The organism is Brachybacterium sp. JB7 (assembly GCF_003335205.1).
In the GTDB taxonomy this organism is placed as follows: Bacteria; Actinomycetota; Actinomycetes; order Actinomycetales; family Dermabacteraceae; genus Brachybacterium; species Brachybacterium alimentarium.
Window position 1 is genome coordinate 113,556 of the sequence record NZ_QPGN01000004.1, and the last position, 180,080, is coordinate 293,635.

General features: G+C 70.2%; 155 protein-coding genes, 1 tRNA gene and 1 pseudogene (1 of these 157 only partly in view). 84 read left to right on the forward strand and 73 right to left on the reverse strand.

The window, feature by feature from the left end; translation table 11 throughout:
• Nucleotides 1-455, reverse strand: partial view of a Sir2 family NAD-dependent protein deacetylase gene (locus tag CIK81_RS07055; RefSeq protein WP_241964057.1) — the 5' portion only. 322 nt of this gene lie to the left of the window's left edge; 455 of the gene's 777 nt are visible here — the first part of the coding sequence; the start codon lies at nucleotides 453-455; its stop codon lies off the left edge, out of view.
• Complete coding sequence (locus CIK81_RS07060; protein ID WP_096166304.1) at nucleotides 452-1,291, reverse strand: aldo/keto reductase; 840 nt, start codon at nucleotides 1,289-1,291, stop codon at nucleotides 452-454. The genes CIK81_RS07055 and CIK81_RS07060 overlap by 4 nt, the downstream gene beginning before the upstream one ends.
• A 114-nt stretch (nucleotides 1,292-1,405) precedes the next feature.
• On the opposite strand from CIK81_RS07060, the gene CIK81_RS07065 reads away from it, so the two are divergent.
• Nucleotides 1,406-2,644, forward strand: coding sequence for an arginine deiminase (locus CIK81_RS07065; protein ID WP_114355567.1), 1,239 nt, complete (start codon nucleotides 1,406-1,408; stop codon nucleotides 2,642-2,644).
• Between the two features lie 26 nt (nucleotides 2,645-2,670).
• Here the strand turns inward: CIK81_RS07065 and CIK81_RS07070 are convergent, their stop codons facing one another.
• On the reverse strand, nucleotides 2,671-3,243 hold the full coding sequence (locus CIK81_RS07070; protein WP_096166306.1) for a GNAT family N-acetyltransferase: 573 nt from the start codon (nucleotides 3,241-3,243) through the stop codon (nucleotides 2,671-2,673).
• A 222-nt stretch (nucleotides 3,244-3,465) separates the two neighbouring features.
• Here CIK81_RS07070 and gcvT point away from each other — a divergent pair, with 222 nt between their 5' ends.
• The 6 genes from gcvT to CIK81_RS07100 all read left to right on the forward strand — a co-directional run bounded on the left by gcvT (nucleotide 3,466) and on the right by CIK81_RS07100 (nucleotide 10,814).
• Nucleotides 3,466-4,611 carry a glycine cleavage system aminomethyltransferase GcvT gene (gene gcvT / locus CIK81_RS07075; RefSeq protein WP_114328465.1) on the forward strand — a complete coding sequence of 382 codons (1,146 nt, stop codon included), beginning with the start codon at nucleotides 3,466-3,468 and terminating at the stop codon, nucleotides 4,609-4,611.
• Between the two features lie 58 nt (nucleotides 4,612-4,669).
• Entirely contained in the window at nucleotides 4,670-5,041 is a 372-nt protein-coding gene (gene gcvH / locus CIK81_RS07080; RefSeq protein ID WP_096166308.1) for a glycine cleavage system protein GcvH, read from the forward strand.
• 94 nt (nucleotides 5,042-5,135) lie between these two features.
• Nucleotides 5,136-8,141: an aminomethyl-transferring glycine dehydrogenase gene (gene gcvP / locus CIK81_RS07085; RefSeq protein ID WP_096196930.1), complete on the forward strand. Its 3,006-nt coding sequence runs from the start codon at nucleotides 5,136-5,138 to the stop codon at nucleotides 8,139-8,141.
• Between the two features lie 154 nt (nucleotides 8,142-8,295).
• The gene (locus tag CIK81_RS07090; protein WP_114355568.1) at nucleotides 8,296-9,507 is read left to right on the forward strand and encodes a cobalamin-independent methionine synthase II family protein; all 1,212 of its coding nucleotides are present in this window, start codon (nucleotides 8,296-8,298) and stop codon (nucleotides 9,505-9,507) included.
• Between the two features lie 223 nt (nucleotides 9,508-9,730).
• A complete protein-coding gene (locus CIK81_RS07095) occupies nucleotides 9,731-10,477 on the forward strand; it encodes a gamma-glutamyl-gamma-aminobutyrate hydrolase family protein (protein WP_096166311.1) in 747 nt (248 codons plus the stop codon).
• Nucleotides 10,478-10,547: 70 nt separating this feature from the next.
• The gene (locus tag CIK81_RS07100; RefSeq protein WP_241964058.1) at nucleotides 10,548-10,814 is read left to right on the forward strand and encodes a hypothetical protein; all 267 of its coding nucleotides are present in this window, start codon (nucleotides 10,548-10,550) and stop codon (nucleotides 10,812-10,814) included.
• Nucleotides 10,815-10,966: 152 nt separating this feature from the next.
• Here CIK81_RS07100 and deoD read toward each other — a convergent pair whose 3' ends face one another.
• A complete protein-coding gene (gene deoD, locus CIK81_RS07105; RefSeq protein WP_096166312.1) occupies nucleotides 10,967-11,692 on the reverse strand; it encodes a purine-nucleoside phosphorylase in 726 nt (241 codons plus the stop codon).
• Between the two features lie 114 nt (nucleotides 11,693-11,806).
• Between deoD and CIK81_RS07110 the strand changes: the two genes are divergently transcribed.
• Complete coding sequence (locus tag CIK81_RS07110; RefSeq protein WP_096166313.1) at nucleotides 11,807-13,141, forward strand: MFS transporter; 1,335 nt, start codon at nucleotides 11,807-11,809, stop codon at nucleotides 13,139-13,141.
• 106 nt (nucleotides 13,142-13,247) lie between these two features.
• Here CIK81_RS07110 and CIK81_RS07115 read toward each other — a convergent pair whose 3' ends face one another.
• Both CIK81_RS07115 and CIK81_RS07120 read right to left on the reverse strand, forming a co-directional pair.
• Nucleotides 13,248-13,883: an L-threonylcarbamoyladenylate synthase gene (locus CIK81_RS07115; protein ID WP_114305352.1), complete on the reverse strand. Its 636-nt coding sequence runs from the start codon at nucleotides 13,881-13,883 to the stop codon at nucleotides 13,248-13,250.
• A 90-nt stretch (nucleotides 13,884-13,973) separates the two neighbouring features.
• On the reverse strand, nucleotides 13,974-14,339 hold the full coding sequence (locus CIK81_RS07120; RefSeq protein ID WP_096166315.1) for a DUF952 domain-containing protein: 366 nt from the start codon (nucleotides 14,337-14,339) through the stop codon (nucleotides 13,974-13,976).
• A 24-nt stretch (nucleotides 14,340-14,363) separates the two neighbouring features.
• On the opposite strand from CIK81_RS07120, the gene CIK81_RS07125 reads away from it, so the two are divergent.
• Genes CIK81_RS07125 through CIK81_RS07140 form a run of 4 tightly spaced genes read left to right on the forward strand, consistent with a single transcriptional unit; the run spans nucleotide 14,364 to nucleotide 17,114 of the window.
• Nucleotides 14,364-14,720, forward strand: coding sequence for a GNAT family N-acetyltransferase (locus CIK81_RS07125; RefSeq protein WP_096166316.1), 357 nt, complete (start codon nucleotides 14,364-14,366; stop codon nucleotides 14,718-14,720).
• Nucleotides 14,717-15,247 carry a low molecular weight protein-tyrosine-phosphatase gene (locus tag CIK81_RS07130; RefSeq protein WP_114355569.1) on the forward strand — a complete coding sequence of 177 codons (531 nt, stop codon included), beginning with the start codon at nucleotides 14,717-14,719 and terminating at the stop codon, nucleotides 15,245-15,247. Before CIK81_RS07125 ends, CIK81_RS07130 begins: the two co-directional genes overlap by 4 nt.
• Nucleotides 15,244-16,692 (forward strand): amidase, encoded by a 1,449-nt coding sequence (locus CIK81_RS07135; RefSeq protein ID WP_114355570.1) that lies wholly within the window; start codon nucleotides 15,244-15,246, stop codon nucleotides 16,690-16,692. The genes CIK81_RS07130 and CIK81_RS07135 overlap by 4 nt, the downstream gene beginning before the upstream one ends.
• Nucleotides 16,689-17,114: an RNA-binding S4 domain-containing protein gene (locus tag CIK81_RS07140; RefSeq protein WP_096166319.1), complete on the forward strand. Its 426-nt coding sequence runs from the start codon at nucleotides 16,689-16,691 to the stop codon at nucleotides 17,112-17,114. The genes CIK81_RS07135 and CIK81_RS07140 overlap by 4 nt, the downstream gene beginning before the upstream one ends.
• 175 nt (nucleotides 17,115-17,289) lie before the next feature.
• Here CIK81_RS07140 and CIK81_RS07145 read toward each other — a convergent pair whose 3' ends face one another.
• Entirely contained in the window at nucleotides 17,290-18,684 is a 1,395-nt protein-coding gene (locus CIK81_RS07145; RefSeq protein WP_114305351.1) for a PrsW family intramembrane metalloprotease, read from the reverse strand.
• A 386-nt stretch (nucleotides 18,685-19,070) separates the two neighbouring features.
• Here CIK81_RS07145 and CIK81_RS07150 point away from each other — a divergent pair, with 386 nt between their 5' ends.
• Nucleotides 19,071-21,752, forward strand: coding sequence for an ATP-dependent Clp protease ATP-binding subunit (locus tag CIK81_RS07150; RefSeq protein ID WP_096166321.1), 2,682 nt, complete (start codon nucleotides 19,071-19,073; stop codon nucleotides 21,750-21,752).
• A gap of 121 nt (nucleotides 21,753-21,873) precedes the next feature.
• Here CIK81_RS07150 and CIK81_RS07155 read toward each other — a convergent pair whose 3' ends face one another.
• The 6 genes from CIK81_RS07155 to CIK81_RS07180 all read right to left on the reverse strand — a co-directional run bounded on the left by CIK81_RS07155 (nucleotide 21,874) and on the right by CIK81_RS07180 (nucleotide 31,400).
• Nucleotides 21,874-23,040 carry a hypothetical protein gene (locus CIK81_RS07155; RefSeq protein ID WP_114305349.1) on the reverse strand — a complete coding sequence of 389 codons (1,167 nt, stop codon included), beginning with the start codon at nucleotides 23,038-23,040 and terminating at the stop codon, nucleotides 21,874-21,876.
• A 198-nt stretch (nucleotides 23,041-23,238) separates the two neighbouring features.
• A complete protein-coding gene (gene leuS, locus CIK81_RS07160) occupies nucleotides 23,239-26,184 on the reverse strand; it encodes a leucine--tRNA ligase (RefSeq protein WP_114355571.1) in 2,946 nt (981 codons plus the stop codon).
• A 259-nt stretch (nucleotides 26,185-26,443) separates the two neighbouring features.
• Nucleotides 26,444-27,847 (reverse strand): extracellular solute-binding protein, encoded by a 1,404-nt coding sequence (locus CIK81_RS07165; RefSeq protein WP_114305347.1) that lies wholly within the window; start codon nucleotides 27,845-27,847, stop codon nucleotides 26,444-26,446.
• Between the two features lie 163 nt (nucleotides 27,848-28,010).
• Nucleotides 28,011-29,441 carry an extracellular solute-binding protein gene (locus CIK81_RS07170; protein ID WP_114305346.1) on the reverse strand — a complete coding sequence of 477 codons (1,431 nt, stop codon included), beginning with the start codon at nucleotides 29,439-29,441 and terminating at the stop codon, nucleotides 28,011-28,013.
• On the reverse strand, nucleotides 29,438-30,361 hold the full coding sequence (locus tag CIK81_RS07175) for a carbohydrate ABC transporter permease (protein ID WP_114305344.1): 924 nt from the start codon (nucleotides 30,359-30,361) through the stop codon (nucleotides 29,438-29,440). The genes CIK81_RS07170 and CIK81_RS07175 overlap by 4 nt, the downstream gene beginning before the upstream one ends.
• Nucleotides 30,362-30,377: 16 nt before the next feature.
• Nucleotides 30,378-31,400, reverse strand: coding sequence for a carbohydrate ABC transporter permease (locus tag CIK81_RS07180; RefSeq protein WP_096166326.1), 1,023 nt, complete (start codon nucleotides 31,398-31,400; stop codon nucleotides 30,378-30,380).
• A 251-nt stretch (nucleotides 31,401-31,651) separates the two neighbouring features.
• Here CIK81_RS07180 and CIK81_RS07185 point away from each other — a divergent pair, with 251 nt between their 5' ends.
• On the forward strand, nucleotides 31,652-33,013 hold the full coding sequence (locus tag CIK81_RS07185) for an ROK family transcriptional regulator (protein WP_158541956.1): 1,362 nt from the start codon (nucleotides 31,652-31,654) through the stop codon (nucleotides 33,011-33,013).
• Between the two features lie 33 nt (nucleotides 33,014-33,046).
• Here CIK81_RS07185 and CIK81_RS07190 read toward each other — a convergent pair whose 3' ends face one another.
• Together CIK81_RS07190 and panD are read right to left on the reverse strand one after the other, a co-directional pair.
• Nucleotides 33,047-33,973 carry an AEC family transporter gene (locus CIK81_RS07190; protein WP_114355573.1) on the reverse strand — a complete coding sequence of 309 codons (927 nt, stop codon included), beginning with the start codon at nucleotides 33,971-33,973 and terminating at the stop codon, nucleotides 33,047-33,049.
• Nucleotides 33,974-34,065: 92 nt separating this feature from the next.
• Nucleotides 34,066-34,491 (reverse strand): aspartate 1-decarboxylase, encoded by a 426-nt coding sequence (gene panD, locus CIK81_RS07195; protein ID WP_114307662.1) that lies wholly within the window; start codon nucleotides 34,489-34,491, stop codon nucleotides 34,066-34,068.
• Between the two features lie 70 nt (nucleotides 34,492-34,561).
• Here panD and CIK81_RS07200 point away from each other — a divergent pair, with 70 nt between their 5' ends.
• From CIK81_RS07200 to acs, 5 genes are all read left to right on the forward strand, one after another.
• Nucleotides 34,562-36,325 (forward strand): DEAD/DEAH box helicase, encoded by a 1,764-nt coding sequence (locus CIK81_RS07200; RefSeq protein ID WP_114328779.1) that lies wholly within the window; start codon nucleotides 34,562-34,564, stop codon nucleotides 36,323-36,325.
• Nucleotides 36,322-37,716 carry an L-serine ammonia-lyase gene (locus CIK81_RS07205; RefSeq protein WP_114355574.1) on the forward strand — a complete coding sequence of 465 codons (1,395 nt, stop codon included), beginning with the start codon at nucleotides 36,322-36,324 and terminating at the stop codon, nucleotides 37,714-37,716. Before CIK81_RS07200 ends, CIK81_RS07205 begins: the two co-directional genes overlap by 4 nt.
• 117 nt (nucleotides 37,717-37,833) lie before the next feature.
• The gene (locus CIK81_RS07210; protein ID WP_096166332.1) at nucleotides 37,834-38,049 is read left to right on the forward strand and encodes a CopG family transcriptional regulator; all 216 of its coding nucleotides are present in this window, start codon (nucleotides 37,834-37,836) and stop codon (nucleotides 38,047-38,049) included.
• A gap of 10 nt (nucleotides 38,050-38,059) precedes the next feature.
• The gene (locus tag CIK81_RS07215; RefSeq protein ID WP_096166333.1) at nucleotides 38,060-38,911 is read left to right on the forward strand and encodes a VOC family protein; all 852 of its coding nucleotides are present in this window, start codon (nucleotides 38,060-38,062) and stop codon (nucleotides 38,909-38,911) included.
• A 122-nt stretch (nucleotides 38,912-39,033) separates the two neighbouring features.
• Nucleotides 39,034-41,013: an acetate--CoA ligase gene (gene acs, locus CIK81_RS07220; protein WP_096166334.1), complete on the forward strand. Its 1,980-nt coding sequence runs from the start codon at nucleotides 39,034-39,036 to the stop codon at nucleotides 41,011-41,013.
• Nucleotides 41,014-41,433: 420 nt separating this feature from the next.
• Here acs and CIK81_RS07225 read toward each other — a convergent pair whose 3' ends face one another.
• Genes CIK81_RS07225 through CIK81_RS07235 form a run of 3 tightly spaced genes read right to left on the reverse strand, consistent with a single transcriptional unit; the run spans nucleotide 41,434 to nucleotide 44,389 of the window.
• Nucleotides 41,434-42,366, reverse strand: coding sequence for a DUF4097 family beta strand repeat-containing protein (locus tag CIK81_RS07225; RefSeq protein WP_096166335.1), 933 nt, complete (start codon nucleotides 42,364-42,366; stop codon nucleotides 41,434-41,436).
• Nucleotides 42,366-43,019, reverse strand: a complete 654-nt coding sequence (locus tag CIK81_RS07230; RefSeq protein ID WP_096166336.1) for a response regulator transcription factor — start codon at nucleotides 43,017-43,019, stop codon at nucleotides 42,366-42,368. The genes CIK81_RS07225 and CIK81_RS07230 overlap by 1 nt, the downstream gene beginning before the upstream one ends.
• Complete coding sequence (locus CIK81_RS07235) at nucleotides 43,016-44,389, reverse strand: sensor histidine kinase (protein WP_096166337.1); 1,374 nt, start codon at nucleotides 44,387-44,389, stop codon at nucleotides 43,016-43,018. Before CIK81_RS07235 ends, CIK81_RS07230 begins: the two co-directional genes overlap by 4 nt.
• Before the next feature lie 341 nt (nucleotides 44,390-44,730).
• On the opposite strand from CIK81_RS07235, the gene CIK81_RS07240 reads away from it, so the two are divergent.
• From CIK81_RS07240 to rlmB, 4 genes are all read left to right on the forward strand, one after another.
• Nucleotides 44,731-45,921 (forward strand): LacI family DNA-binding transcriptional regulator, encoded by a 1,191-nt coding sequence (locus CIK81_RS07240; RefSeq protein WP_158541957.1) that lies wholly within the window; start codon nucleotides 44,731-44,733, stop codon nucleotides 45,919-45,921.
• A gap of 121 nt (nucleotides 45,922-46,042) precedes the next feature.
• Nucleotides 46,043-46,525 carry a phage holin family protein gene (locus CIK81_RS07245; protein WP_096166338.1) on the forward strand — a complete coding sequence of 161 codons (483 nt, stop codon included), beginning with the start codon at nucleotides 46,043-46,045 and terminating at the stop codon, nucleotides 46,523-46,525.
• A gap of 87 nt (nucleotides 46,526-46,612) precedes the next feature.
• Nucleotides 46,613-48,052 (forward strand): cysteine--tRNA ligase, encoded by a 1,440-nt coding sequence (gene cysS / locus CIK81_RS07250; RefSeq protein ID WP_096196949.1) that lies wholly within the window; start codon nucleotides 46,613-46,615, stop codon nucleotides 48,050-48,052.
• Nucleotides 48,053-48,063: 11 nt separating this feature from the next.
• Complete coding sequence (gene rlmB / locus CIK81_RS07255) at nucleotides 48,064-49,035, forward strand: 23S rRNA (guanosine(2251)-2'-O)-methyltransferase RlmB (protein ID WP_114355575.1); 972 nt, start codon at nucleotides 48,064-48,066, stop codon at nucleotides 49,033-49,035.
• 237 nt (nucleotides 49,036-49,272) lie between these two features.
• Here the strand turns inward: rlmB and CIK81_RS07260 are convergent, their stop codons facing one another.
• From CIK81_RS07260 to CIK81_RS07270, 3 genes are all read right to left on the reverse strand, one after another.
• The gene (locus CIK81_RS07260; RefSeq protein ID WP_096166341.1) at nucleotides 49,273-49,992 is read right to left on the reverse strand and encodes a YitT family protein; all 720 of its coding nucleotides are present in this window, start codon (nucleotides 49,990-49,992) and stop codon (nucleotides 49,273-49,275) included.
• 12 nt (nucleotides 49,993-50,004) lie between these two features.
• The gene (locus CIK81_RS07265) at nucleotides 50,005-51,246 is read right to left on the reverse strand and encodes a DUF4032 domain-containing protein (RefSeq protein WP_096166342.1); all 1,242 of its coding nucleotides are present in this window, start codon (nucleotides 51,244-51,246) and stop codon (nucleotides 50,005-50,007) included.
• 194 nt (nucleotides 51,247-51,440) lie between these two features.
• Nucleotides 51,441-52,526 carry an ABC transporter ATP-binding protein gene (locus CIK81_RS07270; RefSeq protein WP_096166343.1) on the reverse strand — a complete coding sequence of 362 codons (1,086 nt, stop codon included), beginning with the start codon at nucleotides 52,524-52,526 and terminating at the stop codon, nucleotides 51,441-51,443.
• 220 nt (nucleotides 52,527-52,746) lie between these two features.
• On the opposite strand from CIK81_RS07270, the gene CIK81_RS07275 reads away from it, so the two are divergent.
• Both CIK81_RS07275 and CIK81_RS07280 read left to right on the forward strand, forming a co-directional pair.
• Entirely contained in the window at nucleotides 52,747-53,565 is an 819-nt protein-coding gene (locus CIK81_RS07275; protein ID WP_096166344.1) for a peptide deformylase, read from the forward strand.
• Between the two features lie 95 nt (nucleotides 53,566-53,660).
• Entirely contained in the window at nucleotides 53,661-54,401 is a 741-nt protein-coding gene (locus CIK81_RS07280; RefSeq protein WP_176485660.1) for a hypothetical protein, read from the forward strand.
• 185 nt (nucleotides 54,402-54,586) lie between these two features.
• Here CIK81_RS07280 and CIK81_RS07285 read toward each other — a convergent pair whose 3' ends face one another.
• Nucleotides 54,587-55,099, reverse strand: a complete 513-nt coding sequence (locus CIK81_RS07285) for an inorganic diphosphatase (protein ID WP_096166345.1) — start codon at nucleotides 55,097-55,099, stop codon at nucleotides 54,587-54,589.
• Between the two features lie 66 nt (nucleotides 55,100-55,165).
• On the opposite strand from CIK81_RS07285, the gene CIK81_RS07290 reads away from it, so the two are divergent.
• The 15 genes from CIK81_RS07290 (at nucleotide 55,166) to CIK81_RS07360 (ending at nucleotide 69,558) form a co-directional block, all read left to right on the forward strand.
• Complete coding sequence (locus tag CIK81_RS07290; RefSeq protein ID WP_096166346.1) at nucleotides 55,166-56,575, forward strand: D-alanyl-D-alanine carboxypeptidase/D-alanyl-D-alanine-endopeptidase; 1,410 nt, start codon at nucleotides 55,166-55,168, stop codon at nucleotides 56,573-56,575.
• Nucleotides 56,575-57,672: a tRNA lysidine(34) synthetase TilS gene (gene tilS, locus CIK81_RS07295; protein WP_096166347.1), complete on the forward strand. Its 1,098-nt coding sequence runs from the start codon at nucleotides 56,575-56,577 to the stop codon at nucleotides 57,670-57,672. Before CIK81_RS07290 ends, tilS begins: the two co-directional genes overlap by 1 nt.
• 44 nt (nucleotides 57,673-57,716) lie before the next feature.
• On the forward strand, nucleotides 57,717-58,271 hold the full coding sequence (gene hpt / locus CIK81_RS07300) for a hypoxanthine phosphoribosyltransferase (protein WP_096166421.1): 555 nt from the start codon (nucleotides 57,717-57,719) through the stop codon (nucleotides 58,269-58,271).
• A 1-nt stretch (nucleotide 58,272) separates the two neighbouring features.
• Entirely contained in the window at nucleotides 58,273-60,387 is a 2,115-nt protein-coding gene (gene ftsH, locus CIK81_RS07305) for an ATP-dependent zinc metalloprotease FtsH (protein ID WP_096166348.1), read from the forward strand.
• Nucleotide 60,388: 1 nt separating this feature from the next.
• Nucleotides 60,389-60,955 (forward strand): GTP cyclohydrolase I FolE, encoded by a 567-nt coding sequence (gene folE, locus CIK81_RS07310; RefSeq protein WP_096166349.1) that lies wholly within the window; start codon nucleotides 60,389-60,391, stop codon nucleotides 60,953-60,955.
• A 4-nt stretch (nucleotides 60,956-60,959) separates the two neighbouring features.
• Nucleotides 60,960-61,820 carry a dihydropteroate synthase gene (gene folP, locus CIK81_RS07315; RefSeq protein ID WP_096166350.1) on the forward strand — a complete coding sequence of 287 codons (861 nt, stop codon included), beginning with the start codon at nucleotides 60,960-60,962 and terminating at the stop codon, nucleotides 61,818-61,820.
• Nucleotides 61,817-62,761 (forward strand): 2-amino-4-hydroxy-6-hydroxymethyldihydropteridine diphosphokinase, encoded by a 945-nt coding sequence (gene folK, locus CIK81_RS07320; protein ID WP_096166351.1) that lies wholly within the window; start codon nucleotides 61,817-61,819, stop codon nucleotides 62,759-62,761. Before folP ends, folK begins: the two co-directional genes overlap by 4 nt.
• On the forward strand, nucleotides 62,758-63,267 hold the full coding sequence (locus CIK81_RS07325; RefSeq protein ID WP_114355576.1) for a DUF3180 domain-containing protein: 510 nt from the start codon (nucleotides 62,758-62,760) through the stop codon (nucleotides 63,265-63,267). The genes folK and CIK81_RS07325 overlap by 4 nt, the downstream gene beginning before the upstream one ends.
• Before the next feature lie 105 nt (nucleotides 63,268-63,372).
• A complete protein-coding gene (locus tag CIK81_RS07330; protein ID WP_114355577.1) occupies nucleotides 63,373-63,942 on the forward strand; it encodes a PH domain-containing protein in 570 nt (189 codons plus the stop codon).
• Between the two features lie 14 nt (nucleotides 63,943-63,956).
• Nucleotides 63,957-65,594, forward strand: a complete 1,638-nt coding sequence (locus CIK81_RS07335) for a PH domain-containing protein (protein ID WP_114328820.1) — start codon at nucleotides 63,957-63,959, stop codon at nucleotides 65,592-65,594.
• Complete coding sequence (locus tag CIK81_RS07340; RefSeq protein WP_096166354.1) at nucleotides 65,591-66,493, forward strand: Rossmann-like and DUF2520 domain-containing protein; 903 nt, start codon at nucleotides 65,591-65,593, stop codon at nucleotides 66,491-66,493. Before CIK81_RS07335 ends, CIK81_RS07340 begins: the two co-directional genes overlap by 4 nt.
• Complete coding sequence (panC, locus tag CIK81_RS07345) at nucleotides 66,490-67,377, forward strand: pantoate--beta-alanine ligase (RefSeq protein WP_114328785.1); 888 nt, start codon at nucleotides 66,490-66,492, stop codon at nucleotides 67,375-67,377. The genes CIK81_RS07340 and panC overlap by 4 nt, the downstream gene beginning before the upstream one ends.
• 43 nt (nucleotides 67,378-67,420) lie before the next feature.
• On the forward strand, nucleotides 67,421-68,929 hold the full coding sequence (lysS, locus tag CIK81_RS07350; protein ID WP_096166423.1) for a lysine--tRNA ligase: 1,509 nt from the start codon (nucleotides 67,421-67,423) through the stop codon (nucleotides 68,927-68,929).
• Nucleotide 68,930: 1 nt separating this feature from the next.
• Nucleotides 68,931-69,098 carry a hypothetical protein gene (locus tag CIK81_RS18335; RefSeq protein ID WP_096166356.1) on the forward strand — a complete coding sequence of 56 codons (168 nt, stop codon included), beginning with the start codon at nucleotides 68,931-68,933 and terminating at the stop codon, nucleotides 69,096-69,098.
• A 130-nt stretch (nucleotides 69,099-69,228) separates the two neighbouring features.
• Nucleotides 69,229-69,558, forward strand: a complete 330-nt coding sequence (locus CIK81_RS07360) for an Lsr2 family protein (protein ID WP_096166357.1) — start codon at nucleotides 69,229-69,231, stop codon at nucleotides 69,556-69,558.
• Between the two features lie 157 nt (nucleotides 69,559-69,715).
• Here the strand turns inward: CIK81_RS07360 and CIK81_RS07365 are convergent, their stop codons facing one another.
• The 6 genes from CIK81_RS07365 to CIK81_RS07390 all read right to left on the reverse strand — a co-directional run bounded on the left by CIK81_RS07365 (nucleotide 69,716) and on the right by CIK81_RS07390 (nucleotide 76,391).
• On the reverse strand, nucleotides 69,716-70,687 hold the full coding sequence (locus tag CIK81_RS07365) for an aldose 1-epimerase family protein (protein WP_114328786.1): 972 nt from the start codon (nucleotides 70,685-70,687) through the stop codon (nucleotides 69,716-69,718).
• On the reverse strand, nucleotides 70,684-71,484 hold the full coding sequence (locus CIK81_RS07370; protein WP_114328788.1) for an LUD domain-containing protein: 801 nt from the start codon (nucleotides 71,482-71,484) through the stop codon (nucleotides 70,684-70,686). Before CIK81_RS07370 ends, CIK81_RS07365 begins: the two co-directional genes overlap by 4 nt.
• Nucleotides 71,481-73,079, reverse strand: coding sequence for a lactate utilization protein B (locus CIK81_RS07375; RefSeq protein WP_114328790.1), 1,599 nt, complete (start codon nucleotides 73,077-73,079; stop codon nucleotides 71,481-71,483). Before CIK81_RS07375 ends, CIK81_RS07370 begins: the two co-directional genes overlap by 4 nt.
• On the reverse strand, nucleotides 73,076-73,861 hold the full coding sequence (locus CIK81_RS07380; RefSeq protein WP_096196953.1) for a (Fe-S)-binding protein: 786 nt from the start codon (nucleotides 73,859-73,861) through the stop codon (nucleotides 73,076-73,078). Before CIK81_RS07380 ends, CIK81_RS07375 begins: the two co-directional genes overlap by 4 nt.
• Nucleotides 73,862-74,007: 146 nt before the next feature.
• Nucleotides 74,008-75,492, reverse strand: coding sequence for a malate:quinone oxidoreductase (locus tag CIK81_RS07385; protein ID WP_096196954.1), 1,485 nt, complete (start codon nucleotides 75,490-75,492; stop codon nucleotides 74,008-74,010).
• 221 nt (nucleotides 75,493-75,713) lie between these two features.
• Nucleotides 75,714-76,391, reverse strand: a complete 678-nt coding sequence (locus CIK81_RS07390) for a DUF624 domain-containing protein (protein WP_096196955.1) — start codon at nucleotides 76,389-76,391, stop codon at nucleotides 75,714-75,716.
• A 188-nt stretch (nucleotides 76,392-76,579) separates the two neighbouring features.
• On the opposite strand from CIK81_RS07390, the gene CIK81_RS07395 reads away from it, so the two are divergent.
• The 4 genes from CIK81_RS07395 (at nucleotide 76,580) to CIK81_RS07410 (ending at nucleotide 81,352) form a co-directional block, all read left to right on the forward strand.
• The gene (locus CIK81_RS07395; protein WP_096196956.1) at nucleotides 76,580-77,884 is read left to right on the forward strand and encodes an alpha-L-fucosidase; all 1,305 of its coding nucleotides are present in this window, start codon (nucleotides 76,580-76,582) and stop codon (nucleotides 77,882-77,884) included.
• A gap of 259 nt (nucleotides 77,885-78,143) precedes the next feature.
• Nucleotides 78,144-79,457, forward strand: coding sequence for an enolase C-terminal domain-like protein (locus tag CIK81_RS07400; RefSeq protein WP_218838116.1), 1,314 nt, complete (start codon nucleotides 78,144-78,146; stop codon nucleotides 79,455-79,457).
• Nucleotides 79,441-80,469 (forward strand): aldo/keto reductase, encoded by a 1,029-nt coding sequence (locus CIK81_RS07405; protein ID WP_096196957.1) that lies wholly within the window; start codon nucleotides 79,441-79,443, stop codon nucleotides 80,467-80,469. The genes CIK81_RS07400 and CIK81_RS07405 overlap by 17 nt, the downstream gene beginning before the upstream one ends.
• Nucleotides 80,462-81,352, forward strand: coding sequence for an amidohydrolase (locus CIK81_RS07410; protein WP_114328792.1), 891 nt, complete (start codon nucleotides 80,462-80,464; stop codon nucleotides 81,350-81,352). The genes CIK81_RS07405 and CIK81_RS07410 overlap by 8 nt, the downstream gene beginning before the upstream one ends.
• A gap of 33 nt (nucleotides 81,353-81,385) precedes the next feature.
• Here the strand turns inward: CIK81_RS07410 and CIK81_RS07415 are convergent, their stop codons facing one another.
• On the reverse strand, nucleotides 81,386-82,078 hold the full coding sequence (locus CIK81_RS07415; RefSeq protein ID WP_096166367.1) for a FadR/GntR family transcriptional regulator: 693 nt from the start codon (nucleotides 82,076-82,078) through the stop codon (nucleotides 81,386-81,388).
• Between the two features lie 316 nt (nucleotides 82,079-82,394).
• On the opposite strand from CIK81_RS07415, the gene CIK81_RS07420 reads away from it, so the two are divergent.
• The 3 genes from CIK81_RS07420 to CIK81_RS07435 all read left to right on the forward strand — a co-directional run bounded on the left by CIK81_RS07420 (nucleotide 82,395) and on the right by CIK81_RS07435 (nucleotide 86,678).
• Nucleotides 82,395-84,977 (forward strand): ATP-dependent Clp protease ATP-binding subunit, encoded by a 2,583-nt coding sequence (locus CIK81_RS07420; RefSeq protein ID WP_114328795.1) that lies wholly within the window; start codon nucleotides 82,395-82,397, stop codon nucleotides 84,975-84,977.
• A 313-nt stretch (nucleotides 84,978-85,290) separates the two neighbouring features.
• A complete protein-coding gene (locus tag CIK81_RS07430; RefSeq protein WP_096196961.1) occupies nucleotides 85,291-86,172 on the forward strand; it encodes a DedA family protein in 882 nt (293 codons plus the stop codon).
• Nucleotides 86,169-86,678, forward strand: a complete 510-nt coding sequence (locus CIK81_RS07435; protein ID WP_114328799.1) for an amino-acid N-acetyltransferase — start codon at nucleotides 86,169-86,171, stop codon at nucleotides 86,676-86,678. The genes CIK81_RS07430 and CIK81_RS07435 overlap by 4 nt, the downstream gene beginning before the upstream one ends.
• Before the next feature lie 57 nt (nucleotides 86,679-86,735).
• Here the strand turns inward: CIK81_RS07435 and CIK81_RS07440 are convergent, their stop codons facing one another.
• The 3 genes from CIK81_RS07440 to CIK81_RS07450 form a co-directional block, all read right to left on the reverse strand.
• Nucleotides 86,736-87,605, reverse strand: a complete 870-nt coding sequence (locus CIK81_RS07440) for an A/G-specific adenine glycosylase (protein ID WP_241964059.1) — start codon at nucleotides 87,603-87,605, stop codon at nucleotides 86,736-86,738.
• Nucleotides 87,606-87,706: 101 nt separating this feature from the next.
• Nucleotides 87,707-88,192, reverse strand: a complete 486-nt coding sequence (gene mscL, locus CIK81_RS07445; protein ID WP_096166372.1) for a large conductance mechanosensitive channel protein MscL — start codon at nucleotides 88,190-88,192, stop codon at nucleotides 87,707-87,709.
• 58 nt (nucleotides 88,193-88,250) lie between these two features.
• Nucleotides 88,251-88,889, reverse strand: coding sequence for an SAF domain-containing protein (locus CIK81_RS07450; RefSeq protein WP_114355578.1), 639 nt, complete (start codon nucleotides 88,887-88,889; stop codon nucleotides 88,251-88,253).
• A gap of 123 nt (nucleotides 88,890-89,012) precedes the next feature.
• Here CIK81_RS07450 and CIK81_RS18820 point away from each other — a divergent pair, with 123 nt between their 5' ends.
• Nucleotides 89,013-89,222 carry a hypothetical protein gene (locus CIK81_RS18820; RefSeq protein ID WP_338065792.1) on the forward strand — a complete coding sequence of 70 codons (210 nt, stop codon included), beginning with the start codon at nucleotides 89,013-89,015 and terminating at the stop codon, nucleotides 89,220-89,222.
• Nucleotides 89,223-89,236: 14 nt separating this feature from the next.
• On the opposite strand, the pseudogene CIK81_RS18825 reads toward CIK81_RS18820, so the two are convergent.
• Together CIK81_RS18825 and CIK81_RS07460 are read right to left on the reverse strand one after the other, a co-directional pair.
• Nucleotides 89,237-89,476: pseudogene (locus tag CIK81_RS18825) on the reverse strand (FmdB family zinc ribbon protein); the annotation flags it as partial.
• Nucleotides 89,439-90,122, reverse strand: a complete 684-nt coding sequence (locus tag CIK81_RS07460) for a 5-formyltetrahydrofolate cyclo-ligase (protein ID WP_096166375.1) — start codon at nucleotides 90,120-90,122, stop codon at nucleotides 89,439-89,441. The gene CIK81_RS07460 and the pseudogene CIK81_RS18825, both read right to left, overlap by 38 nt.
• Nucleotides 90,123-90,248: 126 nt before the next feature.
• Between CIK81_RS07460 and CIK81_RS07465 the strand changes: the two genes are divergently transcribed.
• The 6 genes from CIK81_RS07465 (at nucleotide 90,249) to CIK81_RS07490 (ending at nucleotide 95,624) form a co-directional block, all read left to right on the forward strand.
• A complete protein-coding gene (locus tag CIK81_RS07465) occupies nucleotides 90,249-90,875 on the forward strand; it encodes a GNAT family N-acetyltransferase (RefSeq protein ID WP_096166376.1) in 627 nt (208 codons plus the stop codon).
• 36 nt (nucleotides 90,876-90,911) lie between these two features.
• On the forward strand, nucleotides 90,912-91,799 hold the full coding sequence (locus CIK81_RS07470) for a hypothetical protein (protein WP_096166377.1): 888 nt from the start codon (nucleotides 90,912-90,914) through the stop codon (nucleotides 91,797-91,799).
• Between the two features lie 24 nt (nucleotides 91,800-91,823).
• Nucleotides 91,824-93,041 carry an alanine racemase gene (locus CIK81_RS07475; RefSeq protein ID WP_241964060.1) on the forward strand — a complete coding sequence of 406 codons (1,218 nt, stop codon included), beginning with the start codon at nucleotides 91,824-91,826 and terminating at the stop codon, nucleotides 93,039-93,041.
• Between the two features lie 110 nt (nucleotides 93,042-93,151).
• A complete protein-coding gene (locus tag CIK81_RS07480) occupies nucleotides 93,152-94,462 on the forward strand; it encodes a D-arabinono-1,4-lactone oxidase (RefSeq protein ID WP_114355580.1) in 1,311 nt (436 codons plus the stop codon).
• Between the two features lie 116 nt (nucleotides 94,463-94,578).
• Nucleotides 94,579-95,475 (forward strand): inositol monophosphatase, encoded by an 897-nt coding sequence (locus tag CIK81_RS07485; RefSeq protein ID WP_114307615.1) that lies wholly within the window; start codon nucleotides 94,579-94,581, stop codon nucleotides 95,473-95,475.
• Between the two features lie 76 nt (nucleotides 95,476-95,551).
• Nucleotides 95,552-95,624: transfer RNA gene (locus CIK81_RS07490), tRNA-Ala, on the forward strand.
• Between the two features lie 157 nt (nucleotides 95,625-95,781).
• On the opposite strand, the gene CIK81_RS07495 is transcribed toward CIK81_RS07490, so the two are convergent.
• Nucleotides 95,782-96,117 carry a hypothetical protein gene (locus CIK81_RS07495; protein ID WP_096166381.1) on the reverse strand — a complete coding sequence of 112 codons (336 nt, stop codon included), beginning with the start codon at nucleotides 96,115-96,117 and terminating at the stop codon, nucleotides 95,782-95,784.
• 91 nt (nucleotides 96,118-96,208) lie between these two features.
• Between CIK81_RS07495 and CIK81_RS07500 the strand changes: the two genes are divergently transcribed.
• Both CIK81_RS07500 and CIK81_RS07505 read left to right on the forward strand, forming a co-directional pair.
• Nucleotides 96,209-96,754, forward strand: coding sequence for a LysR substrate-binding domain-containing protein (locus CIK81_RS07500; protein WP_114305319.1), 546 nt, complete (start codon nucleotides 96,209-96,211; stop codon nucleotides 96,752-96,754).
• Nucleotides 96,755-96,843: 89 nt separating this feature from the next.
• Nucleotides 96,844-97,320, forward strand: coding sequence for an S-ribosylhomocysteine lyase (locus CIK81_RS07505; protein ID WP_096166383.1), 477 nt, complete (start codon nucleotides 96,844-96,846; stop codon nucleotides 97,318-97,320).
• Here CIK81_RS07505 and malQ read toward each other — a convergent pair.
• The 4 genes from malQ to CIK81_RS07530 all read right to left on the reverse strand — a co-directional run bounded on the left by malQ (nucleotide 97,307) and on the right by CIK81_RS07530 (nucleotide 105,520).
• The gene (gene malQ / locus CIK81_RS07510; protein WP_114355581.1) at nucleotides 97,307-99,439 is read right to left on the reverse strand and encodes a 4-alpha-glucanotransferase; all 2,133 of its coding nucleotides are present in this window, start codon (nucleotides 99,437-99,439) and stop codon (nucleotides 97,307-97,309) included. The genes CIK81_RS07505 and malQ overlap by 14 nt on opposite strands.
• A gap of 459 nt (nucleotides 99,440-99,898) precedes the next feature.
• Nucleotides 99,899-100,588, reverse strand: a complete 690-nt coding sequence (locus CIK81_RS07520; RefSeq protein ID WP_096163579.1) for a response regulator transcription factor — start codon at nucleotides 100,586-100,588, stop codon at nucleotides 99,899-99,901.
• Nucleotides 100,585-102,126, reverse strand: a complete 1,542-nt coding sequence (locus CIK81_RS07525; RefSeq protein WP_096196872.1) for a cell wall metabolism sensor histidine kinase WalK — start codon at nucleotides 102,124-102,126, stop codon at nucleotides 100,585-100,587. The genes CIK81_RS07520 and CIK81_RS07525 overlap by 4 nt, the downstream gene beginning before the upstream one ends.
• Before the next feature lie 37 nt (nucleotides 102,127-102,163).
• Nucleotides 102,164-105,520, reverse strand: a complete 3,357-nt coding sequence (locus CIK81_RS07530; protein ID WP_096163581.1) for an efflux RND transporter permease subunit — start codon at nucleotides 105,518-105,520, stop codon at nucleotides 102,164-102,166.
• Nucleotides 105,521-105,874: 354 nt separating this feature from the next.
• On the opposite strand from CIK81_RS07530, the gene CIK81_RS07535 reads away from it, so the two are divergent.
• From CIK81_RS07535 to CIK81_RS07550, 4 genes are all read left to right on the forward strand, one after another.
• Complete coding sequence (locus tag CIK81_RS07535) at nucleotides 105,875-107,179, forward strand: MATE family efflux transporter (RefSeq protein ID WP_096163740.1); 1,305 nt, start codon at nucleotides 105,875-105,877, stop codon at nucleotides 107,177-107,179.
• Nucleotides 107,180-107,332: 153 nt separating this feature from the next.
• Complete coding sequence (locus CIK81_RS07540; protein ID WP_241964061.1) at nucleotides 107,333-108,382, forward strand: ABC transporter substrate-binding protein; 1,050 nt, start codon at nucleotides 107,333-107,335, stop codon at nucleotides 108,380-108,382.
• Nucleotides 108,379-109,434: an iron ABC transporter permease gene (locus CIK81_RS07545; RefSeq protein ID WP_241964062.1), complete on the forward strand. Its 1,056-nt coding sequence runs from the start codon at nucleotides 108,379-108,381 to the stop codon at nucleotides 109,432-109,434. The genes CIK81_RS07540 and CIK81_RS07545 overlap by 4 nt, the downstream gene beginning before the upstream one ends.
• 20 nt (nucleotides 109,435-109,454) lie before the next feature.
• Nucleotides 109,455-110,252 carry a heme ABC transporter ATP-binding protein gene (locus CIK81_RS07550; RefSeq protein ID WP_241964063.1) on the forward strand — a complete coding sequence of 266 codons (798 nt, stop codon included), beginning with the start codon at nucleotides 109,455-109,457 and terminating at the stop codon, nucleotides 110,250-110,252.
• Nucleotides 110,253-110,328: 76 nt separating this feature from the next.
• On the opposite strand, the gene CIK81_RS07555 is transcribed toward CIK81_RS07550, so the two are convergent.
• The 5 genes from CIK81_RS07555 to CIK81_RS07575 all read right to left on the reverse strand — a co-directional run bounded on the left by CIK81_RS07555 (nucleotide 110,329) and on the right by CIK81_RS07575 (nucleotide 120,057).
• Nucleotides 110,329-113,133 (reverse strand): hypothetical protein, encoded by a 2,805-nt coding sequence (locus tag CIK81_RS07555; RefSeq protein WP_114355582.1) that lies wholly within the window; start codon nucleotides 113,131-113,133, stop codon nucleotides 110,329-110,331.
• A 706-nt stretch (nucleotides 113,134-113,839) separates the two neighbouring features.
• Nucleotides 113,840-114,691, reverse strand: coding sequence for a PHP domain-containing protein (locus CIK81_RS07560; protein WP_096163584.1), 852 nt, complete (start codon nucleotides 114,689-114,691; stop codon nucleotides 113,840-113,842).
• Nucleotides 114,692-115,088: 397 nt separating this feature from the next.
• Nucleotides 115,089-117,422 carry a 5-methyltetrahydropteroyltriglutamate--homocysteine S-methyltransferase gene (metE, locus tag CIK81_RS07565; protein WP_096163585.1) on the reverse strand — a complete coding sequence of 778 codons (2,334 nt, stop codon included), beginning with the start codon at nucleotides 117,420-117,422 and terminating at the stop codon, nucleotides 115,089-115,091.
• Nucleotides 117,419-118,357 carry a methylenetetrahydrofolate reductase gene (locus tag CIK81_RS07570; protein WP_096163586.1) on the reverse strand — a complete coding sequence of 313 codons (939 nt, stop codon included), beginning with the start codon at nucleotides 118,355-118,357 and terminating at the stop codon, nucleotides 117,419-117,421. Before CIK81_RS07570 ends, metE begins: the two co-directional genes overlap by 4 nt.
• 182 nt (nucleotides 118,358-118,539) lie before the next feature.
• Nucleotides 118,540-120,057 carry an MFS transporter gene (locus tag CIK81_RS07575; RefSeq protein WP_114307197.1) on the reverse strand — a complete coding sequence of 506 codons (1,518 nt, stop codon included), beginning with the start codon at nucleotides 120,055-120,057 and terminating at the stop codon, nucleotides 118,540-118,542.
• Nucleotides 120,058-120,220: 163 nt separating this feature from the next.
• Between CIK81_RS07575 and CIK81_RS18715 the strand changes: the two genes are divergently transcribed.
• Nucleotides 120,221-120,760 (forward strand): TetR/AcrR family transcriptional regulator, encoded by a 540-nt coding sequence (locus CIK81_RS18715; RefSeq protein WP_096163588.1) that lies wholly within the window; start codon nucleotides 120,221-120,223, stop codon nucleotides 120,758-120,760.
• Nucleotides 120,761-121,025: 265 nt separating this feature from the next.
• On the opposite strand, the gene CIK81_RS18750 is transcribed toward CIK81_RS18715, so the two are convergent.
• Together CIK81_RS18750 and CIK81_RS07590 are read right to left on the reverse strand one after the other, a co-directional pair.
• The gene (locus tag CIK81_RS18750) at nucleotides 121,026-122,096 is read right to left on the reverse strand and encodes a transglycosylase family protein (RefSeq protein WP_096163589.1); all 1,071 of its coding nucleotides are present in this window, start codon (nucleotides 122,094-122,096) and stop codon (nucleotides 121,026-121,028) included.
• A gap of 287 nt (nucleotides 122,097-122,383) precedes the next feature.
• The gene (locus CIK81_RS07590) at nucleotides 122,384-123,127 is read right to left on the reverse strand and encodes a GolD/DthD family dehydrogenase (RefSeq protein WP_096163590.1); all 744 of its coding nucleotides are present in this window, start codon (nucleotides 123,125-123,127) and stop codon (nucleotides 122,384-122,386) included.
• A 213-nt stretch (nucleotides 123,128-123,340) separates the two neighbouring features.
• On the opposite strand from CIK81_RS07590, the gene CIK81_RS07595 reads away from it, so the two are divergent.
• The 5 genes from CIK81_RS07595 (at nucleotide 123,341) to CIK81_RS07615 (ending at nucleotide 128,897) form a co-directional block, all read left to right on the forward strand.
• Entirely contained in the window at nucleotides 123,341-124,636 is a 1,296-nt protein-coding gene (locus CIK81_RS07595) for an esterase family protein (RefSeq protein WP_158541958.1), read from the forward strand.
• 82 nt (nucleotides 124,637-124,718) lie between these two features.
• Nucleotides 124,719-125,171 (forward strand): hypothetical protein, encoded by a 453-nt coding sequence (locus CIK81_RS07600; RefSeq protein WP_096163592.1) that lies wholly within the window; start codon nucleotides 124,719-124,721, stop codon nucleotides 125,169-125,171.
• Complete coding sequence (locus tag CIK81_RS07605; RefSeq protein ID WP_114355599.1) at nucleotides 125,168-126,100, forward strand: hypothetical protein; 933 nt, start codon at nucleotides 125,168-125,170, stop codon at nucleotides 126,098-126,100. The genes CIK81_RS07600 and CIK81_RS07605 overlap by 4 nt, the downstream gene beginning before the upstream one ends.
• A 147-nt stretch (nucleotides 126,101-126,247) precedes the next feature.
• On the forward strand, nucleotides 126,248-127,804 hold the full coding sequence (locus CIK81_RS07610) for an MDR family MFS transporter (RefSeq protein ID WP_114355583.1): 1,557 nt from the start codon (nucleotides 126,248-126,250) through the stop codon (nucleotides 127,802-127,804).
• 484 nt (nucleotides 127,805-128,288) lie between these two features.
• Nucleotides 128,289-128,897 (forward strand): hypothetical protein, encoded by a 609-nt coding sequence (locus CIK81_RS07615; RefSeq protein WP_096163595.1) that lies wholly within the window; start codon nucleotides 128,289-128,291, stop codon nucleotides 128,895-128,897.
• Between the two features lie 54 nt (nucleotides 128,898-128,951).
• On the opposite strand, the gene CIK81_RS07620 is transcribed toward CIK81_RS07615, so the two are convergent.
• The 6 genes from CIK81_RS07620 to CIK81_RS07645 form a co-directional block, all read right to left on the reverse strand.
• Entirely contained in the window at nucleotides 128,952-129,134 is a 183-nt protein-coding gene (locus CIK81_RS07620; RefSeq protein ID WP_096163596.1) for a hypothetical protein, read from the reverse strand.
• Nucleotides 129,134-130,063 (reverse strand): class E sortase, encoded by a 930-nt coding sequence (locus CIK81_RS07625; protein ID WP_255411058.1) that lies wholly within the window; start codon nucleotides 130,061-130,063, stop codon nucleotides 129,134-129,136. The genes CIK81_RS07620 and CIK81_RS07625 overlap by 1 nt, the downstream gene beginning before the upstream one ends.
• A 162-nt stretch (nucleotides 130,064-130,225) precedes the next feature.
• Nucleotides 130,226-131,359 carry a hypothetical protein gene (locus tag CIK81_RS07630; protein WP_141393682.1) on the reverse strand — a complete coding sequence of 378 codons (1,134 nt, stop codon included), beginning with the start codon at nucleotides 131,357-131,359 and terminating at the stop codon, nucleotides 130,226-130,228.
• Nucleotides 131,360-131,669: 310 nt separating this feature from the next.
• Nucleotides 131,670-133,100, reverse strand: a complete 1,431-nt coding sequence (locus tag CIK81_RS07635) for an MFS transporter (RefSeq protein ID WP_096163598.1) — start codon at nucleotides 133,098-133,100, stop codon at nucleotides 131,670-131,672.
• Nucleotides 133,101-133,408: 308 nt separating this feature from the next.
• Entirely contained in the window at nucleotides 133,409-134,749 is a 1,341-nt protein-coding gene (locus CIK81_RS07640) for a M48 family metallopeptidase (protein ID WP_096163599.1), read from the reverse strand.
• 201 nt (nucleotides 134,750-134,950) lie between these two features.
• Entirely contained in the window at nucleotides 134,951-136,402 is a 1,452-nt protein-coding gene (locus CIK81_RS07645; RefSeq protein WP_114307194.1) for an aldehyde dehydrogenase family protein, read from the reverse strand.
• A 118-nt stretch (nucleotides 136,403-136,520) separates the two neighbouring features.
• Between CIK81_RS07645 and CIK81_RS07650 the strand changes: the two genes are divergently transcribed.
• Complete coding sequence (locus tag CIK81_RS07650; protein WP_096163601.1) at nucleotides 136,521-137,687, forward strand: MauE/DoxX family redox-associated membrane protein; 1,167 nt, start codon at nucleotides 136,521-136,523, stop codon at nucleotides 137,685-137,687.
• 160 nt (nucleotides 137,688-137,847) lie between these two features.
• Here the strand turns inward: CIK81_RS07650 and CIK81_RS07655 are convergent, their stop codons facing one another.
• From CIK81_RS07655 to CIK81_RS07685, 7 genes are all read right to left on the reverse strand, one after another.
• Nucleotides 137,848-139,209, reverse strand: coding sequence for an HTTM domain-containing protein (locus tag CIK81_RS07655; RefSeq protein ID WP_096163602.1), 1,362 nt, complete (start codon nucleotides 139,207-139,209; stop codon nucleotides 137,848-137,850).
• Nucleotides 139,200-139,952 (reverse strand): DUF5819 family protein, encoded by a 753-nt coding sequence (locus tag CIK81_RS07660; RefSeq protein ID WP_096163603.1) that lies wholly within the window; start codon nucleotides 139,950-139,952, stop codon nucleotides 139,200-139,202. Before CIK81_RS07660 ends, CIK81_RS07655 begins: the two co-directional genes overlap by 10 nt.
• A gap of 111 nt (nucleotides 139,953-140,063) precedes the next feature.
• Nucleotides 140,064-142,892: a choice-of-anchor G family protein gene (locus CIK81_RS07665; protein WP_114355584.1), complete on the reverse strand. Its 2,829-nt coding sequence runs from the start codon at nucleotides 142,890-142,892 to the stop codon at nucleotides 140,064-140,066.
• 401 nt (nucleotides 142,893-143,293) lie between these two features.
• Complete coding sequence (manA, locus tag CIK81_RS07670; protein ID WP_096163605.1) at nucleotides 143,294-144,496, reverse strand: mannose-6-phosphate isomerase, class I; 1,203 nt, start codon at nucleotides 144,494-144,496, stop codon at nucleotides 143,294-143,296.
• A 2-nt stretch (nucleotides 144,497-144,498) separates the two neighbouring features.
• On the reverse strand, nucleotides 144,499-145,557 hold the full coding sequence (locus CIK81_RS07675; protein WP_096163606.1) for a hypothetical protein: 1,059 nt from the start codon (nucleotides 145,555-145,557) through the stop codon (nucleotides 144,499-144,501).
• Nucleotides 145,558-145,743: 186 nt separating this feature from the next.
• A complete protein-coding gene (locus tag CIK81_RS07680) occupies nucleotides 145,744-147,495 on the reverse strand; it encodes a pyruvate dehydrogenase (protein WP_096163607.1) in 1,752 nt (583 codons plus the stop codon).
• Nucleotides 147,496-147,600: 105 nt separating this feature from the next.
• Nucleotides 147,601-148,068, reverse strand: coding sequence for a hypothetical protein (locus CIK81_RS07685; protein WP_114306882.1), 468 nt, complete (start codon nucleotides 148,066-148,068; stop codon nucleotides 147,601-147,603).
• A gap of 217 nt (nucleotides 148,069-148,285) precedes the next feature.
• Between CIK81_RS07685 and CIK81_RS07690 the strand changes: the two genes are divergently transcribed.
• Complete coding sequence (locus tag CIK81_RS07690; RefSeq protein WP_114355585.1) at nucleotides 148,286-152,206, forward strand: endo-alpha-N-acetylgalactosaminidase family protein; 3,921 nt, start codon at nucleotides 148,286-148,288, stop codon at nucleotides 152,204-152,206.
• A 147-nt stretch (nucleotides 152,207-152,353) separates the two neighbouring features.
• Here the strand turns inward: CIK81_RS07690 and CIK81_RS07695 are convergent, their stop codons facing one another.
• Complete coding sequence (locus CIK81_RS07695) at nucleotides 152,354-153,676, reverse strand: hemolysin family protein (RefSeq protein WP_114355586.1); 1,323 nt, start codon at nucleotides 153,674-153,676, stop codon at nucleotides 152,354-152,356.
• 206 nt (nucleotides 153,677-153,882) lie between these two features.
• On the opposite strand from CIK81_RS07695, the gene CIK81_RS18725 reads away from it, so the two are divergent.
• Nucleotides 153,883-154,011, forward strand: a complete 129-nt coding sequence (locus CIK81_RS18725; RefSeq protein ID WP_255411059.1) for a hypothetical protein — start codon at nucleotides 153,883-153,885, stop codon at nucleotides 154,009-154,011.
• 24 nt (nucleotides 154,012-154,035) lie between these two features.
• Here the strand turns inward: CIK81_RS18725 and CIK81_RS07700 are convergent, their stop codons facing one another.
• A complete protein-coding gene (locus CIK81_RS07700) occupies nucleotides 154,036-155,013 on the reverse strand; it encodes a serine hydrolase (RefSeq protein ID WP_096163611.1) in 978 nt (325 codons plus the stop codon).
• 396 nt (nucleotides 155,014-155,409) lie between these two features.
• On the opposite strand from CIK81_RS07700, the gene CIK81_RS07705 reads away from it, so the two are divergent.
• From CIK81_RS07705 to CIK81_RS07715, 3 genes are read left to right on the forward strand one after another with little or no spacing between them, the layout of a single operon-like run.
• Nucleotides 155,410-156,618 (forward strand): efflux RND transporter periplasmic adaptor subunit, encoded by a 1,209-nt coding sequence (locus CIK81_RS07705; RefSeq protein ID WP_114355587.1) that lies wholly within the window; start codon nucleotides 155,410-155,412, stop codon nucleotides 156,616-156,618.
• Entirely contained in the window at nucleotides 156,612-157,436 is an 825-nt protein-coding gene (locus tag CIK81_RS07710) for an ABC transporter ATP-binding protein (RefSeq protein ID WP_199586320.1), read from the forward strand. Before CIK81_RS07705 ends, CIK81_RS07710 begins: the two co-directional genes overlap by 7 nt.
• The gene (locus CIK81_RS07715) at nucleotides 157,433-158,695 is read left to right on the forward strand and encodes an ABC transporter permease (protein ID WP_114355588.1); all 1,263 of its coding nucleotides are present in this window, start codon (nucleotides 157,433-157,435) and stop codon (nucleotides 158,693-158,695) included. The genes CIK81_RS07710 and CIK81_RS07715 overlap by 4 nt, the downstream gene beginning before the upstream one ends.
• Nucleotides 158,696-158,810: 115 nt before the next feature.
• Here the strand turns inward: CIK81_RS07715 and CIK81_RS07720 are convergent, their stop codons facing one another.
• The 5 genes from CIK81_RS07720 to CIK81_RS07740 form a co-directional block, all read right to left on the reverse strand.
• Nucleotides 158,811-159,047, reverse strand: a complete 237-nt coding sequence (locus CIK81_RS07720; protein WP_096163614.1) for a hypothetical protein — start codon at nucleotides 159,045-159,047, stop codon at nucleotides 158,811-158,813.
• Nucleotides 159,048-159,237: 190 nt separating this feature from the next.
• The gene (locus CIK81_RS07725) at nucleotides 159,238-160,152 is read right to left on the reverse strand and encodes a sigma-70 family RNA polymerase sigma factor (protein WP_114355589.1); all 915 of its coding nucleotides are present in this window, start codon (nucleotides 160,150-160,152) and stop codon (nucleotides 159,238-159,240) included.
• A gap of 92 nt (nucleotides 160,153-160,244) precedes the next feature.
• Nucleotides 160,245-161,258 (reverse strand): glycoside hydrolase family 43 protein, encoded by a 1,014-nt coding sequence (locus tag CIK81_RS07730; RefSeq protein ID WP_096163616.1) that lies wholly within the window; start codon nucleotides 161,256-161,258, stop codon nucleotides 160,245-160,247.
• A gap of 129 nt (nucleotides 161,259-161,387) precedes the next feature.
• The gene (locus CIK81_RS07735) at nucleotides 161,388-162,467 is read right to left on the reverse strand and encodes a CAAX protease (RefSeq protein WP_114355590.1); all 1,080 of its coding nucleotides are present in this window, start codon (nucleotides 162,465-162,467) and stop codon (nucleotides 161,388-161,390) included.
• Nucleotides 162,464-163,585 carry a class II glutamine amidotransferase gene (locus tag CIK81_RS07740; protein WP_241964065.1) on the reverse strand — a complete coding sequence of 374 codons (1,122 nt, stop codon included), beginning with the start codon at nucleotides 163,583-163,585 and terminating at the stop codon, nucleotides 162,464-162,466. Before CIK81_RS07740 ends, CIK81_RS07735 begins: the two co-directional genes overlap by 4 nt.
• A gap of 130 nt (nucleotides 163,586-163,715) precedes the next feature.
• Here CIK81_RS07740 and CIK81_RS07745 point away from each other — a divergent pair, with 130 nt between their 5' ends.
• Complete coding sequence (locus CIK81_RS07745) at nucleotides 163,716-164,138, forward strand: VOC family protein (protein ID WP_114355591.1); 423 nt, start codon at nucleotides 163,716-163,718, stop codon at nucleotides 164,136-164,138.
• Between the two features lie 72 nt (nucleotides 164,139-164,210).
• On the opposite strand, the gene CIK81_RS07750 is transcribed toward CIK81_RS07745, so the two are convergent.
• Entirely contained in the window at nucleotides 164,211-165,305 is a 1,095-nt protein-coding gene (locus CIK81_RS07750) for a CPBP family intramembrane glutamic endopeptidase (RefSeq protein WP_114355592.1), read from the reverse strand.
• Nucleotides 165,306-165,468: 163 nt separating this feature from the next.
• Here CIK81_RS07750 and CIK81_RS07755 point away from each other — a divergent pair, with 163 nt between their 5' ends.
• From CIK81_RS07755 to CIK81_RS07780, 6 genes are all read left to right on the forward strand, one after another.
• Nucleotides 165,469-166,752 carry a sensor histidine kinase gene (locus tag CIK81_RS07755; RefSeq protein ID WP_114355593.1) on the forward strand — a complete coding sequence of 428 codons (1,284 nt, stop codon included), beginning with the start codon at nucleotides 165,469-165,471 and terminating at the stop codon, nucleotides 166,750-166,752.
• Nucleotides 166,737-167,519, forward strand: coding sequence for a response regulator transcription factor (locus CIK81_RS07760; RefSeq protein WP_096163621.1), 783 nt, complete (start codon nucleotides 166,737-166,739; stop codon nucleotides 167,517-167,519). The genes CIK81_RS07755 and CIK81_RS07760 overlap by 16 nt, the downstream gene beginning before the upstream one ends.
• Before the next feature lie 115 nt (nucleotides 167,520-167,634).
• Nucleotides 167,635-168,369 (forward strand): response regulator transcription factor, encoded by a 735-nt coding sequence (locus CIK81_RS07765; protein WP_114328060.1) that lies wholly within the window; start codon nucleotides 167,635-167,637, stop codon nucleotides 168,367-168,369.
• A 111-nt stretch (nucleotides 168,370-168,480) separates the two neighbouring features.
• Nucleotides 168,481-169,401: an ATP-binding cassette domain-containing protein gene (locus CIK81_RS07770; protein ID WP_114328058.1), complete on the forward strand. Its 921-nt coding sequence runs from the start codon at nucleotides 168,481-168,483 to the stop codon at nucleotides 169,399-169,401.
• Nucleotides 169,398-170,180 carry a hypothetical protein gene (locus CIK81_RS07775; RefSeq protein ID WP_114328056.1) on the forward strand — a complete coding sequence of 261 codons (783 nt, stop codon included), beginning with the start codon at nucleotides 169,398-169,400 and terminating at the stop codon, nucleotides 170,178-170,180. The genes CIK81_RS07770 and CIK81_RS07775 overlap by 4 nt, the downstream gene beginning before the upstream one ends.
• Before the next feature lie 189 nt (nucleotides 170,181-170,369).
• Nucleotides 170,370-171,278 carry a HAMP domain-containing sensor histidine kinase gene (locus CIK81_RS07780; RefSeq protein ID WP_096163625.1) on the forward strand — a complete coding sequence of 303 codons (909 nt, stop codon included), beginning with the start codon at nucleotides 170,370-170,372 and terminating at the stop codon, nucleotides 171,276-171,278.
• Nucleotides 171,279-171,290: 12 nt separating this feature from the next.
• Here the strand turns inward: CIK81_RS07780 and CIK81_RS18165 are convergent, their stop codons facing one another.
• A complete protein-coding gene (locus CIK81_RS18165) occupies nucleotides 171,291-171,467 on the reverse strand; it encodes a hypothetical protein (protein WP_158541960.1) in 177 nt (58 codons plus the stop codon).
• A gap of 298 nt (nucleotides 171,468-171,765) precedes the next feature.
• On the opposite strand from CIK81_RS18165, the gene CIK81_RS07785 reads away from it, so the two are divergent.
• Nucleotides 171,766-172,518: an SAM-dependent methyltransferase gene (locus tag CIK81_RS07785; protein WP_096163746.1), complete on the forward strand. Its 753-nt coding sequence runs from the start codon at nucleotides 171,766-171,768 to the stop codon at nucleotides 172,516-172,518.
• 27 nt (nucleotides 172,519-172,545) lie between these two features.
• Here the strand turns inward: CIK81_RS07785 and CIK81_RS07790 are convergent, their stop codons facing one another.
• Complete coding sequence (locus tag CIK81_RS07790) at nucleotides 172,546-173,526, reverse strand: aldo/keto reductase (RefSeq protein WP_096163626.1); 981 nt, start codon at nucleotides 173,524-173,526, stop codon at nucleotides 172,546-172,548.
• Nucleotides 173,527-173,731: 205 nt separating this feature from the next.
• Here CIK81_RS07790 and CIK81_RS07795 point away from each other — a divergent pair, with 205 nt between their 5' ends.
• Entirely contained in the window at nucleotides 173,732-174,241 is a 510-nt protein-coding gene (locus CIK81_RS07795) for a DUF2087 domain-containing protein (protein WP_096163627.1), read from the forward strand.
• Nucleotides 174,242-174,254: 13 nt separating this feature from the next.
• Here the strand turns inward: CIK81_RS07795 and CIK81_RS07800 are convergent, their stop codons facing one another.
• A complete protein-coding gene (locus CIK81_RS07800) occupies nucleotides 174,255-174,791 on the reverse strand; it encodes a hypothetical protein (RefSeq protein ID WP_096163628.1) in 537 nt (178 codons plus the stop codon).
• A gap of 43 nt (nucleotides 174,792-174,834) precedes the next feature.
• On the opposite strand from CIK81_RS07800, the gene CIK81_RS07805 reads away from it, so the two are divergent.
• The gene (locus tag CIK81_RS07805) at nucleotides 174,835-175,821 is read left to right on the forward strand and encodes an ornithine cyclodeaminase (RefSeq protein WP_241964066.1); all 987 of its coding nucleotides are present in this window, start codon (nucleotides 174,835-174,837) and stop codon (nucleotides 175,819-175,821) included.
• A gap of 97 nt (nucleotides 175,822-175,918) precedes the next feature.
• Here CIK81_RS07805 and CIK81_RS07810 read toward each other — a convergent pair whose 3' ends face one another.
• Both CIK81_RS07810 and CIK81_RS07815 read right to left on the reverse strand, forming a co-directional pair.
• Nucleotides 175,919-176,341 carry an organic hydroperoxide resistance protein gene (locus CIK81_RS07810; RefSeq protein ID WP_096163629.1) on the reverse strand — a complete coding sequence of 141 codons (423 nt, stop codon included), beginning with the start codon at nucleotides 176,339-176,341 and terminating at the stop codon, nucleotides 175,919-175,921.
• Entirely contained in the window at nucleotides 176,338-176,838 is a 501-nt protein-coding gene (locus CIK81_RS07815; RefSeq protein ID WP_176485506.1) for a MarR family winged helix-turn-helix transcriptional regulator, read from the reverse strand. The genes CIK81_RS07810 and CIK81_RS07815 overlap by 4 nt, the downstream gene beginning before the upstream one ends.
• 182 nt (nucleotides 176,839-177,020) lie before the next feature.
• On the opposite strand from CIK81_RS07815, the gene CIK81_RS07820 reads away from it, so the two are divergent.
• Together CIK81_RS07820 and CIK81_RS07825 are read left to right on the forward strand one after the other, a co-directional pair.
• A complete protein-coding gene (locus CIK81_RS07820; RefSeq protein WP_096163630.1) occupies nucleotides 177,021-177,389 on the forward strand; it encodes a helix-turn-helix transcriptional regulator in 369 nt (122 codons plus the stop codon).
• Nucleotides 177,386-179,176, forward strand: coding sequence for a SulP family inorganic anion transporter (locus CIK81_RS07825; protein WP_096196174.1), 1,791 nt, complete (start codon nucleotides 177,386-177,388; stop codon nucleotides 179,174-179,176). Before CIK81_RS07820 ends, CIK81_RS07825 begins: the two co-directional genes overlap by 4 nt.
• A gap of 261 nt (nucleotides 179,177-179,437) precedes the next feature.
• On the opposite strand, the gene CIK81_RS07830 is transcribed toward CIK81_RS07825, so the two are convergent.
• A partial coding sequence (locus CIK81_RS07830) for an NADPH-dependent F420 reductase (protein WP_158541961.1) occupies nucleotides 179,438-180,080 on the reverse strand: 643 nt, incomplete at its 5' end.

The window sequence follows — 180,080 nt, forward strand, 5'->3', positions numbered from 1 at the left end:
CCGCACTCCGGGCAGGTCGCCGGCACCCCGTGGTCCTCGGGTCGGTCGCCGTCACCGGGGTCCAGAGGGGCCCGCCACCGGCACTCCGAGGACAGACAGACCGCGAACAGGGCGCTCCCGTGCAGCTCGGCGACGACCTCGCTGCCGGCGGCCTGATGCAGGCCGTCGATGTTCTGCGTGATCACCGGGGCGCCGAGCCGGGCGATCGCCCGATGGCCCGGCGTGGGGCCGTGCTCTGCCGCGATCGCGGCCATCCTGCCCCATACGGACCAGAGCTGGGGAAGCGACTCCGGGAGCAGCTCGGCGTGCATCGCCTGCTCCGTCTCCGGGGCGAGGGTCCACAGCCCCTCGGGCCCGCGGAAGGTGCCCAGGCCCGTGCGGGCGCTGATCCCCGACCCGGTCAGGAAGACGATCTCCTGATGCTCCGGTCCGGGGACGAAGCGTCCGGACCTCACCACTCCTCATGCTCCCGGGAGTCCCAGGCGGCCTGCTCCCCCAGATCGAGGGAGGCCAGCAGCTCACGGTCCGCATCGTCGAGTGCGATGTGGTCGAGGGTGGCGTTGTCGCGCTGGCGCTCGGGGCTGGAGGACTTCGGGATCACGACGATGCCCTGGTCGATCGCCCAGCGCAGCGACACCTGGGAGGGCTGCACGCCGTGCTTCTCCGCGACCTTGCGCAGCGCGAACTGCTCGGCGAGGCCCTCGCGGCCGCCGAGCGGGCCCCAGGCCTCGGTGACGATCCCGTGCTCCCGGTGGAAGGCCAGCGTGTCACGGCGCTGCAGAGCGGGGGAGAGCTGGATCTGATTGACCTCGGGCCACACGCCGGTGGCCTCGACCAGCTCCTCGGTCTGCTCGGGACGGAAGTTCGACACCCCGATGTGCTGGACCCTGCCCTCCTCCTTGAGGTCGATGAGGGTGCGCCAGGTGTCCACGGCGAGGCCGCGCGAGGGGTTGGGCCAGTGGATGAGCACCAGCGCGGCGCTGTCCAGGCCGAGGCGGCGCAGGGACTCGAGGTAGCCGGTGCGGGCCGCCTCGCGGCCCTGGTCGCCGCCGGCGATCTTGGTGGTCACGAGCACCTCGTCGGAGTCGACGCCGCTGGCGCGGATCGCCTCTCCGACGGAGGCCTCGTTGCCGTACTGCGCAGCGGTGTCGATCAGCCGGTAGCCGGAGCGCAGCGCCGCGGCGATGCCCTCGACGGCGCCGGTGCCCTTCATGCTGCTGGTGCCGAATCCGATCAGCGGGAGCTCCGCGCCGTCGGAGAGGGTCGTGGTGGGGATGGACAGCGTGGTCATGAGGACCTCCTGCAGCGGTGGACGTGGATACCACCAGCGTAGTCATGACGGCGCTGCGGTGGCGGAGGGTCCTGCTAGCGTGCTCGCATCCGATGACTCGATGAGGAGATCTTGATGACAGAACGCGCGGAGTCGGCCTCGCCCACCGGCGTGCACGACGAGATCTCTCCTCTGCGTCGGGTGATCGCGCACCGTCCTGGACCCGAGCTCGAACGGCTCACGCCGGACAGCCGGGAGGAGCTCCTCTTCGATGAAGTGCTCTGGCGAGGCCGGGCCGAGGCGCAGCATCGCGAGTTCACCAGCCTTCTCGAGGCCGACGGGGTCGAGGTGCTCGAGCTCACCCGTCTGCTCACGGACCTGCTCGATCTGCCCGAGCCGCGTGCTCGGCTGCTCGAGGGAGCGCTCGATCCCACGGTGCTCGGCGACATCGCCGTGCAGGACCTCTCCGAGGCTCTCGCAGAGCTGTCCGCCTCCGAGGTGGGAAGGGTGCTGATCGCGGGCATCACGGTCGCGGAGCTGCGCGCGCTCGGAGTGCGCCCGCGCTCGCTGTCCCTGCAGAACGCGCGGGAGGACCATCTGATCCTGGACCCGCTGCCCAACCATCTGTTCACGCGGGACACCTCGGCGTGGATCGGAGACATGGTCTCGGTCAGTCCGATGCGCCTTCCCGCCCGACGCCGCGAGAGCCTCCATCTCGAGGCGATCTACCGACACCATCCCCTGTTCTCGGGAACCGCGGCGCCACGGAGGATCCTGGGGCCGGAGGGAGCCGGCGCTGCCACCGTCGAGGGCGGCGACGTGATGATGCTGTCTCCGCGCGTGGTGGCCGTCGGCCTGTCCGAGCGCACCAGCGCCGTCGGAGTGGAGCGGCTCGCCGCCGATCTCCTGGAGGACGGGACCGTGGAGCGCGTCATCGCGGTCGCTCTGCCCCACCAGCGCTCGATGATGCACCTGGACACGGTCACGACGGTGGTCGATGAGGAGTCGATGCTGCGCTACGGGCCGCTGGGGGTGCTGGAGACGTTCGAGATCGAGCGCACCGGGGACCGCCTGCACTCCCGGGCTCGGCCGGCCGACGAGATGGACCAGGTCCTCGCCCGCGGGATGGGCGTCGACTCCCTGCGGGTGCTCACCGCTCCTCTGGACGCGTATGCCGCGGCGCGCGAGCAGTGGGACGACTCCTGCAATGTGCTCGCCCTCGCCCCGGGCCGGGTGGTGGCGTACGAGCGGGCCGCGTCCACCAACGACTACCTGCGGTCACAGGGCGTGGAGGTCCTCGAGTTCTCCGGGGACGAGCTGGGTCGCGGCCGCGGCGGGCCGCGCTGCATGAGCTGTCCTGTCGCGAGGGGCTGAGACCTCCGCAGGACCGAGCGAGGAGGTCAGCGCCGCGTGGGCGGGGGAGGGTCCGCCTCGGTCTGGAGGCTCTGCGCCTGCGCCGGCAGCGGCTCGGCGAGCGGACGCTCCATCAGCAGCTGCTGCGTGCCGAACTCCTCGAGGCCTTTGCGCACCGTGAAGCCGAGCTTGCGCAGCAGGGCGACGCTGCGCTTGTTGCGGGTCTGGCTGATCGCGATGACGTGGTCGTCCTCGAGCGCGTGACGTGCCCAGGTGAGCAGGGCGATGCAGGACTCGGCGGCGTACCCCTGACCGGTCCATTCCGGCAGCAGCGCATAGGAGAGCTGGAGCTCTCCGCGGTCGTAGTCCAGCGTGATCGACCCGATCATCGTGTCGTCCTCGGGATGCGCCAGAGCCCAACGACCCCAGGTCAGCCCCAGCGGTGAGAGCTCGAGCGCCTGCCGGGAGGCGTAGTCCACGGAGCCCCCCAGGTACTCCCGGGTGACGGGATCGGTCAGGAGACGGATCATCGCCTCGCGGTCGGCGTCCCCTGGCGGGCGGATCACCAGGCGAGGCGTGGGGATCCGGACCGGCCAGTCGCTCGTGCCTTCCTTTGTCACGGGGCCACCGTACTAGGTACTCCCCTCCCGACAGACGTTCTTCGCGTCGAGAGCCCGGAGCGGACGGAGAGGCCCCGTCCGTGCGGTGAGTGCGCGGACCGGACGGTATGGTGAGGCCCGCGGCACATCGATGTGCCGCCCCCGTCGGCCCCTGGCAGGTGCCGTGCGACGCGGTTGATGCGGAGAGGGCGGTGACCCCGCCCCGTGACGAGAAGGAGCACCATGGTCGAGCAGTCCCTGCGCAGCACAGCGCTGGAGGCCGTCCACGAGTCGCTCGGAGCGACCTTCACCGATTTCGCGGGCTGGCGGATGCCGGTCCGCTACGACTCGGATCTCGCCGAGCACGCCGCTGTCCGTGAGCGCGCCGGACTCTTCGACCTCAGCCACATGGGAGAGATCCACCTGCGGGGGCCGGAAGCGGCCGCAGCCCTCGACCATGCCCTGGCCGGCAAGCTCTCCGCCGTCTCCGTGGGGCGCGCGAAGTACTCGCTGCTGCTGACCGAGGACGCCGGCGTGATCGATGACGTCATCACCTATCGACTGGCCGACGACCACTTCCTGGTGGTCGCCAACGCCTCCAATGCCGACGCGGACGCTGAAGCGCTCGCTTCCCGCTCGGCCGGCTTCGACGTCGAGGTGGAGGATTCCTCCGATGGCACGTCCCTGCTCGCCGTGCAGGGACCGCTCAGCGAGGAGATCCTCCTGCGCCTGCTCGCCGCCGGGAGCGTCGACGAGGGCGAGGGTGTCGTGGGGATCGGTGCCGAGGACATCACCGCCATGAAGAACTACCGCTTCCTCACGGGCACCTATCGCGGCCAGGACCTCCTGGTGGCCCGTACGGGCTACACCGGGGAGGACGGCTTCGAGCTGTACGTCCCCGACGCCACCGCCGTCGAGCTGTGGACGCAGCTGACCGAGGTCGGCGGGGAGGACCTCACCCCGTGCGGTCTCGCCTGCCGCGACACCCTCCGCCTCGAAGCGGGAATGCCGCTGTACGGCCACGAGCTGGGTGCCGACCTGCACCCGTCGCAGTCCGGCCTGGGCCGGCTCCCGGCGCTGACGTCCAAGCAGGATTTCGTGGGCCGCTCCGCGTTCGAGAGCGCCGAGGTCGACGACCTCCCGGTGCTGGTGGGCCTGGTCGCCGAGGGCCGACGCGCTGCCCGTGCCGGGTCGGTGGTCCGCGGGCCCGACGGCTCCGAGGTGGGCTCCGTGAGCTCGGGCGCCCTGTCTCCTACGCTCGGCCACCCCATCGCCATGGCCTTCGTGCGGCCAGAGCTCACCGACGTCGGCACCGAGCTCGTGGTCGACGTGCGCGGCAAGGACCTGCCCGTACGGGTCGTCGCGCTGCCGTTCTACTCCCGTTCCTGATCCTCCCGAACTGTCTCCGCTCGATCCCTCTGTCATCCCTCCAGGAAGGACCCATCCCATGACCGCAGAGCTCCTCTACAGCAAGGACCACGAGTGGGTGCGCGTCGAGTCCGACGGCGTGGCCGTCATCGGCGTCACCGACTACGCGGCCGAGCAGCTCGGTGACGTCGTCTACGTCGATCTGCCCGAGACCGGGGCCGAGCTGAGCGCCGGCTCCGAGATGGGCGAGATCGAGTCCACCAAGTCCGTCTCCGATCTGTTCTCCCCGATCGACGGCACCGTCACCGAGATCAATCAGGCCGTCGTCGACTCCCCGGAGCTCGTGAACTCCGCTCCGTTCGAGGACGGCTGGCTGCTCAGGGCCAGCTTCGAGTCCCTCCCCGAAGACCTGCTCGACGCGGCGGGGTACCAGGCCTTCACCGCGTCCTGACCTCTGCCGCGGCGGCTGCGCCCCGCAGCGCGGCCGCCACGGCGGCAGGACCCACGCATCCACCGAGAACCGCGACATCCAGGGGTAATCCTCCATGACCGTTTCGTCCGAGCACGGCACGCACTCCGCAGATCCCGCGGGCGTCGCCGATCCTCTCGACTCCCTCGAGTCCCTCGCCTCGTCAGCCTCGTTCGTCCGCCGTCACGTCGGCACCGACTCCGATTCCCAGCGCCACATGCTCGAGGTCCTCGGATACGAGAACCTGGACGAGATGCTGCAGGCCGCGGTGCCCGGCACGATCCTGCTGGACCGGGAGGCGGACGCCGCGCGGTCCTCCGTGCCCGCCGGCATCGACGAACCCGCCGCGCTCGCCGAGCTGCGGGGCCTCGCGGACCGCAACGTCGTGCGCCGCTCCCTGATCGGCCTCGGTTACCACGGCACGCACACTCCCGCGGTGATCCAGCGCAACGTGCTGGAGAACCCTGCCTGGTACACCGCGTACACCCCGTACCAGCCCGAGATCTCCCAGGGCCGGCTCGAGGCGCTGCTGACCTTCCAGACGATGATCTGCGACCTCACCGGGATGGACGTCTCCAACGCCTCCACCTTGGACGAGGCCACGTCCGCGGCCGAGGCGCTCATGCTCGCCCGCCGCACCGCCAAGCGCAACGGCGACGTGTTCCTCGTGGACGCGGACGCGCTGCCCTCGACCAAGGACGTGCTGCAGGGCCGTGCCGCCGGGCTCGGCATCGAGCTGCGCGAGGTCGACTTCGCGACCGAGGGCGTTCCCGAGGGACCGTACTTCGGGGCGCTCGTCCAGTACCCCGGGGCATCGGGCCGGGTCTGGGACCCGAGCGAGGTCATCGCGGAGATCAGGTCGACCAAGGCGGTCGCGATCGTCGCCGCGGATCTGCTCGCGCTGACCCTGCTCGCCTCCCCGGGATCGCTCGGGGCCGATGTCACCGTGGGCACCTCGCAGCGCTTCGGCATCCCGCTGGGCTTCGGCGGTCCCCACGCCGGCTTCGTCGCCGTGCGCAAGGGCCTGGAGCGCCAGCTGCCGGGACGCTTGGTCGGGGTCTCGGTCGATGCCGACGGCAATACCGCCTACCGTCTCTCGCTGCAGACCCGCGAGCAGCACATCCGTCGGGAGAAGGCCACCAGCTCGATCACCACGGCGCAGGTGCTGCTGGCGGTGATGGCCGCGATGTACGCCGTCTACCACGGCCCCGAGGGGCTCACCCGGATCGGGCGCCGGGTCGCGGACCGCACCGCGACCCTGGCCGATCTGCTCGTGCGCAGCGGATTCGAGCTGACGCACGAGTCGTTCTTCGACACGATCGAGGTGAGGGCCACCGGCCTCGCCCAGGACATCGCGACGGCGGCTGCGGAAGGCGGGTTCCTCGTCCATGTCGCCGGTGACGACATCGTCCACCTCTCGCTCGACGAGACCATCACGTCGTCCGACCTGGACGCGATCGTGGCGATCTTCGCGCCCTTCGCGCCGGAGCCGGGCCAGGAGCTCGTCGCCACGGACTCCGGGCGGGGCTGGGAGGAGCTGGTGCGGCAGGACGCGTTCCTGCGCCATCCCGTGTTCTCGTCGTTCCATTCCGAGACCGCGATGATGCGCTACCTGCGGCGCCTCTCGGACCGTGACTTCGCGCTGGACCGCGGCATGATCCCGCTGGGCTCGTGCACCATGAAGCTCAACGCGGCCACCGAGATGGCTGGGATCACCTGGGCCGGCTTCAATGCGATCCATCCGTTCGCCCCGCCCGAGGACGTGCCCGGGTACCTCGAGCTCATCACCCAGCTGGAGACCTGGCTCGCGGATCTCACCGGTTACGACACCGTGTCCCTGCAGCCCAACGCCGGCTCCCAGGGAGAGTTCTCCGGCCTGCTCGCGATCCGCGCCTATCACGCCTCGCGCGGGGAAGCCGGTCGCGACGTGTGCCTGGTGCCGAGCTCGGCGCATGGCACGAACGCCGCCAGCGCCGTCAACGCCGGGCTGCGGGTCGTGGTCGTGGGATCCGATGCCGGGGGGAACATCGACCTCGAGGATCTGAAGCAGAAGATCAAGGACCACGGCGACGAGCTCGCGGCCCTCATGATCACCTACCCCTCCACGCATGGCGTGTACGAGGAGGAGGTGCGCACCGTGTGCCAGCTAGTGCACGACGCGGGCGGCCAGGTCTACGTCGATGGCGCGAATCTCAACGCGCTGCTCGAGGTGGCGCGCCCGGGTGAGTTCGGCGGCGACGTCTCCCACCTGAACCTGCACAAGACCTTCTGCATTCCGCATGGCGGCGGCGGCCCGGGCGTCGGCCCGGTCGCGGCGAAGGCCCATCTGGCGCCCTTCCTGCCCGGCCACCCCGAGATGCAGCAGAGCGAGCATCCGGTGACGGGTCAGGGGGTGCAGATCCATAGCGGGCCCCCGGTCTCGCAGGCTCCCTACGGCTCCGCGTCGATCCTGCCGATCTCCTGGACCTATGTGCGTCTCATGGGGCCCGAGGGGCTGCGGCACGCGACCGCCTCGGCGGTGCTCGCGGCCAATTACATGGCGCGCCGACTCTCCGAGGCCTATGAGGTGCTGTACACGGGGGAGAGCGGGCTCGTGGCCCACGAGTGCATCGTGGACCTGCGACCGCTGACGGCTCGCACCGGCATCACGGTCGACGACGTCGCCAAGCGCCTGATCGACTACGGCTTCCACGCCCCGACCATGTCGTTCCCCGTCGCCGGCACCCTGATGATCGAGCCGACGGAATCCGAGGACCTCGCGGAGATCGACCGCTTCGTCGAGGCGATGCTGATGATCGCGAAGGAGGCCGACGAGGTGGCCGACGGCACCTGGCCGGTCGACGACAACCCGCTGGTGGGCGCCCCGCACACCGCGGCGTCGATCGCGACGGGGGAGTGGACCCACCCCTACTCCCGCGAGGTCGCGGTCTACCCGGGGAGCTGGACCGCACCGGAGGACCTCACCACCCACGACAGCGCGCAGATGCGGATCCAGTCGAAGTACTGGCCGCCGGTGCGCCGTATCGATCAGGCCTTCGGTGACCGGAACCTGGTGCCCACCTGGCCGTCCGACGAGCCGTGAGCGGCGGTCGCCGCAGCCGCGACCGGCGCCGGGAAGGACCCGGTGCGTGAGAGCGGCACGGCTCGTGAGTGTGATCGTCACATGACGGCGGTCCTGTGAACTCCTGTGACGCCCCGGTTTCCGACCGGGGCGTCATTGCTCCTAGCCTCGGATCATGACCGAGATCCTCACCACCCATGCCGGCTCCCTCCCTCGCAGCCCGGAGCTGATCGACGCCAACGCCGCCCGCCCGGTCGGCGCGGACGGGCTGACCCCCGAGCCCACCGACGAGTTCCGCGAGGTCCTGCGGCAGGCGGTCGCCGACGTCGTCGCCAAGCAGCGCTCGATCGGCATCTCGATCCCCAACGACGGCGAGTACGGGCACCTGATGGGCTCGGCCGTGAACTACGGCTCCTGGTGGTCGTACATCTTCGATCGCGTCAGCGGCCTGAAGCTCACCGGGGACGACCACTTCTCCAGCGAACCCGTGCGCTCGAGCCCCGGGAACGTGCGCCTGACGACGTTCCCGGACCGCCGCGACTGGACGACGTTCGCCGATGCCTACCAGGACCCCACCTCCGGCATCACCGTCGGCACCCAGGTGACGTTCCCGGCGGCCACCGGCGAGATCGCCTACTCCGAGGCCGGTCGCGAGCTGGGCCAGCAGGACATCGCCAACTTCCGTGCGGCCCTGGACGCCTCCGGGTACGAGCGCGGGTACCTCGCTGCCCTGTCCCCGGGATCCGGCAGCCGCATCGTCGATGATCACTACGGCGACGAGGACGCCTTCCTCGACGCCTGGGTCGAGGTGATGCGCCCGGAGTACGAGGCGATCGCCGCCGCCGGCCTCATCGTGCAGATCGATGACCCGTCGATCGCGGAGAACTGGGACCAGATCAACCCCGAGCCCAGCGTCGAGGACTACCTCGCCTTCACCCGCAAGCGGGTCGACGCCGTCAACCGCGCCCTGGTGAATGTCCCCACCGAGCAGACCCGCTTCCATCTGTGCTGGGGTTCCTGGCACGGACCGCACACCACCGACATCGAGTTCCGCCACATCGCCCCGCTGCTGCTGGAGATCGACGCGAAGTACTACAGCTTCGAGGCCGCCAACGTGCGCCACGAGCACGAGTGGACGGTGTGGGAGCAGCTCGAGCTGCCCGAGGACAAGGTCATCGTGCCCGGGATCGTCTCCCACGCGACGAACGTCGTCGAGCACCCGGAGCTGGTCGCGCAGCGTCTCGAGCGCTTCGCCCGGATCGTGGGACCGGATCGCGTGATCGGCTCGACCGACTGCGGCCTCGGCGGGCGCATCCACCCGCAGATCGCCTGGGCGAAGCTCGAGTCCCTCGTGCAGGGTGCCGAGATCGCCTCGAAGCGCCTCTGAGGCGTAGCGCCTTCGAGGACTGCAGGCGGCGGAGAGCGGCCGCGGCGGAACGGGCGCGAGGCCCTCTCCGAGTGGGCTGCACGATGACGGCACGGTGACTCCACCTGGAGTCACCGTGCCTTTGTCATATTCGGCCACACAGCTCGCTCGCCACCCTCGGCGCGCGGTCGAATAGTCATGTCGTCGACACGGCGGCTCGGATCTTTGCGGAAAGGACTACATCATGGCGCAGCGCACCACCCGTCGCCCGCTCATCGGCGTGACCGCGGGGACCCGGGCCATGATGTCCGGCGCCTGGGCGGGCCACGACGCCGTCGTCGTCACCGAGCACTACGTGCGCGCGATCCGCGACGCCGGCGCCCGGCCCGTGATCATCGCCCCGCAGGATGAATGGACCGATGAGGAGATCGCCGAGCTCGACGGGCTCGTGCTCACCGGCGGCACCGACCTGGACCCGGCCACCTGGGGCGAGAGCGCCCTGGTCACCGACATGACCCCGGACCCCGAGCGCGACGCCTTCGAGACCGCGCTCTATCGCGGCGCCCGGCGCACCGGGGTCCCCGTCCTCGGCATCTGCCGCGGCCTGCAGATCATCGTGATCGCCGAGGGCGGCGAGCTCCACCGCCACCTTCCCGTCGACGTCCCGAGCCATCCCGCCACCGGGGAGCGGCCCACACGCGTCGAGGTCGGCATCGAGGCCGCGAGCGACCTCGCCGTCGCGCTCGGCACCCGCGCCGAGGTCACGGCCTTCCATCACCAGGGAGTGCGGGCCGTCGCCGGGGATCTGCGCGTCGTCGCGCGTCACGACAGCGGGCTGCCGCTGGCGGTCGAGGCGGCCTCCGGATCGACCGTGCTCGCGGTGCAGTGGCACCCCGAGATCGACGGAGCCGACGGGGCGCAGGTCTTCGAGAGCCTGCTCACGGCGATCGAGCACCGCGCCGCGACGGCATCCGGCCCGGCATTGGTCTAAGATGGGGCCGACCGCGCGTGCCCTGCGTCGCGCGGAGCAGACGGGTGACGCAGACGGGTGACATGGAGGAATGACCACGATGACCAACCACGAGGCGGCCCACGCCCACGAGGCGGAGCAGATCGCCGATGCCGCTGAGCGGCAGCCCGGCAATCAGACGTCAAACGGCAACAACCTTGTGCTCAGCATCGTGCTGTTCCTCGTGCTGTTCGTCCTGTTCGCCGCCGGGCTCTGGACGATGAGCCTGTTCACCACGGTGACGTTCGTCGTCGGTCTGGCGATGTGCATGGTCGCGCTGTTCGGCACCTTCGACCTGGTGCCGCGCCTGCTGACCTGAGCACCCGAGAACTTCGACGAGGGCCCGGCCACCATCTGGTGGCTGGGCCCTCGCATGTCCGGAGAGCTGCAGGTCCGCAGAGCCGCATATCCGGAGAGCCGCAGGCTCCGGGCGCCGGCTCCGAGAGCCGACGCCTCAGAAGCCCTGAGGTCTCACGCGCTGTGTTGCTGATCCAGCCGGACCAGAGCGTCCAGAGCCACCACGATCATGTCCTCGAAGGTCTCCTGGCGCTCCTGGGCGCTCGTCTCCTCACCGGTGAGCAGATGGTCCGAGACGGTGCACAGGGCGAGCGCACGGCGCGAGAACTGGGCGGCCAGGGTGTAGAGCGCAGCAGCCTCCATCTCGACGCCGAGCACCCCGTAGCGGGCCAGGGTCGCCGTGATGGTGGGGTCGGGGCTGTAGAACTGATCGGCGGAGTAGAGCCCGCCCGGCACGACGGGCAGCAGCTTCTCCTCCGCCACGTCCGCCGCGAGCCGCAGCAGCTCGAAGTCTGCTGCCGGAGCGTAGGAGACGCGCCCGAACCGGGCGGCGTTCATCGCGGAATCGGTCGAGGCGGAGACGCCGAGCACGACGTCGCGCACGGCGACCTTCTCGGAGAGTGCGCCGCAGGTCCCCACGCGCACGATCGCCTGGACGTCGAAGTCGTCGAAGAGCTCCTGGGCGTAGATGGCCATCGAGGGCTGGCCCATCCCGGAGCCCTGGGCGGAGACGCGCACGCCGCCGTAGGTGCCGGTGTAGCCGAGCATCCCGCGCACGTCGTTGTACTGGACGGGATCCTCGAAGAAGGTCTCGGCGATCCAGCGCGCCCGGTAGGGGTCTCCGGGCATGAGGACGTAGGGAGCGATCTGGCCGGGTGAGGCACCGATGTGTGTCGACATGGCGCCAGAGTACGACGGGCGCAGGTGCGAGGGAGTCCCGGCGCCGACGTGTCGAGGGAGGATCGAGGAGGGCCGTGCAGCGGTTGGTTTCACGGTCGGGCTGAGGGACAATAGGTGATCGTGAACGTTCACCACTCGCGCGGGTCCGCCGTGCCCGCCGCAGTGCCCCGCGATGCCCGGCATGCCCGGTGGGCGGTCTCCCTGCTGTTCTTCCTCAACGGCTCCTCGTTCTGCGCGATCCTGCCGCGCTATCCGGAACTCGTGGAGAGCATCGGCCTGAGCAACACGGCCTTCGGCCTCGCCGTCGGCATCGGGCCCATCGGCGGCCTGGTGGCAGGGCTCGGCGCGGCGATCCTCATGCGCCGCTTCGGCTCCGCGCGCGTCAGTGTGGTCGCGCAGATCGCTGCGTCGACCACGCACCTCGCCGTCTACCTCTCCGGGTCCTGGCTCTGGCTCGCCGTCTCCCTGATGCTGGCCATGGCCGCGGATTCCCTCACCGACATCTCGATGAACGCCCACGGCATGCGGGTCGAACGGCGCTACCGGCGCTCGATCATGAACAGCTACCACGGGTGGTGGTCCCTCGGAGCGGTCGCGGGCGGGCTGCTGGGCTCGGCCTGCGCTCAGCTCGGCGTGCCGCTGTGGCTGCAGGGCATCGTCGGCCTGATCGGCTTCGGTGCCCTGGCTGCCTACTGCCTGGGCAGGATGCTGCCGGGACACGATGCCACCGAGCGCACATCCACAGCCTCCCCGTCGGCCGCCTCCGGTGCTGAGGTCCTCGCGGAGCTGGCACCGACCGGGTTCCGCATCGCCGGGATGAGCCTGCGTGCGCTGGGCCTGGTCAGCGCGCTGGGCATGATCCTCGTGTTCGCCGGCTCCACAGAGGATGCCGGCAGCACCTGGGGTGCTCTGTTCATGAGGTCGACCTTCGACGCCACGCCCTTCCTCGCGGGCATGGCCTTCGTGGCCCTGCAGGGCGCACAGACCTTCGGGCGCTTCACCGGGGACTATGTCGTGGATCGCCTGGGGGATCGCAGGACCGCGCGGCTGGGCGCGCTGGTCGCCGTCCTCGGGATGAGCCTGGCCCTGCTGCTGCCCAGCCCCGGCACGGCGCTGATCGGCTTCGCGGCCGCGGGCTGGGGCGTGGCGACGCTGTTCCCCGCGGCCTATCGCGCCGCGGACGACATGCCGGGCGTGCCCCACGGCGTGGGGATCACCGTGGTGGGCTGGTTCGCGCGTCTGGGCTTCTTCGTGACCCCGCCGGTGGTCGGGGCGCTGTCCGACGCCCTCACGCTGCGGTATGCGCTGTGGATGGTGCCCCTGTACGCGGTGGGCATCTTCGCGTTCTCCGGTGTGCTGAGCGCGCACTCGCGACGGGCCGACGACGCGGACCCCGTCGGCTCTGCCGGACCCGCCGACCCCGCGCGCCCCGACGACACGAACGCCTGAACTGCGTCGAGCCAGGCGCCCACCACGTGGCGCTCACTACGTCGAGCCCATGACGTCGAGCCGCAGGCGCCCGGAGCGGAGCGGTCACCGGCCGGTCGTGCGCCCGTCAGAAGCGCGTGATGTCGCCGGCGCCCTCGCGGGCGATGACGAGGTCCCCCTCGGAGAGGTCCACGACCGTGGTCGGCTCGAGGCCCACCTCGCCGGAATCGATGATCACGTCGACCTGGTCGCCGAGCAGGTCCTGGACCACCCAGCCCTCCAAGGGCGGGTCCTCCTGGCCCGGCAGCAGCAGTGTCGAGGAGACGATCGGCTCGCCGAGCGCCTCGACCAGTGCATGGGCGACGCGATGGTCGGGGATGCGCACGCCGACGGTGTGCTTCTTGGGGTGCGCCATCCGCCGGGGCACCTCCTTGGTGGCCGGCAGGATGAAGGTGTACGGGCCGGGGGTCGAGTTCTTCACCAGGCGGAAGGTCGGATTCGAGACGATCACGAACTGGCTTAGCTGGGCGAAGTCGGCGCAGACCAGCGTGAAGTGGTGGTTCTTGCCCACCTGGCGGATGCGCCGGATCCGCTCGAGGCTCTCCGTCGCTCCCAGGGAGCAGCCCAGGGCGTAGCAGGAGTCGGTGGGGTAGGCGATGAGGCCGCCGTCCTTGAGCACGGCGACGGCCTGGTCGACGAGACGCTGCTGCGGATCGACCGGATGGATGTCGAGGTATCGCGCGGAGGCGGAGGATCTGGCCATGCTCGATGCTACGTCGACGGCTCCGGGAACTCCACGATGCTCGTCGGGTGCGGGTGCGGGTGCGGGTGCGGGTGCGGGTGCGGGTGCGGTTCAGGCGACGACGACGAACTCGCGGCCGATCCACTTCGTGCGGCGCAGGCGCAGCACGCAGCTGACCGGCAGCGGGCCCTTGATGTGCGGGTAGCCGCGGCCCTTGCCCTCGTCGTCGGCCTCGATGTCGACCGCGATGCCGGCCGCCTCGACGCGCGCGACGTCGATCTCGAGGATCACGAGGTTCGACGGACGATCGGGGTAGACACGTTTGGCGACCATCGAGACCTGCTCGGGCCAGGAAGCGTGGAGGTAGCCGATCTCGGAGAGGTCCCGGCCGCGGGTGGCCTGGGTGTAGGAACCCGTCCGGACGGCCGCCTCCCAGGCGGGCAGTTCGGTGATGTGCCAGATCAGGGGCGCGGGCATGACCGGCAGTGTACCGTGACCGGCATGGATGAGACCTCCGCCGGGCCGGGCGCGGTACGCCTGGTCCACGACGATGACCGAGACCGCTATGTGGCCCTGGACGGCGAGACGGTGGTCGGTGTCCTCTACTACGGCGACGACACCCCCGGTCCACCGGAGCGGCCCGCAGTCCGCGATCTCCGCTCTACCGTGGTCGCCCCGGATCGCGGCGGCCGCGGCGTGGGCTCGGCACTGGTCCGCTTCGCCCTCGAGGACATTCGCGCCAGAGACTTGTCCGTACGACCCACCTGCTGGTTCGTCCGTGGCTGGATCGAACGGCATCCAGAGTTCGCCCCGTTGCTGGGGCGCCCCGACACCTCCGAGGAGGACGAGAAGCCTTGACCTACCGCATCGTGACTGTCTGCACCGGCAACATCTGCCGATCCCCGATGGCCGAGTACGCCCTGCGCGCTGCCCTCGACGACGCGCACCTCGGGGACCGCGTGGAGGTGTCGTCCGTGGGCGTCTCCGACGAGGAGGCCGGCAACACCATCGACCGCCGCGCCGGAGCGCTGCTGCGCAGCCACGGCATCGACCCGTCCGCGCACCGCGCCCGCCAGATGGACCGCGAGGAGATCCTCGAGGCCGACCTCGTGCTCGCCCTGGACCACGACCACGTCGCCCCCGTGCGCCGGATCGCGGGAGAGGACCTCTCGGAGCGGCTGTTCATGGTGCGCGACTTCGCCCCCGAACCGGTCGAGGACACCGGGATCCGTGACCCCTGGTGGGGCGACGAGAGCGACTTCGAGCTCGCGTGGTCCCAGATCGACGAGGCGACCGACGGGATCATCGAGCACATACGGGCTGCGCTCCTCGCAGGCGACACCGATGAGCGCACCGCAGCGCACGACGCCGAGGACGCACGGTGACGAACGCTCCCCTCGGCGCCCTGGAGACCTCGGCGGCCCTGCGTCGCGGTGAGATCGACGTTCGCGAACTCGCCGCTGACTCCCTGGACGCGGCCCGGGGCGTCGGTGCCGAGGTGGGCGCCTTCGCGCACGTGCTGGAGGAGCTCACTCGTGAGCAGGCGCGCATCGCAGCAGAGGGGATCGAGGACGCCCGGCGCGACGGAACCCTCGACGAGCTCGGGCAGCGGTCCCCTCTGTGGGGAGTGCCGATGCCGATCAAGGACCTCACCCAGGTCGCCGGGCAGCCCTTCGAGGCCGGGAGCATGGCGCTGCGAGGGAACATCGCGACCGTGACCGACGGCGTCGCGCAGCGCCTCCTCGACGCCGGCACCCTCACGATCGGGAAGACCAGCACCCCGGAGTTCGGGATGCCCTGCTACACCGAGCCCGCGACCGGGGCGCCGGCCCGGACGCCCTGGGACCTGCGCCGCACCGCCGGCGGGTCCAGCGGCGGTGCGGCCGCGGCGGTCGCGAGCGGAGTGGTCCCGATCGCCCATGGCTCCGACGGCGGAGGGTCGGTGCGGATCCCTGCCGCGTGCTGCGGCATCGTCGGGATCAAGCCCTCGCGCGGAGTGGTCTCGCCGGGCCCCTACTCGACCGAGGGCATGGGGCTGGCCACCGATGGAGTCCTCTCCCGCAGTGTCCGCGACGCGGCCGTCGGCCTCGACCTGATCGCCGGGCCGCGCGACGGGGACTTCATGCCCCGACCCCGCCCCCCGATGAGCTATCTCGACAGCGTCGGCCGGGCGCCGGGCCCGCTGAGGATCGGGGTGCTCCTCGAACCGCTCGCCGCGGTGACCGACGTGCATCCGGCGGCACTGCGCGGCGTCGAGCGTGCGATCGAGCTGCTGCACGGGCTCGGCCATGTGACGACCCCGATCCCCGCACCGTTCACCCCCCAGGAATGGGCGGCGTTCATGCCGCTGTGGAGCGTGGGAGCCGCCTCGATCCCGCTCGAGGCGCAGCAGGAGGGCGAACTCCTCGAGCTCACCCGCTGGCTGCGCGAGCAGGGTCAGGGGTACAGCGGGGTCGACCTCGCCCAGGCGCTGTCCGGGGTGCAGGCGATCGCTCGGCGCACCGGCGAGGCGTTCTCCGCGTACGACGTGGTGCTCACCCCGACGCTGTCCGGGCCGCCCGCCTTCCCCGGTGAGCTCCAGCTGCCCGGCGGTGCCGACGATTTCGACGCCCAGTGCGCGTTCACCCCGTGGACCAGCAGCTGGAACATGATCGGCAATGCAGCGATGTCGGTGCCGCTGCACCGCGAGGAGATCGACGGGACCGAGCTGCCCTTCGGCATCCAGCTCGGAGGGACCCGGCCCGGCGAGGAAGCCCTCCTGCTGGCGCTGGCGGCGCAGCTGGAGGAGCTGGACCCCTGGCCACTGGTGCGGGAGCCGTCTGCCGCATGACTGCTCAAGGCGGTGCGGCGAACTCCCAGCCCGAAGCGAGCGGACCCACCTCCGTGCGCCTGGACGTCTGGCTGTGGAGCGCCCGGCTGATGCCCACTCGATCGGCGGCGACGACGGCCTGCCGGGGCGGGCATGTGCGCCGCAACGGGGAGCCGACCAAGGCTGCTCAGCGCGTCGTGGTGGGTGATGAGCTGAGGCTGCGCTCACCGGGCAAGGAGCGGATCGTGGTGATCACGAAGATCCTCACGAAGCGCGTCGGCGCCCCGATCGCCCGGGAGGCCTACGAGGACCACAGCCCCGAACCCGCGCCGCAGCTGGCCGCGGCGCCGCCCCGCCGTGACCGTGGAGCGGGGCGGCCCACCAAGCGTGAGCGCCGCGCGCTGGACCGTCTGCGGGGGCGCGAGGACAGCGACCGCCGCTGAACCCGTCTGTCGCCGGGGCCCGGGCCCCGGGGCCCGGGGCCCGGAACCAGCGGTCTAGGTGTCGTCTGCGTGGCCAGAGCGTCAGGCGTGTGGGCACGGAGCTGGATCCATCTCCGTGTCCGGGCCCGTGCGGAGGATCGGAGCGGGCTCAGCCTCGCCGTGCCGGGTCGCGGTGTCAGCCGGCATGGGACAGGAGCTCACGGCGGTTCTGGGTGAGCCGTGCGAGCAGGTTCGCCTCGATGCCCACCACCTTGGGGTGGGCACCGTCAGCGAGCAGCCGCTGCCGGATCGAGGCGAGATCCGCGCTCTCGCGGATGAATCGCTTCATGACCGGCTTCGCGCCGATCTGTGCGGCCCACCGCTTGCCCTCGCGGCGGCCCTTCCACGTGGCGAGCATGTCGACCTCCTCGTGCGTGAGCCAGCCCAGGTTCGCGTAGTCGCCCAGCCGCACCCGGGTCAGCCGCGACTCATCCCAGATCAGCACCATGATGAGGATGAGCCACACCAGGGACAGCAGCGCCTCGCCGCCGAACAGGACGAGCATGAACGGCAGTCCGCCGCCGAGCGTGGCGAAGAGATTCCACAGGCCGTGCAGGAGCATGCCGGGGATCAGGGCGGGGATGAATACGAGGAACCCCATGCCGGTGCCCCATTTGCGCACCACGAAACCGACGAGGATGCCGGTCGCCGAGGTGTAGATCGCATGGCCGAAGATGTTGAGCACGCCGCGCATGACGAACAGGACCACCACGCCGACTCCGCCACCGTCCTCGAGGCCGCGGGCGTAGTAGAGGATGTTCTCGGTGAAGGCGAAGCCGCCGCCGATCAGCGCACCGTAGATCAGGCCGTCCAGCGGCCCGTTGAAGTACCGCCGCGCGAGCAGCATGAGCAGCAGCAGCCCGAGCCCCTTGGACGTCTCCTCCACCAGCGGAGCGGAGATCACCGGGCCGATGAACTCGACGAGCCCGTTGCTGCCGGTCAGGGAGTACGTCAGCAGAGAGACCCCCGTGTTCAGCAGGTAGCTGACGAAAGCCGCGACGGCTGCACCCCAGAGGATCGCGATCCCCAGCAGCGGGAAGGGCTGGGGATCCCATCTGTCGGCCAGCAAGATCACCAGGGCGATCACGATCAGCGAGATCAGGGCGAGGAAGGCGGTGACCGTCCACCACGCCGGATTGGCGCTCGAGGTGACGATGAAGCTGAGGAAGGTCAGCCCCAGCACGACGACGAGTCCGAACCCCAGCACGACCGCCGTGAGCCACACCAGCAGGCTCACCGTGGGGGGCTTGGTCGCTTCCTGGGAGACCTCCTGCACCCGACGCATCTGGGTGGACCATGCCGACTGCGGCTGGACGTGGTCGGGGCGCTGGAGCTGCGCCGGCGCATAGCGCGAGGCGGTGAGACCGGTCGCCGGACGCACCGAGGTGTCGTAGGCGCGTGGATTGCCGTAGTCGACATACCGGGGTTGAGGAGCGAGGGAGGCGGACCGGGCCCCGGCAGGAGCTCCGGGGCGTGCGCGCCCGTTGGGCATGAGCTGACCGTTCCGCGGCGGGAAAGGGGGCTGGGACATGAGGGCCTCGTTTTCGGCAGCAGGGGAGAGGTCAGGGCCAGAGGAGCGGACCGGAGGCATCATCGCGGCATCCCCCGCACGCGCCGATGTCTCTGTCCGTGGAGATGTTACAGCTGTCACCATCCATCATCGCTGATGCAGAGACCGCCCCGAGCGCATTGTGGACAGGCGCCGGCGGAGCGCCCGCCGCTGGCTCGAGCAGACCGGCACCGAGGACAAGGTTGAGCGGAATAGACTCAACCCAGGGTTCGTTGCAGGCAGTGAGCCGAGCGCGGTACCACCGGGCTCGCGGCACCACCGGACCGTGGTCCCGTAGTGCTGAAGAACCGAAGAACCGAAGAACCGTAGAGACCTGAGAGACCAGACAGGCCAGGGAGAGGAGCATCGTGGAATTCCAGTTCACCACTCGTTCGCAGGAAGCGGTCACCGCTGCCGCGGAGAAGGCCGTCGAGCTCGGCAATCCGCAGATCAGCTCGATGCACCTGCTCTGGGTGCTGGCCGCTCAGACTGACGGCATCGGGCGCGCCGTGCTCACCGAGGTGGGCGCCGATCCGCAGGACGTCGCGCGACGCGCCGAGCAGGCTGTGCTCGGTCTGCCCCAGGTCACCGGCAGTGCGGGCGCCCAGCCCACCTTCGTCGGCACCGGCTTCGACGCCCTCGAGGCGGCGCGCCGCGAGGCCGATTCCCAGCACCGGACCTATCTGTCCACCGAGCACCTGATGATCGGCATCGCGCTCGGCAAGGACGCGGCGTCCCGGCTGCTCTCCGCCGTCGGCGCGACGCCGACCTCCCTTCGCGATGCCGTGACCCGACTGACCCCAGGAGATGAACGGATGACCCAGATGGACTCCCAGAACCCCGAAGGATCCTTCCAGAGCCTCGAGAAGTTCGGTGTCGACCTCACCGAACAGGCTCGGGAGGGCCGACTGGACCCGGTGATCGGACGCGACGGCGAGATCCGCCGTGTGGTGCAGGTGCTCTCGCGCCGCACCAAGAACAACCCGGTGCTGATCGGCGAGCCCGGCGTCGGCAAGACCTCCGTCGTGGAAGGGCTGGCCCAGCGCATCGTCGCCGGCGACGTGCCCGACTCGCTGCGCGGCAAGCGCCTGATCTCGCTGGACCTCTCTTCGATGGTCGCGGGCTCGAAGTACCGCGGTGAGTTCGAGGAGCGCATGAAGGCGGTGCTCGACGAGATCCGCACCAGCAACGGCCAGATCATCACGTTCATCGATGAGCTGCACACCGTGGTCGGCGCAGGAGGCAGCGGCGACGGCTCGATGGACGCCGGCAACATGCTCAAGCCCATGCTGGCCCGTGGCGAGCTGCGCATGGTCGGTGCGACCACCCTGGACGAGTACCGCGAGAACATCGAGAAGGATCCTGCGCTCGAACGGCGCTTCCAGCAGGTGTTCGTCGGCGAGCCCAGCGTCGAGGACACCATCACGATCCTGCGCGGGCTCAAGGACAAGTACGAGGCGCACCACAAGGTCTCGATCACCGATGCCGCACTGGTCGCCGCAGCGACGCTCTCGAGCCGCTACATCTCCGGGCGTCAGCTGCCGGACAAGGCGATCGACCTCGTCGATGAGGCGGCGTCGCGGCAGCGCATGGAGCTGGATTCGTCGCCGGAGCAGCTGGACATCCTGCGCAGGCAGGTGGACCGGCTCAAGATGGAGGAGCTCGCGCTCGACGGCAGCGACGATCCCGGCAGCATCGCGCAGCTGGAGTCGGTGCGCTCCCAGCTCGCCGATCGCAGCGAGCAGATGACGACCCTCTCGGCTCGATGGGAGCGGGAGAAGGCCGGACTCAACCTGGTCGGCGACCTCAAGGCCCAGCTGGAGAAGCTGCGCATGCGGGCCGACCGTGCCCAGCGAGAGGGCGACCTGACGGCAGCCTCCAAGATCCTCTACGGGGACATCCCCGAGCTCAAGATGCAGCTGGTGGATGCGGAGGAGAAGGAGGCCGCCGGGAGCCTCGAGGGAGACCGTCCGCTGGTCTCTGACCATGTGGGACCGGACGACATCGCCGATGTGGTGGGCAGCTGGACCGGCATCCCTGCAGGTCGGCTGCTGCAGGCCGAGAGCCAGAAGCTGCTGGACATGGAAGACCTCCTCGGCGAGCGCCTGATCGGCCAGCGCCGAGCCGTCGCCGAGGTCTCCGATGCCGTGCGGCGGTCACGCGCCGGGATCGCCGATCCGAATCGTCCCACCGGTTCGTTCCTGTTCCTGGGGCCGACGGGCGTGGGCAAGACGGAACTGGCCAAGGCGCTCGCGGACTTCCTCTTCGACGACGAGCGCGCCATGGTGCGCATCGACATGTCGGAGTACGGGGAGAAGCACACGGTCTCCCGTCTGGTCGGTGCCCCTCCGGGCTACGTCGGCTACGACGAGGGCGGTCAGCTGACCGAGGCCGTGCGCCGCAGGCCCTACTCGGTGGTGCTGCTCGACGAGATCGAGAAGGCCCATCCCGATGTGTTCGACGTCCTCCTCCAGGTGCTCGACGACGGTCGCCTGACCGACGGCCAGGGCCGCACCGTGGACTTCCGCTCCTCGATCCTCATCCTCACCTCGAACCTCGGGGCGCATGTCCTGCAGGACCAGTCGCTCGAGGAGAAGGAGAAGCACGAGCGGGTCATGCAGGTGGTGCGCGCCTCCTTCAAGCCCGAGTTCCTCAACCGGCTCGATGACGTGGTGATGTTCGATGCGCTCTCGCGCGAGCAGCTCTCGCGGATCGTGACCCTGCAGATCGCGGAGGTCGCCTCGCGTCTCGAGGATCGGCGCATCCGGCTCGAGGTCGACGAGGCGGCGACCCGATGGCTCGCCGCCGAGGGCTTCGACCCGATGTACGGAGCGCGTCCGCTGAAGCGCCTGGTCCAGAAGGAGATCGGTGACGGACTGGCCCGGTTGATCCTGAAGGGCGAGGTCCATGACGGCGAGAGCGTCGCCGTGGGTGTCCAGGAGGACGGCCACGGCCTGTCTCTGGTGGTCCTTCCGGAGGACGGAACGACGCCGGAGCAGTCCGGCTCGTCGACGGGCGAGGAGCAGGAGGAGCCGACCGCGGAGGCGTGAGTCTCTGCGCACGGTCCCGAGGCGGCCTGAGCCGTCCTGGCCCACTGCAGCCGATCACCTGATCGCCTCGCAGGGCCGGGTCTCCTCGCGAGGCGCTGCTTCCCGTTCGGATCCGGTCTCATCACCGGGCATCCCAGGGGAGCGGCGCCTCGCGGCGTCGCATGTCGTACCAGGTCTCCGAATCCAGCACGCTCTCCCGGACGCCTTCGACACGGTCGGCGATCTCGCGGTGGGCGTGCTCGAGGTCCCGCAGCGAGTCAGCGGCCTCCGGGCTGACAGGCTCGACGGCATCGGCCGCGTGTCCAGCCATGTCCGCGCTGACTCCGGGAACCTCCGAGATCGGACCGGAGGTGGCCATCTCGCCGAGCGCCTCCAGGTGCCGATACCCGCCCCGTTCCATCGCCCTGGCCGCCCCGGCGAGATCACCCTCGCCCAGGGCATCGATCACGTCACCACCCGCTTGGGAGTAGTTGGCGAAGAGGTGGTCGACGCCGTGCACGATGCCTGCCGCCGTCGAGTTCTCCCCGATCAGGAGCGAGGAGGCGTCCAGCGGCACCCGCGCCAGAGAGACGGCTGGTGTGAACTCGTCATGGCCGCTGTCGATCAGGGCTGCCTCGGCCCCATCCAACGCCTCACCTGCCATCGTGTGGGCGTCCAGCACCGCCTGCCCGCCGGCGGTGTAGACGTTTCCGCGCAGCGCTGTACGTCGTGCCAGCTCACCGCGCTCGAGCGACTCCTGCGTGAGGCCGTATTCCTCGCTCTGGGGCAGTTCGCCGCCGTGGTGCGGAAGCCGCGGTACGAACGGACCGGCGAACGGCGGAATGCTCCACGGCTCGTTGAGCTTCCGCCAGACGCCGGCGATCTTCTCGTGGTCGATCGGATGACGGAAACCGGGATCCACCTCGGGGAACAGAGTGAACTTCCCGGATCGGGGAGCGGTGGCCGAACCTGTCCCCGTGAAGGGCGCCCTCAACGGGTCGATCCCGCCCGCCCTCACCGCGAAGCCGGGATCGGCGAACGGGTCGGCCCGGGACGCATCGGACTGCTGAGCGGATTCGTCGTGCAGCCGGCGCGCGTGCTCGCGCAGGATCCCGCACAGGTCGGCGCCCTGGCGGGCCACGGTCGCGGTCCGTGCCCGGTGGTCGTCAGCGTCCGGCCCCGTCCAGGTGACCGCCGCTGACGCACCTCGCAGAGCGTCGAACAGTGCGATCAGCCGCTCGACGCGCTCGACGACCTCCGCGGCGAGCTCGTCCATGGTCTCGGTGTCGCATCCCCAGATGGTGTCCATGCACAGAACGTAGCCAGACGTGCCGGGCGCATGCCGAGGAGGCCGGTCGCCTGTGGACGGAGCCGGTCCGGCCCGCGATGTGGAGGAACGGTCGCCCGGGGCAGGCAGGTGCGGACCCTGCAGCACAGCCCGCCCGACGGACGCAGAGCGGCCCCGGGACCTCGAGGTCCCGGGGCCGCAGACGCCTCGCGCGAACGCTCAGACCACGATGTTCACGATCTTCGGGGCGCGCACGATGACCTTGCGGATCGTCTGACCCTCGAGCACCTCCTGGACGCGCTCCTCCGCCATCACACGGGCCTCGAGATCGGCCTCGGAGATCTCCGGGTCCACCTCGATGCGGTGGCGCACCTTGCCCTTGACCTGGACGACGCAGGTGACCATGTCGGCCTTGACCAGCTCAGGATCGGCCACCGGATAGGGCGCACGGCTGATCGAGTCGTCGTGGCCCAGGCGCGACCACAGCTCCTCGGCCAGGTGCGGCGCCAGCGGGGCCACCATCAGCACCAACGGCTCGACGGCCTCGCGCGGTGCCGTGCCGACCTTCGTCAGGTGGTTCACCAGCTCGATGAGCTTGGCGATGGCCGTGTTGAAGTGCATCTGGGACATGTCGCGGCTCACGCCATCGATCGCCCGGTGCGTGGCCTGCTGCGTTGCGAGATCGGCCGGTGCGTCGGAGACGACCATGTCGCCGGTCTCCTCGTCGACCGCCAAGCGCCACAGCCGCTGGAGGAAGCGCTGGGAGCCGACGACCGCGCGGGTCTCCCAGGGTCGCGACACGTCCAGCGGGCCCATCGACATCTCGTAGACGCGCAGGGTGTCCGCGCCGAACTCCTCGTACATGTCGTCCGGCGCCACGGCGTTCTTCAGGGACTTGCCCATCTTCCCGTACTCCTGGGTGACGGGTTCGCCCTGGTAGGAGTACGTGCCGTCGGCCTCCGCCACGACCTCCTCAGCCGGGACGTACACCCCGCGGGAGTCGGTGTAGGCGTAGGCCTGGATGTACCCCTGGTTGAACAGCCGGTGGAAGGGCTCCTGGCTGGAGACGTCCCCACGGTCGAACAGCACCTTGTGCCAGAAGCGTGCGTACAGCAGGTGCAGGACGGCGTGCTCGACGCCCCCCACGTACAGGTCCACGCCGCCGACGCCGCCGTCCTCGCGTGCGCCCAGCCAGTACTCCTCGTTCTCCGCCCGCACCAGGACGTCATCCTCGGTCGGATCGATGTAGCGCAGGTGGTACCAGGAGGAGCCTGCCCACTGGGGCATCGTGTTGGTCTCGCGCAGGTACGTCTTGGGGCCCTCACCCAGATCCAGCTCGACCTCCACCCAGTCGTCCGCCCGCGACAGCGGAGTCTGCGGTTCGGTGTCGGCGTCCATCGGATCGAACGTCTTGGGGGAGAAGTCCGCGACCTCGGGCAGGTCGACTGGCAGCATCGACTCGGGCAGCGGGATCGGCACCTCGGGGTGCGCGGGGTCGTAGACGATCGGGAACGGCTCGCCCCAGTAGCGCTGGCGGGAGAACAGCCAGTCCCGCAGGCGGAATGTGGTGCGAGCACGCCCGAAGCCCCGGTCCTCGGCGTACTGCGTCGCGCGGGCCTTCGCCTCGTCCTTGTCCAGGCCGTTCAGGTCCAGATCTGCATTGGCCGAGTTGATCTTCTCGCCGTCGCCGGTCCAGGCCCCGCCCTCGAAGTCGTCGGCCGGCTTCACGGTGCGGATGATCGGCAGCTCGAACCGGTCGGCGAAGGCGAAGTCACGCTCGTCCTCGGCCGGCACGGCCATGATGGCGCCGGTGCCATAGCCCGTCAGCACGTAGTCCGCCGTGAACACGGGGACCTCGCGGCCGTCCATCGGGTTCGTGGCGATCAGACCGGTGAACACGCCGGTCTTCTCACGGTCCTCCGCGGTGCGCTCGTCTTCACCGAGCGAGGCGGCTCGCACACGGTAGGCCTCGACGGCCGCACGCGGGGTGGCCGCGCCGCCGGTCCAGGCGTCCTTGGTGCTCTCGGGCCATTGCGCGGGCAATGCGGACGGATCCTCGAGCAGCGAATGCTCGGGGGACAGGACGCAGAACGTCGCACCGAACAGCGTGTCCGCACGCGTGGTGAAGACGTCGAAGGACGCCTCGGGGTTCCCGGCCAGTCCGGCTGCGGGGAAGGTGATCTGCGCGCCGTCGCTGCGGCCGATCCAGTTGCGCTGCATCGAACGGATCGACTCGGGCCAGTCCACCCGGTCCAGATCGTCGATCAGACGGTCGGCGTAGGCGGTGATCCGCATGTTCCACTGCCGCAGGCGGCGGGTGAACACCGGGAAGTTGCCGCGCTCGGAACGGCCCTCGGTCGTGACCTCCTCGTTGGCCAGGACGGTCCCCAGCCCTGGGCACCAGTTCACCGGGGTCTCGGAGATGTAGGTCAGACGGAAGGAATCGGCCAGGCGGGAGATCTCCGCGTCGGACGCGGCGGTGACGTCGGCGACGGAGCGGCCGACCCACGTCTCAGGCAGGGTGATGCTCTGGCGGTCCGCCAGGGCGAACGGGTCCACGGTGCCCGCGCGCAGCTCCGCGCGCAGCTCGGCGATCGGGCGGGCCCGGCCGGTGATGCCGTCGGCGTTGGTCGCTTCGGGGTCGTACCAGGAGTCGAAGATCCGCAGGAAGATCCACTGGGTCCACTTCATGAACTCGGGATCCGTGGTGGCCAGCGAACGGCGGGAGTCATGGGACAGGCCCAGGCGGTGCAGCTGACGGCGCATGTTCGCGACGTTCGACTCGGTGGTGGTGCGCGGATGCGTGCCGGTCTGTACGGCGTACTGCTCCGCCGGCAGGCCGAAGGCGTCGTAGCCCATCGTGTACAGCACGTTCTTGCCCATCATCCGCTGATGACGGGCGACGACGTCCGTGGCGATGTAGCCCAGCGGATGCCCCACGTGCAGCCCGGACCCGGAGGGGTACGGGAACATGTCCATGATGTACATCTTCTCGGCGGGCTCGGAGCTCGCCGTAGCGGCCTGTGCGAGGGAGTCCGTCGTGGCACGCAGCGAACCCACCGGGTTGTCGGCGAAGAAGGTGCCCTCCTCGTCCCATCGCTGCTGCCAGCGGCGTTCGATCTCGTCCGCCACGGCGGCGGTGTATCGGTACGGGGCCTCGCTCATGGATGAATCGTCCTCCGAAAGTTCAGTGCGGCGAACGCCGCCAGGTGTCTCGTGACATGAAAAAACCCTCGCGCAGGCGAGGGGAGCCGCGTCGGGGCCCGCACAGGCGCACCTGCGCGGTCAGGAGCGCGGGGCGGGCGCGAACATTGTCCGACGCGGCTGCATAAGCAGAAGCCGTCGTGTCACATGGTCATGGTACCGCGCCCCCGCAGCGACCTGAATTCGGTCGCCGCGAGGGCGCGGGTCGGACGGAGCGAGGTCAGCGCTGCGGGAGCTTCAGGTTCGGGTCCGGCTCGCCGAAGCCTTCCGGGAGCGTGAACGGCACGAACTGCTGCATCGTCGGGTCCACGTACTGCTGCGCCTCCTTCACCAGGTTCTCCGGAGTGTCGGAGGCCTGGGTCAGACTGCCCTGCATGGTCTCCATCGCGTCCCACAGCTTCGTCCCGACGGGCAGCGGGGGTCGCGACATCGTGACGTCCAGGAGCTCCACGAAGAACTCGATGCGGGGGTCCCATCCCTCGGGATCGGCAATGGTCTCGAGGTTCGTCGGAATGCCGGTGAGGGGCGGCATGAGAATCTTCTGACCCTCGTAGCCGGCGTAGAACTTCAGCAGCTCCCAGGCGGGCTTCGACATGCTCGAGCCTTTGGGCATCGCCAGGGCGAAGCCACCGGACCAGCTGAACGGGTCATCGCCGTCGGCGGGCACGGGAAGGTGGGTCACCGCGTAGTTCATATCCGGCTTGTAGTCCGCGAGGCTCCGCACGGCGCCGGGATTCGTGATCTGGAGCAGCTGGCGGTCCGAGAAGAAGGAGGTCTGCGCGGGCGGGTTATTCGGCGGCTGATAGGTCGCCTTGAACGCGTCCATCCGCGGGAAGTCCAGTCGATCGATCCAGCCGGCATACATCTCCGCGACGGCCAGCATCTCTGGGGAGTCCAGCAGCACATGGCCGCTCTGGTTGTCGTAGAAGGTGACGCCGGCGGCCATCGCCCACATGATCAGCTTCGCCTGATCGTCCCAGGGGATCCACGTGACGCGTTCGTACGTTCCCCGCTCGTCCTGCACGTTGAAGGAGTCGTTGATCTCCCACAGCTGGTCGTAGGTCATGGGGCCGTTGTCCGGGTCGAACAGGGCGGGGTCGAGACCCGCCTCGTCGACCAGATCCATGTTCACGTACATGGCGCGGGTGTCCGTGGAGGTCGGCAGCCCGTAGTACTGGCCGTCGTACCGGAGCTCGTCGGTGGCGAAATTGATCCACCCGGACATGAACTCCTCGGGGCTGACGCCCTCGTGCTCCTCGATGAGGTCGTCGATGGGCTCGAGGAGCCCGAGGGAGGCGAACTGAGGAGCGTTGAAGCGGTCCATCCAGTACAGGTCGGGCCCTGTTCTGCCACGGATCGCGGTGATGACGCTCGAGGCATCGCCCTCACCGTTCGACGGCACCTGGGAGACCTTGACCTTCACGTCCGGGTTCTGCTCGGAGAATGCCTCGAGGACCTTTGCCTCCTTGTCAGCATCCGCTGCACCGAGTCCCCAGAGCACCACGGAGTTCGGATCGCGTTCGTCGCCGACGGGACGGTTCGTGCAGCTGACGATCGAGCCGCCGGCGATGGTCACGCTCGCGCCGGCGCCGAGGGCACGGATGAGGGTTCGACGATCGATCATTGAATACCTCCGAGGATGGGGCCGTTGGGGAGATGTCGATGGATGGGGCCGGGCCGACGCGTCAGCGACGCCGTACCGCGACTGGGCATGGGTGAGGACACCACAGGAGCGGGGCGGAAGTGCAGTGACTTCCGCTCCGCTCCTGGACGTGCCGGTGAGGAGATCAGGCGTCCTTCGCCTGCTTGGCCTTCTCGACGTCCTCGACGCCGAAGTTCGGGTCCGGTTCCCCGAAGCCCTCGGGCAGGGAGACCGGGCAGAACTGCTGCATCGTCGGGTCCACGTACGCCTGGGCCTCCTTGACCAGGTTCTCCGGTGTGTCGGAGCTCTGGTTGAGGCTGTCCTGCATCGTGAGCATCGCGTCCCACAGCTTGGTGCCCACCGGCAGCGGCGGGCGGGACTTGGCCACGCCCATCAGCTCCACGAAGAAGGAGATGTCGCGGTTCCAGCCCTCGGGGTCCTTGACGGTCTCGATGTTCGTGGGGATACGGCTGATCTGCGGCATGAGGATCTTCTGGCCCTCGTACCCGGCGTAGAACTTGAAGAATTCCCACGAGGCCTTGGACATGCTCGCTCCCTTGGGCATCACCAGTGCGAAGCCGCCGGCCCAGGTGAACGGGTCATCGCCCTCGTTCGGGACGGGCAGATGGGTGACGCCGTAGTTCATGTCCGGCTTGTAGTCGGCCTGTCCCTGCACGCCCCACGGACCGCTGATCTGGAACAGCTGACGGTCCGAGAAGAACGAGGTCTGGGTGGGCGGGGCGTTCGGCGGCTGGTAGGTGGCCTTGAACGCGTCCAGCCGGGGGAAGTCCAGCTTCTCGACCCATCCCTCGTACATCGTCGCCACGGCGAGCATCTCGGGGGAGTCCAGCAGCGTATGGCACGACTCGTTGGAGAAGAACGGCACATCGTTGGCCATGGCCCACATGAGGAGCGAGGCCTGGTCGTCCCAGGGGATCCAGGTGACCTTCTCGTAGGTGCCGCGTTCGTCCTGAACGCTGAACTGATCGTTGATCTCCCACATCTGGTCGTAGGACATCGGCCCGTTCTTCGGGTCCAGCAGAGCCGGGTCGATCCCGGCTTCGTGCGCCTGGTCCAGGTTGACGTAGAGACCGCGGGTGTCCGTGTCCATCGGCAGCCCGTAGTAATTGCCGTCGTAGAACAGCTCGTCGGTGGCGAACTTGACCCATCCCGACATGAATTCCTCAGGGCTGACGCCCTCGTACTCCTCGATGAGATCGTCGATCGGCTCGAGCAGGCCGAGCGAGGCGAACTGCGCCCCGTTGAAGCGGTCCATGAAATAGACATCCGGGCCGGTGCGACCGCGCACCGCGGTGATGACGCTGGAGGCGTCGCCCTGACCGTTCGACGGCACCTGGGCGATCTGGATCTTGATGTCGGGGTGCTTCTCGCTGAAGGCCTCGACGATCTTCGCCTCCTTCTCGGCGTCGGACGCCCAGATGCCCCACACCTTGACGGTGTCCGGGTCGCGGTTCTCACCCACGGGGCGATTCGTGCAGCTGACGATGGAACCGCCGGCGACGGTGACGCTCGCACCAGCCCCGAGGGCACGCAGAAGTGTTCGTCGATCGATCACTTGAATCCTCCGAGGGTGATACCGCTGATGAAGTAGCGCTGGAACATGAAGAACAGGATGACCAGCGGCAGCAGCACCAGGAACGAGGCGGCCATGAGCAGGTTGAACTGGATGTCCTGAGCATTCACGGAGCGGAACACCTGCATACCGATCGACAGCGTCTGCTTGCTCGTGTCCTGGAGGTAGATCAGGGGGCCCATGAAGTCGTTCCATGTGCCGACCGCCGCGAAGATCGCGATCACCGTGACCGCGGGACGCGCAGTGGGGAACACGATCCGCCAGGCGATGGACCATTCGCTGGCGCCGTCGACACGTGCCGCGTCCATCATGTCCTTCGGCGTCTGCAGCATGAACTGTCGCAGGAGGAAGGTGAAGAACCCGCCGGCGAACAGTGCCGGCGCGATCAACGGCACCCAGGTGTTCACGAAGCCGAGGCCCGCCCACATGTCGAACATCGGGATCAGGGTGACGGGGAAGGGCAGGAACAGGGTGGCCAGCACGATGAAGAACACCTTGTTCCGCCCGGGCCACTCGATGCAGGCGAAGCCGTACGCCACGATGAAATTCGAGATCACGCTGAAGACCACCACGCTGATCGTGATGATCGCGGTGTTCCGGAAGAACGTCCAGAACGGCATCACGGTGACGGCGTCGGAGAAGTTCTGCCACCGGAACTCGGTGGGGAACAGGGTGGGCGGGAACTGTGCGAGCTCCTCGGGCGTCTTCAGCGCGGAGATGAGCATCCAGTACAGCGGGAGCGAGAACAGGATGAGCACGAGGAGCATCACGAGGCGCGAGATCCAGGCGCCCACCGGGCTCTGCCGGGAGCCGTCCGCGTTGCGGCCGTAGTCGGACCGCGACTTGAGCTTGGGGGACTGACCGAGATTCTGCGTCCCGGTCTCGAGAGTATTGATAGCCATGTCTGTGTTCTGCTCCTCAGCCGGCCGACACGTCGTAGTTCACGAACCGGCGCGAGAGCCAGTAGATGAGTCCGGCCAGCACCATGCCGAACAGGAACAGCAGCACGGCCAATGCGGAGGCGAAGCCGAGCTGCCCGTACGAGAAGGCGTTGCGGTACAGGTACAGCATGTAGAACAGCGTCGAGTTGTCCGGGCCGCCGTTGGTCATGATGAACGCCTCGGTGAACACCATCATCGCGCCGGAGACGCCCGTGATCAGGTTGAACAGGATCGTGGGAGTCAGCAGCGGAACGGTGATCGAGAAGAACTGGCGGAACTTGCCCGCGCCGTCGATGCGTGCTGCTTCGTAGAGCGTCTCGGGAATGTTCCGCAGGCCCGCCAGATAGATGAGCGCGGCGTTGCCTGCGCCCAGCTGGGCCATCACGATCATCACGATCTTCGCGTAGCGCGGCTCGCCCAGCAGGTTGGTGTCCGGCATGCCGAACAGGCCCAGGAACTGGTTCACGATGCCGAACTGGGGGTTCACGAACACGATGAAGATGAACGACATCGCGAACATCGGGATCAGCGAGGGCAGGTACAGCAGGGTGCGGTAGATCGCGACCTCGCGCACGTTGCGGTTCATCGCCATTGCCAGCAGCAGGGCCACGATCAGACCGATCGGCACCGCCAGCAGCATGTAGTAGACGGTGTTGCCCACCGAGGTGTGCACCATCGGATCGGCGAACGCGGCGATGTAGTTCTGGAACCCGATGAATGTCGGAGTCTGCATCCCCGAGTACTGCGTCAGGCTGATCACGAAGGAGTAGATCAGCGGATAGATGACGAAGACAGCGACCCCGATGATCCACGGTGAGATGAAGAGGAGTCCCAGTCGGAGATTCCGCTTCTCTCGTCCCGTCAGCTTCCTCTTGGCGGATCTACCGCCACCGCCGTTCTGGGCTCGGGGCCCGCTCCGCGCAGTGAGGTCGGCGGCGGGGACGGAACCGGGAGACCCGGTCCTCGGTGTGCCCGTCGCGACGGCATCGCTCGCGCTCATCGCTCTCCCTTCGGATTCTCGCCGCGCCTCCATCGGTGCGGTGACACGGGAAGATCAGGCGTCGGTGCCTTCGTGACCGTCTCCATCCGGGCCACGTCTTCCCGTGTGAGGTAGGTTACTCACACCGATGGACTAAAGGCAATAACCGCTTAAGCGGTTGCGTCGTCGGACTGGAAACTGGCTGGGCACGACGGCACGACGGCACGACGGCACGACACCAAGACACGAGGAGAACTGTGCGCGGATCATCGATGACCGACATCGGCGAGTACAACGAGAGGCTGGTGCTCCATACGATCCGCAGCTCGCCCGAGGGGATCGGACAGTCGGACGTGGTCCGCCGCAGTGGTCTCTCCCGCCAGGCCGTCTCCCTGATCACCCGGCGCCTGATCGCCGAGGGCATGATCGAGCAGGCGGGCCGGCGCGTCTCCGGGCCGGGGAAGCCGCATACGCTGCTGCGCGTGGTCGCCGATGCCCGCCTCACGATCGGCGTGCATCTGGATCCGGCGCACATCACCGTGGTGGTCTGCGATCTGGCGGCCCGTCCCGTCGCCCGCGCCACCCTCGATCCGCCGACCGACGACCCGCAGGCGGACATCTCCCGCATCGCCGCGAAGATCGACGGGCTCACGCTGTCGCTCGGGGCCGCCGCTGCACCGTCGCGTCCGGCCGGGGCCGATGCTGACCTCGCTGCCGGGGGTGATGTGGCTGGTGGCGGATCAGCGGGCACTGCGGGAGGTCGCGGCCCGACAGGGCCTGAGGCACGAGAGGACGCCCTCTCCGGGGCGGGTGCTGAGGGGCCGCCGGGCGCAGCAGATGGACTGGCCACGCGACGTCGGCTGCTCGGCATCGGGATCGCGGCGCCCGCCGGCCTCGATGCCACCGCCGGCATCCTGCGCGACCCGCCCTGGATGCCCGGCTGGCGCGACATCCCGATCGTGGAGGAGCTGAGCGCTGCGACGGGCCTGCCCGCAGTGCTGGGAAAGGACACCAACGCGGCGCTGACCGGCGAGATCTGGTCGCGCCACCTCGAGAGCACCCAGACCGTGCTGTATATGTACGTGGGCCACGGCGTCGGCTCGGCGGTCAGCGCCAACGGCGCCGTGCACCGAGGGGGGACCACCCAGGCCGGCGAGATCGGCCACCTGCCCATCGGGCGCGGAGACGACGCCTGCAACTGCGGACGCTACGGATGCCTGTGCCTGTACACCGACGCACCGGTGCTCGTGCGTTCGGCCCAGCAGGCCGGGGTCCCGGTGCCCGACGAGGCCGGGATGACGGCCGCGATCGATGCTCTGGCTGCTGAGGCCGAGCGCGGCTCCGAACCGGCACAGGAGATCCTCGCCGGCCACGGCCGAGCACTGGGGGAGGCGATCCGCATCCTCGCCGGCATCCACGATCCTCAGCGGATCATCATCGGGGGACCCACCTGGCCGGCGCTGCGTGCGCTCGCGGAGCAACCGGCTCACGAACAGGTGTCGCAGTGGCTGGAGGGCGCGCACGCGACGATGGAGTCCTCGCACCTGGGCGATGACATCGGGGCGATCGGGGCGGCCTGCCTCTTCCTGGACCAGGAGCTCGCGCCGGGCAGCAGCACCGCCGGATCACTGTGAGGAGGGGCCTGCGCAGCAGAGGCCCGGTCGCGGTCAGACCCCGAGCACTCCCGAGATCAGCAGCAGCACCACCACGGTGCCGATGGTCGTGATCAGCACCGTGTCTCGTGCGAGGTTCTCCGCGGCGCGGTAGCGGGCGGCGGCCACGTACACGTTCTGCGCGGTGGGCAGGGCCGCCATCACGACCACTTCGTACAGGGAATGCCCGCGCAGCCCGAACAACAGTCCGATCCCCAGGGCGATCAGCGGCATTACCACGAGCTTCGCGCCCGAGGAGACGGCGATCAGGCCGCGGTACCCGTCGGCCTTCGCGAGGGGACGGGAGCCGTGCAGGGAGAGCCCGTAGGCCAGCAGCATCCCGGGGATCGCCATGTCGGCCAGGGACTGGATCGGCTCGAGCACGACGTCGGGGACCGGCACCCGCGCGAGCGAGAGGACCAGTCCGACGGCCGCGGCGATGATCGTGGGGTTCGCGGCGACGCTGCGGGCGATCCCGGCCGGGCCCAGGGACTCCTTCTCCATGATCTGGTGCAGCACGAAGAGGTACAGCGGGTTGTAGACGGCCTGCTGGAAGAGGATCACCGGCAGGGCGTGGGAGATGTCCCCGAGCACATAGGCCGCGATGGGGAAGCCCATGTTCGCGCCGTTGACCACCGAGCCGCTGATCGCGGCGACCACGAGCTCGGTGCCGCGGCGCTCACTGAACACTCGCAGCACGAGCAGCAGCAGGGCGCCGGTCCCCAGCCCGGAGATCCCGGCGACCGCCATCGGCACCGAGAAGATCTCCTGCACGTCCGAGCTCAGCAGGCCCACGAGCACCAGGGCGGGGGAGGCGATGAAGAAGGTCGCCCGGTTCAGGACATAGCGCCCGTGCGGGCCGAGGATGCCGGCGCGCCCGGCCACCCAGCCCACGGCGATGAGCGACCAGACGATGAAGAACCCGGCCAGGACTCCGGTCATGAGAGAGCGCGGGGACGACGGGTGATCACGAGGGCGATCCTAGACGGCACACGGGAAAGGGGTTCCCGTGTCCGCGGCGAGGCTGCGGAGGCTCAGGCGATGCCGCGGGATTCGCGGCCGCTGACCTGATCGGGCATGCCGGGAACCGGCTGAGCTCCGTCATGGCCGATCGCGACGATGCGGTTGCTCTCATCGACATGGACCACGCGGGGCCGATGCGAGGAGATCTCCGTCTCGTCGAGCTGGCCGTACGCCATGATGATCACCAGGTCGCCGGGGGTGACCAGATGGGCGGCCGCACCGTTGATCCCGATCACGCCGCTGCCGCGCTCGCCGTCGATGATGTAGGTGACGAGGCGGTGACCATTGGTGATGTCCACGATGGAGACCTGCTCGTTCTCGACCAGGCCGGCTGCCTCGGTGAGTTCGGGGTCGATCGTCACCGAGCCCACGTAGTGCAGGTCTGCCTGCGTGACGGTGGCCCGGTGGATCTTCGAAGTCATGAGTGTGCGCAACATCGTCCTGACAGTCTCCCACGGTGGACACATGCGGGATGATGGCGGTGTTCGTATCGTCAGGAGGATCACCATGCCCAAGGCCCGTCGCCGACCCGCCCACAGCGCGGAGCGCTTCGAGGACATGGCTCTGCCCGATGAACTGATCGGTGTCCTCGCCGATCAGGGACTCGAGCGTGCCTTCGAGATCCAGTCCGCGATCCTGCCCGACGCGCTCGCCGGCCGTGATGTGCTCGCCCGCGCCGAGACCGGCTCGGGCAAGACGCTCGCGTTCACGCTTGCGATGACCGCTCGCTTCCGGGGCCGCAAGGTGCACCGCAAGCGCCCGCTCGGGATCGTGCTGGTGCCGACCCGTGAGCTCGCCGTCCAGGTCGTCGACACCATCCATCCCTTCGCGCGTGCGGTGGGCGTGAAGGCGCAGCTGGTCGCCGGGGGGATGAACATCGAGAAGCAGGCCGACGCGGTCGCCCGCGGCGTCGGGATCATCGTCGCCACGCCCGGCCGCCTGATCGACCTCGCCGAGCGCGGGGCCCTCCAGCTGGACCTGGTCGAGAGCACCGTCATCGACGAGGCCGATCATATGGCGGACCTCGGTTTCCTGCCCGATGTGCGCGACATCCTCGCAGCGATCCCGATGGGGACCCAGAAGATGCTCTTCTCCGCCACGCTCGACGGCCAGGTCGAGGACATCGTCGACACCTTCCTGGTCGATCCCGTCAGCCACGAGACCACGCCGGTCTCGGCCGCGGTGACCACGATGGATCACCACGTGCTCGCCATCGAGCCCTCCGCCAAGCGATCGGTCACCGCCCAGCTCGGAGCGCGCGAGGGCCGCACCCTGATGTTCACGCGCACCCAGCTCGGTGCCGAGCGCGTCGCCCAGGAGCTCCTCGAGGTCGGGGTGCGCGCCGCTGCGCTCCACGGCAACAAGCAGCAGGGCCTGCGCATCAATGTGCTGGCTGGCTTCCGCGAGGGCGCGTATCCCGTGCTGGTCGCGACCGACGTCGCCGCCCGCGGCCTCCACATCGATGATGTGACGATGGTCGTGCACGTCGATCCCTCGGACGATCTCAAGGAGTACGTGCACCGCTCCGGTCGCACCGCTCGAGCCGGCGCCACCGGCGTGGTCGTCACGCTCGCCCTGCCCCACCAGGTCAACAAGACCCGGGGCATCGTCTCCGATGCCGGCGTGGAGGCCGCCTGGGCCGATGTCGCCTCGGCGGACGACCCCGCGCTGGACCGGCTCGGCGGGCAGGACCCCTCCGGCGAGCCCGCCGAGGATCCGGCGCTCGTGAAGTACAAGGGGGCACCCCGCAAGCTCGACATCAACCGCACCTCCGGGGCCGACGCGCGTCGCGCCGAGGAGCGTCGTGCGAACGAGGAGCGTCGCGCCTCTTGGGAGGAGGAGCCCGAGGGCCCCGCCCAGGGTGGTCGCGGCGGAGCCCGTGGAGGACGGGGCGGTCGCGGAGCCGCCCCCTCACGCGGCGGTGCCGCCCGCGGTGGAGCCCCTCGCGGAGGAGACCGCGGAGGCCGCGGAGGACGGTCCGAGACGGCCGGTGCGGAGAGGTCCCGCCCGTCCTCGTCCCGACCGGCCGGCGGCCGACGTGGCCAGCGCACTGCGGACTCGTCGGAGCGTGATGCCGCAAGCCGTGATCCGCGTGGTCGCGGCGGCTCGGGCAAGGGCGGCGGCGGTTTCACTGGCGGCAAGGGGGACCAGGGCAGCAGAGGTCGTTCCGGAGGCAAGGGCGCCAAGGGCGGCCCGGGAGGGAAGGGTGCCAAGGGCGGCACCCGGTCCGGCTCGTCGTCGCGCAGCCCGCGTCGCGGCGGCGGACGATGAGCATCAGCACCTTCGATCTGTTCAAGATCGGGATCGGCCCGTCGAGCTCTCACACCGTCGGACCGATGCGCGCGGCGGCTCAGTTCGCCCGCGAGGTGCTCCAGGAGGCGAGCGTCGCCTCCCGCATTGCCCGGGTCGAGGTGCACCTGTACGGATCACTGGCCGCCACGGCGACGGGGCACGGCACCCTGGACGCCGTGGTCATGGGACTCGAGGGCAACGACCCCGAGCACGTCGACCCGGTAACGGGCCGTGAGCGCGTGGCGGCGATCGAAGCCGACGGCGGCCTTCTCCTCGGCGGCTGGCTCGCCATCGACCTGCGGCCCTCCACCATCGTGCTGCACCCCCTCACGATCCTTCCCCAGCACCCCAACGGCATGACCTTCCTCGCCCTCGACGCCGCAGGCGAGGAGCTAGTGCGTCGGCCGATGTTCTCCGTGGGCGGCGGCTTCGTGCTGGACGAGGCGGACATGGACCGTCCGATCGCCGAGGTGGCGTCCGAGGGGGAGGGGCGCACGATCTTCACCACGGGGGACGAGCTGCTGCGGGTGTGCGAGGACCGCGGGATCTCCGTCTCCGACGCGATGCTCCTGCGCGAGCGCCAATGGCGCAGCGACGAGGAGATCCGTTCCGGGCTGCTGCGCATCTGGCGCGCCATGGAGGACTGCATCGACCGAGGGGTGCACATCAGCGGCGTGCTCCCGGGCGGCCTCGAGGTCAAGCGCCGCGCCTCCTCCTGGTACGACTCCCTCAGCGCCGAGGACCCGGTGCGCCTGCCCATGAACGCCTTCGAGTGGGTCTCGCTCGCCGCCCTCGCCGTCAACGAGGAGAACGCTGCCGGAGGCCGCGTAGTCACCGCGCCCACCAACGGCGCCGCCGGCATCATCCCGGCCGTGCTGTACTTCGCGACCACCTACATCGAGGGCGTCGACCCCGAGGAGATCGCGGTGCGCTTCCTGCTCACCGCCGGGGCGATCGGTTCGCTGTACAAGGAGCACGCCTCGATCTCGGGGGCCGAGGTGGGATGCCAGGGCGAGGTCGGTTCGGCCTGCTCGATGGCTGCCGCAGCCCTGTGCGAGGCGATGGGCGGCAAGCCCGCCCAGGTCGAGAACGCCGCCGAGATCGCCATGGAGCACAACCTGGGGCTGACCTGCGATCCCGTCGGTGGCCTGGTGCAGGTGCCATGCATCGAGCGCAACGCCATGGCGGCCGTCAAGGCGATCACTGCGGCACGCTTCGCCCTGCGCGGCACGGGCGAGCACTTCGTCTCGCTGGACACCGTCATCGAGACCATGCGCCAGACGGGCAAGGACATGAACGCGCGCTACAAGGAGACCGCGATGGGCGGGCTCGCTGTCACTGCGGTCCCGGTCAGCCTCCCCGACTGCTGAGCCGCATCGGCCGTGGCGTCCTCGCGCCCGGGCGGCGGTCGCACACGAGTTTCCCTGTCCCTGGCGGGCCTCCCACGGGCCTCTTGACAGCTCTCTCTAGGTTGCTAGCATTCTGTCATGGAAGACAGTTCGGAGACCCCTCCACCGGCCCCCAAGGTCCAGTTCAACGTGTACCTCCCCAAGGATCTCGTCGTCGCCGTCAAGCATCGCGCGATCGACGAGTCCACGAGCCTCAGCGCTCTCGTCGACAGAGCGCTGACGCAGTACCTCTCCGCCCCGCCGTCCCCGTCGACCCCGTCTTCCCCGTCCGATCTTCACCGCAAAGACGCCTGAGGAGCACACCATGGCTGACCGCACCGGCCCCGGCACGACCCACGACGAACCTGAGCGCACGTCACCGCAGGCGATCGCCTTCACCGTCTTCCCGCTGAGGTTCAGCGCTGATCCGGCGGCGCTGATCGCGTTCCTGCGCACCCTCGGCATGACGCCGCTGATCACGACCGAGGGCGATGGTTTCGCCGACCTCGTGGCCGGCGGAGGCGGCCGGGTGATGGTGCACGGCGCGGGAGCGGCCTCTGCCACCGCCGCGCCTGCGGGCGAGACCCAGCTGAGCACGGCGGTCCGTTCGGTCGGGGCGGCTGCGGAGCACCTGCGGGCGGCCGGCCTCGAGGTGACCGTGTGGGACGAGAGCTACGGTCACCAGGGGAACCTCACCGGTCCTCATGGCGAGGCCATCGGGATCAACGAGGATCAGGCCGATCCCTACGGCTACGTCCTCCACGACGGCTCCGAGGCCGACCCGCGCCTCTCGGTCACAGCGGTGCGAGCCAGTGCTGAGGGGCCGGAGAGAGACCGCGACATCGAGATCTTCGCGGCGCTCGGATTCGTTCCCGTCGATGGCGGCAACCACGGGTATCGTGCGCTCGCCAGCCCCGGGCACGGCTCGATCGGGCTGCACGAGCCGTCCAGTGGCATGGTGGCGTGTCGGCCCGGTGGCGACCCTGGGCATCCCGACCTGCAGGTCTCACTGGTGCGGCTCGGATTCGAGACCTCGGAGGATCTCGACGAGCTCGCGGCGCGACTCTCACATGCCGGGTACCCCGCACACGTGGTCACGGACGAGGGTGAGCGACGTCTGCACGTCACCGACCCTGACGGTCAGGTCGTCGAGGTGCACCCCCGTTCGGCTCGTTGAGCAGCAGGACCGCCAGGTGGGGGCGGAATCTGGGCGGTGTCCCGTGACGTGGGTCTCCTGCGATACGGTTGGGCCGTCCGTTTCGCCCCGGCGGCCCCGGGGCCCGTGAACCAGGAGTACTGATGTCTGACGACGCCGCCACCGCGATCGAGAATCTCTCGCAGGAGACCCGCACCTTCTCCCCGTCCTCCGAGTTCGTCCAGAACGCGGTCGCCCGCCCCTCGCTGTACCAGGAGGCCGAGCGGGACCGCCTGGCGTTCTGGCGTTCAGCGGCGAGCCTGCTGAGTTGGAAGACACCGTTCACCGAGACGCTCGACTGGACCGATGCGCCTTTCGCGAGGTGGTTCGCCGACGGCACCCTGAACGTCGCCTACAACTGCGTGGACCGGCATGTGGAGTCCGGCCACGGCGACCAGGCCGCGATCCTCGCCGAGTACGAGGACGGCACCGACGCCACCTACACGTATGCCCAGGTCAAGGACGAGATCAGCCGGATGGCGAATGTCCTGACCGATCTCGGGGTCAAGACCGGGGACCGGGTCGCCATCTACCTGCCGATGATTCCGGAGGCAGCTTTCGCGATGCTCGCCTGCGCCCGCATCGGCGCACCGCACTCGGTCGTCTTCGGCGGCTTCAGCGCGGATGCCCTGCGCTCGCGCATCGAGGACGCCGAGGCCCGTGTCGTCATCACGGCCGACGGGCAGAACCGTCGCGGCAAGCAGCTGCCGCTGAAGCCTGCCGTCGACGAGGCGCTCGCCACCGGCGGCGACAGCGTCGAGAAGGTCCTCGTGGTGCGTCGCACCGGCGGCGACGTCGAATGGAACGAGGGCCGCGACGTCTGGTGGCACGAGGCGCGTGAGGACGCCTCGGCCGAGCACGAGCCGGTGTGGGTCGAGGCGGAGCATCCGCTGTTCATCCTCTACACCTCCGGCACCACCGGTAACCCCAAGGGCATCATCCACACCACCGGCGGTTACCTGACCCAGGCCGCTTATACCCACCGCAACGTCTTCGACATCAAGCCGTCGACCGACGTCTACTGGTGCACGGCCGACGTCGGCTGGGTCACCGGCCACACCTACGTGGTCTACGGTCCCATGGCCAACCGCACCACCCAGGTGATCTACGAGGGCACCCCGGACAGCCCGCACCAGGGCCGTTGGTGGGAGATCGTCGAGAAGCACAAGGTCTCGAAGTTCTACTCCTCGCCCACCGCGATCCGCACCGCCATGAAGTGGGGCGAGGACATCCCGGCGAAGTACGACCTCTCCTCCTTGAAGCTGCTCGGCAGCGTCGGCGAGGCCATCAACCCCGAGGCCTGGATGTGGTACCGCCGCGTCATCGGCGGAGACCGCTGCCCGATCGTGGACACCTGGTGGCAGACCGAGACCGGCGCCATCATGATCTCCCCGCTTCCCGGGATCACCGCCACCAAGCCCGGCTCGGCGCAGGTGCCGCTGCCAGGGATCGGCGCCGATGTGGTCGACGAGTCCGGCAAGCCCGTCGAGAACGGCGAGGGCGGATACCTCGTGCTCGACAAGCCCTGGCCGGCGATGCTGCGCGGGATCTGGGGCGACCCGGAGCGCTTCAAGGAGACCTACTGGTCCCGCTTCGAGGGTCTCTACTTCGCGGGCGACGGCGCCAAGCGCGACGAGGACGGCGACATCTGGCTGCTGGGCCGTGTGGATGACGTCATGAACATCTCCGGCCACCGGCTCTCCACCATGGAGATCGAGTCCGCGCTGGTCAGCCACGAGTGGGTCGCCGAATCCGCCGTGGTCGGCGCGGCCGACGAGACGACCGGACAGGCCGTGGTCGCCTTCGTGATCCTCCGCGGAGGCAACGAGGATGCGATCGCCGAGGCCGGTGGCGAGGACAAGGTCATCGAGACCCTCCGCGCCCACGTCGGCAAGGAGATCGGTCCGATCGCGAAGCCCAAGCGGATCCTCGTCGTCACGGAGCTGCCCAAGACGCGCTCCGGCAAGATCATGCGCCGCCTCCTGCGCGATGTCGCCGAGAACCGCACGGTGGGCGACACCCAGACCCTCGCCGACGCCTCGGTCATGGACCTCATCCAGGAGGGCATGTCCAGCAAGGGCTGACCCCAAGGGTTGATCCGGACCTGCCCGGTCGGTTGCGACTGCCGCGGCGAGGTTTCCAGCGCCTGCGGTGGCCGCGGCTGCCGGGGTGGACCGGGTTGTCGTGGCTGGCGGGAGCCGGGGCAGCCCGGACGAGGTGCCGGGGCTGCCGGGGCGAGGTGCCGGGGCGAGGCTGCCAGGGTTGCCAGGGTTGCCTGGGTCGCCGGGGCTGCCGGGCCGAGGCTGCCAGGGTTGCTGGGCCGGGCCGTGGTGGGCGGATCGTGTCGTGGACGGGCCGCTGGTGAGGAGCTCTGGTGCCTACGGCATATGACCTCACCAGCGGCCCGCCCGTGACACGCCGACCCGTCAGAGCCCGGCGGGCGATCGTCGCGCCCCGGGGGTGGGCACAGCCCGGCGGTTGATCGTCATGTCCCTGACGTGGGCTCAGCGGGTGATCGTCACGTCCCCGATATCCGACGTGGCGGTCAGCGTCCCGAGCGCGGAGGAGGAGTCGGCGCCGCGGGTGAGGTCCGGGTCCACCCGCGCCTCGCCCACGTCCGAGCGGGCCTCGACATCCCAGGGCTCGCTGCCCGGGACCTCGACGTCGATGGTGCCCATGGAGGTGCGGACGGTCACCGTGCCGCCCGCGTCGTCGGGCAGGACCACGTCCACGTCCCCGACCGAACTCGTGACGTCGACCGTGCTGAGCTCGGAGCCCGCCAGGTCGATGTCCGCGCCGCCCACCGAGGTGGTGACAGCGACGCCGTCCGGTGCTTCGACGGAATCCAGGCTCACGTCGCCCACGTCGGCGGTGACCTCGAGCGTCGAGAAGGTGCCGTCGATGTCGACGTCGCCCACTCCCGCCGTCACCGTCAGCGCCATGCCGTGGCCGTCCGGGATGAGCAGCAGCAGGTCGCGTCCGGGCTGGTCCCACGGCACGGCGGCGGGGCCCTGTGGCTGCTTGACGGTGACGGTCTTCGAGGAATCGCCGCCTCGCTGCGTGATCTCGGCGCGGGTGACGTCGCCCTCGGCGGGGAGGGAGATCTCGCCGTTCTCGACCAGCGCGAGGGTCACGTCGTCCACGTCGGCATCGTGCACGACGTTCACGTTGCCGACGTCGCTGCTCAGCGTGAGCGAGCTGGGGGAGCCGAGCCCGGTAGTGGCCGGGACGTCCGCATAGCGTCGGCCGTCCAGCCAGCTCGTCGTGGAGTAGGCCACCAGGAACAGCAGCATCAGGAGGAGCACGATTCCTCCCAGCAGCGTGATCACCAGGCGCCAGGGACGATCACCCTGCCGGGACGGGTTCAGACGGCGCCCGGGCTCGATCCTGGGCCCGGTGGCCTCAAGCGGCTGTGGATCGTGAGGGGGGATGGTCATCAGTGCTCCTCGGATTCCAGATAACGCAGCACGGCCATGACCCGACGGTTCTCCCCGTCCACCGGCGGAAGGTCGAGCTTGGTGAGCAGGGAGGAGATGTGCTTCTCGACGCTCCCGGCCGAGACGAACAGCGTGTCTGCGATCGCCTGGTTGGAGCGGCCCTGGGCCATCAGAGAGAGCACCTCGCGCTCTCGCGGGGTGAGGCCCTCCAGGGTCCGACGACGGCGGGAGCGGATGAAGATCTGCTGGACCACCTCGGGGTCCAGCCAGGTGCCTCCGTCGCCGACGTCGGAGAGGACCGAGAGGAAATCGTCGACGTCCGCGACCCTGTCCTTGAGCACATAGCCCAGGCCGCGCGAGGAGTCGGCGATGAGATCCGAGGCGTAGCGCTCCTCGACGTACTGCGAGAGCACCAGTAAGGCGATCTCCGGACTCTGCTGGCGGATGAGCATCGCGGCCCGCACGCCCTCATCGGTGAAGGTCGGAGGCATGCGCACGTCGATCACCGCGAGATCCGGTGCGTGGTGGGAGACCGCGGCCAGCAGGGCGTCGGCGTCCCCGACTGCGGCGACCACTTCGTGTCCGGCTTCGGTGAGCAGTCGCTCCACACCGGCTCGCAGCAGCACGGCGTCATCAGCGATCACGATCCTCATCGGAGGGCCTCCTTGGTGTTCTGGATGGTCTGGGGGTCCTGCGTGTTCTGAGGGTTCTGGGTTCCGGGTCGGGGAGCGGCAGGCATCGCGACGGCGGCGGACCGAGCGGGGACGGGGAGGACGGCGAGGAGGACGGTTCCGCCGCCGACGGGACTTGCGACCTCCAGCCGGCCGCCGGTGGCGCGGACGCGGTCGGTCAGGCCAGCGAGGCCGGTGGAGAGGCCGTCGCGATGCACCTGGGCCCCGCCTCGGCCGTCGTCCTCGATGCGCACCTCCACGGTGTCCCGGGTCTGCCTGACGCTCACGGAGGCGTGCTCGGCCTCGGAGTGCTTGGCGATGTTGGTCAGCGCCTCGGAGACGAGGAAGTAGGCGACGGCCTCCCGTTCGCGGTCCAGGCGTGCTCCCCGGCCGTCGTGCAGATCCACGTGGAGCTCGACAGGGATCCGGGAACGCGCGGCCAGGGCCGAGAGGGCGGCATCGAGGCCACGATCGGTGAGCACCGCCGGATGGATCCCGCGTGCCAGCTGGCGCAGATCCGTCATGACCGCCTTCGCCTCGGAATGCGCCTGGCCGACGAGATCGGTGGCCCGATCCGGATCCGTGCGGATGGTGTTCTTCGCGATCCCGAGCGTCATCGCGAGGTTCACCAGACGCGGCTGCACCCCGTCATGGAGATCCCGTTCGATGCGCAGGCGCTCCTGCGAGGCGGCATCGACCGCACCCTGCCGACGCTCGACGAGCTCGGCGACCTGCACTCGCAGGTCCTCCTCGGAGCCGGAGACGAGAACCCTGGCCACCCCGCGATCGGCGAGGGCCCCCAGCACCAGGGAGATGCCCGCGACCACCGCGCAGGACAGCGCGACGATCCCGAGCATCCAGCGGGAGAGCTCGAGGGATCCCAGCTGCAGCGCACCCTGGCGCAGCGCGACATCGGCGCTGGTCCAGCCCAGCCACACGGCGATGACGAAGAGGGTGAAGAAGGCTCCGGCCACGAGCATCGCGAGGTGGTGGTGCAGCACACCGCGCCAGAAGGCACCGGTGCAGAACTCGAGCCAGCGGTCCGACAGCCAGCCTCTGAACCCGCCACGGCGCGAGCGGCGGGTCGGCGGCAGGATCACCGAGAGCCGATGCACTGCGACGGCGCGACGACGTTCGATCCGCACGATGACCTGCATCACCAGGAACCAGGGGATCAGCAGCAGCAATCCGGTCCCGAGCGCCGGCAGGGAACCGAGACCGGTGAAGAAGATCGTGATGCTGATCCAGAACCAGGAGTAGAACAGCAGGCCTCCGAGCAGCACGGAGGCCAGCGCCGAGGCGCTGAGCCGTGGGCGCTGGGGTGCCGTGGCAGGCACAGTCGTATCGTCCATGGCCCTGAGAGTATTCGGGATCTCGCGAACCTCCCACGGGGCCCGCCCGCGTCCCTCGCGGGGGAAAACCCCCGGGCGTCGCCGTGCGGGTCGCCGGAACCGGCCGCCGACGGGTGGCGCAGACGTCTCGAGAGCGGGGTGGCTCGGACGTCTTGAGAGCGGGGTGGCGCGGACATCGTGAGCGCGGGGCGGCTCGAACGTTCCGGGGGCTCGAGCCGTTCCCTCCTGCCGGGTGTCCCGCGCAGTGGGCGGGCCGCGTTCCGAGGAGATCCTGGGAACAGTGAGCGCCACGACGTGGCATGCGTGCCCGCCGACGGCCGCCGATGCGGTTCAATGGGGGCATGAGCAGTGACGCGAGTGCCTCCTCCGATGAGACCATCGACCACGCCTCCGAGCCCGACGCGGTGAGCCCCGACGACGGCACCTCGGGCCAGATGGTCGAGAACCTCGACAGCACGGCCGAGGAGCTGGCCGACAGCGGCCAGCAGCGGGGCACCCTGAGGGATGTTGCCGACTCCCTCGGGATCTCCAGCACGGTCGCGCTGCGTGCGCTGCGCGGGGCCGAGGAGGTCAAGCCGCAGATGGTGACGCGGGTCCATGAGACGGCGGAGCGACTGCACTTCCCGCTCGAGGAGCTCAGCGAGGAGGAGGACCATCGCGGCGTGGTCGCCGTCCTCGTCAACACCATGCGCAACACCTGGATCTCGGATCTGGTGCGCGCCATCCGCATCGAGCTGTCGGCCACCGGCCGCACCGCCGTCGTCGTCCCCACCCGTCGTCGCATGCCGGAATACCCGGTGGCTGCGGATACCGACGCGATCGAATCGCTCGTCCAGCTCGGGGTCGACGGCTTCCTCATGATCTCGGATCTCGCGGACATGGACAGCGTGCTCACGGCCATCGCGGACCGCCCCCTGGTGGGGATCGGCTGCTCCAAGGAGTTCGTCGGCCGCTTCGACACCGTGCGCATCGACGACGAGGTCGGCCAGGGCCTGCTCGTCGACCACCTGGTCGGCCTGGGCCACCGCGAGATCGCGCATATCGGTGGCGTCGGTGCGGCCGTGGCACGCGAGCGCGCCGACGCCTTCCGGGCGGCCATGGAGCGCCACGGACTGGGCGAGCACGCCCGCGTCGACCCGGGCGACTTCACCGAGCAGGTGGGCCAGACCGCCGGGTCGATGCTGTTGCGCGGGAGCAAGGTCCCCACTGCCGTGACCTGTGCGAACGATGTCACCGCCGTCGGGCTGCTCTCCGCCGCCCGGGAGGCGGGGATCTCCGTCCCCGAGGAGCTGGCAGTGGCCGGTTACGGCAACACCTCGCTGGCCTCGTCCGGGATCTCCCAGACCACGAGCGTGGATCCGAACTCGGATCGCCTCGGTGCGCTGGCCGCGCAGTTCCTCGTCGAGCGAGTCTCGGGCCTGGACACCCCGGCACGGGATGTCGCGGTCGCGCCGTCGATCGTCGTCCGGCGCTCGAGCTCGGCCGGGCCCCGACCGGAGTCCACCAAGCGCAAGCGGATCTCCGTCGACTGAGCCCCGATCCCGACCCCGGACAGCAGCGTGCGCCCCTCCGGTTCCGCTCGCGTCCCCGGTGGCCGGGCCACCCTGCTCCGAGAAGCCCTGAAACCCTTCGACCCTGCGTTAGGCTCTGACCATGATCAACACCACGAACGATCCGAGCACGCCGCCCACCCAGCGGTCCATCGGTGAACTCGTCCAGTCCATCCGCGACGAGCTCCTCGGCGTTGTCCATCATGAGATCGACATCGCCAAGAAGGAGATCACCGGGATCGCGATCAAGGCCGGCATCATCGCCGCCTGCGCCGCGGTGCTGCTGTTCCTCCTGCTCTCGGCCTGGGTGATGCTGCTGTTCGCCGCCGCCACCGGGCTGCAGGCCCTCGGCCTGCCCTACTGGGGCGCCTTCCTCATCGTCGCCGGGGTGTTCATCCTGATCGGCGCGATCGCCGGCCTGGTCGCCTTCCTCGTCTTCAAGAAGATCAAGGCCCCCGAGACGACGATCGAGACCGCGCAGTCCGCGGTCGACGCCGTCCAGGGCAAGCGACGCAGCAACGCCGTCTCCTACGACGACACCTTCGAGGAGCTCTACGGCAAGCAGGTCAGCTCCCGCACCGAGTGACCTCTCAGCGGGTGCGCAGGGTGATCCCCGCAATCCCCGAGTGATCCGGAGAGGACTCCACCCTGGCTGGGCAGTACCCTGGCTCACGTGACTCTCCATCTGCACGACACCGCCACCCGTACCACCGCACCGTTCGTCCCGGTGCGCGAGGGGGCGGTGTCGTTGTATGTCTGCGGCCCGACGACACAGGGGGCGCCGCATCTGGGCCATCTGCGCACCTTCGTCGCCTTCGACATCCTGGTCCGCTGGCTCGAGCGCCACGGCTACGAGGTCGTCCACATCCGCAACGTCACCGACATCGACGACAAGATCCTCGTGAAGTCCGACGAGGCGAATGCCGAATGGTGGGCCTGGTCGCTCCGCTTCGAGCGCGAGTTCCACGACGTGCTCGATCGCGTCGGCAACCGTCGCCCCACCTACGAGCCGCGCGCCACCGGCCACGTGCCCGAGATGATCGAGCTGATGGAGCTGCTCATCGAGCGTGGCCACGCCTACGCCGACGGCAACGGCTCGGTGTACTTCGACGTCGCCTCGCACCCCGCTTACGGCTCCCTGACCCGGCAGAGCATCGAGGACATGCAGGACGCGGGCGAGGAGAGCGAACCCGGCAAGCGGGACCGTCGTGACTTCGCTCTGTGGAAGGCCGCCAAGCCCACCGAACCGGCGACGGCGTCCTGGGACACCCCCTTCGGCCGCGGCCGCCCGGGCTGGCACCTGGAGTGCTCCGCGATGAGCCGCAAGTACCTCGGGGAGACCTTCGACATCCACGCCGGAGGCCTCGACCTGCGGTTCCCGCATCACGAGAACGAGCAGGCGCAGTCGCACGCCGCAGGCTTCGGCTTCGCACAGCGGTGGATGCACTCCGGCGTGCTCACGGTCGACGGGCTGAAGATGGGCAAGAGCCTGGACAACTTCGTCACCGCGGCGCGCGCACTGGCCGAGCACCCCACCGCGGCCGTGCGCCTCGCGCTGGTGAGCGGCCACTACCGCGCCACCGTCGAGTACAACGCGACCGCGATGCGGGAGGCGGAGGTGGTGTGGGAGCGCTTCAGCACGACCGCACGCCGCGCAGCGGAGGTGCTCGGCGACGCTCCGCTCGCGGCCCCCGACGCCGAACTGTCCGCGATCGACCTGCCCGAGGACTTCATCGCGGCGATGGACGACGACCTGGCCGTCCCCGAAGCCCTCGCGGTCGTCCATCGTGAGCAGTCGGCCCTGAACTCCCTGCTCGCCGCCGGAGGCGATGCGGACCGGATCGCGGACGGTCTGGGCCGGCTGCGGGCCATGCTCGACGTGCTGGGCCTGGATCCGCTGTCCCCGCAGTGGGGGAGCACCTCCGGCGCCCCGGGCGCCGAGCACGCAGCGCTGGATGCGCTGATCACCAGCCAGCTGGCCGCCCGTGCGGCGGCCCGCGCCGAGAAGGACTGGGCCAGGGCCGATGCCCTGCGCGACGCACTGAGCGCCGCCGGCATCCGCGTCGAGGACGCCCAGGACGGCGCGCGCTGGACACTCGAGACCACCCACTGAGGAGAACACCCATGGCAGGCAACAGCTCGCGTCGCGGCGCGGTGCGCAAGGGCAAGAAGGGCGCGACCGTCGGCTCCGGCGGGGTGCGTCGTCGCGCGCTCGAGGGCAAGGGCCCGACGCCCCGCGCGGAGGAACGCCCCGCGCACAAGAAGTACGGCAACGCCAAGGGCGGCCCGGGTGCGGCGGGGAACCGTGGCGGCTCCGGCTCGAAGGGCGGCCGCAAGCAGCCCGGCAGCGACCAGGTCGCCGGCCGCAACGCCGTGCTGGAGGCGCTGCAGGAGAGCGTGCCGGCCACGCAGCTCACGGTCATGGTGCGGATGGACTCCGACGAACGGGTCCGCGAGATCATGCGTCTGGCCACCGCCCAGGGCGTGCCGATCGCCGAGGCCTCGCGCACCGACCTGGACCGCATGACCGACCACGTCGTCCACCAGGGCGTGGCCCTGACGATGCCGCCCTACGAGTACGCGGAGATCGAGGACCTGCTGAAGATCGCCTCGGATGCCTTCGAGACGCCGCTGCTGATCGCGCTGGACGGCATCACCGATCCGCGCAACCTCGGCGCGATCCTGCGCAGCGCCGACGCTTTCGGCGTGCACGGCGTGATCCTGCCCGAGCGTCGCAGCGTGTCGATGACGGCGGCCGTGTGGAAGGTGGCGGCCGGCGCCGCGGGCCGGGTGCGCGTGGCCCAGGTGACGAACCTCAACCGCACCCTCAGCGCCCTCAAGGGCGACGGCGTCTTCGTGCTCGGCATGGATGCGGACGGCGACGTGACCACTCGTGGTCTCGACCTCGCCACCCAGCCCACCGTGCTCGTCGTGGGCGCCGAGGGCAAGGGCCTCTCCCGGCTCGCCAGGGAGATCAGCGATCAGGTCGTCTCGGTCCCCATGACCGGTCGCAGCGAGTCGCTGAACGCCTCCGTGGCCGCCGCGATCGCCCTGTACGAGATCTCCGGAGTGCGCGCGGCCCAGGGCCACGCCTGAAGAGCACCAGGGATCGTGCACGCGTGACCGAGCCCGGGTCGGTCTGCCCAGTGGCGGACCGTCCGGGCTCTGTTCACGAGTCGGCGGCCACGGCGCTGTCGGCTCCCATGCCGTTGGCACCCAAGCTCTCCGGAGCCGTGTTTCCCGGGGACGTACCTTCCGGGCCCGTCGCGTCGGCGTCCATCCCGTCTGCGGCTCGGCTGACGGCCTCAGCCCTGTCGAGACGGGGCGAGGAGGTCAGGCTGGATCCGCCGGAGGCTCCGTCGCAGCAGCATCGCGGTGAGCGCTCGGTGCCCGTACCGGGCGCCGCACGGGCATGATCACACGGGGGAGTGCGAGCTGGATGACCGGCCCGAGCCCGACGGCGTAGAGCAGCGTGCCGACGCCGACCGGTCCTCCGAGGCTCCAGCCGATCGCCAGCACCAGCACCTCCAGGCAGATCCGCACCGGACCCACGGGGCGACGCAGACGCCGCGCCAGACCGGTCATGAGACCGTCGCGGGCGCCGGGGCCGAGCTGGGCGCCGATGTAGATGGCGGCGCTGACCCCGTTGACCACGACGCCGACGATCATCAGCACGAGCGCCATCGGAAGGCCCTGGACGGACGGCAGCACGAGCATCCCCAGATCGATGCTCACACCGACCCATATCGCGTTCGCGACGGTGCCGATCCCCGGCTGCTCGCGCAGGGGGATCCACAGCAGCAGCACCACGAAGCTCACCGCGATGCTGAGCGTTCCGACGGTGAGGCCCGCCCGCTCGGCAAGGGCCGCGTGCAGCACGTCCCACGGGGCACCGCCGAGACCGGAGCGCAGCAGCATCGCGAGGGAGAAGCCGAAGCCGGTCAGCCCCACCAGCATCTGGAGGAGGCGGAGGGGGAGACGATCCACCCGCAGCTGGTCGCGCAGGGAGAGGTTCGAGAGCGTGCGATCGCCGGCAGGAGGGGGAACGGCCATGGTCGGCGGCCCTCAGCTGTCGAAGATGGGCAGTGCGGATGTCTCCGTGGTGACCAGGGACTTCTCATCGGGCCGGTGGATCAGCACGTTGAGGATGTAATGACGCACGGTCTCGTCGAGGCTGGCATCCGTGCCGGCTTTCTCCGAGAGGAACCACTTGTGCTCGAGCACCTCGTGGTAGAACTCGGGCGGCTCGAGCTTGGAGCGCATCGATCGCGGGATCGCGCGGACCACCGGCTCGTACTGGTGCTGCAGCCACTCGTGCGCCACGAACTCCTCGTCCTCGGCCTGCTGCTCGGTGGAAGCGCGGTACTGGTCGAGGTCGTTGAGCAGGCGGCGTGCCTGATTCTCCTGCGCGTCGATGCCGGTCAGGCGCATGAGCCGTCGGGCATGATGGCCGGCGTCGACCACCTTGGGGAGGATCGACAGCGTGGTGCCGTCGAGATCGGTGGTGATCTCGAGCTCGCCCACGTCGAACCCGAGGCGGTTGAGCTTCTCGATGCGAGCCGACACCCGCCACCGCTCATCCGCGGAGAAGCGTTCGCGCTCGGTGAGGGCGGCCCACAGCTCGTCATAACGGCGCACCAGGTCATCGCCCACCTCGACCGGATCGGCCTCGGGGTCGAAGAGGTCGCCGGCCTGCAGATCCATGAGCTCGCCGATGATGTTCGTGCGCGCCAGGTCGAGGTCGTAGTGCCGCTGACCGTCCGTGAGCTTCTCGTGCAGCGCGCCCGTCTCGACGTCGACGATGTAGGCGGCGAAGGACCCCGCGTCGCGACGGAACAGGGTGTTGGACAGGGAGACGTCGCCCCAGTAGAAGCCCTCGATGTGCAGATGCACCAGCAGCACGGCCAGTGCGTCCAGCAGGCGCTGTGCGGTGTCCTCCCGGGAGACCTGGCTGAACACGGCCCGGTAGGGGAGGGAGAACTGCAGGTGACGGGTGATCAGCACGGCATCCAGCGGCTCGCCGGTGCGCGTGGTGCGGCCCGAGATCACTGCGAACGGGACCACCGAGGGCACACCGATGCGGCCGAGGAGACGGAGCATCTCGTATTCGCGCTTGGCGAGGTGATGGTTGATCTCCTTGAGCGCGAGCACTCGTCCCGAGACGCGCACGAAGCGCACGACGTGACGCGAGATGCCGCGCGGAAGAGCGGCGAGCATGTCCTCGGGCCAGTCCTCCAGCGGCTGGTCCCAGGGGAGGTCCAGCAGTGCGGGGTCGGCCCGGGACGCGGTGATCTCCAGGGGTGCCATTGCTCCATTGTCTCCTGATCACGACTCGTGTGCCCACCCGATGACGGTTTTTCACCGCCCGGATACACAAACCTCACGCTGCCGGCTCCGCATCCGTTCCCCGGATCACATCGCGCGGGAGGTCGCGTCCCGTGGATACGGCGACGGGCGCCCGGCAGGAGCCGGACGCCCGTCGCATGGTGCTGCGGGGAGGATCAGTCGCCCAGGCGCTGACCGTTCTTCGCATCGAAGAGGTGGATGTGACCCTCGGCCGGACGGAAGTGGACGGTCTCGCCCTTGACCGGGGGACGACGGGCGTCGACTCGTGCGATGAACGGCTTGTCCGTCTCGTCCGCACCCTCGCGGCGACCGTAGATGAACGCGTCGGCGCCGAGCTCCTCGACGAGGTCGACCTCGATCGCGATGCCCTGGTTGTCGGAGACCAGCTCGAGGTCCTCGGGGCGGACGCCCACGGTGACCGAGGTCTCGTCCGTCTCGGAGAGCGTGGAGCGATCCACGGGCACCACGGCGCCGCCGAACTCCACTCCCTGATCGGTGAGCTTCGTGTCGAACAGGTTCATGGCGGGGGAGCCGATGAAGCCGGCGACGAAGACGTTGTTCGGGTGGTCGTACATGCGGCGCGGGGAGTCCAGCTGCTGCAGGACGCCGTGGTCGAGGACCGCGACGCGGTCACCCATCGTCATCGCCTCGGTCTGGTCGTGGGTCACGTAGACCGTGGTGACGCCGAGGCGACGCTGCAGCGACGCGATCTGGGTACGGGTCGCCACACGCAGCTTGGCGTCGAGGTTGGACAGCGGCTCGTCCATGAGGAACACCTGGGGCGAACGCACGATCGCACGACCCATGGCGACACGCTGACGCTGACCGCCCGAGAGCGCCTTCGGCTTGCGGTCGAGGTACTCGCTGAGGTCCAGGATCGCGGCGGCGTCCTCGACGCGCTTGCGGATCTCGGCCTTGGGGGTGCCGGCGATCTTCAGGGCGAAGCCCATGTTGTCGGCGACCGTCATGTGCGGGTACAGAGCGTAGTTCTGGAACACCATCGCGATGTCGCGGTCCTTCGGCGGCACGTCCGTGACGTCGCGGTCGCCGATGAGGATGCGGCCGGCGTCGATCTCCTCGAGCCCGGCCAGCATGCGCAGGGCGGTCGACTTGCCGGAGCCCGACGGGCCGACGAGGACGAGGAACTCGCTGTCGCCGACCTCGATGTTGAGGTTGTCGACGGCCGGGCGCTCCTGGCCCGGGTAGACGCGCGAGGCGTTGTCGAAAGTCACTGTTGCCATGGTGGTGCTCCTTCACCGGCAGGTACGTGCCGGACGGTCCGTTGTGAAGTGATGGTCACCGGTCTCGATCGCCCCTCGCGAAGAGGTGCTCCCTTGCACCGGCGAGGTGAGTGTATCCCATCTCTCATCTGCCGGAAAACCCTGTCCGGTCCCGTGTCGACGGAAGGGCGAGCACGGAGCCGCAGCGGTGCGGCGTGGTCCGCTGCGGGATACTGGGGGAGTGGATATCACTGAGCTCACCCGGAAGATCCTCGACCGGCGCGCGAAGGACGGTGACCCGCTGCGCATCGTCCAGGCGGGTCATCCCGCCCTGCGCCGCACCTCCCTCTCCGCACGCGGGCGACTGGCCCCCGAGCTGCTGCTGGAGCTGGTCGACGCGATGACGGTCACCATGCGCGATGCTCCTGGCGTCGGGCTCGCCGCACCGCAGGTCGGGCTGCCTCTGTCGCTGTACGTCATCGAGGATCGCGTGCGCGCCGCGGCAGGCGTCGGGTCCGAGGAGGAACAGCACGGGGAGGATGGGGAGCACGGGGAGAACGGGGACGACGCGCCGGATCAGCCCCACGAGTCCCACGGTCGCCGCGCGGTCGACGACACCGACGAGCTCGACGACCTCGAGGAGCGCGATGCCGAGGACGATCTGCTCGAGCGTCGGCCCGTTCCCCTCCGTGCGCTGCTGGACCCACAGGTCACGCTGTTGGGCACCGAGCGCGTCTACGCATGGGAGGGATGCCTGTCGGTCGACGGCTGGCAGTCCATCGTGCCGAGGTCCCGCCGGGTGCGGGTGCAGGCCCTGGAGCTGCTGCCGGGCGGTGAGCTGCGCGAGATCGACGAGGAGCACGTGGGCTGGCCGGCACGGATCCTCCAGCACGAGACCGACCATCTGGCCGGGACCCTCTGCCACGACCTGATGGTCCCGCGCTCGTACATCGAGTCCGGGTACGCGCCGTACTACGCGGACCTGGGGGAGGCGGTGCGTCGCCTCGGCCTGAGCGGGGAGATCGCCGAGCTCGGCGAGGGCGAGGTCATCGCTCGCTGAGACCGCGCCCAGAGCAGCGACGGAGGCGTGCTGCCAGGCGGGGGCGGTAGCTTGTCCCTGTTCACGACATGCATGACACGAGATGAGGGGAGCCGATGGTGAGCTCGGATGACCAGAACACACCGCAGAGCGGAGAGCTCGAGGACGGCGACGTCCGCGAGCAGCTCGACGAGCGCTGGCTGTCGGTGATCGATGGCGCCATGAAGGTGCAGGCACCGCTCGCGCGTCGTTATGTCGAGGGTCTGCGCGCCAAGCACCCGGAGGCCACCGACCGGCAGCTGCTGGAGAAGGTCACCGGACGCTTCTCCTCCCTGATGACGCTGACCGGTGCGGGCATCGGCGGGGTCGCGGCGCTGCCGGGTCTCGGCACGGCCGCTGCCCTGGGGCTGACGGTGGGCGAGGGCATCTCCTTCGCGGAGGCCTGCGCGTTCCTCACCCTCGCCGCGGCGGACATCCACGGTGTCGACATGTCGGACCGCAGCACCCGACGCCTGGTGCTCATGGGCGTGCTCAGCGGTGACCGCGGCGCCGAGATCATCGCCAAGGCGATGGGCAAGCAGGGCCTGCAGTGGAACGCGGTGCTCGGCGGGGGCGGCGGCTTCCTGCCCGGTCTGGTGAGCAAGCAGATCTCGAAGTACGTGCGGCGTCGGGTGTTCGCCCGCACCGGGAAGCTGTGGCTCGGGCGTCTGCTGCCCTTCGGTGTCGGCGCGGTCATCGGTGGCTTCGGCGCTCGGGCGGTCTCCCGCTCCGTGGTCGAGGCGATGCTGGAGATCTTCTCCCAGGCACCCACGCTCGAGGGCGAGCTCGCCGGGGACGGCCCCGCGCTCGAGGGCTGAGTCCCGCCGGGACGTCGGGCGGCGCTCGCGGTGAGCGGGTGCGCGGATGACCGTGCACCGACGCCGACGCGCAGGCGACGAACACAGACGCCGACGCGCAGATGACGAAGGAGGGGCGCCCCGACGGGGCGCCCCTCCTTCGTCATGCCGGTCCGCTCCGCAGGCGAGGTCCGGGCGATGCGGACTCAGACCTCCTGTGTGAAGTCGTTCTCATGCTCCGTGCCGACGGCACGCTGGTAGGACTGACGGATCTCGGCCTCCGCGTCGCTGCGGCCCTCCCAGTGCGCGCCCTCGACGCTCTTGCCCGGCTCGAGGTCCTTGTAGACCTCGAAGAAGTGCTGGATCTCCAGCCGATGGAACTCCGAGACATCCGTGAGCTCCTGGCGGCGCACCTGTCGCCGGTCGCCGACCGGGACCGCGACGATCTTGTCGTCGCCGCCGGCCTCGTCCCGCATGCGGAACATGCCGAGGGCACGGCAGCGGATCAGGCATCCCGGGAACGTGGGCTCCTCGAGCAGCACGAGGCAGTCCAGGGGGTCCCCGTCCTCACCGAGGGTGCCTTCGATGAACCCGTAGTCATCGGGATAGCGAGTGGCGGTGAACAGCATCCGGTCCAGGCGGATCCGCCCGTTGTGGTGGTCCACCTCGTACTTGTTCCGGTTCCCGCGAGGGATCTCGATGGTTACGTCGAATTCCACGACAGCCGCTCCGTTGCTCCGGCCCTGTGGGCACTGGTTCTGACCGGGACACCATATCGTGGGGGCATGGTGGGACGAGTACCCGAGCGGGTGTGGCGCACGACGGCGATCGTGCTGTGCGCCGCCGTGCCCGCGAGCTTCTATCTGATCGGGGATCTCACCGACGCCTTCCCGGGGGTGCTCACGATCAGCTCCGAGCAGGAGGGCCCCGAGGCGGGCCCGCGTGCGCAGGCAGAGGACTGGGACCGTGTCCCCGCCGCCGCGCCAGGGCCTGACGTGGCACCGGAGGTCGACCCCACCAGCAGTGCTGACCTGGAAGAACGCATGTCCGCGCATGCTGGGGACCCCGTGGTGGACGACGGGCTCGCCTTCAGCGTGGTCGACGTCGAGACCGGCGAGGTCATCGCCGCACGGGATGCTGACGCCGCACGGGTCCCCGCCTCGACCCTCAAGCTGCTCACCGCCGCCGCTGTGCTGCGCCTGTACACCGGGGACGAGGTGCTGACCACCCGCGCGACCGTCGAGGACGGACTCATCACTCTCCAGGGCGGTGGTGACATGACTCTCACCGATGCCGACCTGCGCGACCTCGCGACCCAGGCGGCGCAGCTCGCCACCGACCAGGGCACCGAGGAGGTCTCGCTCGCGCTGGACACCAGCTATCTCAGCGGCGGCGCGAACCCTGCTTGGGGCAGCAACGGCACAGCGGGCGGGTGGGTCACGCCCACCGCCACGCTCGCCCTGGACGAAGGCTGGCTGGACGGCGAGCAGTACGGACCCAAGTCGACCGACCCGGAGGGGGACGTCGCCCGGCGTTTCGTGGAGCTGCTCGAGGAGCAGGGGCTCACGGTGACCGGGAAGGTCACGTCGGCCGACGCGCCGACTGAGGCGCCGAGCGTCGAGGTGCATTCCGCTCCGCTCTCCGAGATCGTGCAGCACACGCTCCTGATCTCCGACAACACCACCGCCGAGCTGCTGGCCCACCTCGTCGCGGCCGCTCGCGGCGACGAGACCACTACGGAGGGGGCTGCCGCTGCGGTCGAGGCCGAGGTGCGCGACCTCGCCACCGAAGCCGGAGTCCCCGCGGAGGATCTCGAGGCGCTCACGATCCGTGACGGGTCCGGGCTCTCGACGGAGGACCGGGTCCCGCCGGCCCTGTTCTCCGCAGTGCTCGCCCAGGCATCCTCGCCCGAGGAGCCTGTCCTGCAGCAGATCCTGTTCGACGTCCCGATCGCCGGGCTCAGCGGAACCCTCGCCGACAGGTTCGGCGACCAGGACGTCAGCGACGCCCGCGGCCTGGTGCGAGGCAAGACCGGATATCTCGGAGGCTCCTCCACCCTGGCCGGCACCGTCGTGCTGGCGGACGGACGCACCGCCGGCTTCTCGATCGTGGTGCACGGCTTCGACGGCGCCGACGCCGACGCAGCCCGCGCCGCGGTCGACGACGTCGCCGCAGAGATGGTCAGGGGTTCCTGATGGCCGGACCGCCCCCGGTCGTCGCCCGCGGCAGGACCGCGGTGCGCGGCGCGCTCGCCCAGCGGCTCGAGACGCTCGCGGACGACACCGCCGTGGGCAGGCTCGCGCCCCGCGTGGTCGTGGGTCTCAGCGGGGGAGCGGACTCGCTCGCGCTGCTGGCGACGACGGTCTGGGTGGCGTCACGCATGGGGCTGGAGTGCGAGGCGGCGATCGTGGACCACGGGCTCCAGGACGAGTCCTCCTCCGTCGCCGAGCGTGCCCGGGCCCAGGCCGAACGGCTGGGGGCGACGGCCCACGTGCTGCGGGTGGGGGTGGACCCCGACGCTCCCGGCGGGCTCGAGAACGCGGCGCGCGATGCCCGTCATGCCGCGCTGGACGCACTGCTCGAGGATCGAGGCGCCCTCGCCCTCCTGCTCGGCCACACCCTCGATGACCAGGCCGAGCAGGTGCTGATGGGCCTGGCACGCGGTGCTGGGCCGCGGGCGCTGGCAGGGATCCCGCGCTCTCGCGACGCGCTGCTGCGGCCGTTCCTCGGCACCGGCCGCGACGAGTCCACGGCGCTGCGCCGGGAGGACACCGAGGAGATCTGCCGCCTCCATGACCTGGAGTGGTGGGAGGACCCGATGAACGCGGACGAGTCGATGCTCCGCGCCCGGGTGCGGCATCGGGCGCTCCCGCTGCTGCGGGAGGTCCTCGGCGAGCAGGTCGATGTGAACCTCGCCCGCACCGCCGACCTCCTCCGCCCCGACGTCGACCATCTCGACGCCGAAGCGCACGACCTGCTGGATTCGCTGGTCCGGGACGGCGGCGAGCAGCGTGAGGAGGAGGACCTCCTGCTCCTGGACGTCCATGCTCTGGCCGTCGCTCCCGCCGCACTGCGCACCCGCGTGCTGCGGGACGCCTCGCGGCGGGCTCGGCACCTCTGCGAGGAGGAGACGGAACGCGCCGGGTCCACCAAGTCGCTGCTGCGCCGGCAGGTGCTCACGATCGACGCTCTGGTGGTCTCATGGCATGGTCAGGCAGCAGTACCCGTACCGGGTAGGATCGAGGTCGCTCGCCGCGACGGCCTGTTGGTGTGGCGCCGTACGGATCCGTGAGCCGCGGCGGACGCACCCCACCACGTTCCCTGGAGGAGATCCGCGTGCCCCAGACGCACCACCATCCCGATGTCGAACGGATTCTGCTGGATGAGCAGCAGATCCGCGAGAAGGTCACCGAGCTCGGTGAGCAGATCGCCGCGGACTACGCGGACGAACCGCCGATCCTCGTGGGTGTCCTCAAGGGTGCGGTGATGGTGATGGCCGATCTCGCCCGTTCGATCCCGCTGGACGTCGAGATGGACTGGATGGCGGTCTCCTCCTACGGCTCGGGCACGAAGTCCTCCGGCGTCGTGCGGATCCTCAAGGATCTCTCCGCCGACATCGACGGGCGCCGCGTGCTGATCGTCGAGGACATCATCGACTCGGGCCTGACCTTGAAGTGGCTGCTGTCGAACCTCCGTTCGCGCGGCCCCAAGAGCGTCGAGATCTGCACCCTCCTGCGCAAGCCGGAGGCGGCGCGGGTGGAGATCGACGTGAAGTACGTCGGCTTCGACATTCCCAACGAGTTCGTGATCGGCTACGGACTCGACTTCTCGGAGGCCTACCGGAACCTCCCCTACGTGGGCGTGCTCAAGCGCTCGGTCTACGAGGACTGATATGGCGGACACCTCCTCCAAGCAGAAGAACACCAAGGGCAGGAAGCGCCGCCCGTTCACGTCGGTGGCGATCTGGATCCTGGTGGCACTGCTGCTGGGCATGGCCCTGTTCTCGCTGTTCGGCCGCGACGGCTACCAGGAGATCGACACCCAGCAGGGTCTCGAGCTGCTCGAGGGCGGCACCGTCGAGCAGGCCAAGATCATCGACGGCAACCAGCAGCGCGTGGACCTCGTCCTGACCGAGGACTTCGTCGACGGCGATGACGACAAGGGCAAGCAGGTCCGCTTCTCGTACGTCAATGCCCGCGGCGCCGATGTCGTGCAGGCGGTCGAGAACGCGGCGCCCGAGAAGGGCTACACCGACGAGATCGCGTCGAGCTCGTGGTGGTCCACCCTGCTGCTGTCGTTCCTCCCGCTCGTGCTCCTGATCGCCGTGTTCTGGTTCCTGATCATGAACGCCCAGGGCGGCGGCGGCAAGGCCATGCAGTTCGGCAAGTCCAAGGCGAAGCTGTTCAACAAGGAGGCCCCCAAGGTCACCTTCGCGGACGTCGCCGGCGCCGAGGAGGCCGTCGAGGAGCTCGACGAGATCAAGCAGTTCCTCGTCGACCCGGGCCGGTACCAGGCCGTGGGCGCCAAGATCCCCAAGGGCGTGCTGCTGTACGGCCCTCCCGGCACCGGCAAGACCCTTCTGGCCAAGGCCGTCGCCGGCGAGGCCAACGTGCCCTTCTACTCGATCTCGGGCTCGGACTTCGTGGAGATGTTCGTGGGCGTCGGCGCCAGCCGCGTGCGCGATCTGTTCTCGACCGCGAAGGAGAACGCCCCGGCGATCATCTTCATCGACGAGATCGACGCTGTCGGCCGTCATCGCGGCGCCGGCATGGGCGGCGGCCACGACGAGCGCGAGCAGACCCTGAACCAGATGCTGGTGGAGATGGACGGGTTCGAGGAGAACCAGAACGTCATCCTCATCGCCGCCACCAACCGCGTGGACATCCTGGATCCCGCCCTCCTGCGCCCGGGGCGGTTCGACCGTCAGATCGGGGTGGAGGCCCCTGACCTCAAGGGCCGCCTGCACATCCTCGGCGTGCACGCCAAGGGCAAGCCGCTCGCGCACGACGTCGACCTCGAGGCCGTCGCCAAGCGCACCATCGGCATGTCCGGCGCAGACCTCGCCAACGTGCTCAACGAGGCCGCGCTGCTGACCGCCCGCTCGGGCAATCAGATCATCGACGACCGTGCTCTGGACGAGGCCATCGACCGCGTGTCCATGGGACCACAGCGCTATTCGAAGGTGATGTCCGATCGCGAGCGCCAGATGACGGCCTACCACGAGGGTGGTCACGCCCTGGTGGCCGCGGCGATGAACAACTCCGCGCCCGTCACCAAGGTGACGATCCTGCCGCGCGGGCGTGCTGGCGGCTACACCATGGTGGTGCCCACCCAGGACCGCAACTACCAGTCGCGCAACGAGCTGCTGGACCGCCTCGCCTACGCGATGGGCGGCTATGCCGTGGAGGAGAGCATCTTCCATGACGTCACCACCGGACCCAGCTCCGACCTGCAGAACGCCACGAAGATCGCCCGCACGATGGTCATGCAGCTCGGTATGAGCGACGCCGTCGGCCAGGTCGCCCTCGCGGGCGAGCAGGACGAGGTCTTCGTGGGCATGCAGCAGGGGCAGGCGCCCCGCTTCAGCGCCGAGACCGCGAGCGTGATCGACCAGGAGGTGCGCCTGCTCCTGGACAATGCGCTGGACGAGGCCTGGTCGGTGATCGTGGAGAACCGTCACGTCCTCGATCGCCTGGTGGAGGAGCTGCTCGAGAAGGAGACCCTGAACGAGCGCGAGCTCTCGGCGATCTTCTCCGACGTCACCAAGCGCCCGCTGCGCGAGGTGTGGCAGTCCAGCCAGGAACGGCCCGCTCTGGCGGCGCCCCAGGCCGGTGCGGCCACGACGGCGACCGGTGCCGAGTCGCATGACGCGGGCGAGCCCCTGCAGCCGAATCCGCCCGAGCTCCCGCATCCCGGAGGGGACGGCCCCGAGATCCCCGGCGCCCCGCACGGCGACGGCACGGGCGAGGGCTACGGCTACGACGGCGGCCCCGGGACGGGGCGCTGAGATGGCCGTCGATCACGCACGGGTGGAGGCGGCCGTCCGGGAGATCCTCGCCGGCATCGGCGAGGATCCGGATCGGGACGGGCTGCTGGACACCCCGGCACGGGTGGCGCGCATGTACTCCGAGGTCTTCGAAGGCCTGGGCCAGGATGCCCACGAGCCGCTGTCGACCACCTTCGACATCGACCACCAGGAGCTCGTCCTGGTGCGCGACATCCGCTTCCACTCGATGTGCGAGCACCACCTGCTGCCGTTCATGGGAACCGCCCACGTCGGGTACATCCCCGACGGCGGGACCGTCACCGGGTTGAGCAAGCTCGCGCGTCTGGTGAATGTCTATGCGCGCCGTCCGCAGGTGCAGGAGCGTCTCACCTTCCAGATCGCCGACGCGCTGATGAGCGAGCTGGGCGCGGCAGGTGCGATCGTCGTCATCGAGGCCGAGCACATGTGCATGTCGATGCGCGGGGTGCGGGCCGAGGGCGCGCGCACCGTCACCAGCGCCGTGCGAGGCATGCTGCGCGAGAGCTCGAGCACCCGGGCCGAGGCCATGAGCCTCATCAACCGGGCGTGATCGCATGAGCTCCACCGCCCGACTGCGCCCGGCGGGCCTCCCTGACTCGCTCGAGTCGGAGGAGACCCTCGTGATGGGTGTGCTGAACGTGACGCCCGATTCGTTCTCCGACGGCGGCGAGCACTTCGCGACGGACGACGCCCTCGCCCACGGCCGCTTGTTGGCGTCCCAGGGTGCGGCGATCATCGACGTGGGCGGCGAGTCCACCCGACCGGGCGCTCCCCGGGTCGATGAGGACGAGGAGCTGCGGCGCGTGATCCCCGTGCTCCGCGGCCTGGCCGATGAGGGCATCGTGACCAGCGTGGACACCATGCGCGCTTCCGTGGCCGTCGCGAGCGTCGAGGCCGGCGCGCTCATCGTCAACGATGTCTCGGCCGGTCGTGCCGATGAGGACATGGGCAGCGAGGTCGCCGGACTGCGCACGGTGCGCGGGACGCCCCCGGTGTTCATCGCGATGCACTGGCGCGGGCACAGCGACGTCATGAACGAGCTGGCCGTCTACGACGACGCCTCCCGCGACAGCGCGACGGAGCTCGAGGACCGCCTGATCGCGCTGCGCGAGGCCGGCGTCGAGGACCGCTTCCTGGTGGCCGATCCCGGACTCGGCTTCTCCAAGACAGGCGAGCAGAACTGGGACGTGCTCGCCGACTGGGACGGCATCGCATCCCACGGGCTGCCGATCCTCATCGGCGCCTCCCGCAAGCGCTTCGTGAGCTCCCTGGGCGTGGACCGCGATGCAGCGACCGCCGCGATCAGCGCCTACAGCGCGGAGCGCGGCGCCTGGGCGGTGCGAGTGCACGACGTCCCCTCCTCCCTCGCCGCGGTCCGCGTCGGCGACAGACTGCGCCGGAGCGCCCGCCGATGAGCACAGCGCACGACAGCACCCACAGCACCCCCCACCGCGCGGACTCCCCGCGCACGCCCGGCGTCCTCGATCTGATCGAGGTGACCGGGATCAGGGCCTGGGGCCGCCACGGTGTGCTCAGCCAGGAGAAGGATCTCGGCCAGCAGTTCGTGGTCGACGTGAGGCTGCACCTGTCCACGGAGCCGGCCGGCCGCACCGATGCGCTCGCGCGCACCGTGAACTACGCCGAGGTCGCTGCCGCCGTCCACGAGGAGATCGGCACCGGCTCCTACGACCTGGTGGAGGCTCTCGCCGAGCGGATCGCGTCCCGGATCCTCACCGAGACGGGCCATCCTCTGGTGCGTCGGGTCGACGTGACGGTGCACAAGCCCTCCGCCCCCGTCGGCCTGCCGGTGGGCGATGTCGCCGTCACGATCACGCGGGACGCGGCACCGGTGGACGCGGTCCTCGCGCTCGGCACCAACCTCGGAGACCGCGAGGCGCACCTCGCCCGGGCGCTCGAGCTGCTCAGCACGACGGACGGCATCGAGGTGGCCTGGACCGGGCCCGTGCTGGAGACCGCCCCCGTGGGAGGGCCCGAGGGCCAGGAGGCCTTCCTGAACTCGGTCATCGGGGTGAGCACGGTGCTGGGTCCGTTCGAGCTGCTCGACGCCGCCCGCCGAGCCGAGCGCGATGCGCACCGGGAGCGCCTGGTCCGCTGGGGCCCGCGCACGCTGGACGTCGACGTCATCACCTACGGCACCAGTCTCAGCGACGACGAGGAGCTGACCCTTCCGCACCCGCGCGCCCACGAGCGTGCCTTCGTGCTGGCCCCCTGGCACGCCGCCCGCGCGGAGGCGGCGCTGCCCGGCCGCGGGCCGGTCTCCGATCTCCTGGAGCTGGCCGCGGACCGCGACGGTCTGCGCGCGGGCCCGACGATCCCGGGATTCGACCGTCCGTGAGACCTCTCAACGTGCCGATCCTCCTGCTGATCCTCGTGGTCGGCGCAGGTTTCGGCGCCCAACTGCTCGAGACCCTCTCCACCCGCGGATACACCCTCCCGATCGCCGGATGGCTGACCACCCTGGTGCTGCTCATCCTGGCCGGGGTGCTGCTGATCTACGGGATCCCGCTGCGCCGGTACATGCTCGAGAGCGAGGAGCGGCGAACGCATCCGAGCCTGGCTCCGCGTCGGCACCAGATCGATCTGCCCACGGCGTTCCGCACCGTCATGCTCGCGCGGGCCTGCGCCTACACCGGAGCGGTGGTCGGAGGGATCTTCACCGGGCAGGCGCTGTTCCTGCTCGTCACCGGCACCGGGGACCTGCTCGGTGCCACCCTGCCCACGGGCACGGCCGCGGTGGCCGGGCTCGCCCTCGGCGTGCTCGGCGTGGTCGTCGAGCGCTGGGGTCAGCTGCCCCCGGACGACGGCGAGGGCTCCGGCGAGGAGGCCGGCGCGAGCCGCTGACTCCCGGTGCGCTCCGTGGGTCGACGTGACCTCCGACGTTCGGCGGGGGTGTCCGTCCACCCTCGGCGAAGCGCCGTCGCGGCATGAAGTGACACGATGGCTACCATGACTTCCGCGCCCGAATCTCCCGAGCGATCAGCCCACCCTCTGCACGTCGTCCCCGACGAGCCGGAGATCCAACGTGCACCAGGGGCCCGGCTCGGCGCCGACGGCCTGCGCACCGTCTCGCCACGGCTGGTGCCCGCACGCTACGTCGCGTCGATCGTGGGCTATGCGATCTGGGTGCTCATGATCGCCGGAGCGATCGTCGCCGCGGCGCTGACCGGTTGGTGGTGGCTCTCCTTGCTCGGACTGGTCCCGCTGGTCATCCTGCTGCAGAGCATCCTGCTCACCCCGCGTCGGGTGCGGGCGATCGGATACCTCGACGCGGAGGAGGATCTCACGATCGCCAGCGGCATCATGTTCCGCAAGGTGCAGACGATCCCGTACGGGCGCGTGCAGTCGGTGAAGATCGACGAGGGCCCGGTGGATCGCCGGTACGGCCTCGCGAAGCTCACCGTGACCACTGCCGCCGCCGTCTCCAGCGTCGTGCTGCCGGGCCTGCCCAAGCAGGAGGCCGAACGGCTGCGGGCGATGCTGACCGAGCGCGGCATCGAGACCATGGCCGCCCTGTGAACACGCCCGACGCAGTGAATCCTTCGGAGGCGGAGAACGGTCCCGAGGCGCCGAACGCCCCCGGCGCGGAGCTTGCCCCCGAGACGCCGCGCCGCCGCACCCATCCGATCACTCCTCTGGTGACCGGGTGGAAGATCGTGGTCGCCATCGTCGCCGTGGTCTCCGCGCAGAACATCGCCCGGCTCGTCAACGACTTCTCCGTGTCCAAGGCGCTCATCGGAGCCGGCGTGATCCTCGCCGCAGTCGTGATCGCCATCGTGCTGTCGGCGATCAGCTGGTGGTTCATGACCTATGCGGTCGATGAGGAGGGGGTGTCCCTGCATACCGGCGTGATCAGCAAATCGCGTGAGTACGCACCCCGGGCCCGCATCGAATCGGTCTCTGTCGAGCGCCCGCTGCTCGCCCGGCTGCTGGGGCTCGCGAAGGTGCGGGTCGAGATCGCCGGGGGCGGGGAGTCGTACCTCGACATCGAGTACGTGAAGTCCGCCGACGCCGAGCAGCTGCGTCAGCGCATCCTCGGCGTCGCCGCCCGTGCCCGGACTCCTGAGGGCGAGAGCCCTGATCAGTCGGAAGGGGCCGCGGCCGACGCCCCGCAGGCCGACCGCGACGCGGCGCACCGGACCGAGGGGACCCACGAGACCAGTACGGTCGACGGCACCGGCGAGGACGCGCCGGGAGCGCTGCAGAAGCTCCTCTACGACGGGGTGACCGACGGCGACATGATCGCCACGATCCCCACCGGTCGGCTGGTGCGCTCGCTCGTGCGCGATCTGGGATTCCTCGTCGGCATCGTCATGAGCATCCTCGGGCTGGGCGTGGCGATCGGGCTCGGGATCTGGACGGACGGCTTCTCCTTCGCGATGATCATCGCCCTGGCCCCGGCAGCGTTCACAGTGCTGAAGTACGTCTTCGGCAAGATCGAATCCGGGTGGGGCTTCGTCTCCCGGGACACCGACCGCGGCCTGCGCATGCGCCGCGGCCTGGCCAACACCCGCACCGACAACATCGCCTCGGGACGCGTCCAGCGCTTCTCGGTCCGTCGGCCGCTGCTGTGGCGCACACCCGACTGGACGGCGGTGACCGTGACGGTCGCCGGTATCGATGACGATGACGAGAACGGTGCCCAGAGCGTGCTGCCCGTCGGCACGCGCGAGGAGCTCGGCGCCACGCTCGGCCACCTCGCGGCCCCGCTGGGGACCGACGACGACCTCGCCGCCCTCGAGCACCTGCTCACCGCGAAGGCGCGGGAGATCCACGGGATCCGGACCCCCGCCCGGCTGTTCTGGATCTCCCGACGCACGGACGTCACCGTGCTGCTTCCCGGCGCGCTGATCCATCGCAGCGGCATCCTGACCAGGACCGTGGAGATCGTGCCCCGCGAACGGATCCAGCAGACCACGCTCAGCGAAGGTCCGCTCAGCCGTCGGCTCGGTGTGCTCGACCTCGCGGTGCACGTGGCGGGGGAGGACCTGCACATCTCTGCGATCCCCCTGCAGGATGCCCTCGCCCTCCACGGGACCCTGGCCCGCGACGCACGGACGCTGCGCCGCTACCGGGATCGCGAGCAGTGGCCGCAGCCGATCCTCGGCCGATCCTCGACCGCTCCGCACACGTCCCATACCGCTCCGCACACGTCCCAGGAGGACCGATGAACGCACCCCGGCTCGGCATCGGCGTGATCGGGGCCGGCCGTGTCGGCGCGGTCCTGGCGGCGGCGCTGCGCGCCGAGGGCCACGCGATCACCGGTGCCTACGCGGTGTCCGACGCCTCTCGGGACCGGGCCGCGGACCTGCTGCCCGGGGTGCCCCTGCTCGGGGTGCCCGAGATCGTCGAACGCAGCGAGATGCTCCTGCTGGCCGTTCCCGATGACCAGCTGGGGCCCCTCGCCGCAGGCATCGCCGCGACCGGCCTCTCTCCCGGAGGGCAGCTCGCCGTGCACACCTCCGGGCTCCACGGCATCGAGGTGCTCGCACCGCTCGCCGAGGTCGGATGCGCGCCGCTGGCCATTCATCCGGCGATGACCTTCACCGGAACCCGGGCCGACCTGTCCCGGCTGATCGGCTGCCCGATGGCGATCACCGCAGCGGACACCTTCCTCCCCGTCGCGGGGGCGCTCGTGGTCGAGCTCGGAGGCGATCCGGAGGTGCTCGCCGAGGGCGACCGTCCTCTCTACCACGCCTCCCTCGCCCACGCCGCGAATCACCTGGTGGTGCTGGTGGATCAGGCGCGTGAGGCCCTCGCACGGATCGGCATCGCCGATCCTGGCGCCTATCTGCGGCCCTTGCTGGAGGCCTCGCTGGACGAGTCGCTGCGCCACGGCGCCCGCGCGCTCACCGGCCCCGTCATGCGCGGGGACGCGGGAACCGTCGCCACCCACCTCGAGGCGCTCGAGGACCTTGATACGACCGACGCCTCCGGAGTGCGCGGAGACACGACGGACACCTACCGCGCACTGGCGCTGGCCGCGCTGTCCCGTGCGAAGATCCCCGAGAGCAGCCGGGCCCGGATCCGCGGACTGCTCGAGGAGAACCCGCCCAGGGAGGACGCATGATCACGACACCGCAGGCCGCACGCCCTGCCGGCGACGGGCCGGACCGGACCACCACGCTGATCACCACCAAGACCGAGCTGCGCGCGCGGCGAGCCGAACTCGAGGGCACCGTCGCCGCGGTCTTCACCATGGGGGCGCTGCACGAGGGGCACCTGGCATTGGTCGCCCGCGCCAGGGAGCTCGCCGATCACGTGCTCCTCACCGACTTCGTCAATCCCCTGCAGTTCGGACCCGGCGAGGACTACGAGGCCTATCCCCGCGACCTCGACGCCGACCTCGCCGTCGTCGACGGCCTGGTCGACCTGGTCTTCGCCCCCGCCGTCGAGGAGATGTATCCGGTGCTGCCGCCGACCGTCTCGGTGACTGCGGGACGGGCGGGCACGATCCTCGAGGGAGCCGCCCGTCCAGGACATTTCGACGGTGTGGTCACCGTCGTCACCAAGCTCCTGCAGCTGACCTCCCCGCAGCTGGCCGTCTTCGGACGCAAGGATGCCCAGCAGCTCGCGATCATCCAGCGGCTGGTCGCCGACCTCGATCTGCCGGTGCGGATCGAACCCGTCGAGATCCACCGGGAGGCGAGCGGACTGGCCCGCTCCAGCCGCAACGCCTACCTCTCCGATCAGGGCCGGGAGCAGGCCCTCGCCCTGTCCCGCACGATCGCTGCGGCCCGGGACGCAGCGCCCTCGGCAGCAGCCGTCCGCCGGGCGCTGGTCGCCGCCGTCGACCGGGCGGAGATCGACTGGGACTACGCCCTGGCGCTGGATCCCGCGACTCTCGAGGAGATCACCGCGGACCACCGGGGAGAGGTGCTCGTCGTGCTTGCCGGGCGCGTCGAGGACGTCAGACTGCTGGATGCGGCTGTGGTGGTGGCGACAGCGGACTGACCGGACCAGCAGATCCTCGGGGAGTGATGAGAGAATGCGGACCATGAGTGAGAACGCACCTGCCCTCGACCCCACGGACACCTCCGACCAGGTAGCGGTCCGCAAGTCCAAGCGGGAGCGGCTGCTGGAACGCGGGGAGGAGGCCTACCCGGTCTCGGTCCCCGTCACGACCACGATCGCCGAGGTCCGCGCGTCCTACGGCCATCTCGAGGCCGGCCAGGAGACCGAGGACCGCGTCGGCGTCGCCGGCCGTGTCGTGTTCCAGCGCAACACCGGCAAGCTCGCCTTCGTCACCCTGCAGGACGGCGCCGGTGAGCGCCTGCAGATCATGGCGTCGCTCGCGGAGATCGGCGAGCAGCGGCTGGCGGACCTCAAGGCCGATGTCGACCTGGGGGACCACGTCTTCTTCCACGGCCGGGTCGGTGCCTCGCGCCGCGGGGAGCTCAGCGTCTTCGCCGAGACCTGGCGAATGGCCGCGAAGGCCGTGCGCCCCCTTCCGGTGCTCCACGCGGAGCTGTCCGAGGAATCCCGCGTGCGTCATCGCTACGTCGACCTCATCGTGCGCCAGCAGGCCCGAGACGCGGTGCGCCAGCGCGCCGAGGTGATGCACTCGCTGCGCGAATCGTTCCGCGAGCGCGATTTCGTCGAGGTCGAGACCCCGATGCTCCAGGTGATCCCCTCGGGCGCCGCGGCACGCCCGTTCGTCACCCATATGAATGCCTTCGATCTCGATCTGTATCTGCGAATCGCTCCTGAGCTGTTCCTGAAGAGGGCCGCCGTGGGCGGTCTCGAGCGGGTGTTCGAGGTCAATCGCAACTTCCGCAACGAAGGCGCAGATTCCACGCATTCGCCGGAGTTCGCGATGCTCGAGGCATACCAGGCCTACGGCGATTACGACACGATCGCGGACCTCACGCAGACGCTGATCCAGGAGGCCGCCCAGCGTGCCACCGGTTCCCAGCAGGTCACTCTTGCGGATGGTTCGGAGTACGACTTCTCCGGGGAATGGAAGAAGATCACGGTCTACGGCTCCCTCTCGGAATCCCTCGGCGAGGAGATCACCCCCGAGACGACTCCGGAAAAGCTGCGCGAGATCGCCCGGTCGCTCGACCTCGACCTGGAGCACCCGAAGTTCGGTCACGGGAAGCTGGTCGAGGAGCTCTTCGAGAACCGTGTGGGCGATCACCTCTACGAGCCCACGTTCGTGCGCGACTTCCCGGTCGAGACCAGCCCCTTGGTGCGTGCCCACCGCAGCACTCCCGGAGTGGTCGAGAAGTGGGACCTGTACGTGCGCGGCTTCGAGCTCGGCACCGGCTACTCCGAGCTGGTCGACCCCGTCATCCAGCGCGAGCGCTTCGCCCAGCAGGCCGGCCTCGCCGAGCAGGGCGACGACGAGGCGATGCTCCTGGACGAGGACTTCCTCGAGGCCATGGAATACGCACTGCCCCCGACGGGCGGCATGGGAATGGGAGTGGATCGACTGCTCATGGCGCTCACGGGACTCGGCATCCGCGAGACCATCCTCTTCCCGCTCGTGAAGCCGGAGGCCTGAGATGGATTCAGGATTCTGGTTCGAGGCCGGCGCATTGCTGCCATCCATCGGCGTGGGCCTGCTGTTCTGGTTCGTGATGCGTGCCGTGCTGCGCGCGGACCGACGGGAACGAGAGGCCCAGCGCCAGGCGGAGCAGGAATACCGGGACCTTCGCGCCTCCGAAGAATAGAAGTATCGCTCGGTACACATTTTCTGCGACGGATTGATATTCGTTCATTTCCCGTGGATACTGGGCGTCGATCGCGATCTGTACACCGGACCGCGCACCCGAGATACCCAGACCAATGAGGGAGCATCCCATGGCACGGAAGACCTATGTGGAGCTCGTCGACGATATCGACGGCGACAAGGCATCGCAGACCGTGAGCTTCTCGGTCGATGGCGTCGACTACGAGATCGACCTGTCCGACCAGAACGCCGAGAAGTTCCGCGAGGAGCTCGGTGGATGGATCGCCAAGTCGCGTCGTGTCGGAGGCCGTCGCAGCCGCGGCACCGCAGCCCGCGCCGGCGGCCCGAACGATTCCGCACGGATCCGCGAGTGGGCCCGGAGCGCGGGCTACGAGGTCCCGGATCGTGGCCGCATCTCCGGCACGATCCGCAAGGCATACGAGGACGCCCACGCGAAGTGATCGCGCAGTTCCCGCCGGGGATCGACCTCCCCGTCTGAGAAGAGCCCGTCGCCAGCAATGGCGACGGGCTCTTCTGCTGCGGGCTCCTCGTACCAGGGCTCCGGTGGGGTCACCAGGCCGTGGCCATGGGGCCGGGTCCGGGGGGGACCGGGCCGGGTCACCAGCCCCGGATGGACCACGCGGCCTCGTGCTGCAGTCCAGGGCTGAGGCGCACCACGTCGGTACCGCTGCGGAAGGCATCGGGCGGGCAGGTCATCGGTTCGACGGCGAGCCCGAGACGGTTCTGCTCCGGCTCCGGCCGATCCGCGGTGTGGATCTGCAGCCACGGGCACTCCTCCCCGGCCGTGAGCTCGACGCCGGTGCCGCCGGGCGCCGTGACGGAGACGGTCAGATGGCCGTCCTGGTCCCGTCCGAGGCCGGTGAAGGCATGGTCGATGAACTGTGACCCGATGACACGTGCGGAGCGGAAGTCGAAGTCGCTGCCGGGCGCGACCGGCTCGGTCCCCGTGGGGAGCAGACGGTCCTCGGTGACGGTCAGCACGGTGCCGGCCTCGACCTGGAGGGACCAATCGTCCAGCGGCTCCGGACCCGCGACCAGGTACGGATGCGGGCACACCCCGTAGGGGGCGTCGCGGTGTCCGATGTTGCGGGCGGTGACGGTCGTGGTCAGGCCGGACTGCGGGTCCAGCGCATGCCGGACCGTCAGCTCCAGGTGGAACGGGTACCCGGGGGAGGGGAACAGCTCGGTGCGCAGCTGGACCGCCTCTGTCGTGGTGGACACGGGGGAGAAGGGCTGGAAGGACACCAGACCGTGCAGGGCGTTTCCTCGCTCGGGCTCGGTGAGTGCGGCCTGGATCTGCTCGCCGTCCCAGGTGTAGGCGCCGTCCCCGATGCGGTTGGGCCACGGGGCGACGATCGCGCCCCGGTAGAACTGGATCGGTCCCTGTTCCGGGTTGCGGACCAGCAGATCCCGGCCGGAGACGGTCAGGGACTCGAGCACGGCGCCCACGGCGGAGACCTCGGCGCGGTACGTCCCCGCGGTGAGGGTGAACAGCTCTCCGCGGTCGCGGCCGACGTCGGCCCCCGTGGCGTCCGGGGCAGGGATACCGGTGGGCTCGTACTCGTTCATGCGGTCTTCTCCTGGGTGGGGTTCGTCGAGGAGCGCTTCGCCGTCGGCTTCCGCGCGGAGGCCTTCTTCACGGCCGCTTCGGCCTCGGCCTCGGGATCCGGTTCCGGCTCGATGAGCACGATGTCGAGCCTGCGCGGGCCATGGACGCCCTCGACCCGGCTGAGCTCGATGTCGCTGGTCGCGCTCGGCCCGGAGACCATCGTCCAGGCCGCCCGCGGATCCTCGGCCATGCGTTCGATCGCCTTGGGGACGCCCAGCACCACCTGGTCCTCCTCGACCACCACGACGTGATGATCGGGGACCAGGGTGATCACCCGGCGACCGCCGATGCCGTCCGCGCGCAGCACGAGGGTGCCGGTTAGGGCGATCGCGGTATGGCAGCCGGTGAGCACGGCATCGATGTCGTCGAGCTCGCGAGGGCCGGCGGTCCCGTCGTCCTGGGAGACGTCGGCCGTCACCGATGAGGTCCAGGCCTCGGGCAGCTCGGGCGGCACGATCACGCGGGCGGCGTCGCCGAGCGCCTCGGCGATCACCGCGGCTGCGCCGTCGGCCGTGGTGCGGTGCACGACGGCGGTGTAGTCCTCCAGGCGCTGCACGAGCACGTCGCGCACCTTCCCGCGGTCGGTGGAGACCTCCTGCTTGTCGTCGGCCCGCTGGTAGGCGCGGGGCACGTCCTCGGCATCGGTGACCTCGTCGCGGCGCGGGACCGCGAGCGCGGAGCGCACCCTGGCGAGGATCTCGTCCTTGGCGCTCACACCGGGGGTGCGAGCGGGGCGCTCGTCCGTCCAGTCGCTCATGCCTGCTCCTCGTCCGTGGCGGGGCCGTCTGCGGCAGCATCGGGGCCGCCCGTGCGCGAGTCGCTGCTCGGCGAGTCGGGGTTCTTGCCTCGGTCCCGCTCCCGGGCGTCCCACCAGCTGCGGAAGGACGTGCCGGGCTTGGGCAGGTCGCGGTGGTCGGTCCAGCCCGGAACCAGCGGAAGCATGCCGGGGAGCTTGCCGATGTTGTCCCCGGGCAGCACCTTCGACAGCGGCCCGGCCGAGCGCACCGCCTTGTCGTAGGCGCGCGGGGAGCTCATCAGCTTGCTCGCGCCCTTCATCGCCACGTCCCAGGTGCCGCGGAACTGTCCCGAGGTCTCACGGCGCTGATCGACGTCCTCTGCGCGCATGTGCACCAGGATCTTGGGGATGTCGATCTTCACCGGGCACACGTCGTAGCAGGCGCCGCAGAGGCTCGAGGCATAGGGCAGCGACGTGTTCGGGTCATCCGGACCGTGCATCCCCGTCATCTGCGGCGAGAGGATCGCACCGATGGGGCCGGGATAGGTGGAGCCGTAGGCATGGCCGCCGGTGCGCTCGTAGACCGGGCACACGTTCAGGCAGGCCGAGCAGCGGATGCAGTGCAGCGCGCTGCGGCCTTCGGGGTCCTCGAGGACGGCGCTGCGACCGTTGTCCAGCAGCACCAGGTGGAACTCCTGCGGTCCGTCACCCTCGGTGACGCCTGTGAACAGCGTCGTGTACGGGTTCATCCGCTCTCCGGTGGAGGAGCGGGGCAGCAGCTGCAGGAAGACCTCGAGATCCTGGAAGGACGGGACGATCTTCTCGATCCCGACCACGGAGATCAGGGTCCTGGGCAGTGTGAGGCACATGCGGCCGTTGCCCTCGGACTCGACGACCACCATCGTGCCGGTGTCGGCGACGGCGAAGTTCGCCCCCGAGATGGCGACCCCTCCGGGGAGATCCAGGAACTTCTCGCGCAGGAAGCGGCGGGAGGCCTCCGCCAGTGCGGCGGGATCATCGGTGATGTCCGGGTCGATGTCCGGCATGGACCGCAGGAAGATGTCCCGGATCTCCGCGCGGTTGCGGTGGATGGCCGGGACCAGGATGTGGCTGGGGGTGTCTCCGGCGAGCTGCACGATGAGCTCGGCGAGGTCGGACTCGATCGCGTGGATGCCCGCGTGGGCAAGGGTCTCGTTGAGCCCGATCTCCTGGGTCGCCATCGACTTGACCTTGAGCACCTCCTGCGCATCGCGCTCGAGGGCCAGACGGGTGACGATCTCCCCGGCCTCGTCGGCATCGCGGGCCCAGTGCACCACGCCGCCGGCGGCGGTCACGGAGTCCTCGAGCTGCTCCAGCAGCTCCGGGAGATGATCGGTGACCTGCCATTTCAGGGCACTGCCGGCGTTGCGCAGCTTCTGCCAGTCCCGCACCTCGCGGACTGCGGAGGCGCGCTTGGTCTGGATGGTGGCGGTGGCATGGCGCAGGTTGCCGCGCAGAGTCTCGTCGCCGAGCTCCGAGCGGGCGGCGTCCGGGAACGACTGCGTTCCGCGCAGGTTCGAGGAGGGCGAGGCATGCTGGGGTCGGATGGACGGGATGCCGAGGTCGACGGTGCTCATGAGGCTCTCCCCAAGATGGTCTGCGAGGGCACGAAGGGCTCCTCCCGGGTGGAGGCGAGGATCTGGGCGAGGTGCACCGACTGCGGTGCAGCGCCGTTGCGACGCAGCTTGCCGCCGATGTTCATCAGGCACGAGGCATCGCCGGCGACCACGAACTCGGCGCCGGTGGAGACCACGTTCGCGGCCTTGTCGGTCACCATCGCGTCGGACGTGGCGTCGTTCTTCACCGAGAAGGTGCCGCCGAACCCGCAGCAGGTGTCGGACTCGGGGAGGTTCCGGACCTCGATCCCCTCGACGGCCCGCAGCAGCTTCACGGGGCGGGCGCCGACCTTGAGCACCCGCATCGAGTGGCAGGTCGGGTGATAGGTGACGCTGTGGGGGAAGTAGGCGCCGACATCGGTCACCTTGAGCACGTCCACGAGCAGCTCGGAGAGCTCGTACGTCTTCGCGGAGACGGCGGCGGCGCGCTCCTCGAGCTCGCTGTCGCCCTCGTGCTGAGCGACCAGCTGGTGCTGATCGCGCACACAGCCCGCGCAGGACCCCGACGGCATCACGATCGCGTCGATGCTGTCCAGCGATGGCTCGTAGGTGTCCACGAAGCTGCGCACCACGGGGGCGGCCTCCGTGTAGTAGCCGGTGTTGGTGTGCATCTGCCCGCAGCAGGTCTGCCGCTTGTCGAACACGACCTCGTGGCCGAGCCGCTCCAGCAGGGTCACGGTGGCCCGGGCGACGTCCGGCGCCATCACGTCCACCAAGCACGTGGTCATCAGCGAGATGCGCATCCGCCGTCCTTCTTTCCTGGTCGTCTTCCCGGCCGACGTCCTGGTCGGCCTGGTCCTGCTCGATCGGGGTGTCCTGCGGTGAACCGCCGGGCCTGCCGGCGACGGACGGGCCGTCGGCCTCCCGGACAGGAAGCCGACGACGCCGCTCAGGGGTGCTCGAGCCCCAGCGAGTGCGCCGTCGCCTCGAGGGAGCGGTGCGCGGCGTCGGGATCGTCGTTCAGCGAGGTGCCCCAGCTGGGGACCATCTGCGAGATCGTCGGGCGCCAGCCCTCGATGCGGTCGGGGAACATGCGCTCGAGCAGGTTGAGCATGATGCTCGTCGCGGTCGAGGCGCCCGGGGACGCGCCCAGCATGCCGCTGATGGAGCCGTCCTCCGCGCTGATCAGCTGCGTGCCGAACTGCAGGACTCCGTGCTTGGTGGCATCAGGGGCGATGACCTGGACGCGCTGACCCGCGGTGACCTCCTCCCAATCGGCGTCGACGGCGGAGGGCATGTACTCCAGCAGCGCCTCGAAGCGCTGGTGCCTGGTCGCCGCGACCTGGGAGATCAGGTACACCATGAGATCCAGGTTCGGCGGGGCGACCGCCATCATCTGGGTGAGGTTGGAGGGCTTCACCGACGCGAACAGGTCGGTGTAGCTGCCGGACTTGAGGAACTTCGGGGACCACCCCGCGTACGGCCCGAACATGAGCGAGCGCTTGCCGTCGACGTGACGGGTGTCGAGGTGGGGAACGCTCATCGGCGGCGCGCCGACGGCGGCCTTGCCGTACACCTTCGCATCGTGACGGGCGATCACGTCGGGGTTCGTGCAGCGCAGCCACTGGCCGGAGATCGGGAACCCGCCGAAACCGCGGATCTCGTCGATACCGGACTTCTGGAGCAGCGTGAGAGCCGCGCCGCCCGCGCCGACGAAGACCTTCGGTGCCCGGACCACCTGGATCGAACCATCGGTCGTGGAGCGCACCATGACGCCCCAGTCCGTGCCCATCCGGCGCAGATCGATGACCTCGGAACCGGTCGCGACCGTAGTGCCGCCGCGGCCGGAGAAGTCCAGCAGCTGATTGGTCAGCGCTCCGAAGTCCACATCGGTGCCGTCGGGCGAATAGGTCGCGGCGATCGTCTCCGTGACGGGACGGCCCTCGGTGACCAGCGGTGCCCACTCCTCGAGCTTCGCGTGCTCGGTGGTGAACTCCATACGGTCGAACAGCGGGTTCGCGGTCAGCGCCTCATGGCGGCGACGCAGGTAGTCCACGCTCTCCATCCCGTGCACGAAGCTCATGTGCGGCACGGAGTTGATGAAGGAGGAGGGGTCCCCGATGCGGTCGTTCTCGACCAGGTGCGACCAGAACTGCCGGGACACCTGGAACTGCTCGTTGATGGTGATCGCCTTGTGGGGGCTGACCGATCCGTCGACGTCCTGCGGGGTGTAGTTGAGCTCGCACAGTGCGCTGTGACCGGTGCCGGCGTTGTTCCAGCCGTCACTGGACTCCAGGCCCAGCTGGTCGAGCTTCTCGAGCACGACGATGTGCCAATCCGGTTCGAGCTCGGTGAGCATCGCGGCGAGTGTGGCGCTCGCGATCCCGCCGCCGATCAGCACTGCGTCAGCACGGGTCACGTCCAGGTCTGCCATGTTTCTCCGTTCAAGCGGTCTCGGGGCGCACCGGTGCGCGCCGCGTGAACGGTCTCGCGCGTCGAGGTGGCCGTGCCCACCAGCGTAACCCTGGTCCTGTCGCGAGGAGGTATCGGAACCGGCTTTCCGGACCAGGGACCCGGGCAGGTGCTCCGGGCCGAGGGACCGGACCGACAGCCCGGAGCGATGCGTCGCAGAGGTCGAGGGGTCCCTGCCCGGGCTCACACGGTCGCGGCGCTGCGCGCCTCGAGATCCTCCAGCAGCAGCTCGACCCTCCGGCCGAGCAGGGCCGTCGCGACGACGATCATGGTCGCCGCACCGAACAGGAAGGCCAACGGCCACAGGAACGAGCACACCACGATCCACACCCCGAGCAGCAGGATCAAAGCGAGGAACCGCGCCGGCACGGTGCCGGGCACCAGGAGCGCCAGCCGCCACGCGACCAGCAGGTCCTGTCGTCGCACCCGGGGGACCGCCACGAGCACCGCGGCGCTGACCGTCGACCAGGTGGCGCTGACCACGGCCAGGCCAGCCAGGATGAGCGGAGCCACCGAGCCGGACGCCCCGCCACCGATCACGATCCAGATCATCGAGACGGAGCCCAGCTGGACGATCATCAGGGGAAGCAGCCGCAGAGTGGCCGTGACGAACTGGCGCCTGTAGCTCTCCCACATCACAGGCAGCGCCTTCACCTTCGCCCCGTGGCGAGATGCTCGAAAGGCGTCAGCGGCGGCGACACTCGCGGGGGCGACCCCCAGTGCCACGAGGCCCAGGAGGCTGAGGAGCATCCAGACGAGGTTGATCCGCAGGACCAGATAGACCAGCTCGAACCCTTCGTTCAGGCGCGTCACCCAGACGGGGACCTCCGTCGGGCCCGCAGGTGTTCCGGTGCGATTCATGGAGGCAGGCTATCGGCTCCGTGTGTGAGGCCGTGCACAGCGTCCAAGGGGCACTCTCAGCAGAGAACCGATGTCTCTATAGAGGGGTGTCACGTAGCGATCGGCGCCCGCTGCAGAATTCAGGTCTGTCTCGGGAAATCTTCACCCGGCGGTTCATCAAAGGCCCGATCTTTGGTGGAATGGGTTCCATGCACAGCACCCCGCGCGCCGACGCGCTCTCCACTGCTCCCGCTGTTCTCGCTCCGACACCCGCCCAGCTCGCGTGGCAGAAGGACGGACTCGGCGTCTTCTTCCATGTCGGGGTGAACACCTTCGCCGGGAAGGAATGGAGCGACGGCACCCTGGCCCCGGACACCTTCGACCCCAGCGATCTGGACGCCGACCAGTGGGTGCGCACCGCCCGGGACCTCGGGGCGAAGTACGTGGTGCTCACCGCGAAGCACCACGACGGCTTCTGCCTCTGGCCCACGGCGACCACCGCGTACTCCGTGGCCTCCTCGCCCTGGAAGGACGGCGGCGGAGATGTGGTGGCCGAGGTCGTCGATGCCTGCCGTCGGCACGGGATGAAGCTCGGGCTCTACCTCTCGCCCTGGGACCGGAACGCCCCGCAGTACGAGGACCCCGAGACCTACGACGAGTTCTACCTCGCACAGCTGCGCGAGCTGTGCACGAACTACGGAGAGCTGCATGAGCTGTGGTTCGACGGTGCCGGATCGGCCGGTCGTGAATATGCCTGGGACCGGATCGGCGAGGTGATCGCGGAGCTGCAGCCGACGGCGATGGTCTTCAACATGGGTCCCGCCACGATCCGCTGGGTGGGGAATGAGGACGGCCTGGCCGCGGATCCGGTCGAGTACGTCACCACCTCCACCGACCTCAACAACTACGACGAGGACGTCATCCAGACCGGCGAGGCCGTCTACCTGCCGCCCGAATGCGACGTCTCGCTGCGCAAGGGCTGGTTCTGGCAGCCGGGGGAGGAGCCCAAATCACTCTCTCACCTGCTGGCCATCCATGATCGATCCATCGGCCTGGGCGCCAATCTGCTGCTGAACATCCCTCCGGACCGGCGCGGTCGGCTCGACGATGCCGATGTGGAGCGTGTCAGAGAGCTCGCCGAGGCGTTGCAGCAGCGGTTCGGCGATCCTGTCGAGGCCGTGCTCGAGACGGGTGGCGCAGGCGCCGTCCGTGCGCAGCTTCCCGCCGGGACGACCTTCGACCATGTCGAGATCCACGAGGCGCTCGAGGAGGGGCAGCGGGTCGCCGCTCACCGGGTCCTGCTCGAGGACGGCACGGTCCTGGCCACGGGCGGGAGCATCGGCGTGCGGCGCATCCATCGCCTCGAGACGCCGGTGCAGTCGGGCTCGCTCGTCGTCGAGGTCGACGGACCAGGTGCAGTGATCGAGTCCGTCGCCGTGCACGACGCCGGCGACGCACCGACTCCTGACTCGGACATCGCATACAGCGCGACCACGCAGAGGCCCGTGTCCTGAGGCCGAGGCTCTGAGACCTGGTGGGTCGGCCTGCGCCGCGCGTGTCCGACGCGCACCTCCTCAGGGGATGCGCCCTTCTAGAGGTAGGAGGTCTGCGGACAGCGGCGCGGACTGTGTTGCGCGGCCGGCGCGACCGAGCGCCGTAGATGGTGTTGCTCAGCCTTGCGTCGGCCGCCGTCCGTCCGTAATCTACGTCTAGACATCGGAGGACTGTGGGAGGAACGCCCACAACCTGATCCGAGCAGATTCGAGGAGAACCGTGCCGACCATCAGTGACCTGCGTGTGCATGACGTCCGCTTCCCGACCTCACGGGACCTGGACGGATCAGACGCCATGAACCCGGACCCGGACTACTCGGCCGCCTACGTCGAGCTGCTCACCAGCGACGGTGAGGCGGGCGAGGGCCTCGTGTTCACCATCGGCCGGGGCAACGATGTGCAGTGCGCGGCGATCGAGGCGCTCGCCGGCCATGTCGTGGGCCGGGACGTCGATGCCCTGCTCTCGGGGTTGGGCAACTTCTCCCGCGAACTCGTCGGCGATTCCCAGCTGCGCTGGCTCGGACCGGAGAAGGGCGTCATGCACATGGCGATCGGTGCCGTCGTCAACGCTGCGTGGGACCTTCGTGCGCGCCGTGAGGGGAAGCCGCTCTGGCTGCTGCTGGCAGAGCTCGCCCCGGAGCAGATCGTCGACCTGGTCGACTTCCGCTACCTGTCCGACGCGCTCACCCGGGACGAGGCGCTCGAGATCCTGCGACGCGCGGAGCCCGGGAAGTCGGAGCGCATCGCCGCCCTGCAGGCCGACGGCGTCCCGGCCTACACGACCACTCCGGGATGGCTCGGCTACAGCGACGAGAAGCTCATCCGGCTGCTGCGCGAGGCACGCGACGAAGGCTTCGACATGGTCAAGCTGAAGGTCGGCGCCGACGTCGAGGACGATGCGCGACGCATGCGGATCGCCCGCGAGACGATGGGGGAGGGCTACCCGATCGCGATGGATGCGAATCAGCGCTGGGATGTCGCGGACGCTGTGGCCTGGCTCGAGCGGCTGGCTCCCTACGATCCGGCGTGGATCGAGGAGCCCACCAGTCCCGATGATGTGCTGGCCCACGCCGCGATCCGTCGGGCGATCGCCCCGTTGCGGGTGGCCACCGGGGAGCAGATGCAGAACCGCATCATCGCCAAGCAGCTCCTGCAGGCCGGAGCTCTCGATGTGCTCCAGCTCGACGCCTCCCGGGTCGGAGGGGTCAACGAGAACATCGCGATCCTGCTGCTGGCCGCGAAGTTCGATATCCCCGTCTGCCCGCATGCGGGTGGAGTGGGCCTGTGCGAGCTCGTCCAGCACTACGCGTTCTTCGATGCCGCCGCCGTCGCCGGACCGCGCTCGGACCGCTACATCGAGTACGTGCACCACCTCCACGAGCACTTCGAGGATCCCGTCGTGATCGACCAGGGTTCCTACGCCGCACCCACGAATCCCGGTTCGGGAGCGCGAATGCACGAGCGCTCCGTCCAGGAGCACCGGTTCCCGCAGGGCGACGTCTGGAAGGATCTGAGCGATGCCGACGCCTCCTGACACCGCCTCCGCCGGCCCCGCCGGTCCCACTGACCCCTCTGGCCTCTCCGGTGCTGCGGCGCCGGATGCGCCTGCGCGACGTCGGCGCAACCCGTTGCCGGAGCTCGGCTTCGGAGCTGCTCAGCTCGGCAACCTCTACCGCGTCACCACCGACGACGAGGCGCGTGGCGCCGTCGACGCGGCGTGGGAGGGCGGGATCCGGATGTTCGACACCGCCCCGCACTACGGCATCGGGACCAGTGAGCGGCGCCTCGGGGCTCTCCTCGCGGACCGTCCCCGGGAGGAGTACGTGCTCTCCACCAAGGTGGGGCGGCTGCTCGTGCCCGGCCCCGGTGACGGCGACGACATGGAGCATGAGTTCGCCGTTCCGGACGATCACATCCGGGTGTGGGACATGAGCGGTCAGGGGATCCGGCGCAGCCACGCGGAGTCCCTCGAGCGGCTCGGCCTGGACCGGGTCGACATCCTGTATCTGCACGACCCGGAGGAGGGCCCCACCGAGCAGGCGTTCGCGGAGGCCCTGCCCACTCTGGCCGCGATGCGGGAGGAGGGCCTGATCAGCCGCATCGGCGTCGGCTCCAAGGACGTGGACGTCCTCACCCGCGCCGTGCGCACCGGCCTGCTGGACGTGGTCATGGTCTCCGGTCGCTACACCCTGCTCGAGCAGCCCGCCGCGGAGCAGCTGCTGCCCGCCTGCCTGGACCATGAGGTGGAGGTGGTCGCGGTATCCGTCTTCAACTCCGGGATCCTCTCCCGGCCCACGGTGCCGGACCGCGCGAAGTACGAGTACGGCGACGCGCCCGTCGATCTCCTGCAGCGTGCTCGCGAGCTGGCCGCGCTCGCCGTGCGCTACGGCGTCGAGCTCCCCGAGCTGGCGATCCGCTACCCGCTGCGGCACCCCGCGATCTCCTCCGTCGTGCTCGGGATGCGCACCGCCGATCAGGTGCGCCAGAACATCGAGCGCTGCCTGCGGGAGATCCCCGAGGAGATCTGGGAGCAGATCGATGCGTGAGGTCCGCACGGATGCCCACCTGCACCTGTGGGATCTCGCCGGAGGCGGTTACGGCTGGCTCGCGGAAGCCCCCGAGGCTCTGCGACGGAACGCCCGCTGGGACGCGGCTGCGCCTCAGCTCGACGCACTCGGGGTGGAGCGCGTGGTGCTCGTGCAGGCCGACGACACCCGGGCGGACACCCTCGCGATGCAGGAAGCGGCCACCGCGATCGAATCGAGCGCCAGGAGCAGGTCCGGGGCTACGGGAGTGCAGTGCGTGGACGTGGTCGCGTGGCTGCCCTTGGCCGATCCCGGTGAGTGCGCGCGCCTGCTCGGGGACGGTACGGCGATGGCCCACGTCGTGGGCGTGCGCCAGCTGATCCACGACGATCCGGATCCCGGCGTCCTGGATCGCGCCGAGGTGCGCGAGAGCCTCGGCCTGCTCGCCGCCAGGGGCCTCCCGCTCGACGTCCCGGACGCCTTCCCCCGGCATCTCGGCCAGGCCGCGCGCGTCGCGGCGGAGGTGGAGGGCCTGGTGGTGGTGCTGGACCACCTGGGGAAGCCACCGCTGGGGGACGTCGCCGAGATGCAGGAGTGGGAGCGGTCCCTGCGGGGCGTCGCGGCGCAGAAGGGCACGGTCGCCAAGATCTCCGGCCTCTCGACCAGTGGCCGGGGCTTCGCAGCGTCCGGCGCACTGCGCACCGCCCTCGACCTCGCCCTCGAGGTGTTCGGGCCGGAACGCCTGATGTTCGGCAGCGATTGGCCGATCGCGCCCACGCCCTTCGACCTGGGATCGGGGACCGGGCCGCTGCTCGAGCTGCTGGGGGAGCTGCCGTCCGAGGATCGTGCCGAGATCATGCACGGCACCGCGCAGCGGGTCTACCGGCGGCTCTCGACCGCCTGATCCCGCGCTGATCCCGCGCGGGGCGCGCGCCGCTCAGCCGGCCGAGAGCCCCTTCTGGATCCAGCTCTCGACCCCGCCGATATGGGCAGCGGCATGCACACGCGCCAGATCCGCCCGACCTGCGCGCAGCGCATCGAGGATGCGACGGTGCTCGGCGAGCGTCGCCTGCACCGCGGAGTCCTCCGTGAGCCCGCGCCATACCCGGGCGCGGGCGGTGGCGCTCGCGAGCCCTTCGAGCATCGAGGCGAGGTAGGCGTTGGGGCACCGGCTCGTGATGAGCTGATGGAAGTCGATGTCTGCCTGGACGAGATCCTCGACCGAGGAGTGGTCCGAGAGGTCGACCATGAGCTGCTCGAGCCGCTCGAAGTCATGGTCGCTGAGGTGCGGGCAGGCCTGCTCGACAGCAGTGGGCTCCAGCAGGCGGCGCACCTCGAGGATCTGTCCCTCACCCGATCCCTGATGCAGGTCCAGGATGAATCCCAGCGACTCCACCAGCAGGCTCGGGGCGAGGGAGGTGACATAGGTGCCATCGCCCTGGCGCACGTCCAGCACACGGATCACGGAGAGGGCCTTGACGGCCTCGCGCAGGGAGTTGCGGCTCACGCCGATCCGCTCGGCGAGCTCCTTCTCCGGCGGCAGACGGTCCGACGGGCCGAGTTCGCCGTCGATGATCATCTGCTTGATCGCATCGATCGCACGGTCCGTCACAGCATGCGGTGCTGGCATCGCGTCCCACTCCTCGCCGGACCGGCGTACGTGCCGGTCACGCATCGGTTCGATGCTAGTCGAAGTGGGCTGCAGCCGGGAGTCGAACGGCGCGGGTTCGTCGCGGAACCACGGGGAACCAGGGGGTCCGCGGGAGCCCCGTGCAGTGGCAGCGCCTGGCAGACCGCTGGTCGCGCTCGTCGGCAGCACCCCATGCCGCACCTCATGTCGCGCCCGCCTGTCCCGCCCGCCCGTCACGCCCGCGGCGAACAGGCGCGGCTTCCGCGCCGAATCCGCGTAGTCTCGATCCATCACCACCACCGGACGGGGGAGGACCATGTTCGAACGCTTCACCGATCGCGCCCGTCGCGTCGTCGTCCTGGCCCAGGACGAAGCACGGCTGCTGAATCACAACTACATCGGCACCGAGCACATCCTGCTGGGACTCATCCACGAGGCCGAAGGAGTCGGCGCCAAGGCGCTCGAAGCCCTCGGCGTGACCCTCGATGCCGTGCGCGAGCAGGTTCGCGACATCATCGGCGAGGGCAACCAGACCCCCAGCGGCCACATCCCCTTCACGCCCCGCGCGAAGAAGGTGCTGGAGCTGAGCCTGCGCGAAGCGCTGCAGCTGGGACACAACTACATCGGCACCGAGCACATCCTGCTGGGCCTGCTGCGCGAGGGCGAGGGCACTGCGGTCAAGGTGCTCTCCCGTCTCAAGGCCGAGCCGTCGGCCGTGCGGCAGGAGGTCATCGAGCGCCTCTCCGGCTACCAGGGCAAGGAGCCGGCCACCGCCGGCGGCCCCTCCGAGGGTCAGCCCGCCGGATCGCTCGTGCTGGACCAGTTCGGCCGCAACCTCACGCAGGCCGCCCGCGACGGCAACCTCGACCCGGTCATCGGGCGCGAGCACGAGGCCGAGCGGGTCATGCAGGTGCTCAGCCGCCGCACCAAGAACAACCCGGTGCTGATCGGCGAGCCCGGCGTGGGCAAGAGCGCCGTCGTCGAGGGCCTCGCCCAGTCCGTCGTGGCCGGGGACGTCCCCGAGACGCTCAAGGACAAGCAGATCTACACCCTCGACCTCGGTTCCCTGGTGGCGGGCTCCCGCTACCGCGGTGACTTCGAGGAGCGCCTGAAGAAGGTGCTCAAGGAGATCCGCACCCGCGGCGACATCATCCTGTTCATCGACGAGATCCACACCCTCGTGGGTGCGGGTGCCGCCGAGGGCGCGATCGATGCCGCGAGCATCCTCAAGCCGATGCTGGCCCGCGGCGAGCTGCAGACCATCGGCGCGACGACTCTCGAGGAGTACCGCAAGCACATCGAGAAGGATGCTGCGCTCGAGCGCCGCTTCCAGCCGATCCAGGTGGATCAGCCCTCGGTCGCGCACACGGTCGAGATCCTCAAGGGCCTGCGCGACCGTTACGAGGCGCACCACAAGGTGACGATCACGGATGCCGCACTGGTGGCCGCCGCGAACCTCGCGGACCGCTACGTCAACGACCGTTTCCTGCCGGACAAGGCGATCGACCTGATCGACGAGGCCGGTGCGCGTCTGCGCATCCGTCGTCTCACCGCGCCGCCCGAGCTCAAGGAGTTCGACACGCGCATCGAGGAGACGCGGAAGAAGAAGGAGGAGGCGATCGACGGCCAGGACTTCGAGCTCGCCGCCTCCCTGCGCGACGAGGAGCAGCAGCTCAAGTCCGAGCGCGACGAGAAGGAGAAGGCCTGGCGTCACGGTGAGAACGACGCGGTGACCACGGTCTCCGAAGAGGTCATCGCCGAGGTTCTCGCCGCCTCGACCGGCATCCCGATCGTGAAGCTCACCGAGGAGGAGTCCTCGCGGCTGCTCAACATGGAGGACGAGCTCCACAAGCGCGTCATCGGTCAGCACGAGGCCATCAAGGCGCTCTCGCAGGCGATCCGCCGCACCCGTGCGGGGCTCAAGGATCCCAAGCGCCCGGGCGGCTCGTTCATCTTCGCCGGGTCCACCGGCGTCGGCAAGACGCTGCTGGCCAAGGCGCTGGCGGAGTTCCTCTTCGGCGACGAGGAGTCGCTCATCCAGCTGGACATGTCCGAGTTCGGCGAGAAGCACACCGCCTCGCGGCTGTTCGGCTCGCCCCCCGGCTACGTCGGCTACGACGAGGGCGGACAGCTCACCGAGAAGGTGCGTCGCAAGCCGTTCTCCGTGGTCCTGTTCGACGAGGTGGAGAAGGCCCATGTGGACATCTTCAACTCGCTGCTGCAGATCCTCGAGGACGGCCGGCTCACGGATTCCCAGGGTCGCATCGTCGACTTCAAGAACACCGTGATCATCATGACCACCAACCTCGGCACGCGCGACATCGCCAAGGGCGTGTCCCTGGGCTTCACCGCCGGGGGAGACCTCTCCACCGACTACGAGCGGATGAAGGCGAAGGTCCACGAGGAGCTCAAGCAGCACTTCAAGCCCGAGTTCCTCAACCGTGTCGATGACGTGGTCGTGTTCCCGCAGCTCTCGCGCTCGGAGATCGTCGAGATCGTCGACTTGGAGGTGGGCAAGCTCGGCAAGCGTCTGCAGGACAAGGACATGTCGATCGAGCTCGCACCGGCCGCGAAGAGCGTCGTCGCGGAGAAGGGCTTCGACCCGGTCCTGGGTGCTCGTCCGCTGCGTCGCACGATCCAGCGCGACATCGAGGACGTCCTGTCGGAGAAGATCCTCTTCGGCCAGGTCCACGTGGGCGACACGATCCTCGTGGACGCGGAGGGCGAGGGTTTGCTCGGCGAGCTGACCTTCAGCCGCCGTACGCCCGACGGCACGGTCGAGCCGATCAGCGAGAACATCGATCTCGAGGCGGTCACCCAGGCTCGGTCGGAGGAGCTCACTCACCCTGATGCCCCGGTGGAACCGGGCACGGACAGTGCGGAGGCCAGTACCTCCTGATCGGTGAGGGCCGGTCCCGCGTCACGCGGGGCCGGCCCTTTCCGCGTGCTGGGCGGTCATGGCGACCGCGAGGGCTGCCCTCACCGCCGGTCTGAGAGCCCGGCGCCGGCCGGTGGCGACCTGTCCTGGGCCGGCGCGGTACGTGTCAGCAGGTCTCGGCACCTCACCCAGCATCCCGGATCGTCCTCGGCGGCCAGGCGACGCGGAGCTGACGGTCGCGGGCAGCACCGCACGATCACCATGTGCAGCAGATCCACGAGCAGCAGATCGCTCTGAGAGCTGATCTCGACATCGATGAGGAAGGAACCCACGAATGGGCGAATTCATCGACTGGATGCTGTCCTTGTCCGGGCAGGTCGAGGACTGGATCCTGGTCGTCGCCGACGCCTGGTGGGTCTACCTCGTCATCTACGGGCTGTCCGCACTGGACGGCTTCTTCCCGACGGCTCCGAGCGAGTCGACGATCGTGTCGCTCTCCTCCCTGTGGTCCTCCTCCGGCCGGCCCTACCTCCTCCTGATCGGTCTCGCGGCATGGATCGGGGCCTGGACCGGGGACAACATCGGCTACTGGCTCGGGAGCAAGATCGGCTGGGAACGCTTCCGGTTCCTGCGTGAGGGCAAGGGGCGCACGGCGGTCGAAGCCGCTGAGCGTGGCTTGCAGCGACGCGCGCTGCTCTTCCTCATGACCGCCAGGTACATCCCCTTCGGACGCACGGCCGTCAACCTCGTCGCCGGAGCGGTGCACTTCCCGCATGCCAAGTTCTGGCCGCGCTCCCTGCTGTCGACCTTCGTGTGGGCCGTGTACTCCTGCGCGATCGGTGCCATCGCCGGTGCCTGGTTCGGTGAGCACAACCTGCTGGCGATCACGGTCGCGCTCGTCGCCGCCGTGGTGCTCGCGCTGATCGCCGAGCGCGTGATCAACGCCGTCCACCGCACGCTGGACCGCCGCGCCGAGGCCCGCGGAGAGATCGTCCCGGACCGGGACGAGGACGAGCCGCTCTCCGGACCGGAGGGGCCGACGGCCCAGGCCGCCCACGCCGCTGCGGCGCAGGACTCGCAGGACTCCGCTTCCCAGGTTCCGCAGGACTCCGCCTCGCAGGTCCCGCTGGATTCCACCGGTCCGCGGGCGAGCGGGACGCCAGAGCTCGCAGATCCAGAACCCGTCACCGCACAAGGACAGGACAGTCCCGCATGACCATCAGCATTCGCCCGGCGCTTCCCGCTGACGTACGAGCCATCAACGCGCTCGTCGAGCCGATGACGCACACCGGGATCCTGCTCGGCAAGGATCTCGTGTCGTACTACGAGGCGGTGCAGGAGTTCCTCGTCGCCGTGGACGACAGAGGGGAGGTGGTCGGTTGCGGCGCCCTCCACGTGATGTGGGAGGACCTCGCCGAGGTGCGCACCCTGGCGGTGCACGACAGCCAGCGCAGCACCGGACTGGGGCACCGCATCCTCGTCGCGCTGCTGGAGCGCGCCACGCAGCTCGGGCTCAGCCGCGTCTTCTGTCTCACCTTCGAGGTCGAATTCTTCGCCCGTCATGGCTTCGAAGTGATGGCCGAGGTGGTCGAGCCCGAGATCTACAACCAGCTCCTGCGCTCTCCGGACGAAGGCATCGCGGAGTTCCTCGACTTGGCTCGCGTCAAGCCCAACACGCTCGGCAACACCCGCATGATCTGGACGCTGCCGAGCGGGGACTGACAGGCTCCCGGATCGGCGCTGCAGCGACCGGAACACCCCGTCGTCGGAACGCGTGGGTCAGGGGAGGCGCAGTCCCTCCTCGGTCCGGGCGGCGAGCCCGTCGGCCACGAGGGACGTCATGCAGCGCTCCACGCGGGGCCGGTCCTCGGGATCCAGCGCGAGCAGATCCTTGGTCGGCGCCTCGCCGTCGCGGCGCAGGGCCGCCATGATCTGACCGCGCATCTGACGGTCGGTGCCCTCGAAGGTCTGGCGACGTCGGGTGTCGACGGGAGCGGCCGGGCTGCCGTCGGCGACCCAGGCGCACCCGTTCTCGGCCAGGGGGCATTGCGCGCAGCGAGGGGAACGAGCAGTGCACACGAGAGCCCCGAGCTCCATGACCGCCTGGTTCCAGGCGACCGATCGCTCACGCTCGGCCGGCAGGCTGCGCGTGGCCAGCGCGCGCTCCGCCGCCGAGTAGGAGCGGGCGGGCAGGGCGACGCCTTCGACGCTCCGGGCGAGGACGCGCCGGATGTTGGTGTCCACCACGACGGCACGGTCATGGTGAGCGAACGCGGTGACGGCAGCGGCCGTGTACTCCCCGATGCCGGGCAGGGCGCGCAGAGCGTCGAGCCCGCGAGGGACCGTTCCCCCATGCTCGCGCACGATCGTTCTCGCGCACTCCTGCAACCGCAATGCGCGGCGCGGATATCCCAGCCGGTCCCAGCAGCGCAGGACCTCCGAGGTCGGGGCGTCTGCGAGATCCGCGGGGGTGGGCCACTGCTGCATCCACTCCGTCCACCGGGGGAGCACCCGCGAGACCGGGGTCTGCTGCAGCATCACCTCGGAGACCAGCACGGCCCAGGCGGAGGTGTCCTCATGACGCCAGGGGAGATCGCGGCCGTGGTGGGCGAACCACTCGATCACCGTCTCCACGCTGAGGTCAGACACCTGATCTGTCGGAGGTGTCTGCTCCTGAGCACTGCGGGGCGGGACCTCTCGGTCCCGCCCCGCAGTGAGGAGAGGTGGTGCCGGGGCACCATTCATGTCGTTCAGACCTGGGGAGGCGTTGCGCCGCCCTGCTGAGGGGGCGTGGTGCCGTCCTGCGGAGCCGTGCTGCCGTCCTGGAGGGGAGCAGCGCCAGCAGCGTGCTGAGGAGCCAGGGCGTCACGGATCTCGGTGAGGAGCAGGATGTCCTCGGAGACGGCGGACTCCTCTTCCTCAGGAAGTCCACGGCGACGACGGTCCATCTTGCGCGCGGCCGAGATCGGCAGCACGAAGACGAAGTACACGACAGCTGCCGTGATGAGGAATGCGATGACTGCAGAGAGGATCGCGCCGATATCCACCTTGGTGGATTCGTTCGTGATCTTGAAGGCCAGGCCGTCGACGTTGTTGCCGCCGAAGACGTTGATGACGGGCTGGATCATGTTCTCCACGAACGCGGTGATCAGGGCCGTGAAGGCGGAGCCGATGACGACACCGACGGCAAGGTCGATGACGTTGCCCTGCATGATGAATTCCTTGAAGCCCTTCATAGGGTCATCCTTACTGATTCGGGGAGAGGGAAAGCCGCTTGCACGGCCCACCGGGACTCTAACCGATCAGCGCGACGCTCAACCAGCCTTCCGCCGAGGAGCGGGCGAGGACGGCCGCATCATCGCGGTCGATCGCGACCAGGACCTGCGCTGGTGCTGCGGTTCCGCTGCTGAGCATGGAGGAGGTCTCCGGGTCGCGATCCGATGGGACCTCGACCACATGGGCGAGAATGCGGCGGGGAACGGCGGACTCCGGGGCGGAGCCGATGATCTCCACCTGGGACCCGGGGAGCAGCAGCGGCGCCAGCGCCGCGGGGACGGGCACGGCCATCAGCGCGGATCCGTCGGCGACGGCGGAGGGCTCGCCTCCATCGAGTGCTCCGGTCAGCACAGGGGAGTCGGCCGGCACCCGCACCGCCGTCTCCTGCCCGACGATCCCCTCGGCGCTCGAGACGGCTCCCGGCGGGACCAGGTCGACCGCTACGCGCACCGAGCGGAGGTGATGGGCATCCAGCACCGTGCCGGCCGGCAGCTCGACATCCGCCACGACGACGGTGGCCGCCTGGCTGTCCGGTGGCAGCAGAGATGGGACGACCAGGGCGAGGACCAGCGCAGCGGCGAGGGCCGCGAGGGTGCGCCGGCGTCGACGCAGAGCGCGCCGCCAGACGGGGAGCTGGGCACGGATCCGAGGGAGCATGGCCCGAGGCTAGAGCGCGCTCCTGCCGGGCCGCGCGACGGCGCAGCCGGCGGTGGACGAGCTCGGTCTGTGGAGGAGAGGTCGTGACGCCGGCCGCGCAGCCGTCGGACCAGCGCCCGGGCCGTGGGTCAGGAGGCGGCGGGAGCGGGCTGGCTGCTGGTGCTGCCGGCGCTGCTGGACTCCGTGCTGGTGCTGGTGCTGGTGCTGGTGCTGGTGCTGGAGTCCGAGCTCGAGCGTGCCGCGGAGGAGGACTCCGTCGAGCTGTCGCCCGTGCCGGAGGCCGCCGAGGAGCCCGAGGAGGAGGCGCCCGAGGACGCGGAGTCCGTGGAGTAGAAGCCGGGGCCCTTGAAGACGATCCCCACGGAGTCGAAGACCTTGCGCAACGTTTCCTGCGTGCACTCGGGGCACGTCACCAGAGAGGCGTCGCTGAAGCTCTGGTACTGCTCGAACCGATGACCGCAGTTCTTGCAGGCATAAACATAGGTGGGCACGCGGAGTCCTCCGGGATGTTCTGTGAACTCGACCGCGGAAGGCGCGGCCGCGACGATTCTACGACTGGGACGGGACGTGTGGGGTCTCTGCGCCATCGATCGTGACCAGGCAGACGAGCCCGTCGGCCGTGAGCACGGCCGGGATCGGGATGTCGTGCTCCTCGCGCGGGAGCGAACCCGCCGAGAGGAGCTCGGAGGGATGCACCACCGCGATCACCTCGCAGCTGTCGCGCACCTGGGTGAGTGCCCGGTCGTAGTACCCGGCGCCGTGGCCGATGCGCGTGCCGAGGCGATCCACCGCGACCGCCGGCGCGAGCACCAGGGCGGCACGGGCGAGGGCATCGGGACCGATCCTCTCCCCGGCGGGCTCCATGCCGAATCCGCGCCCCGGGGACGCGACGAAGTCGGAGTGCCCGTCCCACCGGATCCAGTCGAGTCGCTCCGCTCCCGCAGCAGCAGGGAACACGAGGTCCGCCCCGAGCTCGGCGAGCCGGCGCGCCAGGGGCAGCACGTCGGCTTCGGTGGGGGTCGGATGATAGGCGGCGACCAGCGGGCGTTCGGTGCCGGCCGCTGCCAGGAGCGCCTGGATCCGCGCGATCACGGGCTCGGCCTCCTCCAGCAGCTGCTGGGACTCCCGGGCACGACGTCGCGCACCGTCCTGCCCTCCGTAGCGCTCCCGACGCTGGGCCCGCAGCATGCTGCGCAGCTCCTTCTTCCGCGTGGTGATCGCCTCCGTGTCCATGTGCTCCACGATCCCACAGCGCACCTCTGCGCGCGCCTCACCTGGACGGGCACCTCGCCACTCCACCTCGCCACCCAGCAGCGAGACGTGCCCCGGGCGCGGGCCGCGCCCGTCTACGATGGCGCGATGGTTCACGTGTGGCCGCTGACACTGCGCGACGGGGAGCTGGTGCTGCGGCCCCTGCGACGCCGTGATCGCGCCGATTTCGAGCGCCTGCGCACCCGCAACCGCGAGTGGCTGCGGCCCTGGGACGCCACGGATCCGGAGGCTCCCCGCAGGATCCTCCCCTTCAGCTCCGTGCGACGCTGGAACGAGCAGCAGGCACGCCTGGGGCTGTATCTGCCGCTGCTGATCACCGTGCGCGGCAAGCCGGCCGGCCAGATCACCGCAGGTCCGATCCAGTACGGCGCGCTGCGCACCGCAACTCTCGGCTACTGGATCGATCGGGACCTGGCCGGAGCCGGTCTCGTGCCGAGATCCGCGGCGCTGATGATCGATCACCTCTTCGCCGAGCTCGGGCTGCACCGGGTGGAGGTGACGGTCCGCCCCGAGAACGACGCCAGCCTGAGAGTGGTCCAGAAACTGCATCTGCGCCCCGAGGGGACTCGCCGCGCCGCGATCCACGTCGACGGCGCCTGGCGCGATCACAGCGTCTTCGCGCTCACGGCGGAGGAGGTGAGGACGGGGGATGACGGCAAGGGCGTCCTCGCGCGACTTCACAGAGAGTTCTTCTCCGACACGCCCATGGGATGACCAGGGAAATCACATCCCTGTCATTAGTGTGTCGGTGTGGAGTCCATCAACCTCGGCGCCGTCCTCTTCGGCCTTCTGCTGCTGCTGTGGGTGGCCTATGCCCTCCCGCGGACGGCAGGCCGCCGCGAGGTGATGGGCCGAGCGCGGGAGACGGAGCTCACCGAGATCAGCTCGGGAACCCGTGATCTGTCCGAGGCCGTCCACGCCCGTCGCTCCTCCCGTGAGGTGAATGCCGCTATGTCCCAGGACCGCCTGCTCCTGCGTCCCGCCGATCCGACCAGTCGCCCGCGCTTCGACGCAGTGCCCGGTGCCCGCATCGACCTGCTCGAGGAGCGCGCCCGAGCGCGGCGTCTCATGAAGGTCGTGCTGGTGGGGATGGTCGCGATCACCCTCGCGCTCGTCGGGCTCGCTGTGGCCCAGATCCTCACCTGGTGGGTGCCGGCGATCGCCGTCATCGCCCTGACCACGTACCTGCTGGGCCTGCGCCGGGCCGAGCTCGAGAGGCGCGCCCGCGTCACCCGCGCGGCAACCCTTGCCCGTCAGGAGCGAGCGCAGCGCGAGACCAGCCGTCGAGCGGCCTCGACCGGATCGCAGTCCGCGGCAGTGGAGCCGACGGGGACCACCGCGCAGACGGGTTCCGCCCCGGTGCGTCGGGAGCCGCTGGAAGCCACCACCGAGCGCGCCGCGCACCAGGTCACGGCGGCCGGTGAGTGGACCCCGCGCCCCGTCCCGGCGCCCACGTACGCACTGCGTGGCGAAGTGGACGATCTCGCCACCCGTCACGCTGCCCACCGCCAGAGCATGCAGTCGGCCACGGTGCCGCTGGAGAGCGACTCGGTCGAGGAGCTCGAGGCGGTCGACGAAGCCTTCGCCCCCGCCCAGGACCTCCACCTCGACGAGATCCTCGCGCGACGTCGGGCCTGAGACAGGATCGGGAAGGGAGCGTCCGTGCGGATCGTGGAGAGCGAGGGCGCTCTCGCCAGGGCCGGCCTGAGCGAGCGACCGGTCGCGGTGCTCGATCTCGACGCCTTCGACGCGAACCTCGAGGACCTCGCCCGTCGCGCCGCCGGCACCCCGATCCGCGTTGCCTCGAAGTCGTTGCGGGTCCGGTCCCTGCTGGAGCGTGCGCTCTCCCATCCTGCCTTCTCCGGAATCCTGGCGTACACGCTGCCGGAAGCGCTCTGGCTGGTCGGCCACGGACTCGGCGACATCGTCGTCGCCTACCCGACGGTTGATCGCGGCGCCCTGCGGCAGCTGCTGACCGCACCGAAGGCGGCGGGCTCGATCACCCTCATGGTCGATGAGACGTCCCAGCTCGACCTGATCCTCGACGCCACCGCAGACCTCCGCTCCCGTGCCGGTGCGCGCATACGGGTCGCGATCGAGCTCGACGTCTCCTACTCCCCGCTGCCCGGCCTCCGCTTCGGTGCGTACCGCTCCCCGGTGCGCGGTCCGCAGCAGGCTGTGAGCCTTGCTCGCGAGATCGCCGCCCGGCCCGCTCTCGAGCTCGTTGGGCTGATGGCCTACGAGGGCCACATCGCCGGGGTCACCGATTCCTCGTCGACGCCGTACGGCCTCGCGGTGCGCGCGATGAAGGCGCTCTCGCGGCCGGACGTCGCTGCACGCCGCACCGAGGCTGTCGCGGCGGTGCGCGAGGTCGCCGACCTCGAATTCGTCAACGGCGGGGGCACCGGTTCGATCGAGTCCACCGGCGCCGAGCCCGCGGTCACCGAGATCGCGGCCGGGTCCGGGCTGATCGGCCCCGGCCTCTTCGACGGATATCGCGGTTTCCGCCCGCAGCCCGCCCTGCACCTCGGATTCCCCGTGGTGCGCCGCCCGGCACCGGGCGTGGCGACCCTGCTCGGGGGAGGCTGGATCGCCAGCGGCGCCCCCGGAGCGGACAGGTTGCCCACGATCACCGCCCCGCGCGGGCTCTCCTTCGCTCCGCAGGAGGCGGCCGGGGAGGTGCAGACCCCCGTGCTCGGACCCGCTGCCGATGATCTCCGGGTCGGGGACACGGTCTGGCTGCGTCATGCGAAGGCGGGCGAGCCCGCGGAGCATGTGAGCTCGTACGTTCTCATCCACGGTGCGGGGAACGAGGCGGACCCGATCACCGTGGACTCCGTCGTCGACACCTACCGCGGCGAGGGGCGGGTCTTCCTGTGACCGCCCCCGCCTGCACCCGGCCCGAGCCGCTCGTCGCACTCCGGCACCGTCAGAGCTGACGCGATCGGGATCCACCGGGCGATCTCCCACCAGGCAGCAGAGGAGCTTCCGTGCGCACAGCGAACATCCCCACCAGGACGTGGAGCGGTGGGCATCGCTGGTGCCCCCAGCACCTCCTCGCCCCGCGCGACGAGGCCGGCGTGCTCGAGGGGCTCGCGCTCGCGCGGTCCCGCAAGCTGCCGCTCAGGGTGATCGGCGGCGGGCACTCCTTCACCCCGCTGGCCGCGACCGACGGCGTCGCGATGAGCCTGGAGGCGCTGTCCGGGTTGGTCCGTGCGGACCCAGCATCGGGCCTGGTGACTCTGCGGGGCGGCACCCGACTCTGGGAGATCGCGGAGCTGCTGGCCCCCTACGGTCTCGCGCTGTCCGTCATGGGCGACATCGATCGCCAGTCGATCGCCGGCGCCATCCAGACCGGGACCCACGGCACCGGCGCCCGCTTCACGGGGTTCGCCGGCATGGTGCGAGCCCTGCGCCTCGCCCTGGCCGACGGCAGCATCGTGGAGACCTCGCCCACGCAGGATCCGGATCTCTTCCAGGCGGCCCGTCTCGGACTCGGCACCATCGGCATCGTCCTCGAGGTGACGATCGCGTGCGTGCCCGCGTATCGGCTCGATCTGGTCGAGAGCACCGAGCCGCTCGAGGCGACCGTCGGCTCCTTCCTGCCGGACTCCGCGATCACCGATCATCACGAATTCTTCTGGTTCCCGCGGACGGACCGCGCGACCGTGCGCGTCAGCAGGCGGGTCCCGCAGGAGACGGCGCGGCGACGCCCGAGTCGCGCAGCCGAACTCCTCCAGCAGGAGGTCCTCGGCAACGGGGCCTGGGAACTGCTGTGCCGCAGCGCCGCCCTCGTGCCGCATCTCAGCCGCCCGGCGGCCGAGATCGCCTCGCGCGTGTTCGCCGGGCCGCGCGTGGTCGATGACTCTGCCGCCGTCTTCACCGCACCCCGGCGAGTGCGCTTCCAGGAATCCGAATGGGCCATCCCGGCGTCGCGCTTCCCCGCGGCCTTCGCCGCGCTGCGGGCGCGTGTCGAGGACGAGAACGTGCGCGTCACCTTCCCGCTGGAGGTGCGTCGGGCCGCGGCGGACGATGTCTGGCTGTCCACCGCTCACGGCCGGGACACCGTGTACATCGCCGCGCATCGTTACCATCGCGAGGAAGCCGGGCCCTATCTGCTGATGGTCCAGCGCGTCCTGGAGCCGTTCGCAGCGCGCCCGCACTGGGGCAAACGGCACTGGCTCGGCAGGAAGGAGCTGACCTCCCTGTATCCCCGGTTCGAGGATTTCCGCACGGTACGGGAGGCGGTGGATCCCGACGGGGTGCTGCTGACCGGATACCTCCGACACCTCCTGCTCTGAGCGTCGTGCGGCGATCGCTGCGCATCGAGGATGGTCCGTCCACGTCCCGCACCGGGGTCAGTCCGCCCGGCGGCCGTCCCGGCAGTGCCCCACCGGACCGGGCTAGGCTCGAGACGATGAACACGTCAGCAGCGCAGACAGCGCCCACCACAGCACCGAGCCCCGACCACCTGCTGGACATCGCCCTCACCGCAGCGCGTGCTGCGGCGGACTACATCCGATCCCTGGATCGCGAGGGCCTGGCCCGCGAGTACAAGACCTCCAGCCACGACATCGTCACCGAGCACGACCGGGCGAGCGAGGAGATCATCGTCGCCGAGCTGCGCCGCCTGCTCCCCACCTGCCGCATCGTCGGCGAGGAGGGCGGGGAGCGCCCTGCCGATACGCCCCATGCCGGCGAGGCGGACTCCGCGGAGCAGGTCGTGAGCTTCTATGTCGACCCGATCGACGGGACCAGCAACTTCGCGGCCGGCCTGCCCCTGTTCTGCATCTCGATCGGGGTGACGGTCGGCGATGAACTGGTCGCCGGCGTGATCGACGCTCCCATCCTCGGCCAGGTGTTCACGGCGGCCGACGGACCTGCGATGCTCAACGGTCGCGAGCTGCGGCCCCGCGCCACGAACGGTGCGCCCGATGCCCTGGTGCTGTCCGGCTTCCCGGGCCAGCGCACATGGGCGGAGTTCCCTGAGCTCGCCGCACGGGTGCAGCCTCAGCTGGAGGACGGGCTCTCCGCGATCCGCCATCTCGGCTCGGCAGCCATCGAACTGGCCTATGTCGCCGCCGGCTGGGCCGATGCGACCTTCCTGGCCTCGATCAACGCCTGGGACATCGCTGCGGGGTTCCACATCCTGAACCGGGCCGGTGGCTCTGTGCGCACGTGGCCGGGCCGAGGGGAGAAGGGCCTGCCCGATTTCCTGAACCCGGCCTATGTCGCCTGCACCGGTCAGGAGCGCCTCGACCTGGTCGACGGCGTGTTCGAGGAGCTCCAAGCTCTGCGTGACGCAGATCTGTGATCCTCGTCAAGGCGGTCATGACGAGTCGTCATCCGGGGCTTCCCGGTGGTAATCTGTCATGGTCGCCACGCGACATGGGGCTATGGCGCAGTTGGTAGCGCGTCTCGTTCGCAATGAGAAGGTCGGGGGTTCGAATCCCCCTAGCTCCACCGCAGGAGAAACCCTCTCCCACCAGTCGACACACTGGTCGGGAGGGGGTTTCTTCGTGTCCAGCTGCGGACCGCGGCTCGGCGGATGGCACCGGGCAACGGGGAGCGCCCTCGACGGGGACGCCCGTCAGGCGGGCAGCCGGTCACCGGAACGGGGTCATCGCCAGGAGATCGGGCGGAATCGGCCGCCGCCGCGGGTGAGCAGGACCGCCCGCGGCGGCGAGATGGTCGCGGTGGTGCGCTCGAGATGGTCGATGACCATGTGCACCGCATGCCGGGCGGTGTCGTCCTCGCGACGTCCCTCGAGCGGATCGACGACGTAGCGCAGCACCACCCGACCGACGCGCCGCCCGTCCACCAGCGGTGCTTCCACGTCACGCTTCTCGATCATGTGCAGGGAGCCGAGGGCGAGCGCCGCCTGCTCCATGACGTCGGCGGGCGTCGCCCCTGGATGCAGGTCACCGATGGGCAGGTGCATGCGGTAGCTCGGCATGCTCTCAATCTAGTCGCCACCGCCGGCCTCGTCCGAGCGCAACCCGCTCTCGCTGTGCGCCTGCCATGGATCGCGCCGTAGGCTGGGACCCATGACCCGCCCCCTCCTCCGCGTCGGCTTCGTGCCCGGCGTCGAACCGGACCGTTTCGTGCGCCGCTGGAAAGCCGGCCGCCGCGAGGCCTGGCTCGAACTCGTGCCCGTCCCCGTCTCCCGCCAGCGCGCCGCGCTCGACGAGGGCGAGGTCGACATGTGCTTCGTGCGCCTGCCGCTGCTCACGGACGAGCTCCACGTGGTCCCGCTGTGGGAGGAGCGAGCAGCCGTCGTGATGGGGGACGAGCACGTGCTCAGCGTGCTCGACGAGATCCACGAGGAGGATCTGGTCGAGGAGACCGAGCTGCCGCAGCAGGACCCCGACGATGCCGCCTCCCGGGTCGCGATCGCCGCGGCCGGCGTCGGCTACGCGCGGATGCCGCTGTCGCTGGCGCGCCTCCACCATCGCAAGGACGCCGTGCACCGTCCCCTCGTGGATGGCGGCCCCACCCGCATCGCTCTGGCCTGGCCCCGCGAGGCGGACGACGACACCCGGCAGGAGTTCGTGGGCGTCGTGCGCGGTCGCACCGCCCGCTCCAGCCGCTGAGCAGCTGCTGCGCCCCGGGCGCGGCCGTGACAGCCTGGCCAGACCCGCCAACTCCCGACCGACGACCCCTCCACGACGAAGGAGAACCCATGACCGAGCAGGCCCCGCACATGAACGTCGAGAGCTTCAACCTCGATCACCGCACCGTCGCCGCGCCCTATCTGCGCATCGCCGATCGCAAGGAGCTGCCCGGCGGCGACGTGCTCACGAAGTTCGACGTGCGCTTCACCCAGCCCAACGTCGAGCACCTGGAGTCCGAGACCGTCCACTCGCTCGAGCACATGATGGCCGAGCACATGCGCAACCACAGCGATGTCGTCCTGGACGTCTCCCCGATGGGCTGCCGCACCGGCTTCTACGTGCTGCTGATCGGCGACCACACCCCGGAGGGCTTCGCCCCGGTCCTCGAGGCGACCCTGCAGGATCTGCTCGCGGCCGACGAGGTCCCCGCCGCCAACGAGATCCAGTGCGGCTGGGGAGCGCACCACACCCTCGAGGGCGCGAAGGCCGCCGCCCGCAGCTTCCTGGACGCTCGCGAGCAGTGGGGCCAGGTCACGGCGAGCTGATCTCCTCGCGCACCGCCGCCAGCAGGCGCGCGGTGCGCGGATCCGTGGCCAGGTCATCGATCGACACCGGCCGCTCGTGGGCATCGGCCAGCGGGATCCTCCAGTTCGGATATTCCTCGTCGGTGCCGGGCTGGTTCTGGATCCTCCGCTCGCCCACGCAATCCACCAGGGACACGCCCAGCAGCATCGACGGGGTCCGGGCCAGGAACCGGTGCAGCGCGATCACCGTGTCCTCGATGCCGGCTCCCGGCCCCAGGAGTCCGTCGGCGCGCAGCACGTCCAGCACGCGTTCGCGCCCGGCGGCATCCGTCGCGAGCTCCTCCTGGAGACTTCGCTCCAGCAGACCCAGCTCATGGCGCAGGGTGACATGGTCCCCGGCGAGGTAGCCGGCCGTGGGCGGCAGATCGTGCGTGGTCACCGAGGCCAGGCACAGGGGCCGGTAGTGCTCCGGCGGCAGCGGACTGCCCTCGTCGTCGGCCTCGAACCACAGGATCGACGTGCCGAGGATCCCGCGATCCACCAGGTGGTCGCGCACCCAGGGTTCGAAGGTGCCCAGATCCTCGCCGATCACGAGCGTGCCGGAGCGCTCGGCCTCCAGCGCCAGGATGCCGATCATGGCCTCATGGTCGTAGGCGACATAGGCGCCGTCGGACGCCTCATGCCCTTCCGGGATCCACCACAGCCGGAACAGGCCCAGCACATGGTCGATCCGCAGGGCCCCGGCATGCCTCATGAGGGTGCGCAGCATGTCGCGCCACGGCCGGTAGGAGGCCTCCCTGAGATGTTCGGGATGCCAGGGCGGCTGATGCCAGTTCTGGCCCTGCTGGTTGTACTGGTCCGCCGGGGCGCCGACGGTCGCTCCGCGGGCGAGCACGTCGCGCAGCCGCCACGCATCCGCCCCGACCTGCTCGACGCCCACGGCGAGATCGTGCATGATGCCGATCCGCATCCCGGCCTCCCGCGCGGCCGCCTGAGCTGCACCCATCTGCTCATCCAGCAGCCACTGGGTCCACACGTGGAATTCGATGCGGTCGGCGAGCTGCCCGCGAGCCTGCTCGACGGTCTCCTCGTCGAGATGTGCCAGCTGCTGCTCCTCGGGCGTGCCGCGCAGCGATTCCGCGAGCGCGCACCACAGGGCGAAGTCCTCCAGGCCCTTCCCCTCACGCCGACGGTAGGCGTCCAGCAGTGCGCGCCGCCCTGCCGTGAGCGGCACCGCGAAGAGTTCCTCGAGAGCGCCGATCTTCGCGGTGAGCACGTCGTCGCGCTCGAGACGGTTCACCCGGGTGTTCCAGCCCTCGATCTCGGTCCGCAGGAGGTCGAGGCGCTGCCGGGCCTGCTCCGGCAGCGCGCGGTACTCGGGGACGTCCTCGGGCCGCAGGTACAGCGCACTGGTGAAGCGGCGGGTGACGGGCAGATAGGGGGAGGGCTCCACCGGCGGGGTCGGATAGCTCGCGTGCAGCGGGTTCACCAGCACGAAGTCCGCCCCGTGGTGGACACCGAGGATCGCTGCCAGATCACGCAGATCGGCGAGGTCCCCGAGTCCCCACGAGCGGTCGGAGCGCACGGAGTAGAGCTGCGCCTGGAGTCCCGTGGCGCGGCGGGCCGCGAAGGGCTCGTGCGTCGTGAGCGTCTCCGGGGTGACGACGACGTCCCCCTCGTGGCGTCCGTCGGCCGTTGAGGCGACCAGCTGGTGCCAGCCCAGGGGGAGGCCGGCGGGCAGGCGGAACCGGGCTCTGCCGAGCAGACGCCCATCGAGCTCGACGGGCGGGGTGTGGTCCTCGACCTGCTCGAGGTCCCGGCGGCCGCCGCTCTCGAGCAGCAGGTGGGCGGTGACCGCGGTGCCGTGCTCGACGTGGACGGGCACGCTCGAGTCCTGATCGGTGCGCAGCACGGTCACCGGCGGCACCGTGCGGCTCCAGGGAGCGCGTCCGTGCTCGCTGCGGAGCCGAGCGAGGTCTTCGTCGTCGGTGATGTCCCGGCCGGGCGAGGCGAGCGACGTCACCACCGCGAGCAGGGTGTCGTCGTGGACGTCCTGGAGAGTGCCGTCCCATCCCCAGTATTCGGTGCTGACACCGAGGTCGTGGGCGAGGTCGCGCAGCGCTGTGGGATCCGGGGACATGCCGTCATCGTAACGGCGATCACACCGGGGCCCTCACGGTGATCAGCCGCGGGGGACCACGCCGGGGGGGGGGGGGGGGGGGGGGGGGGGGGGGGGGGCGGGGGGCGGGGGGGACGCCGGGGCCTCGTACTCCATGCCGGCCGAGCCGCTGTCGGGGTGCGCGCCGTCGGCTCCGCCGTCGCTGACGGACGGGAGCGAGACCGCGTCCCCGCCGGCGAGCACGTCACCGCCCGCGTCGGACGCCGCCGAGGCGCCGCCGACCACGATTCCCGGCTGGGCGGCCGGGGTGTCGTCGGCCGAGGGCAGCAGGGCGACCCCGATCGCCACGAGGGCGACGGCGAGGATGATCCCGGCAGTGCGCAGAGCCTTCATGCGGGTCATCCTCCGATTCCTCGATGAGATGGCCGTGAACCCGTCATGAGAGGTCTCTCATCTGCCGGGGACCGGCATCGACGGGCCTCATGCAGCGGGGTCGACGAGCTTGTAGCCGGCGCCGCGCACGGTCACCAGGCGCTTCGCGCCGAGCTTCCCGCGCAGGTAGCCCACGTACACGTCGACCACGTTGGAGGCGCCGTCGTAGTCGAACCCCCACACCTTGGACAGCAGCAGGTCGCGGGTGAGCACCTGGTTCGGATTCTCCAGGAACACCCGCGCCATCGTGAACTCGCGGGAGGACAGCTCCACCGAGCGCTCCTCCGTCTCGGCCCAGAAGGTCGCGATGCGGGTGCGCAGGTCGAGCTGGAGGTCGCCGAGCCGGAGCGCATCGGAGCTGACCGCACCGGCCCCGGAGGTCGCCTCGCGGGCGCGCAGCTTCACCCGGGCCAGCAGCTCCTCGAAGCGGAAGGGCTTGGCGATGTAGTCGTTCGCGCCTCCTTCGAGCCCCTGCACGGTGTCGTCCACGCCGGTGCGCGCGGTGACCATGAGGATCGGGATCTGCACATCCATCTCCCGCAGCGCCTTGAGCACCTGGAAGCCGTCCATCCGAGGCAGGCCGACGTCGAGGATCAGCAGGTCGAAGTCGCCGCTCGAGGCCAGGTCCAGCGCGCTGATCCCGTCCTCGACCACGGTGCACGCGTAGCCGTGGGCCTTCAGTCCGCGTTCGACGAATCGGGAGATCCGCGCCTCGTCCTCGGCGATCAGGATCCTCATGAACTGCTCCTCGGGGTGCTGTCGGGGTCGGTCGGCTCGCGCGGGACGTCGGCCGCCCGCTCGACGAACTGCGGGAGGACGAGGGTGAAGGTCGAGCCGTGCCCGGGCTCGGAGTGGAGACGCACGGTGCCGCCGTGCCCCTCGGCGATCGCGCGCACGATCGGCAGCCCCAGTCCTGAGCCGGGGCCGCGCGAGCCGTCCCCGCGGGTGAAGCGCTCGAAGATCCGCTCCTGGTCCGACGGGGCGATGCCGACGCCCTCGTCCTCCATGCTGACATGGATCTCGGGCCCCGACGGCCCCAGCACCCGGTCCACCCCGAAGCGGATCGTGCTGCCCTCGTCGCTGTAGCGCACGGCATTGGCGGCCAGCTGGACGACCGCCTGGGTGAGGCGCTGCTCGTCGGCGTCTGCCGGCACGGACGCGGTGCGGGTGAGCACCCAGTCGCGCTCGGCGATGTGCTCGATGCGGGCGAAGGCGGAGCGGGCGAACTCCTCCATCTGGACCGGGCGCGCCCGCACGTAATCCGGACGCACCGAGGCGGCCAGCTCGGAGAGGTCGCCCACCAGACGGCCCATGCGGTCCAGCTCGTCCATCGCGATCTCGTGCGCCTCGCGCACATCGGCCGGGTCCTCGACGTCGGTCGTCTCGAGGGTGCCGCGCACGATGGTCAGCGGGGTGCGCAGCTCGTGCCCGACGTCGCTCATGAAGCGCCGCTGCTCGGCGAAGCCCGCCTGGATGCGCTCGAGCATGCGGTTGAAGTTCCGGGCCAGTGCGGAGATGTCGTCCCGCCCTCGGGGCACCGGGATGCGGTGCTCGAGGTCGTCGACGGTGACCTGCTCGGTGGCGGACCGCAGCGACACCAGCGGGCGCAGCAGTCGCCCGATCACCCCGTGCGCCACCCACCCCGCGACCAGGAGCGTCACCACGGACAGCGCGGAGAAGGTCAGCACCGACCGCCACAGATCGGCCTTCTGGGCCCCGATGTCGCTGGCGATCACGTAGATGCCCTCGGTGTCGTCCCCCTCCACGGCGACCGACGCGATCAGCAGCCGCAGCTCACGGCCGTCGACCGTCATCGACGTGGTCACGGTGCCGCCCGGCTCGTGCGCGGCGATGAGCTCCTCGAGCACCTGCTGGGACTGCGCGGACTGGTCAGGGACCAGCTCGAAGCTCTGGGAGTACGGCTTGTGCGCGGGCCGTCCGTCAACGAGGGCGAGGACGGACTCGTGATCCGAGGGCGCGGCCGAACCGGTCGCCGTGCTCAGCACGGAGTCCACCGTGGTGTGCACGAAGCTGCCGTCGGCCTGCTTCTCGTGCGCGACGAGATCGAGCTCGCGGTACTCCTGGTGGAGATCTGCCTCGACGTTCTCGTCGAGCACCCGGAACTGGGCCGCATAGGTGAGCACGCCGATGATCGCGACGCCGCCCACCATGAAGGCCAGCACCGTGGCGAGCACACGGGTGCGCACGGTCCACCCGCGCCGCGACGAATCGGCGACGGGCTCGGCGACGGCGTCGCGGGTCCTGGTCACGGCCATGAGCGCATCGTAGGCGACCTACCCGGACCGGTCGGGATCACTCACCGCGGAAGCGGCGCCGGACGACCCCGACGATCCCTCCGCGCTCCTTGAGCGAGCGACGCCGGCCGTGGTGGCCGGGCCCGTCCGGACCGGTGGCGTCCGGGGCGGTGACGGCCTGCGCCTCCTCGGGCGCGACCGCTGCCTCCCGCTGCCGCTCCTGCTCGGCGCGGTGGGCGGCACGCTTCTCGGCGGCCGCCTGCTCACGGGCGTCGCGCAGCTCGGCGTCATGGGCCTCCTGACGGAGACGGCGGCGCTCGCCCGGGCCCTCGGCGAGACGGTAGAGCACCGGCACGATGAGCAGGGTCAGCAGGGTCGAGGAGATAAGACCGCCGATCACGACCACGGCGAGCGGCTGAGCGATGAATCCGCCGTTGCCGGTGATGCCGAGCGCCATCGGGAGCAGCGCGAAGATGGTCGCGGCGGCGGTCATGAGGATCGGGCGCAGACGCTTGGCGGCGCCGGCGTGCAGCGCCTCGTCCAGGCCCATCCCGCGACGTCGGTACTGATTGACCAGGTCGATCAGCACGATCGCATTCGTGACCACGATGCCCACCAGCATCAGCAGGCCGATCATCGAGGGCAGGCCCAGCGGCACGCCGGTGATGATGAGCAGGCCGAGCGCGCCGGTCGCCGCGAACGGGATCGACACCAGCAGGATCAGCGGCTGGATCAGGGACTTGAAGATCCACACCAGCAGCACGTACACCAGCAGGATCGCGGCGAGCATGGCGATGCCGAGCTGGCCGAAGGTCTCGTCGATGTCCGCGGCGGTGCCGCCGACGCTGGCCTCGACGCCCTCGGGCAGGTCCGCATCCTCGATCGCGGCGTTCGCGGCCTCGGTCGCGGGAGAGACGTTCTCGCCGTCGGGCGCGAGCGAGACGGTCACCGTCTCCAGGCTGTCCTGGGTGGCGATCGAGGGCCGCGAGGCCACCTCGTCGATGGAGGCCACATCGGTCAGCGGCACTCCCCCGGCGAGCTCGATGTCCGTGAGCTCGTCGAAGGTCTCGATGCCGTCGCCCTGCTCGACGTAGATGCTCAGCTCGGTGTCATCGAGGGTGACGGTGCCGATGGCGCCCGGGTACATCTGCCCGGCGACCATGCCGATCACGGCCTCCTCGGTGAGCCCGAGCTGCGCCGCCTTCTCGCGGTCGACGGTGACGACCGCGGTGGGCTTGTCGGCCTCGAGGTCGCTGGTGACCTCCGTGACGCCGCTGGGGACCGGGTCGAGCTCGGCGAGGATCGCGTCGTTCGCGTCCTTGCGATCCTCGGCCGTGGGACCGGTGATGAGGATGTCGATCGAGCTGGAGCCCGTGGGCGAGGCGACGTCCGCCGCCTCGATGGTGCCGGCATCGGGCAGGTCCTCGAGCGCGGCGACCATCGACTCCTGCAGGGCGGTCTGGTCCGCATCGGGATCGGTGGTGATCGAGAAGCTGACCTCGTTCTCGGCGCCGCCGCCGCCCATGCCGAACTGGCCGCCGCCGATGGTGGTCTGGACGGTCTCGACGCCGTCGAGATCCATCAGGGCCTGCTCGCTCTCCTCGGCCTTGTCCTCGGACTGCTCGAGACTGGTGCCCGCCGGGAGCGACTGGGTGAGCGAGGCGATGTTCTGCCCGGTGTCACCGAGGAAGTTCACGTTGACCAGCGGGTACAGGAAGGCGGTGCCCACCAGTACGAGGATCGCGGCACCCACGGTGAGCAGGCGGCGCGGCAGCGAGTCGGTGACCAGACGCAGCAGCGGCGCGTAGAGGCGGTGCAGCCAGGAGCGCTCCTCCGTCGCCTCGGCCTCCGCACGGATCCGGGCGACCTGCTCGGCGTCGTCGGGGTCCACGACCCCCTGGCTCTTCGGGGCGCGCAGGAACCAGTAGGCGAGCACGGGCACGATCGTCAGCGCGACCAGCAGCGAGCTGAGCATCGCGATGCCGACGGTCAGGGCGAACGGTCGGAACAGCTCGCCGGCCATGCCGGAGACGATCGCGATCGGCAGGAACACCACCACGGTCGCGAGGGTCGAGGCGGTGATCGCTCCGGCCACCTCGCCGACGGCGTCGAGGATGGCGCGCATGCGGGTCTTGCCGTAGGCGAGGTGGCGCATGATGTTCTCGATCACCACGATCGAGTCGTCGACCACGCGGCCGATGGAGATCGTCAGCGCCGCGAGGGTCAGCATGTTCAGCGTGTACCCGGTGACCAGCATCCCGATGAAGGCGATCAGCAGCGAGGTCGGGATCGAGATCGCGGTGACGACCGTGGGTCGCACGCGGCGCAGGAACAGCAGGATCACGCCGACGGCGAAGACCAGGCCCAGCAGGCCCTCCTCGGCGAGCGCGAGGATCGACTCCTGGATGAAGGGCGCCTGGTCGAAGACGATCGCGCTCTCGGCGTTCCCGCCGACGCCGGGGAGGGTGTCCGCCAGGACGTCGTCGACGCCGTCGGAGATGTCCACGACGTTGCCGTCGGCGGTGGCAGTCACCATGACCACGAGCGATTCGCGGCCGTCGGTGCGGGAGATCGAGGTGGGGTCCTCGGTGGTGCGCTCGACGGTCGCGACGTCGGAGAGGGCGACCGGGGAGGGCTGCTGGCCCGCCTGCTGCCCGTCGGCCGCATCACCCTCCTGGGGCATCAGCATGATGCCCTCGAGGCTCTCGAGGCTGTCGATGGACTGGCCGAGCACGACGTCCATGGTGCGGTCGCCGTCGGTCACGGAGCCGCCGGGCAGGGAGAGCCCGTTGGCGTCCAGCGCGGTGGAGATGTCGTCCTCGGTCAGGCCGTTCTCGGCGAGCTTCGCCTCGTCCGGGGTGATCTGCACGATCTCCTCGGGGGCGCCGATCACGGCGACGGACGAGACGCCGTCCACGCGCTCGAGGTCGGGCGTGACCACGGAGTCCAGGCGGGCGCCGAGCTCGGAGGGCTCCAGGTCGGAGGAGACCGAGAGCACGACGGCCGGGAGGTCGCTCGTGCCGCCGGCCATGACGTCGGGGTCCGCGTCCTCGGGGAGGTCGTCGGAGATGCCGCTGAGGGCCGCTTCGATCTGGTTCGAGGAGCGTGCCGTGTCGGTGCCGTAGGTGAGCTCGACCGTGACGATGGAGACGCCGGCCTGCGAGGTCGAGGAGGTGCTCTCGACGTTCTCGAGCCCGCTGACGGCCTGCTCGACGGGACGGCTGATCCGCTCCTGGACCTGCTCCGAGGAGGAACCGGGCGAGCTGGTCATCACCTGCACCTGCGGCAGCGAGACCGAGGGGATGAGCTCCTGGCGCATCGTCGTCATCGCGAAGGCGCCGATGATCGACACGGCGATGCACACCAGGGCGATGAAGGACCTGTTGTTCAGGCTCAGACGGGCAAGGCGGTTCATCCTGCTCCTCGGGAGATGCTGCGGGCGGGGTCGACACGGCGACATCCCGCGTCCGAGGGCACGGCACCGAGCCCTCCGACGCACTGTTCCATACGAGCCCGTATCGAGATATACGACCTCCGTAGGAGATTCGTCCCCCGGCCTGGGAAATACCCGACAGCCAGGTGCTCTCTGGCGGGGAGCCCACCGGCGGACGGCTCGTTGCACGCTGTGCGCAGTGGCGCCCGCCACCACGGACGAGCCCGGCACGAGGCTCCCGGTCGACACGTGTGCGCCGACGGGGCCGACAATGGGTCCGTGCCCGTCTCCGCCTCCGCTCCACCGCCCGTCTCCCCCGCTGCCGCGCGCCGGGCAGTGGACCGCGACATCCTCAGCCTGGCGGTCCCGAGCCTCGGCGCCCTGATCGCCGAACCGCTCTTCCTCATGGCGGACTCCGCCTTCATCGCCCGCGTGAGCACCGTCTCGCTGGCCGGGCTGGGCCTGGCCTCCGCGATCCTCACCACCGTCATCGGGCTGTCGGTGTTCCTCGCCTATTCCACGACGGCCTCGGTCGCTCGGGCGTTCGGGGCGGGCCGGCGCCGCGAGGCGATCGCCCGCGGGGTCGACGCCTGCTGGCTGGCGCTGATGATCGGCGCGGGCGCCGTGCTGGTGCTGCTGCTGGGCGGGGCCTGGATCCTGTCCCTGTTCGGCCCGTCGGCCGAGGTCCTCTCCGAAGCCGTCACCTACCTGCGGCTCAGCGCGCTGGGCGTGCCGGCCATGCTCACCGTGCAGTCCGCGACCGGGCTGCTGCGCGGCCTGCAGAACGCACGGCTGCCGCTCGTGGTCGCGGTCTCCGGCGCGGTGGTGAACATCCCGTTGAACTGGCTGCTGATCTTCGGCCTGGACCTGGGGATCGCCGGCAGCGCGATCGGCACGGTCATCGCCCAGTGGGGCATGGCGATCGTGCTGCTCGTTCTGGTGGCGCGGGCGGCCCGCCACCACGATGTGCCGCTGCGACCGCACCTGGGGCAGGTGGCCTCCGCGGGCCGCGAGTCGGTGCCGATGTTCGTGCGCACGATCTCCCTGCGGGTGGTGCTGCTGGCCGGCACGCTCGTGGCCACCCGGCTCGGGGACGTGCAGCTGGGCGCGCATCAGATCGCGCTGACCGTCTTCACCCTGCTCTCCCTCGCGCTGGACGCCCTCGCGATCGCCGGGCAGGCGCTCACCGGGCGGTTCCTGGGTGCGGCCGACGCCGTCGCCGTGCGCGCCGTGACCCGTCGGCTGATGCTGTGGGGTGTGGGCGGCGGCGTGGTCACCGGCGTCCTGCTGCTCGCCGCCAGCTACGTGATCCCGGGCCTGTTCACCCCGGACGTCGCCGTGCAGGAGAACCTGCGTGCGGCGCTGTGGGTGCTCATGGTCGCCCAGCCGGTGGCCGGATACGTGTTCGTGCTGGACGGGGTGCTGATGGGCGCCGGCGATGCCCCGTACCTCGCCAGGGTGGGCGTGCTCAATGCCGCGGTCACCCTGCCTTTCGCGGCGCTCGTGTACGTCTCCGGCTGGCAGGGGCCGTGGGCGCTGGCCGCACTGTGGGTGGCGTGCACGCTGATCTTCCTCATCGCCCGCGCGGTGACCCTGGGGCTGCGCGTGCGCGGTGACGCCTGGATGCGCCTGGGAGGGTGACGTGCGCCATGCTCGACGGTGGTGCGCGACTCTCATCACGGTGACACGTTTACAGTGAGGCCAGCCTTGCCTAACCTCCAAGGTCTCCCCTGCATCAGCCTTCGCGTGCCGTCGCCTCAGAGGTCTCCGGCATGCCCGAGCACAAGGACCCCCGTGCACCTCTCCCGTCGTCGCCTCGTCACCACCGTCCCGGCCCTGGCCGCCCTCGCCTCCCTCGCGGCATGCAGCTCCTCCGCGAGCGAGCAGAGCTCCGGCGCCTCCGATGCGGGCGGCGGCGCGGTCGCGCCGGGCGCTCCCGCGGACCTGCCCGACGGCTGGACCTGGGTGGAGGGCACCGACGTCCCCACCGCCGACGCCTCCCCGTCGCTCCCGGTCACCGTGACCGACGGAACCGGCACCGAGGTCACCATCGAGGATCTCTCCCGCACCATCGTCGGCGGCGAGGACGTGGCCGACATGATGGCCGCTCTGGGCCTCGCCGACCTGATCTACGCCGCCCCCACCAACTCCGTGGCCCAGGCCGCTCTGGACGCTCCCGAGCAGTACGAGTTCTCCCAGCAGACCGGCACCGAGGGCCTGCTCTCGGTGGACGGCACCTGCTTCATCGGCAACAACGTCAAGCGTCACGGGGACGTCGCCGAGCAGTTCCGCTCGGCGGGGCTCTCCGCCGCAGTGGTCGACGACCAGCAGGCGGTGGTGGACAAGATCCGCAGCATCGGCGAGCTCATCGGGGACCCCGAGGCCGGCGAGGAGCTGGCCGCCGCGGTCGAGGCGCAGCTGGCCGAGGCCTCCGACTCCGCCGGTGACGGCGCCAAGGCACTGCGGGTGCTGGTGGTGACCTCCTCCGGTGCGGGCGGCGCGAACGCCGTGGTGGGAACCGGCACCGCCGCCGCGGACATCCTCGAGGCCGTGGGCGCCGTGAACTGCGGGGTCGAGGCAGGGCTGCGCGGCTACTCCGTCGAGTTCAGCGACGAGGGCCTGCTGGACCTCGCCCCGGACGTCATCATCACCGGCACCGGCGACCTCGAGGAGTGGGGCGGCTTCGAGGGGTTCCTGGAGGCCTTCCCGACCCTCGCGCAGACCCCGGACGGCCAGGCGAACAGCTTCGTGCTCATGCCCAGCGAGCAGATCAAGGTCTCCGGCTCCGCGGTCGGCGCGGGCGCCGTGGCGCTCGCGGCCGCACTGGCGGACCTCGCGGCGTGAAGCGAGCGCTCACCGAGCGCACACGCCGCGTCCCGCTGGGCGCGGCGCTGCCGGTGGTGGCCGTCGTGCTGGCGATCGCGATCGTGGTGGCCATCGGCTCCGGACCGATCGAGCTGACCCCGCGCACCGTGCTCGCGGTCGCCGGTCACGAGATCCTCGGCCTCGGCCCCGGCGCCGGGCCGCTCGAGACGACCGTGGTGATGGACCTGCGGATGCCGCGGGTCCTGTTCGGCGCGCTCACCGGCGCCGCCCTCGCCGTCTCCGGTGCGGCCCTGCAGAGCCTGTTCCGGAACCCGCTGGCCGATCCCGGCATCATCGGCGTGAGCGCCGGCGCCTCGACCGGTGCCGTGGGAGCGATCGTGATGCTGCCCCCGATCACCGGTGCCCTGGTGGCGTGGGTGGTGCCAGCCTCCGCCTTCGTCGGCGGCCTGCTCGCCACCGCCCTGATCTACGCGCTCGCCCGCCCGTCGGCGGGGACCGGCACCGCGCGCCTGCTGCTGGTCGGCATCGCCGTCGGCGCCGCGTTCAGCGCCGCGACCGGGTTCTTCACCTTCGCGGCCGACGACGACGAGCTCGAGTCCGTCGTGTTCTGGCAGATGGGCTCGCTGGGCTCGATCAGCTGGCTGCGCCTGGCGATCGTGACCCTCCCGGTTCTGCTCGGGCTGGGACTGCTGATGAGCCTCGCACGGCGGCTGGACCTGCTGACCCTCGGCGAGCGCCAGGCCAAGCACCTCGGACTGGACGTCAACTCCACCCGGCGCCTGGTCATCGTGATCACCGCGCTGCTCACCGGCGCGACCGTCGCCTTCACCGGCACGATCGGGTTCATCGGCCTCGTGGTCCCGCACATCGTGCGCCTGCTGTGCGGGCCGGGCCATCGCGCCCTGCTGCCCGTCTCCGCAGTGCTCGGGGCGCTGCTGATCGTCGTGGCCGACACCCTCTCGCGGGTGGTCGCTCCCCCGGCGGAGGTGCCGATCGGCCTGTTCACGGCGCTCATGGGCGCGCCGTTCTTCCTCGCCCTGGTGATGCGGTCCCGGGCGGTGCAGCTGTGAGCGCGCGTCAGCACGGCCCCGTGCCCCAGGACGGTCCGCCGTCGGGTCCCCGGCCCTCGCCCACTCCCTGCCTCGAGGTGCACGGCGCGGGGTTCACGATCGACGGCGCCCGACTGCTCGAGGACGTCTCCTTCACCGCCTCCCCCGGAGAACTGGTGGCGATGGTCGGTCCGAACGGGGCCGGGAAGTCCACCATGCTGGCGCTGCTGGCCGGGGACCTCGTGCCCACCACGGGAGAGGTCACCCTGGCCGGCATCGCACCGCATCGGTGGACGGCGAAGGCCCTGGCCCGCGAGCGCTCGGTGATGACCCAGCAGCACGGCCAGGCCTTCTCCTTCACCGTGCGCGAGCTGGTGGAGATGGGCCGCGCTCCGCACGACGCCTCCGACGAGGACGACGAGATCGTCGCCGCGGCCCTGGTCGATGCGGAGATCGCGGACCTCGCCGAGCGCGACGTGACCACGCTGTCCGGCGGCGAGCTGGCCCGCACGGTCTTCGCCCGCACCCTCACCCAGAGCGCCGCCATCGTGCTGCTCGACGAGCCGACGGCGCCGCTGGACCTGCGGCACCAGGAGCTGCTCATGCAGCGGGCCCGCGAGCTGGCCGACGAGGGGCGCTGCGTGCTGGTGGTGCTGCACGACCTGTCGCTCGCGGCCCGCTTCTGCGACCGGGTGGCGATGTTCTCGGCAGGACGGCTCGCCGCGCTCGGCGCGCCCGAGTCGGTGCTGACCCCGGAGCGGATCGAGGACGTCTACCGGCAGAAGGTCGCCGTCCTCGCGCACCCGGTCACCGGCCGCCCGCTCGTCGTGCCGGTCTGAGCAGACCCGCTCGGCAGCCCCGCCGGGTCCGAGCGACCCGGCGGGGACATGGCCGCTCGGGTCCGGTCAGGCCGGGTCACCACCAGCCGTCGTCGAACTCCACGGCCATTGTGCCGTCCTCGCCGACGGTCACGGTGCCCGAGACCGAGAACGAGGATTCGTCGGTCTCGTCGGTGGGCTCGTCGTCGGACCCCCAGCCCTCCTTCTGGTAGGAGTACGTGGCCGCGCCGGCGGACGAGGACGAGCCGAAGTACCAGCCCTCCTCGCCCTCCTCGACCTCCACCGTGGGATAGGAGTCGATCGTCCAGGAGCCGCTGTCCTCCACGACGCCGTAGGCGTAGGCGCGGAACGGGCAGCCGTCGGGGCTCTCCTCGGTGCTCGTCGCGCACTCGTCGAGCAGCGCGTCGACCTGGGTCTGGACCTCCTCCATGCCGGACTCGGACAGGCTGTAGCCCGGGGCGGCGTACAGCTCGTACCAGTCGTCCGGATCGGCCGAGACGTAGGCGACGCTCTCGACGGCGGCGACGAGCTCGGAGGACTCCGGCAGCGTCACCGTGTACTGCCCGGGCAGCACGGCCGCCGGTGCGTAGTAGCCCTCGGAGGTGTCGAGATCGGAGACCGCGACCTCCTGGCCGTTGACCAGGAGGGTGGCCGCCCCGTCCGGGATCACCAAGGCGAGCGTGGCGTACTCGGTCTCGGCCATGGTCCAGTCCGGGAACACCACCGCGGTGCGTCCGCTGCGGTCGACCCGGTAGGTGCGCGTGGTGGTCACGCCGTCCTGGGTAACCTTCGCGGTGACGGTCGCGCTCTTCGAGCCGCTCTCTTCGGAGCCGACGATCTCGAAGTCGCTGATGCGGTTCTCCGCAGCGCCCGCGATGTCATTGGTGAGCAGCGCCTGCTGCGCGGTGGGCACGTTCGGCGCAGCGATCTCGAGCGCCTGCTCGGCGTCGCCCGCCTGGACGGCGCCGAGGTAGGCCTCCACGCGCTTCTCCGGGGAGAACACGGTGTTCGAGAGGACCACGAAGGTGACGATCAGGCCGATGACCAGCACGATCCCGGCGCCGACGACGACCGCCCCGGCGAGGACCAGCTTCCGAGTCCTCGGGGACAGCGACGCGGCGGCCGCGGTGATCTTCCCGGTGGAGTTCCCGGCGGCGCCGGGCTCGGCGGTCGAACCGTCGGCCCCTGCAGCGCCACCGGCACCACCGGCACCAGCGGCACCAGCAGCACCCGCAGCACCCGCGAAGGAAAGTGCCCCGGCGGTGGCTCCGATCGGCATCGTGGCATAGCGCCCGGCGGCAGCGGTTCCGTCGGCCGACGTCGGCACGGCCTCGTGCGCCTGAGCCTGCCCGGCATGCTGGGCGGAGACGGTTCCGGCCTCGACGACGCCGTCGGCGTTGATATCCGTCGGGATCCCCTGCGCCGAGGGCGCGAGAGAGAAACCGCCGTCGGGTGCGGCCCCTGCGAGAGGTGCGGAGTACGTGAGAGGCCCGGAGCCGGCCGGACCGGCTGCCGAAGAGGCGCCCGCCGCGCCGACGGCACCCGAGGTCACGCCCGCGGCGGCGGGAGCCAGCGGCCTGCGGAACCAGGACAGTGCCGCGGACGGCAGGAACGGGGTGAGGAACGGGGCGACGAAGCGGCTCAGCAGCTCGACGATCACGCCGGCCATCATCGCCAGGAGCGGCGTCCACGCGGCCAGGCCCACGGAGGCCCCGATCCGCATGTCGCCGAAGAAGAAGCCCCCACCGGAGAGCCGGGCCGCGACGGACGCCTGCGAGAGCACCAGCAGCACGAGACCGCCGAGGAAGTACGCGGCGGGCAGCGCGATCCACGAGACTCCGAGCGAGACGACGTGATGCGGGACGATCCGGCGCTGATGCTGCCAGAGCAGGGAGGCGAGCAGCAGCGCGAGGCCGCCGAGGAGCAGCCCGCCGAGCCAGGTGTACCAGGGCAGGGAGAACATCGTCGCCCGTTCCGTCCCGTTCATCCCGTCCATGAGGTAGCTCAACGCGCCCGCACCGTCGATGTTCGCGGTGGCCGCGGACAGCATGTCCAGACCCGTGACGAACGACAGGACATGGCCACCGATCAGCGGCAGCAGCAGGAGCACGTAGATCATCGGAGGCGTCTCGCCGTCGATCAGTGCCTGGATGGTGCTGACGATGGTCACCCCGCACAGGCCGAGCACGGTGACGATCAGGGCGTGGGAGACGGCGAGCTTGAAGGCGGCCGGGAGGTCCGCGACCAGCGGCCACCAGCTCCGGCGCGCGCGCACGGTGAGCCGACCGAGGGCGAGCGACAGGGTGATCAGGGCGAAGGCGCCGAAGAAGGTGTCGAATCCGGCTGCGTGCAGACTGATCGAGGCACCCGCCTCGGCCGGGACGCGCTCGGCGAGGATGAAGGCGGAGAGCACGGTGAACAGCGCCACCCCGAAGCCGGTGAGGACCGACGTGGTCCAGATGCCGAGGAGACCGGCCCGCTGGCGCTTCTGCACGAAGCGCCCGCCGTAGAAGGCCAGCAGCACCATGACCAGGGTGATCCCGAACGGGAGGATGCGGAGACCCGCTCCGAAGCTCACGCCCTCGATGGTGCCGTCGACGTCGAAGGACCCGAAGGTCGCCATGGCGACGAGCTGGAAGGGCAGGCGCAGCAGGGAGGCGACGCCGCTCCCCGCCTCGGCCTGGTCCATGTCCACGGACTCCAGCGCCGAATCCACCGGGTTGCCCAGACCGTTGACGACGATGGCGACCACCGACAGCACCACGGCGACGATTGCCATCAGGAACGCCCCGGCGTATGCGATGGCGCCCACGGCCAGGGACTGCAGCGGATTGACCAGGCCGACCTCGCCGAGCTTCCGGGTGATCTCCTCGGGCGTCATGCCGGGGGCTGGCGCGGCGGGGGCGGTGTGCTCGGCGGAGGTGGGGCCGGCGGCGCCCTGCGGGGCGGGCGACCCCGCCCAGGCCGACGAGCCGTAGGGCGCCGGCGAAGCCTGTTGCGGAGCCGACGATCCGTAGGGTGCCGGCGATCCATAAGGGGCGGGCGAGGCCTGTTGCGGAGCCGGAGACCCATAGGGTGCCGACGAGCCGTAGGGTGCGGGTGACCCATAGGGTACGGGCGATCCATAAGGGGCGGGTGACTCATACGGCGCCGACGCATTCTGCGGAGCCTGTTCCGGCGGAGTCGACGGTGGATACTGCGGCGACTGCCCTGCGCCTCCGTCGTGCTGCGGCGGATCCTGCGGACCCTGCTCCTCACCAGGCACAGTCATGTGCTTCCCCTCCGGGTCGTCGAATGTCTCGAATCGACGTGGTCCCCAGAGCTGGCCCGTCGGCAGCACCCGTCGCACTCTCGTACTCAGGTTTTATCCGGATGGCCCCCACGCCGCTCTCAGGTTATCGACAGACGACCAGAAGGCCAAGGGGTCACCGCCCGATGGGACGCGCTCCTCACCCTCGCTGTGGCAGCGCTGACGGCGGGACAGCTGGCAGGGCTGGCAGCGGGGGACGAACAGGTGCGGGAGCGGGCGGCGCGAACGGCGCGAACGCTGCGAACGGCGCGAAGCCTGAGGCGTGGGGCGGTGAGCCTCAGCGCGTCCAGAGGTCCCGAGGATCCGAGCCAGCCCGGAACCCGACGCTCTCGACCATGGCGACGGCCTCGGGGAAACCGTGGGCGAGGCTGTGCGGAGCATGCGAGTCGCTGCCGAAGCTGATCGCGCGCCCGCCCTCCTCGCTCCACCACTGCGGCATCCAGGGCCACAGTCGGCGCGTGTTCATCTCGAGCGCCCGTCCGCTCTCGGCGATCGCACGCATCGCCGCCCGGAACTCCTCCTCGACATCCCGGGGGTCGAGGGGGCCGCGGGCCTCCTCCGGCCAATACCGCAGGGCGTAGTCGAGGTGGGTCACGACCTCGAAAGGCTCGTCACCCGCCACCAGGGCCGGGATCTCGGCGAGGTAGCGGCGGACCACCTCGTCGGCCGGAAGTCGGCGGAACAGGGTGTTCGGCTCGGCCCGACGGCCCTCGAACTCGAGGGTGTGCAGAGAGCCGATGATCCGGTCGAAGCGCGAAAGGTCGAGCTGCCGGCGAGCAGCCCCGACGCGCAGGTGGGGCTGGCCGAACTCGAGGCCCGTACCGATGCGCAGCTGCGGGTAGGCCGCACGGCAGCGCTCGATGCTCTCGAAGTAGCCGTCCACGTCGAAGCGCGGGACAGTGACGATCCCGTCGTCCCCGAGCAGATGGGCCTCGTGTGCGCCGAAGTCCTCGGAATCGCTGAACCAGGCGTCCTCGAGGTCGAGGTGCTCGGTGAAGAACAGGGCAGGCAGGCCGATGCGCACGGCGCGAGCGCAGGTGGCGTCCATGGTGCCGCGAGCATCGGAGTCGGGGCCGCCCGTGTCCCAGGAGAACTCGCTGTGCACGTGGCTGTCGGCGGGGAGGTTCATGGGTCCAGCCTGCCATGACGCGGTGCTCGTGGACACGGTGCTCGTGGAGACGGTGCTGGTGGACACGGTGCTGGTGCCCAAGAACCGGGGCAGCTCGCCGCGCCCTCTCTGCCTCGCCACAGGCCGGGCCGGGCCAGGCCGGGCCAGGCCAGGCCGGGCCGGGCCAGGCCGGGCCAGGCCAGGCCGGGAGCAAATGTGAGCTGTGGACCTATCCGCTCGGGCTGGATAGGTCCACAGCTCACATTTGTCGCGTGAGGCCGTGCCGCGTCGGGCGGCAGGCGTCGGAGGGCCGGTTTGCTGCGCGAGGCCGTGCCGCGTGAGGCCGTGCCGCGTCGGGTCGTGCTGCGTCGGGTCGTGCCGCGTCGGGCGTCGGGAGGCAGGCGCCTGGTGTCGGGTGTCAGAGGGCGGCTGGGGCTTCGACCTCGGCGCGCACCTCGCGGGTGGCCTGGACGAGGTGGCGCAGGCTGGCCTCGGTCTCGGCGTAGCCGCGGGTCTTCAGGCCGCAGTCGGGGTTCACCCACAGCCGCTCCGGGCCCACGGCCGCGCGGGCGCGGCGCAGCTGGTCGGCGATCTCCTCGGCGCCGGGCACGCGCGGGGAGTGGATGTCCCAGACGCCCGGGCCGATGCCGCGGGGGAAGGCACCGGGGTCGATCGCCTCGAGGATCTCGCCGCGGGAGCGGGCCGACTCGATCGAGGTGACGTCGGCGTTCAGGGCGTCGATCGCGCCGACCACCACGTTGAACTCGCTGTAGCAGAGGTGGGTGTGGATCTGCGTGGCCGCCTCGACCCCGGAGGTGGCCAGGCGGAAGGAGCGCACCGACCAGTCGAGGTAGTCGTCGTGCTCGGCCGTGCGCAGGGGCAGCAGCTCGCGCAGGGCGGGCTCGTCGACCTGGACGATGCGGATCCCGGCGGCCTCGAGGTCGGTGACCTCGTCGCGCAGGGCGAGGCCCACCTGGGCGGCGGTGTCGCCGAGGGGCTGGTCGTCGCGCACGAAGGACCAGGCCAGGATGGTGACGGGGCCGGTGAGCATGCCCTTGACGGGGTGCGGGGTGAGGGACTGGGCGTAGGTCGACCAGCCCACCGTGATGGGGGCGGGGCGGTGCACGTCGCCGAACAGGATCGAGGGGCGGGTGCAGCGGGAGCCGTAGGACTGCACCCAGCCGTGCTCGGTGGTCGCGAAGCCCTCGAGGTTCTCGGCGAAGTACTGGACCATGTCGTTGCGCTCGGGTTCGCCATGGACGAGGACGTCCAGCCCGATCTCCTCCTGCAGGGTGATCACGCGGGCGATCTCGTCCTTCATGGCCTGCTCGTAGCCGGCGTCGTCCAGCGTGCCCCGGCGATGCGCTGCACGTGCCGCGCGCACCTCTCCGACCTGCGGGAACGAGCCGATCGTGGTGGTGGGCAGGTCCGGCAGGCCGAGGGTGCGCCGCTGCGCCTCGGCGCGGACGGCGTACTCGTCGCGCTCGGTGTCGGCCGGTCCGGCCGCCGCGACGCGCTCCCGCACGGAGTCCACGCGCACGCCGTCGAAGGTGCGCGGCACGGACCGAGGACCGTCCACGGAGCCGGCCTCGACCTGGCCGCCGGCCAGGGTGACGATCTCCGCGATCTTCTCGTCGGCGAAGGCGAGGGTGGCCACGAGCTCCGCGGCCAGCGAGGTCTCGAGCTCCAGCGTGTGCGGGACGTGCTGGAGGGAGACGGAGGTGGACACGGAGATCGTGTCGGCCGCTCCCCCGGCCTCGGCGACCCGTGAGCGCAGCTCGGCCAGGCGCGCGGCGGCCGTGGGCAGCTCGGTGCGCCACACGGAGCGGCCCTCGACGAGACCCGCGACCAGCTGGGTGGAGCCGATGCCGGCGAGCTGGTCGGTGGTGGGCAGGTCGCCGCGGGTGAGGTCGATGTGCGCCGCTTCGACGCCGGTGGCCAGCAGTGCGGGAAGGAGGTCCCCGATGCCGCCGTAGGGCGTGGTGACCAGCAGCTGCGGGCGGTCGGCGCCCTCGGCGAGGCGGCCGACGGAGCGCTGCAGGGCGTCGGCCAGCTCGGTGGCGGACAGGCGCTGATCGGCGGCGAGCGCGGGCTCGTCCAGCTGCACCCAGGGCGCTCCGGCGGCGGCGAGCTGCGCGAGCAGCTGCGCATACACGCCCACGACGTCGTCGAGGCGCTCGAGCGGGTCGAAGCCCTCGGGCGCACCGTCCTGCGCCTTGGCCAGCAGCAGCAAGGTCAGGGGGCCGACCAGCACGGGGCGGGTGCCGGCGCCGTCCTCGAGCGATTCGCGGAAGAGGTCCACCACGCGGGCGGAGGCGAGGTGCAGGTCGGTGTCCGGGCCGATCTCGGGGACCAGGTAGTGGTAGTTGGTGTCGAACCACTTGGTCATCTCCAGCGGCGGCTGCTCGGCAGTGCCGCGGGCGAGCGCGAAGTAGCCGTCGTCGTCGACCGTGCCGTCGGCCCCGATCACCGAGGCGAAACGGTCCGGGACGAGGCCCACGGCGAGCGCGGCGTCGAGCACCTGGTCGTAGAGGGAGAACGACTCGGGTGCGGCGGCCGCGGCGGAGAGGCCGAGCTCGGCGAGGCGGGCACGGGTGGCGCGGCGCAGCTCGCGGGTGCGGCGGGCGAACTCGGCATGGTCGATGCGACCGGCCCAGTAGGCCTCCTCGGCCTTCTTCAGCTCACGGCCCGGGCCGATCCGGGGGTAGCCGACGGGGGTCGCGGCGGGAAGCGGGGTGGTCTGGGCGGTCATCGGGTCTCTCCTTGGGTGGTGGACCAGCGGTCCAGGTCGAGGTGGTCGAGCACGTCGAGCGCGTCGCCGTGGGAGTTGAAGGTGAACAGGTGCAGTCCGGGGGCGCCGGCGTCGAGCACCCGACGGGCGAGGTCGACGGTGAAGCGCACGCCGATGCGGCGTCGCTCGACGTCGTCGGAGGCGATCTCCAGCTGGTGGAGGAGGTCGCGCGGCGCCTCGACGCCGCTCATCTCGGCCAGGCGCTCGAGACGTCGAGGATTGGTGGCGGGGACGAAGCCGGGCACGAGGGGCAGACGGATGCCGGCGGTCTGCGCCCGCTCCAGCAGCCGGCAGTAGGCGGAGGCGTCGAAGAACACCTGGGTGATCGCGAAGTCCGCGCCGGCCCGCTCCTTGGCCACCAGCACTTCGGTGTCGTGGCTGGTGGTGGCCGATTCGGGGTGGCGGTGAGGGTAGGCGGCGACCCCGATGCTCACGCGACCGCCGGCCAGGGTGGCGGTGCGCTCGCGCTCGATCTCGCGGATCAGCTCGACCAGCGGGCGGGCGAAGGGGATCTCGTCGTCCTCGAGCCGGTGCCCCTCGGGCTGGTCTCCGCGCAGGGCGAGGATGCCGCGCACCCCACGGTCCAGCAGGGCGTGGATGATCGTGGTCAGCTGGGCCCGGGTGGAGCCGATCGAGGTGAGATGCACGAGCGGTCGCAGCGCGGTCTCGGCGAGGACGTGCTCGGTGACCTCGAGGACGCGTGCGAGATTGCCGTGGCCGGCCCGGCTGGTCACGGAGACGTAGTCCGGCGCGGTGGCCTCGAGGTGGCGGATGGTCTCGCGGAGCCGCTCGAAGGATACGTCCGACCGCGCCGGGAACAGCTCGTAGCTGAGCGCAGGACGGTGGCGCACCGGGGCGGTGCGTTCGAGCTCGGGCAGCGTGGTGGTCGCGGACATGCCCGGAAAGCTACGGTCGCGCCCGGCACGAAGGGAAGGAAGATGTTCCCGTGTGAACCCCCGCGAAGCAGGACTCGGCCGGCCGATGCGCGGGGGTCATCCGGGATCATGCACGGCGGCCCGGCACGGCAGCCCGGCACGGCGGCCCGGCACGGCAACCCGGCACAGCGGCCCGAGGCGGCTCAGACGCGCGGACGCAGGGTCCGATGGGCGAGGACGGCGGCGATCACCATGAGGACCGCACCGATGGTGCTGGTCAGCACGACGCCGGAGTCGAAGGCGGTGCGTGCGGACTCCAGCAGCGGCCCGGCGATGTGCTCGGGCAGGTCCCGGGCGACGGCGGTGGCCCCGCCGAGGGTCTCGGAGGCGGCCTCCCGCTGGGTGCCGGTGAGACCGGCGGGCAGCGCGATGTGGTGACCGTAGGCCGCATTGAGCAGGCTGCCCAGCACCGCGGTGCCGAGCACGGCGCCGGTCTCGTAGGCGGTCTCCGAGATCGCCGAGGCGGCTCCGGCCTTCGTCGGCGGCACCGCGGCGAGGATCAGGTCGTTGCTGAGGGTCTCGGCCGCGCCGATCCCTGCGCCGAGCAGGCAGAAGGCCCCCAGCAGCACCAGGTCGCTCCCCCAGGTGCCGGTGAGGGCCACCAGGGTGAAGGCGACCGCGTTCAGCGCGAGGCCGCAGGTGATCACGACATGGACGGGCACGCGGCGCACGATCCGCACCACGAGGAGTCCGGCGACGATCGTCACCAGCAGCCCGGGCACGAGCACCAGCCCGGCGTCCATCGGTGAGCGCCCGCTGACCAGCTGCAGGTGCTGGGAGATGTAGTACAGGAAGCCGACCAGGGAGAACACGCTGAGCAGGTTCGCGAGCACGGCTCCGGTGAACACCGGCCGTGTGAACAGGGAGACGTCGAGCATCGGCGAGGGCCGAGACAGTTGCCGGCGCACGAAGGCGACACCCGCTGCGACGGCCACCGCCAGGCAGGCCACCACGGGCAGGCTCGGACCGCTGGCCGCGAGGGTCTTGATCGCGAACACCAGCGGGGTCATGGCGCCCAGCACCAGCAGCACGCTCAGCGGATCCACCGGACCCGGGGCAGGATCCCTCGATTCCGGGATGAGGGCGGGGCCCAGGATCAGCAGCGGCAGCATCACGGGCACGGCCAGCAGGAACACCGCACCCCAGGCGAAGTGCTCCAACAGGAGGCCGCCGACGACCGGGCCGAGCGCCGCACCGCCGGAGAAGGCCGCCGCCCAGATCGCGATGGCGGTGCGGCGCTGGGTGGGGTCGGCGAAGAGGTTCCGGATCAGCGAGAGCGTGGCGGGCATCAGCACGGCCCCGAACAGTCCCATCAGCGCGCGCGCTGCGATCAGGGTGCCGGCATCCGGGGAGAGGGCGGCCAGTGCGGAGACCACCGCGAAGCCGGCGCTGCCCACGAGCAGGAGGCGGCGACGACCGAAGCGGTCCCCCAGGGAGCCCATGGGGACCAGCAGCCCGGCGAGCACGAGCGAATAGATGTCCACCACCCACAGCAGCTGCTGGCCGCTGGGGGCGAGCGCCTCGCTGATCGCCGGCAGCGCGAAAGACAGCACCGTGTTGTCCACGGAGATCAGCAGCACGGGGAGCATCAGCACCACGAGCGCCGCCCAGGTGGATCGCGTGGCGCGGGCGGGCGCGGAGCTCTCGAGATCGGGCAGCACAGGCACCTCCGGGCGCGGGCGGGGAGTTCGATCAGCGGGTCTGTCAGGGTGTCGGTCAGGAGGTCGAGAGGGCGCTGGCGGCCTCGCGACCCGACCTAAGCTAAACCGTCCGGACGGTACAGTTCAAGGGGTGGCGGAGCGGTTCACCAGTAAGGTCGGTCTCATGTCAGCTCGCGATGCACTGCTCGACGCCTATCAGTCGCTCCTCCTCACCGAGGGTCAGCGCGCCACCACCCTCACCGCCGTCGCCGCCGAGGCCGGGGTCTCCAAGGGCGGCCTGCTCTACCACTTCGCCTCGAAGGAGGCGCTCGCGGAAGGCCTCCTGGAGCGGCTCGACGAGCTGCTGGGAGAGGACCTTGCCGAGATGGCCTCCGCGGCGGACGGACCCTCCCGCTACTACGTGCGCACCTCGGTATGGACCGGCGGCGCCCTCGACCGGGCCTTCGTCGCGGTCTCGCAGCTGGCTCAGGAGGCTCACGCGGGGGCCCGCGAGGCGATGAACCGCGCCCGCCGGCGCTGGCTGGACCTGATCCGGGAGGAGGTGGGCGAGGAGGTCACCGCCCAGGCGATCCTGCTGCTCGGCGACGGCCTCTACTTCGACGCCGCACTCAGCGGCGGCACGGACCCGGAGCGCGAGGACGTGTTCTCCGCCATGGACCTGCTGCCGATCGTGGACCGGCTGCTGGCCGCCGCCCGCGCCTGAGGATTCGTCAGCACGCCCCGCCGCACCAAGGCGTCGAGCACTGCGCCACGATCACGGCGTTGAGCCAGAAACCCTCATCGAATCCTCGTGAGCGGCCGACTCTCATCTTCCTGGCGACCCTCGTTGCAGCATGGTGGCCGTTTCATGGGTTTCGCTCGTCAAACGCCTTCAAGCACTTTGCGGCGCGCTTACCTATCCGCGTGGACCGGACCGAAGAGCCGGTGCGTGCCACGTCGTACGCACCGGCTCTGTGACGAATCGGTCGTCAGTTCGCGTTGAGGTACTGCTGGAGCGCCTTGACGGTGGCGTAGTTGGTGCGGAAGTCCCAGACCCCGTTGCTCTTCTGGCCGATCGCCGCGCGCAGCTTGGCAGTGGTCTCGGACCCGATCTTGCCGTCGGCCTTCGCCCCGACCTTGGACTGCAGGGCCTTGATGTCGGAGGTCGACAGGGAGCCGTCGGCCGTCACCCCGATCCACGACTGCAGGGAGCGCGTGGTGGCGGGACCGAATTTCCCGTCGACGACGAGCTTCCCGGCCGACGAGGAGCCGCCGGTCGAGCCGCCGGTGGAGGGAGCGGGGGTGCTCGCGGCGGGCGCGCCGCTGTTCAGGAACCGCTGGAGCGCCGTAACGCTCGAGGAGTCGGAGCGGAAGTCCCAGGCTCCGTTGCTCTTCTGACCGATGGCGGCACGCAGCTTGGCGGTGGTCTCGGACCCGATCTTGCCGTCGGCCTTCGCCCCGACCTTGGACTGCAGGGCCTTGATGTCACCGGTGGACAGCGAGCCGTTCTGGCTCACCCCGATCCACTTCTCCAGCGCGCGGGTGGTCGCGGGGCCGAACTTGCCGTCGACCACGAGATCACCCGAGGTCGAGGGGGCGCTGGACCCGCCCGAGGAGGAGCCGCCGGGCTGGGCGTTCGCGTCCGCGCCGCCGTTGGCCTTGGTCAGGCCCGCGCGCTGGCCGCAGGTGGGCCAGGCGCCGGGGCCCTGCTGGGCGAGGGTGCGCTGGGCGACGGCGATCTGCTCGGCCTTGGAGGCCGTGTTCGCCGTCGCGGCGTAGGCGGTGCCACCGAACGCCTTCCAGGTGGAGCTCGAGAACTGCAGACCGCCGTAGTAGCCGTTGCCGGTGTTGATCGACCAGTTCCCGCCGGACTCGCACTGGGCGACCTTGTCCCAGACGGACTGCTCGGCGCTCGCGACGCCGGCTCCGGCCACGCTGAGGCCGGCGGCGACGACGGCACCGCCGGTCGCGGCGGCGACCTTCGGGGCCACGCGCACGCCGCGGAAGTACACGGGCGAGCCGTCGGCGCGATGAGTGGGAGTGCGGTGCAGTGCGGACATCGGGGAACTCCTGGGGAGGGGAACGGGAAGGCGCGGAACGGGAGGCGTCCGATCGGGACGATGTCGCCGATCATTCGCTGCGTCGCAGGTGAAGAACCTGCGCGCCCGCGGTTCGCTGTCTGTAGCGTGCCCCGGACTCACCCCGGGAAAGAGATGTCAGACCAACTCGGGCCGCATTCTTTGTCATGGTTTTGCCGAAAGTACGATTTTCGAGAACAACACCGGTGGATTTACCGAGTACAAGTCCGCATCCGACCGCTCGCACCGCTCTCACCGCTCTCACCGGCTCAGATGACGGAGCGGCCCCCATCGATGCGCACGTTCTCCCCGGTGATCATCGCGGAGTCCTTCCCGGCCAGGAAGAGGGCCAGCGAGGCGATCTCCTCGGGCGTCACGAAACGTCCGGCAGGAATCTGCGCGCGGGCGTTCTCGCCCTTCTCCCCCACCCAGATCTCCCGTGCGAGCGCGGTATCGGCGATGGTCGGCGAGATGGCGTTGATGGTGACCCCGCGGTCTGCCCATTCCACGGCGAGCACGCGGGTGAATCCGAGGACTCCGGCCTTGCTCGCGGAATAGGCGGCATGCTCGGGCAGCCCGATCTCCGCGGCCTGGGAGACGATGTTGACGATGCGTCCGTAGCCGGCCTCGAGCATGGCGCGGCCGGCAGCCTGGGCCATGAAGAAGCTGCCGGAGAGGTTCACGGCGAGGGTCGAGCTCCAGTCCTTCTCGGAGAGGTCCTCACCGGGAGCGAAGCGGCCGATGCCGGCGGAGTTCACGAGGATGGTCGGGGCGCCGATCTCGGCGACGACACGATCCACCGCGCCGGCGGCCTCCGAGGCGTCGGCGATGTTCGCGCTCACGGCGAGATGGCCCTCCCCGGGAAGGCCGCCGATGGCGTCGGCGAGCGCGGGCGCGATGTCGACCCCCACGATCCGGGCGCCCTGCTCGGCGAGCCGGGCGGCGACGGTGTGGCCGATCCCGGCCGCTGCGCCCGTGACGATGGCGATCTGTCCGGTGAAGTCGGTGCTCATGGGAGCGTCTCCTGTCCTGCGGCGGCGGGCCCGGTGCGCGCATCCCGGTGGTCAGGATCCGCGGCGGCCGATGACTGCGTGCTCGCGATGTGATTGCCTTGTGCTTCCATTGTCCCTCTTCCCTCTCGTCCCTCTCTTCCCTCTCTTCCGTCTCCCGGTCAGCCCTGCCCGTCCGCCGCTAGCCCGACGTCCCGCCTCCCGATGGAGCTGCCGATGCCTCTGCCCGCCTCCGACGATCTGCTGTTCCCCGCCGCGCTGTGGCAGCCCCGCCCTCGCTCCGGCGGCCCGGAGGAGCCGCTGCCGATCACACGGCGCGACGAGCTGGGGATCGAGACTGCCGCGGCCTCGGCCGACGGCCCGCCCCCTGGTCCCGGCCCGGCGTTCGGGGAGGGCCCCCGGGTCATCTCGCGGGGCGGCGACACGGCGCTGGTGCACTTCCGGCACGCTGCACGCGCGGCGACGGCGGTGGCGCTGCAGGCCAACGGCTGGTGGCGGCCGGAGCCGCGGGAGGCCTGCGATCTGCGGCCGACGGGGAACGGCTGGTGGGAGGGCACCTTCGAGGTCCCCGCGGACTGGCGCGCCACCTACGGGTATGTCGAGCACGAGGAGGACGGCGACCCGCCCTGGTGGGAGTCGGGGCTCAAGGATCCCGGCGCCCCCGTGGTCTCGGACCTGTCCAATCCGCGGCGCCATCGGGCGGCGCGCGGAGGCGCGCAGCGCGCGGTGATCTGCGTGCCGGACGACGGACCGTTCACCCCGGGCCTGGTGAGGGACGGCGAGCCCTCCCCTCTCCTGCACACCCTGGCGACGCGCGAGGGTGAGCCGGTCACCCGGTGGTGGGCCTCACGGCCCGGCGATCCGGGCTGCGAGGACTTGGATCCCTCCGCGCCCCTCCCCCTGCTGATCGTCACGGACGGCCTGCAGCACGTCGACCAGCTGGGCACACCCTCCCGGCTGCGCCGCGGAGTGGCGGCCGGGATCCTGCCGCCGCTGGCCGCGGTGTTCGTCGAGTCCGGGCCGTCCCGCAGCGAGGTGCTGGGGGTGCCCGGCGGTCACGCGCGCTGGATCGCCGAGCAGCTGGCGCCGCGGCTGCGGGAGGAGGGCCTCCGCGACAGCACCGGAGACGTGCCGCTGACCGATCAGGCCTCGCGGACGATCGTGACCGGCTCCAGCTTCGGCGGGCTCACCGCACTGTTCGCCGTGGCACGGGCACCGCAGCTGATCGGTACCGCGATCGCGCAGTCGGTGTCCCTGTGGCGCTACGAGGAGGGGGCGCTCGTGGAGCCGCTGCGTCGGGCGGCCCGGCAGCACCCGTTGCGACTGCGCCTGCATGCCGGGCGCTTCGAGGGCACCATGCCCGCGCGGGCCGCGGCCCTGCTGGACGGGCTCACCGCAGGCGCAGGCACCGATGACCGGCTCGATGCCACCCTCGCCGTGCACAGCGGCGGCCATGACTGGGCGTGGTGGCAGCCGATGATGCTGCAGGAGCTCGCCGCACTGCTGCGCTGAGCGCGAGCCAGCGAGCCAGCGAGCCAGCGAGCCAGCGAGCCGGCGAGCCGAGGGTGCCCCGGAACGTTCTAGGATCGTGCGGGTGACCGTCCCCCGTGCCCTGACCCCGCTGGGAGCCGCCTGGCGTGTGCTCGCACTGCTGGCCTGTCTGGCAGTGCTGGTCACCGGCCAGTTCCTCCGCTCGAACGACCTCTTCCCCTTCGGTGTGCTGGATCAGTTCTCCAGCGGCACCGATCCCGACGGCGAAGTGGTCAACACCTGCCTGCAGGGTCAGCGGGAGGGCGGCGCACCGTTCGACATCGACTTCGGCCCGCGCAGCGTCGGGATCGCGCGAGCCGATGTGGAGAACACCCTGCCCGCGATCGAGGCGGACCCTGATCTGCTGGCCCCGCTCGCCGCGGAGTACGACCGTCGCCACCTCGACGAGGAGCCGCTGAGCGTGCTCGTGCTGTGCCAGCGCATCACGACGCTGCGGGACGGCTCGGCCCATGGTGAGGTCGAATTCGTGGAGGTCACGAGGTGGACGGCCACATGAGATCGATCCTGCTCCCCACGCTGCCCACCGCGCGGATCCACGTGCTCCGCGTCATCGTGTACGCCTTCGTCATCCTGGACATCCTCACCCTCTCCGGGGACGTCGTCGCCCATGCCGGCAACGCCGAGTACTACACGCCGCTGCTGCTGGCCCGCATCCTGCATCTTCCGGCGATGACCTCACTGGTCGCGCAGCTCCTGCGGGCGCTGATCATCGTGGCCTGCGTGGCCGCCGTCGCCGGCGTGACGCCCCGCATCACCGGTGCCGTGGTCGCGATCGGCTACTGGGTGTGGATGCTCTACAGCCAGGGATACGGCTACGTCGCCCACGACCACATGGCTCTGATGGTCGCTGTCGCGGTGCTGCCGACGGTCGCGACGCCCCCGCTCTTCGGCGACGGCGGGTCGGTGGGCTCCGCAGCCGGCCGTCCGGCGGGATCCGCGGCCGACGGGTCCGTCGGCGGGGGCACGGTCGGCGAGGAGCCGCGCAGCGAGGCGGCCGGCTGGGCGCTGCGCTGCATCCAGATCGCGGTGGTGGCCACCTACTTCTTCTCGATCGTGCCCAAGATCCTCTATACGGGCTCCCTCGCGGCCTGGGCGAACAGCGCGATCCTCACCTGGGCATCGCTGCGCCGCGGCAGCGTGCTGGCGCACTGGCTGGTGGAGAACGCGCCCTGGATCTTCGTCCCCGCGCAGTGGGGCGGTGTCGCGCTGGAGGCCCTCTCCCCCGTCGTGCTCTTCCTGCGCGGACGCGCGCTGTACGTCGCGATCGCCGTGTACATGAGCTTCCACCTCGCCACCCTCGTGCTGCTGGGCATCCACTTCCTGCCCACCGTCATCTGCTGGGCGGCGTTCCTGCCGCTGGAGCGCTGGCGCGAGCTGGGCCGTGGCAGACGGGCCCGGCGGCAGGCGGACCAGCCCGGCGTTTAAACGCTGGCCCCCTGCGCCCGGCCCACCTAGTCTGCTCCGGTGCCTATCGACCCCCGCACCCCAGAGCACGTCACGCAGCCCGGGCCTCCCGAGCACATCACGCACCACGAACCCCCAGAACAGCCAGAGCACCCAGAGCACTTCGCCATGACCCCCTCAGAGCCCTCCCGCGCAGCAGACACCATCGACCCGCGCAGCCGCAGCGTGATCATCCTGCTGCTGGTCAGCGCGTTCGTCGTGATCCTCAACGAGACGATCCTGTCGGTGGCGCTGCCGCCGATCATGGACGACCTCGACCTCGCGGAGACCACCGCGCAGTGGCTGACCACCGGCTTCATGCTCACCATGGCCGTGGTCATCCCCACCACCGGATATCTGATGGGGCGCTTCTCGACCCGTCAGGTGTTCACCATCGCGATGACCACGTTCACCGTGGGAACCCTGATCTGCGCCGTCTCCCCGTCGTTCCTGCCGCTGCTGGCCGGTCGCATCGTGCAGGCCTCGGGCACCGCGATCATGATGCCGCTGCTGATGACCACGGTAATGAACCTGGTGCCGCCCTCGAAGCACGGCATGGTCATGGGCAACATCTCGATCGTCATCTCCGTGGCCCCGGCGCTCGGCCCCACGATCTCCGGGCTGATCCTGTCGTTCGCGCCGTGGCGCGCCCTGTTCCTGCTGGTGCTGCCGATCGCCGTGATCGCCCTGCTGTTCGGGCTGCGCCGCATCGAGAACGTCGACGAGGCCACCGCCCAACCCGTGGACCTGCTGTCCGTGGCGCTGTCCGGCGTCGGCTTCGGCACCCTGGTGTACGGGCTCACCGGCATCTCCGGTGGTCAGGACCAGTCCGCAGCGGCCGACGCCGCGTCCGACGCCGTCTCCGGCGGGGCGCCGACCGCGGCGATCGTCTGCCTCGTCATCGGGGTCGTCTCGCTCGCGCTGTTCGTGTGGCGCCAGGTGCTGCTGCAGAAGGTCGAGCGCGCACTGCTGGATCTGCGCACCTTCGCCACCCGCAACTTCAGCGTCGCGGTGGGGCTGATGGTGGTGATGATGGGCGCCATGTTCGGCGTGGTCGTGCTGCTGCCGATCTTCCTGCAGCGCGTGGCGGAGCTGTCCACCCTCCAGGTGGGTCTGATGATGCTGCCGGGTGGCCTGGCGATGGGCCTGCTCGCCCCGCTGGTGGGCCGCCTGTTCGACAGGGTCGGGCCGCGGCCGCTGCTGGTCCCGGGCCTGATCGCCGTGGTGATCGGCATCGGGATCATGTCTCGCGTGCCCGAGCAGGCGTGGCTGATCGTGGTGGGCCACGTGGTGATGTCCCTGGGCCTCGCCTTCGTGTTCACGCCGCTGATGACCACTGCCCTGGGCTCGCTGCCCAAGCGTCTGTACCCGCACGGCTCGGCGATCGTCGGCACCGTGCAGCAGGTGGCGGGCGCCGCCGGCGCCGCGCTGATGGTCTCGATCATGTCGCGCGTCGCCTCCGGAACCGTCGCGGACGGCGGCACCCACCTCGAGGGCATCGCGAGCGGCACCTCGGTGGCGTTCACGCTCTCGGCAGTGCTCGGCGTTGCGACCGTGGTGATCGCGCTGTTCATCCGCCGCAATCCGGCCGACGCCGCGAACGCGCCGGTCGCTGCTGCGGAGGCTCCGAAGAGCTCCGAGGGACCGGACGTCCGGTCCTCGGAGGGCCCGGGCGCCGCCGGCTGACGGCGGACCTTCGCCACCGGCCCGTGGGTGCATGCCATGATGGAGCGTGCGTAAAGACCAGCCATCTGAGCCGACGACGGCGGACACCCCTCCCACACCGCGTCGATCCCCTGTCGCACGTCGCACGGCGGGCAGCCCCAGAGCGCTCCGATCCCCTGATCGGCACCCGCGGAATCGTTCGGGGAACGTCTCTGAGCCGCGCTGGCACCGGCGCGCGCAGAACACGGTCGTCGCCGTCCTTCTTCTTGGAGCCGTGTGCGTTGCAGGGTGCACGCCTCAGGCCCCGGCCGGCGACGTTCCGTCCACCTCCTCGAGTGGCGCCACGGACGATTCCACGAGCTCGCCAAGTGAGGACCCCGCGACCGTTTCGTCCTGCAGGTCGTTCTGGGGCGACCCAAACTATGGTGCACGGCTGTCCAGGGATGTTCTCGACCGGGCGGCGACCGCGCCGTCAGCTGGCCCCAGCGATCCTGATTTCTATGCGTTGACCGGCGAAGACGTTGAGAGAGAGTTCTCGGAGGCGCCTGCGCCGATCAGAGAGGCTGCCGACCCGCTGGCGACCTGGATGCGCGAGCAGCCTGCGCGAGGGAGCGACGCGGATCTGGACGCCTTCGAGGACGCGTGGGCCGGGCTGGCCTCCGCCTGCGCACCGTCTTCGGAGGCCGCAGCATGGGTCGGTGGGGACGGCGAGGCCAGCACGAAGCCCGCCGCGCTCGTCTGCGCAGATGTTTTCGATACACCCTCGACGCTGACGATCTTTCATAACGCCAACGTCCTGACGTCGAACATGTTCAAGCTGGTCGGACGCAGCGCCATGACAGTCCCCGAGGACCGCATCGACGAGGTGCAGGCCACCAGAGATCTCCTCGAGGAGGAGATTGACGTGGTCGACGACGATGCTGTTCGCGAGGCCCTGACAGATATTCAGCAGCCGTTCACCGATGCCCTCCACGGCGATCTGTATTCGGATGGCCTTCAGGAGCCCCTGGATCGACTTGGCCCCGCCTGCACGGATGCCGGGTATTTCGTGTCGCCTTCCGATGACGACAGCCAGCACGATGGAGACGACAGCCAGCACGATGGACTTGCATGACCATCGCCGTGCCGACGGAGCTCGCGGGACGGGCAGCCATGTCCTGAGGCGCGTCTATGGCCCAGCCGGTGCGTCTCCGTGCGTCTCGACGAGGCCGTCGTTGAAGGGCATGTAGGGCGCGATGGCAGGGAAGACCACACCGAACAGCGCGACGATGATCACCGCGAGGAGAAGCACGGTGATGGCGATACGCACCCATAGGGTGCCGGGGAGGTGTCGGAACATCCAGGCGTACATCAGATGCGCTCCTCTCGGGATACGGATTTCGGCGCGAGAGACGAACTGAGCGCGGTGTTCCATGTCGGCTCCGCGGTGGAGGCTGCACCGAGCTCTGGGGAAGCGCCCGCGGTCTCGGCATCGTCACCGGACGCGGCCGCGAGGAGCGAGGGGCTGTATGCAGCTGCACTGGCATCGGGGTCACCCTGCTGGGAACCGTCGGTGGCGAGAGCTTCAGGGATGCCATCGTCACGAATGGTCCAATAGGCGAATTCTGCGTGGACGATGTATCGCTCGCGCGCTGAGTACATCGGGTGGCAGGCGGTCAGCGTCATCATCTGTTCGGTCGGTTCGATGTCTGGCTGGCCAGGGGTGGGCGCTATGACTTCGGCCGCGCTGGGGTCAACGATGAGGGACTCGGTGACCTCGTAGACATAGAAAGCGTCAGCGGTTTCGATGACGACGGGGTCGCCCGGCTCAAGGCGCGCGATGCCTTCGAAGACGCGTCCATAGGTGTTGCGGTGGCCGGCCACAGAAAAGTTGCCCACCTGGCCCGGCAGGGCGGTCTCCGGATAGTGGCCGGCGCCCTTGACGTTCAGGACGCGCTCGAGGCTCACGCCCTCGGCCAGAGGAAACCGGTCACGGTCGAACTTGGGCACGTGCATCGTGCCCCACACCTTGTCCTCTCCGAGCACGTCGGGAACAGGCGGCGGACCATCTTGACGCGGAGCGATCCGCTCGGCATCAACCTCTCCCCATTCGTCCTCGAGTCCGGCGAGGATGCCGGACTGGTCGCGGTCTGCGACCACGTCAGTCCACCACAGCTGCCAGACCAGGAACAGCAGCAGAACGGCACCGAGGGTGAGGAGCACTTCGCCGAGGACTCCGGCGGCCGTACGGAGTCGACCGCCGCGTCTGGCGCGGTCAGGGCAGGCAGGGCGTGAGGCCATCGTCCAGCTTTCGAAAACGTGAGGGTCTGAGCACCCTCGGAGTCGGGAAGAGGTCCACCCCGGTCGCGGCGGCGCCTCGGGGCCGCCAATGATCGAACACTACGGCGGAGCAGCTCTCGTACCCAGTATCCCTCAGTGGACGACGCTCGCCCCTGCGAAATGCTAGCTCCCCGCCGCGCAGGGATCCGTGTCCTCGTTCCACTTCCCTGCCATCGTCGAGACCGCGATGCCGTTGACGATCCCGGTCTCCGAATCGGTGCAGTAGGTGTAGCCGAAGCCGCTGGAGGACATCGACTCCAGGCGGATCTGCCCGTCCGGACCGATGTACGCGATGCTCTCGGCATCGATGCGCACCCGCTCCGCAGACTCCTCGCCCACTCCCTCAGCGTCCGTCGCGGTGAACTCCGCGACCGCGGTCGCACTCACGCTCCAGAGGAAGCTCTCCATCGGGTGCACGTCGATCTCGGGGGGATCGCGCAGTGTCCAGGTCCCTGGACCGTCCGGAGCTCTCAGCGTCTCCTCGTCCTCAGGGTCTCCCGGGCCCTCCGGGCTCTCGGGAGGTGGAGGCTCACCGTCACCGGGCTCGGACACAGCGAACGGGCAGTCCTCGACGAGGGACGAGGTGCTGCGCAGACACTCCTCGAGCTCTGCCCCCATCAGCCCCTGGACCTGCTGGCGACCGGCCTCGTCGAGATCGAGCTGCAGATCGTGGATCGGTTTCCGCCAGGTGCCCAGCACCGGCGGCGCCTCGAGTGCGACCCGGGGCGCCTCCTGCCAGGGACCGGGATCCGCCACGGTGATCTCGTAGGTGCCCGGCAGGAGCTGCAGCGCGACCTGCGGCGAGTAGGAGTTCTCCATGGAGACGAGGTCCGTCACCGACACGGGCTCCCCGTTGATCAGGACCTCCTGCACACCCACCGGCACATCGATGAGGAACTCCGGCAGGTGCACGGGCGCCAGATCCCAGCGGACAGGCGCGAAGGCGCTGTCGGAGCGCGAGGTGAGGTCCAGTCGGGCGGTGCTGGTCCGGTCGCCGTTGCCCAGCGTGACGGTGACCGTCGCTGTTCCGGCGGAGACGTCGACGTCATCGACCGTGAAGTATTCCAGGCGGCCGGTCGCGGATTCGAGGATCTCTGCGGTCAGCGCCGCGTCGCTGGCATCGGGAGCGTCCTCCACGTGCGCGCGCACCTGCTCCATGTCTCCGTCCACGATGGCTTGCAGGAAGTCGGTCGCCACCTGTTCGGGGTCGCCCGTGGTCGAGATCAGCCGAGGAAGGCCCACGGTGAGAGCGCCCACCAGGGCCAGGGCGAGGCCGATGGCGAGGACGCGCCGAGTGCGCGGAGACAGGCGCTGGCGGGGGTCAGCGTGGGGGGGGGGCCGGAAGCGGCACCGCTCGGGTCCGCACTGTCCCCGCTCGCGACGTCACGGGTCACGCCGTGCGTCCCGTACGCCCCTGGCTCACCGGGCAGAAGGGGCGCGGTCCGCGGATCGGTGTCCTCGCCCCACCCCAGCGAGAGCGCTTTCGCCCTCTCACCGCGCCGTCCAGCCCTGACCATTCGCATCCTCGCTCGGTCGCCGTCGCCCGCCCCTGTGGGCGATCAGCATGTCACAGCGCCCCGGGGGTCGCCTTCTCGCGGGCGCGGTCGGCGAAGCTCACTGCCATCGCGGCCAGGGTGAGCGCCATGATGATCACCAGGGCGATGACGAAGGCCTCGAGCCATTCGGTGCCGCCCTCGGTGAGGGAGAAGATGATGCCGGGGATCATGGCGGTGCCCACGGCGGCGCCGGTGCGCTGGCCCAGCTGCAGGATGCCGCCGGCGACACCGCCGAAGCGGGGGTCCACGGAGTTCAGGGTGAGGGTCTGGTTCGGGGAGACCGTCATGCCCTGGCTCAGCCCCATCAGCATGAGAGGCGCCGCCATCCACCAGAACGGGATGGACCCGCTCTCCACGAAGCCGACCAGCACGGCGGTCCCGCCCAGCCCGCAGAAGGCCACACCGAAGCCGGTGATCACCATGCGTCGGCCGAGGGTGAGCACGTAACGGCCCGCGACCTGCGAGGAGATCGCTGCTGCGACCGAGGATGGCAGGCCCATCAGAGAGGCCTCGAACGCGGTGTGCCCGAGGTGCATCTGCAGGTAGAGCGGCACGATGATCCACACGCTGGTGACGCCGAGGAAGTACACCGAGACGATGAGGATGCCGTTGCGGAAGGCCTTGTTCGCGAAGATCGCGGTGTCCACCATCGGGGGGCGCCCCGACCTGCGGTATCGCTGCTCCCACACCCACCACAGACCCAGCACGATCAGGCCGCCGGGGAACGCCAGCCACACCAGAGCGCTGTTCCCGCGCTCGAGGAAGGGCAGCATGATCCCGAGGATCGCCAGGCAGAGCAGGATGGCGCCGATCGGGTCGAGGTCCGGTCTGGCCTTGCCGCGGGCCTTGTCGTCGGGGATGAACTTGAAGGCGCCGATGATGGCGGCCACGCCGATCGGGACGTTCATGAGGAACATCCATCGCCAGCCCTGATCAGGGCCGAGCAGCTGGATCAGGGCGCCGCCGATGACGGGGCCGAGGGCGGTGGCCACCGCGACCGTGGTGGCCAGCAGTGCGAAGGCGCGGGCGCGGTCCTGGCCGCGGAAGTGCTGCTGGATCAGGGCGACGGTCTGCGGGTTGAGCAGGCCGGAGCCGATGCCCTGCAGGATGCGGGCGACGTTGAGCATCTCGACCGACGGGGCGAGGCCGCTGAGCAGCGAGCCGATCGTGAACACGCTGATGCCGATGACGAGCATGCGGCGGCGGCCGGTGGCATCGCCTGTGCGGCCGGCCGGGACCAGCAGCATGCCGAAGGCCAGCGCGTACCCGGAGATCACCCACTGCAGCCCGCCGGAATCCGCCTCGAGGCTCTCGCCGATCGCCGTGAGGGCGACGTTGATGACGCTCACGGCGATGAGGGCCATGAACAGGGGTGCGAGGAGGACGGCGAGCAGCGGCTTACGACGCACCGCAGCAGTCGGTGCGCTGGGGTTGGGGATCACGACGCCACCTTATGCATCCACTGCATTTTTGAGGAGGGTGTGGTGAGCAGAAGGACAGCGCACGCGGCGATCTGTTCGCGTGCCCACCGAGGCGCCGACTGGTCGCCGCGTGATCAGGGCGAGGGGTGCTCTCTGAGCGACCGTGCGGTCGGCACGGTCGGCACGGTCGGCGCGGCCACGGCCACGGCCACGGCCACGGCCACGGCCACGGCCACGGCACCAGGTTCGGTCAGCCCGTCCGCGGAGCCGCTCAGCGGCAGGTGAGGCCGATGGCGGGCCCGCCACCGGGCGTCACCCGTCGCCGACGATCAGCTCTGCGGCGGCTGCGCCGGAGGCTGCTGGCCCGTGTGTCCCGGCCCGGACTGACCCGTCGGCCCGAAGGGATTCATCGACTCGGCCACCAGCGGACCGCGGGCATCATCCCGGTACGGCCCCGGCGGGAAGCTGTACCCGGTGCGGGAGGAGAGCTCGGGGGCGGCCAGCTGGAGCGCCCGCGTGGCCGGGCGATCGCTGTAGTCCGCGCCTGGGAAACGACCGAACTGGCCGGCCGAGCCCGCCGGACGGGAGAGGTCCGCCGCCTCGAGCATGCCGAGCGCGTCGCCCGGCGTCGGGAAGTGCGAGGACCACACGTGGCCCGGGGGCAGCGGGGACTGGAACACGGTGCCCGACGGGCGGGTCCACAAGGAGCCCGGCTTGGTGCGGTCGCGCAGGGCGTGCGCGCGCCAGGTGGTGACCGGGTGGGAGGACATCAGGTTCACCCAGTGCACGAAGAAGCTCGGATCGGTCGCGGCACGATCGGCCAGCTCATGCACGTTGACCTCGGCGTTGAGGTACTTGCCGCCGGAGAGCGCGGCGACCACGCCGGGCGAGCCCTCGGGGGCGAAGGAGTAGCCGAAGTTGTCCGCCGTGTACTCCTGGGTGCGGGACAGCGCCGGGCCCAGGATCGGGATCATGTTGATCACGGTGGAGAACACGAGACGGAAGTAGGAGACGTGGCCGGCGGCGAGGTGCCCCACCTCGTGGCCGATCACGAAGCGCAGCGCCTCGGGGTCGCGGGCCTTCCCACCGATCTCGAACAGGTCGGAGTTGATCGCGACGAAGCGCCGGAAGCCGTGGCCGGCGGCGAAGGCGTTGATGACGCCGTTGCCCAGCTGCACGTAGGCGTCCGGCACGCGCCGCATGCCGTACTGCTGGGCGGCCTCGACCACCATCCGGTAGCCCTCGGGGAACTGGGTGGGGCTCATCCGCACCGCGCCGGTGCGCAGCTGGGCATACATCGTGGCGCGGATCCACCAGTAGACGATCGGGGCGAGCGGCAGCAGGACGGCGAGCTGCACGAAGAACGGCAGGACCCCCACGTACTGCCACAGCGTGTCCACCGTGGCCTGGCCTTCGGCGAACCAGAGGTAGATGGTCGTGCCGATGAGGGTGATCCAGGCGAGATAGCCGATGACCGCGAGCGCCACTCCGACGCCGAGCAGCCACAGCTCCCAGGGGTGCCTGACTCCGCGTCGGCCGACGACTCCGTGGACGGTGGCGCCGTTGAGGACTGTCGGGTCACCGGGGCGGTGCGGATCCTTCGGGGCGGTGAGGCCCGGCTGCTGCTCGTCGGTGGAGGGCCACGGGGGCCCAGGGGGTGGCGTCGTCATAGGGGCTCCTCCGTATATCGGCCCGCGGTGGGTCACGGCACGACGCTAGACCGTGTTCCTGTGCTGAGCCACCCTGGATGCCGCTTCGCGGCTGATCATGGACGCAGGGCGGAGCGAGTCCAGCCGAACGGCGACCCCGGGTTCGCCGCTCGTCGGACCCCGCTCCGTGCGGAGAGCCGGACGGTGCATGACCGGCACCGTTCAGCGGAACAGCCGGCCCAGCAGGGCGTTCTTCGCCCCGCGGTACGGCGGGTACACGAGCTTCAGCGTGTCCGGCGTGAGCGGCTTGCGGGCGACGGGCTTGGCGTGGGTGAACGCCTCCAGCCCGGCTCGGCCGTGGTACTGGCCCATACCGGACTCCCCCACGCCGCCGAACGGCAGGGCCGGGGTGCCGATGTGCGCGAGAGTCATCCCGATCGCGAGGGAGCCCGACGAGGTCTCCGTCGCGAAGCGCTCCTCGATCTTCTTCTTCGCGGTGAACACGTAGGCGGTCAGCGGCTTGTCCCGCTCACGGATGCGGGCGATCGCTTCGTCGGGTCCGGAGACGGCGAGGATCGGCAGCACGGGCCCGAAGATCTCCTCGCCCATCACCGGGTCGTCCCAGTCCACGTCGGTCATGATCGTGGGCGGCAGGTAACGGTTCCTGCGGTCGGCGGTGGCGGTGCCGCCGAGCACCGCCTTGTCGTTGTCGATGAGCGCCCGCACCCGGTCGAAGTGCTTGCGATTGACCATGCGGCCGTAGTCGCGGGCGCGCTCGGGCCGGTTCCCGTACATCGCGCGCGATGCCCGGCGCAGATGCGGCACGAGGTGCTCGATGGTGCGCGGTGTGGCCATGAGGTAGTCGGGGGCGACGCAGGTCTGCCCGGCGTTCGTGAACTTGCCCCAGACGATGCGGCGCGCGGCCACGGCGAGGTCCACGCCGTCGTCGACGAACACCGGGGACTTCCCGCCCAGCTCGAGCACCGTCGGCGTGAGGTGCTCCGCGGCGGCGCGGGCCACGATCCGGCCCACGTGACCGTTGCCGGTGTAGAAGATGAGATCGAAACGCTGCTCGAGCAGGATCGTCGTCTCCTCGACGGCACCCTCGACCACGCGCACCCAGTCGGGATCCAGATGCGCGGCCACCAGGTAGGCGATCGCGCTGGACGTCGCCGGAGCCACCTCGCTCGGCTTCAGCAGCACGGTGTTGCCCCCGGCGATCGCCGCGATCAGCGGGGACAGCGTGAGGTTCACCGGATAGTTCCACGGGGCGATGATCAGCGTGGTGCCCAGCGGCTCGCGCCGCAGTTCGGCCGACGCCGGGGCGAGCATCGCCCCCAGGGAGAACCGCTCGGGCTTCAGCCAGCGCTTGAGGTTCTTCGAGATCTGGCTGATCTCCTCGCTGACCACTCCGAGCTCGGTGATCGCGCTCTCGAGCCGGGACTTGCCCAGATCCTGCGCGAGCGCCTTGGTGAGCCGGCCGCGCTCGGCGCGCAGCCCCTGCTGCAGGGCCTTCAGCTGCGCGAGACGCGCATCGACACTGCGGGTGGTGCCTGCCTCGAACGAGTCGCGCAGCGCGGTCACGTCATCGGTGATCCGGGCGCGCAGGGCGTTATCGGAGGCGGTCTCCGGCTGGTCGGCGGAGGTGGTCGAGGAGTTCACGTCAGTCGCCATGGGTTCAGCGTAGGGCTCACATTGCGCACACGGTGGGCTCGGCTCCACGATGCCTCCGAATCCCGGACAATGGACACGTACGACGGGCCGAGGCGCGGACCGCCGAGGGAGGAATTCGATGACGACCCTGCTGATCGCGGCACCGATCCTGCTGTCCCTGACATTGCTGTTCTCCGGGCTGGCGAAGCTCGAGGCGCGTCAGGGCACCGAGGACGCGATGACCTCGCTGCGGATCCCGCTGCGCTCCTTCCATCGCTCGGTGGCCTCGGTGCTTCCGGTGGTGGAGATCGTGCTGGCGCTGGCGGTGTGGATCCCGTTCGTGCCGCTGCAGGTGATGGCGTCGGTGGTGATCGCGTTGCTCATGCTCACCTATCTGGTGATCATCGCGCGGGCGCTGAGCTGGGAGGAGACCGTGGAGTGCTCGTGCTTCGGCACGCTCGCCTCGCCGACCGTCTCGCGGACCACCTTGGTGCGCAACATCGTGCTCTCGGTGCTGGGCGTCCTGGGGGTGATCGCCGCGGGCTCCGGGCTGATGACGCACATCCTCGTGCGTCAGCCCCTGGCCCTGATGGGGCTGGGCACCGTGCTGATCCTCGCGGTGCTGGTCACGGCGCTCGCGATCGGTGGCACGACGCCGGAGGACGACGAGACGGCGCACGCCGCTGACGGTTCACGATCCCCGCGCGACGCGCTCTCTGCCGCCGGCGCGCAGCCTGTGAGCGATGCGCAGTCCGCGGACAGCGCGCAGTCCGCGGGCGGCGCGGCGGCCTCCGCCCGGTTCACGGACTCGGACGACGTCGACGGGCTCCCGGAGGAGGACGAGCTGCTGGACTACGAGCGGGACAGGATCCCGGCGGGCGTCCTGCAGCGCTCTGACGGTTCCCTGATGACTCTGCGCCAGCTCGCCTCCCACCGTGCGGCGCTGCTGGTGTTCGTGAGCGAGGGCTGCGGGCCGTGCGAACGGGTGCTCGACCAGATGCCGCGGTGGATCGAGGACCTCTCCCCCTTCCTGCAGGTGAAGGCCGTGCTGTCCCGTCCGGTGGATCAGCTGCGCGAGCGCACCACGGGGCGCGTGGGCGAGCATGCCCTGCATGATGTCCAGTTCAGCGCCCGTGAAGCGCTCGGCGGGCGGGGCGCCCCCAGCGCCGTGCTCCTGGGGGCCGACGGGCTCCTGGCCGGTGGCCCGGTGAGCGGGGGCAGCACCGTGATCGAGTTCGTCGACGAGATCTGGGAGCAGCTGCAGCAGGCGCAGGCCGAGGGCGAGCTTCCGGTCGCCGAGGACTGATCACCGGCCGTCCGCTCCAGGTCCGGACAACGTTGGGGCGCCCATCCGAGGATGGGCGCCCCCTCGAAGGACTCGCTGAGCGCACTCCCTCCGGCGAGAGAAGCCACGTCAGGATGCGTGGCGAGCGATCAGATCGGCGGGAAGGCCGTCACTGCCGATTTCACTTCTTCCTGATCGTCGAAGCGGCTCCGCCGGCTCGGCGCCGTCCCCGCGGGGTCTTCTGCGCGGTGGCCGCCGCGTCGACGAGGTTCTGCTCGTCTGCAGGTACCGATGATGCCGACCCTTCTGCCGTCTCAGCGGGATCGGACCACGCGTCCACGCCGTCAGACGTCACGTCGCTGTCGGAGGTCGCGGAGTCGTCAGCGCTCTGCGTCGAGTTATCCGTGTCGTCCGCGACCGGGAACTCGGACTCCGAATCGACTGTCGAGGACTCGGCCGTCCTGCCACCGTCCGCCGCCGAGTCGGAACCGTCGGCGCCTGCAGACTTCTTGCCACTGCGGCGACGCATAGCGGTGACACGGACGCCGATGGCCTGCGCGGCCCGGTTCCCGGTGAGCGTGGTGCGCAGCCAGGTGACGATCGCGATCCACGTGGCGCCGGAGACGAGCACTGCATCCGCCGAAGCCATGATCCCGGAGAAGAACGGCAGGCCCATCGCGATCGCGATGCTCACGTGCATGCCGAGCAGCACGATCAGGGCGATACGGCGGGTGATCTTGTTGAACAACAGGAACGGGAACGCGATCTGCGCGAGCACCGTGACGTAGGTAGCGATGACCACCGGGAACGTCCAGTGGGTCATGAAATCCGCAAGCGGTGGGAACACCCCGTACGCCTCGGACTGCAGGGGGTAGTAGACGGCGGTGCCGTTCTGCCACAGCGTGCCCTGGACCTTGTACAGGCCGGCCTCGAGGTAGACGATGCAGATCTGCGCGACGACGAGGCACAGCCCGATGTTGTGCAGCACGGAGCCCGTCTGCGTCTCGGGGCTGCTCTTCTTCGCACGGCGACGCGAGTCCAGCGACCAGCGCCGGGAGACATCCACCAGGATCAAGTAGATGAGCATGATCCGGATGAAGTAGTTGCCGCCGTCGGAGATCGGCGTGTTCTGCCCGTTCAGCGCGGTGTACGCGATGAACAGCAGCGGCGTGACGATACGGGTGCGCCAACCCAGCACGAAGGCGACGACGAGCGCGATCGTGACGACGTACCAGAGCCAGAAGAACCCGCTCCCGGCCTGCTGCAGCAGGTCGAAGGGGAATTTGTAACCGAGATTCCCCCGGTAGGGTTGCCAGTACGCGGAGCCCGGCCCCCAGATGCGGGAGGCGATCGGAAGGTTCACCAGCAGCCAGCCGAGCAGGAAACTGCCGGAGGCGATGCGCATGACCGCAAGCCCGTGGTCGGCGTGCCGGTCGGTGACGAACCATCCCACGATGCGGTCCAGCAGGCGACCGGGCAGGTCACGATTGCCACGTGCCCAGGTGCGAATCGGGGTGGAGTTGCGCGTGTCGGTCACGACCATGCCGCGTACACCTCCTCATCGAACTCCGTGGCGGGACGCCATCCGATGTTGAGCCACGACTGGGATAGTTCCGCAGAGGGATCATGGCGCTTGCTGAAAGGGGGAACAGCTTCACGGAGCATGCGCACCTCGACCAAGGTGACATCGTCGCCGTAGTCTTCGTACATATAGAGGCTGCCGAGGCCCACGGCCGAGTCCTCAAGTCGCTGATAGCGCCGCAAGTTGCTCAGCTGGGACGAGCTGTAGGTTTCCTCCGCCTCGGAGGAGTAGAGATCAACTCCGAACACGGGCTCACCGTCGATGTGGTTCCCCTCAGCTGTGGTCTGCTGCTCACCGGTGAGATTGGAGGCTGCGGACCAGAACCGCCCGTGCATGACCTTCGACTGGCGGGCTCCGCGGTCTGCGAAGATGTTGTAGTCGATCTCCGCGAACTCATCCTCGGTGACGTTGCGCCACGGGGTGAGTTCAGCGCCCGCGTCGGCTCCCCCGGCACACACGTCGTACTCACTGAGGCAGGCCCTCACCACCATGTACTCATCTTTTGAGTAGGGGGCAGGCGCGAAGAGGCTCCAGCCCTGGTCAAGCGGGCCGCGGAAATAGCTGTTCAACGTCGGCTGCAGGGACTCCTTCAGCGGAGTGTTGGGGCCGGTGAAGGCGAGGGTCGCGCCGATGTGGCCAGCCGCGAGGAGTCCGACGATGGTCAGTACGACGGCGGGAAGGCGGTGGATGCGGGGCTTGGCCATGCGAGGGGGTCCGATCTGCGCAGTGTGCCGGGAGGGGTAGGACGAGCCGATGGCCGCCGGGCCGACACCGAAGTGTCGACCCGACGGCCATCAGTGATGGTTACGCGTCACTCAGAGTGCGGAGCGACGGGACACGAGCAGTCCCGCTGCACCTGCGACGACGAGCAGGGCAGCCAGCCCGACCATCGCAGCGGTTCCGGCCGCGCCCGTCTGGGCGAGGCTGCCGGAGCCACCGGACGAGCCGCTGACGGTCGACCCACTACCGTTCGAGCCGCCGCCGCTGAGGCCGCTGCCCCCGGTGGATGACTCGCCGGAATTGGTCGCCGAGTTATCGGCTCCCGAGCCACTGCCGGTAACGGTGAGATCCGCAGTTGCGGAGTTTCCGTCCTCGTCAGTAGCGACGATGGTGTAGTCGCCGGGCTCGGTGCCCTCGAGCACCTCGAGCTCCGTGGAGAAGGCGCCATCGTCATCAGTGACCACAGTGACCGGGTCGCCGACGGGGTTGCCGTCGGAGTCGGTCAGCTGCAGCTCGACCTCGGAGTTGGGCGGGAAGTTCTCGCCGTCAACCGTGATCGAGTCACCGGGTGCGGCGGTGTCCGGGTCCACCGTGATGGTGGGGTCGGTCGTACCGTCCTCAGCGGCGTTGTCGCCACCATTAACCGCAGCATTGTCGCCACCGTTAACCGCAGCATTGTCGCCACCGTTGACCGCAGCGTTGTCGTCACCGTCGGCAGCGTTGTCGTCACCGTCGGCAGCGTTGTCGTCACCGTCGGCAGCGTTGTCGTCACCGTCGGCAGCGTTGTCGTCACCGTCGGCAGCGTTGTCGTCACCGTTCACGCCATCGTTGTCGTCACCGTTCACGCCATCGTTGTCGTCACCGTTCACGCCATCGTTGTCGTCACCGTTCACGCCATCGTTGTCGTCACCGTTCACGCCATCGTTGTCGTCACCGTTCACGCCATCGTTGTCGTCACCGTTCACGCCATCGTTGTCGTCACCGTTCACGCCATCGTTGTCGTCACCGTTCACGCCATCGTTGTCGTCACCGTTCACGCCATCGTTGTCGTCACCGTTCACGCCATCGTTGTCGTCACCGTTCACGCCACCGTTGTCGTCACCGTTCACGCCATCGTTGTCGTCACCGTTCTCGGCAGCGTTGTCGTCGTCGGAATCGTTGGTCACACCAAGATCCGTGGTGGCGGTCTCGCCAGTGGTAGCAGTCCCCTCGACCGTGTAGTCGCCGGCGTCGCTGCCCTCAGGGACCAGGAGCTCGGCGGTGAAGCCGCCGTTCTCATCAGTGGTCACCGTGACCGGATCGCCGACGGGATTGCCGTCAGGATCAACCAGCTGGACATCGACATCAGTGTTCGGCGGGTAGTTCTCGCCGGTCACCTCAGTGGTGTCACCATCGTTGACTGTCCCCGGATCCACGGAAAGCGCCGGATCTTCGGCCACGACGTCGCTCACGCGCACCGTGGAAGAGGCCAGGTCAACATTCACTGCGGCCAGGTTCGGCAGCAGCTCCAGGCTCAGGGCGTTGACCGTGAAGGAGTCCTCACCGAGGTAGCCGGGCTCGGGCTGCTCGTTGATCGTCACGGAGACAACCTGGGTCAGCACACCGGAGAGCACCGGGGACAGGGTGTCCAGGACGGGCTGGATGAGTCCGTCGAGAGTGCTGGTCAGGCCGGTGGTCGCAGTGTCCACGACACCACCGATCACGCCCTGCAGCGGAGTGATCACCGCAGTCTCCACGACCGGTTCAAGCGCGCTGAGCAGGGAGCCGAGCGGGATGCCGAGCAGGTTGCCGTCGATCTCGATCGTCGGGTCGCTGTCGTCGGTGCCGGCAAGCTGACCAAGCGTGGTCTCCACGACGATATCGACGTTAGCCGTCGCGATCAGTGCACGAATCTCCGCGGGGAGCTCAATCCTGAGGCCGACGTTGTTGAACACGTCGTCCACGAGGATCTCGCCGACCTTGGTGGTCACGGTGCCGAGAGCCTCGGTGACCGCACCGGTGATGAGCCCGATGGTCTCCGAATCCAGCAGCTCCGTGTTGGCGGGCAGACCGTTCAGGCCGTCCGGGCCGCCGAGTGCCTGCAGGTCCACGGCGATCGTGCCATTGACCAGGTCGATCTTCACGAGGCCGTTCGAATCCTCGAGGGGCTCAGCAAGAAGCGAGGTGCTGGCTTCGTCGAGAGCAGCGTCGAGTCCGATGAGACCGATCGTCCCGCCGCCAGCCTTGACACTCGCGACGCCGAGGTCGGTATCAATAGCGATAGCTTCGGTGACCTGACCCAGCGCACCGTCCGCCCCCACCGCGCCGTTCAGCACGGTGCCGACATCGGTCAGCGCCGAGTTGAGCTCGGTCGAGAGGTCGCCCACGAGCGGCGAGCTGATGACCAGCTGGCCATCCGCGACCACGTACTCAGAGGTGACCTCTTCACCGTTGGCGGTCGCGGTGGAGCCGAGAGCGCCGAGCTGCAGGGAGAGCTCGTCGACGATGTCGTCCGTGAGCCCGTCGACGCCGGCCTGAGCGAGCAGATCCGTCAAATCGACGTTCGCGCTGCCGTAGGTGCCGTTCTCGATCCCGTCGAGATCCAGACCGCCGCCGTCGCCGACCGCACCGGCACTGGCCGTCGAGGTCGTGGCGTCGAGCGACTCCGTGTAGCTCGAGAGCGCACCAGCCTCACCGAGATCGAGCAGGCCTCGCTCCTCGGCGGTGCCGAGCAGCGGAAGGGTCAGCGAGCCGAGATCGAGAGCCAGGTTCTCGTTGAGGAGATCGACATTGAGCGGCTGGCTGTTGGGGCCCGGGTCGCTCAGGTTGCCCGACTGACTGGTCCCGGCGTTGGCCAGGTCCAGAGCGAGCACGTCGGTGTTGATGACTCGGCCGAGTGCTTCAGACTGATCAGTCTCGGCAGCGAGGGCCGGAGGTACGGACATAAGAGTCAAACCCGCCGTGGCTACCGACGCGACGAGACCCTTGAACAAGGTCGATCGACGCCGAGTCACGGACAGAGGCGGTATATGCAGGCGTTCCACATTCGCTCCATCGTGTGAGAGGGGTGGTGGGTCGCGCACACGAGCAGAGGGCACAAGCGACGCGACGAAGTCACAGAAGTGACCCCTGTGAGGTTCTCAGACAACGTTCGGGAAGTGTGCGGCGCCGACACAAACGACCGACCTGTTGCACGAACGTTATGACAATGTCCGATTTGCCGCTTACCATGCGCTGACCTGCGATTATGTAACCCAGAAGTAACCTCGTGGGGCCGTCGCGACCTGGTCACGGCAACGCTGGCGGCACGATGCTGCGCGCAGACCCAGTGGCTGTCGAGCCCGCCTCAGGGAACGCTCGCTTGAGCGAACCGGCCCACCCCGCCAGCGCGGAGCGCCCCGTCAGCGGCCGGGACGAACACTGCGCGGCCGGCCGTGAGCGTGTGGGTCCCTGTCTCCGTCATCAGAGTGGTCTCGCCGTCGAGCCCGAGCACGATCCGGGGACCGGTTCCCGGCACCGGATGCAGCTTCTGAGGGGGCCCGCCTTCGTCCGCAAGCTGCGTGATCGCGAGCTCGAAGTCGTCGACGGGTGCGTAGTACGCGACCGAAGTGGCGTTCTGCCGTTCGGGGGCTACCCGGAGTGGAGGCGTGGCGGTGACGCTCACGCTCTGGAGCACCTCGTCCACGTGGATCTTCTTCGATGTCAGCCCGGCACGCAGCACGTTGTCGCCGGTCGCCATGATCTCCAGGCCCGTGCCGTGCAGATAGGCGTGCAGAGCTCCGGCCGGCACGAACAGCGTCTCCCCTGGCTGCAGCGTGACGGGGTTCAGCAGCAGCGCGGCGACCACGCCAGGATCACCGGGGTGATGCTCTGCCAGCAGCGACACGAACGCGTCGATGCGAGGGGAGGGAGAGGACCCCGCCCGGGATCGTGCCCGACAGGCTGCCACCACCTCGAGCACCGCAGCCTGGGACGGGCGCATCGAGGTCGAGACGAGGGTGCGGAAAGCCGCGCGCATCCCGTGGGCCGTGGGGTTCGAGACCAGCAGATCGTGCAGCCGATCGGTCAGCTCCGTGCCGAGTCCCTCGAGGATCACCGCCGCCCGCCGCGGAGTGCGGAAGCCGCACAGCGCCGTGAACGGGGTCAGCGCGAACAGCAGCTCGGGCTTGTGGTTCGGATCGCGATAGTTCCGCCGGGCCGAATCCAGGGCGATTCCGGCAGCGCTCTCCGCGGCGAAGGACTCCACCGCCTGTTCCTTCGTGGGATGGACCTGCAGCGACAGCGGCCGTTCCGCCGCGATCACCTTCAGCAGGAAGGGCAGACGATTCTGGAACGCTCTCCCCACGCCCTCCCCCAGCATCTCGGCGGGAGCGGCCGCGATCAGGTCATCGAGTCGCTCCCCGCCGGGCGTCGTCGCCGAGCCGAGCGGGTGGGCACCGAACCAGAGCTCGGCCCACGGGGTGCCGTCGGCTGGGCGGCCCAGGAGGTCGGGGATCTCTGTCGTCGACCCCCAGGAGTAATGCTGCGGATGCCCCTCCAGCTCGAGCATGCTCAGACGTCACCCTCGAGGATCTGCGCGACCAGCCGAGCAGGTTCGTCGGCCGCCACCGGAGGAGCCGACGTCGCAGGCCCTCCGACCTGCCGCATGCCGTAGCGCTCCCAGTACTCGTGCAGCCAGTCCGGGGCGCGCGGGCAGTGCACCCAAGCGGGCAGGCCGCGCACCGCCGCCTCGAGGATGTCGGCGGACATCACCGAGACGACGGGGCTGCGAAGCTCTCGCGGCGCAATCGGCGGGTCCTGGAAGGTGACCCCGCGACGATGCATCAGCGCCTGTGTGGCGCGGGAGAGGCTGTCAGTGTCCTCCGGGCTCGGCTGGTAGAGCGCCCCCGTGGAGCGGCAGAAGGACTGCGCGGCGCCGGCCGTGAGACGTCGCGGGAGCTCGATCGCGCTGAGCTGGCCCAGGAACAGCGGCTGCTCATCCTGCTCGCTCTCTGCGACGGAACCGTCATGGGCGGCCTGCCAGAGACGCTGGGATCCGACCGTGCGCACTTCGATCTCCCGCCGGCCCGAGCGGCGGAATTCGCCGTCCAGCTCGTTCCAGGCCAGCAGGGTCGTGCGTGGGGGCAAGGGCGCGCTGAACGGGGTCACGGTCTCGTGCTGGACGACGGCGTTCGGCACGTCGGCGTACTGCGCCCAGGCATGGACCTCACGGCCCACCCGCCGTTCCCAGCCCGTGGTGAGCACCGCGGTGATGCCGCGACCCGCGAGCGCGGCGCGCGGCTCGAACACCGGACGGTGCGCCCACTCCGGTCCGCTCAGCACCGGCAGATCGACATCCGCCGGCGTGAGCACGTCCACGGTGCCGTGCAAGTAGGTCAGCACGGACAGCAGGCTGTCCTGACTCGCCGACGAGGCTGAGTCGACGCCGAGAAGCACTCGGGACCGGTCCTCCCCGTCGCGCGTGTGCAGCGTGAAGGTCGGAGTGCTCGCCTCCGCGGAGCCGGAGCGGCGAAGAACGCGGGCAGCGGCACCGCGCAGTGCGGCGGGACGACGACGCGTCGCACGCCATTCCTCCCAGCGTTCCAGGCTGTGCGGATGAATCAACGGCATGGTGCAACCCTCCACGTACGACGACGGACCCCGCGCCTCAGCATTCCACATGCGAGCTGTGCCCCACGGGAGACGTGCGGGGCAGGAGACCTCGAGCGACGAGTGAGGGCCTCCCCACGAGTCGTGGCGGAGCCTCATGCACGGAGAAAGTCCACCAGGTGCGCGGTGGAGCAGGCCCGCCCGGACTCACCGCGGCATATTGCGGATGTTCGTCGCCGCCATGTCGACCATCTTGCCGACGCCGCCGCCGAGCACGATCTTCGTCGAAGCCTGAGCGAAGCCACGGATCTGCTGGGCGGTGATCTTCGGGGGCATGGACAGGGCGTCGGGGTCGGTGACCACGTCGATCAGCATCGGCCCCGGAGTGGCGAGGGCGTCGGCCAGCTGCTTCTTGAGCTTCTTGGGCTCGGTGATCCGCACGGAGCCGATGCCCACGCCCTTCGCGATCGCCGCGAAGTCGACATCCTCATGGTCGGTGCCGTAGTCCGGCAGGCCCTCCACGAGCATCTCGAGCTTGACCATGCCGAGGCTGGAGTTGTTGAACACGAGGATCTTGGTGTTCAGCTGGTGGAGCTTCACGGTGAGCAGCTCGCCCATCAGCATGCCGAGGCCGCCGTCGCCGCTCATCGAGATCACCTGGCGATCCGGGAACGCCTTCGAGGCGCCGATGGCCTGCGGCAGGGCGTTGGCCATCGTGCCGTGGTGCCAGGAGCCGAACAGTCGGCGCCTGCCGTTGGGCGTGATGTAGCGGGCGCCCCACACGTTGCACATGCCGGTGTCCACGGTGAACACGGCGTCGTCGTCCGCGAGGTCGTCGAGCGTGGCGGCGACGAACTCGGGGTGGATGGGCTTCATTCGCTCCACGTTCTTGGTGTACGCGGCGACCACGCCGGTGAGGGCCTTGTGATGCGCCTTGAGCATGCGGTGCAGGAAGCGGTGGCTCTTGGAGCTGGTCAGCAGCGGGAGCACGGCCTGCAGGGTGAGTGCCACGTCGCCGTGGAGGGCGAGGTCCAGGCCCACCCGTCGGCCCAGCCGCGAGGCGTCGGCGTCGATCTGCACGATCTTCGGAGCGTTCTTGCCGCCCTCGCCGGGCAGGAACTCGCTGTAGGGGAAGTCGGTGCCCAGCAGGATCACGAGGTCCGCCTCGTGCATCGCGTCGTAGCAGGCGCCGTAGCCGAGCAGACCGCTCATGCCCACGTCGTACGGATTGTCGTACTGCATGAACTCCTTGCCGCCGAAGGCGTGGCCGATCGGTGCCTTGACCCGCTCGGCGAGCTCGAGCACCTCTTCGCGGGCGTCGCGCACGCCAGCCCCGGTGAACAGGGTGACGGTGTCCGCCTCGTCGATCAGCTCGGCGAGGCGTCCCACGGGGCCCGCGGCGGGCTGGACCCGTCCGAGGTCCGTGGCGAGCTCCTTGGTGAGCGGGCCGTCCACCTGCTGGTCGGCGACATCGCCGGGGAGCACGAGCACGGAGACGCCGCTCTTGGCGATCGCGGTCTGCACGGCGATGTGGAGCATGGTCGCGCCGTGGGGGCCGGAGTTGACCATCTCGCAGAAGTGGGAGCACTCCTGGAACAGGATCTCCGGGTGGGTCTCCTGGAAGAACCCGGTGCCGATGTTGGCAGAGGGGACGTGGGAGGCGATCGCGAGCACGGGGGCCCCGTCGCGGTGGGCGTCGTACAGGCCCTGGATCAGGTGGGTGTTGCCCGGGCCGCAGGAGCCGGCGCACACGGCGAGCTTCCCGGTCAGGCGGGCCTCGGCGCCGGCCGCGAAGGCTCCGGCCTCCTCGTTGCGCACGTGCACCCAGTCGATGCCCTCGGTGGAGCGCACGGCGTCGACCACGGGGTTCAGGGAGTCGCCGACCACCCCGTAGATGCGCTCGACCCCGAGGTCGCGGAGCTGGGTGACGAGGAGCTGGGCGAAGGATGTGCGGGGCATCGGTGACCTCCCGAGGTTGTGGCAGCCGGGCCTGGCACCCGACTCGAGTCCGTTGCCTCGAGAGTAGTCCGGCAGGTCGGCGTGGAGGCGACCGTCAGGTCAGCTCTACGACTGCGCAGGCCGTTCGGCCCGCCCGGGCTCCGCCGAGCCCAGCCTGTCCCGCAGCTCGCGGGCCGAGGGGTTACGGAGCGCCTCCTCTCCGATCAGCACGGTCGGCGTGAGCTCGTCGCCGCCGTTCAGGGCGCGGACGCGCGTCTGAGCAGCGTCGTCCCGCCACACGTTCACCCAGGCCACGCGGGCATCCTTGCCGATCTGCAGCATCAGGCGCTCGCAGTAGAAGCAGCCCGGCTTCCAGAGCACCACGGCGTGACCGGAGCCGAGCAGCTCCTGTGCGCGTGCCCAGGAGGTGTGTCGTCCGCGACGGCCCGACCACACGGAGATCGCGATGACGGCGATCTCGCCGACCACCGCGAAGACCGCACCCTCGCGCGGGTCCTCGAGCGCGAGGAACAGCGCCCCGGCGGCCACGACGAGCGTGCCGACCCCGAGGTTCTTCGCGATGCGCCGCTCCATGGGGTCACGGTACTGCGGCTCGATCCGACTCGGCCCGACCCGACCGGCCGCGAAGCGGCGCCGACTTCTTGCGCGAACCCCGCCCCGCAGCGCCCTGAATCGTGCATAGTAGTGAGCGGCAGGTCACAGATCGCGCACGAACGCTCATCACGAAAGCACAGTCGCGCCGTCTCCCCTGAGCGCTCTGCGCGCACCGGACCCTCCTCGAAAGGCCCCGATGACGCGCCACCCCGCCTCCCCGTCCGCCCCGAAAAATGCAAAAGGATTTTCGAGCGGCTCCGCTCGGGACCGACGACGCTCCGGACGTCGGCCGCTGCGTGCCCTGCCCCTGATCGCGGCCGGTGCGCTCGTCGCGCCGCTCGCCCTCACCGTGCCGGCGAGCGCCGACCCCTCCTACGTGCCGCTGCCGCAGAGCGCGATGAGCGTGGTGGAGGCGGACTCCGCCGAGGAGGGCTCACCCGCGCAGAACGTGCTGGACGGCGACACCTCGACCATCTGGCACACCGCCTGGAAGGACGAGGTCGACGAGCTGCCGCACCAGCTGTCGGTGCAGGTCTCCGAGACGCCCGTCGAGGTGGCACGTGTGCGCCTGGATCCGCGCAAGGACTCGAACGGGTCGGGCCGCATCGGCGACTACGAGGTGCACACCTCCACCGATCCCGAATGCGCGGAGAACGCGTACACCCTGGCCGCCGAGGGCAGCTTCGATGGTTCCCTGGCCGACGCGACCGCCGAGCGCACCATCACCCTGGACTCCCCCGTCGAGGCGAGCTGCGTGAAGGTGGTGTGGCTGAGCTCCTGGGGCGGGAAGGCCTCGGATCCCGAGACCTCGCCGCCCGAGCAGGTCGCCTCCCTCGCCGAGCTGAACGTGGACGTGATCGGGGACGAGGCGGACCCCGACCCGATCGTCGTGGATCCGCCCGAGGGCACCGCCACGATCTCTGACGGGGACCTCTCGGTGCGTCTGCATCCCGACTTCCCGCAGGTCGTGGACTATTCCGTGGGCGGGTCCTCCCTCGCGGGCCGCTACGGCGCAGCGCACTCCGCCGTGGTGATCGACGACGTCTCCTACGACGTCGAGGTCACGGCCCCGGAGCTCTCTGAGGACGGCGCCTCCGCCACTTATCACCTCACGGTCCCGGAGCTCGAGGGCACGAGCTTCGACGCCGTGCTCTCCGTGAAGGAGGGTGTGTTCACCTGGAAGCTCACGCACTTCGTGGATCCCTCCGACGCGATCCACCGGATCTCCGTGCCGCGCCTGGACCTCGCCTCCGCCAACGGCACCGAGGGCGGCGCCCAGGTGGTCGGCGCGGATCTCTCCGTGGACCGTGACCGCAGCGGCGACCACTTCTACGACCTCGCCTCGCTCGAGGACGGCACGTCGCTGACGGACCCCTCGCACGTGGCGCTGCTGCACAACGACCAGCTCGCCGCCGGGTTCGAGACCAACGCGGTCGAGGACAACACCGCCGGCGGCGAGACCGCCGAACGGGTGCAGAACGACAACTCCCGCTACATCGTCTCCCTCGCCCAGGGCGACGGCGCCTCCTACGGGACGGTCTCCCCGGGCACCTTCGTGGTGCGCGGCTCCACCGCCGATCAGGGCATCGGGGCCGATGCGGACCCGTTCGTGCGGGTCCGGCTCGCCGCCGACGCGAACGACGACGGCGCAGTGGACTGGCAGGACGCCGCGATCGCCGCACGCGCCATCGAGGAGGAGGTGACCGGGGGCGACGCCGTGAAGAACGAGGTGATCAAGCGGATCCCGTTCAACATCGTTTCCCAGGCCACGCATCCCTTCCTGCGCACGCTGGACGACACCAAGCGGGTCTCGCTGGCCACCGAGGGGCTCGGCCAGTCGGTCATGCTCAAGGGCTATCAGGCCGAGGGGCACGACTCCGCCCACCCCGATTACGCGGGCCACTACAACGAGGCCGCCGGCGGGCTGGACGATCTCGAGACCCTTGCCGCCGCCGGGGAGGACTGGAACGCCACGTTCGGCGTGCACGTCAACGCCACCGAGTCCTACTCCGAGGCGCACGCCTTCTCCGAGGACCTGCTGCAGCAGCCGCTGAAGCCCGCCTGGGGCTGGATGAACCAGTCCTATGCGATCGACGGCCCGAAGGACCTCGGCACCGGGAACGTGCTCGAGCGCTTCCAGGACTTCCGGGACGAAGCTCCCGAGAACCTGTCCTTCCTGTACATGGACGTCTACTACCCCAACGGCTGGGAGGGCCAACGCCTCGCCCAGGAGCTGCAGGCGCAGGGCTGGGCGGTCTCCACCGAGTGGGCCGACAAGATGCCGCGGGCCTCGACCTGGTCGCACTGGGCGAACGACGAGAACTACGGCGGCTCCACCAACAAGGGCGTGAACTCCCAGGTGATCCGGTTCCTCGACAATGATCAGAAGGACATCTGGAACCCGGACCCGCTGCTGTCCAACGCGAACGTGCAGGAGTTCGAGGGCTGGACCGGTCATCATGACGCGAACGCCTTCTTCGACACGGTGTGGCGGCGCAACCTGCCCACCAAGTACCTGCAGCAGGCACCGATCATGCAGTGGGGCGACGGCCAGGTGGTGCTCGAGAACGGCACCGTCGCGACGTCCGACGTCGACTCCGTGACCGGCACCGAGATCCCCACCGATCGCACCATCACCCATGGCGGCGCGACCGTCTACGAGGACGGGAAGTACCTGCTGCCGTGGTCCGACGGCAGTGCGGAGGCCGACGGGGATACGGAGCAGGAGGGGTCCGAGAAGGGCGCCGCCGACCAGGACGCCGCTGAGCAGGTCGACCGGCTCTACCACTACAACCCCGAGGGCGGCACGACCACCTGGACCCTGACTCCCGAGTGGGCCGATCAGGGCTCCCTGGTCATGTACGAGCTCTCCGACACCGGCCGCGGCGGGCGCATCACCGTCCCGGTGCGCCAGGGCAAGGTCACGCTCGAGGCGAAGGCAGGCACGGCCTACGTCCTCCATCCCACGCGCGACATGCCGCAGAAGGTCGATCCGCAGTGGGGCGAGGGCAGCCCCGTCGCCGATCCCGGCTTCTTCTCCGGCACCCTCGACGACTGGGCCCCCGAGGGCGCGGCCGACATCGAGACCGACGAGAACCGCAACCTGCAGGCGGTGCTCGGCGCCGACGCAGCGGGCATCTCGCAGCAGCTCCACGACCCGGCCGATCCGAGCGCTGACCTGCCCGCCGGCACCTACAGCGCCTGGGCCAGCGTGCAGATCGACCCGTCGGATGCCCGCGAGGTGAGCATCTCAGCCACCGGTGACGGGGTCCGGCCCACCGCCCACCAGGCCGGCGAGAACGGCGCGGCGACCACCAGCATCGACTCCTCGATGGCGGTGAACGCGACCGCGTCGGACGACAAGCACGGCCAGTACTTCCAGCGGGCGCGAGTCACCTTCACCACCGATGGCTCCCCGGTGACCTTCGCCGTCCGCGCCGGCGAGGGCGACGCCGAGGTGCGCGTCGACGACGTGCGGGTGGTGCCGTTCGTGGCCCCCGAGGATCCTGACGCCACGGAGCAGACCGTGCTGTTCGAGGACTTCGAGAACGTCGACACCGGGTACTGGCCCTTCGTGACCGGCTCCGCGGGGATGGGCGGCGATGCTCGTACCCAGTTGGCCGAGCTGCACGCGCCCTACTCGCAGGCCGGCTGGTACGGCCCGAACGCCGACGGCGACGTGGTCGAGGGCGGCAAGCTGCTGGACAACGTGCTGGACGGTGACTGGTCGCTGATGGCCCATGAGGAGAACACCGGGCTGATCCTGCGCACCACCACCGGGTCGCTGCCGCTGCAGGACGGACACCGCTACCGGGTCTCGTTCGACCACCAGACCGGGTTCGACGGCTCGTACAGCCTGGTCGTCGGCGGGGACTCCCTCGCGGCCGACGGCGAGGACCCGACCACGACGATCCGCGAGCGCGAGGCGATCCCCGAGGCGCGGGGCGCCGACGCCCGGTTCGAGCACGAGTTCACCGCCGGCGGCTGCGAGGCGACCTGGGTCGGGATCGAGAACCAGGGCGAGGGTCCGCAGAACGACCTGGTGCTGGACAACCTGCGGGTGGAGGACCTCGGCGAGGCCGAGGACGCTCCGGACTGCTCCGCCACGGACGACTGACCGCGGCGCCGTGGAGGGCTCGCCGGGTGCCCGACGACCGGCCCGTCCCGCTGAGGTGGGACAGGGGGGTCGGGCACCGGGCGGGTCCTCTCACCGAAAGCGAATCGCCGCCGGGTGCCGGGAGCTCCGAACAGCCTCGGTCGCGGGTCAGGCGTCGGCGTCGAGCGATGTCGCCGCCGGTTCGTCCTTCACCAGGCGCACGCGCTGCACACGCCGCTCGTCCACCTCGACCACCTCGAGACGGCCGCCCTCGATCGCGACCACGTCCCCGGCCTCGGGGATGCGGCCCAGGCGGGCCATCACGAAACCGCCCACGGTCTCGTAGCCGCCGGTGTCGGGCAGTTCGATCTCGGTCGCGGCCTCGAACTCCTGCAGGATCAGGCCGCCGTCGAAGGTGCCGTCGGCCTCGAGGATGCGGTCCAGGCCACCGGGCGCCGGCCAGGACTCGAGGTCGAACTCGTCGTAGATCTCGCCCACCAGTTCTTCCAGCAGGTCCTCGAGGGTGACGATGCCGTCGGTGCCGCCGTACTCGTCGACCACCACGGCGATCTGGTCGGCGTGGGCGCGCATCCGGTTCAGCGCCTGCAGCACCTCGACGGTGCCGGGGATGTGCTCGATGGGTCGGGCGAGATCGGCCATGCGGGTGGACCCCGGGTCATCGACCAGCAGCAGGTCGCGCACGTGGGCGAAGCCGAGGATGTCGTCGAGGTCTTCCCCCGTCACCGGATAGCGCGAGTAGCCGGTCGCACGGATCTCCTCGCGGGTCTGGGCGACCGTCTGCTGTCCGTCCAGGAAGTGCACCTGGTGGCGGGGCCGCATGACCTCGACGACGGTGCGCTCGGAAGCGTCGAACACGTCCGCCAGCACCCGGGACTCCGCCTGATCCAGCGCATCGGAGGAGCGGACCATCGACCGGATCTCCTCGGCGGAGACGGACTCCCGGTTCGCATGGGGGTCACCGCCCAGCATCCGCACCACGAGGTTCGTCGAGGTCGACAGCAGCCAGATCACCGGGCGCATCGCCTTGCCGAACAGGCTCAGCGGTGGGCCCACCACCTTCGCCATGCCCATCGCGTTCTGCATCGCCAGACGCTTGGGCACCAGCTCACCGAAGACGAGGGAGAGATAGGCGATGACCAGCGTCATTCCGATCAGCGCGACGGTGGAGGCCGTTCCCGCGGGAACGCCGACGTCCTCGAGCACCGGGGCCAGCGACGGGGCGATCGTCGAGGCGCCGTAGGCGGAGGAGAAGAAGCCGGCGACGGTCACGCCGATCTGCACGGCGGAGAGGAACTGGTTGGGGTCGCGCACCAGCTCCGCGGTGCGCTCCCCGCGCGTCCCGCTCTCCTCGAGCTGCTTGACCTGGGATTCGCGGAGGTTGACGATCGCCATCTCGGTCCCGGCGAACACCCCGCCGATGAGCACGAAGAGCAGCACGAGGGCGATGTTCACCAGAACGGCAGGATCCATGGGGCAACGCTACCGGCCCTCCCCGCTCCAGGACCGATCACCGCGTAGCGGCTTCACCACATCGCGATGGCGGCGCAGCACCGGCCGTGGCGTCGGCGCGCAGCTCACGAGGGACAGCACGCTTCCCGCGCCCAGCATGGTTCGCGAGACACAGCACGGCTCCCGAGACATACTGGCCGTCCCCGTGCTCTCGAGAGGAGGATCCGATGGCTCCCGTCATCACCGCCCTCATGGTCCTCGCCGGATCCGTGTACGGCTGGCGCACGGGACTGCGGCTCAAGCGCGAGCAGGACGCCTTCGACCGCCGCATCCGGGGCCAGTCCGAGAGTCCGTGAGCGCGCCTGGTGACGGCGGCCTGATCACAGCAGTGGGAGCAGCTCTTCCCAGACAGCACGCTGGGTCTCGGCCGCACTCCGCCCCTCGAGCCGAGAAGTGATGGTCAGGACAGCACGCTGCCGTGGCATCACGAGGATGATCTGTCCAAGAGCCCCGTCAGCTCGCCACACGCCCTCCGGCGTGCACTGCCAGACCCCGTAGCCGTACTGGGCGGCCTCGGGTTCGGGATCCCCGGTGGCGACCCAGGCGGCATCGCCGTGCATCTCGTCGATCCACCTGCTCGGCACCAGTTGCGTCCCGTCGTACTCGCCGCCCTGCAGCAGCAGACGGCCGATACGGGCCAGCTGACCGCTCTTCAGGTGCAGACCCGTCGCGCCCCAGGAATATCCGTCGCGGGTGGTGTGCCATTGCGGGTTCAGGATGCCCAGCGGCTCGAACAGGCGAGGCATGAGCCAATCCCGCAGCGTCTGCCCGGAACGTTCGGAGATCACGCGGGAGAGCAGGAAGATCGACCCGTTGGAGTACTCCCAATGCTCCCCCGGAGCCGCAACCAGGTCGGTGCCGAGGAACAGACCGGTGAGGTCCTCGTGGTCTCGGTGCTCGTCGAGGAAGCCGAGGATCGGCGACCCCGAGGTCATCGTGATCAGGTGACGCAGCCGCACCTGCTCGATCCCGGCGCCGTACCCGCCGGCAGGAACCGGGAGATGGTCCACGAGCAGGTCCTCGACGTCGAGCAGGCCCTCCTGCGCGGCGGTGCCCACGGCGAGCGCGGTGACGGTCTTGGAGACGGAGTAGATGTTCTCGACCGTGTCGTCGCCGAAGCGGTGGGAGAGATCGTCGCGTCCGGCTCGGTGCAGGTGGAGCGCGCGGACACCGAGGTCGCGCTCGACGATCCGCTGGCGAAGCGGCAGCAGGAGGAGGTGGTCGGGCACCGCCGCCGTGGCGGGTGCCGGCGCGGCGGATGATGCGGGGTCGGAGCTGGCGGCATCGGCAGTGGTCATCCCGTGACCCTACGACGCTCCCCCGCTCCCGTCACCGGGTATCCATGTTCCGACGCGCGTCCCCGGCGGCTCGCGTCTCCGGCTGCCCCGGCCGTCGCCGCCGCCATGCTGCCCCGCCGCAAGCCGCTCCGCCCGTACCCACCGCACCCATGGCCGCGTCGCCCTTTGCGAGCGGCAGGCCGCAGATGACGGGCAGGCGAGGGGCGGCTGATGCCGGCGGGTGCCGTCCCGCGGAATGAACTTCCCGGCCATGCCACTAGGAAAACTCTGGCCATCAGGTGAGAATGTCCTGGACGCGGGACGCTCAGCTGCTCGTCCGCCGCTTCCGCACTTCGTCGATTCGCCACTTCCCCACGCTCCTCTCGGCACCGCCGCCGAACAGACCGAAAGGCGCACATGGCCGCCGTACGTCGCTACGTCTTCCCGCTGATCTGGATGCTGATCTTCGCGATCATCGCGATCGCCCTCGCTCGCCTGGCCTTCTTCCCCGGCGATGCGCAGGCGGGCGACGGTGAGGATCCCGCTGTTCCCGCTGTCGAGTTCGACCAGTACGCGACCGTGCCGGTCGAGACCGGCGACATCGCCTCGGCGCTGGCGCTGCCCGGCGTCGTGGAATCCGATCCCGGGACCGATCTGAAAGCCACCGAAGAGGGCAAGATCAACAAGATCTGGTCCCGTGAGGGCGACACGGTCGAGAAGGGCCAGCGCATCCTCCAGGTGCGCATCCCGCAGGACCCCGAGCCCGTCCTTCCCGGCACCAGATCAGGTGGCGAGGACACGATCGACGAGGGGACCGGCACGGACGGCACGGGTGACGACGGCACCGGCAACGAAGGCACGAGTGACGAGAGCGCCCAGGCCGGCGGGAAGGCCGGTGGTGCCGACGAGGCGACCCCGGGCACAGCGGGCGACACCATCGAGCAGCCGTCGCCGCAGGCCGCGACCGAGTACACCTACGTCGACCTCGTCGCCAGCGCTTCAGGGAAGCTCACCGGGCTGGCCGTCGAGGAGTGGCAGTCGCTCGCCGTCGGCGACGTGGTCGCCAGCATCTCCCCCGGCACCTACTCGATCGTCGCGGACCTGACCCCCGAACAGCAGCTCTCCCTGCTGGACACGACCATCAAGGCCACCGCCACACTGCCCACCTCCCCTGACCCGGTCACCTGCGATGCCCCGGACATCACCGAGCAGTCCAGCTCCTCCGACGACGACGCCGCGAAGGACACGGAGCCGCAGATCGATCCGATGACCGGTGAGGAGACCTCCTCCGGCACGTCGGTGGCCCAGCTCGAATGCCCCGTCCCCGAGGGCACCCGGATCGTTCCGGGGCTGTCGGTCGAAGTCGCGGTGGACCTCGGAACCGCCGAGGGCGTGCTCGTCGTGCCCACCACCGCCGTCGAGGGCGAGGGCGAGGCGGGCACCGCCTACGCACTGGACGAGGAGACCGGGGAGCCGCTGCCCGTGGAGGTCTCGCTCGGCGAGCGCGGGGACGGCGTCGTCGAGATCACCAAGGGCCTCGAGGAGGGTCAGGAGATCCTTCAGTTCGTGCCCGGGGTGGACAATCCCGAGGACGAAATGGGCATGGACGGGATGGGCGGCTGGTGACCGCGCCGCTGCTGCAGCTGCGCGACCTGCGCCGCTCGGTGCGTCTGCCCAGCCACGAAGAACTCCACATCCTGCGCGGAATCGATCTGACCGTCGAGCCCGGGGACCACGTGGCGATCGTCGGCCGCTCCGGATCCGGCAAATCCACCCTGCTGAATCTCCTGGGCCTGATCGACCGGCAGACGGGCGGGGAGCTGCTGTTCGACGGAACCGATGTCTCCCGGCTGGGCGAGCGCCGCCGCGCCCGACTGCGCGGCGCGTCGATCGGTTTCGTGTTCCAGCAGTTCAACCTGCTCGAGCGCCGCACCGCCCTCGAGAACGTGATGATGCCGCTGATGTACGGGAGCCCCGGGCAGTTCTGGCGGCGTGAGCGCCTGGCGATGGAGATGCTCGACCGGGTGGGCCTGGCCGACCGCGCCCCGCAGCAGCCCTCACGTCTGTCCGGCGGCGAGCAGCAGCGGGTGGCGGTGGCTCGGGCATTGGTGCGCAGGCCGCGGCTGATCCTCGCCGACGAGCCCACCGGCGCGCTCGATGTCACCACCGGTGAGGCCGTCATGGCACTGCTGGACGAGATCGCGCGGGAGTCCGACGCCGCGCTCGTGACGATCACCCACGACCTGCAGGTCGCCGCCCTTTCACGGCGCTCGTACCTGCTGGACGAGGGGACCCTGCACGACGTGACCACCTCCCAGGCGCACGATGCGCTCTCAGCGACGGTGGGCATCCGTGCCGGTCGGGAGGCGGTCGCCGCCTCGACGGGCGCGCCGACCGGTGCATCACGGGATGCGACCGAGCAGTTCCGGGAGGTGCAGGCATGACCGGTCTGCTCGCCTCGATCGTCGAGGCCTACGGCGAGCTGCGCGTGAACAAGGGCCGGATCCTGCTGTCCCTGATCGGGGTCGCGTTCTCGGTGTTCGCTCTCACCGCCGTGATGGGAGCGGGCGGCATGCTGGGCGGCGCCCTGCTGCAGTCCATGGAGAAGAGCGGCGGCCGCGACACCGTGCTCTCGCTGCAGCCCATGGGCGATATGTCCTTCGAGGTCGACGAGTTCGGCAACGAGATCGGTGCCTCTGCCCCGTCGGACGACCTCACCACGGCCGAGCAGGACGACCTCGTGCTCGAGCAGATCGATCGCCTCGGCATCACCCAGCGCACCCGCCAGGTCTACTCCGACCTGCGTATCCAGACCACCCAGGGAGTGCAGACCACCGCGGTGAACGGTGTGGACCCCGCCTACGCCACGATGTACCGCCTGCAGGTCGGGCAGGGCAGGTGGCTCGCGGATTCGGACCGTCACCGCCTGGCCCCCGCCCTCGTGGTGAACCAGCCGCTGTACGAGGCCCTCGGCTCACCCGATCTGGGCACCGAGCCGATCACGCTCTACGGGACGACAGGGGCTCAGGAGTCCGAGCAGGCGATCGTCATCGGTGTCCTGCCCGCCGATCCCAACACCGATTGGGGGATGCAGGCCTATATGGCGGCCGACGGCATGCCGACGCTGCCCGGCATGGACGAGAACAGCCTCACCACCTCGGAGTACCTGGTGTGGGTGCCGCCCGAGCAGGCCGACTCCGTGCGCGCGCAGCTCAGCCAGGCGCTCTCGGACACCCCCATCGGCGCGTTCGACGTGTACCCGACCTCCTTCGGGGTCGAGGAGATGTCGATCTACAAGGTGTTCGGCTATGCGGTGGCCGGCGTCGCCGTGGTGATCCTGCTGCTGGGGGCGCTGGGACTGGTGAACATCTCCCTGGTCACCGTGCGCTACCGGGTGCGGGAGATCGGGATCCGACGCTCCTACGGCGCCACCGGTGGGCGCATCTTCTTCGGTGTGCTCATGGAGTCCGTGGTGGCCACCGTCCTGGCCGGAGCGATCGGCGTGGGAGCGGCGGTCGCTCTGGTCAAAGCCCCCTTCGTCACGGACTTCTTCCGGGAGCAGGGGCTGCAGGACCTTCCGCCGTTCCCGGTGGATGCCGTGGTGATGGGCCTGCTGGCCGCGACCGCGGTGGGCGTGCTCGCCGGTGCCCTGCCCGCGCTGATCGCCACCCGCATCAAGGTGATCGACGCGATCCGCAGCTGAGACGCTGGGTCCGAGGGCGAGCGGGCAGGCCGAGACCGGAGGCGCGGTCGGGCGGATCCGGCAGGCAGGGCCCCGCACGGCCCCGACGAACCCGCGTGCAGGTCACGCGAGGCGGTCAGTCCTCCGGCAGCGCGGCGAAGGCCGATTTCATGTCGTTGTACCAGCCCAGGGACTGCTTGGGATGCAGCCAGCGGAACTTCATCTCTTTGCGGGCCGCCTGGTGCGCGTCATCGCCGGCCTTGACGGCCTCCTTGAGATGCTGGTCCTGAGCGTGGATGACGTCGTCCGCGCTCTCGCCGCGGTGGGCGAGGTCGCAGGGGCCGCCGAGCTGCTGGCAGGTCATGGTCTTCATCGGGTCGTCCTCTTCTGCGGGAACGGCAGGCGGAGGATCCCGCTGCCGGTACTGCTCTCATCGTGGTGACGCACGACCGGCCGCACGTGTGACCGCGGCCCAGCCGAGAAGGTGGCCGCGGACAGCCGGCCCGGGCGGCGACCGCGGTCGGGCGACGAGTGCACCTGTGCGCGGCGATCCGGAGCGGAGGTCACCGCGGATCGGCGCCGTCGCGGCGCACCACGCGAGCGATGACGCCGGGCTCCGCCCGGAAATCAATGCGTGCCACACGACCACCGACGATGGTGAAGTCGAACAGGACCATCGCCTGACCGCGGTGGTACCAGGCCGAGCCGGCCCGTCCGTCGAGGCTGGTGGGCAGTGCGGCGTGGGCGGTGCCGTTGAAGAAGCTCGCGATGTCCTCACGGCCATCGATCGCGGCCGGAGTGCCGGTCTCGATCGCCTGCTGATCGCCGCGCACCACGGCGTCCGGAGCCAGGAGCTGCACGAGCCGGGTGAAGTCGCCCTCTCGGGCAGCGGCCATGAAGGCGTCGACCACTTCCCAGTCCGCGAGCGCATCCTCGGGGCGGGGCTGGGCGATCTTGGCGCGGGCGCGCGAGGCGAGCTTGCGGGCGGCCTGCGGCGTGGTGTCCAGCGCCGCGGCGATCGTCGTGAACTCGAATCCGAAGCTGTCGTGCATCACGAAGGCGACGCGCTCGTTCGGGCTGAGCCGGTCCAGGACCAGCTGCAGCGCAGCGCCCACGGTGTCGGCGAGGGCGACGTCCTCGGCAGGGCCCGGGGCGGTCTCCTCCACCTCGAGCTCCTCCTCGGGCACGGGGATGCGGCGACGGAGCCGGTCCAGGCACAGCCGGGTGGTCACCGTGGTCAACCAGGCGGCGATGTTGTCGATGCCCTGATCCGTGCCGTCCAGCCGCAGCCACGCCTGCTGGACGATGTCCTGCGCCTCGTGCGCATCGCCGAGGATCCTGGCGGCGAGCGCGACCAGACGATTGCGCTCCCGCTCGAACCGCTGTGCGAGCTCATCAGCGGGAATGACCGTATCGCCGCGGGCCCCCGCGCCGCCGAGGGTTCCCGCGTCGCCGCTCACGTTCTCCTGAGGGTCCATGCCCGCATCCTTCCCTACGCGCCGCCGGCCATGACGCCGAGGGCTCCTGCTCTCCCGACGCAGCCGGTCGCAGAGGTGTGACAGCGGCCCGATCAGCTCCGGTAGATGGTCCGGGGACGCTGCGGGTTGCTGACCGAGGGCCCCTGGATACTCACGCTCTCGCCGTCGATGTCGACCCTGGAGATCCAGGTCTGGCGGCCGGGGTCCTCCCCCACGCGATCCGGCTGCCAGGCGTGATAGACGTACCAGACCCCGTCGTCGGTGCGCACGGGCATGCCGTGGCCCGGCCCCGCGGCGACCTCGTTGGCCGAGAGCACGGGCTGCTCCGAGAGCTTCGTCCACGGCCCGTCGATCGCGTCGGCGACCGCGACGCCCACTCCGTAGGTCTCGTTCCAGTACTCGCCGGCGGAGTAGAAGAGGTAGTAGCGACCTCCGTCGGTGATCACGGCCGGGCCCTCGATCGTGTAGATCTCCCAGGGCTGATCCCGTTCGAGGATCCGGGTGCGTGCGCCCTCGAGGGAGAGTCCGTCGGCCGCGAGGCGCTGTGCGAACAGAGAGGAGTCCTGGTCCGCGGCGTTGCCGTCGTTCTTCCAGAGCAGCCAGAGCGAGCCGTCCTCGTCCCGGAACGGTGAGGCGTCGATGCATCCGCCCTCCTCCGGGGTGCTCAGCAGCGGCGCATCCGCGGAGTCGACGAACGGCCCCTCGGGCCGCTCCGCCACCGCGACGCCGATCGCCTGCCGATCCGTCTCCCGCTCCCAGGCGGTGTAGTAGGCGTGGTACCTGCCGTCGACCTCGATGACCTCGGGTGCCCAGTGCCGGCCGATGTTCGCCCAGGGGGCGATCACGGGCTGGCCGTCCCCCACGCGACGCCAGGTCACGAGGTCGGGGGATCTCAGCACCGGCATGTTCCCCGCAGCTCCTGCGGTGGAGTACAGGTAATACCCCTGGTCGACGCGCAGGATCCCCGGATCCGGCTGGTCGGTGGCGATCACGGGGTTGGTGTATCCGGAGGTGGCGTGGGCGGTGGGCAGGCCTGCACCGACGCCCACGGAGACAGCTCCGGAGGCGAAGAGGGTGCGGCGGGAGATGCGGGCAACAGGCGTCATCGACGTCGTCCTTCGTGGAGTGACGGCCGGGCGGCGGTGCCCGACCGCTCATATTCCTACGTGAGAATTCGTGGCCTGTCCATACCCGTCGCCATACCCGTCGGGGTCAGGACGGCGCCTCGGGCGTGCTCAGATCAGCACGGGATCCGGCGCAGGGTCGCTCGCGGCACGGCCCACGGGCTCGAGCAGGCGGAGGCCATTGCGCCTGCTCACCACCACGACGATCACCGCGGCTACGACCAGCAGCGCGATCGCGGCAGCCGCTCCCCCGGCCAGCGCGGCCCCGGCATGCGCGGGACCCGCCGCGGTGCTCGCGAGCGTGGCGGCGGAGGTGCCGGGGGCAGAGATCGCCGCAGTGAGGGCCGACGTGCCGGCTCCGGCCCCGGTGCCCGCGGCGAACGCGGAGACGATCAGCGCGGATCCCGTGGCGGTGGCCGTGAGCAGGATCGGCACCTCGAGCCCGCCGGTCTTCCAGGCGAGCATCGCGGCGGCGAGCGCGGCGGCCAGGGCGGGCAGGACGACGGCGGTGGTGGTCTCGCGGCCGATCAGCGAGATCCCGGCGACCGCGAGGATCGGGATCGCGGGGCTGCGCAGCCAGGTGCCGACGGCCTGGAGCACCATCCCGCGCAGCGCCAGCTCGAGGCCGGCGGCCTGGATCGGCACCAGGACCAGCACGAGAACGACCACCAGGATCAGCGAGAGCACCGACGCTCCCTCACCGGAGGAGGCCGAAGCGGACACGGGGGCGTCGGCACCGCTCCCGACGAGGACCGCGATACCTCCCGCGAGCGCGGCGATCCCGACCGCCGCGAGGGCGCCGAGCACCGCCCAGGCACCCGTGGAGCGCAGCAGGTCGCGGCGGAAGCGGGCGGCGATCGACCAGGTCGGTCCGAGCGGCCGCCAGCCGCCGATGCGCACGCCCACCAGTCCCGCGGGCAGCCACATCGCGCCCATCGCGAGCGCGATCCCCACATCGAGCGGGCTGGTCGGGTCACCGCTGGTCACGTCGATCGCGCTGTTCACACCGGGAGCGAGGGCGAGCACGAGGATCGTGAGGACCAGCAGCACGGAGGCCAGCACCACGTAGGCGATGAAGGCCGCGGCCACGGTGAGCAGGGGCTTGCTCCAGGCGGACCACGCCGGGCGCAGCGTCGCGAGGCGGTGGTACGGAGTGGGACGTCCGCTGTGGTCGACGTCAGGGATGCTCATGCGGCGCTGTCTGCACTCTCGTCGTGCCCCGCAGTCGCGGAGCCGGTAGCGGTATCAGTGGTGTCGGTCGTGTCGGTCGTATCCGTGCTGGCGGGTCGACCCTCGGCGAGGCGCAGACGACGCTCCGCGTGGGCTCGATCCTGCTCGGCGTGGGCCTGCGAGGTCGCGGCCGAGAGGCCGAGGTCCTCGATGCTCAGCGGCCGGGCGAGCGGTCCGAACGGATGCTCGCTGCTCATGGTCCCGTCGGCCCCGAGACGTACGAGCTCGCCGGAATCCATGAGCCGCCACGCGGGATCGTCGTCCATGGGCTCGCTCGCGATCACCACGGAGCGCACCCCGGAGAGGTCGGCGCTGCGGGCCTTCAGCGAATCGGAGGACTGCTCGAGCGCCTCGCGGGGCGCGTCGGAGGTGGCGGTGCGCTCGAGCACCCAGAGCTCGTTGGTGGCCGGAAGGCGCACCGCGATGAGCTCCTCCCCCTTCATGACCAGCAGGTTCACGGAGTAGACCGGCACATTCGCCGCGATCCACGACAGGGCGGCGACCACGCCGTCGCGCAGGTCGCCCTCGTGCGCGGCGACCTCCCCGGTGATCAGGGCGGCCATCCACTCGCTGTCGGTGGTGCCCTGCACGTGGTGGGCGGCACCGAGCTCCGTCACGCGCTCGCGCATCGCGTCGGTGACCTCGAGGACGCCGTTATGGGCGCTGATGATGCCGTCCTGCAGGAACGGATGGGTGTTCTCCTCGCAATGGCCGGTGCCCGAGGAGAGGCGGATGTGGGCGAGCATCGAGCGCGAGCGCAGCGTGGTCGCGAACTGCGCGAACGTCTCGGACTCGTAGGCGGCCACGGGACGCTTGCGCAGGCGCGCGCTCCCGGTCTCGTCGACCCAGCCGAATCCGGTCCCGTCGGCGTTGAACCGGGACTGGTTCAGCAGTGAGTACGGGGCATCGAGCAGCCAGAGATCGGCGGTCACGGGCTGGTCGGAATGAAGGGCGAAGAGTCGGCACATGGCCTGTCCACTGTAGAACTCCCTGGCTGTGGCCGCAGTGAGGGCGACCACGACGGACGGGTCCGATGCTGATCCGTCGCGCACGAGTGCGGTCGCGACGACGGCGGGCATGCAGACGGAGCCCACGGCGATGCCGACGACCCCGAGGAGACCACCGGTGCCCGTTCCGTCCGTCGGCCCCCGGTGGCACGATGTTCCCACCAGAGGCCGCGAAGCGACCTCGCACCTCGTAGGAGGAACCATGCCCAGCTCCACTCCCTACATCTCCTTCCCCGGCAACGCCGCCGAGGCCATGCCCTACTACCAGGAGATCTTCGGCGGCACCCTGGATCTCATGACCTATGGCGACACCCCCATGGAAGGCATGCCGTTCACTCCCCCGCCCGAGGCGGTCGCGCATGCCCAGCTGCAGGGCGGCCTGCTCACCCTCGCCGGCGGGGACGACATCGGCGACAGCCCGGTGCCGCTGGACGGCTCCGCCTACTCGCTCATGGTGATGCCCGGCTCGGTCGCGGATGCCGAAGCCCTCATCAACCAGCTCACCTCCACCGGGGCGAGGATCGAGATGCCCTTCGCCGAAGCTCCCTGGGGCGATCACTACGGTCAGGTCAAGGACCGCTTCGGCGTGCTCTGGCAGATCGACGTGCCCGGCGTGCAGGGCTGAGGCGGCATCTCTGCACCGCACTACGCTGCACTGCACTGCACTGCACTGCCGCGCCGCCTGCGCCGTTTCCCCTCAGCCCGAGAGCGGCCGCGAGGAGCGGGCGGCGCTCGGCGCGGCCGTCGCCGCCGGGACGGGTGCGCGCGCCGACGAGGGCGCCTGACCCCAGCCGCGCTGCGGCTCCCACAGGCCCAGTCCGGCGCGCCGTGAGTACCACCACCAGATCCCGGCGGCGAGCAGCAGCATCGGCACCATCGCGAGCAGGAACCCGAGCACCGTGACCTCGCCCTGCTCGGTGAAGCCCGGGATCAGCGGAGCGATCGCGAACAGGGTCCAGTTGTTGGCGGTGTGCAGCAGGATCGGTATCTCGAGGCCGCCGGTCTTCCAGGCCAGCAGTCCCATCACGATCGCGAAGGCGGCGATGTCGATGATCCCCAGCCCCGTGTACGCGTGGCCCAGCACGAACAGCGGCACAGGCAGCAGGATCCCGATGAGCGGCCAGCGCAGCCAGGTGCCGACCATCTGCATCGGCAGCGCCCGGAACACGAACTCCTCGCCCGCGCACTGCAGCGGGGCGAGCACGAGGGTCAGCAGCCAGGCCACGATGACGCCCGCTCCGAGCTGCGGCACCACGACGGCATCTCGCTCCAGGATCAGGTTGAGCACGAGGTTCACCAGCAGATACACCGGGACCACGACGACTGCCACGCGACCCATCAGTCCCCAGCGGAACCTCCCGAGGACCGAAAGGGCGATCCCGGCGCGCCCGTACCCGACGAGTGATCCCACCAGCACCGCAGGGACCAGCAGCGCCAGCATCCCGAGGCCCAGGAACTGATCGGCGGGGTTCAGCGGGTCGGTCATCGAGACGCTGGTCGCCACGGGTGGCCAGTACTCGCCGAGGATCATCAGCGGAGCCATCACCTGGATGTTCAACACGACGAACACGACCGCGGTCACCCCGAGCGCGACCAGGGGGCGCCACCAGTAGCGCCGGTGCGGGATCGCCCGCGCGGCGCGGTGGTAGGCCTGCTCGGACGGCGGCGGGAGCTGCGGCGCCGACCGGCCCTGCGGTCGCCGCTCCGGCTCCGGCCGCGCCTCGGGCTGCTCAGTCTCCTGCGGTCGCTGCGGCTCCGGCGGCCGCTGGGGAAGGGTCTCGCTGTCGATCATGGCTCGATCCTCTCGTCCGCGCCGGGGCTCCCGCATCAGCTGACGGTCTCCCGTCCCCATCGCTCCCTCCGCCGTGCGGACCCGCCGCGCGGCCGATGCCGCCCCTGCGCCGTCAGCCGCTCGGCCGATCCGTCGGCCGCCGCGGCCTCTCTACGCTGTCCTCATGACCTCCACCGCGCAGACGCCTGCCGCCGCACCGTCCGTGCGCAGCCTGCGGCACTGGGCGATCGCGCTCGGCCAGACCCTGGTGTCCACGGCGCTGGGCCTGCTGCTCTTCCTCATCAGCTTCGGCATGCTGCTCGAGGAGTTCTCCGACGATCCGCCCTCGGGTCTGATCGCGATGTATTCCGTCGATGCGCCGGTGGGGCTGATCGCCACCCTCGTGATCGGGCCCCTGCGGTTCGTGCCGCCCGGCCGCTGGCACAGCCTCGTGCACCTGCTGGTCGCCGGCGTGAGCGGGCTCAGCATCTGGGGGCTGCCGGCCACCGCGATCGCCCTGTACCGCCTGGGGCTGCGACGACGCCTGGTGCTGGACGTCGCCGCGGTGGTGCTGGTCTCCGTCGTGTCCCTGGTCTCCCTCCTCCTCGACTCCCGGATCCGCGGCGACGAGACGGATCCACTGCTGCTGACCAGCATGGGGACGATGGTGGTCGTCACCATGGTCCCGCTGCTCATCGGCCATGTGATGGGCACCCGCCGGGAACTGCTGGAATCCCTGCGGGAGCGCGCGGCGTCGGCGGACCGCGAACGGGAGACCGCTCAGCGGGAGCGCGTCGCGGCCGAGGGCGAGGCCGCGGCCCTGGTGCGCGAGCGCGACGCCGAGAGCGCCCGGGTGCGCGCCGAGGAGCGCTCGGCCCTGGCCCGGGACATGCACGACAGCATCTCCCACCATCTCGCCACGATCGCCATGCACGCCGGTGCCATGACCTACCGCGAGGACCTCCCGGCCGAGGAGCTGCGCCGCTCCGCCGGCACCGTGCGCGACGCCGCCCAGCAGGCCAACCGCGAGCTGCGCACCGTGCTGATGACCCTGCGCACCACCGACGGCGATGCGCCTCTCGCCACCGCACCCACCCTCTCCGACATCGTGGGACGCTGCCGCGAAGAGGGCCAGGAGGTGGAGCTGACCTGGTACGGCATCGCCCCGGAGGACCTCGAGGAGCACGATCGCAGCACCGTCGTCACCCTCGCCCGGATCCTCACCGAGGTCACCACCAACGCCGCCAAGCACGCTCCCGGCGAGAGGCTCGAGGTCATGCTCTCCCACAGCGACGAGCACGTCTCGCTGACCGCCTGCAACCCCGTGCCGCCGAGCCGCGCCGCGTCGATCACCTCCACCGGGCACGGGCTGCTGGGCGTCCAGGAACGCGCACGGCTGCTGGGCGGCGACGCGGAGTACGGGGCGCGCGGAGACGTCTTCGAGGTGACAGCATGGATGCCATGGTGACCACCGAGCATGCGACGGAGACCGGGCACGGCCGAGTGCGGGTGCTGCTCGTGGACGACGAGGCGCTGATGCGCGCCGGCCTGCGGCTGATGATCGACGGCACGCACGGCATCGAGGTGATCGGTGAGGCGGCTGACGGGGGCACGGCGCTCGAGCAGATCCGCGCTCTCGATCCCGACGTGGTCCTGATGGACATCCGGATGCCCCGCATGACCGGCCTGGAGGCTCTGCGCGCGCTGCGCGAGGAGAACAGCGAGATGCGGGTGGTCATGCTGACCGCCTTCGACACCGACGAGTTCCTGCTGGAGGCGCTGCGCGCCGGCGCCGTGTCCTTCCTGCTCAAGGACTCCCCGCCCCAGGAGGTCGTGGACGCGGTGCTCGACGCGGCCGACGACCGCCCCCGGTTCTCGCCCGACGTGCTCTCGCGCCTGGTGCGTCTCGCCTCGGCCGACGGTACGGCTGGCTCGGCGGCATCCCGTGCCGACGCCGAAGGCGGCGCCCGGTCGAGGGCCGACGGAAGCCCGGCCGGGCCCAGCGCCGGTGGGAGCGAGGAGGGCAGCACCAGCAGCCCTGCCCCGCCGGGCATCACCGAGCGCGAGTGGGAAGTGGGCCGACTGGTGGCCCAGGGGCTCGCGAACCCGGAGGTCGGCGAAGCGCTGTTCATGTCCGTCGCGACGGTGAAGACCCACCTGGGCAGGCTCTATCACAAGCTGCAGGTCACCAACCGGGTGCAGCTCGCGATCCGGGTGCTCGAGCTGGGCGGCTGAGCGCGCCCCGCGTCCAGTGCTTCCCGCAGCATCCGAGCGGAGCCGGCCGCGTCCGGCGGCGCATCGTGCTGAGTTCGACATAGTCTGGCCGCACCGCACGCACCTGGAGGATCCCATGGCCCGCATCCTCGTCGTCGAGGACTCCCCGGACGTCCATGCCCTGCTGGTGGAGACGCTTCGCGCCGAGGGCCATGAGGTCAGCGGGGTGCACGACGGGCTCGCCGCCCGCCGAGCGCTGTCGGCCGACGGGCAGGAACGGCGCACCCCCACGGACGCATCGCCGGGGCTGCCCGATCTCGTGGTGCTCGATCTGATGCTCCCCCATGTCGACGGTTCTGTGCTGCTCGCGGAGATCCGCCGCGACCATGATCTGCCGGTCCTCGTGCTCTCTGCGAAGGATGCGGTGTTCACGAAGGTGGACATCCTGCGTCTGGGCGCCGACGACTACGTGACCAAGCCGTTCGACCTCACCGAGCTCACCGCCCGCATCCAGGCGCTCCTGCGCCGGTCCTCCACGACGCCGTCCGCCCCGCGCGTCCTCACCCATGGCGCTCTCACCGTCGACCCGACCACGGTGCGAGCGAGCATCGCGGGAACCGACGTGCCGCTGACCGCGACCGAGTTCCACATCCTGCACCTGCTCCTGGAGAAGCCGGGCCAGGTGCTCTCACGGCCACGGATCTACGAGCGGGTCTGGGACGAACCGTTCGTGGGCGACGACGCCGCAGTGAAGACGCACCTGTCGAACCTGCGCACCAAGCTGCGCGACGCCGCACCGGACTCGGACCCGATCGAGACCGTCTGGGGGCTCGGCTACCGCCTTCGGGCACTGCCCACGGCGGGCGACTGAGCCTCTGCGGCGACCACGGACCTCACACTTTCCTGACCTTCTCGCCCCGGATCCCGACCTCGGCCCGACTTCTGCTCCGTAGCGTCGAGCCATCGAACGAGAGGAGCAGCCATGTCCGACGACGTCCTGGTCACCCGGGATCTCACGAAACGCTACGGCAGCCACGCCGCCGTGCAGTCGATGAATCTGCGGCTGCAGCGCGGGCGCGTGTACGGGCTGATCGGTCGCAACGGGGCCGGCAAGACCACCCTGATGCGCCTGATCTCCGGGCTCAGCATCCCGTCCAGCGGCGGCATCACCCTGTTCGGCTCCGGCGTCGAGACCCCTCGGCAGCAGGACCTCGCGCGCATCGGCACCCTCATCGAGTCGCCCACCCTGCACGGTGCGATGACCGCCCGGCAGAACATGCACCTCCACCGTCTGATGCGCGGTGTGCCGGACGCGGCGGTCGAGGAGACCCTGCTGGACCTCGTGGGCCTCGGCGACACCGGGCGCAAGCGTGTCAGGGACTTCTCCCTCGGGATGCGGCAGCGCCTCGGCATCGCGCTCGCACTGATCGCCGACCCGCAGCTGCTGGTGCTCGATGAGCCCGTCAACGGACTCGACCCGCTCGGCGTGGTCGAGGTGCGCCGTCTGGTGCGGGACCTCGCCACCGAGCGCGGCATCACCGTGCTGATCTCGAGCCATAACCTGCCCGAACTGTTCCAGACCGCGACCGACTACCTCATCATCGAGGCCGGCGAGCTGCGGATGACCCTCACCCTCGACGAGCTCGAGGCGCAGACCCAGCAGTTCCTGGAGGTCTCCGCAGCGGACACCGAACGCCTGGTCACCGTGCTCGAACAGCGGTTCCCGGAGGCTGACGCACGCGTGATGCCCGATCGCACCGTGCGCCTTCCCCACCACGCCGACGAGGCCGAACAGGTGCTCCGCGCCCTGGTCGATGCCGACGTCTGGCCCACCCGGCTGGCCCGCGAGGGCGAGAGCCTCGAATCCTTCTTCCTGTCCGTCATCGGAGGTGACCGGTCATGATCAACCAGCTGCGCGCCGACCTCTACGTCATGCGGCACAGCGCCGCCGCGGCCCTGTGCCTGCTCGCCGCCGCCATCGCGGCGATCCTCTACACCTGGCTGCAGCACAGCCTGGCGGTCGGGGGCCTCAGCGCCACCTCGGCCCAGGGAGTGCAGGGGCTCAGCGACATCCTGCTGGTCTCGCTGCTGGGTCCGCTGCTGTTCGGAGTGGTCGTCTCCCAGCCTTTCGAGACGCGGTCCGTGCACGACGCCCTGCTCGCCTCCGGGCGCGTCTCCTTCGTCGCCTCCAAGACGGTGATCGCGTCCCTGCTGGTCACGGGCCTGTCAGTGCCGTACGGGCTGGCCGTGCTCGTAGGCCGGGCGACCGGCGCGGAGTTCGCACCTGCGATCCCCACGACCTTCTCGCAGCTGCTCTCCGCCGGAGGGGATCTCACCGGCGCGGAGGTCGGGACGATCCTCGCGGTGACGATCACCGGGGCGCTGCTGATGGCCGCGAAGCTGTCGGTGTGCCTGCCGCTCGCGATCTGGCTGAAGCGGCCGCTGGTGGTGATGGCGATCGGATTCGTGTGGTCCTTCGTCGCGGACCTGGTGGCGACTGCCGCGGCCGACATCGGCGGCCTCGACGCGCTGGTGCGCCTCACGCCGCTGGCCGCGGAGCACCTGCCCGGGCCGGAGTCGACCGGCGGAGAGCTGTGGAGCACCGTCGCGGTGTCGGTCGTCTTCATCGTCCTCATGGGTGCGGTCGCATGGGCGATCTTCCGTCGGGCCGACGTGAAGTGACCACGGCCCGTGGGAGCGCGCCGTGAGAACGCTCCGCGCCGCCGCACGCAGCGTGAGCCTCCGTGCGGCGGCCTGAGCGCCCGCCCGACGGCATGAGGACTCCGTAGACTCTCGCGGAGAGCGTGCCCCACGTCCCGGGCACGAGCAGTTCCACGCGATGCCTCGATCACCCGCGACCTCGGGAGTGCCATGACCGCCCTCACCGTGATCCTCGGTGTGCTGCTGCTGGTCACCGCCGTCTACCTGGTGATCGTGCTGCAACAGATCAACGGCGTGCGCCGCCAGCTGGAACGACAGCTCAGCCAGGACTCCCCCCGCATTGTGACGCTCTCCCTCGTGGTGCCTCAGCTGGAGGCCCTGACCGCGCAGGTCAACGCCACCGTGCGCCAGGCGCAGACTGCCTCGACGCGCACCCGCGAGGAGGAGCGTCGGATCCGGTCCTTCATCGCCGACATCTCGCACGACCTGCGCACCCCGTTGACCACGGTGCGCGGATACCTGCAGCTGCTCGGACGCACCGACCTCGACGACGAACAGCGCGCACAGCTCGCGGTGGCGCTCCGGCAGGCCGAGGAGCTGGGCGCCCTCGTCGACCGTCTCTACGAGTACGCGTACCTGCTCGATGAGGAGCCTGCCCTCGACATCGAGCCCCTCGACATCGGCGTGCTCGTCGGCGAGCTCCTGCTGGGGATGGCCACCGAGATCGAGGGCGCGGGCCTCGACGTCGCGTTCGATCCACCCGTACGTCTCGTGGTCGCCTCCGACCGGGAGAAGGTCACCCGGATCGTGCAGAACCTCGCCCGCAACGCGGTGCACCATGGTCGCGGCCTGCTCACGGTCGAGGCGCTGCGCACCGACGGGGGCCTCGAGCTCCGCGTCGCCAACGGCGTGGCGCCGGGCGTCGAGCTCGATGCGGCACGGCTCTTCGACCGCTTCTACACCGCGGACAGCTCCCGCACCGGGCGCACCAGCGGCCTGGGCCTCTCGATCGTGCAGACGCTGACCGAGCAGCTGGGAGGCCGCACCTCAGCGCGACAGGACCCCGATGAGGGCACGGTGCAGATCAGCGTCCGGATCCCGAGCCGTCCGGGGCCGTGAGCCGTCGGATCGTCAGATCAGGGAGAACACGGCGAGCGTGGCGAGGACGAGGTCGAGCCCGCCGAGCACGAAGATCCAGCGCGGGATGCTCTTGTTCCGCGCGGTCACCACCGTGAGGTGGATCGAGATCATCGTCGCGAGGGTCAGGAGGGCCGTGAGAAGGATCAGGAGGAAGGTGAGGGTGCTCATCGGGCACCTGCCTCGACGGAGAGCGCTGAAGACATCGTCGGTCCCCTTCTCGTCCTCGTGGCGCGCCGGCTGATGCCGCTCAGTGCCACTGGCGGGCCCGCAGACCACGTCGGGGCGACACCGGCGCACGACACCGCCAGGAGGCCCGGATGATCATCATGCGGCAGATCGCCGCAGACTCGTCGTCGCCCCAGATTACCGCAGGTGATCAGGTGCAGAGCGCACGGGGCAGCGGAGCATGCGGCCGTTCCGCGCATTCTCCTGGCCCCCGCCACCACGTCACGGCACCATGGTCGCCATGCACTCCGCCGACGACCTGATCGCTGAGGCCGCCGTCGCCGATGTGGGCGGCTGGGGCTTCGCGTACCTGGACGGCCGCGCCACCGAGGAGAGGCCGAGCTGGGGCTATGCCGGTCTGCTCGCCGACGCCGTGGCCTCGACGGAGGTCGCGATCGACCTGGACACCGGTGGCGGGGAGGTGCTCGGCCGGTGCCCGCGCCTCGCCGCGCGGCAGCACGTCACCGAGGCGTGGCCGCCGAACGCCGCGAAGGTCCGGGATCTGCTCGGTCCACGCGGAGTGACGGTGCACGAGATCGCGCCCGGCGCACCGATCCCCGTGCCGGACGGCACCGCGGACCTGGTCACCTCGCGGCATCCGGTGCAGCCGGACTGGTCGGAGATCGCTCGCGTGCTCGCCCCGGGCGGTGAATACCTCGCCCAACATGTCGGCCCGGCCTCCGCCTTCGAGCTCATCGAGCACTTCATCGGGCCGACGACGGCGCAGCAGCGACGGGGCCGCCACCCCGACGACGAGACCGCTGAGGCCCGGGCCGCGGGGCTCGAGGTCGTCGACCTCCGGACCGCACGCCTGCGCATGGAGTTCTTCGACGTCGGGGCCGTGGTGTGGATCCTGCGCAAGTGCGTGTGGTGGGTGCCGGACTTCGCCGTCGACCGTTACCGGGACCGCCTGCGCGCGATGGACGAGATCATCCGACGCGACGGCTCCTTCGTCGCCCATTCCACGCGGCACCTGATCCGGGCACGGCGCTGACCGTCCCCGGATCGGGCACCGCCGAGATCACTGGGCACCGACCACCCGATGGGGCACGTACGGACCCTCGAGCGCAGCGATCTCGTCGGCCGTGAGCTCGAGATCGAGGGCGCCGAGCGCTGCGTCGATGTGGCCGTTCTTCGTCGCGCCGATGATCGGGGAGACCACCGGATCCTTCGCGAGCAGCCAGGCCAGCGCCACGTGCACCCGTTCCACGCCGCGCTCGGCGGCGATGCGGGCCACCTGCTCCACGATCGCCTTGTCGGTCTCCTGCGTGGAGTCGTACTTCGACTTCGCGGTGGAGTCGGTGCGCGCACGATCGGTGTCCGCGTCCCAGTCGCGGGTCAGACGGCCGGCCGCCAGCGGGCTGTACGGGGTGGAGGCGATGCCGAGCTCGCGCAGCAGCGGCATCATCTCCCGCTCCTCCTCGCGGTACAGGAGGTTGTAGTGGTTCTGCATGGAGATGAACGTCGTCCAGCCGTTCACCTCGGCCACGTGCTGGGCCTGCAGGAACTGCCACGCGAACATGGCGGAGGCGCCGATGTAGCGGACCTTGCCGGAACGCACCACATCGTTCAGCGCCCGCATCGTCTCCTCGATCGGGACCGTGTAGTCCCAGCGATGGATGATGTACAGGTCGATGTAGTCGGTGCCGAGGCGCTCGAGGCTCTTGTCGACCTCGGCGAGGATCGCCTTGCGGGAGAGCCCGGCACCGTTCGGCCCCTCGTGCATGCGGCCGTGCACCTTCGTGGCCAGCACGATCTCGTCCCGCTTCGCGTAGTCCACGAGCGCCTTGCCGACGATCTCCTCGCTGCGCCCGATCGAGTAGACGTTCGCGGTGTCGAAGAAGTTGATGCCCGCGTCCAGCGCATGCTTGATCACCGGTCGGGCGGCGTCCTCCTCGAGCACCCAGGAATGGATCCAGCGCTCCGGGTCACCGAAACCCATCGTGCCCAGGCACAGCCGCGAGACGTCCAGTCCCGTGCTCCCCAGCTTCACGTAGTCCATGCTGTGCTCCTCCCGTGGTCGATTCCGAGCTGCCTCGCTCGTCGCCTCCCATCATCGCCTGCAGCGCAGACCCGAGGGAGGGTCTCTTGGTCCACCCCTCGAGGCCGCTGCCCGCCAACGCCCAAGACCCCTCACGGAATCTCGTTCCCCGCACGTGCCATGCTGAACGTGCCCTGACGACCCACCAACCGATGCAAGGAGCACCGTGACCGCTTCCCGCGACCTCTCCGCCCCGTTGGGCCGCGCCCGCATGCTGTTCTCCCTGCTCGCGGTCCCGAAGCTGCGCGCGGGTCTGGCAGCGCGACTCGCGGGCGATGCCGCATCCGCGCCGTCTGGTGCGCCCGAGGAGCCCCGCGTGCACGGACCCCTGTCCCGCATCGACTGGCTGGACGAGCACGGCGAGGTGGACCTGGAGCGTCTGCAGGAGACGGCCGATGTGCTCGCGCTGATGCGCTCCGATCAGGCGATCCTCGAGGTCCCCCGCCTCGACGGAATCCCGGTCAAGACCGAGGAGAGCCGGGAGATGAGCGGACGGATCGCGCGGATCGTGTTCGAACGCGTCGGGCGCGAGCGCACGCTCACCGAAGGCGAGCTGAACGCCGCGATCGCCATGTTCGCCCGCGATACCGCCCTGGTGCGGCGTGACGCGGTGGATGCCGGCGTGCTGACCCGTACGCCGGACGGCGGCGCCTACCGGCTCGCCGACCCCGCCTGATCGCTGCCGGGCCTCAGCGTCGTGCTCCGCGCCCCAGCAGTCGCACGAGGCGTCTGATCAGCGGCACGCCCACGAAGAACACCATCCACCAGATCTGCGTCCCGGACCGGTAGGCGATCACGGCGATGACGACCAGAGCGACGATCGTGACGATGGCGCCGAGGATCGATGTCTTCTTCGCAACGGCGCTGCCGTTCCCCTGAGAACCATTCGTGCCGTGGAAGTCCGTTGCCCAACCGGAGTCGTTCCCGTCGCTGCGGTCGCCGCCGTTCCCGAACTGCGGGCCCTGGTACTGGCGGGCCGACGAGTCGGCAGGGTCGGAGGACTGCGCCTGTCCGCCCCTCGCGTCGGCGCCGTCGGAGCGTGAACCGGTGTCCGGTCCGAAGTCCGAGCTCCACCCGTCGCTCGATCCGCTGCCAGCCTGCGCGCCGCCCGCGGCTCCGCCCTCTGTGCCGCCGGGTGTGACCTCATGCCCGCTGCGGCCGGGGCCGCCCAGCCAGGACTGCTCCCCGTCCAGGCCGCGGTCGTCGTTCCCCCATGGTGTCGTCATGCCTCCACGATAGAGCCCGCGCTGTCGCCCCGCGCGGACCTGCATGCTTCCCCGGGGCCGTCCACGCCGGGCGCGCACCCGGCGCGACCTGCGCTCGCGCTACCGTCGAGCCATCCTCCACCTCAGCGATGCCCAGGTCCGCACGCTCCTGCCCGATCCCGTCCGGGCCGTCGAGCTCATGCGCGAGACGCTGCTGGCCCTGGCCGGCGGCATCGCCTCGGTGACCCCCAAGTCGCAGGTCGTCCACGAGCCGGGCGGATTCGCCAATGCGATGCCGGCGGCCTGGCCCGAGCGTGGGCTGCTGGGGATGAAGTGGGTGACGGTGACCCCGTCGAATCGCGAGCGCGGCACGGAGATGATCGACGGGCTGATGGTGCTCTCGGCACCCGACGGCTCCACGCGCGCCACGATGGACGCCGCCGAGCTCACCGCCCTGCGCACCGCAGCGGTCACCGGTGCTTCGCTCGCACTGGACGATCACCCCGTCACGTTCATGGGCACCGGGGTGCAGGCCCGGTCGCATGCCCGGGTGATCGAAGCGCTGGGGCGGGGGCCGCTCACGGTGTGGGGCAGGCGCCGTGAGGCTCTCGAGGAGCTCACCGCCTGGTGCGCCGTGCACACCCCGGCGCTGGAGCTGCGCGTCACCACCGACCGGGCCGGAGCCCTGGCTGATGCAGGGGTGGTGATCAGCGCACTGCCCATAGGGCTCTCGGGGTCCCAGCTGTCCACGACCGAGATCTGCACCGATGCGACGCTGCTGCCCGTGGACTACGCCTCCGTGGCCGGAGCCGAGGTCGCCCGCACCGGCACGCTCGTGGCCGACGACCCCATCCAGTTCGAGGCGCTGCGCCCCGTGAAGCTCGGCAAGGACTATCCGCAGGCCACCGGCGCGACCGGGGACCTGCTGCGGACCGGCCGACCGCAGGGCCTCGTCGTCGCGCAGAACCTGGGGTCGGGGCTCGGGGATGTGGTGCTGGCCGATGCCGTCGTGCGTGCCGCCTCCTCGCCCGGCGCGCACGCTCTGCCCTGAGCACCGCCGCAGCATCTCCGCACGACGCGGAAGTCCCCGGCGCCGGAGCAGTGCTGCGCTCCGGCGCCGGGGACCCGAGGGGCCGCCTGCCGCGAGGTCAGTCGTCCGAGACGGTGACCGTGACCTCGATGTTCCCGCGGGTCGCGTTGGAGTAGGGGCACACCTGGTGGGCGGCGTCCGCGAGCTCCTGGGCCTGCTCGTGGGGCAGGTTCGGGATGACGACCTCGAGCTCGGCGGCCAGCTGGAAGCCGCCCTTGTCATCCGACCCGATATGGACGCGTGCACCGACGGTGGAGTCGGTGACGTCCACCTTCTGCTTCCCGGCCACGAGGTTCAGCGCGGAGTGGAAGCAGGCGGCGTAGCCGGCGGCGAACAGCTGCTCGGGGTTGGCGCCCTCGCCCGAGCCGCCCATCGCCTGGGGCGTGGCCATGTCGAGATCGACAGTGCCCTCGAGAGTGCGCACGTGGCCGTCGCGGCCGGCCCCGGTGGACAGGGATTCTGCGGTGTAGAGAGTCTTCATGAGTTCTCCTTCGCTGGTGCCGACGAGGGTCGGCGGGTGATCCCGGCGGGGATGCCGGGAAGTTCGGGGGCGACGACGGTGTGCATGGACCGGGTGAGCTCCTGCAGCGTGCTGATCAGCGCGCGGGCCCCCTCGACGCTCTCCAGGCCGCTGCCGGCGATGATGCAGGAGGGGACGTGAGCCAGCTGGTCGCGCAGCTCCTCGCCGCGCTCGGTGAGGGACACCGTGACCACGCGCTCGTCGGTCCCACCGCGGCGGCGCTCGACCACACCGGCCTTCTCCATGCGACGCAGCATCGGGGAGAGGGTGCCGGAATCCAGCTGCAGCTCCTCCCCCAGCGCCGAGACGCTCTGCGCGCCGTCATTCCACAGCACCACGAGCACGAGGTACTGACCGTAGGTGAGGCCCCACGGCTCCAGCAGCGCCCGGTACGCCTGGGTGGTGGCGCGCGAGGCGGCGTAGAGGGAGAAGCACACCATCTCGTTCGTCGCCGTCATGAACTCATGATGCCCCACATTCCCATTGCGCACAACCTGGTTGTGCGCAATTTATAGAATGCGCCCCACAGCCCACAGCCCACAGCCCACAGCCCACAGCCCACAGCCCACAGCCCACACAGGGTGACTCCTGCCGCCCACCCCTGGCCAGGCCGCCCACCTCCCCATATGATGGTTTCATCATGCCGTGGAATCGAGATCATCAGCCGTTGTACGAGGTCAAGGCCAACCTGTTCAAGGGCCTCGCGCACCCCTTCCGCATCCGCATCCTCGAGCTGCTCGCCGGCTCCTCCGAGGTGAGCGTCGCGGACCTCCAGCGCGAGACCCAGCTGGAGGCCTCGCATCTCTCCCAGCACCTCGCCGTACTGCGCCGCCACCGCCTGGTGGTCTCCGAGCGGCGCGCCAGCCATGTCTACTACCGCCTCGCCGATCCGCGCACTGCGGAGCTGCTCGCCGTGGCGCGGGCTCTCCTGCTGAACCTCGTGGCCGAGGACGGCGCCCGCCTCGACGAGGCCCGCGACCTGCCGCCCTTCCCGGGGGTGGCCTCATGAGCCCGTCGCCCTCGTCCCCGTCGACCCCGCGCCCCGAGATCTCCCCCGGCACCGCCACAGCCGCCGCACACTCTCCCTCCAACGGGTCGCATCGCCTCGGCAGCGCACTCCGCGCTGCCCGCAGCCTGCTTCCCGGCAGCGCCGACTACCGCGATCTCCGCCGCACCTGGAAGGGCGACCTGATCGGCGGTGTCACCGTCGGCATCGTCGCCCTGCCGCTCGCCCTCGGCTTCGGCGTGAGCTCGGGCCTGACCGCCGAGCAGGGCCTGGTCACCGCGATCGTGGCCGGCATGCTCGCCGCGGTCTTCGGCGGCTCCAACGTCCAGGTCTCCGGGCCCACCGGGGCGATGGTCGTGGTGCTGCTGCCGATCGTCGCGACCCAGGGCGCCGGGGCCGTGGCCGCAGTGACCCTGCTGGCCGGGGTGATCGTCGTGCTCGCCGGCGCACTGCGCCTGGGCCGGGTGGTGGGGGTCATCCCGTGGCCCGTCATCGAGGGGTTCACGCTGGGCATCGCCTGCATCATCGGCATGCAGCAGCTGCCGCTGATCACCTCGGCGCACCAGGCGGAGCCCGGCGAGCTCAGCTCGAATGCGATCGTCGCCGCGGTGCAGTCCCTGCTGGCGATGGATCCTGCCCACTTCGTCTGGGGGCTCGGCGCCGTCGCCATCGTCGTGGCGTGCATGATCATCTCTCCGCGGATCCACCGCTCGATCCCGGGATCACTGGTCGGCATCGCCGTGGTGACCGCCCTGGCCGCCGTGCTGCCGACGCCGCTCGCGCGGATCGGCACGATCCCCTCGGCCCTGCCCGCCCCGAGCCTGCCGACCCTGGACCTCGGCGCGATGGGAACGCTGCTGCCGGCCGCGGCGACCGTCGCGGCGCTGGCCGCGATCGAGTCGCTGCTCTCGGCACGGGTCGCGGCGGGCCTCGCCGATACCGGCGTCTACGACCCGGACCGGGAGCTGGTGGGCCAGGGCGTCGCCTCGATCGGCGCGTCGCTGTTCGGCGGGATGCCCGCGACCGGCGCGATCGCCCGCACCTCCGTGAATGTGCGGGCCGGCGGCCGCACTCGGCTCGCCTCCGTCATCCACGCGCTCGTGCTCCTCGCCGTGGTCTACGCGGCCAGCGGCCCGGTGGGCATGATCCCGCTCGCAGCGCTCGCAGGCGTGCTGATCATGACGGCGGTGCGCATGGTCCACCTGGCCACGGCGCGCACGATCCTGCGCTCCACGAAGGCCGACGCCGCGACCTTCGCGCTCACGGCCCTGATCACCGTGTCCTTCGACCTCATCGCCGCAGTCCTGATCGGCGTGACCCTCGCGGCGATCTTCTCCCTGCGCACCGTCTCGCGCTCCAGCGGCGTGGCGCTCGAACCCGTGCGCACCGCCGATCCGGAACCGGGCGACGAGGAGATCATCGCCGTGCGCTTCACCGGGCAGCTCTTCTTCATCTCCGCTGATCGGGTGTTCGACACGGTGATGTCGGTGGGGCCGGTGACCGTGGTGATCCTGCGGGTCTCCATGCTGGAGCTGGTCGACGCCACGGGCGCGCGCGTGCTCGAGAACATCGTGCGCGGTCTCGAAGGCCGCGGGATCACGGTGCTCCTGAAGGGGATGCGTCAGGGACACTCCGAGCTGTTCGACACCGTCGGGGTGCTCCGCGCGCTGCGCCACCACAAGCACGTGTTCGCCGATTTCGACGGCGCCCTCGAGCATGCCCGGTCGCACGTGCGACGCGCCCACGCGGCCAGGGCGGACACCCCCGTCGAGGCGACGGCCAAGGACTGACAGAGCCGACGGGTGCAAGGGCGCGGGCGAGCGGGGCGCGGCGAACTCGGGTGCGCCCGGTCGGCGTCCTGGCCCGTTCCGCGGCGTCGCAGTCACCAAATGTGAGCTGGGGACCTATGTGAGCCCCTCGCATAGGTCCCCAGCTCACATTTGCGGCAGTCGGCCTTGGGGGGAGGCGCCGGGAGAGCGGCAGTCGACCTTGAGGGGGAGGCGCCGGGAGAGCAGCAGTCGACCTTGAGGGGGAGCCAGGCGCCCGGCGTGTCAGGCGACCCGCGCGTGCTGCTGGTGTCGCACGCTCAGCTCGTCCCGGGTGCTCCAGCCGTCGAACAGTCCGGCCCCAGGCTCGAAATGGCGGCCCACGGCGAGCGCTCCGACCGCGACGCCGTCGTAGCCCATCCGGTTCAGCACGGCGCTGACCGCATCGGCCGCACGGGCGTCGTCCGAGGCCACGGCGATCGCACGACGCAACGGGTCGCCGCCCTCGCGCCCCTGATCCTCCACGTCGTGATAGCCGATGTGGTTCAGTGCCTTGACCACCCGGGAGCCGCTGAGGTGCGCGGCGAGCAGCTCGCTGGTCGAGAGCGCACCCTGCTGGTCACCGAAGGCAGCACGCGCCGCGGCCACGGCGGCGGCGTCGGCCTCGCCCCACGGATTGGTGACGTCGACGACGATCGCGCCGCGCAGGCGGTCGGGATCGAGTCCGAACGCCACGTGCAGCGGCACGGTGACCAGCACGACGTCGCACTGCGCGGCGAGCTGCTCCGGGGCGACCGGCACGGCGCCCGGCAGCTTCGCGGCGAGCACGGAGGCGGGCGACCGACCGGAGACCTGCACCTCGAGACCGGCGCGCAGCGCAGGCGTGACCAGCAGCATCGCGAACAGCACGAGCAGCATCTGCAGGCTG

Excerpts from the sequence above, each read along its gene's own strand:
- CIK81_RS07060 (WP_096166304.1), bottom strand. The coding sequence starts at position 1,291 with ATGACCACGCTGTCCATCCCCACCACGACCCTCTCCGACGGCGCGGAG.
- CIK81_RS07065 (WP_114355567.1), top strand. The coding sequence starts at position 1,406 with ATGACAGAACGCGCGGAGTCGGCCTCGCCCACCGGCGTGCACGACGAG.
- gcvT (WP_114328465.1), top strand. The coding sequence starts at position 3,466 with ATGGTCGAGCAGTCCCTGCGCAGCACAGCGCTGGAGGCCGTCCACGAG.
- gcvH (WP_096166308.1), top strand. The coding sequence starts at position 4,670 with ATGACCGCAGAGCTCCTCTACAGCAAGGACCACGAGTGGGTGCGCGTC.
- gcvP (WP_096196930.1), top strand. The coding sequence starts at position 5,136 with ATGACCGTTTCGTCCGAGCACGGCACGCACTCCGCAGATCCCGCGGGC.
- CIK81_RS07090 (WP_114355568.1), top strand. The coding sequence starts at position 8,296 with ATGACCGAGATCCTCACCACCCATGCCGGCTCCCTCCCTCGCAGCCCG.
- CIK81_RS07095 (WP_096166311.1), top strand. The coding sequence starts at position 9,731 with ATGGCGCAGCGCACCACCCGTCGCCCGCTCATCGGCGTGACCGCGGGG.
- CIK81_RS07100 (WP_241964058.1), top strand. The coding sequence starts at position 10,548 with ATGACCACGATGACCAACCACGAGGCGGCCCACGCCCACGAGGCGGAG.
- deoD (WP_096166312.1), bottom strand. The coding sequence starts at position 11,692 with ATGTCGACACACATCGGTGCCTCACCCGGCCAGATCGCTCCCTACGTC.
- CIK81_RS07115 (WP_114305352.1), bottom strand. The coding sequence starts at position 13,883 with ATGGCCAGATCCTCCGCCTCCGCGCGATACCTCGACATCCATCCGGTC.
- CIK81_RS07120 (WP_096166315.1), bottom strand. The coding sequence starts at position 14,339 with ATGCCCGCGCCCCTGATCTGGCACATCACCGAACTGCCCGCCTGGGAG.
- CIK81_RS07125 (WP_096166316.1), top strand. The coding sequence starts at position 14,364 with ATGGATGAGACCTCCGCCGGGCCGGGCGCGGTACGCCTGGTCCACGAC.
- CIK81_RS07140 (WP_096166319.1), top strand. The coding sequence starts at position 16,689 with ATGACTGCTCAAGGCGGTGCGGCGAACTCCCAGCCCGAAGCGAGCGGA.
- CIK81_RS07145 (WP_114305351.1), bottom strand. The coding sequence starts at position 18,684 with ATGTCCCAGCCCCCTTTCCCGCCGCGGAACGGTCAGCTCATGCCCAAC.
- CIK81_RS07155 (WP_114305349.1), bottom strand. The coding sequence starts at position 23,040 with ATGGACACCATCTGGGGATGCGACACCGAGACCATGGACGAGCTCGCC.
- leuS (WP_114355571.1), bottom strand. The coding sequence starts at position 26,184 with ATGAGCGAGGCCCCGTACCGATACACCGCCGCCGTGGCGGACGAGATC.
- CIK81_RS07165 (WP_114305347.1), bottom strand. The coding sequence starts at position 27,847 with ATGATCGATCGTCGAACCCTCATCCGTGCCCTCGGCGCCGGCGCGAGC.
- CIK81_RS07175 (WP_114305344.1), bottom strand. The coding sequence starts at position 30,361 with ATGGCTATCAATACTCTCGAGACCGGGACGCAGAATCTCGGTCAGTCC.
- CIK81_RS07180 (WP_096166326.1), bottom strand. The coding sequence starts at position 31,400 with ATGAGCGCGAGCGATGCCGTCGCGACGGGCACACCGAGGACCGGGTCT.
- CIK81_RS07185 (WP_158541956.1), top strand. The coding sequence starts at position 31,652 with ATGACCGACATCGGCGAGTACAACGAGAGGCTGGTGCTCCATACGATC.
- CIK81_RS07190 (WP_114355573.1), bottom strand. The coding sequence starts at position 33,973 with ATGACCGGAGTCCTGGCCGGGTTCTTCATCGTCTGGTCGCTCATCGCC.
- panD (WP_114307662.1), bottom strand. The coding sequence starts at position 34,491 with ATGTTGCGCACACTCATGACTTCGAAGATCCACCGGGCCACCGTCACG.
- CIK81_RS07200 (WP_114328779.1), top strand. The coding sequence starts at position 34,562 with ATGCCCAAGGCCCGTCGCCGACCCGCCCACAGCGCGGAGCGCTTCGAG.
- CIK81_RS07205 (WP_114355574.1), top strand. The coding sequence starts at position 36,322 with ATGAGCATCAGCACCTTCGATCTGTTCAAGATCGGGATCGGCCCGTCG.
- CIK81_RS07210 (WP_096166332.1), top strand. The coding sequence starts at position 37,834 with ATGGAAGACAGTTCGGAGACCCCTCCACCGGCCCCCAAGGTCCAGTTC.
- CIK81_RS07215 (WP_096166333.1), top strand. The coding sequence starts at position 38,060 with ATGGCTGACCGCACCGGCCCCGGCACGACCCACGACGAACCTGAGCGC.
- acs (WP_096166334.1), top strand. The coding sequence starts at position 39,034 with ATGTCTGACGACGCCGCCACCGCGATCGAGAATCTCTCGCAGGAGACC.
- CIK81_RS07225 (WP_096166335.1), bottom strand. The coding sequence starts at position 42,366 with ATGACCATCCCCCCTCACGATCCACAGCCGCTTGAGGCCACCGGGCCC.
- CIK81_RS07230 (WP_096166336.1), bottom strand. The coding sequence starts at position 43,019 with ATGAGGATCGTGATCGCTGATGACGCCGTGCTGCTGCGAGCCGGTGTG.
- CIK81_RS07235 (WP_096166337.1), bottom strand. The coding sequence starts at position 44,389 with ATGGACGATACGACTGTGCCTGCCACGGCACCCCAGCGCCCACGGCTC.
- CIK81_RS07240 (WP_158541957.1), top strand. The coding sequence starts at position 44,731 with ATGAGCAGTGACGCGAGTGCCTCCTCCGATGAGACCATCGACCACGCC.
- CIK81_RS07245 (WP_096166338.1), top strand. The coding sequence starts at position 46,043 with ATGATCAACACCACGAACGATCCGAGCACGCCGCCCACCCAGCGGTCC.
- rlmB (WP_114355575.1), top strand. The coding sequence starts at position 48,064 with ATGGCAGGCAACAGCTCGCGTCGCGGCGCGGTGCGCAAGGGCAAGAAG.
- CIK81_RS07260 (WP_096166341.1), bottom strand. The coding sequence starts at position 49,992 with ATGGCCGTTCCCCCTCCTGCCGGCGATCGCACGCTCTCGAACCTCTCC.
- CIK81_RS07265 (WP_096166342.1), bottom strand. The coding sequence starts at position 51,246 with ATGGCACCCCTGGAGATCACCGCGTCCCGGGCCGACCCCGCACTGCTG.
- CIK81_RS07270 (WP_096166343.1), bottom strand. The coding sequence starts at position 52,526 with ATGGCAACAGTGACTTTCGACAACGCCTCGCGCGTCTACCCGGGCCAG.
- CIK81_RS07280 (WP_176485660.1), top strand. The coding sequence starts at position 53,661 with ATGGTGAGCTCGGATGACCAGAACACACCGCAGAGCGGAGAGCTCGAG.
- CIK81_RS07290 (WP_096166346.1), top strand. The coding sequence starts at position 55,166 with ATGGTGGGACGAGTACCCGAGCGGGTGTGGCGCACGACGGCGATCGTG.
- tilS (WP_096166347.1), top strand. The coding sequence starts at position 56,575 with ATGGCCGGACCGCCCCCGGTCGTCGCCCGCGGCAGGACCGCGGTGCGC.
- ftsH (WP_096166348.1), top strand. The coding sequence starts at position 58,273 with ATGGCGGACACCTCCTCCAAGCAGAAGAACACCAAGGGCAGGAAGCGC.
- folE (WP_096166349.1), top strand. The coding sequence starts at position 60,389 with ATGGCCGTCGATCACGCACGGGTGGAGGCGGCCGTCCGGGAGATCCTC.
- folP (WP_096166350.1), top strand. The coding sequence starts at position 60,960 with ATGAGCTCCACCGCCCGACTGCGCCCGGCGGGCCTCCCTGACTCGCTC.
- folK (WP_096166351.1), top strand. The coding sequence starts at position 61,817 with ATGAGCACAGCGCACGACAGCACCCACAGCACCCCCCACCGCGCGGAC.
- CIK81_RS07330 (WP_114355577.1), top strand. The coding sequence starts at position 63,373 with ATGACTTCCGCGCCCGAATCTCCCGAGCGATCAGCCCACCCTCTGCAC.
- CIK81_RS07340 (WP_096166354.1), top strand. The coding sequence starts at position 65,591 with ATGAACGCACCCCGGCTCGGCATCGGCGTGATCGGGGCCGGCCGTGTC.
- panC (WP_114328785.1), top strand. The coding sequence starts at position 66,490 with ATGATCACGACACCGCAGGCCGCACGCCCTGCCGGCGACGGGCCGGAC.
- lysS (WP_096166423.1), top strand. The coding sequence starts at position 67,421 with ATGAGTGAGAACGCACCTGCCCTCGACCCCACGGACACCTCCGACCAG.
- CIK81_RS18335 (WP_096166356.1), top strand. The coding sequence starts at position 68,931 with ATGGATTCAGGATTCTGGTTCGAGGCCGGCGCATTGCTGCCATCCATC.
- CIK81_RS07360 (WP_096166357.1), top strand. The coding sequence starts at position 69,229 with ATGGCACGGAAGACCTATGTGGAGCTCGTCGACGATATCGACGGCGAC.
- CIK81_RS07365 (WP_114328786.1), bottom strand. The coding sequence starts at position 70,687 with ATGAACGAGTACGAGCCCACCGGTATCCCTGCCCCGGACGCCACGGGG.
- CIK81_RS07370 (WP_114328788.1), bottom strand. The coding sequence starts at position 71,484 with ATGAGCGACTGGACGGACGAGCGCCCCGCTCGCACCCCCGGTGTGAGC.
- CIK81_RS07375 (WP_114328790.1), bottom strand. The coding sequence starts at position 73,079 with ATGAGCACCGTCGACCTCGGCATCCCGTCCATCCGACCCCAGCATGCC.
- CIK81_RS07380 (WP_096196953.1), bottom strand. The coding sequence starts at position 73,861 with ATGCGCATCTCGCTGATGACCACGTGCTTGGTGGACGTGATGGCGCCG.
- CIK81_RS07385 (WP_096196954.1), bottom strand. The coding sequence starts at position 75,492 with ATGGCAGACCTGGACGTGACCCGTGCTGACGCAGTGCTGATCGGCGGC.
- CIK81_RS07390 (WP_096196955.1), bottom strand. The coding sequence starts at position 76,391 with ATGAATCGCACCGGAACACCTGCGGGCCCGACGGAGGTCCCCGTCTGG.
- CIK81_RS07395 (WP_096196956.1), top strand. The coding sequence starts at position 76,580 with ATGCACAGCACCCCGCGCGCCGACGCGCTCTCCACTGCTCCCGCTGTT.
- CIK81_RS07405 (WP_096196957.1), top strand. The coding sequence starts at position 79,441 with ATGCCGACGCCTCCTGACACCGCCTCCGCCGGCCCCGCCGGTCCCACT.
- CIK81_RS07410 (WP_114328792.1), top strand. The coding sequence starts at position 80,462 with ATGCGTGAGGTCCGCACGGATGCCCACCTGCACCTGTGGGATCTCGCC.
- CIK81_RS07415 (WP_096166367.1), bottom strand. The coding sequence starts at position 82,078 with ATGCCAGCACCGCATGCTGTGACGGACCGTGCGATCGATGCGATCAAG.
- CIK81_RS07420 (WP_114328795.1), top strand. The coding sequence starts at position 82,395 with ATGTTCGAACGCTTCACCGATCGCGCCCGTCGCGTCGTCGTCCTGGCC.
- CIK81_RS07430 (WP_096196961.1), top strand. The coding sequence starts at position 85,291 with ATGGGCGAATTCATCGACTGGATGCTGTCCTTGTCCGGGCAGGTCGAG.
- CIK81_RS07435 (WP_114328799.1), top strand. The coding sequence starts at position 86,169 with ATGACCATCAGCATTCGCCCGGCGCTTCCCGCTGACGTACGAGCCATC.
- mscL (WP_096166372.1), bottom strand. The coding sequence starts at position 88,192 with ATGAAGGGCTTCAAGGAATTCATCATGCAGGGCAACGTCATCGACCTT.
- CIK81_RS07450 (WP_114355578.1), bottom strand. The coding sequence starts at position 88,889 with ATGCTCCCTCGGATCCGTGCCCAGCTCCCCGTCTGGCGGCGCGCTCTG.
- CIK81_RS07460 (WP_096166375.1), bottom strand. The coding sequence starts at position 90,122 with ATGGACACGGAGGCGATCACCACGCGGAAGAAGGAGCTGCGCAGCATG.
- CIK81_RS07465 (WP_096166376.1), top strand. The coding sequence starts at position 90,249 with ATGGTTCACGTGTGGCCGCTGACACTGCGCGACGGGGAGCTGGTGCTG.
- CIK81_RS07485 (WP_114307615.1), top strand. The coding sequence starts at position 94,579 with ATGAACACGTCAGCAGCGCAGACAGCGCCCACCACAGCACCGAGCCCC.
- CIK81_RS07495 (WP_096166381.1), bottom strand. The coding sequence starts at position 96,117 with ATGCCGAGCTACCGCATGCACCTGCCCATCGGTGACCTGCATCCAGGG.
- CIK81_RS07500 (WP_114305319.1), top strand. The coding sequence starts at position 96,209 with ATGACCCGCCCCCTCCTCCGCGTCGGCTTCGTGCCCGGCGTCGAACCG.
- CIK81_RS07505 (WP_096166383.1), top strand. The coding sequence starts at position 96,844 with ATGACCGAGCAGGCCCCGCACATGAACGTCGAGAGCTTCAACCTCGAT.
- malQ (WP_114355581.1), bottom strand. The coding sequence starts at position 99,439 with ATGTCCCCGGATCCCACAGCGCTGCGCGACCTCGCCCACGACCTCGGT.
- CIK81_RS07520 (WP_096163579.1), bottom strand. The coding sequence starts at position 100,588 with ATGAGGATCCTGATCGCCGAGGACGAGGCGCGGATCTCCCGATTCGTC.
- CIK81_RS07525 (WP_096196872.1), bottom strand. The coding sequence starts at position 102,126 with ATGGCCGTGACCAGGACCCGCGACGCCGTCGCCGAGCCCGTCGCCGAT.
- CIK81_RS07530 (WP_096163581.1), bottom strand. The coding sequence starts at position 105,520 with ATGAACCGCCTTGCCCGTCTGAGCCTGAACAACAGGTCCTTCATCGCC.
- CIK81_RS07555 (WP_114355582.1), bottom strand. The coding sequence starts at position 113,133 with ATGACGCCCGAGGAGATCACCCGGAAGCTCGGCGAGGTCGGCCTGGTC.
- CIK81_RS07560 (WP_096163584.1), bottom strand. The coding sequence starts at position 114,691 with ATGAACCTCCCCGCCGACAGCCACGTGCACAGCGAGTTCTCCTGGGAC.
- metE (WP_096163585.1), bottom strand. The coding sequence starts at position 117,422 with ATGACCGCCCAGACCACCCCGCTTCCCGCCGCGACCCCCGTCGGCTAC.
- CIK81_RS07570 (WP_096163586.1), bottom strand. The coding sequence starts at position 118,357 with ATGTCCGCGACCACCACGCTGCCCGAGCTCGAACGCACCGCCCCGGTG.
- CIK81_RS18715 (WP_096163588.1), top strand. The coding sequence starts at position 120,221 with ATGTCAGCTCGCGATGCACTGCTCGACGCCTATCAGTCGCTCCTCCTC.
- CIK81_RS18750 (WP_096163589.1), bottom strand. The coding sequence starts at position 122,096 with ATGTCCGCACTGCACCGCACTCCCACTCATCGCGCCGACGGCTCGCCC.
- CIK81_RS07590 (WP_096163590.1), bottom strand. The coding sequence starts at position 123,127 with ATGAGCACCGACTTCACCGGACAGATCGCCATCGTCACGGGCGCAGCG.
- CIK81_RS07595 (WP_158541958.1), top strand. The coding sequence starts at position 123,341 with ATGCCTCTGCCCGCCTCCGACGATCTGCTGTTCCCCGCCGCGCTGTGG.
- CIK81_RS07605 (WP_114355599.1), top strand. The coding sequence starts at position 125,168 with ATGAGATCGATCCTGCTCCCCACGCTGCCCACCGCGCGGATCCACGTG.
- CIK81_RS07610 (WP_114355583.1), top strand. The coding sequence starts at position 126,248 with ATGACCCCCTCAGAGCCCTCCCGCGCAGCAGACACCATCGACCCGCGC.
- CIK81_RS07620 (WP_096163596.1), bottom strand. The coding sequence starts at position 129,134 with ATGTACGCCTGGATGTTCCGACACCTCCCCGGCACCCTATGGGTGCGT.
- CIK81_RS07625 (WP_255411058.1), bottom strand. The coding sequence starts at position 130,063 with ATGGCCTCACGCCCTGCCTGCCCTGACCGCGCCAGACGCGGCGGTCGA.
- CIK81_RS07640 (WP_096163599.1), bottom strand. The coding sequence starts at position 134,749 with ATGACGACGCCACCCCCTGGGCCCCCGTGGCCCTCCACCGACGAGCAG.
- CIK81_RS07645 (WP_114307194.1), bottom strand. The coding sequence starts at position 136,402 with ATGGCGACTGACGTGAACTCCTCGACCACCTCCGCCGACCAGCCGGAG.
- CIK81_RS07650 (WP_096163601.1), top strand. The coding sequence starts at position 136,521 with ATGACGACCCTGCTGATCGCGGCACCGATCCTGCTGTCCCTGACATTG.
- CIK81_RS07655 (WP_096163602.1), bottom strand. The coding sequence starts at position 139,209 with ATGGTCGTGACCGACACGCGCAACTCCACCCCGATTCGCACCTGGGCA.
- CIK81_RS07660 (WP_096163603.1), bottom strand. The coding sequence starts at position 139,952 with ATGGCCAAGCCCCGCATCCACCGCCTTCCCGCCGTCGTACTGACCATC.
- CIK81_RS07665 (WP_114355584.1), bottom strand. The coding sequence starts at position 142,892 with ATGTCCGTACCTCCGGCCCTCGCTGCCGAGACTGATCAGTCTGAAGCA.
- manA (WP_096163605.1), bottom strand. The coding sequence starts at position 144,496 with ATGCTCGAGCTGGAGGGGCATCCGCAGCATTACTCCTGGGGGTCGACG.
- CIK81_RS07675 (WP_096163606.1), bottom strand. The coding sequence starts at position 145,557 with ATGCCGTTGATTCATCCGCACAGCCTGGAACGCTGGGAGGAATGGCGT.
- CIK81_RS07680 (WP_096163607.1), bottom strand. The coding sequence starts at position 147,495 with ATGCCCCGCACATCCTTCGCCCAGCTCCTCGTCACCCAGCTCCGCGAC.
- CIK81_RS07685 (WP_114306882.1), bottom strand. The coding sequence starts at position 148,068 with ATGGAGCGGCGCATCGCGAAGAACCTCGGGGTCGGCACGCTCGTCGTG.
- CIK81_RS07690 (WP_114355585.1), top strand. The coding sequence starts at position 148,286 with ATGACGCGCCACCCCGCCTCCCCGTCCGCCCCGAAAAATGCAAAAGGA.
- CIK81_RS07695 (WP_114355586.1), bottom strand. The coding sequence starts at position 153,676 with ATGGATCCTGCCGTTCTGGTGAACATCGCCCTCGTGCTGCTCTTCGTG.
- CIK81_RS18725 (WP_255411059.1), top strand. The coding sequence starts at position 153,883 with ATGGCTCCCGTCATCACCGCCCTCATGGTCCTCGCCGGATCCGTGTAC.
- CIK81_RS07700 (WP_096163611.1), bottom strand. The coding sequence starts at position 155,013 with ATGACCACTGCCGATGCCGCCAGCTCCGACCCCGCATCATCCGCCGCG.
- CIK81_RS07705 (WP_114355587.1), top strand. The coding sequence starts at position 155,410 with ATGGCCGCCGTACGTCGCTACGTCTTCCCGCTGATCTGGATGCTGATC.
- CIK81_RS07715 (WP_114355588.1), top strand. The coding sequence starts at position 157,433 with ATGACCGGTCTGCTCGCCTCGATCGTCGAGGCCTACGGCGAGCTGCGC.
- CIK81_RS07720 (WP_096163614.1), bottom strand. The coding sequence starts at position 159,047 with ATGAAGACCATGACCTGCCAGCAGCTCGGCGGCCCCTGCGACCTCGCC.
- CIK81_RS07725 (WP_114355589.1), bottom strand. The coding sequence starts at position 160,152 with ATGGACCCTCAGGAGAACGTGAGCGGCGACGCGGGAACCCTCGGCGGC.
- CIK81_RS07730 (WP_096163616.1), bottom strand. The coding sequence starts at position 161,258 with ATGACGCCTGTTGCCCGCATCTCCCGCCGCACCCTCTTCGCCTCCGGA.
- CIK81_RS07735 (WP_114355590.1), bottom strand. The coding sequence starts at position 162,467 with ATGAGCATCCCTGACGTCGACCACAGCGGACGTCCCACTCCGTACCAC.
- CIK81_RS07740 (WP_241964065.1), bottom strand. The coding sequence starts at position 163,585 with ATGCCCGCCGTCGTCGCGACCGCACTCGTGCGCGACGGATCAGCATCG.
- CIK81_RS07745 (WP_114355591.1), top strand. The coding sequence starts at position 163,716 with ATGCCCAGCTCCACTCCCTACATCTCCTTCCCCGGCAACGCCGCCGAG.
- CIK81_RS07750 (WP_114355592.1), bottom strand. The coding sequence starts at position 165,305 with ATGATCGACAGCGAGACCCTTCCCCAGCGGCCGCCGGAGCCGCAGCGA.
- CIK81_RS07755 (WP_114355593.1), top strand. The coding sequence starts at position 165,469 with ATGACCTCCACCGCGCAGACGCCTGCCGCCGCACCGTCCGTGCGCAGC.
- CIK81_RS07760 (WP_096163621.1), top strand. The coding sequence starts at position 166,737 with ATGGATGCCATGGTGACCACCGAGCATGCGACGGAGACCGGGCACGGC.
- CIK81_RS07765 (WP_114328060.1), top strand. The coding sequence starts at position 167,635 with ATGGCCCGCATCCTCGTCGTCGAGGACTCCCCGGACGTCCATGCCCTG.
- CIK81_RS07770 (WP_114328058.1), top strand. The coding sequence starts at position 168,481 with ATGTCCGACGACGTCCTGGTCACCCGGGATCTCACGAAACGCTACGGC.
- CIK81_RS07775 (WP_114328056.1), top strand. The coding sequence starts at position 169,398 with ATGATCAACCAGCTGCGCGCCGACCTCTACGTCATGCGGCACAGCGCC.
- CIK81_RS07780 (WP_096163625.1), top strand. The coding sequence starts at position 170,370 with ATGACCGCCCTCACCGTGATCCTCGGTGTGCTGCTGCTGGTCACCGCC.
- CIK81_RS18165 (WP_158541960.1), bottom strand. The coding sequence starts at position 171,467 with ATGAGCACCCTCACCTTCCTCCTGATCCTTCTCACGGCCCTCCTGACC.
- CIK81_RS07785 (WP_096163746.1), top strand. The coding sequence starts at position 171,766 with ATGCACTCCGCCGACGACCTGATCGCTGAGGCCGCCGTCGCCGATGTG.
- CIK81_RS07790 (WP_096163626.1), bottom strand. The coding sequence starts at position 173,526 with ATGGACTACGTGAAGCTGGGGAGCACGGGACTGGACGTCTCGCGGCTG.
- CIK81_RS07800 (WP_096163628.1), bottom strand. The coding sequence starts at position 174,791 with ATGACGACACCATGGGGGAACGACGACCGCGGCCTGGACGGGGAGCAG.
- CIK81_RS07805 (WP_241964066.1), top strand. The coding sequence starts at position 174,835 with ATGCTTCCCCGGGGCCGTCCACGCCGGGCGCGCACCCGGCGCGACCTG.
- CIK81_RS07810 (WP_096163629.1), bottom strand. The coding sequence starts at position 176,341 with ATGAAGACTCTCTACACCGCAGAATCCCTGTCCACCGGGGCCGGCCGC.
- CIK81_RS07815 (WP_176485506.1), bottom strand. The coding sequence starts at position 176,838 with ATGACGGCGACGAACGAGATGGTGTGCTTCTCCCTCTACGCCGCCTCG.
- CIK81_RS07820 (WP_096163630.1), top strand. The coding sequence starts at position 177,021 with ATGCCGTGGAATCGAGATCATCAGCCGTTGTACGAGGTCAAGGCCAAC.
- CIK81_RS07825 (WP_096196174.1), top strand. The coding sequence starts at position 177,386 with ATGAGCCCGTCGCCCTCGTCCCCGTCGACCCCGCGCCCCGAGATCTCC.